Source organism: Chryseobacterium sp. 22458, assembly GCF_052044975.1.
Taxonomy (GTDB): Bacteria; Bacteroidota; Bacteroidia; order Flavobacteriales; family Weeksellaceae; genus Chryseobacterium.
Genome location: NZ_JBQEOA010000003.1, coordinates 230,686 through 461,371 on the forward strand (window position 1 = coordinate 230,686; position 230,686 = coordinate 461,371).

195 protein-coding genes and 2 pseudogenes (2 of these 197 running past the window's edge) are annotated in these 230,686 nt (G+C 37.9%); 113 read left to right on the forward strand and 84 right to left on the reverse strand.

Going from position 1 to position 230,686, the window contains the following annotated elements:
* The 5 genes from ACTJJF_RS11995 to ACTJJF_RS12015 form a co-directional block, all read left to right on the forward strand.
* Positions 1-62, forward strand: partial view of an acyltransferase gene (locus ACTJJF_RS11995; RefSeq protein ID WP_276160236.1) — the 3' portion only. Its footprint begins 508 nt before the window's first position; only the last 62 of its 570 coding nucleotides appear in the window; its start codon lies beyond the left edge, outside the window; the stop codon is at positions 60-62.
* A 41-nt stretch (positions 63-103) separates the two neighbouring features.
* Positions 104-1,252 (forward strand): glycosyltransferase, encoded by a 1,149-nt coding sequence (locus tag ACTJJF_RS12000; RefSeq protein WP_312300319.1) that lies wholly within the window; start codon positions 104-106, stop codon positions 1,250-1,252.
* 12 nt (positions 1,253-1,264) lie between these two features.
* A complete protein-coding gene (locus ACTJJF_RS12005; RefSeq protein ID WP_312300321.1) occupies positions 1,265-1,819 on the forward strand; it encodes a serine O-acetyltransferase in 555 nt (184 codons plus the stop codon).
* A 555-nt stretch (positions 1,820-2,374) separates the two neighbouring features.
* Complete coding sequence (locus tag ACTJJF_RS12010; RefSeq protein WP_440699807.1) at positions 2,375-3,865, forward strand: phosphoethanolamine transferase; 1,491 nt, start codon at positions 2,375-2,377, stop codon at positions 3,863-3,865.
* Positions 3,866-3,980: 115 nt separating this feature from the next.
* Positions 3,981-9,017, forward strand: coding sequence for a T9SS type A sorting domain-containing protein (locus ACTJJF_RS12015; protein WP_440699808.1), 5,037 nt, complete (start codon positions 3,981-3,983; stop codon positions 9,015-9,017).
* Positions 9,018-9,085: 68 nt separating this feature from the next.
* On the opposite strand, the gene ACTJJF_RS12020 is transcribed toward ACTJJF_RS12015, so the two are convergent.
* A complete protein-coding gene (locus ACTJJF_RS12020; protein WP_440699809.1) occupies positions 9,086-9,694 on the reverse strand; it encodes a DUF2306 domain-containing protein in 609 nt (202 codons plus the stop codon).
* 251 nt (positions 9,695-9,945) lie between these two features.
* On the reverse strand, positions 9,946-11,082 hold the full coding sequence (locus ACTJJF_RS12025; RefSeq protein ID WP_440699810.1) for a helix-turn-helix domain-containing protein: 1,137 nt from the start codon (positions 11,080-11,082) through the stop codon (positions 9,946-9,948).
* 387 nt (positions 11,083-11,469) lie between these two features.
* Here ACTJJF_RS12025 and ACTJJF_RS12030 point away from each other — a divergent pair, with 387 nt between their 5' ends.
* From ACTJJF_RS12030 to ACTJJF_RS12045, 4 genes are all read left to right on the forward strand, one after another.
* Entirely contained in the window at positions 11,470-12,138 is a 669-nt protein-coding gene (locus ACTJJF_RS12030) for a carbonic anhydrase (protein WP_312300331.1), read from the forward strand.
* 23 nt (positions 12,139-12,161) lie between these two features.
* The gene (locus ACTJJF_RS12035; RefSeq protein WP_312300333.1) at positions 12,162-12,461 is read left to right on the forward strand and encodes a hypothetical protein; all 300 of its coding nucleotides are present in this window, start codon (positions 12,162-12,164) and stop codon (positions 12,459-12,461) included.
* 147 nt (positions 12,462-12,608) lie between these two features.
* Positions 12,609-14,201: a SulP family inorganic anion transporter gene (locus ACTJJF_RS12040; protein WP_312300335.1), complete on the forward strand. Its 1,593-nt coding sequence runs from the start codon at positions 12,609-12,611 to the stop codon at positions 14,199-14,201.
* A gap of 54 nt (positions 14,202-14,255) precedes the next feature.
* Complete coding sequence (locus ACTJJF_RS12045) at positions 14,256-14,891, forward strand: carbonic anhydrase (protein ID WP_312300337.1); 636 nt, start codon at positions 14,256-14,258, stop codon at positions 14,889-14,891.
* Between the two features lie 212 nt (positions 14,892-15,103).
* Here ACTJJF_RS12045 and pth read toward each other — a convergent pair whose 3' ends face one another.
* The 6 genes from pth to mfd form a co-directional block, all read right to left on the reverse strand.
* Complete coding sequence (pth, locus tag ACTJJF_RS12050) at positions 15,104-15,667, reverse strand: aminoacyl-tRNA hydrolase (protein ID WP_440699811.1); 564 nt, start codon at positions 15,665-15,667, stop codon at positions 15,104-15,106.
* 85 nt (positions 15,668-15,752) lie between these two features.
* Positions 15,753-16,682 (reverse strand): hypothetical protein, encoded by a 930-nt coding sequence (locus tag ACTJJF_RS12055; protein WP_312300341.1) that lies wholly within the window; start codon positions 16,680-16,682, stop codon positions 15,753-15,755.
* 542 nt (positions 16,683-17,224) lie between these two features.
* The gene (locus ACTJJF_RS12060) at positions 17,225-17,959 is read right to left on the reverse strand and encodes a hypothetical protein (protein ID WP_440699812.1); all 735 of its coding nucleotides are present in this window, start codon (positions 17,957-17,959) and stop codon (positions 17,225-17,227) included.
* Positions 17,960-17,967: 8 nt separating this feature from the next.
* Positions 17,968-18,783 carry a hypothetical protein gene (locus ACTJJF_RS12065; protein WP_312300346.1) on the reverse strand — a complete coding sequence of 272 codons (816 nt, stop codon included), beginning with the start codon at positions 18,781-18,783 and terminating at the stop codon, positions 17,968-17,970.
* 5 nt (positions 18,784-18,788) lie between these two features.
* Entirely contained in the window at positions 18,789-19,607 is an 819-nt protein-coding gene (locus ACTJJF_RS12070) for a hypothetical protein (protein WP_312300348.1), read from the reverse strand.
* Between the two features lie 373 nt (positions 19,608-19,980).
* The gene (gene mfd, locus ACTJJF_RS12075; protein ID WP_440699813.1) at positions 19,981-23,349 is read right to left on the reverse strand and encodes a transcription-repair coupling factor; all 3,369 of its coding nucleotides are present in this window, start codon (positions 23,347-23,349) and stop codon (positions 19,981-19,983) included.
* A 288-nt stretch (positions 23,350-23,637) separates the two neighbouring features.
* On the opposite strand from mfd, the gene ACTJJF_RS12080 reads away from it, so the two are divergent.
* The 19 genes from ACTJJF_RS12080 (at position 23,638) to ACTJJF_RS12170 (ending at position 47,569) form a co-directional block, all read left to right on the forward strand.
* Positions 23,638-24,033, forward strand: a complete 396-nt coding sequence (locus ACTJJF_RS12080) for a hypothetical protein (RefSeq protein ID WP_241309829.1) — start codon at positions 23,638-23,640, stop codon at positions 24,031-24,033.
* Between the two features lie 182 nt (positions 24,034-24,215).
* Positions 24,216-24,506 carry a hypothetical protein gene (locus tag ACTJJF_RS12085; RefSeq protein ID WP_440699814.1) on the forward strand — a complete coding sequence of 97 codons (291 nt, stop codon included), beginning with the start codon at positions 24,216-24,218 and terminating at the stop codon, positions 24,504-24,506.
* Positions 24,507-24,640: 134 nt separating this feature from the next.
* Positions 24,641-26,140 carry a GH3 auxin-responsive promoter family protein gene (locus tag ACTJJF_RS12090; protein ID WP_440699815.1) on the forward strand — a complete coding sequence of 500 codons (1,500 nt, stop codon included), beginning with the start codon at positions 24,641-24,643 and terminating at the stop codon, positions 26,138-26,140.
* A 69-nt stretch (positions 26,141-26,209) separates the two neighbouring features.
* A complete protein-coding gene (locus tag ACTJJF_RS12095; RefSeq protein WP_312300362.1) occupies positions 26,210-26,572 on the forward strand; it encodes a hypothetical protein in 363 nt (120 codons plus the stop codon).
* A gap of 92 nt (positions 26,573-26,664) precedes the next feature.
* Entirely contained in the window at positions 26,665-27,900 is a 1,236-nt protein-coding gene (locus ACTJJF_RS12100; RefSeq protein WP_440699816.1) for an MFS transporter, read from the forward strand.
* A gap of 302 nt (positions 27,901-28,202) precedes the next feature.
* Positions 28,203-28,799 carry a hypothetical protein gene (locus ACTJJF_RS12105; RefSeq protein ID WP_312300366.1) on the forward strand — a complete coding sequence of 199 codons (597 nt, stop codon included), beginning with the start codon at positions 28,203-28,205 and terminating at the stop codon, positions 28,797-28,799.
* A gap of 107 nt (positions 28,800-28,906) precedes the next feature.
* Positions 28,907-30,982, forward strand: a complete 2,076-nt coding sequence (locus ACTJJF_RS12110; RefSeq protein ID WP_440699817.1) for a T9SS type B sorting domain-containing protein — start codon at positions 28,907-28,909, stop codon at positions 30,980-30,982.
* 309 nt (positions 30,983-31,291) lie between these two features.
* A complete protein-coding gene (gene dnaB / locus ACTJJF_RS12115) occupies positions 31,292-32,878 on the forward strand; it encodes a replicative DNA helicase (protein WP_212650245.1) in 1,587 nt (528 codons plus the stop codon).
* A 46-nt stretch (positions 32,879-32,924) separates the two neighbouring features.
* A complete protein-coding gene (rnhA, locus tag ACTJJF_RS12120; protein WP_312300373.1) occupies positions 32,925-33,401 on the forward strand; it encodes a ribonuclease HI in 477 nt (158 codons plus the stop codon).
* 165 nt (positions 33,402-33,566) lie between these two features.
* On the forward strand, positions 33,567-35,825 hold the full coding sequence (locus tag ACTJJF_RS12125; RefSeq protein ID WP_440699818.1) for a gliding motility-associated C-terminal domain-containing protein: 2,259 nt from the start codon (positions 33,567-33,569) through the stop codon (positions 35,823-35,825).
* 204 nt (positions 35,826-36,029) lie between these two features.
* Positions 36,030-38,288, forward strand: coding sequence for a T9SS type B sorting domain-containing protein (locus tag ACTJJF_RS12130; RefSeq protein ID WP_440699819.1), 2,259 nt, complete (start codon positions 36,030-36,032; stop codon positions 38,286-38,288).
* Positions 38,289-38,411: 123 nt separating this feature from the next.
* The gene (locus ACTJJF_RS12135) at positions 38,412-39,038 is read left to right on the forward strand and encodes an NAD(P)H-dependent oxidoreductase (protein WP_312300379.1); all 627 of its coding nucleotides are present in this window, start codon (positions 38,412-38,414) and stop codon (positions 39,036-39,038) included.
* 30 nt (positions 39,039-39,068) lie between these two features.
* Positions 39,069-40,640 (forward strand): L-aspartate oxidase, encoded by a 1,572-nt coding sequence (gene nadB, locus ACTJJF_RS12140; protein WP_312300380.1) that lies wholly within the window; start codon positions 39,069-39,071, stop codon positions 40,638-40,640.
* A gap of 22 nt (positions 40,641-40,662) precedes the next feature.
* Entirely contained in the window at positions 40,663-41,289 is a 627-nt protein-coding gene (locus ACTJJF_RS12145; protein WP_312300383.1) for a hypothetical protein, read from the forward strand.
* 10 nt (positions 41,290-41,299) lie between these two features.
* Complete coding sequence (gene nadC, locus ACTJJF_RS12150) at positions 41,300-42,160, forward strand: carboxylating nicotinate-nucleotide diphosphorylase (RefSeq protein WP_440699820.1); 861 nt, start codon at positions 41,300-41,302, stop codon at positions 42,158-42,160.
* A 208-nt stretch (positions 42,161-42,368) separates the two neighbouring features.
* Positions 42,369-44,930, forward strand: a complete 2,562-nt coding sequence (locus ACTJJF_RS12155; protein ID WP_440699821.1) for a TonB-dependent receptor — start codon at positions 42,369-42,371, stop codon at positions 44,928-44,930.
* 86 nt (positions 44,931-45,016) lie between these two features.
* Positions 45,017-45,448 carry a hypothetical protein gene (locus ACTJJF_RS12160; protein WP_241309835.1) on the forward strand — a complete coding sequence of 144 codons (432 nt, stop codon included), beginning with the start codon at positions 45,017-45,019 and terminating at the stop codon, positions 45,446-45,448.
* A gap of 72 nt (positions 45,449-45,520) precedes the next feature.
* Positions 45,521-46,513, forward strand: a complete 993-nt coding sequence (locus tag ACTJJF_RS12165; RefSeq protein ID WP_065400179.1) for an aspartate-semialdehyde dehydrogenase — start codon at positions 45,521-45,523, stop codon at positions 46,511-46,513.
* Between the two features lie 57 nt (positions 46,514-46,570).
* Positions 46,571-47,569 carry a cation diffusion facilitator family transporter gene (locus ACTJJF_RS12170; RefSeq protein ID WP_312300394.1) on the forward strand — a complete coding sequence of 333 codons (999 nt, stop codon included), beginning with the start codon at positions 46,571-46,573 and terminating at the stop codon, positions 47,567-47,569.
* 1 nt (position 47,570) lies between these two features.
* Here ACTJJF_RS12170 and ACTJJF_RS12175 read toward each other — a convergent pair whose 3' ends face one another.
* Together ACTJJF_RS12175 and xrtF are read right to left on the reverse strand one after the other, a co-directional pair.
* The gene (locus ACTJJF_RS12175; RefSeq protein WP_440699822.1) at positions 47,571-48,011 is read right to left on the reverse strand and encodes an exosortase F system-associated membrane protein; all 441 of its coding nucleotides are present in this window, start codon (positions 48,009-48,011) and stop codon (positions 47,571-47,573) included.
* A complete protein-coding gene (gene xrtF / locus ACTJJF_RS12180; RefSeq protein WP_440699823.1) occupies positions 47,998-48,528 on the reverse strand; it encodes an exosortase family protein XrtF in 531 nt (176 codons plus the stop codon). Before xrtF ends, ACTJJF_RS12175 begins: the two co-directional genes overlap by 14 nt.
* A 208-nt stretch (positions 48,529-48,736) precedes the next feature.
* On the opposite strand from xrtF, the gene ACTJJF_RS12185 reads away from it, so the two are divergent.
* From ACTJJF_RS12185 to ACTJJF_RS12205, 5 genes are all read left to right on the forward strand, one after another.
* Complete coding sequence (locus tag ACTJJF_RS12185) at positions 48,737-49,756, forward strand: aminoglycoside phosphotransferase family protein (protein WP_440699824.1); 1,020 nt, start codon at positions 48,737-48,739, stop codon at positions 49,754-49,756.
* A 93-nt stretch (positions 49,757-49,849) separates the two neighbouring features.
* Positions 49,850-50,266: a RapZ C-terminal domain-containing protein gene (locus ACTJJF_RS12190; protein ID WP_409514646.1), complete on the forward strand. Its 417-nt coding sequence runs from the start codon at positions 49,850-49,852 to the stop codon at positions 50,264-50,266.
* 61 nt (positions 50,267-50,327) lie between these two features.
* Positions 50,328-51,041, forward strand: a complete 714-nt coding sequence (locus ACTJJF_RS12195) for a nucleotidyltransferase family protein (protein WP_440699825.1) — start codon at positions 50,328-50,330, stop codon at positions 51,039-51,041.
* Positions 51,042-51,048: 7 nt separating this feature from the next.
* Entirely contained in the window at positions 51,049-51,801 is a 753-nt protein-coding gene (locus ACTJJF_RS12200; protein ID WP_312300409.1) for a TIGR00730 family Rossman fold protein, read from the forward strand.
* 58 nt (positions 51,802-51,859) lie between these two features.
* Positions 51,860-52,330 carry a DUF6702 family protein gene (locus tag ACTJJF_RS12205; protein WP_228412536.1) on the forward strand — a complete coding sequence of 157 codons (471 nt, stop codon included), beginning with the start codon at positions 51,860-51,862 and terminating at the stop codon, positions 52,328-52,330.
* 367 nt (positions 52,331-52,697) lie between these two features.
* Here ACTJJF_RS12205 and ACTJJF_RS12210 read toward each other — a convergent pair whose 3' ends face one another.
* Positions 52,698-54,110: a DUF5689 domain-containing protein gene (locus ACTJJF_RS12210; protein WP_440699826.1), complete on the reverse strand. Its 1,413-nt coding sequence runs from the start codon at positions 54,108-54,110 to the stop codon at positions 52,698-52,700.
* Positions 54,111-54,135: 25 nt separating this feature from the next.
* Positions 54,136-57,015 (reverse strand): carboxypeptidase regulatory-like domain-containing protein, encoded by a 2,880-nt coding sequence (locus ACTJJF_RS12215; RefSeq protein WP_440699827.1) that lies wholly within the window; start codon positions 57,013-57,015, stop codon positions 54,136-54,138.
* A 253-nt stretch (positions 57,016-57,268) separates the two neighbouring features.
* Between ACTJJF_RS12215 and ACTJJF_RS12220 the strand changes: the two genes are divergently transcribed.
* Entirely contained in the window at positions 57,269-58,459 is a 1,191-nt protein-coding gene (locus tag ACTJJF_RS12220) for an endonuclease/exonuclease/phosphatase family protein (RefSeq protein WP_312300421.1), read from the forward strand.
* A 51-nt stretch (positions 58,460-58,510) separates the two neighbouring features.
* A pseudogene (locus ACTJJF_RS12225) lies at positions 58,511-58,928 on the forward strand (DUF6146 family protein).
* Between the two features lie 66 nt (positions 58,929-58,994).
* On the opposite strand, the gene ACTJJF_RS12230 reads toward ACTJJF_RS12225, so the two are convergent.
* Together ACTJJF_RS12230 and rho are read right to left on the reverse strand one after the other, a co-directional pair.
* The gene (locus tag ACTJJF_RS12230) at positions 58,995-59,591 is read right to left on the reverse strand and encodes a superoxide dismutase (RefSeq protein ID WP_440699828.1); all 597 of its coding nucleotides are present in this window, start codon (positions 59,589-59,591) and stop codon (positions 58,995-58,997) included.
* 211 nt (positions 59,592-59,802) lie between these two features.
* A complete protein-coding gene (rho, locus tag ACTJJF_RS12235; protein ID WP_312300429.1) occupies positions 59,803-61,614 on the reverse strand; it encodes a transcription termination factor Rho in 1,812 nt (603 codons plus the stop codon).
* A 144-nt stretch (positions 61,615-61,758) separates the two neighbouring features.
* On the opposite strand from rho, the gene ACTJJF_RS12240 reads away from it, so the two are divergent.
* From ACTJJF_RS12240 to ACTJJF_RS12255, 4 genes are all read left to right on the forward strand, one after another.
* A complete protein-coding gene (locus ACTJJF_RS12240) occupies positions 61,759-62,148 on the forward strand; it encodes a DUF4293 domain-containing protein (protein ID WP_065400163.1) in 390 nt (129 codons plus the stop codon).
* 213 nt (positions 62,149-62,361) lie between these two features.
* Positions 62,362-63,282, forward strand: a complete 921-nt coding sequence (locus ACTJJF_RS12245) for a M28 family metallopeptidase (RefSeq protein ID WP_312300434.1) — start codon at positions 62,362-62,364, stop codon at positions 63,280-63,282.
* Positions 63,283-63,640: 358 nt separating this feature from the next.
* Positions 63,641-65,479 (forward strand): ABC transporter ATP-binding protein, encoded by a 1,839-nt coding sequence (locus ACTJJF_RS12250; protein WP_440699829.1) that lies wholly within the window; start codon positions 63,641-63,643, stop codon positions 65,477-65,479.
* 18 nt (positions 65,480-65,497) lie between these two features.
* The gene (locus ACTJJF_RS12255; protein ID WP_440699830.1) at positions 65,498-65,845 is read left to right on the forward strand and encodes a DUF1801 domain-containing protein; all 348 of its coding nucleotides are present in this window, start codon (positions 65,498-65,500) and stop codon (positions 65,843-65,845) included.
* Positions 65,846-65,893: 48 nt separating this feature from the next.
* On the opposite strand, the gene ACTJJF_RS12260 is transcribed toward ACTJJF_RS12255, so the two are convergent.
* From ACTJJF_RS12260 to rsfS, 9 genes are all read right to left on the reverse strand, one after another.
* On the reverse strand, positions 65,894-67,705 hold the full coding sequence (locus ACTJJF_RS12260) for a hypothetical protein (RefSeq protein ID WP_440699831.1): 1,812 nt from the start codon (positions 67,703-67,705) through the stop codon (positions 65,894-65,896).
* A gap of 193 nt (positions 67,706-67,898) precedes the next feature.
* Positions 67,899-68,240: a helix-turn-helix domain-containing protein gene (locus tag ACTJJF_RS12265; protein WP_440699832.1), complete on the reverse strand. Its 342-nt coding sequence runs from the start codon at positions 68,238-68,240 to the stop codon at positions 67,899-67,901.
* A complete protein-coding gene (locus tag ACTJJF_RS12270) occupies positions 68,216-68,635 on the reverse strand; it encodes a transposase (RefSeq protein WP_440699833.1) in 420 nt (139 codons plus the stop codon). Before ACTJJF_RS12270 ends, ACTJJF_RS12265 begins: the two co-directional genes overlap by 25 nt.
* A gap of 100 nt (positions 68,636-68,735) precedes the next feature.
* Positions 68,736-69,728 (reverse strand): helix-turn-helix transcriptional regulator, encoded by a 993-nt coding sequence (locus ACTJJF_RS12275; RefSeq protein WP_440699834.1) that lies wholly within the window; start codon positions 69,726-69,728, stop codon positions 68,736-68,738.
* Positions 69,729-70,159: 431 nt separating this feature from the next.
* A complete protein-coding gene (locus ACTJJF_RS12280) occupies positions 70,160-70,813 on the reverse strand; it encodes a phosphatidylserine decarboxylase family protein (RefSeq protein WP_440699835.1) in 654 nt (217 codons plus the stop codon).
* Between the two features lie 4 nt (positions 70,814-70,817).
* A complete protein-coding gene (locus tag ACTJJF_RS12285) occupies positions 70,818-71,690 on the reverse strand; it encodes a phosphatidate cytidylyltransferase (protein ID WP_440699836.1) in 873 nt (290 codons plus the stop codon).
* Positions 71,691-71,715: 25 nt separating this feature from the next.
* Positions 71,716-72,297 carry an LUD domain-containing protein gene (locus ACTJJF_RS12290; RefSeq protein WP_312297068.1) on the reverse strand — a complete coding sequence of 194 codons (582 nt, stop codon included), beginning with the start codon at positions 72,295-72,297 and terminating at the stop codon, positions 71,716-71,718.
* Between the two features lie 136 nt (positions 72,298-72,433).
* Positions 72,434-74,455, reverse strand: coding sequence for an ATP-dependent zinc metalloprotease FtsH (ftsH, locus tag ACTJJF_RS12295; RefSeq protein ID WP_440699837.1), 2,022 nt, complete (start codon positions 74,453-74,455; stop codon positions 72,434-72,436).
* A gap of 21 nt (positions 74,456-74,476) precedes the next feature.
* Positions 74,477-74,842, reverse strand: coding sequence for a ribosome silencing factor (gene rsfS, locus ACTJJF_RS12300; protein WP_065400154.1), 366 nt, complete (start codon positions 74,840-74,842; stop codon positions 74,477-74,479).
* Between the two features lie 87 nt (positions 74,843-74,929).
* Here rsfS and ACTJJF_RS12305 point away from each other — a divergent pair, with 87 nt between their 5' ends.
* Entirely contained in the window at positions 74,930-75,646 is a 717-nt protein-coding gene (locus ACTJJF_RS12305; RefSeq protein WP_312297074.1) for a biotin--[acetyl-CoA-carboxylase] ligase, read from the forward strand.
* Here ACTJJF_RS12305 and ACTJJF_RS12310 read toward each other — a convergent pair.
* The 4 genes from ACTJJF_RS12310 to ACTJJF_RS12325 all read right to left on the reverse strand — a co-directional run bounded on the left by ACTJJF_RS12310 (position 75,640) and on the right by ACTJJF_RS12325 (position 79,042).
* Positions 75,640-76,752: an LptF/LptG family permease gene (locus ACTJJF_RS12310; protein WP_312297076.1), complete on the reverse strand. Its 1,113-nt coding sequence runs from the start codon at positions 76,750-76,752 to the stop codon at positions 75,640-75,642. The two genes, ACTJJF_RS12305 and ACTJJF_RS12310, sit on opposite strands and share 7 nt — an antisense overlap.
* Positions 76,753-76,759: 7 nt before the next feature.
* The gene (tgt, locus tag ACTJJF_RS12315) at positions 76,760-77,890 is read right to left on the reverse strand and encodes a tRNA guanosine(34) transglycosylase Tgt (protein WP_065400151.1); all 1,131 of its coding nucleotides are present in this window, start codon (positions 77,888-77,890) and stop codon (positions 76,760-76,762) included.
* A 64-nt stretch (positions 77,891-77,954) separates the two neighbouring features.
* On the reverse strand, positions 77,955-78,323 hold the full coding sequence (locus ACTJJF_RS12320) for a DUF4296 domain-containing protein (protein WP_440699838.1): 369 nt from the start codon (positions 78,321-78,323) through the stop codon (positions 77,955-77,957).
* A gap of 2 nt (positions 78,324-78,325) precedes the next feature.
* Positions 78,326-79,042 carry a polyprenol monophosphomannose synthase gene (locus tag ACTJJF_RS12325; protein ID WP_430808397.1) on the reverse strand — a complete coding sequence of 239 codons (717 nt, stop codon included), beginning with the start codon at positions 79,040-79,042 and terminating at the stop codon, positions 78,326-78,328.
* A 235-nt stretch (positions 79,043-79,277) separates the two neighbouring features.
* Here ACTJJF_RS12325 and ACTJJF_RS12330 point away from each other — a divergent pair, with 235 nt between their 5' ends.
* From ACTJJF_RS12330 to ACTJJF_RS12365, 8 genes are all read left to right on the forward strand, one after another.
* Complete coding sequence (locus ACTJJF_RS12330) at positions 79,278-79,946, forward strand: DUF4271 domain-containing protein (protein WP_312297083.1); 669 nt, start codon at positions 79,278-79,280, stop codon at positions 79,944-79,946.
* A gap of 12 nt (positions 79,947-79,958) precedes the next feature.
* Positions 79,959-80,699, forward strand: a complete 741-nt coding sequence (locus ACTJJF_RS12335; RefSeq protein ID WP_312297694.1) for a uroporphyrinogen-III synthase — start codon at positions 79,959-79,961, stop codon at positions 80,697-80,699.
* Between the two features lie 166 nt (positions 80,700-80,865).
* Positions 80,866-82,803: a T9SS type A sorting domain-containing protein gene (locus tag ACTJJF_RS12340; RefSeq protein ID WP_440699839.1), complete on the forward strand. Its 1,938-nt coding sequence runs from the start codon at positions 80,866-80,868 to the stop codon at positions 82,801-82,803.
* A gap of 127 nt (positions 82,804-82,930) precedes the next feature.
* Positions 82,931-84,970 (forward strand): S9 family peptidase, encoded by a 2,040-nt coding sequence (locus ACTJJF_RS12345; protein ID WP_312297087.1) that lies wholly within the window; start codon positions 82,931-82,933, stop codon positions 84,968-84,970.
* 64 nt (positions 84,971-85,034) lie between these two features.
* Positions 85,035-85,373: a hypothetical protein gene (locus ACTJJF_RS12350; RefSeq protein ID WP_312297089.1), complete on the forward strand. Its 339-nt coding sequence runs from the start codon at positions 85,035-85,037 to the stop codon at positions 85,371-85,373.
* A 546-nt stretch (positions 85,374-85,919) separates the two neighbouring features.
* Positions 85,920-86,804, forward strand: coding sequence for a hypothetical protein (locus ACTJJF_RS12355; protein ID WP_312297091.1), 885 nt, complete (start codon positions 85,920-85,922; stop codon positions 86,802-86,804).
* A gap of 1 nt (position 86,805) precedes the next feature.
* Positions 86,806-87,645, forward strand: a complete 840-nt coding sequence (locus ACTJJF_RS12360; protein WP_312297093.1) for a hypothetical protein — start codon at positions 86,806-86,808, stop codon at positions 87,643-87,645.
* 1 nt (position 87,646) lies between these two features.
* On the forward strand, positions 87,647-88,474 hold the full coding sequence (locus tag ACTJJF_RS12365) for a hypothetical protein (RefSeq protein WP_440699840.1): 828 nt from the start codon (positions 87,647-87,649) through the stop codon (positions 88,472-88,474).
* A 78-nt stretch (positions 88,475-88,552) separates the two neighbouring features.
* Here the strand turns inward: ACTJJF_RS12365 and ACTJJF_RS12370 are convergent, their stop codons facing one another.
* The gene (locus ACTJJF_RS12370; RefSeq protein ID WP_440699841.1) at positions 88,553-89,053 is read right to left on the reverse strand and encodes an SRPBCC family protein; all 501 of its coding nucleotides are present in this window, start codon (positions 89,051-89,053) and stop codon (positions 88,553-88,555) included.
* Between the two features lie 201 nt (positions 89,054-89,254).
* Between ACTJJF_RS12370 and ACTJJF_RS12375 the strand changes: the two genes are divergently transcribed.
* The 5 genes from ACTJJF_RS12375 to ACTJJF_RS12395 all read left to right on the forward strand — a co-directional run bounded on the left by ACTJJF_RS12375 (position 89,255) and on the right by ACTJJF_RS12395 (position 95,450).
* Positions 89,255-90,799: a sensor histidine kinase gene (locus ACTJJF_RS12375; RefSeq protein ID WP_065400139.1), complete on the forward strand. Its 1,545-nt coding sequence runs from the start codon at positions 89,255-89,257 to the stop codon at positions 90,797-90,799.
* Between the two features lie 78 nt (positions 90,800-90,877).
* Entirely contained in the window at positions 90,878-91,564 is a 687-nt protein-coding gene (locus ACTJJF_RS12380; protein WP_002982671.1) for a response regulator transcription factor, read from the forward strand.
* Positions 91,565-91,642: 78 nt separating this feature from the next.
* A complete protein-coding gene (locus ACTJJF_RS12385; protein ID WP_440699842.1) occupies positions 91,643-92,293 on the forward strand; it encodes a hypothetical protein in 651 nt (216 codons plus the stop codon).
* A gap of 19 nt (positions 92,294-92,312) precedes the next feature.
* Entirely contained in the window at positions 92,313-92,675 is a 363-nt protein-coding gene (locus ACTJJF_RS12390) for a hypothetical protein (RefSeq protein WP_312297103.1), read from the forward strand.
* A 69-nt stretch (positions 92,676-92,744) separates the two neighbouring features.
* On the forward strand, positions 92,745-95,450 hold the full coding sequence (locus tag ACTJJF_RS12395) for a TonB-dependent receptor domain-containing protein (protein WP_440699843.1): 2,706 nt from the start codon (positions 92,745-92,747) through the stop codon (positions 95,448-95,450).
* Positions 95,451-95,721: 271 nt separating this feature from the next.
* On the opposite strand, the gene ACTJJF_RS12400 is transcribed toward ACTJJF_RS12395, so the two are convergent.
* The 12 genes from ACTJJF_RS12400 to ACTJJF_RS12455 all read right to left on the reverse strand — a co-directional run bounded on the left by ACTJJF_RS12400 (position 95,722) and on the right by ACTJJF_RS12455 (position 116,416).
* Positions 95,722-96,219, reverse strand: coding sequence for a phosphoheptose isomerase (locus ACTJJF_RS12400; RefSeq protein ID WP_440699844.1), 498 nt, complete (start codon positions 96,217-96,219; stop codon positions 95,722-95,724).
* A gap of 37 nt (positions 96,220-96,256) precedes the next feature.
* Complete coding sequence (locus ACTJJF_RS12405) at positions 96,257-98,527, reverse strand: GH92 family glycosyl hydrolase (RefSeq protein WP_440699845.1); 2,271 nt, start codon at positions 98,525-98,527, stop codon at positions 96,257-96,259.
* A gap of 22 nt (positions 98,528-98,549) precedes the next feature.
* Complete coding sequence (locus ACTJJF_RS12410) at positions 98,550-99,410, reverse strand: ROK family protein (protein ID WP_440699846.1); 861 nt, start codon at positions 99,408-99,410, stop codon at positions 98,550-98,552.
* Between the two features lie 129 nt (positions 99,411-99,539).
* A complete protein-coding gene (locus tag ACTJJF_RS12415) occupies positions 99,540-101,945 on the reverse strand; it encodes an endo-beta-N-acetylglucosaminidase H (protein WP_440699847.1) in 2,406 nt (801 codons plus the stop codon).
* Between the two features lie 57 nt (positions 101,946-102,002).
* Complete coding sequence (locus ACTJJF_RS12420) at positions 102,003-104,156, reverse strand: endo-beta-N-acetylglucosaminidase H (protein ID WP_440699848.1); 2,154 nt, start codon at positions 104,154-104,156, stop codon at positions 102,003-102,005.
* A gap of 109 nt (positions 104,157-104,265) precedes the next feature.
* Complete coding sequence (locus ACTJJF_RS12425) at positions 104,266-105,693, reverse strand: glycoside hydrolase family 125 protein (RefSeq protein ID WP_440699849.1); 1,428 nt, start codon at positions 105,691-105,693, stop codon at positions 104,266-104,268.
* A 31-nt stretch (positions 105,694-105,724) separates the two neighbouring features.
* Positions 105,725-107,956 (reverse strand): GH92 family glycosyl hydrolase, encoded by a 2,232-nt coding sequence (locus tag ACTJJF_RS12430; RefSeq protein ID WP_440699850.1) that lies wholly within the window; start codon positions 107,954-107,956, stop codon positions 105,725-105,727.
* 124 nt (positions 107,957-108,080) lie between these two features.
* Positions 108,081-109,052 carry a glycoside hydrolase family 130 protein gene (locus ACTJJF_RS12435; protein WP_312297115.1) on the reverse strand — a complete coding sequence of 324 codons (972 nt, stop codon included), beginning with the start codon at positions 109,050-109,052 and terminating at the stop codon, positions 108,081-108,083.
* A 72-nt stretch (positions 109,053-109,124) separates the two neighbouring features.
* Positions 109,125-110,420, reverse strand: a complete 1,296-nt coding sequence (locus ACTJJF_RS12440) for an MFS transporter (RefSeq protein ID WP_440699851.1) — start codon at positions 110,418-110,420, stop codon at positions 109,125-109,127.
* 164 nt (positions 110,421-110,584) lie between these two features.
* A complete protein-coding gene (locus tag ACTJJF_RS12445; RefSeq protein WP_312297119.1) occupies positions 110,585-112,210 on the reverse strand; it encodes a SusD/RagB family nutrient-binding outer membrane lipoprotein in 1,626 nt (541 codons plus the stop codon).
* Between the two features lie 18 nt (positions 112,211-112,228).
* Complete coding sequence (locus ACTJJF_RS12450) at positions 112,229-115,195, reverse strand: SusC/RagA family TonB-linked outer membrane protein (RefSeq protein WP_440699852.1); 2,967 nt, start codon at positions 115,193-115,195, stop codon at positions 112,229-112,231.
* A 342-nt stretch (positions 115,196-115,537) separates the two neighbouring features.
* Positions 115,538-116,416 (reverse strand): AraC family transcriptional regulator, encoded by an 879-nt coding sequence (locus tag ACTJJF_RS12455; protein WP_312297123.1) that lies wholly within the window; start codon positions 116,414-116,416, stop codon positions 115,538-115,540.
* A 180-nt stretch (positions 116,417-116,596) separates the two neighbouring features.
* Between ACTJJF_RS12455 and ACTJJF_RS12460 the strand changes: the two genes are divergently transcribed.
* From ACTJJF_RS12460 to fabF, 5 genes are all read left to right on the forward strand, one after another.
* Positions 116,597-117,463 (forward strand): helix-turn-helix domain-containing protein, encoded by an 867-nt coding sequence (locus tag ACTJJF_RS12460; RefSeq protein ID WP_440699853.1) that lies wholly within the window; start codon positions 116,597-116,599, stop codon positions 117,461-117,463.
* A gap of 87 nt (positions 117,464-117,550) precedes the next feature.
* Positions 117,551-117,970 (forward strand): OsmC family protein, encoded by a 420-nt coding sequence (locus ACTJJF_RS12465; RefSeq protein ID WP_077413428.1) that lies wholly within the window; start codon positions 117,551-117,553, stop codon positions 117,968-117,970.
* A gap of 115 nt (positions 117,971-118,085) precedes the next feature.
* Entirely contained in the window at positions 118,086-118,691 is a 606-nt protein-coding gene (locus tag ACTJJF_RS12470) for a TetR/AcrR family transcriptional regulator (protein ID WP_312297131.1), read from the forward strand.
* Between the two features lie 10 nt (positions 118,692-118,701).
* Positions 118,702-119,970, forward strand: a complete 1,269-nt coding sequence (locus ACTJJF_RS12475) for an acetyl-CoA C-acetyltransferase (protein ID WP_440699854.1) — start codon at positions 118,702-118,704, stop codon at positions 119,968-119,970.
* A 201-nt stretch (positions 119,971-120,171) separates the two neighbouring features.
* Positions 120,172-121,413: a beta-ketoacyl-ACP synthase II gene (gene fabF, locus ACTJJF_RS12480; protein ID WP_312297135.1), complete on the forward strand. Its 1,242-nt coding sequence runs from the start codon at positions 120,172-120,174 to the stop codon at positions 121,411-121,413.
* A 304-nt stretch (positions 121,414-121,717) separates the two neighbouring features.
* Here the strand turns inward: fabF and ACTJJF_RS12485 are convergent, their stop codons facing one another.
* Together ACTJJF_RS12485 and msrB are read right to left on the reverse strand one after the other, a co-directional pair.
* Positions 121,718-122,488: a murein L,D-transpeptidase catalytic domain family protein gene (locus tag ACTJJF_RS12485; protein ID WP_440699855.1), complete on the reverse strand. Its 771-nt coding sequence runs from the start codon at positions 122,486-122,488 to the stop codon at positions 121,718-121,720.
* A gap of 126 nt (positions 122,489-122,614) precedes the next feature.
* Positions 122,615-123,142 carry a peptide-methionine (R)-S-oxide reductase MsrB gene (gene msrB, locus ACTJJF_RS12490; RefSeq protein WP_440699856.1) on the reverse strand — a complete coding sequence of 176 codons (528 nt, stop codon included), beginning with the start codon at positions 123,140-123,142 and terminating at the stop codon, positions 122,615-122,617.
* Positions 123,143-123,246: 104 nt separating this feature from the next.
* Here msrB and ACTJJF_RS12495 point away from each other — a divergent pair, with 104 nt between their 5' ends.
* A complete protein-coding gene (locus tag ACTJJF_RS12495) occupies positions 123,247-124,491 on the forward strand; it encodes a DUF445 domain-containing protein (protein ID WP_440699857.1) in 1,245 nt (414 codons plus the stop codon).
* Positions 124,492-124,518: 27 nt separating this feature from the next.
* Positions 124,519-125,412: a hypothetical protein gene (locus ACTJJF_RS12500; RefSeq protein WP_440699858.1), complete on the forward strand. Its 894-nt coding sequence runs from the start codon at positions 124,519-124,521 to the stop codon at positions 125,410-125,412.
* A 32-nt stretch (positions 125,413-125,444) separates the two neighbouring features.
* Here ACTJJF_RS12500 and ACTJJF_RS12505 read toward each other — a convergent pair whose 3' ends face one another.
* A complete protein-coding gene (locus ACTJJF_RS12505; protein ID WP_312297147.1) occupies positions 125,445-126,482 on the reverse strand; it encodes a quinone-dependent dihydroorotate dehydrogenase in 1,038 nt (345 codons plus the stop codon).
* A 254-nt stretch (positions 126,483-126,736) separates the two neighbouring features.
* Positions 126,737-127,432, reverse strand: a complete 696-nt coding sequence (locus tag ACTJJF_RS12510) for a pseudouridine synthase (RefSeq protein ID WP_440699859.1) — start codon at positions 127,430-127,432, stop codon at positions 126,737-126,739.
* Between the two features lie 545 nt (positions 127,433-127,977).
* Between ACTJJF_RS12510 and ACTJJF_RS12515 the strand changes: the two genes are divergently transcribed.
* The 3 genes from ACTJJF_RS12515 to ACTJJF_RS12525 all read left to right on the forward strand — a co-directional run bounded on the left by ACTJJF_RS12515 (position 127,978) and on the right by ACTJJF_RS12525 (position 131,421).
* Positions 127,978-129,519, forward strand: coding sequence for a glycine--tRNA ligase (locus ACTJJF_RS12515; RefSeq protein WP_440699860.1), 1,542 nt, complete (start codon positions 127,978-127,980; stop codon positions 129,517-129,519).
* Between the two features lie 152 nt (positions 129,520-129,671).
* The gene (locus ACTJJF_RS12520) at positions 129,672-130,802 is read left to right on the forward strand and encodes a serine hydrolase domain-containing protein (protein WP_440699861.1); all 1,131 of its coding nucleotides are present in this window, start codon (positions 129,672-129,674) and stop codon (positions 130,800-130,802) included.
* A 7-nt stretch (positions 130,803-130,809) separates the two neighbouring features.
* Positions 130,810-131,421, forward strand: a complete 612-nt coding sequence (locus ACTJJF_RS12525; RefSeq protein WP_440699862.1) for a YdeI/OmpD-associated family protein — start codon at positions 130,810-130,812, stop codon at positions 131,419-131,421.
* A gap of 51 nt (positions 131,422-131,472) precedes the next feature.
* Here the strand turns inward: ACTJJF_RS12525 and ACTJJF_RS12530 are convergent.
* Positions 131,473-132,744 (reverse strand): annotated as a pseudogene (locus ACTJJF_RS12530) (dicarboxylate/amino acid:cation symporter).
* A gap of 404 nt (positions 132,745-133,148) precedes the next feature.
* Here ACTJJF_RS12530 and ACTJJF_RS12535 point away from each other — a divergent pair.
* Entirely contained in the window at positions 133,149-134,330 is a 1,182-nt protein-coding gene (locus ACTJJF_RS12535; RefSeq protein WP_440699863.1) for a DcaP family trimeric outer membrane transporter, read from the forward strand.
* Positions 134,331-134,365: 35 nt separating this feature from the next.
* On the opposite strand, the gene ACTJJF_RS12540 is transcribed toward ACTJJF_RS12535, so the two are convergent.
* Complete coding sequence (locus ACTJJF_RS12540) at positions 134,366-135,637, reverse strand: Y-family DNA polymerase (protein ID WP_440699864.1); 1,272 nt, start codon at positions 135,635-135,637, stop codon at positions 134,366-134,368.
* 352 nt (positions 135,638-135,989) lie between these two features.
* On the opposite strand from ACTJJF_RS12540, the gene ACTJJF_RS12545 reads away from it, so the two are divergent.
* The 9 genes from ACTJJF_RS12545 to ACTJJF_RS12585 all read left to right on the forward strand — a co-directional run bounded on the left by ACTJJF_RS12545 (position 135,990) and on the right by ACTJJF_RS12585 (position 143,348).
* Entirely contained in the window at positions 135,990-136,490 is a 501-nt protein-coding gene (locus tag ACTJJF_RS12545) for a M15 family metallopeptidase (RefSeq protein WP_440699865.1), read from the forward strand.
* A gap of 256 nt (positions 136,491-136,746) precedes the next feature.
* A complete protein-coding gene (locus ACTJJF_RS12550; protein ID WP_312297163.1) occupies positions 136,747-137,784 on the forward strand; it encodes a patatin-like phospholipase family protein in 1,038 nt (345 codons plus the stop codon).
* A 157-nt stretch (positions 137,785-137,941) separates the two neighbouring features.
* Positions 137,942-138,172, forward strand: a complete 231-nt coding sequence (locus ACTJJF_RS12555; protein ID WP_312297165.1) for a hypothetical protein — start codon at positions 137,942-137,944, stop codon at positions 138,170-138,172.
* Positions 138,173-138,425: 253 nt separating this feature from the next.
* Positions 138,426-139,784 (forward strand): leucine-rich repeat domain-containing protein, encoded by a 1,359-nt coding sequence (locus tag ACTJJF_RS12560; protein WP_440699866.1) that lies wholly within the window; start codon positions 138,426-138,428, stop codon positions 139,782-139,784.
* A gap of 120 nt (positions 139,785-139,904) precedes the next feature.
* Positions 139,905-140,540 (forward strand): hypothetical protein, encoded by a 636-nt coding sequence (locus ACTJJF_RS12565; RefSeq protein WP_440699867.1) that lies wholly within the window; start codon positions 139,905-139,907, stop codon positions 140,538-140,540.
* 13 nt (positions 140,541-140,553) lie between these two features.
* Positions 140,554-141,051, forward strand: a complete 498-nt coding sequence (locus ACTJJF_RS12570) for an SMI1/KNR4 family protein (protein WP_440699868.1) — start codon at positions 140,554-140,556, stop codon at positions 141,049-141,051.
* A gap of 234 nt (positions 141,052-141,285) precedes the next feature.
* Positions 141,286-142,206, forward strand: coding sequence for a helix-turn-helix transcriptional regulator (locus tag ACTJJF_RS12575; RefSeq protein ID WP_440699869.1), 921 nt, complete (start codon positions 141,286-141,288; stop codon positions 142,204-142,206).
* Between the two features lie 54 nt (positions 142,207-142,260).
* Positions 142,261-142,878 carry a hypothetical protein gene (locus ACTJJF_RS12580; protein ID WP_312297173.1) on the forward strand — a complete coding sequence of 206 codons (618 nt, stop codon included), beginning with the start codon at positions 142,261-142,263 and terminating at the stop codon, positions 142,876-142,878.
* Between the two features lie 38 nt (positions 142,879-142,916).
* Positions 142,917-143,348, forward strand: coding sequence for a nucleoside deaminase (locus ACTJJF_RS12585; protein ID WP_440699870.1), 432 nt, complete (start codon positions 142,917-142,919; stop codon positions 143,346-143,348).
* A 2-nt stretch (positions 143,349-143,350) separates the two neighbouring features.
* Here the strand turns inward: ACTJJF_RS12585 and ACTJJF_RS12590 are convergent, their stop codons facing one another.
* From ACTJJF_RS12590 to ACTJJF_RS12620, 7 genes are all read right to left on the reverse strand, one after another.
* Positions 143,351-144,499: a hypothetical protein gene (locus ACTJJF_RS12590; protein ID WP_440699871.1), complete on the reverse strand. Its 1,149-nt coding sequence runs from the start codon at positions 144,497-144,499 to the stop codon at positions 143,351-143,353.
* Entirely contained in the window at positions 144,489-145,064 is a 576-nt protein-coding gene (locus tag ACTJJF_RS12595; protein ID WP_440699872.1) for a hypothetical protein, read from the reverse strand. Before ACTJJF_RS12595 ends, ACTJJF_RS12590 begins: the two co-directional genes overlap by 11 nt.
* Before the next feature lie 367 nt (positions 145,065-145,431).
* Positions 145,432-145,959, reverse strand: coding sequence for a GNAT family N-acetyltransferase (locus ACTJJF_RS12600; protein WP_440699873.1), 528 nt, complete (start codon positions 145,957-145,959; stop codon positions 145,432-145,434).
* A gap of 12 nt (positions 145,960-145,971) precedes the next feature.
* The gene (locus ACTJJF_RS12605) at positions 145,972-146,730 is read right to left on the reverse strand and encodes a type III pantothenate kinase (protein WP_440699874.1); all 759 of its coding nucleotides are present in this window, start codon (positions 146,728-146,730) and stop codon (positions 145,972-145,974) included.
* Positions 146,731-147,057: 327 nt separating this feature from the next.
* The gene (locus tag ACTJJF_RS12610; RefSeq protein ID WP_440699875.1) at positions 147,058-148,896 is read right to left on the reverse strand and encodes a M1 family metallopeptidase; all 1,839 of its coding nucleotides are present in this window, start codon (positions 148,894-148,896) and stop codon (positions 147,058-147,060) included.
* A gap of 178 nt (positions 148,897-149,074) precedes the next feature.
* Positions 149,075-149,545: a DUF1572 domain-containing protein gene (locus ACTJJF_RS12615; protein ID WP_440699876.1), complete on the reverse strand. Its 471-nt coding sequence runs from the start codon at positions 149,543-149,545 to the stop codon at positions 149,075-149,077.
* A 117-nt stretch (positions 149,546-149,662) separates the two neighbouring features.
* Positions 149,663-151,354, reverse strand: a complete 1,692-nt coding sequence (locus tag ACTJJF_RS12620) for a DUF6909 family protein (protein WP_312297190.1) — start codon at positions 151,352-151,354, stop codon at positions 149,663-149,665.
* Between the two features lie 329 nt (positions 151,355-151,683).
* Between ACTJJF_RS12620 and ACTJJF_RS12625 the strand changes: the two genes are divergently transcribed.
* The 3 genes from ACTJJF_RS12625 (at position 151,684) to ACTJJF_RS12635 (ending at position 155,579) form a co-directional block, all read left to right on the forward strand.
* Positions 151,684-152,061: a hypothetical protein gene (locus ACTJJF_RS12625; protein WP_440699877.1), complete on the forward strand. Its 378-nt coding sequence runs from the start codon at positions 151,684-151,686 to the stop codon at positions 152,059-152,061.
* A gap of 138 nt (positions 152,062-152,199) precedes the next feature.
* A complete protein-coding gene (locus ACTJJF_RS12630; RefSeq protein ID WP_312297193.1) occupies positions 152,200-154,395 on the forward strand; it encodes a glutamine synthetase III family protein in 2,196 nt (731 codons plus the stop codon).
* 473 nt (positions 154,396-154,868) lie between these two features.
* Positions 154,869-155,579: a C40 family peptidase gene (locus ACTJJF_RS12635; protein ID WP_065400087.1), complete on the forward strand. Its 711-nt coding sequence runs from the start codon at positions 154,869-154,871 to the stop codon at positions 155,577-155,579.
* A gap of 210 nt (positions 155,580-155,789) precedes the next feature.
* Here the strand turns inward: ACTJJF_RS12635 and ACTJJF_RS12640 are convergent, their stop codons facing one another.
* The 8 genes from ACTJJF_RS12640 to ACTJJF_RS12675 all read right to left on the reverse strand — a co-directional run bounded on the left by ACTJJF_RS12640 (position 155,790) and on the right by ACTJJF_RS12675 (position 165,344).
* The gene (locus ACTJJF_RS12640; protein WP_440699878.1) at positions 155,790-156,371 is read right to left on the reverse strand and encodes a pentapeptide repeat-containing protein; all 582 of its coding nucleotides are present in this window, start codon (positions 156,369-156,371) and stop codon (positions 155,790-155,792) included.
* A gap of 36 nt (positions 156,372-156,407) precedes the next feature.
* Positions 156,408-158,003 (reverse strand): hypothetical protein, encoded by a 1,596-nt coding sequence (locus ACTJJF_RS12645; RefSeq protein ID WP_440699879.1) that lies wholly within the window; start codon positions 158,001-158,003, stop codon positions 156,408-156,410.
* A gap of 61 nt (positions 158,004-158,064) precedes the next feature.
* The gene (locus ACTJJF_RS12650) at positions 158,065-159,621 is read right to left on the reverse strand and encodes a hypothetical protein (protein ID WP_440699880.1); all 1,557 of its coding nucleotides are present in this window, start codon (positions 159,619-159,621) and stop codon (positions 158,065-158,067) included.
* Positions 159,622-159,671: 50 nt separating this feature from the next.
* Positions 159,672-160,901, reverse strand: a complete 1,230-nt coding sequence (gene rodA / locus ACTJJF_RS12655; protein ID WP_440699881.1) for a rod shape-determining protein RodA — start codon at positions 160,899-160,901, stop codon at positions 159,672-159,674.
* Positions 160,898-162,940: a peptidoglycan D,D-transpeptidase FtsI family protein gene (locus ACTJJF_RS12660; protein ID WP_440699882.1), complete on the reverse strand. Its 2,043-nt coding sequence runs from the start codon at positions 162,938-162,940 to the stop codon at positions 160,898-160,900. Before ACTJJF_RS12660 ends, rodA begins: the two co-directional genes overlap by 4 nt.
* The gene (locus ACTJJF_RS12665; protein ID WP_312297199.1) at positions 162,937-163,443 is read right to left on the reverse strand and encodes a rod shape-determining protein MreD; all 507 of its coding nucleotides are present in this window, start codon (positions 163,441-163,443) and stop codon (positions 162,937-162,939) included. The genes ACTJJF_RS12660 and ACTJJF_RS12665 overlap by 4 nt, the downstream gene beginning before the upstream one ends.
* A complete protein-coding gene (mreC, locus tag ACTJJF_RS12670; protein WP_312297201.1) occupies positions 163,436-164,290 on the reverse strand; it encodes a rod shape-determining protein MreC in 855 nt (284 codons plus the stop codon). The genes ACTJJF_RS12665 and mreC overlap by 8 nt, the downstream gene beginning before the upstream one ends.
* 28 nt (positions 164,291-164,318) lie before the next feature.
* Positions 164,319-165,344 carry a rod shape-determining protein gene (locus ACTJJF_RS12675; RefSeq protein ID WP_002982450.1) on the reverse strand — a complete coding sequence of 342 codons (1,026 nt, stop codon included), beginning with the start codon at positions 165,342-165,344 and terminating at the stop codon, positions 164,319-164,321.
* Positions 165,345-165,754: 410 nt separating this feature from the next.
* On the opposite strand from ACTJJF_RS12675, the gene hemA reads away from it, so the two are divergent.
* The 5 genes from hemA to ACTJJF_RS12700 all read left to right on the forward strand — a co-directional run bounded on the left by hemA (position 165,755) and on the right by ACTJJF_RS12700 (position 170,024).
* Entirely contained in the window at positions 165,755-167,029 is a 1,275-nt protein-coding gene (gene hemA, locus ACTJJF_RS12680; protein ID WP_312297203.1) for a glutamyl-tRNA reductase, read from the forward strand.
* Complete coding sequence (gene hemC / locus ACTJJF_RS12685; RefSeq protein ID WP_440699883.1) at positions 167,016-167,924, forward strand: hydroxymethylbilane synthase; 909 nt, start codon at positions 167,016-167,018, stop codon at positions 167,922-167,924. Before hemA ends, hemC begins: the two co-directional genes overlap by 14 nt.
* Before the next feature lie 66 nt (positions 167,925-167,990).
* Entirely contained in the window at positions 167,991-168,674 is a 684-nt protein-coding gene (locus ACTJJF_RS12690; RefSeq protein ID WP_440699884.1) for a uroporphyrinogen-III synthase, read from the forward strand.
* Positions 168,675-168,723: 49 nt separating this feature from the next.
* Positions 168,724-169,755 carry a uroporphyrinogen decarboxylase gene (gene hemE, locus ACTJJF_RS12695; protein WP_089692984.1) on the forward strand — a complete coding sequence of 344 codons (1,032 nt, stop codon included), beginning with the start codon at positions 168,724-168,726 and terminating at the stop codon, positions 169,753-169,755.
* A 146-nt stretch (positions 169,756-169,901) separates the two neighbouring features.
* A complete protein-coding gene (locus tag ACTJJF_RS12700) occupies positions 169,902-170,024 on the forward strand; it encodes a GNAT family acetyltransferase (protein ID WP_065400077.1) in 123 nt (40 codons plus the stop codon).
* 56 nt (positions 170,025-170,080) lie between these two features.
* On the opposite strand, the gene ACTJJF_RS12705 is transcribed toward ACTJJF_RS12700, so the two are convergent.
* The 5 genes from ACTJJF_RS12705 to ACTJJF_RS12725 form a co-directional block, all read right to left on the reverse strand.
* Entirely contained in the window at positions 170,081-171,301 is a 1,221-nt protein-coding gene (locus ACTJJF_RS12705; protein ID WP_440699885.1) for an aminotransferase class V-fold PLP-dependent enzyme, read from the reverse strand.
* A 231-nt stretch (positions 171,302-171,532) separates the two neighbouring features.
* The gene (locus ACTJJF_RS12710; protein WP_440699886.1) at positions 171,533-172,180 is read right to left on the reverse strand and encodes a 50S ribosomal protein L25/general stress protein Ctc; all 648 of its coding nucleotides are present in this window, start codon (positions 172,178-172,180) and stop codon (positions 171,533-171,535) included.
* A gap of 56 nt (positions 172,181-172,236) precedes the next feature.
* Complete coding sequence (locus tag ACTJJF_RS12715) at positions 172,237-173,175, reverse strand: ribose-phosphate pyrophosphokinase (protein ID WP_047098691.1); 939 nt, start codon at positions 173,173-173,175, stop codon at positions 172,237-172,239.
* An 85-nt stretch (positions 173,176-173,260) separates the two neighbouring features.
* A complete protein-coding gene (locus ACTJJF_RS12720) occupies positions 173,261-174,817 on the reverse strand; it encodes a G-D-S-L family lipolytic protein (protein WP_440699887.1) in 1,557 nt (518 codons plus the stop codon).
* Between the two features lie 10 nt (positions 174,818-174,827).
* Entirely contained in the window at positions 174,828-176,063 is a 1,236-nt protein-coding gene (locus tag ACTJJF_RS12725) for an OmpP1/FadL family transporter (RefSeq protein WP_312297217.1), read from the reverse strand.
* Between the two features lie 492 nt (positions 176,064-176,555).
* Between ACTJJF_RS12725 and ACTJJF_RS12730 the strand changes: the two genes are divergently transcribed.
* The 6 genes from ACTJJF_RS12730 to ACTJJF_RS12755 all read left to right on the forward strand — a co-directional run bounded on the left by ACTJJF_RS12730 (position 176,556) and on the right by ACTJJF_RS12755 (position 184,786).
* Positions 176,556-177,950 (forward strand): PSP1 domain-containing protein, encoded by a 1,395-nt coding sequence (locus tag ACTJJF_RS12730; protein WP_440699888.1) that lies wholly within the window; start codon positions 176,556-176,558, stop codon positions 177,948-177,950.
* The gene (locus ACTJJF_RS12735) at positions 177,943-178,440 is read left to right on the forward strand and encodes a gliding motility lipoprotein GldH (protein ID WP_312297219.1); all 498 of its coding nucleotides are present in this window, start codon (positions 177,943-177,945) and stop codon (positions 178,438-178,440) included. The genes ACTJJF_RS12730 and ACTJJF_RS12735 overlap by 8 nt, the downstream gene beginning before the upstream one ends.
* Positions 178,409-180,784: a transglycosylase domain-containing protein gene (locus tag ACTJJF_RS12740; protein ID WP_312297220.1), complete on the forward strand. Its 2,376-nt coding sequence runs from the start codon at positions 178,409-178,411 to the stop codon at positions 180,782-180,784. The genes ACTJJF_RS12735 and ACTJJF_RS12740 overlap by 32 nt, the downstream gene beginning before the upstream one ends.
* Positions 180,785-180,859: 75 nt before the next feature.
* Positions 180,860-182,401, forward strand: coding sequence for a protein adenylyltransferase SelO (locus ACTJJF_RS12745; RefSeq protein ID WP_440699889.1), 1,542 nt, complete (start codon positions 180,860-180,862; stop codon positions 182,399-182,401).
* 75 nt (positions 182,402-182,476) lie between these two features.
* The gene (locus ACTJJF_RS12750; RefSeq protein ID WP_312297224.1) at positions 182,477-183,433 is read left to right on the forward strand and encodes a T9SS-dependent choice-of-anchor J family protein; all 957 of its coding nucleotides are present in this window, start codon (positions 182,477-182,479) and stop codon (positions 183,431-183,433) included.
* Between the two features lie 75 nt (positions 183,434-183,508).
* Positions 183,509-184,786: a DUF6080 domain-containing protein gene (locus tag ACTJJF_RS12755; protein ID WP_440699890.1), complete on the forward strand. Its 1,278-nt coding sequence runs from the start codon at positions 183,509-183,511 to the stop codon at positions 184,784-184,786.
* Between the two features lie 53 nt (positions 184,787-184,839).
* On the opposite strand, the gene ACTJJF_RS12760 is transcribed toward ACTJJF_RS12755, so the two are convergent.
* Complete coding sequence (locus tag ACTJJF_RS12760; RefSeq protein WP_312297226.1) at positions 184,840-185,397, reverse strand: SPOR domain-containing protein; 558 nt, start codon at positions 185,395-185,397, stop codon at positions 184,840-184,842.
* A 184-nt stretch (positions 185,398-185,581) separates the two neighbouring features.
* On the opposite strand from ACTJJF_RS12760, the gene ACTJJF_RS12765 reads away from it, so the two are divergent.
* The 6 genes from ACTJJF_RS12765 to ACTJJF_RS12790 are packed head-to-tail and all read left to right on the forward strand — an operon-like array spanning position 185,582 to position 193,988.
* Positions 185,582-186,943, forward strand: coding sequence for a c-type cytochrome (locus ACTJJF_RS12765; protein ID WP_440699891.1), 1,362 nt, complete (start codon positions 185,582-185,584; stop codon positions 186,941-186,943).
* Positions 186,944-186,966: 23 nt separating this feature from the next.
* Positions 186,967-190,029, forward strand: a complete 3,063-nt coding sequence (locus ACTJJF_RS12770) for a TAT-variant-translocated molybdopterin oxidoreductase (RefSeq protein ID WP_440699892.1) — start codon at positions 186,967-186,969, stop codon at positions 190,027-190,029.
* A gap of 25 nt (positions 190,030-190,054) precedes the next feature.
* Positions 190,055-191,452 carry an NrfD/PsrC family molybdoenzyme membrane anchor subunit gene (gene nrfD / locus ACTJJF_RS12775; protein WP_050021927.1) on the forward strand — a complete coding sequence of 466 codons (1,398 nt, stop codon included), beginning with the start codon at positions 190,055-190,057 and terminating at the stop codon, positions 191,450-191,452.
* Positions 191,439-191,960, forward strand: a complete 522-nt coding sequence (locus ACTJJF_RS12780) for a DUF3341 domain-containing protein (RefSeq protein WP_034691794.1) — start codon at positions 191,439-191,441, stop codon at positions 191,958-191,960. Before nrfD ends, ACTJJF_RS12780 begins: the two co-directional genes overlap by 14 nt.
* Position 191,961: 1 nt before the next feature.
* The gene (locus tag ACTJJF_RS12785; RefSeq protein ID WP_065400065.1) at positions 191,962-192,648 is read left to right on the forward strand and encodes a c-type cytochrome; all 687 of its coding nucleotides are present in this window, start codon (positions 191,962-191,964) and stop codon (positions 192,646-192,648) included.
* Positions 192,649-192,656: 8 nt separating this feature from the next.
* Positions 192,657-193,988 carry a quinol:cytochrome C oxidoreductase gene (locus tag ACTJJF_RS12790; protein WP_065400064.1) on the forward strand — a complete coding sequence of 444 codons (1,332 nt, stop codon included), beginning with the start codon at positions 192,657-192,659 and terminating at the stop codon, positions 193,986-193,988.
* Between the two features lie 214 nt (positions 193,989-194,202).
* Here ACTJJF_RS12790 and ACTJJF_RS12795 read toward each other — a convergent pair whose 3' ends face one another.
* Positions 194,203-195,279 (reverse strand): glycosyltransferase, encoded by a 1,077-nt coding sequence (locus ACTJJF_RS12795; RefSeq protein ID WP_440699893.1) that lies wholly within the window; start codon positions 195,277-195,279, stop codon positions 194,203-194,205.
* A 51-nt stretch (positions 195,280-195,330) separates the two neighbouring features.
* Positions 195,331-196,158 (reverse strand): GT-D fold domain-containing glycosyltransferase, encoded by an 828-nt coding sequence (locus ACTJJF_RS12800; protein ID WP_440699894.1) that lies wholly within the window; start codon positions 196,156-196,158, stop codon positions 195,331-195,333.
* Between the two features lie 412 nt (positions 196,159-196,570).
* Between ACTJJF_RS12800 and ACTJJF_RS12805 the strand changes: the two genes are divergently transcribed.
* The 7 genes from ACTJJF_RS12805 (at position 196,571) to ypfJ (ending at position 203,986) form a co-directional block, all read left to right on the forward strand.
* Complete coding sequence (locus ACTJJF_RS12805; protein ID WP_440699895.1) at positions 196,571-197,587, forward strand: hypothetical protein; 1,017 nt, start codon at positions 196,571-196,573, stop codon at positions 197,585-197,587.
* A 50-nt stretch (positions 197,588-197,637) separates the two neighbouring features.
* Positions 197,638-198,843, forward strand: coding sequence for a hypothetical protein (locus ACTJJF_RS12810; RefSeq protein ID WP_440699896.1), 1,206 nt, complete (start codon positions 197,638-197,640; stop codon positions 198,841-198,843).
* Positions 198,844-199,380: an adenine phosphoribosyltransferase gene (locus tag ACTJJF_RS12815; protein ID WP_440699897.1), complete on the forward strand. Its 537-nt coding sequence runs from the start codon at positions 198,844-198,846 to the stop codon at positions 199,378-199,380.
* Between the two features lie 158 nt (positions 199,381-199,538).
* Positions 199,539-200,246: a hypothetical protein gene (locus ACTJJF_RS12820; protein ID WP_065400060.1), complete on the forward strand. Its 708-nt coding sequence runs from the start codon at positions 199,539-199,541 to the stop codon at positions 200,244-200,246.
* Positions 200,247-200,249: 3 nt separating this feature from the next.
* The gene (ribH, locus tag ACTJJF_RS12825; RefSeq protein WP_123909400.1) at positions 200,250-200,768 is read left to right on the forward strand and encodes a 6,7-dimethyl-8-ribityllumazine synthase; all 519 of its coding nucleotides are present in this window, start codon (positions 200,250-200,252) and stop codon (positions 200,766-200,768) included.
* A 210-nt stretch (positions 200,769-200,978) separates the two neighbouring features.
* Positions 200,979-203,057 carry an LTA synthase family protein gene (locus ACTJJF_RS12830; protein WP_440699898.1) on the forward strand — a complete coding sequence of 693 codons (2,079 nt, stop codon included), beginning with the start codon at positions 200,979-200,981 and terminating at the stop codon, positions 203,055-203,057.
* A gap of 65 nt (positions 203,058-203,122) precedes the next feature.
* Positions 203,123-203,986: a KPN_02809 family neutral zinc metallopeptidase gene (gene ypfJ, locus ACTJJF_RS12835; protein ID WP_312297252.1), complete on the forward strand. Its 864-nt coding sequence runs from the start codon at positions 203,123-203,125 to the stop codon at positions 203,984-203,986.
* Between the two features lie 79 nt (positions 203,987-204,065).
* Here ypfJ and ACTJJF_RS12840 read toward each other — a convergent pair whose 3' ends face one another.
* Positions 204,066-204,917 (reverse strand): GLPGLI family protein, encoded by an 852-nt coding sequence (locus ACTJJF_RS12840; RefSeq protein WP_440699899.1) that lies wholly within the window; start codon positions 204,915-204,917, stop codon positions 204,066-204,068.
* Between the two features lie 145 nt (positions 204,918-205,062).
* Between ACTJJF_RS12840 and ACTJJF_RS12845 the strand changes: the two genes are divergently transcribed.
* The 5 genes from ACTJJF_RS12845 (at position 205,063) to sufD (ending at position 209,602) form a co-directional block, all read left to right on the forward strand.
* Positions 205,063-205,392, forward strand: a complete 330-nt coding sequence (locus ACTJJF_RS12845; protein WP_047098035.1) for a HesB/IscA family protein — start codon at positions 205,063-205,065, stop codon at positions 205,390-205,392.
* 83 nt (positions 205,393-205,475) lie between these two features.
* On the forward strand, positions 205,476-206,924 hold the full coding sequence (gene sufB, locus ACTJJF_RS12850; RefSeq protein ID WP_440699900.1) for a Fe-S cluster assembly protein SufB: 1,449 nt from the start codon (positions 205,476-205,478) through the stop codon (positions 206,922-206,924).
* A 22-nt stretch (positions 206,925-206,946) separates the two neighbouring features.
* Entirely contained in the window at positions 206,947-207,357 is a 411-nt protein-coding gene (uraH, locus tag ACTJJF_RS12855; protein ID WP_440699901.1) for a hydroxyisourate hydrolase, read from the forward strand.
* A gap of 30 nt (positions 207,358-207,387) precedes the next feature.
* Complete coding sequence (gene sufC / locus ACTJJF_RS12860; RefSeq protein ID WP_065400053.1) at positions 207,388-208,131, forward strand: Fe-S cluster assembly ATPase SufC; 744 nt, start codon at positions 207,388-207,390, stop codon at positions 208,129-208,131.
* 163 nt (positions 208,132-208,294) lie between these two features.
* Complete coding sequence (gene sufD, locus ACTJJF_RS12865; protein WP_312297695.1) at positions 208,295-209,602, forward strand: Fe-S cluster assembly protein SufD; 1,308 nt, start codon at positions 208,295-208,297, stop codon at positions 209,600-209,602.
* A 70-nt stretch (positions 209,603-209,672) separates the two neighbouring features.
* Here the strand turns inward: sufD and ACTJJF_RS12870 are convergent, their stop codons facing one another.
* Together ACTJJF_RS12870 and ACTJJF_RS12875 are read right to left on the reverse strand one after the other, a co-directional pair.
* Positions 209,673-210,596 (reverse strand): DUF3078 domain-containing protein, encoded by a 924-nt coding sequence (locus ACTJJF_RS12870; RefSeq protein WP_312297259.1) that lies wholly within the window; start codon positions 210,594-210,596, stop codon positions 209,673-209,675.
* A 228-nt stretch (positions 210,597-210,824) separates the two neighbouring features.
* On the reverse strand, positions 210,825-211,751 hold the full coding sequence (locus ACTJJF_RS12875) for a DUF3078 domain-containing protein (protein WP_312297261.1): 927 nt from the start codon (positions 211,749-211,751) through the stop codon (positions 210,825-210,827).
* Between the two features lie 250 nt (positions 211,752-212,001).
* Here ACTJJF_RS12875 and ACTJJF_RS12880 point away from each other — a divergent pair, with 250 nt between their 5' ends.
* The 4 genes from ACTJJF_RS12880 to ACTJJF_RS12895 all read left to right on the forward strand — a co-directional run bounded on the left by ACTJJF_RS12880 (position 212,002) and on the right by ACTJJF_RS12895 (position 215,956).
* Positions 212,002-212,769: a rhomboid family intramembrane serine protease gene (locus tag ACTJJF_RS12880; RefSeq protein WP_440699902.1), complete on the forward strand. Its 768-nt coding sequence runs from the start codon at positions 212,002-212,004 to the stop codon at positions 212,767-212,769.
* 33 nt (positions 212,770-212,802) lie between these two features.
* Positions 212,803-213,912, forward strand: coding sequence for a DNA-processing protein DprA (dprA, locus tag ACTJJF_RS12885; RefSeq protein WP_440699903.1), 1,110 nt, complete (start codon positions 212,803-212,805; stop codon positions 213,910-213,912).
* Between the two features lie 190 nt (positions 213,913-214,102).
* Positions 214,103-215,461, forward strand: a complete 1,359-nt coding sequence (gdhA, locus tag ACTJJF_RS12890) for an NADP-specific glutamate dehydrogenase (RefSeq protein ID WP_047098042.1) — start codon at positions 214,103-214,105, stop codon at positions 215,459-215,461.
* Positions 215,462-215,593: 132 nt separating this feature from the next.
* Complete coding sequence (locus ACTJJF_RS12895) at positions 215,594-215,956, forward strand: iron chaperone (protein ID WP_440699904.1); 363 nt, start codon at positions 215,594-215,596, stop codon at positions 215,954-215,956.
* Positions 215,957-216,079: 123 nt separating this feature from the next.
* Here the strand turns inward: ACTJJF_RS12895 and ACTJJF_RS12900 are convergent, their stop codons facing one another.
* From ACTJJF_RS12900 to ACTJJF_RS12910, 3 genes are all read right to left on the reverse strand, one after another.
* A complete protein-coding gene (locus ACTJJF_RS12900) occupies positions 216,080-216,337 on the reverse strand; it encodes a hypothetical protein (protein WP_440699905.1) in 258 nt (85 codons plus the stop codon).
* Positions 216,338-216,562: 225 nt separating this feature from the next.
* Entirely contained in the window at positions 216,563-217,051 is a 489-nt protein-coding gene (locus tag ACTJJF_RS12905) for a YkgJ family cysteine cluster protein (protein WP_440699906.1), read from the reverse strand.
* On the reverse strand, positions 217,052-218,023 hold the full coding sequence (locus ACTJJF_RS12910) for an ion channel (RefSeq protein ID WP_440699907.1): 972 nt from the start codon (positions 218,021-218,023) through the stop codon (positions 217,052-217,054).
* A 155-nt stretch (positions 218,024-218,178) separates the two neighbouring features.
* On the opposite strand from ACTJJF_RS12910, the gene ACTJJF_RS12915 reads away from it, so the two are divergent.
* Positions 218,179-218,559 carry a group III truncated hemoglobin gene (locus ACTJJF_RS12915; protein WP_312297274.1) on the forward strand — a complete coding sequence of 127 codons (381 nt, stop codon included), beginning with the start codon at positions 218,179-218,181 and terminating at the stop codon, positions 218,557-218,559.
* A 30-nt stretch (positions 218,560-218,589) separates the two neighbouring features.
* On the opposite strand, the gene ACTJJF_RS12920 is transcribed toward ACTJJF_RS12915, so the two are convergent.
* From ACTJJF_RS12920 to hflX, 9 genes are all read right to left on the reverse strand, one after another.
* Positions 218,590-219,660 (reverse strand): calcium:proton antiporter, encoded by a 1,071-nt coding sequence (locus tag ACTJJF_RS12920; RefSeq protein WP_312297275.1) that lies wholly within the window; start codon positions 219,658-219,660, stop codon positions 218,590-218,592.
* 66 nt (positions 219,661-219,726) lie between these two features.
* Complete coding sequence (locus ACTJJF_RS12925; RefSeq protein WP_440699908.1) at positions 219,727-220,065, reverse strand: DUF6122 family protein; 339 nt, start codon at positions 220,063-220,065, stop codon at positions 219,727-219,729.
* A 33-nt stretch (positions 220,066-220,098) separates the two neighbouring features.
* Positions 220,099-221,337, reverse strand: coding sequence for a hypothetical protein (locus ACTJJF_RS12930; RefSeq protein ID WP_440699909.1), 1,239 nt, complete (start codon positions 221,335-221,337; stop codon positions 220,099-220,101).
* A complete protein-coding gene (locus ACTJJF_RS12935) occupies positions 221,338-223,353 on the reverse strand; it encodes a hypothetical protein (RefSeq protein ID WP_440699910.1) in 2,016 nt (671 codons plus the stop codon).
* A gap of 17 nt (positions 223,354-223,370) precedes the next feature.
* On the reverse strand, positions 223,371-224,039 hold the full coding sequence (locus ACTJJF_RS12940; RefSeq protein ID WP_440699911.1) for a hypothetical protein: 669 nt from the start codon (positions 224,037-224,039) through the stop codon (positions 223,371-223,373).
* Between the two features lie 128 nt (positions 224,040-224,167).
* Complete coding sequence (locus tag ACTJJF_RS12945) at positions 224,168-224,887, reverse strand: DNA alkylation repair protein (protein ID WP_440699912.1); 720 nt, start codon at positions 224,885-224,887, stop codon at positions 224,168-224,170.
* Positions 224,888-224,927: 40 nt separating this feature from the next.
* On the reverse strand, positions 224,928-226,214 hold the full coding sequence (locus ACTJJF_RS12950) for a cation:proton antiporter (protein WP_312297285.1): 1,287 nt from the start codon (positions 226,212-226,214) through the stop codon (positions 224,928-224,930).
* Positions 226,215-226,239: 25 nt separating this feature from the next.
* Positions 226,240-226,866, reverse strand: coding sequence for a DUF4919 domain-containing protein (locus ACTJJF_RS12955; RefSeq protein ID WP_312297287.1), 627 nt, complete (start codon positions 226,864-226,866; stop codon positions 226,240-226,242).
* Positions 226,866-228,086, reverse strand: a complete 1,221-nt coding sequence (hflX, locus tag ACTJJF_RS12960) for a GTPase HflX (protein WP_312297288.1) — start codon at positions 228,084-228,086, stop codon at positions 226,866-226,868. Before hflX ends, ACTJJF_RS12955 begins: the two co-directional genes overlap by 1 nt.
* Before the next feature lie 189 nt (positions 228,087-228,275).
* Between hflX and ACTJJF_RS12965 the strand changes: the two genes are divergently transcribed.
* From ACTJJF_RS12965 to ACTJJF_RS12975, 3 genes are all read left to right on the forward strand, one after another.
* A complete protein-coding gene (locus ACTJJF_RS12965; protein WP_440699913.1) occupies positions 228,276-228,983 on the forward strand; it encodes a LytR/AlgR family response regulator transcription factor in 708 nt (235 codons plus the stop codon).
* A 142-nt stretch (positions 228,984-229,125) separates the two neighbouring features.
* The gene (locus ACTJJF_RS12970; RefSeq protein ID WP_440699914.1) at positions 229,126-229,602 is read left to right on the forward strand and encodes a T9SS type A sorting domain-containing protein; all 477 of its coding nucleotides are present in this window, start codon (positions 229,126-229,128) and stop codon (positions 229,600-229,602) included.
* Positions 229,603-229,607: 5 nt separating this feature from the next.
* Positions 229,608-230,686 carry the beginning of a beta strand repeat-containing protein gene (locus ACTJJF_RS12975; protein ID WP_440699915.1) on the forward strand. The gene runs 1,444 nt beyond the window's last position, so the window shows 1,079 of its 2,523 coding nt (coding positions 1-1,079); its start codon is at positions 229,608-229,610; its stop codon lies beyond the right edge, outside the window.

Genomic DNA, 230,686 nt, shown 5'->3' on the forward strand with positions numbered 1-230,686 from the left:
TGGATGCCTGGATCAAAGAAAATCTTCCTCATAAGTATAAAAAAGCAAGAAAAATTAAATAAATTTAATCTTGTAAAATGATAAAAGCAAAAAAACAGACAAATTGAAAAAGAAAAAGCTCCTCATTCGTATAGGCTCATTACGTCACGGCGGCGCAGAAAAAGTACTGATCAACTTTCTGAAAAATCTTCCTCCTGATAAATATGAAGTAGACCTTCTGGTGAATCTTTATTCAGGATTATATATTAAAGAAGTTCCATCATGGGTCAATCTGCACTATCTGATTAAAGGAGAGATGATTACCACAAACAAACCGTTGGAAATCCCTGTGAAAGCATGGCGGGTTCTTTATCAGAAAATGTTTCTTTGGTTTCCTTCCCTTCTCTATAAATTTATTTTAAAGGATAAAAAATATGATGTGGAGATTGCAGCCATCCATGCCATGCATCAGGAAATCCTGTCAAGCCCTCAAAAAGATTCAAAAAAAATCATCTGGGTACAAAATGACATCTTCAATCTGAAAGAATATACTCCGGAGGTCATCAGACAGTTTTTCAAATTCGACAGAATACTGGTTATTTCGAATAAACTGCAGGAAGGGATGTACAGCCTGGCAAAAAATGAAACGGAGAAACAGTCCGTTATCAAAATTTATAACCCTATTGATAGAGAAGATACCTTAAAGAAAGCGGATATTGAGGTCAATGATTATCCTTTCAACAATGATCTTCCTACTTTTGTAACAGTGGGAACCGTATATCCGCAGAAAGGCTATGACAGACTACTGAATGTTCACAAAAAGCTGATTGATGAAGGATTGAAACACCAGCTTCTGATCATCGGAGACGGTTATGATTTTAATGTTATACAAGAGCAGCTTAATCAACTGGGGCTTCAGGCTACCGCTAAAATGCTGGGCTTCAGCAGCAATCCTTATCCGTACATGAAAAAAGCGGATTTTTATATCATGTCTTCCAGACATGAAGGATTCCCTACCATCATTGCAGAGGCACTTATTCTCAATAAACCTATTTCTGCTACAGATATTTCGGGGATCAGAGATCTTCTGCAGGATGGAAAACTGGGTAATATTACGCCCAACTCCGAGGAAGGAATCTATGAAGGCATGAAAAAATTTCTTACGGATCAAAATGTTCCTGAACAGTACAAAAAACAAATTTCAGAGACTGAGCTTCCGTTTGTCCTGGAAAAATCTGTAGAGCATCTTCAGAAAATAATTGACGAGGTATAAACAATATTGACTATGGCTGATTATTCAATTATTCAAAAAGACTTCTATCGGGAAAGCGGAAAGTGGCTTTCCACGGTTCAGATCTGGAAAAAATGTATCAACCCCAATCTTCATTTTGTCTATATCTTAAGAATGGCTCAGAAATATCAGAAAAGTCCGGTACTGAACATTTTCTGGCGAATTGTTTTAAGACATTTTCAGATCAAATACGGGTTCCAGATCTATCCAGAAACTCAGATTGGAGAAGGTTTTTACCTGGGACACTTTGGGAGCCTGGTTATAAACCCGAAAACGATCATCGGAAAAAACTGTAATATTGCCCATGGAGTTACTATTGGCCAGCAAAACCGTGGCAAAAACGAAGGCTCTCCCATCATCGGCGATGAAGTATGGATAGGGACCAATGCCGTGGTTGTAGGTTCTATTACTATCGGCAATAATGTATTGATTGTTCCCAACTCTTATGTCAACTTTGATGTACCTTCCAACTCTGTAGTCATAGGAAACCCAGCTAAAATTATTCCTACCGGCAATGCTACCAAAGATTATATCAACCGTAAAGTATAGCATATCCATTAGTTATAGTAAAAAATCTATTGCAAGTAAAGGTTATTTCGTGTACATTTGTCAAAAATAGCATTGTTTGATGACCAGCTAGTGAGACAATCATCCGGTTTTGTGAAAAATTTACTTTTTACCGATGTGGATACTGTCCAAGTCAGGATAGAGACTTTCTTACAATGCAGCTTGTTCTGAAAAAACCGCTAATTATTTAAAAACACAACCCTAAGCTAATTATTAATTAAAAATAATCTCTGATGAAAAAAATACAACTACACCTTTTCACTTTTTTACCTGTATTTACAGTTCTATAGTTTCAATTTTCATTATTATGAAAATCCAGGCGGATAAGATTTATTACCCGCAACGAAACATTTAACAATAATCTTTCAGCTATTCTTTTGAGTGGCAACGATATCTGTAGTGATAAAGAATTATTATTCTGTTTAATAATATTCTTCAGGTAATATCCCTGACTCATAGCAGATAAACCCCAAAAGATCCTGAAAAAGGTCCCATTTAAAAAAGTTTTGTCATAACAGCTTAGCCCACTATACTACCATGCTCAAAAAAATCATTCCTGTTCTTACTATTTTAATATACCTCACAGGTTTTCTGCTTTCTTTCCCTTATATCTATGATAATTTATTCAGGGCAGAAAAACTGGAAAGTATCAGAAATATTTTTGAATACGGAATCATGTTTTCTTCTTTCCTTGTTTTTAATGCATTCCTCTTTAAAAATAAATATACAACGGCTATTGCTGTTCTTTTATGTTTATTCTTAAGTCTTAACTTTCTGATATCAGTATCCTGTTATTTTATCTATCATTCCGGATTCAATGTGGGGATGGCCATCAGTATACTGGAATCAAACCCAGATGAGGCAATGAGTATGTCTTATATGTTTATTCTTCCGGGGACTTTATTTATCATCTTCATGGGAATGCTTTTATATTCAATCAATTCCCTGAAAAATGTCGTGAAATTTGACTGGAAATACGGAATTATTGCCTTACTATGGCTGATAATGCCATTCACCTTTTATCTGAAGCACAAATATATAAGCAATAAAGGCGGAGGAAAAATGATTAAAAGTGTTTACTATCATTATTCTGATTTTAATACAGCTTTGAGTATTCAGGAAGACATCAATACAATCAGAAAGAATATTCCTGTTTTCAACATAAAAAAAATACAACCGGGCATAGAGAATGTGATCCTGATCATCGGTGAATCTGAAAGAAAACAAAACATGTCATTGTATGGTTATCCTAAAAAAACAACACCTTATACAGATCAGGAAACTTCTAATATGATGATTTATGACCAGGCTGTTTCCCCGGCAGGGATTACCAATCTGAGCGTACCGCTTATTCTTTCCAGCATTCATCCGGATGAATTCCGGTACCGCTATGATAAATTATCTTACAACATCATCAATCTTGCCAATCAGAGCGGTTATAATTCTTTTTGGATCAGCACCCAGCAAAGTGCAAAGGGAATAACAGCAATAGCATCTATGTCTAAACATAAGAAATGGGTAAACGGTTTTGATGAAGTAATTATTCCGGAATTAAAAAACGTTATTCAGAAAAGAGATAATAAATTCATTGTTTTCCATATTATGGGAAGCCACCCGAACCCATGCAACAGATTACCGGAAAACTGGGATTCCGGAGACATGGACTGCTATGACAGCTCTATAAAGTATACAGATTATGTCATGAAAGACATTTTCACCACCCTTAGAAACACCAATTCTGTAGTGATCTATGCTTCTGATCATGGTCTTAAAATACAGGGAAATAAATTGCTGCATATAGACTCCAAAGAATCTACGCAGGTACCGTTCTTTATATGGTACGGTAACAAGGTTCCTCCGGCATACAGAATCACAGGTCGTGATCCGAAGCAGATTCAAACTACCTATATTTATCCGCTGATCATGAAATATATGGGGCTGGAGGCTCCTCAGCACTATAAAAGTGAAGATCATAAGTATTTAAATCTTAATATGAGAAGTATAGATTATGAAGAACTAGCTGAATAAAATTAAAACACCCGTACAGAATTTTTGTTTCCCGTTCCCTCAATCCTGGGTCATCATCATTTACTGAACTGGTGTTTACAAAAACTAATATTTGAAAACTTTTTAAACATAAAATATGAAAGGAAAATCGACGTACAAGATTTTTGCAGCAGTTCTCTGCCTTGCATCGGTTCATGCTTTCCCACGGGGGATACCTGCCCCTGGACATGGGAATACAATTATTTCGAAATCTCACCAATCTGCAGCACCCTTTGTGTATGATCTGGATCCTCTGATCGTTATGAATCAGAATGTACAGGAAAAAGGACTGGTTGTCATGAGCGGAAAGCTTATCAAGCCTGTAACCAGTGATCACGTAAAGTTATCTGTCAAGTACAAAGACACCCAGGGAAACTGGGTGACGGGATGGTGTAAAACATTATATTCTTATAACAGATATAATGAACAACTAAAAGCTGTTTTTGAGCTTCCTGCATCTGCACAAAGTTCTTATGACCTGAAAGTAGAACTCAGTTCAGACACCAATCTCATCAACTTCAGCAGCATTACCTGGGATAAAACAACAAGTCACTACAAATTTGGTGATTATAACAGCAGCAGCTGTGATCTGGATGAAAATGAATACACCATACTCCTTACCCCTAAAAAGGAAGGTACACTTATCACAGACACCAGCGGAAAAGTGACGGGTATTAAAGACAGGGTTACTTCTGCCAATGCCTGGAACAAACTTGGCAACGTGATCATGGACAATAAAAAGGATGATGTCATATTTTCGCCTAAAAATCCGGCCACATTATTCGACAATAATGGAATAAAATCGGTAAAAATGATTAACCAGGGTGCAGTAAGTGACACTTTAGGAGCTACCCCTGAGTTTATTTATCACGAAATGCCGGGCCATCCCATCCCTTACCTGTACACTTATAATGATCCTGTGTATATGTTTGCCGGAAAATTCTCCATCAGCGGTATGTTACTGAAATTCAGCCAATGGCCGGGAGAACCCAATGGGCCGGGGTATCATAATTTCAAAAATCCTAATCAGCTTCAAAGCCGGTATTTCAATTTATATAATACTATTTTTGAAAAACTCTCTGATTTTATTGCAGACCAGGAACCGGTTGTGATTGTATCCAGCTTATCTACAGGCTTCAGGGTATACAAAAGTAACGGACAGTCTATCACCATAAAAAATGCAACGGGATACAGTAATTACGGAGCATTATTTTTCGGATATGGAAATGATCAGGGAAATGCCAGAAGAGGTCCCGGTTCTGAAAATTTAATTATTTCAAATACTCCTGAAGTAACCTTATACGGTATGGGAGCCTTGAGAAACGATGCTACAGAAAGTATTCAGACTGTGAGATCAATGGCTGATATTGAATCCGAGATTGCTAAATTTATTAATTATGTAGGTATTTTTGGTGATGTCAAACTCAATGTTGAAGGATGTGCCAACTCATGCTATTCACTAAAGAGCGGTGCAGTTCCTGATAACAGCCCGACAGACTGGACCAAAGCTCCGAACAGCTATATTTTTACAGGTAAGGATAAAACCGGCGGTAATGCAGACGGTCTTTACATCCCTGTGAAAAAAGCCTATGAAATGTGGTCCAAAGGAGGTGAATTTATGATGAATGATAATGGTACATACACCAAAATTCCTGAGGGAGGAATTGCTAAGGCCGGACTTTACTGGGAAGACGAACCAGGCTTGATAAAATCAGTAAACCTTGAAGGTACAGGAGAGACAGCCAAGATCAAAGTACTTGTAGACAGGATGAAAAAAGGAAATGCAGTTGTTTCTTACAAAGTAAACGATCAGATTTATTGGACATGGCATATCTGGGCAACTGATGACCCTACCAACGGTAGTACTTATCATCAAGGATTTGAAGCCGATAAAGAGAACCAACAGATTACAGACTGGAAATGGATGGACAGAAACCTGGGGGCAACCAATGCCAGCCTAGTAGGCCATGATTTCCACAAATCTGGAGGATTACAGTACCAATGGGGAAGAAAGGATCCATTTCCATCCAATTACAAGGATCTTTCCGTATATACTATCAGAGGAGAAGTGGGAACATTAAAAGGTTCCGTTCCTTCAAAATACAGAGGAAATCTATATGCAACTTCTGACAATACCGGTTTTGATACGCCTAATGGCAACATCAGATACTCTATCAATAATCCAATCAATCTAATCATCCCACCTGTTTATGTATACAAAATTGGAGAAACTCCAGCAAGTAATGGAGAAAATTATTTAATTCAGGGGCCTGGTACAAACGACTGGGAAAGAAAAGAACAAACGACATGGTTCTCAAAAAATAAATATAAAATATTTGATAGCAGCAACCATTACGAAAATCAGACCTGGGACCTTTGGGGAGACACCCGTGGTGGAAAATGGGTAAACATGAACACTTCTAATGCAATAGTTGCCAAGGAAAGCAAGCAATACGCCATGAAATCTTCTTTTGATCCATGCCCATGCGGATGGAGGGTTCCTTCTTTCTATTCATCAGTAGATGCTGAACCTAAAACGAGCCCTTGGGGTAAAGCAGGAAGCATGAGTAATGTGGATATATCCCCTAATACGATAAGTTCGCAATATCCAGGCATAAAGGTTTATCCAGGATATGGATTTGACTTAAGTAATGTAACGGATCGAAATCTAGGAATGTTACCTATCACTGGAAATTATGAATATTATCCTCAGCCAATGACCTTAGCCAATCGTACCAGTGCACAGATTGATGGCTTAAGAGATGGCAATAAATTATATAAACAGCCATTCATAGGCTTTCAGGATCAGCATAGTGATGGAGCACTGCATGCCTCCACTTTCTTCTCGTCCATCAGTCCGGGAGAAACTCCTGTAACAGGAGCAAGAGGTCTTGTTCTCATATCTGACGCAGGAAATGTACCCAACCACTCAAGCGTAGGATGGCATAATATCGCATACAACCGTATTATTGAGGGAAACACCTATGAAACAAGGGCTGTACGTTGTATAAAAGACCCTAACAATGCTTATATGTCTACAGCATTTGAAACAGAATATGTTCCCTCATCTCCTGTACAATATTCTTTGGAAACTCTTAAGGAATGGACAAAAGATCCAAATAGCTACATTGAATATACCAACACTGCATTCAATGTACCAGCAGCTGATAAGGATATGATTATTGATATTCCTCTGAGAAAAGCATATGCAATGCACAGCCTCTATCTCTCAGAAAACAATGAAATGCCGATAGGAAATATCAAATCAACTTCTGTACAATGGACGACTGATAAAAACTTGATTTCCGACATAAAAATCATTGGTGATACTGTAGAAAATTCAAAATTAAGAGTAACTCTTAACCAAGGCCGTACAGGTAATGCCGTAGTAGCATTTCATTTAGGAAATACCGGCTGGGCAAGCAGCGGAAATCCTGACCCTGTTCTTTGGAGCTGGCATATTTGGGCCCCTAGCACTGCCATACAAGAAAGTCCTGAATTTACTACTGAATCTATAGTAAATGATGGTATAAAAACAGCTAATGAACAATTTGTAAACCCAACAAACAGCTATTATGGAGTACCATTGAAGACAATATTAATGGATAGAGACCTTGGAGCACTGATGCCATTCATTAACGAACATGTGGAAGCTTCTGCTGATACAGAAACTTCACCATTGGGATATCAAGCCTCTAATCCGTCTTCTGTGAACAGTTTACGAGTAGAACAAATCAAAAATAGTGGAGGACTACATTTCCAATGGGGAAGAAAAGATCCGATTCCTGTATTCTATAATCCCGGAGGATTCTATAATTATCCACAAGTTTGGGTATCCGGAAGATTATCCAGACCTTTTAATACCTATAATGTGTACAGGCAAAGTAATCTTGTAGGCGGAGTTATACAGTATAGCGCAACTGACATTAACAATTCCAGCTATGTAAACAATTATACAAAGCCTTACAGTACTTACTCCAACAGCTCAAACGCTAATGTATTACCTACGGATAACACTGCTTTAAAAATTAAAAAAGTGCTAAAGTACTCTGTCAATAACCCATTTGTTTTCTTATATCAGACCGACGCAACCAAGTTTGATTGGGTTTCCGATGAAAATGGACTATTTACGGAAAGATGGGGTCATGCAGGAACAAAATCACCATATGACCCATGCCCTGCAGGATGGAGAATACCTGATCTACAAGGGACAGGAGTTGATGGGGTGAACATCTTTGACGGGTACTTAAGTTATGCAAAAGGAAATTCCCCATGGTTCTATAATGCCAAGTTTAATATCCTCCAGTCGAATGGAAGCTATAAAAGCTTTTACGGAATAGACCCAACCATTTCAAATACATTATCAGGGGTACCAAGTTATACACCAAACAATAGAGTTCACTTTGAAAACTATAATATTAATAAAGGAAACTACATAGGAGGATATGCCCGATCTACCGGAGCGAAAACAAATATAAGATATGGATTTGTCTTCAATAAGCCTGGTTATAATATTGGAAACTTTGCAAACAATGGAATCAGAGGTTTTGCCGGAGGAAACAATATGGATGGTATCAATAGTGCAGACACCTCTTATGCGAACTTTTACAAATCAGGAATTTGGACTTCTTCCGCTTTAGGAAATGGATCAGGTAAAGCTGTGGGAATGTATTTTAATTCAGAAGGAGGGCAAACTACAACCACTTCTCCACTGAACGTAATCTATTATTTCACACCAACCTATGATTTTAATCCACAGGCAGGAATGTCTTGCCGTTGTTCCAAAATCCAGTATGATGGTGCAGGTAATGAGATAGGCAGATACGACCCTAACGCCATTGCTGTTCCTAAGGATGCACTAAAAAAAGCATCAGCATCTCTTGAGAGAACAAAAGTGGAAGAAATGGTTGTAAAAGACAAACTGACTGTTTATCCGAATCCGGTAAAAAATATGCTTTACATTAAACCGAATGAGCCTAAAGAATATTATTACCAAATCTACAACATGTCCGGGCAGATGATCAAATCCGGTAAATTTGAAAATGAAAAGACTGATTTATCTTCTTTAATATCGGGAGCTTATTTAGTAAGAATCAATAATTCTGAAACATTGGTGAAGATTATCAAAGAATAATAATCTGTTATCATCAGATGAATCCGGCCCCTTTCGGGGCCGGATTTTTTAATATAAAGTGAAAATTTCTAATTCACCATCCTCAGATTCCTGTTAATAATATAGGCAACCAATACATTGGGAACCCAGCACAGCCATGCTACCATTATATAAGAACCGACAGGGTCATGGGTAATATTCTTCAGCAACGGATACCATAATCTAAGCGTTACAGCAGCAAAAGTACAGGCATAACTATAAATCATGAATTGCCTATGCCTGGTCATCTCTTTTTTTTGTATAGATACAACTCCCATAAGCGTTGTGATCAGCCAGATGAAGCCAAGGCAGATAAACCCCGCCGCTGAAACCACTCCCCCATTGGCATAAAATCCCATATATATAGCAGACACAGAACTAATGAGTACCGACACCACATAAATCTTCCCAATGGATCTATGCACTTGTATATACCTATTCCTGAAGGACTCCCCAAACTGACGCCAGCCGATAAAAAGAGCCAGCCCTCCCAAAATAATATGAGCAAAAAATGCAGTTTTCCAGATAATATGATGAAGAAGCTCAGGAGATTTAGAACCCAGGAAAGTATGCTGATGATCCACGAAAGCATAGATCAAAGGATAAGCGCCGATTAATAATGCAAATACGCACATGATCACAAATAATAACTTTTTCATAAGGGCAGTTCAATTTTCTGTAAAAATGAGGATTACAAAGGTTTCAATTGTTCCAAAATGAAAGGTGGAACCTATTTATTTTGTTGTAAGAAGGACTGAAGCCGGGTTGGAAGTTATTGAAATAAAGGCATAACCAGGGTCCACTTCCATTAACTTTTCCAGAGATAAATATTCAAACTGTACACGAATGTTAAAATCAATAACTATAATAACTGCATCTAACTTTACAACCATTCAGAATTATAAGCGCCTTATTCCATATCAATACTCCGGCTTCGTAAAAACTCACGGGGAGAACAATCCATATATTTCTTAAAGTTCCGGTTAAACGAAGTTTTAGAATTGAATCCACTTTCAAAAGCCAGGGAAAGAATTGTAAATTTTTGATTTTCCGGAAGGCAGGCTATTCTTTTAAACTCTTCAATCCTCTGCCGGTTGATATAATCATAAAAGTTCTTTTCTTCCATCGTATTTATCGTCTGAGATAGGATATTGGGATGAACATCCAACAGTTGGGCAACATAATTCAGATTAAGTTCAGGATCTTTATATAGCTTTTCCTGCTCCATTCTATGTGTCAGTTTTTCATAAATCTCCTGTATTGCATCATCTCCCGGGGAAGTTTTCTGATACTTTATGATTTCAGGAAGATTATCGTTGGCCGGTTTTTCTTCAACACTCTCTGATTCAACAACCAGATTTAAAATACCAACACGGCTGATTCCGAAATAAGCAGCCACCAGAATAAACAGAACCACTATCGAAAAAATTAAAATATCATTTCTTACTATAACAGCAATCCATATCAGTGCCATTCCGACAATAAGATAATATATCCAGTTCATATTCATTTTCTCAGTATTTGAATATTGGTCGGAAAGACCTTTCTTATATGTTCTCATTGCAAAAAGGCTCAATCCTATATACAGGATTCCTGAGAAGATCATCAGATATTTGAGGACAGTACTCAATAATTTGTACCCGTCACCTCCATTCTGATAAATAATCAACCTGTCCCAGGGAGAGAGCATTAAAAGTTGAGATATGCTCAGGGCAACTATAAAAATCGGAACCGAGTGCAATAACCAGGTCTTTTTACGGATCTTGCTTCCCGTCACAGAGAGCACGTAAAAATACAACATAGGGCCATGAATGAAGGGAAGTAAAACTTCATACCCCAGAAAATAAGGGAATTTTACATAGCTGCCTGAAAAAAATAAGATAAAAAAAATAAGATGTATGCCTATTATCAGAAACCAGACTGCCAACAGGTAATCTGCCATTATTTTTTTGCGCTTTCCGGCGATCAGGAATGCAGAAAAACAGGCAATAAAAATTCCTGCCCAATAAAACAAAGGAGATAATGTCTGAAAATCAGAATCCTGCATAGACGCTATTGACTTAAAATCAAGGTTTTAATTTATTCATTTTTCCGGATACAAAACGATAGTTTTCCAACCTATTTCCGGTAAATATGATTTTATTGAAAAAATTAAGAATATTTTAATTCACAATCCTCAATTTATAATTTATACTTCGTAATTTTATCATAGTTTTTTAAACGTTTGAGTTATCAGGAAGCAGCTATCCACTGTAAAGCAAAGTATACAGGAATATTAGACATGATTTTAAGCATATTTTAATATTAAACTTTGTTAAAAGTGATTAATTCTTCTGCAAAAAGTATATTTTTGCACAATTATTGATTTAGTCTATTGATTTTAAAAATAATTTAAACGAAATAAATAATTATAAACCTTTAAAAATTTAAAATTATGTCACAATCGTACGAAGTTATTTTTGAAAACAATAGAAAATGGGTAGAATCTAAAGTTTCAGAAGATCCTAATTTCTTCCACGAGCTGGCAAAAACTCAGCATCCTGACTATCTGTATATCGGATGTTCAGACAGCAGAGCCACAGCAGAAGAATTGATGGGTGCAAAGCCGGGAGAGGTTTTCGTTCACAGAAACATTGCCAATGTGGTCAATACTTTAGACATGAGCTCCACAGCAGTGATCCAATACGCAGTAGAGCATCTGAAGGTAAAGCACATTGTGGTATGTGGACACTACAATTGCGGCGGAGTAAAAGCAGCGATGACTCCTCAGGATTTAGGATTGTTAAATCCGTGGCTGAGAAACATCCGTGATGTTTACAGATTGCACCAGACTGAGCTTGATGCTATCGAAGACGAGGATAAACGTTATGACAGGCTTGTAGAACTTAATGTTCAGGAGCAGTGTATCAACGTAATTAAAATGGCTTGTGTACAGGAAAGATATATTTTAGAAGAACAACCTATTGTACACGGCTGGGTATTTGACCTTAGAACAGGTAAGATTATTGATCTGGAAATTGATTTTGAGAAAACCTTAAAAGATATCCAGAAAATCTACAACCTTACAGGTTCTGATTGGGTAATGAGCAGAAAGACCAAATAGTCTTTCAAAAAAAGAATGTAAGAATGAAATTCTGGAGTATTATTGTATTAACGTTTTTTCTGAATTTTACGGCGCTGCCAAGCATTGCTGCGGTAGCAGGCTGGGATATTCTGAGAACGAATATAATAGTGAATGAAGAAGAACCCCATTCTCACCCATCCTCATTTATTGTATACGAAAAGACCCTTCCAAAACCTTTGGATGTTTTTGACTATCTGAAGTTTTCCGAACCTGATCTTCAGGGCATGTCTTTTGTGCTGATAGATGATTCTTTTCATCTGTCACCTTTACTCACTATATTTTCTCCGCCTCCGGAAGCTTAATTTTTAAGTATAATTAGATTATTTTTTATTGTATTCATGCCATTTCCGGCACTGAATGCTTTGCATGTACTTTTAAATTAATTTTCCAATCTTTTATAATTGATTATTTAAGAATAAATCGATCAGTTATAGCATTTTCAAGAAATCATGAAAAAAACATCATTATTAGGAGGAATCAAGGAGAATTTCCCTTCAGGGCTCGTTGTATTCTTAGTGGCACTACCGTTGTGCTTAGGAATCGCTTTAGCTTCCGGTGCCCCACCATTATCCGGGATTATTGCCGGAATTGTAGGCGGACTGGTTGTAGGTTTTATGAGTAATTCAAACATCTCTGTTTCCGGGCCTGCAGCAGGTCTTACCGCTATTGTCTTAACGGCAATTACAGATCTTGGCGCATTTGAACTTTTCCTGTGTGCAGGGATTATTGCAGGACTGATCCAGCTGATTCTGGGATTTGTAAGAGCGGGAAGTATTTCAAACTATTTCCCCAACAACGTTATTGAAGGAATGCTTGCCGCCATCGGTATCATTATTATTTTAAAACAAATTCCTCATGCGTTGGGATTTGACAAAGATTATGAAGGAAACCAGTCTCTTTTCAGTAACGGAATCAATTTGAATTATTTTACAGAACTGTTTGGTGCCATCCATATTGGAGCTATCATTGTAACATTAGTATCTGTAGGAATTCTTATTGCATGGGATAAAATTCCTGCACTGAGAAGAATGAAAATGCTTCCGGGTGCCCTGGTAGCAGTAGTAGCCGGTATTCTTCTGAATGAAGTATTCAAATTGTCCGGAAGCTCACTGGCAATCGGTAAAGAACATTTGGTACTTTTACCTGTACCCCAGACTCTGGATGATTTTAAAAATCTGATCACTATGCCTGATTTCGGAGGGTTTACCAATCCAAAAGTATGGATTGTAGGAGCAACTATTGCCATTGTAGCTTCTATAGAAACCCTGCTTTGTATTGAAGCATCAGACAGACTAGACAAACAGAGAAGAATTACGGATACCAACCTTGAACTTAAAGCCCAGGGAATAGGAAACCTGGTGAGCTCATTCATTGGTGGACTTCCAATGACCTCAGTAGTGGTAAGAAGTTCTGCAAATGCCAACGCAGGAGCAACTTCTAAACTTTCTGCCATGATTCATGGTGTATTGCTTTTAGTGTGCGTGCTTTCCATTCCTTTTATTCTTAACCTGATCCCGCTGGCAACTCTTGCTGCCGTATTGATCCTGGTAGGATATAAACTGGCTAAGCCTGCTACATTCAAGCATTTCTGGCATCTTGGAAAATTCCAGTTTGTACCATTCGTGGCAACAGTTATTGCTGTGGTGGCCACCGACTTATTAAAAGGGGTAGGAATTGGGCTTGCCATCTCTATTTTCTATATTCTTCAGGGAAATATGAAAAGAGCTTATTATCTGAGCAGAGAAAAACTGGATGATGCAGACGGGATTAAAATTAAACTCGCTGAAGAAGTTTCATTCTTAAATAAAGCAGCCATTAAAAAGACACTTAAAAATATCAAACCGAACTCTACCGTGATTATTGACGCCAGAGAAACTTCATACATTGCTACAGATGTACTGGAAATGATTCAGGATTTTGCCAATATCCGGGCGAAGGAGGAAGACATCAACGTGGAACTCTTAGGCTTTAAAACTTCGTACAGAGATTATGAAAGAAGCCAGGATTCTCACATTCTGATCACCCACAAAAGAGCAATGTAAGCTCATTGATCATCAATTATTTTTTAACTTTAAAATCAAAACAATACAATTCATATGAAAGCACATACATACGAAACTCAATCGACTATTACTCCTGAAAAAGCATTAGAATTTTTAAAAGAAGGAAACCAAAGGTTCGTTAATAACCTGAAGGCTAACAGAGACCTTCTTGAGCAGGTAAATGCTACCCGTGAAGGACAGTGGCCTTTTGCTGTGGTTCTAAGCTGTATAGACAGCCGTACTTCTGCAGAACTGATCTTTGACCAGGGATTGGGAGATGTTTTCAGTATCAGAATTGCCGGTAACTTTGTCAATCAGGATATTCTGGGTTCAATGGAATTCGGATGTAATGTAGCCGGTTCAAAGCTTATCGTAGTTTTAGGACATACTAAATGCGGAGCTTTAAAAGGAGGACTTGATGCTGCACAGATTGAAGGATTGGGAATGGATAACCTGAACCACCTGATCAATCATTTTACCCCTATCATCAATGAAGTGATTGAGGAAAATGAAGAGCGTTCATCTAAAAACAGCTCTCTTCTGGAAAGGCTTAATCACCAGAACGTAAAAAATGCGATTGAAGAAATCCGTAAGCAAAGCTCAACGCTTAGAACCCTTGAACAGGAGGGGAAAATCAAAATCGTTGGAGCCAATTACGATGTTGAAACAGGTGCTGTAAGCTGGTTGTAAAACTATTCTTCCGGTTTCAGCCACCGCAAAAACTATACAATATAATCTAACTCAGATAAACTGATTGGAAATTAATTATAAAAGTGCATCAAAGGCCATCGGAGATCCGATGGCCTTTATTTATATTCAAAATGACGGTAAAAATCCTGTCATTCTATAAAAACTGTTAACAAAAAGACAGACAGCAACTAACCTGCTGCCTAACACCTAAACTACTTCCCATTAAAGGCAGACATCGTATTGCTGATTCCTGCAAAAACAAAAGAAAGGCTGGCTTTGGAAAAGGTCTCAATTCGTTCAGAAAGTTTTGCACTTTCCTCTTCATTCCAGGTTCCGAGTACATAATCTACCTGGCGACCGGCTGCAAAATCTGCAGAGATTCCAAAACGTAGTCTGGCATAATTTTGAGTCTGCAACACTTCGTTAATATTTTTCAGACCATTATGTCCCGCATCAGAACCTTTCCCTTTCATTCTTAAAGTCCCGAAAGGAAGCGCAAGATCATCCGTTACGATCAATACATTTTCCAGAGGAATATTTTCTTTCTGCATCCAGTATTTTACCGCATTCCCGGAAAGGTTCATATAAGTGTCCGGCTTCAGGACAAAAACTTTTCTGCCTTTGTATTTTCCTTCTGCCATCCATCCAAAGTTTGAACTGTTAAAAGGGGCTTCAAGTATCTCAGCAATTTTCTCTGCTACTTTAAAACCTATATTATGTCGTGTATTTTCATATTCTGCGCCCTTATTACCAAGGCCAACGATTAAATATTTCATCAGAAATTTTTTACAAAATTAAGGGATAAAAAATAAAAAACTCAACCTTATACAGATTGAGTTTAAATATTGTTGAAAAATGATTCTATTGCGGTTTGTAAATATAGTTTACGCCATATCCTTTGGTCATATAAGTCTGCGGATCATATACGTAATTGGTACTTTTTACAATGGCTGTAGGAATAGGAGGAGTAAGATCTGTGAATGACCATCTCTTAGGGTTATTAGGAGATAAAATAAGGCTTTCCTTATCATTGATCACGGTAGATAATAATCTTGAGATCTTGTACACCTGTGGCAGCAAAGTGAAAGGGCTTACCTGATCATCATAAGCGTAATAATCATAGCTGTATTTGTTGGTAACTGCTCCGAATCCGCCTCCTGACATTGTTCCGTAATGTCTTGTTACATTGGATACATTGTCACCTATATATTTATAAGCTGTTTTGGAATAATCAGTAAAAGGAGAAGAAGTTCCCGGCACATCCGGACCATTCTTCATAATGATGGAATCCAGTTTCCCTGTAGCTTTACTGAATACAATTTTATAAAGAGACTGTTCTTTTTTCAGTAATGTCTGCGGACCAGGAGTTGTTGCAGGCGGAACCGGTGGAGGTCTTCTGAAAATAGCACGGTTTTCAGAAATTGTCTGCAGTGTATTGTTGGCATACGTGAATAGCTGAGTATAAGATACACTGTCTTTATCCAGCTTTCCGTTTCCGTCAAGATCTAAAAAGCCGTTAAAATTGATCTGGCTTATTTTGTCACCACTGTACATAATATCTGTAATAGAAGCGCTGTCTGTGATCACCTTTGTCACAAGAAGTCCGCTGTAGTGATATTCTGCAAGGGTATCTTTATCTGTAACTTCTCTGTATAGCGCTCTCGGACCGCTTAAACCTTCCGTATTATTCAGATCCAATAAAGGATTCCCATCCTCATCAAGTAGATTTTTGCAGGAGTGTATTGAGGAAAAACCTGCGATTAGTAAAATAAAGTAGAAAATTTGTTTCATTTCCCGGTAATTAATTATTTTTTTGACAAATATAATTTTTTTTTCGCTTAAAAATTATATTATTATTCATATTCTGGTAAGATTAACAATTATAATCATCCTATAATTCCTTATAGGTCAAGGTCAAATTCTGATTTCTTTTCCCGCTTCCGGTTTCCGATTGTCATACAAATACCTTTAAGTGTATTCATATAAGAAGAAAGCTGCAGAGGCAATCAGGTACTTCATGATGGCTATTCTTTTCAGGAGACAAAATATCCCTGAATTTTGCAGGAATAATTTTCTTTCATCATGATACGGTGGATTTTGAAGAATCCGGTTTTGTAGTTGGTGATACCGTCGGTTTTGTAAAAAATACCGGCAGGCATTTAAAAAAATAGTTTTCCAGGCATAGGCAGTTTATTTAATTTGCCCAAATATAATTTAATTTTCAACAACATCCGTTAATTTATTCCAACAAATTCACAAAGAATAGACTTATAAACAAAGAAATCTAAAAACATAACGTTTTCAGATTTCCAATTATTGTATGATGGTAAAAATTAATAAGGTTGCAATACAGATGTTGTAAGAACTGACTGCGACATATCAGCGTTCAGAAAATCTGTGTGTACAGCTCTTCCTATCCCAAGTGTTCCTCCGTTCAGGTTTCTTTTGATACAGGCTACTTTTACAGTATAGTTGTTTTTTTGTTGAAGATCAGTCAATGTTGCGTTCAGGTTGAAAATCTTATAAGCTCCGGTTTCTCCCAATATCACGTCTGTTCTTACTGCTCTGAGTGCGTCATCTACAAATACACCGCAAGCGTATCCTGTAGAGCCTGTTCCCAGCTTCTGAACTGTGGTCTGAAATGAAAAAGTCACTTTATTCGTAGCGTTTGTTACTGAAAATTTGTCTACCGCTGTCGAAATAACTGTCCAGCCATTGGCCAAAGGAGCCCCGTCACTATAAGGAGAAGTAGAGCCATCTCCCGTGAAGCTTAATCCCGTCTTATCTTCTACTGTATTCATTGAAAACACAGACATACTTCCCTGCCCGTCTGCGATTTTAATACTCTTCCAGTCATTGGCGGCTAATGTTGCATTATTGTGCAGAATATCACCGGCTGTTCCCGCAAATCCTTTAAGGACGTCTGTACCGCCTGTTCTCAGTTCTTTTCTGATAGTCAGGTCTCCGTTTACATCCAACGTATTGGTTGGATTAGGAGTATTGATACCCACCTGAGCATTTCCAAAAAAAGCCAGGAGAAAAGATGTTATAAATAATATTTTCTTCATAATCCGTTTTAGTTAATAATTGGCTTAAATACCTCCGGAACTTCAAACACATCTGCTTTAAGCGATGACTGTGTAATAAAATCATTGAGGTTACTATATGCATTGGTACCAATGGTCAGTTTCCTGTTTGCTTCACCATAAGAGGCCAATCTTGTGCAGGCCACACTTACAGTATGCTTTCCTTTGGAAAGGTTTTCCACAATACCGATCTGGGTATGGGTAAAGAAAGTATAGGCAGCACTACTTGCTTTTATATTTCTCTGTCTGAGATTGATCAGCTTATCATCTACAAAAATACCACAGGCATAATCTATGGATGTATCTGTAGAGCCGTTTTTAGAAAAGTCAGTATGCACAACAGTTTCAAACTGAAAGTAAGCTTTACTTTGGGTACTGAATACTTCAATTTCCTGTGTAAGATTCGTTATTTTTTTGAAATTCGGCAGGCTGCTGAAGCTTTTTCCTTTGGTAAAAGTGGCACCTCTGGAGGTCTGCCCTACCGAAGACTCGTCAGCAGTAGTAAAGATAAGACCTTCATTATCTGAAATGGAATTGTTATAAATCAGGTAAAATTTATTGGCCTCATATTCCGGAATACGAAGTGATTTCCAGACAGGTGGATATCCAGGTCCCTGAGAAACAAGCAGCTGATCATGATTCCCTTGGGAAACATTATTATTGGCATCAAAAACCGCAATTTTATTTCTGAAATTAACATCTCCGTTCACATCAAGCATTGCCTTCGGAGTGTTGGTATTTATTCCTACCTGAGCCGACAGTAACAGCCCTGTTGTGAGAAATAGCGTTGATATAATTTTTTTCATCATCATTAGTTTTTATAGGTCACATATTCTATTACATCTATTTTCATCGTAGATTCCAGAGTAAATGCATTGGAAGCACCGTTGGATGATTGTACATCCCGTCCTATTGTGAATTGTGCATTAAGGTTTGAAGTATCGATCTTTCGGCATGCAATTTCAATTTTATGAGATCCTACAGGAACGTTCTGCTCAGTATAATTAAGGGTGAAAATATAATCCTGAAGCCCTGCCTTCCCACTGTTGTTATTGGAAGCAATCCTGTCCGGGCGCACCGCAACCAGTAAATCATTTCTGAAAACGCCACATGCAAACCTTACAGTTTGTGAAGTGGTAGCTACCGGCGCTTTTATCTCAACTCCTGTCTGGAACTGGTAAGTCAGCCTGTTTTTCCCATTTTTGATACTGAAATTAGTGGTAAGACCGTCAATTTTCTTCCATTTTCCTTTGGTAGCATCCGTCATTTTATCACCAACGCTGTTTTTATTGACACCATCACCATCAACCGTATCGGAAAGTTCACTGATACCTGTTTGATCTGAAGACAAATATGAATTGATCAATTTATATTGTCCCTCTTCCATAAAAGGAATAGATAATGATTTCCAAACAGGAGGTAAACCTTCACCCTGGGAAATCAAAACCTGGCCATTCAACCCTGCATCACCCGGCTGGGTTAAAGTTCCGCCTACTCTAAGCTCTTTTCTTAAGGTGGTTTTACCATTCACATCAAGAGCTGCTTTAGGCTTTGTTGTGCCGATTCCCACCTGTGCGCTTGCGTAGAAAGATAAAAATCCAGCCACGCAAGAATATATAGTTTTTTTCATAATAAGGACGACAAAGGTACAAATTGAAGCCTTAAAAATTCCAGTTATATATCGTTAAACCTATAGAAATAAACACATTACACCATAGAATTAATCACACAAAAAAGTAGAATTATTTCTACATAACTCTAATTTTACGAATCGAAAAAAGGCATTCATAAGCTTAAAGCCTTACTGCATCGTGCATCACAAAATATTTTTACTCATTAAAAAGTGACTTTAGTGCTGTAAAACAGGGGTTAATTCTCTTCAACAGGAATATTAACAAAAGAAAAACCTGATAACAATCACAAAAAAAGCATACAAAAATTTATTTTTTTGTATGCTTTTTATAAAATTTATAGAAAAATCTACGGCTTTAGAGAATAATATTTTAATTATGTTCAATAATAGCTTTCAGCAGCATATTGACCTCATCTACATTTTTCACCCTCTCTTTTCTCATCATAAGCTGGTTACCTTCCTTACCTGATTTCTCTTTAAGCTGAGCTTCTGCAGGATTTCCGGTTAAATAATTGATAATGTGCCTGAACCGGTCGGTCTGGTAAAATTTATCCTGAGGATTACTTGGAAAATACCCTAAAAATACTCCGTTTTTCATGACAATCTTTTCAAAGCCGATATCTGCAGCAAGCCATTTTAAAGCAACACTTTTTAACAGGTTTATAGCCTCTTTCGGCAAAGCACCAAAACGGTCGATCAGTTCAAGTTCAAACTGATGCAGCTCAGCCTCATTACCGATCTCAGCAATTTTTTGATACAACAGTAACCTTTCCTCTGTATTGGAAATATAAAAATCAGGCAGCATCAATTCAAGGTCTGTATCAATATTGACGTCTTTTACTGATTTGAAAAGCTTTTGTCTGTCTTCCTCATTTTCAAATAAATTCTCAAAATCAGCGTCATCTTTCAACTCCTCGAGAGCTTCCTGCATCAGCTTCTGATAGGTTTCAAATCCCATTTCATTGATAAACCCGCTCTGCTCGGCACCCAACAAATCTCCTGCTCCACGGATTTCCAAGTCCTTCATCGCAATCTGGAACCCGCTTCCAAGATCAGAGAACTGCTCAATCGCTTCAAGACGTTTTCTGGCATCGGAAGTCATCATATCATAAGGCGGTGTGATCAGATAGCAGAATGCTTTTCTGTTGCTTCGGCCTACCCTTCCTCTCATCTGGTGAAGATCAGCCATTCCGAATCGTTGTGCATCATTAATGAAAATGGTATTTGCATTCGGAACATCCACTCCACTTTCCACGATCGTAGTAGACACCAGAACATCGTATTTTCCTTCCATAAAATCCAGCACATTCTTTTCCAGCTGTTTGCCTTCCATCTGGCCGTGTCCGGTAATTACCCTTGCATCAGGTACCAGCCGCTGGATAAGCCCGGCAATATCTTTAAGGTTTTCAATCCTGTTGTTAATGAAATAAACCTGACCATCCCGCTGAAGCTCATAGGAAACCGCATCACGCAATGTCTCTTCATTGAAACCGATCAGCTGTGTATCTACCGGCTGCCTGTTGGGCGGTGGTGTTTTGATTACAGATAAATCTCTTGCCGCCATTAATGAAAACTGTAATGTCCTTGGAATTGGAGTAGCAGTCAGTGTAAGAGTATCCACATTATTTTTAAGGGTCTTCAGCTTATCCTTCACCGAAACACCGAATTTATGTTCTTCGTCAATAATCAGCAATCCCAGATCTTTAAATTTCACGGAGCTGCTCACCAGCTGATGGGTTCCGATAATGATATCTACTTTTCCGTTCTTCAGGGCTTCCAGGGTTTCCGACTTCTGTTTTGCTGTTCTGAAACGGTTCACATAAGCTACGTTTACCGGAAAATCTTTAAGCCTTTCTTTAAAACTTCTGTAATGCTGGAAGGCCAGAATGGTGGTCGGAACCAATACTGCAACCTGCTTTCCGTCTGTTGCTGCTTTAAATGCTGCACGAATGGCAACTTCCGTCTTACCGAATCCAACATCCCCGCAAACCAGTCTGTCCATTACCGTATCGGCTTCCATATCCTTCTTTACATCAAACGTGGCTTTTTCCTGATCCGGAGTATCCTCATAAATAAAGCTTGCCTCCAGCTCATTCTGTAAATAAGAATCCGGTGTATACGCAAACCCTTTTGCTGTTTTTCTCTGGGCATATAGTTTGATAAGATCAAAGGCAATCTGCTTCACCTTCGCTTTTGTCTTCTGCTTCAATGATTTCCAGGTCGGAGATCCCAGCTTGCTCAGAACGATTTCCCTTCCATCCGGGCCATTATATTTTGAAATTTTATGAAGAGAATGAATGCTGACATATAATAAGTCTCCGTTTTTATAGGTCAGTTTAAAGCATTCCTGGATCTTACCGTCATTATTCACTTTTACCAATCCCATAAACTTTCCGATCCCATGATCAATATGGGCAATATAATCCCCTATTTTCAGGGACATCAGATCTTTCAGGGTAAGCTGTTCAGATTTGGCAAATGTATTTTTCGCCTTATATCTCTGATAACGGTCAAAAATCTGGTGATCCGTATAGACCAGGAGTTTATGGCTGTTATCTACAAATCCTTCATGAAGTTCAGATTTAAAACTTTTAAACGGAAGCTCATGCTCAAGTTCTTCAAAGATAGATTCCAGTCTTTCTTTCTGCTTCTCTGTTGAAAAAGAAATCCAGGTATCATATCCTTCTTTCTGTTTCTCCTCAATATCTTCAATCAGCAGTTCAAAATTTTTATGGAATGAAGGTTGGGGAAGCTGTTCCAATTTTATCTCTGTGATCTCTTTTAAACCTTCAATCACCACTCCTCCGAAATCTACTGTTTTGAACTTCTTATAATCAAACAAAAATTCCTGATCTGAGATAAAAAGCTCCTGTGGAGTCCTGTTAGCAATATCTTTACTTAAAGTGTCATACTTCTCCAGAGATTTTTCATAGAAGGTCCTTATCTTCTGCATTCCCACCATCCCGTTTCTGGAAATCACATAACTCTCCTTAGGCAATAGCTGTAACAGAGAAACCCTGCTTCCCGTCACTGAAAAATTCATATTGGATACCAGCTGAAACTCTTTTACCTTATCTACCGAAAGCTGTGTTTCTATATCAAAGGTCTTGATGCTTTCCACTTCATTACCGAAGAAAGTAATCCTGTAAGGTTTTTCATAGGAATAGGAAAATACATCCACAATTCCCCCTCTCACAGAAAATTCACCAGGTTCCGAAACAAAATCGACCTGCTGGAAATGGTAATGGTTGAGCAACTCATCCACAAAATCAAAATCCAGCTGATCCCCCACTTTTATATGATGGGAAATTGCTTTAAAATCTTCCTTCTTTAATACTTTTTCCGATAAAGCTCCGGCATAGGCTACGATAACCTTCGGAGATTTTCCGGAATTGATTTTATTCAGAACTTCGGTCCTTAAAACCAGGTTGGCGTTCTGTGTTTTTTCTACCTGATACGGCTCAAGATGCGTTGCAGGAAAATACAGCAACTTATCTTTTCCCAACAGGTCTTCCATTTCTGTATTGGCATACAAAGCGTCTTCCTTATCATCTACCAGATAAAGAATATTTTTCTTCTGAACCAAAAAAAGCTCAGCTACAAAAACGGATACCGAGGATCCGGCACTTCCTTTCACAGCAATATGCTGACTGTCTTCTAACCGGGTGAAAATCTCTTTTCCGAATTCTTTTTGCATGAGATCCGGAAGAAACTTTTCGCTGATGGATTTTAACTGCATAAATAGTATGGTATAAACGACAAAAGCGATTTCGGGAGTTTTCCGAAACCGTTTTTATGCTGTACAAAGGTACGGATATTTTTTTCTTCAGATGAGAACCCAAACAGCTGATGAATTAAAATGAATAACTCAGCTGAATTTTAAGACAACAATCCTATTCTCCATCTTTATGGTAGAAAATCTTAATTTTTTACAAATTTGTTTAAGAACTCGTTAAAAAAAAACTATTATTTTCTCATGGCATAGTGTTTGGGTTGTCAGTTTTACCAAACATTTAAGAATCGTATTATGAAAAAAGCAATTAAAATTTTAGGAGTTCTGATGCTGTTGGTTTTTACAGCATTATCTTTTTCGTCGTGCAGCAGAGATGATGATCCTGTCAACAATGACTTCTTTGCAGGAACTTATAAGGGAAGTATTTCTTATAACGACGGCGGATCTACCAACATCAGTACTGATAACGGAAGTGTATTTGTAACGAAAATTGCCAGTGGTACCAAGTACAATTTCAGTTTTTCAAACGGAATCCCGGATCTTAACGGAATTGAGTTTGAGCAGAAAGGAGACCATACCCTTGTAATGATCGGATCCAGTGCTACCTCGTATATCAGAATTGATAATAACGAACTGAAAATCCTGTTCATACGAGACGGTAAAACATGGACCGCCAACTGTACCCGTTAAAATATTCTAATTCATATAATAAGCAGCCTGTTTTTATTTTCTGAAAACAGGCTTTTTTATGTCTATTCAATGTCTTTAATTTTTTTTTAAGCTGTAATAAACTTTCGTTAAGTTTAAAAACATCAGTTTTCTAGCCTGCTTTTTGTATATCTTTATTCAACAAAAAACAAACAGTAATCCTTATGAAAAAATTATTATCCGCAATGTCATTAGTCTTAGGATTAGGACTTGCCACTGCTCAGCAGACTGCTCCCGCTAAAAGTGACCCTGCACATCCACCTGTAAAAGCTACTACAGCAAAAGCTGCTACACCTGCAGAGGTAAAAGCTGCAAAACCAATGGATACCAAAGCGAAGCCTGCACAGCCGGCTGCCAAAATGAAAAAAGACGGTACTCCGGACAAAAGATACAAGGAAAACAAGCATCTGAAAAAGGACGGTACTCCGGATAAAAGGTACAAAGCCAACAAATAAGCATAACATCAACATATAGTTGTTATTTTCATAATCAAATTTCGAAAAGCCGGTGAAACTCGTTTCATCGGTTTTTTTATGCCTGACTCTGTAAAAATGGTTTCAGATTCTCTACTTATTTATAAATTTGGACCATGTTAAACTTCTTCAAGAAAAATGCAGCGCTGATCTGGGCTAAAAAACATGTCCGGAAGGCAGAGGAATTCAAAAAAAATGCAGAAAAAAACCAGGAGGAACTTTTACTTTCTCTTGTCAGCACAGCTCAAAAAACTCTTTTCGGGAGGGAGCATGGTTTTGAGAACATACGGTCTGTAAAAGAATTTCAGGAAAATGTTCCTGTAGCAGATTATGAAGACCTGAAGCCTTATATCGAAAGAGTAAAAAAAGGGCAGGCCAATATTCTCTGGACAGAAACTCCTGAATATTTCGCCAAAACTTCAGGAACGACCTCCGGCTCCAAGTATATTCCTATCTCTAAGGAAGGAATGCCTTTTCAGATTGCCGGAGCGCAAAGTGCACTGTTTCATTATATCAGTAAAAAAAACAATGCGGATTTCGTCAACGGAAAAATGATTTTTCTGCAGGGAAGTCCTGAACTGGAAGAGGTTTTCGGGATAAAAACAGGAAGATTATCAGGAATTGTTGCCCATCATATTCCTAATTACCTTCAAAAAAATCGTCTGCCAAGCTGGGAAACCAATATTATGGAAGACTGGGAAGCAAAAGTAGACAAAATCATTGAAGAAACTGAAAATGAGAATATGACCCTGATTTCGGGAATTCCGCCATGGCTGATCATGTATTTTGAGAAGTTAACAGAAAAACATGGTAAAAAGATCAAACAGCTTTTCCCCAACCTGCAGCTTATCGTTACCGGAGGTGTCAATTATGAACCCTACCGTGATAAAATGGAGGATCTTCTGGGAGGGAAAGTAGATATTATCCAGACATTTCCTGCTTCCGAAGGCTTTTTCGCTTTTCAGGATAATTATACCCAGGAAGGCCTTTTGCTGCTGACCAACCATGGAATTTTTTATGAATTCATTCCTTTGGAGGAGTTTGGCAAGCCTGGAGCAAGAAGGCTAACGTTAAAGGAGATTGAACTTCATAAGGATTATGCTCTTGTTCTTACTACTAATTCCGGATTATGGGCTTATTCCATCGGGGATGTTGTCAGATTCATCAGTAAAGATCCGTACAGAATTCTGGTAAGTGGCAGAACCAAGCATTTCACATCGGCATTTGGAGAACATGTTATTGCTTTTGAAGTGGAAGAAGCTATGAAAGCCACACTTGAAAAATATCCTGCACAGATTACAGAATTCCACCTGGCTCCACAGGTAAATCCTTCAGAAGGACTTCCCTACCACGAGTGGCTGATAGAATTTGAAAAAGAGCCGGAAAATTTTGAACTATTCCGAGATGAACTTGATCTGCAGCTCAGAGCAAGAAATACGTATTATGACGATCTGATCTCCGGAAATATTTTGCAGAAGCTGAAAATCACAAGACTTTCCAGAAATGCATTTCATGAATATGCCAAATCTCAGGGAAAATTAGGGGGCCAGAATAAGACCCCAAGATTAGCCAATGACAGAAATGTGGCAGATCTATTAGAAATTTACAAACTTTAAACACATTTTTTCAATTCCAAAAACGTATATTCGAAAAAAATTATAAATTTGAAAAACTAAACGAAAATAATGAAAGCATCTGTACTGTTGAAATCATCTTTATTAACGTCTTTATTTGTCATTACATCTTGTGCTACTACAAAATACAGCGAGGATATTTCAAAAAACAACTATTCTAATCTGGAAGCCGGAAAAGTCTATAAGGTTACAATGAGAGACGGATCTCCGAAGCAGAAAATATTATTCAGAAACATTGTTGGAGATAATCTTGTAGGTACGGCAGGTAAAAAAGACAGTACGGAAGTCATTATCCCTAAATCAAATGTAGCCGCAGTAAAGGACAGCAGAAAGGCAAGAATTGCTACGGGTGCCACCATCATTGGAGCTGCAGGTGTTGCTGCATTGGTGATCAGTTCTTCAAGAGCTGACTAAAATAGATTTTATCTTTTAGGATATATTTACTATATCTTTCAAAAATCCACATATGAATAGCCTTAAATTAATTTTTAGGGCTATTTTTGTTCATGATTTCCTTTACCCCGTTACAAACATTACAAAATGTTGAGTTCAGAAATCTTCTTACCGGGAGATTTTTTATTGTTTTAGCTTTCAGAATGCTGGCCACTTTATTAGGATGGTGGGTGTATCAGCTGACAAAAGATCCTTTTTCAATAGGCCTTATCGGTCTTTCAGAAGTAATTCCTGCTGTGAGCTGTGCCTTGTATGCCGGCCATGTGATTGACATGAACGAAAAAAAGAGATTGCTGCTCATCTGCAATTATGCTTATATTTTTCTTATCGGTCTTCTTCTGATTCCTGCATTTCTTAATGTAAGGATGCACTTTACAGGCCATCAGATCACCTATTATATTTATGGTGTTATATTTTTTACAGGAATTGCGAGAGCCTTCATTGGCCCTATCGTTCCTTCCATGATCCCAAAAATTGTAAAGAAAGAAAACCTTCCGAATGCCGTTACGCTCAACCAGGCTACTTTTTTAATCTCTTCGGTATGCGGCCATGCCATAGGTGGTATTCTTATAGGATACGTTGGCGTAAAATGGACACTGGTTGTGATCTTATCCTTAATATTCCTTGCCTCGTTATTTTTCTGGCAGCTGAACAGGCAGCACTCGGAATATAAAAAAGAAAATGTAGATGTGATGGAGAGCATGCGTGAAGGAATTTCTTATATTTTTAAAACCAAAGAAATCCTGGGGGCATTGTGCCTTGATATGTTTGCTGTACTTTTCGGAGGGGCCGTTGCCATGATCCCGGTATTTGCTACTGATATCTTAAATTCCGGGGCTGAAGGATTCGGTCTGCTGAATGCTGCATCAGACATAGGATCAATGTGCATTATTACTATTCTTTCAATTGTTCCGCTTCGTAAAAACCAGGGTAAAATACTTCTTGTTGTTGTCACCGGGTTTGGTTTGTGCATCATCGGATTCGGGTTATCCAAACTGTATTGGCTGTCGTTTATGTTCCTTGTGATGAGCGGAATGCTGGATGGAATTTCAGTGGTAATCAGGGGTACAATTGTACAGCTGAAAACACCTGATCATATCAGGGGACGGGTGCTGAGCGTCAACTCAATTTTCATCATGTCCAGTAATGAAATGGGACAGTTTGAAAGTGGACTTATGGCAAAGGCTCTTGGAGTAGTACGCTCCGTAGTTTTTGGCGGATGTATGACCGTTCTGGTTGCTTTAACAGTAGGAGCTACCAATCCTAAGCTGAGAAAAATGCAATATTAACACACTGTTAATCAATCACCTTTAAATCCAAATCAGAATTAAAGGCAATTCAAAATAATCAAAATCCGGACAGATCGTTTTCTATCCGGATTTTTCTTTTATATCTATTTTTTCAAAAAATATTTCACTAATTCCATTTCAAATATTCACCTAATAAGCCAAATACTTATATTATCACACAATTCCGGTTAAATAAAAAAAATACCATATCAAAAATCAAGCTGCCGTTTTGATTAAATATATCTCAAAATCTTTAATTTAACGTTAATAATTTCATATATTTGCTACAAAATATCCCCTTTATGAATAAACTTTTATTTGTTTTAGGCTTCTTCATGACCGGTTTTTGGGCAAGTGCCCAGACTTTTTCAGATCAAGCTTTACAGCAGTCTGTTCAGCAAATCAATGATGCCAAAACAGACGGTGATTATGATACTCTTTTCAATATATTTTCCGCAGCCAAAGCTTCAGAAAAATGGAAAGCAGATTATTATGCTGCAGTAGCCATGTATCTCAAGGCTCACCATTTATTAAAATATAACCCTGAAAAGTCTGCCGGCGAATCGAATGAGATCGCAAGAAAGTTTGCTACTCAGGCTCTCGCTTCAGAAAAAAACAATGGAGAAATCAATACTCTTTTGGGTCTTATTTATGCGCAGAAAATCAGAACAGCAACTTCTGCAAACTATCAGAAGGACCTGAAAACAGCGACTGACTATATGACAAAAGCAAGCGCCCAGCTAAAGAACAACCCAAGACTTACCTGTCTGAAGTATGAAGTGGCTCAGCTTTCTAATAATAAAAATGAAGCCCTGGAATTGTATTCCAAAGCAGTAAATGAATTTAATACAACTTCATCTACTTCTCCAAATTGGGGCAAGCAGTTAATTAACCCATAAAATTAAAAGAACTGAAAGAACTTTATCAGAAAAAAGGGTGAATCCCGTTCTCAATAAAGTAATCTTTTAATTGCTACAGTTTAAACATTTTTTTCAAATCTTCTCTTATGAAAAAAACATTACTCCTTTTTCTAATTATATTTTCGCATATTTTCTATGCCCAATCAGACTGCTCATCAGCTATGGCAGTTTGTGGTAACACAGATATTTCATATACTCCGGACGGCCATGGTGACACCCTGGAAACCATAGGCGGATGTCTTACAAACGAAAGATATTCAGTATGGTACACCTTTACTATTGCTACAGCCGGTACACTTACCTTTGAAATTATCCCTAATGCCATCACCGAAGACGATTATGACTTTGCCGTTTTCGGCCCTAATAAAACCTGTGCCAACAGAGGTACCCCCCTTCGTGGTTCTTATGCTTCAGCAAGAGGGATCACAGGACTTAATATGACGGCTACAGACCTATGTGACCCTGTAGGAGGTGACAGATGGGCAAAATACATGGATGTGCTGCCAGGTGAAACCTATTATCTGATAGTTAATAACCACAGTTTATCCGCAAATGGATTTAAAATGCAATGGGGTGGAACAGCTACTTTATCTTCTCCTTTCACTGATCCTGCCGTACAGCCATATCCGTTTAACCCACCGGGGCAACCGGCAGCCAACCCTGCAGATCCAAGAGAGGTAACCATCTGTACCAATCCGGCTACTTTTGATTTCTCATCTTTATCAACAGGAATTCTTAACGGTAACCCTAATTTTGCTGTTACCTATCATACCAGTCAAAATGATGCTTTAACTGCCAGCAACCCTATTACGGTTCCTCAGACTGTAACTACAACAGGTGTCTATTTTTACAGCATAAGCTACACAGACCCTACCAATCCTAACAACCCTATCAATAAGTGTAGACAGACCGGTAAATTTAAATTTAAAGACGGAAAGATCAAGGCGAACAATGCAACACTGACAATGTGTAATAACAACAATGCCGGAACAGCAACTTTTGACCTTACGACAGCAAATGTTTTTGACGACCCGACTGCAACTAAGAAATACTACAACACACTATACGACCTGAACAACGGGATCAATGAGATCACTAATATTTATCAGTTTGTTTCTGCAGAAGGAAAAATCTATGTGAAAGTAACTTCTCAGTTCGGATGTACTGACATTGCAGAGATTACTCTGAAGTTTTATCCGCAGGTAATTGCAAAAGATGCTGATATCAGAGCTTGTTTTATAGAATCAAATCCATCTACAGGTTTATTCAATCTTGACAATGCTTCCGTTACAACGCCTACAGCAACAACCACCAAGAGGTACTTCCCTTCATTAACAGATGCTGTAGATGCAACGAATGAAATTTTAAATCCTAAAACCTATATTGCTCCAAATGGTGTAGTATACGTAAGAGTAAGCGACAACAGAGGATGTTATGTTATTGTAAAAATAAATCTAACAGTCATTCCTCCCGTAACGTCAAGTGTTCTGGTTGACAAAATTATTTGTATAGAAGACACCACTACTCTGGATGCAGGACCAGGATTCAAGAGCTACGAATGGAGCACTGGCGCTACAACACAATCAATCAGCAATGTTGGAGTAGGCACGTATTGGGTAAAACTAAAAACAGGAGAATGTGTTGCCACTCAGACTGTAAAAGTATATCCTTCTGAACAGCCGGTCGTAACAAGCATCGACATCTCCAACACTACAGTAACCGTAAATGTTATAGGAGGAACGCCGGACTACCAGTATTCTATGGATAAGATCCAATGGCAAACTTCTAATGTATTCAACAATATTGCAAGAGGAAGCTACAAGGTATATGTAAAAGACGCTTACGACTGTGAGCCTATCGAAATAAACGTACTTGTTCCTAACCTTATCAACATTATTACTCCAAACGGGGATGGTGTAAACGATACGGTAGATTATTCAGCGATTGCAGATAAACAAAATCTTGTATTGACTATTTTTGACCGATACGGAACAAAAATCCACCAGGGTGATAAAACGAACGGTTATAAATGGGACGGTAAATTATCAGGCAAAAATATACCAACAGGTACATACTGGTATACCGTAACATGGAACGAGAACAACGCAAAGAACACACCATTCAAATTCTCAGGATGGATTGTTGTAAAAAATAGAGAATAATTTTCTTTTATCATAATTAAAAAAGCCGCATTCAGCGGCTTTTTTACTTTTCAGCCACTAATAAACATCATAATAATGTAAAGTATTTACAGCATATCCTACTCTGAAATGATAATTTATATAAATCCTGCAGTAAGAGTAAAAAATAAAGATTAACTTTCATTGTATTCTGTTAAAAATCACCCTGTTCGGAAGTGATTTTTTTTATCAACATCACGAATCTCCTGTTAACAGCATTTTCCGAAAGACTGCGAATAATTTGTTGAATACTATTTTTTAAATATTTTTTAAATAAACTATCTTTGCAACATGGCGCAGAAAGAAACATTATCATCCCTGACACACGGAAACTTTGCAAAAGAACTGTCTATTGCGGATGGAAAAATGCCTCCCAATGCAGTGGATTTCGAAAGGCTTGTAATCGGAACTTTTTTGATTGACAAAAAAGGACTTGACCATTCTATTGACCTTCTTACCTCTGAAGTATTTTACGATCCCAGACATCAGATCATCTTTTCCACCATCTTAAAACTCTACGAAGGGAACCATCCTGTAGACCTGATGACCATTATTCAGGAACTGAAAAAGGAAGATAAACTCAGCCAGGCCGGTGGTGATCATTACATCATTGACCTGACCATGGGAGTAAGCTCATCTGCCCATATTGAATATCATGTACGTGTTATTCTCGAAAAATATATTTTAAGAAGTCTTATCAATGTTTCCGCCAATGTCATTGACTCTTCCTATAAAGAATCTACAGATGTTTTTGAGCTGTTGGATAAAGCAGAACAGTCATTCTTCGAAATCACCAACGGAACGATTAAGAAGGGATTCGACACTGCCAATTCATTGGTAAAACAGGCTATTGATACAATTAAGTCTTTAAAAGATAAACAGGGACTTTCCGGAGTACCTTCAGGATTCAGGGATGTGGATAAAGAAACAGGGGGCTGGCAGAATTCCGACCTCATCATTATTGCAGCCCGTCCGGCGATGGGAAAAACGGCATTCCTTCTTTCCATGGCAAGGAATATTGCAGTAGGACACAAAATCCCTATGGCTCTTTTCTCTCTCGAGATGGCCTCTGTACAGCTTATTACCAGAATGATTGCTTCCGAAACCAGAATTTCATCTGAAAAACTCAGAAAAGGAACTCTGGATGATGAAGAATGGCAGAGACTTTTCTCCAACGTATCCGAACTGGAAAACGCTCCTTTATATATTGACGAAACCCCTTCCCTTTCGATATTTGATTTCCGTGCAAAATGCAGGAGACTGGTAATGCAGCATGGGGTAAGGCTGATCATGGTAGACTACCTTCAGCTAATGACAGCAGGTGGAGGCGGAAAAGGTGTTGGAAACCGTGAACAGGAGATTTCCATGATTTCACGTTCATTAAAAGCTATTGCCAAAGAACTGAATGTACCGGTGATTGCTCTTTCCCAGCTTTCAAGAAGTGTGGAAACCCGCCCCGGAAAAAGACCTCAGCTTTCAGACCTTAGGGAATCCGGAGCGATTGAGCAGGATGCCGATATTGTATCTTTCATCTTCAGACCTGAGTATTATAAAATTACCGTGTGGGATAATGATGAGGAAGGACAGGAAACCTCTACAGAAAATCAGGCTGAATTGATTATTGCCAAGCACAGGAATGGTGCCACAGCAGACGTCAGACTATCTTTCTTAAAACATTTTGCAAAATTCGGAGACATTGAAGCAGCTTTAGATGGTGGCGCAGGCGGAGGATATCCTTCTAATTTCGGAGAACCAAGCGGTTTTGACAAGATCAAAACAACCATTCAGCCCGGAGCAGCATTTGATCTTCCGGACAGTTCAAAACTTTCAGGCTCATCAATGAATGATTTCGATGATGATGATGATTTTCCATTTTAAGTTTTAATAGATTAAACTTAAATAATTCAATTTTTACGAAACAGTTTTGAGGATCAATATTTACACAGACGGAGCTTGCAGCGGAAATCCCGGAAAAGGAGGATACGGAATCCTTATGCGTGTTCCGGAAAAAAACTATCAGAAAACTTTTTCCAAAGGTTTCCGGAAAACGACCAACAACAGAATGGAACTTCTGGCTGTAATCACTGCACTTGAAAAGCTGAAGTCTTCAGAAAACGAGATTCACGTATATACAGACAGCAAATATGTTTCTGACGCAATCAACCAGAACTGGATCTCCGGATGGATCAAGAGGGGATGGAAAAATGTAAAAAACCCTGATCTCTGGAAAAAATTTGTTGAATTGTACAATAAGCATACTCCTGAAATGCATTGGATAAAAGGACATGCAGGGCATTTTGAAAATGAGCTTTGCGACAAGCTGGCTGTAGCTGCGGCAGCTTCTCAGGATCTTGAGATCGATACTTATTTTGAGGAGATTGACAGCAACTCGCTCTTCTGAATCAATTTAACACAAACATAGAATTTAACGTATAACATTCATAATTTTATCATAAGAAATATTATTTTTTGAAAAATAATTGAAACTTTTAACAAAATTAACATTAAATACACATTTATTGATTGGGATTTAATATCTTTACCTATTAATCTAAGTCCCAATTAAATGAATAAAAATCTATTATTTTGCTTATCGATTTTCTTTCTCTGCATATCGGGAAAATCTTTTTCCCAGACGTATCAGCTTACCGGAAACCCAGTGACTACTACTGGATGGACGATGGTTTCGCCTACTCAGGTAAACACAGATTTTATTCAGCTCACCCCGGATACCAATAATCAATCCGGCTCTATCAGGCTGAATGATCCTATTAATTTAAAATATTGTGACAAATGGAGAGTAGAATTTGATTTCAGAATGGATTCCAACCAAACCTCCAACGGAGATGGAATCGCCTTCTGGTATCTTGCTAATCCGCCTGTCGCCAGTGTATTGGGATCCGGACTGGGAGTATCCCAAAACGCCGTTGGACTTATCGTAGGACTGGATACTTACAACAATACAACCACAGCAACGATGAGCAAGGTTCATGTTGCTTACGGGCAGGTTGAAAATACAACTGATAATAATAACGTTGAATTTTTCAATGTTGCGGGAAGCTCCTTTCACTCACCGGATCTGAACACCACACAACCCTTTCAAGGCACCACCTTTAAACATGTTGAGGTAACTGCACAGGTAGATCCTGCTGCTCCTACAAACTGGATCTTAAAAATAACAATAGACGGTAATATAATTTGTAATCAGTCTTTTGCTCCTTCCGGAACAGCTGCTGCAATGACTGTAGGATATTTTGGGTTTTCAGCTTCCACAGGAGGGGCAAGATCAAGGCATTCTATTAAAAATGTAAAAATCTATACTGATAAAGTTCCTATTTTACAAAACTCAGCAACTCAGTCTTTCTGCCCTAATCCTACTACCGGATACGGATCTGTAAATCTGACATCTTTCAACTCGCAATTTGTCAGCAATCCTTCAAATTATACATTTACTTATTATCCATTGGGAAGTTCTACTCCGATTGCTAATCCTGCCAACTATCAATTCAATGCAAATACAACAGTTACTGTAGTTATTAAAGATAATGCAGGGCTGCTTTGTGACAACCCAGATGGTAAAATATTACTGGTTCTTGCACCTTTCAAGGCTGAAGACAAGACGATTACAATGTGTAATAACAACAAAGCAGGAACAGCCATCTTTAATCTTAACTCAGCTAATGTAACCAATGTTCCGGGAGTTACTAAAAAATACTACAAAACACTGAGTGATCTGAATGCAGGCACCAATGAGATCATGACCCCGGATAATTATCTGTCAGCACCAGGTGTAGTCTATGTAAAAGTCACGACTCCTCAGGGATGTACAGGTACAGCAAAGATTACCTTAGCTTTTTACCCTGACACTCCTGTAAAAGAAGCTACACTCAAGTCATGCTTCATTGAGAATAATGTTTCAAGCGCCATCTTTAACCTGACAACCGCAGATGTAACTTCTTTAACGAGTGGTGTCACCAAAAAGTACTACACTACAGTTGCCAATGCATTGAACGGAACCAATGAGATCATCAATTTCCTTCAGTATACCTCTACAAGCACAGCCGTATATGCAAAAGTAACAGATGCCAACGGATGTTTTAACATTGCTAAAATTAATCTGGCAGTACTCCCTCCCGTTCCGTCTGCAATTTTGAAAGACAAGACAATTTGCATCGGGGATAAAACAGATCTGGATGCAGGTACCGGTTTCGATGGTTATGAATGGAGTACCGGCGAGACAACATCATCTATAAAAGATGTCGGAGTAGGTCTTTACTGGGTGAAACTTAAAACAGGAAACTGTATTACAACCCAAATGGTAAAGGTAAATCCGTCTCCTAATCCGGTCATATCAAGCATTGATATTGATAACAATACGATTACTGTAAATGTTTCAGGAGGAACATCTCCTTATCAGTATTCTTTAGATGGAATAAAATGGCAGACTTCCAATATATTTACAGGTCTGGCCAGAGGTGAGATAAGGGTTTTCGTAAAAGATTTCTACAACTGCCCTCCGGTTGAAGTTCAGATTACAGTTCCTAATCTGATCAATGCCATTACCCCTAACGGAGATAACATCAATGATTTTATTGATTATTCTGCACTGGCTTATAAGAAAAATCTCATATTCACAGTATATGACAGATATGGCAATAAGCTTTATGAAGCGAATAAAATGAGAAATTTCACCTGGGACGGAACAGCATCAGGTAAAAAAGTACTGACAGGCACATACTGGTACACCATCTCATGGAATGAAAACAATAAGAACAACACTGAAACCAAATACTCTGGTTGGGTATTGGTAAAAAACAGAGAATAAACACGTTACATCAAAACTACCTCTTCAGTCGGGGTAGTTTTGATGTTAAAATATGAACTCATTGAGCTGAATAAACTTTTGATTTTGCTTCAGCTGCATTCAACCATATCTTCATATCAAAAAATAGATCCATAATAATCAAATAGTTACATGAAAATAAATTGAATATCAAGTAAAAATAAATTAATACCACAATCAACCATTATGAAAAAAGATATACTCATTTTTTTACTGGCTGTTTTACTCTGCCTTCCGGGAAAATTCCTTTCCCAAACCTACCAACTTACCGGAAATCCGGTTAATACTACAGGATGGGACCTGGTTTCCGATGCTGTAGTAAGTACAGACTTTATCAGACTGACTACCGATCAGACAAGTAAATACGGGGCAATAAAACTGGCCACCCCTATCACCCTAAGCTATTGTGACAAATGGAAAGTGGAATTCGATTTCAGAATTGACGGAAACGGAACCACACAATTCGGAAGAGGTGACGGCTTCACATTCTGGTACCTGGCCAATCCACCTACAGGATTTGTATCAGGAGGAGGGCTAGGAATCCCCGCCAATGCATCAGGGCTGATGGTAGGCTTTGATATTTTCAACAACACTACTGAAGGCCAGATGAGCAAGGTGCACATACTGTATGGAACCAATAATACCGCCGGCAACAATATTGAATTCAACAACACACCTGGAAGCACCTTTCATTCTCCAGACCTGAATCCTACCAAACCATTTGTATCAGATATCTACCGACATGTAGAAGTAAACGGGGAAACAGATCTTACCAATCCATCCAACTGGATCATTAAGGTAAGAATAGACGGTATACTTGTTGTTGACCAGTCTTTTGCTCCTTCAGGCGGCGCAGTAGGAATGTCCCAGGGATATTTTGGTTTTTCTGCAGCTACAGGAGGTGCAAGTGCGAGACATTCTATAAAAAATGCCAAAGTATTTGTAGATAAGGTTCCGATTTTAAATGCGACAGTCACTCCGTTTGTATGTACAAATCCGGCTACAGGAAACGGTGTAGTGGATCTTACTGCTTTCAATGCTCAATTTGTCAATAACCCGGCAAATTATACTTTCACCTATTATGTATTGGGAAGCTCTACTCCTATTGCGAATCCGGCAAGTTTTCAATATTCAGGAAATACAACCATCAAAGTAGTCATTAAAGATCCTACGTCAACTCTTTGTGATAATGGCGACGGAATCATTCAGCTCAACCCGACTCCGTTTGCAGCTACCAATGCTACACTCACAGGCTGTAATAATAACAATGCAGGTACAGCAACATTTGATCTCAACTCCGCCGCTGTTACTACACTTACAGGAGTAACGAAAGAATTCTATCCTACTCTTTACGACCTGAATAACGGAACCAATCAGATCACCAATCCTTATGCTTATGCATCTGCAGCAGCCACCATTTACGTAAAGGTCACTACTGCCCAAGGGTGTGTAAGCACTGCAAAAATAACGCTGAACATTCATCCTACGGTTGCGGTAAATAATACAGAAATAAAATCCTGCTTCATTGAAACCAATCCGTCTACAGCCTCTTTTAATCTTACAGGTGCTGTAGTTTCGCAAAACGGAATGACTAAAGAATACTACCCTTCTTTAACCGATGCAATTAATGGAACCAATAAAATTGCAAATCCCGCAGCTTATATCGCACCTAATGGAGTAGCTTATGTAAAAGTCTTTAATACGAACGGATGTTATTCGATTGCAAAAGTGACTTTAACGGTAATTGCCCCGGTACTGTCCAGAATACTAATCGACAAAACTATCTGTATGGAAAGCAAAACAACCCTTGATGCCGGGGCTGGTTTCAAAAGCTACGAATGGAGCACGGGAGCCACTACTCAAAGTATCAAAGATGTGGGAGTAGGTACTTATTGGGTAAAACTCAAAACCGGAGAGTGTATTGCCCTGCAGACCGTAACGGTGTATGCTTCTGAAAATCCGGTAATCAGCAATATTGATATATCAGGAAGCACTGTAACGGTGTATGTAAACGGCGGAACTCCTCCTTACCAATATTCACTGGACAATATCAACTGGCAGGAATCCAATGTATTCACCCATGTAGCAAGAGGGGAAGCTAAAGTATTCGTAAAAGACAGCTATAACTGTACTCCTATTCAGGTTGACATCACTGTACCTAATCTGATCAACGTAATCACTCCGAACGATGACGGAATCAATGATTTTGTTGATTATTCAGCCCTTTCAGGCAAGCAAAACCTGGAAATAGGAATCTTTGACAGATATGGTTACAAGATATTCCAGGCAGATAAAAGCAATGGCTACAAATGGAACGGAACCACCAATACCAGCAAAAAAGTTCCTACAGGTAACTACTGGTATTCTATTTCATGGAAAGAAAACAATAAAAACAGCACTCCGATAACATTCTCAGGCTGGATTGTTGTAAAAAACAGAGATTAATTACACATTCCATCCTCATCAAAAGAATCACCCTGCCAGCCGGGGTGATTTTTTTATATTCAGCCCGGGGAGATATTTCATTTTAAAGAGTCTTTATTCATATTCAATTCTTAAATTTGTGCTATGAATTATTTGGAAGCTTTAAGCAGAAGATATTCTGTGAAAAAATTTAATAATCAAATCATTCCTCAGGAAACCCTTCACAATATTCTTGAGTCAGGAAAACTGTCTGCCAGTTCTCTGGGACTTCAGCCCTACAAAATCATCGTTGTAGAGAGTGAGGAAATGAAACAGAAACTGATTCCGGCTTTTTATAATCCCTCCCAGATATCTACATGCTCCCATCTTATTGTTATCATTTCAAAAAAAAGTATTGAGGACAACTATATCCGTGGGTATTTTAATCATATTTCTGAAGTAAGGGAAACTCCTATTGAAAAGCTTGACCCTTTCAGAAACAGCATCAATCAGCACATTCATCAGAAAACACAGGATGAAATTTTCAACTGGGCAGAAAAACAGTCTTATATCGTATTAGCCAATCTTATGTATGCTGCTGCGATCGAAAATATAGACTCATGCCCTATGGAAGGCTTCCGGCAGGATGTTATAGAAGAAATTCTGAGCGTCAACCCCGAAACAGAAAAAGTAACCGTCACCCTCGCTTTAGGCTACCGATCTGAGGAAGATCCTTTCCAACACCTGAAAAAAGTAAGAAAACCAAACGAAAAATTGTTTAAATTTATTTAATATTTAAACGATTGTACCTAAAGTAAGCATATGATAAAAGCGGATGTATTAGTAATCGGTTCCGGCATTTCCGGACTTTCCTACGCCATTAAAGTGTCTGAACAGCTCCCTGATGCCAAAATCATCATCGTTACAAAATCTGATGAAGACGAAAGCAATACCAAATATGCGCAGGGCGGGCTCGCTGTAGTCACCGACTTCCAGAATGACAATTTCGAAAAACACATTGAAGACACGATGCGTGCCGGAGACGGTGAAAACAAACGTGATGTGGTGGAGATGGTAGTGAGAGAAGCACCTGCCAGATTTAACGAAATTGTAGAATGGGGTGCACAGTTCGATATGAAAAACGGTAAATTCGCTTTGGGAAGAGAAGGAGGCCATACAGAGAACAGAATCGTTCATCATAAAGATATCACTGGGTTTGAAATTGAAAGAGCCTTACTCGAAACTGCCAACAACAGCCCGAATATTGAAATCCTTGACCATCATTATGTAATTGATATCATTACCCAACACCATGTTCCGGGTAAAGAACTCAACGAAGGTGACATCCACTGCTACGGAGCCTATATTCTGGATGAAAAATCCAGAACCATCAAAAAAATTACGTCTAAGATAACATTGGTTGCCACAGGCGGTGCCGGACATGTTTATAAAAATACAACCAATCCTACCATTGCTACAGGGGACGGAATTGCTTTCGTAGCCCGTGCCAAAGGAAAGGTGTCCAATATGCAGTATTATCAGTTCCATCCTACAGTTTTATACAATAAGATTGACGGAATGCTCTTCCTTATTTCTGAAGCAGTACGTGGAGATGGAGCCAAACTGAGAACCAAAAGAGGTGAAAAATTCATGCAGAAATATGATGAGCGTGAAGAATTGGCCTCAAGAGATATTGTTGCCAGAGCGATTGACAATGAAATGAAGATCACAGGAGATGAATATGTAGGCCTGGACTGCCGTGACATGAATCAGGAAAAGTTTCTGGAACACTTCCCGAATATTTATAAAAAATGCAGAGACGAAGGAATTGATCCTTTTACTCAATTAATTCCGGTGGTACCGGCTTGTCATTATCTGATGGGTGGTATTGAAGTAGACAGAGACGGACAGTCTTCGATCAAAAATCTTTTTGCAGTAGGAGAATGTACAAATTCCGGACTGCACGGTGCCAACAGACTGGCTTCAAATTCATTGCTTGAAGGCTTAGTTTTCGGTCATAATGCAGCCATGAAAACAGTGGAACTCCTGAATGAAAACAGCTTCAACTTTGATGATCTGAAAGCCGTTCCCGAATGGAATGAAGAAGGTATGAAAATCATGGACGAAATGGTGATCATCAGCTACCTCAGAAAACAGCTTCAGGAGATGATGAGTGACCTTGTAGGAATCGTAAGAAGCAACAGACGTCTGAATATGGCATTGCAGAAACATCAGGAAATTGCAGCTGCAGTAGATGAGATCTACCACTACTCGATTCTTTCTCCACAGCTGTCAGAATTAAGAAACCTTACAACCGTTGCCCACCTCATCATTACCCAGTCTATGGAAATGACGGAAAACAAAGGGGCATTTTATAATAAAGATTTAGCTTAAAAGAAATTCAAAGCAGAAAGCAATGGAAATATTCGGTTTGAGAATTCTGACAATTGTTACGCTTATTCAATGGTTACGGGTATCGATGTTTTTGCTTTCGGGAGGCGTTTTTCTTTTTTCAATGTTCTCTCTTAAAGATCATTTCATCTTTTCCATAGTAGGAATGTTTTTCTTATTGATGTCAAAAGAGATCTATGATTATTTAAAGAAAACAATTATTTCGAGAGCCAAACATCCGCTGCCACTCAATTTATTGTGCAATTTAATTGAACTGGGAAAACCTTTTTATTTCGGAAAAGATAAATTTGATCTGGATGAAATTATTAATGACAACCAACTTCCTTTAACACTTAATTATATTCACAATTCACAGCACCCTGTATTACAGTTTGATAAAGACAAGCTCCTGTTTCATAACCGGGAATACCATTGGAAAGATCTCAGCTGGAAATATTTTATTGACGGGGTACCCCGATATGGAAGTAATCCCGGAAAATACATCATAGAATTTGAAGGTACCGATCCGGATCATCGCCGGATAAAAAATAAAATAGAATTTGAAAAAATAAAAGCTCAGGAAAATGAAGTAATTTTGTTATTCATCATTCATGATTTATTATTCGGAAAAAGATCATCGTACTATTATTAAAATTAAAAATATGAAAAGACCGGCTTACGTTACAGATAAAGTTCTAAAACAGTTCATCAAAAATGCTTTGGAAGAAGACATTCAGGATGGTGATCACTCTACCCTTTCTACAATTCCTGCAGACTTACAGCAAAGCGCTAAGCTTTTAGTGAAACAGGACTGTATTCTGGCAGGTGTTGAGCTGGCTGAAATTATTTTCAAAACTTTTGACAAAGATCTTAAGGTTGAAATTTTCATCAAAGACGGAACCCCGTGCAAGGTGGGAGATATTGCCCTTGTTGTAACCGGAAGCGCCAGATCTATCCTTTCTACAGAAAGATTTGTTCTCAACTGTATGCAGAGAATGAGTGGGATTGCAACTCTTACCCACGACTGGGACTCAAGATTAGTAGGAACAAAAACCAAGCTTCTGGATACAAGAAAAACCACACCGAATTTCAGGGTTTGTGAAAAATGGGCAGTTGCCATAGGCGGCGGAACCAATCACCGATATGGTCTTTACGATATGATCATGTTGAAAGATAACCATATTGATTATAACGGAAGCATTACCAATGCTGTAAAAATGGCAAAGGACTATGTTAAAAAGACCAAGAAAAAGTTAAAAATAGAAGTTGAGACAAGAAATCTTGAGGAAGTTCAGGAAGCCATCAACGCCAAAGTAGACAGAATCATGCTGGATAATATGGATGTAAATATGATGAAGCAGGCTGTAGAGATGATCAACGGCTCATGTGAGTCTGAAGCTTCAGGAGGAATTACCCGTGATATGCTGAAAGAAATCGCTTCCACAGGCGTTACCTTTATCTCTGTAGGAGCCCTTACGCATTCAGCTGAGAATATTGATTTGAGTCTCAAAGCAGTGAAATAGCGTTATATTTTTAATAAAAACACCCCCACTTTGTTAAAAATTCAATAACATGACTTTTTTCATATAAAAATTCAATTTACACCCATTCTACTGACAATCAAAAGATTATCATTATTAAGACTGATTAAAAATTAACATTGAGTTAATAATAGTTAAAATATATTTTGCGAATTTTGCAGAAAATTAAATCTAATTATTACTAACGATTATGAAATTAATCAACAAAACGATGCTAACTGCAGTAATTACTTTATCTACAGCTAGTATCTATTATGCTCAACAAACTCAGGATACGGTTAAAACCAAGTCTAAAGACATTGAAGAGGTAATCCTAAGAGGTGTAACCGATATCGCTAAAGATAGAAAGACACCTGTAGCAGTCTCTACAATCAAAGCAGCTCAAATTCTTGAAAGACAAGGAAACCAGGAGCTTGTTGAACTATTGAACACAACTCCTTCTGTTTATGCAACAAAAGGTGGTGGTGGTTTTGGAGACTCCCAGCTTACCATGCGTGGTTTCGAATCCAGAAACATTGCAGTAATGGTAAACGGTATGCCTGTGAATGACATGGAAGGAGGTACTGTATACATGTCTAACTGGACAGGTTTATCAGATGTAACAAGTACTATGCAGGTACAAAGAGGACTTGGTTCTTCCAAATTAGCCATTGCTTCCGTAGGAGGTACAATGAACTTCCTTACAAGAGCTGCTGATATGAAGCAAGGTGGGGCTGTGAGATTAGGTATCGGTAATAACGATTTCTTAAAAACATCTTTTGCTTACAATACCGGGAGATCAGACAACGGTTGGGCTGCATCATTCTTGATGGCTAGACAGGCAGGAGCTACTTATGTACAAAATACAGACTACGAATCATATACTTATTTCTTTGCATTAGGATATCAGCCAAGCAAGAAGCATAACTTACAGTTTATGATGACTTCTTCTCCACAATGGCATGATCAGAGATCTTATGCTCCAACAATCGGTAACTATATCAAATACAATCCGGATCACGATGGTTCTCCATACAGACCATACAATAGTGATTTTGGATACTATACTTCGGCAGATGGAAGAAGAACCAACATAGCTAATGCTATGAACTACTATTCCAAGCCTGTAATGATGTTGAACTGGGATTGGACAATCAGCGACAAATCTACTTTAAGTACAGTTGCTTATATGTCTAACGGACGTGGTGGTGGAGCCAGAAACCTTGGTAAACTAGGAACTAAAGGAATGGCTGACTTCTATGATGCAGAAGGACATTACGATTATAATGCAATTTTTGCAGCAAATGGTGCTGTAACTCCTACAGTAGGTATTGCAGGAAATACATTAGTACGTACTTCAAGTGTGAACTCACACAACTGGTACGGAATCTTAATGAACTTCCAGCACAAAATCAATGACAACTGGAATTTCTCCGTAGGTACTGATGACAGATACTACTATGGATACCACTATCAAGTACTTTCAAATTTATATGGAGCTTCAGGTTACACAGATGGTTCCAATAAAAACCTTCCAACAAATAATATTGTTCGTAACACTTATGATTATCAAAAGCTGAACTGGAATCCTTTCGGTGGTTCAAATGCACCAATGGAAGACAGAGTTTCATTCAGTAATGATGGTGAAGTACTTTGGTACAGTGGTTTCGGACAGGTGGAATATTCTACTGAGAAATTAACTGCATATGTACAGGGATCTGTATCCAACCAGGCATATCAGAGAATTGATGACTTTGTAAAGCCAGGATCAACTCAACAAGGTCAAACTGTTGAAAGAAAAACAGGATTTAAAAACCTATTTGGATTTAATATTAAAGGGGGTGCAAACTATAACATCAACAATAACCACAACGTATTTGCTAATGTTGGATACTATAGCAAGCAGCCTTTGATGAACTCCGTATATCCAAGTAACCAGCAGGTTGTAAACCCTAACTTAACCAATGAGAAAATCTTCTCTGTAGAATTAGGGTATGGATTCAAAACATCTAACTTCAACGCAAAAGTTAACTTATACAGAACTGAGTGGAAAGACAGATGGTACAGAAGAGGAAGTGTAATTTTCGATAACAACGTCAGAGGTTACTCAGAAATCAGTGGAATTACCCAACTTCACCAGGGAGTGGAAGCTGAAGCAACATACAGATTAAACAAATTCTTAGAATTACAAGGGATGTTCTCTTGGGGTGATTACCAATATAAAGGAAATGCATCAGGGTCTAACTTCCAAGATGACAACACTCCAATTGCAACGAACGGATCTAATACATCAACACTTTATTTAGATAAAGTAAAAGTAGGAGGTACCAACAACAGTATTCCACAGATGACATCATCATTAGGATTTACAGTAACTCCTGTTACAGATTTAAGAGTGTATGGTAACTGGCAATATGTTGGAAAAATCTATTCTGCAATGAATATGACTGACTTCATGACACCAGGTAATGAGGCTTTAAAATTACCAGACTTCAACCTATTCAACATTGGTGCATCTTATAAAATTAAGCTTAAAAACCCAAATCAGTATTTCACACTTGGAGTTAACGTAAACAACCTGTTTGATACTACTTACATCCAGGATGGTGTAACGAACATCAAAGCAACCGATAAAATTAAAGACACTAAAGATCCGGATAACGGTAAAACTTACCTGGAAGCAGGAAGAACTTACAAAGGTATCGCTGACGGAAACAGAGTATTCTTCGGATTCGGAAGAACTTGGTCTACAACCTTATCATTCAACTTCTAATAATATAATAATATTAGATTTTCTCAATATCAATCCCGGCTTTGAGCCGGGATTTTTGTTATCTTTGTGTACAAAAAAAATAGATTATGGATTTTTACAAGATTTTGCTTAATGCCCACAAAGGATTCGGGTATCTTGAACTTCTTTTGGTAGCGTTATTTATCATTGCACTTTTAGCTACCATGTTCGGTTTCAGTGGAAAAGTGAACAAGTTTTTAAAGAAGACAACATTATTCACAATGATCTTCTTTCACGTTCAGTTTTTATTAGGAATCATCATGTTGATCACTAATTTTACCAAAGGTCTAAATATGGGAGAAGTAATGAAAAATGCGGCATTGAGATTCCAATATGTTGAACATCCATTCTCTATGCTTATTGCAGCAGTATTGATGACCATCGTCAATAAAAAAGTAAAATCCAATGATACGATCTCTTTAGGAGTAGTGATCATGGGACTTATCGCAGTAGGTTTATTTGCATTTGCATTCCCTTGGACAAGAGTCTTCGGGGCATAAAACAGAAAAAGAAATTATACATTATGCGTTATAATTTATAAATAGTTTAATCTTAAAATTTTAATTTAATCAATGAAAGTAGCTGTAGTAGGTTCAACAGGAATGGTTGGACAAGTTATGCTTAAAGTTTTGGAGGAGAGAAACTTCCCTGTAACAGAATTAATTCCGGTAGCATCCGAAAAATCTGTAGGTAAGAAGGTGAAGTATAAACAGAAGGAATTTACGATTGTAAGCATGAAGGACGCTATAGCTGCCAAACCGGATATTGCAATCTTCTCTGCAGGAGGTTCTACTTCTCTTGAATTTGCTCCTCTGTTTGCAGAAGCTGGAGTAACAGTGATCGACAATTCTTCTGCATGGAGAATGGATCCTGATAAAAAATTAGTAGTTCCTGAGATCAATGCTGATGTGCTGACAAAAGAAGACAAGATCATCGCAAATCCGAACTGTTCTACCATTCAGTTGGTAATGGTTCTTGGACCTTTGAACAAAAAATATGATTTAAAAAGAGTTATTGTTTCTACATACCAGTCTGTAACAGGAACAGGTAAAGCTGCTGTAGATCAGTTAAATTCTGAGATCAGCGGAGATGATTCTACTGCAAAGGTTTACCCTTACCAGATCTTCAAAAATGCATTGCCACACTGCGATGTATTTGCTGATGATGATTACACAAAAGAAGAGATCAAACTGATGAAAGAACCTAAGAAAATTTTAGGGGATGATACCTTCAACCTGACGGCAACCGCTGTAAGAGTTCCGGTACAGGGAGGTCACTCTGAAAGTGTAAACATCGAGTTTGAAAACGAATTTGAACTGGATGAAGTAAGAAAGATCTTATCTGAAACTCCTGGCGTAATCGTAATGGATGATGTGAAAAACAACCACTACCCTATGCCTCTGTATTCCGAAGGAAAAGATGAAGTATTTGTAGGAAGAATCAGACGAGACCTGTCACAGCCGAAAACGCTCAACCTCTGGATCGTAGCAGACAACCTGAGGAAAGGAGCCGCAACCAACGCTGTACAAATCGCAGAATACCTTGTAGCAAACAACTTAGTATAAACTAACAAAATAAAAAGAGTCTCAAAATTGAGATTCTTTTTTTTATCAAACTAAAATATGAACACCCGGAAAAATACCCATAAAGATAAAATAGGATTTCAAAAGATCATTGCCGCCTTTGGAGTCATTCTATTCATCGGGAAGATTATTGCCTGGAGACTCACCAATTCCGATGCTGTATTTTCTGATGCTATGGAAAGTATTGTGAATGTCATCAGTGCATTCATGGGCCTTTATTCCCTTCATCTGGCAGCAAAACCTAAAGATGAAGACCATCCTTACGGCCATGGAAAAGTAGAATTTGTTACTTCGGGAATTGAAGGCGCTCTTATCGCTATTGCCGGAATTATGATCATCTACGAAGGTATTCACAGCCTTATCGTAGGAAAAACCTTAAGCAAAATAGACCTGGGGATATGGATCATTACGGCCACAGCAATCATCAACTATTTATTGGGTTATATTTCCATCAGGAAAGGAGAAAAAGAAAATTCTCTGGTGCTTATTTCATCAGGAAAACACCTTCAGTCTGACACCATCACTACCCTTGGAGTTGTGGCTAGTTTAGTGATCGTTTATTTTACTAAAATCTACTGGTTGGATTCTGTAGTTGCACTGGTTTTCGGGCTTTATATCATCTTTGTAGGGTATAAGATCGTCCGTAAATCATTAAGCGGCATAATGGATGAGCAGGACCCGGAAATACTCAATCAGGTTATCAGAATCCTTGAAGAAAACAGACATACGGAATGGATTGATGTGCATAATATGAAAATCCAGCAGTTCGGAGCCAACCTTCATATCGACGCCCATATTACCCTTCCCTGGTATTATGATCTTCGGGATGCCCATGGTGAAATGGAAAAAGTAATCCTTCTTCTCGCCAAAAACATTAAAAGAAATATTGAATTCAATTTCCATATGGATGACTGTAAACCTATCTCCTGTCCGGTGTGCCAGATCAAAGACTGTCCGGTCCGGGAAAAGGATTTTGTTAAACGTGTAGAATGGACACCGGAAAATGTAACGAGTGTGGATAAACACACTATAAGCTAATCTATAAACTCTTCTTACCCATCATCTGCCTTCTGTAATAAAACATCGGAACAATCAGCAGGATAATCAGGGGCTGAATTACAAATCTCCGCATATAAAAAGAAAAAAGATATCCTATCCCGAAATTATCATTTATACAGTAAAGATAGATCGGGAAAGCAATGGCAAAGACAATGGTCATCATGACCGCTCCCTGAATCGTCCACTCCTTACTTTTAAACAGCCCATATATAATCATACAGGAAAAAAGGAGGTTTAAGGCAAATCTGAACAGGTGCCCTCCAATCAGTTGCCCCCACTCAAACGCAGGAATATCAATCTTCTGATTCGCTTCATGAAAGTAATTAAGAAAAGGATCATAAAAAAGTGTGTCTTCAAAGATCCTGACACTTACCAGACCACAGAGTCCTGTGATCACCAGAAGGATATTAAGAATTTTCATGTTTTAAAGCAAAGAATTTAATCCAGATCATCCAAAGCAGCACAACACTTCCATAGATCACGGCAGGAAAAATATAATCATGGAAAGATTTACCATACTCTTTATAATCCGCCATGACAATATTGAGTCCTGCAATCCTCAGAAGATTCATAATATACAGTAAAACCAGTCCGGCCAGGATGAAAAGAAACGTTTTGGTTCCCTTATAGAAAGCAAAGACAAATGACACAAACAGGATCATCACAGAAACAGCATTACATCCTTCCACCATTCTCGTTACATACTGTTTTTTCACATAGAACCATACCTGCCCGTTCTCAGCATCATTATACAATTGTGTAGGGTAGCCGATAAAATTTTGCAGATAGCTTACCTGATTGGCGATCAGTCCGGAAAAAGGATCCAGCCCGGAATCTTTACCACTATTCAGGTAAAACTGGTACCCAAAAAGTAACACCAGGTAAATGATGACAAAGCGAAGCAAAATTCCTAAAACCGGCTTAAAATCCTTAAACATATTACAAATATAAAAATTAGCCCGCAAACTCAATTGATTTTGAGTAACGAAAGCTTATCTTTAAATCACAAAAAAGAGAAAGTATTTGTTCCTGATTCATAAAACAACCTATTTAATCTTTATAAAAATTCTTGCTTTCGCATATTTTTAAACTGTAAATACGTCCTGTTTCCAACTCATGTGAAATTAGTATATTTGTTTCCATATTATGACTTCTGAAAACGCAAAACGATTTTTCGAAAACCATCTTGGGAAAGAATCGACCGAATTCATCACACTAGCTCAAAGCGGCTCAGCAAGAGTCAATTTTCTGGTCTCTGCCGGTTCTGAGAAATACATCATCACTTACAATGAAAACATTCCGGAGAACGAGAGTTTTCTATATTATTCTGGGGTATTTTCTGACCTTAGTCTTAACACGCCCCGTATACTTGCTGTTTCTGACGACAGGAAGATGTATGTACAGGAATTTCTTGGGGAAGCTACCCTTTCCGAAGTGATCACCAGAGAAAACAGGTCAGATCTGGTACAGTCTCTGGTACAGCAGACATTGGAAAAGCTTTTCAGGCTGCAGATGAAAACACAGGGGAAAATAGATTTTTCTAAGACATTTGAATATGAAGCTTATGATGAACTTCCTGTTATTCACGATCTTTATTATTTTAAAAACTTCGTTGCAGATGTTCTGGAGCTTGAATATAATAAATCTGCTCTTCTGAAAGAATTCAAACAGATTGCCTCCCTGATTGAAAGGCTGGAACCTAAAGGAATTATGATCCGTGATTTTCAGGCCAGAAACATTATGGTCAACGAAAAAAATGAAGTCTCGTTTATCGATTATCAGTCTGCAATGGAAGGACCTTTGATGTATGATGTGATTTCATTCCTTTTCCAGGCCAAAGCCAATTTCCCTGAGGATTTCAAGAATAGAATGGTTGACTTTTACATTCAATTATTTGAAAATCAGGAAACAAAAACTAAACTAAAAGAATCGGTTAAGCCAATTCAGATGATGAGATTTCTTCAGGTCTTAGGTGCCTATGGCTTCAGAGGACTGATTCAGAGAAAGCAGCACTTTATGGCAAGTCTTGAAAAAGGAATTCAGAATATCACAGGCTTCGCAGCTTCATGGGAGGGCATGAAAAATTATCCCGAACTGACTAAAGTAATCGGTCAACTGATTTCAGAAAAGACAACGTTGAAAATTGAGGAAATATTAAATAATTAGTCTTAGACTTTGCTCAGCAAATAATGATAAAAATCTTAACTTACCTTAAAAAACTTAAAATACCTTAATGGTTAAAAAATAAAAAAAGAAGAAATGCTACACATCGACATACACAGTTTTTCATACAAAAAAGGAGGAATACCAAAAGATCACTCAGGAAACGGAGGCGGATTCGCTTTTGACTGCAGGGGAATTTTAAATCCGGGAAGAATTGAGGAATATAAAAGCCAGACCGGAAATGATATCGGCGTACAGGAATATCTGGAAACCAAAACTGAAATGCCTAAATTCCTGGAACTGATAAAATCTCTTGTATCCATCAATATTGATGATTATTTAGCCAGAGGATTTGAGCATTTGCAGATTAATTTCGGATGTACAGGCGGTCAGCACAGATCTGTATATTCTGCAATAAAAATTGCTGAATTCATCAAAGAAAAATATCCCGAAGGAACGGAAGTTAGTATACATCACGACGAACAACCCCAACTGAACATCAGTAATCAGTAATATTTTCATTACTCATACTCTATTTTATATTACTCATTACTTATCACTTATTACCCATACTATGAAGGCTCTCATTTTCGCTGCCGGAAAAGGCACCAGGCTTAAACCCTTTACAGACCATCATCCGAAAGCACTGGCAAAGGTAAATGATGTTCCACTTCTTGAAAGGAATATTCATTATCTGAAAAACTTCGGAATCAAAGATTTTGTGATCAATATTCATCATTTTGGCAGTCAGATTGTTGATTTTCTAAATAAAAATGATAATTTCGGATGCAGGATTGAAATCTCCGATGAAACTGAAGAGCTACTGGAAACCGGAGGAGGCTTGATTTTTGCTAGAAGGTTCCTTGATCACGGTGAAGATTTTCTGATCATGAACGCTGATATTTTAACCAATATAAATATCAATGCATTAGTAGAATATCATAAAAAGATAAAAGATTTTGCTACTTTAGCAGTTTCAGACAGAGAAAGTTCAAGAAAACTCCTTTTCAATGATGATATGGTTTTGAGGGGCTGGCTGAATGTACAAACGGGAGAACAGCGGCTGGCTGAGTTCAACAAAGGGTTTAAAGCTCTTGCATTCAGTGGTGTTCATTGTATCAATCCTGTGATCTTCGAAAAAATAAAACGGACAGGCAAATTTTCTATTATGGAAGAATATCTTGACCTGATGCAGACCGAACATATCCACGGTTTTGTACATCAGGATATTCTTATAGATGTCGGGAGACCGGAATCCGTGATAGAAGCCGAAAAATATTTTAAATAATTTTGCAATGGAAATTGAGGGAACCAGGGATGAAAGTTTAGTAAATCCGGAATTTGACATTAACGAAACAAAACTGCACAACAGTTTCAGACAAAAAACCTGGGACGAGACTATCACCAAAGACAGCTGGATGGTCTTCAAGGTCATGGCTGAATTTGTGGATGGCTATGAAAAACTGGCTAAAATAGGACCTTGTGTTTCTATATTTGGATCAGCCCGCCTGAAACCGGAAAACAAATATTATGAAATGGCGGTAGAGATTGCTGAGAAGATTACGAAATTAGGCTTCGGAATCATTACGGGAGGCGGTCCTGGTATTATGGAAGCCGGAAACAAAGGGGCTTTCAATGCAAAAGGAAAATCTATTGGCCTTAATATTGACCTTCCTTTTGAGCAGCATTTCAATCCTTACATCAATAAATCCTATTCCATGAATTTTGATTACTTTTTCGTAAGGAAAGTAATGTTTGTAAAATATTCTCAGGGATTCGTAGTAATGCCCGGAGGTTTTGGAACGCTGGATGAGCTTACTGAAGCGATGACCCTTATTCAGACCAACAAAATCGGTAAGTTTCCGATTGTACTGGTAGGAAGTGAATTCTGGAGCGGTTTACTGGAATGGTTCAAAGCAACCCTGCTGAAAGAAGGCATGATTGCTGAAGATGATCTTGATCTTTATCGTGTGGTAGATACTGCTGATGAGGCAGTAGCACATATTAAAGCGTTTTATGATAAGTATTCTGTGAATGTTAATTTTTAATTGGCATATTATTTGTGACTTATAACTAGCAAGTATGATTGTAAATCTATTAATTAAGATGAAAAAACTTTTATATATATCAGGAATTTTAACATTTTTTGTGTTAATGAGTTTTATGTATGTAGACTTTTTCTCTTCAATGACCAAAGTTGACTATATTGATGGAAGCAAGACATTGAAGTTTACCACAAAAATGAATACAAGCCATATCTCTGATGCAATCAAAATCAATCCGAACACAGCCGGATTTGAAGCAGAAGTGAAAAAATATGTGAACAATAATTTTGATGTATTTGTCAATGGTGCTCCCAAAACAATTACCTTTACGGGAAGTCAGGTCAGCGGAGAAACTGTATGGGTATATTTCGAGACCGGAGGAGTTTCGGATATCAATACCTTAAAGATTAAAAATACGATCCTTTTAAGCGCTTTTCCGAAGCAGATCAATCTGGTGAGCGTTGCTTACAAAGGCAGCCAGAAAATGATGAACTTCCAGAGAGGAAAAGAAGTGAACGAAGTATCTTTTTAAAAGAAACAATTGAAAATAATAAAACCACTGCTGATGCGGTGGTTTTTATTTTTTAAACACTTTCAAAACCGGAGTTCAAAACATTCCGGACAAGCTCTGAAACCGAAAAAAAATCAGCCTTGGTTTTTAATTCTTCAGATTAAGACTATTGACAATCCCAGAAATTTAGTATCTGTATGGGATTCATCTGTATAAGTATGATGTAAGGCATAAATAAAATATTCCATCTTAAAAATTCTCAGTTTAAAATTCACCGTTGTTCTGAAATTAATAAACGGTTATCAAAATAAAATCAGGCAGCTTTTACAAGCTGCCTGATTTATATAAAGTATATTAGAAATGCTATTTTATCTCAATTAGATAAGGATTACTCAATTTTGATGTTATCAATCTGAACATCGTAATTTCCTCCCGTACCTGTTTTGATGGCAAACATATCTTTACCAGCTGTTACGTTAACATCTGTAAGACCTGTAAGTGTAAGCTCAACCAGTCTCCACTGTCCGCTTGTATTGATAGATCCGGTATATGAATTAGCACTTTCTACTCCTAAAGTAGCACCAGTACTGAATGTCCCCAAGTTGAATACATAGAAACCTCCACCTGCTTTATAGACGTTGAAAGAAAGAGATTTCCCTGTTGCAGTACCTTTGATACGCATTGTGATTCTCTTCGGTGTAGCAGGAATTCCAGCAGCAGCAAGCGATGTAAATACATAATCATTAGCAGTAGGGATTCCTTTAATCTGAAGGGAATTTGAGTTGTTATATCCTAAACCAACCCCTTGAGTTGCATAAGGCTTAAGTCCAAAATTGTTTACACTTGATAAGAAAGCTGTCCAATCTTCAAAATCAGATCCTGCAAAAAGATTTACAGCGTTCGCAGCCGGAGCTTCCGGCTCACCCGGGTTAAATCTTGGATTAGGGAAGTTCATATCATAAAGGTCTCTGATATAAGCCTGCTCTGTGAACGTTGGAGCTGTTGGGTTACTTGGGCTCGTATAACGGCTTAAAAGAAGAACAATATCACCACTGTTGGCATACTTAGGAGAAATAGGAGATTTCGCAAAAGTGGCAAAGTTACTGAAACGAAGGTCTAATCTTGCTGCTTTTTTATCTACGATATAACGGTCTCCTGTACCTGAATCATCAGCAAAATTTTTCGTTAGCTCAGGATCTTCAAACTGAACGTTTTTAATTTTTACAAGCTGGTTGATGTGAGCTCCGTTTTTAAGAGCGTCAGCAATAGAGTTAAATTCAAGTGGTTTGATGGTAGCTACCACAGGTTTCTGCCCATCACAAACTCTTGCAATATAATTTGAAACTTTATTTGGGTTGATTCTTCCTACAGAATAGTTCGGATCATAAGATCCCACTTTGATATTTCCGTTAGAAGCCTGAACGATAAGTCCTTTCAGGTTAATTCTCACTAAAGATCCTGTTGGGAAATCAAGATACTGGTTACCTCCGTCAATATCAATTTCAATACCCTGTGTAGGATTTTCAGGCTTATCCTGAAGGAACATCATTTTGTAAATGTTTCCAGATTCATCACTTGAAGTAACATAAGCATCTACGATGAAATCTTCTTTAATGATATCAGCTTCAACCGGCTTAGGTTTAGCAATTGTTGCCAATTCGGAAAGCTGGTGATTAGCAGCTGCAAACTTGTTGGTACATTTGATCTCCGGAACGTCGTAATCATCGGTCTTTACACAAGACGAGAACGTCAGCATTGAAAGGGCACTGAATATAGCCGCTTTAAAATATATATTTTTCATTGTTGTCAATTTTTAAAATTATTTTTTAGAATCTGAATTGAAGGTTAACAAAATAAGATCTCCCCTGATTATACCAGTATTTAGGAGCAAATACCATATTTCCGCTATCATAATCATTAGCATAGTCGGTATAGTTAACGTTTCTTGTCTGCTCGAATCCTCCTGTGATATAATTTCTGTTGTTCAGGATATTATTCACAGATGCAGATATCAATACATAATACTTACCGATCATCCATGATTTCCCGGCATTCACGTTAAAGAAGAACGCAGACGGTAATTTTGTAGGAGTAAGAACTCTTGCCAATTCTTCCTCTGTTACATTATCATAAGGAACCCCCGGTGTATTTGGATTTGTGTAAAATCTTGCTGTTCTGGTTACCGGAGACGGATCCAGGAATGAGTGCCCGAAATAGTTCCATGTTGCACCTAACCACCAGTATTTAGGGCTGCTGTAACGAAGACCTAAAGTATATGCCTCCTGCGGAGTCCCACCCTGTCTGTAGTTTTTAAGAGTAGCCTCACCCATGTTGGTATAAGATCTTGATACAATATTTCCGTTACCGTCAAGCTCTCTGAATGTTCCAACAGCATCTGAAGCAAAATAAACCGTAGGGTTATTTGTATATGTATACTGACCTACGCTTAATAATCCGCTGGCCGTTAATGTAGGAGTAATTTTCACCTGAGCACCAAGTTCAACCCCCATGTTTCTCTTGTTGGCACCTGCCAATACCTGAGTAATGAAAGCACCATCCTGAACAGGAGCCTGATCACCATTCTCGTTCAGAGTAGATAGTTTAACGCCCTGTGCAAAATATCTTTGTACGCTTGTTTCGTTTTGAGTATTGACAAGGTATCCTGTCAATCTAACTTTCACGACCGGAGTAGAAATTACATAGCTTAAATCATTAGCGTCAATCACTACATTTTTGATTCCCGGAGTGGTTACCCCACTTACTCTTGTGTTAAAATAAATATCATTCAGGAAAGGAGACTGTGAGAAATAAGCCCCGTTATAAACAAGGAAGTTTCTACCGTTGATCTTATAAGTAACCTGTCCTTTAATCCCTGCATTCCAGAAGTTTTTGTCTTCTCCTTTTCCGTAAGAAGAAGGGTACAGATAATGCTGGAATTTACCTTCTCTGCTGTTGTTTGTATATCCGAAGAATCCGGAAACAAAAACATCAAATTTACCGGTAGCAAATTTAAATGCCGGGTTTACTTTCACTTCCTGTCTTCTGAAAATATAGTTGTACCCGATTCTGTCACCTTCTCTTTTAGCAACATCAGCTTTACTTTCCTGAGTGTTGAACTGTCCCCAAACGCTATCACCGGTTAAATTACTTGCAAACGGGTCCATATTCAGTGCAAAATCAGCACCCAAAAGATCGTTTACTTCCCTGTATTGTTCAGATCTGTAATTTTGGTAAGATAAGTTTAAGATAAAGCGTGAAGTGTCACTAAAGTTATAAGTATAATGCGTTGAAGCGTTCCATACTTTGTCATCTTTTACATCATCTACAAGATAGTAAGCAGCTCTTCTTCCACCGAATTCCGGTCTGTAAAGATTATCACTTCTGTTGGCTCTGTAAAGATTGTCCCAGTTGATCTGTGTATAGTTTTCGTCATTATTGGTCCATTTGTCTCTCCAGAAACCAATATTTTCTGCCTGTGACGGAGCGGGATTATCAAAATTCAGCCAATAGCTTGGTAAATTACGATAGTAGGTAGGCGATGGGTTGTTCGCTCTGTACCAATCAAGTCTTGAGCTGTATTCTTTACCGAACTGGTAAGAAACAGTAGTCCACAATTGAGAGTTTTTGTTGATTTTCCAGAAATCCTGTAGCTGAATCATAGGCTGGAATCCTCTTTTCACCCTTTCATTTCTTTTTTCTCCGTTCTGCCATCCCCAATAAGAGTTATAATGAACTCCTCTGAAATCGTATACTTCCTGAGTATTCGGGCTGGAAGAACTTCTTGCATATTTAGAACCTATCGCATTCAAAGTCATCGTATGGCTGTCGCTGAATTTCTTCTCAATACCAAGATACCCGCTGTATGCATCATATGCAGTACCGTCCTGTATCCCTTCCTGAGCCCATCTTCTTGCGATCATCCCTGTAAATGCCCATCCGTTTTTATTCATTCCGGATGAGAATCTGTAAGATAGTCTGTTATTATAGTTTCTGTTTGTCAGTGAGTAAGTCAGCTGACTTCCTTTTCTATATTCGCTGGCTTTTGTATTTTTATAAAACACTCCTGTAGCTCCCCCGAAGGCATATTCGGAAGGGGCATGATTAGCGGCAATTTCCGGATAACGGGTAATTTCATTCAAACCTCCCCATGTGCTGAAATCTACATCACCATTATCTGCGCCGGCCATAGAAACCCCATTGATCATATTCTCACCGGTTCTGCTGTCAATTCCTCTCGGACGGAACCAGTATGGTCCCAGGTCAAAACTGGCAATTCTGTTGAAAACATCCTGTGAAGACTGAAGCAATCCTACTGTAGCGGTCTGCTGTGCTCCTCCCCCATCGTTTTCCCCGGAATCTTCAATGATTGCTAAACCCTGATCTGCACCGTTCAATGCAGAATAAAGAGTAATTACTCCAAGATCTTTCTTTTTCTCATTATTTGTTACATCAAATTCTAAAATCTTAGTTTCAAAGTTTGATTTTGTAACCATAATCTGATAATGTCCCGGCATCAAATCAGCAAACTGGAAGTACCCGATTTTGTCCGCCTTTACATCATTTCCTGCTCCTTTTAAATCCACATTGGCCTGTTCTACAGGTTTTCCGTCCGCATCCTTAAGATACGCAAACACTGTAGTCTGCGCAAAATAATAGGACGCAGGCAGCAAAGTGAATAAAGAGATTAATGATAGTTTTTTAATCATGAGTATATTATATTTTTTTAAATACTTTTCTTCTTAATTCTCAACAGTTTAAAAGTTGGGGGCACAAATTTAGTCAAATTTTGCAATTCACAACTTTTTTAACATTATTTTTTCTTAACATTGCAAACTTTTAAGAATCATTATATAAAAGATGGTCAGATTACTGCATATAAATTTACAAATATTTAAAATGCAGTGAATTAAAATAAAAGTAAATTTGCAGATTAATAATATTAATAATAACTCTAAGAGGATGAAGAGATTTTCGAGTCTGTTTGCCATCATTATTTCGATCATGGCATTCTCACAACAACAAGGAAAACTGAGAAAAGTTGCCACCGTAGGTTTTTTGAATGTAGAAAACCTTTGGGACACCATTCGCTCGGCAGATTATATCGATGGAACTAAAGATATCAGAAATCCTGCTTTCCACAGAAGTATTCCGTTTGATTCTATCAAGTTTCTGGATGCTGAAAAGTATGACGGGCCATGGAGTGACGGTGCTTTAATCGGTAAAAAAGTAGTAAGAGAACAAAGCGGTTCTGAAGAATTTACCCCGAAAAGTGCAAAAAACTACGGATCCAAGATCTACAGGGCTAAACTTGCCAACGAAGCAAAAGTAATTTCTGAACTTGGTGCCCAGTATACCAAAACAGCTCCGGCTGTGGTAGGATTAATTGAGGTTGAGAACAGACAGGTTATTCAGGATCTTATCAATGAGCCTGCATTAAAAAAATATGATTACGGAATCATTCATTATAACTCTTATGACTACAGAGGAATTGATGTAGCACTGATCTATCAGAAAAGAAGATTCACTCCTACCAATTCATTAAAAAAAGAACTGAAAATCTACGGTGATAACGGAAGAAGAGAATATACGAGAGATATCCTTGTGGTAACAGGATTTTTAGATAATGAGAAAGTAGCATTTTTCATGAATCACTGGCCTTCAAGAAGAGGTGGTGAAGCAATTTCTTTACCAAAAAGAAATGCTGCTGCTGCATTATTAAAACAGCAAATGGACAGTATAAGAGCTGCAGATCCTTCAACAAAGCTTTTTGCTATGGGTGACTTTAATGACGACCCTATCAGCCCAAGTTTGAAAAATCATCTGAAGGCTCAGGCCAGCCCTAAAGATTTAAGTGAAGAAACGCCTTATCTTAACCTGATGTATCCTTTATACAAAAAAGGAGTAGCATCATTGGCTTATCAGGATGCCCCGAACTTATTTGACCAGATCATTGTTTCTAAAAATTTAGTTTCTGATCAGGTTAGCAAAGAATATTCTATTTACAAAACAGAAATTTATGCTCCGGCTTATCTGGTAAATAAAGAAGGTAATTACAAAGGATATCCTTTCAGATCCTGGAACGGAGATCAGTTTACAGGCGGTTACAGCGATCACTTCCCCGCATTTGTAGTTCTTCAGAAAGAACCCTAAACAATTCAGGCACTCATTTTGAGTGCTTTTTTTATATCAATACCTGAAATCATGAAAAATATTGTTTTAGTACTATTGCTGGCATGTATCCCCTTCAGCTGCTTTTCTCAGGATACAGCAAGGAAAGACAAAGAGCAGCAGGAAATGAAGCCTTCCAAAAATGAGAACGGAGAATGGGAACTTACTGTAATTGACACTCAATTTGATTACTTTCTGAATGCTGTTGCCAGACCTATCAGTCAGTATACAGAATCTTATCTGAAGACAAAATACATTTTTAGTGAACGAGTGGAACAGTTATTATAATTCCGGCAGATACAGAAATATCATAGAATCCGGAATAGATTATGATCCTAAGGAAAATTATGGGATCAAGTTTGAATATAAATTGTACCAGGTTTTTGCTTATGTAAACTGGAAGTATAAATTAAGAATGGCCGGGTTATCCGGAAGTGATGCTTTACGGTAAATAATATCATAAAAAATAGACTGCCCTTTTGAGACAGTCTATTTTCATTTTTATAATAGCTGAAAATTATTTGTTGAATAATTCCTCTACTTTATCCCAGTTTACTACATCAAAGAATGCAGAAACATAGTCAGGTCTTCTGTTTTGGTAGTTTAAGTAATATGCGTGCTCCCAAACGTCTAATCCTAAAACCGGCGTTCCTTTAACGTCTGCTACAGGCATTAATGGGTTATCCTGGTTTGGAGTAGAAGAAACAGAAACAGAACCGTCAGCATTTTTTACCAACCAAGCCCATCCTGAACCGAATCTTGTTTTAGCAGCCTCAGAAAAATCAGTTTTGAATTTCTCGAGACCTCCGTAATTTTCGATAGCAGCTTTTACATTTCCTACAGGCTCTTTGCTTCCTCCGGGAGTTAAAATTTCCCAGAATAAAGAGTGGTTGAAGTGCCCTCCTCCGTTATTTCTTACCGCTGGCTTATCAGTCCCTGTCTGGCAGATTTCTTCGATAGTTTTTCCTGCCAGTTCAGTTCCTTCAATAGCTTTATTTAAATTGTCAATGTATGCCTGGTGGTGCTTTGTATAATGGATTTCCATAGTTCTTGCATCGATAGTAGGCTCTAATGCATCGTATGCATATCCTAATTTTGGTAATTCAAATGACATAATCTTTATTTTTAATGTTATACTTCAAAATTAGCCAATATTTAAGGTATTATCAAAGATTGGGGATTACTTTAATAAATCTTTAACATTGACATATTGATTTAGAATGAATTAAATTTTTAAAATATTTATTTATTCTTCAATTAGGTCTTTAAAATAAAAAGCACGAATCATATTACGATACGTGCTTTCTATTTAACAATAATTAAATTTATTTATTCATAGACATCAGGAATTCTTCATTGTTAAGAGTTCCTTTGATGTTTTTGTCTACAAACTCCATCGCTTCTACAGGATTCATTTCAGAAAGGTATTTTCTGAGGATCCACATTCTCTGTGAAGTTACTTCGTCAAGGAGAAGATCATCTCTACGGGTACTTGATGATACAAGATCAATAGCAGGATAGATTCTTCTGTTGGCAATTTTTCTGTCCAGCTGAAGCTCCATATTACCTGTCCCTTTGAATTCTTCAAAGATCACTTCATCCATCTTGGAACCTGTATCAATAAGGGCTGTTGCAATGATGGTAAGAGACCCTCCTCCTTCAATTTTTCTTGCTGCCCCAAAGAATCTTTTCGGTTTGTGAAGTGCATTGGCATCTACCCCACCGGAAAGTACTTTACCGGATGCAGGTGTTACAGTATTGTATGCTCTTGCCAGTCTTGTAATAGAATCCAGTAAGATGACAACATCATGTCCGCATTCAACCATTCTCTGTGCTTTTGCAAGAACAAGATTAGCTACTTTCACGTGTTTTTCAGCAGCTTCGTCAAATGTAGAGGCAATTACTTCTGCATTTACGCTTCTTTCCATATCGGTAACTTCTTCCGGACGTTCATCGATCAGAAGAACCATCATATATACCTCAGGGTGATTGGATGCGATAGAGTTCGCAATATCCTTAAGCAACATTGTTTTACCAGTTTTAGGCTGTGCAACAATCATCGCTCTCTGTCCTTTACCAATTGGTGCAAAAAGATCTACAATTCTTGTGGAAACTGTAGAACCACTTCCTGCAAGATTGAATTTTTCCTGGGGGAAAAGCGGTGTAAGGTACTCAAATGCAACACGGTCTTTAATAAACGCTAAGTCACGTCCGTTAACTTCCGTAGGTTTTAATAATGAGAAATATTTTTCGCCTTCTTTCGGTAATCTTACAATTCCTTTAACGGTATCTCCTGTTTTCAATCCGAAATTTCTGATCTGTGCTGTAGAAACATACACATCATCAGGAGATGAGATATAGCTGAAATCTGAGGAACGAAGGAATCCGTAATTATCCGGTAAGATTTCCAGAACGCCTTCAATACTTACCAATCCATCGAAATTGAATTCTTTTTTATGGTCGTTCTGCTCCTCTGCCTTTTCAGAATGTCTGTTCTGATTTTGGTTTTGGTGCTGATGTTGGTTCTGGTTTTTATGTTGGTTTCCACTGTTCTGTGGGTGGTTGTGTCCTTTTTGAGGTCTGTTAGCCTGTTGTTGAGGAGGGGTGTTAGGCTTTTCTTCTGCCTGTGCAGGCTCTTGGGATTCTGTGTTTTTTGGAGTTTCTGTTTTTTCTGTAGATACTTCTGCATTTCCTGCATTGGTAGAAACTCTTTTTCTTTTCTTTTTAGCCTGAGCTGTCTGAGCTTCTTCTGCCGGTGCAGTTGTTTCAGCTTTGGGTTCTTCAGGTTTTATTTCTTCAGAAACCGGTGTCTTGTCTTCTACTTTTTCCTCTACTTTCGGTTCTGCTGCTGTTTTAGCAGTTGTTTTTGGCTTGGCTGCCGGTGTTTTTTTCGGGGCAGCTTTTTTTGCCGGGGCTTTAGCAGGTTTTTCTGCTGGAGCCTCTTCAGTATTTACACTGGTGGTTTCTGTGGCGTTGAAATAATCTTTTGCAACTTTAGGGTTAGAAGCCTGAAAGTCAAGAATAGCAAAGATCTTGTCATTTTCATTGCTATTTCTTGCAACTTTAACGCCTAAATCCTTTAAGATTTTAGTCAGTTCCGTTACGGATTTTGACCTTAACGTTTCTATGTTAAACATATTTAATGTAAAAATGTAATTAATTGTGAGTAAGAAAAGTAAGTCCGGTGACTTTTGTTTTCAAGTACATTGTATAATGCAAATCTACACTTATTTTTGAATTGTGCAAAATTTATATTATTTTTGCCAAGAATTTAATATTCAATGCTACAGAGAATACAAACTATATGGACTTTATTGGCAGTTCTGGCTGCTGTTTTCCTATTTATAACAGGACAGGATGTTGTTATTTCAGACAGTATTCCTGTATTGAATATCGGCTGCATAGTGCTTGTCATCATAGGAGCATTAAGTATATTCAGTTTTAAAAACAGAAAAAGACAAATTTTGCTGAATACCATCAGCATCATTATAAACGCTTTGTTGATTGGTGTATTGGCGTACTGGTTACTAAACTTATCCGGAGGAATTCAGTTTCCTGAGAAGGGTATTGAGCCGGTCTTCCCATTGATTGCGGTGATCTGTCTGCTTATAGCAAACGTTTACATCCGTAAAGATGAGAGGCTCGTAAAATCTGTAGACAGACTTCGATAGCCTTACAACGATTTTTTGAGTGAGAACAGCTTCTTTACAGGAGCTGTTTTTTTATTGTATTTATTCTTTCTGCTACATAAAGCCGGTAAGGTCATAATACCGATCCTCTTTTCTAAGATACTTTGGCACAGAACAATTAAAATTAATTTATGTAACTTCCTGCAACTTTTCACTGAAAGTAACGACAGATTCTATAACTTTTAATAAAAGACAATGAAAAAGCTAACTTATCTTACTTTATCCCTTTTCTCAATAGGTATCTTTGCACAGGAAGTTTCAAAAGAAAGAATAAAAACAGTCATTTCCACACTGGCTTCTGATGAAATGAAAGGACGTGAAATCTGGACTCCCGAAAATGAAAATGCAGCTAATTATATTGCCACCCTTTTCAAAGAAAACAAGCTTGAATACTGTACCGGAAATTCTTATCTGATCCCTTTTGAATATAAAGGCCAAAAGGCTTATAACGTATGTGGTGTAAAAAAGGGAAAAACGGATCAATATCTTGGATTTTCCGGCCATTTCGACCACATTGGGACCAGTGATAAAACCGGTGACAATATTTATAACGGGGCTGATGATGATGCCAGCGGAATTACAACGCTTGTAGGAATTGCCGATTATTTCAAAAACAAAAAACCGGAATTTTCAATGGTTTTCATGGCCTTCAACGGAGAAGAAAAAGGAATGCTGGGATCAAGAGCCATATCAGAAGATAAAAATCTGGATAAGATCTACAACAATATGACGGCTCTTTTCAATTTTGAAATGGTAGCAACAGAATCCCAATGGGGCAAAAATGCATTATATATGACCGGAGACGGTTTTTCTGATCTGGATGAGCTTTTTAATCAGTATGCCGTCAACGGATTAAAAATAAATCAGGATCCTTACGCAGAACAGCAGCTCTTCTACCGTTCAGATAATGTAAGTTTTGTGAAAAAGAAAATCATTGCCCATTCATTTTCAACGGTTGATATGACAAAAGCCACCCATTACCATCATGAAAATGACGATATCAATGTGGTTGACTTTGACAATATGACCCGGATCATCAATAATTTCGGGAAAACGCTGGAAAAACTGAATCCTAAGAATTTTGCTCCGAAATATAATGATCAGGTGAAATTCTAAATTCTATAGACAAAAGCCAATACCAACTGAGCTATTTTAATTGCCATGAATTCAGGAATTATTGTTATTTGTGAATTCATGGCAAAAAAAGCTGTAACATCGTATGAAAAGGGCAGTTTACTGTATTTTCATTTTTATTATCCATCCTTTTTCTGATTCTTTTTTCACAATACTATTCTTTGGATTACCCTGTGCAATTTTCAATCATAAGGCCTTTTGTTCTTTACAATATCAATTTAAAAGTCAGGCATTTGTAACAAATACCGATATTTTGAAACATATCCATTAAAGTAAAAGAGGATTAAGAACGTCTTATCTTTTAATTTTACGTAATTTTGCTATCCAATTTTTTCATTGAATGAACGAATACAAAAAAATCTTAAAGTTTGCGAGGCCGCATCAAAAATATATCTACGGAAGTTTATTTTTCAACATCCTGTATTCTGTATTTCAGATTGCTTCTTTAGGAACTATTCTACCCGTTTTGGGAATGCTTTTTGGCACTATAAAATCAGAAAAACATACTGCTGCACCAGTTTATTCAGGTGATATCATAGACTTTTTTTCTTATGTGAAAGAATATTCCAATTACTATATACAGTCTTTGGTCAGCGAGTACGGTTCTCTCAAGGTGCTTGCCTGGTTGTGTATTATTACAGCCTTTATGTTCCTTTTAAGGAATGTTTTCAGATATTTAGGAGCATTACTTTTGATCAATTACCGTGTAGGAGTTACTAAAGATCTGCGTGGTGCAATGTACAGAAAAATATTATCGTTACCCGTTTCATTTTTTACCGAAAGCCGAAAGGGAGATATGATGTCCCGTATGTCTAATGATGTGGGGGAAGTTGAAGGAAATATCCTGGGAAGTTTGGTTGAATTAATCAACGCTCCTTTTATGCTGATCAGTACTCTGATCTCTTTATTTATTGTAAGCCCGGAAATGACCCTTTTCTCTTTACTGGTACTCCCGGTAATGGGAACGATGATTGCATTGATTGGAAAAAGTCTTAAGAAAGACTCTCATGAAGCACAACATGAACTGGGAACCATCTTCTCTATCGTAGATGAAACGCTGAAATCTTCAAAGGTTATTAAGATATTTAATGCTGAAAAGATTATGGATAGCCGCTTTATGCAATCTATGAACAGATGGATCTCAAGCTCGATGAGTTTGGGAAGAAAGAAAGAACTAGCATCGCCAATGAGTGAATTTCTAGGTTCTATTACCTTTTTGATCATTGCATGGTATGGTGGAAAACAGATTATTGTAGACCAGAGTTTATCGCCTGCAGGTTTCTTGGTATTTTTAGGAATGTTCTTCCAAATCTTACCTCCGGCAAAAACTTTATCTTCATCTATCTCTAACGTACAGAAAGGAGAAGCTTCTCTTAAAAGAGTATTGGAGATCCTTGATGCAGACGTTAAAATCGAAGAAATTGCAGAACCTGTTTCTATTTCTACCCTTCAGAATACTATTGAATTCAGGAATATTGGATTTTATTATGATAAAGCCAATCTTATCCTTAAAAACTTCAATCTTACGATTCCAAAAGGGAAAACCGTTGCATTGGTAGGGCAAAGCGGAAGTGGTAAAACAACGATTGCCAATCTTTTAGCAAGATTTTATGATGTTTCCGAAGGAGATATCCTGATTGACGGGACTGATATCAAACATTTAAAGCTACAGGAATACCGCCAGCTCCTCGGAATGGTAACTCAGGAATCCGTACTGTTCAATGATTCTGTTTATAACAACATTCTGATGGGTAAACCTGATGCAACCAGAGAAGAAGTTATTGAAGCCGCTAAAATTGCCAATGCCGACAGTTTCATCACCGGTCTTTCCGAAGGCTATGACACCAATATCGGAGATGACGGAAATAAACTTTCCGGAGGTCAGAAGCAAAGAGTTTCCATTGCAAGAGCTGTATTGAAAAATCCACCGATCATGATCCTTGATGAAGCGACTTCAGCATTGGACACAGAATCTGAAAGATTCGTTCAGGATGCCCTGGAAAAGATGATGGAAAACAGGACTTCCCTGGTTATTGCCCACAGGCTTTCAACCATCCAAAAGGCAGACTGGATTGTAGTAATGGAAAAAGGAACCATTGTAGAACAGGGAACCCACCATGATCTTATTGCCAGAAAAGGGATGTACAACAAGCTTGTTGAATTGCAAAACTTTGACTAATTTTTAAGTTAATAAAAAATGAACCCTATACAAGAGTATTTCTACAGAATCGAAGAGCCTGAAAGAAGTACTCTTCTTTTTTTGCGGGAAAAAATCCTTGCTTCCGATACGCAAAACATTACGGAAACATTGAGTTTCGGACTTCCTTTTTTTAAGTATAAAAAGAAAATGCTGTGTTATTTCTATTACAGCAAAAAGTATAAAAAGCATTACCTGAGCTTCTATCATGGTGACAAACTCGATTATCCGGAACTTATCCAGGACGGCAGAAAGAAGTTTAAAATTCTTTTAATTGACGCTGATGAGGATTTGCCTTTAGAATTTATTTTAAGCCTTTTAGAGGAAATTAAAAGATATATAAAATAAAAACTCCGGTACGGATAACCGTACCGGAGCCCTTCTTTAAAAACTATATTATTTTGTGTTTATTCCCTTGAACTCAGCTTGTTTAATAGCCCATGCAAAAGCATTTGCATAAAATATTGAGTTATATACGTTCATTTCATAAGCAGCTGCTCCATTGCCATAATTCGGTTTAGGAATCGGCTTATAGTTTGTATCTGCATAAAACGGGCAGATGGTATCTGATGTATTTGGAGAAGTAACCGTTCCACATTGAGAGTTGAACCCACCGTCTCCTACCCAGATGAAATTTAAAGTATTGTGTTTGAATGCAGTTACACGGCCTACAGTTCCTGAGGGTGAAGCTGTGGAGATATTGGTATCTCCTGAATATACTGTAATTTCACTGGAAGGCAGACCCGTTGCGTAGGTTGTAGAAGAGGCATCTTCTCCCCACTGTAATCCTCTTATATCTCCAAAAGGTCCATTCAGTATTTCATCATTTGTAAGTGGCAATTTGTAGATAGCTCCTGCACTGTTTACACCTCCGGTGTTCACCGATCCGTCAAACACATTTCTGAAAAGATTCTGTACTCCACTGTTGCTTTCGGAATAAGCAATGATTACTCCTCCTTTTGCCAGGTAGTTTTTCAGTATCTGTGCTTCGGCCGCATTCATCCCCCATGCATACCCAATAACGATGATATCTACGGGATTTGCCCCGGTTGTCCAAGTGGTTAACTGAGTAGCACTTGGACTATCGGTACCATCAATAATCTGATCCCATCCTTCATATTTTACAATACTGTTGGCCAGGGTTCCAAAATTAGCAGCTGTTTTAATAACCATTCCTGACGGGGAAGTTCCTGAAACATTATATCCGCAGCCATTTGGACCAGCTCCTATAGCTAAAAGCTTTTTCTTGGGAACCACTACAATTACATTTACAGTACATGTTGTGGAAACCCCTCCTTTACTATCTGAAGTAATAGTCATTGTTTTTACTGCAGTAGAAGAAGGTGTTCCTGTACCCTGCAATGTTACATTCTGATTTCCTGTAGCGGTAAATGTACCTGAAGCACTGAACGAAATTCCGTCTACAGTGTTGGTATTAATTGTATAACTTCCCAAAGCCGTAACATTTACAGGAAGAGTAATTGTATTAGAGGCAGTCAAGGCTGTACCCACTTTGTACACCCCGTTTGCAGTCGCACTTCCACAGCTCATCGTATAAGTTCCTGCAGGGCTCAGTACATCAACAGAGATTGCAGGGGTACATGTAACTTCTGCTCCATTAGCCTCAAGTGTAATATTATCTGTCTGAATATTCTGAGGAATTCCCTGTCCCGGAACCTGTATAGTTTGTATTCCTGTATTGAGAAATACTCCAGTTCCATAAAAATTATATCCGTTTGAAGTTGTTCCGGAAATAATATAATTTCCTACTTTCGTTACGTTAACTTTCACACTCAGGTAATTAGAACTGGTAAGCTCTTTACCTTTTACATAACTCCCCATGGCCTGCGTTGCAGAACAATCTATGGTAAAAAGTCCTTTCCCCAGCTGACCGCATACACTTTTCCATTCATCATCTGCAAAGCTCCAGTAATTGAAGCAGTCTTCTGTGGTATTGTAAATCGTTAAACCATCATCTTTGGGTTTATTGATCACAATTGCATTCCTTTGTGATTCGGTAAGTCGGGGAATAAGTATTCCCTTGTTGTTATTTCCTGAAACAACATCAAGAACAGAATTCAAATTGGGTGAAGAAGTATTAATTCCTACAGCTCCATTATTGGTTTGCGAATAAAATTTTCCAAAGGTAAAAAGCAAGATAAGAAGCAAGGTCTTCACCAAAGGCATTTTCAATTTTGTGTCCATCATTTATTAAGTTATAATTGTTTTAATGATTCAATTTTCTCAGTCATTTAACCAACACAAAATTATCATCCCTGCTTTATCAGAAACCATTTTGTCCTACGCAATACTACTCATGCGTAGTAAAACTCATTATATCAAACATAAAGTACCTTACACTCTTCAATGAGACCGGCTCATAAGCAATGAAACATTCGTTTTATATTTTAAAAATGGATTTCCATTTTGTGATTGTATTTCTGCTTATCTTAAAATCTTTGCTTATCTGAAGATTGCTAAGCTCGTTTTTTTTCTGATGTTTCAGTATTTTTAAAATAGATTCCTCATCATAGGAACGAAGTCTTTGGCTACTGAATTCCATTGTGTACTCCGGTTCTCCGAAAACAAGTTTGTTAAATTTCAGAACGTCAAGAGCAGAATTCAGTGTATCAAGTTGATTCCTTATGGTAATATCAGCCCATTTTTCAGGAAATTTTTCATGAAGTATATCCAGATAGATCTGTTTGTAATCCGGAGTCATATTATATCTTTTTTCAGCCATTTATACAGTGTTGTTTTGGGAATCTTATATCTGGTAATAACTTCATTGGAAGACATGGCCCCGGTTTTTATTTTGTCTAGGATAAAATTCTTTACTTCCTGAGTATAAATATTTTTTCTAAAAACCATGGTACCTTTTTTCTGTTTTAGTGTATTATCTACTATGGAATTGGGAGCATAAAGGATCAGATGGCCGGTATAAAATCTAAAGAAATCGAATTTTAAAAGCTTACACCATTTCAACAGAATGTCTGTATCAATACTTTTCTTCTGAAACATAATTTCAGCTTCCCATTCTGCCTTATCTAAAAATTTTGCAATTCTTTCCATCGGCATCTGCTGTTCTTCCACCTTAGATTGTATCAGGCTTCCAATATGGATGTTTTTAATATTCATTGTGTCATTTTGAAGTAAAAATATTGACAGTCTGCAAAACAAACGGCATTATTGCCCACTCAAAACTACGCATGAGTATTAAAACTTAAAATCATCATGTTTAAATCTTAATAAGAAAGCTATTGATATTTATTTCAGAAGAAATATTTAGTTTCTTGCGAATCCTATATTTCTTACTTTCTACAGCACGTATACTGTTGTTGGTACATTGCGCTATTTTTTTGGTATCAAAATCAAGCTTCATCAAGGCACAGAAGAATAGCTCTGAATGAATAAGATTAGGGTTTATTTTTAAGATTTCCGGAATGAAGTGTGGAAAAAAAAGTTGAAATTTTTCAAAAAAAACAGGAGAATTATTTTCTGCCAGATTCAAAATCTCTTCAATATTCTCTTCAGAAAGGTTATTGATAAGCATTTGGTGTTTCATTAATTCCGCATTGGTCTTTATTAAGTCCTTGATTGTGGAATCTTTTATTTCCTTTTCATGAATCAATCCATGAATCAGCTTATCTTTTTGAGCAACAAAGATAATGTCCATCAGAAAAGAAGCGATAGAGAATAAAATATTCAGCACTCGTATGACTTTAAAATCGTCTTTCTGTAAAAACGGGCTCTTTGGTAAAAGATCTAAGTTAAAGTACTGGCAGGCAATAAAATTAATGCTGATAATAAAAACAATAAAGAGTATTGAAAAGAAGTCGTTCTTATAATTCAGGAAGAATGGTACGGCAAACAAAAGACAGAAATAAAAATATTCTACTCCTGCATTTTGATACGTATAGATATTAAAAAAACTCACGATAAAGGTAAGCAGAACAAATATCGAAATAATCGTTGGTTTGAGAATTTCTCTGAATCGTTTTGTTTTGCCTTTTATGGACATTAAAAATAACCAGAAGAAAGTAATCACTATAAGAAATACTGAAGACAGCATATCTCCAAAGAAAATAATAATAAAAATGGAATAAAACAGGAATATAATCAATAATAAAAGTAAATACCTGTTGATGAGGTCCTGATAGCTACGGTCATAATCATCATCTACTATCTCTTCCTCATTATTGACGAGTTTATAGAAAAATTTATAAATCATTTTGTTGTTTTTTTATGTGTTTTTATACAAAAAACCCAAGTTGGGATTCGTACACTGAATATATAAATTTTTCAATATTAACAGCTTTTCATCAGGATAAAAACCCACAAGAAAAGATATCTGTATGCCATTTTATGCGTTAAAAATTATGATTTGTGTTTTGCCGTTACAATACTACCCTTAACATCAGATCATTAATCAAAATGATTAGTGATAAAAATCAACATAAAAACCTACAATACTTTCATGAAATCATCATAGGCTTATTGTTTCTTCAGGCTGCAAATTTATCGATCCAGACAAAACAAACTTAATCTGAAACTACTCAATATTACGCATGCGTAATTAAACTCAGAGAATTTATTACTCATTGTTTAATAAAAAAGAGAGCCCTCTGACTCTCTTTTTATTTTATCATTAAAATTTTAATTTTAATCCTTCAATTTAGCGATAACATCTAAACCTCCTTTAGTAATATCTCCGATCTTACAGACAATTTCAGTATCCAACGGCAGAAACACATCCATTCTCGATCCGAATTTGATAAATCCGAACTCATGTCCGGCTTTTGCCTGATCTCCTTCATTACAGTAGAATACGATTCTTCTTGCCACATATCCTGCAATCTGTCTGAAAACAACTTTATGATTGGTGAAAGTTTCCACCACTACCGTTGTTCTTTCATTTTCTGTAGAGGACTTTTCATGCCACGCTACAAGATATTTACCTGGGTGGTATTTTTTATAGATCACTTTTCCTGAAACCGGATATCTGCAGATATGCACATTCAGCGGAGACATGAAGATAGAAACCTGGATCGCCTTTCCTTTCAGGAACTCTCCTTCTTCCACTTCTTTGATCATTACCACCTTTCCGTCAACCGGAGCGATCACATTTTCTTTGTGATCAAGAATAGTACGGTCCGGAACTCTGAAAAACCAGAATATAAGACAATAAACAACCAATAAAGGCATAATGATCATTAAGGACCATATTTTAAGGAAATAGATCGCTAACGCACCCAATATGATAAAAAGAATGGTTGCTACGGTAATTGTTCCTTTTGATTCTCTATGTAATTTCATGAGACTAAATAAATTTTTCTAAAATAAAGTACAAATATACGACAGGAACACAGATAATAAAACTATCCAGCCTATCTAAAACTCCTCCGTGTCCCGGAATGATGTTTCCACTGTCTTTCACACCGAAATTTCTTTTCAGCTGACTCTCTACAAGATCTCCCAGCGGAGCAAAAGCCGCAACAAGGAATCCTACAAACATCCAGTTCCCTCTCAACTCGGGCTGATAATGCTCTATAAAGTAAGATAAAACCAACGTAAGAACAACTCCTCCTATATATCCTTCCCAGGTTTTTTTAGGGGAAATTTTAGGAGCCATCTTATGCTTCCCAAAGAATTTACCTACCAGATAGGCAAAAGTATCACTACTCCATATCAGGATAAACAGGAAAAGAACTTCCAGAGAAAAGGTATCGTTATAGCTTGAAAATTTAGGCAGACCTAAAGCAAAGCTGAATGGTAATGCTACATAAATAACCGTAAAGATCAGTTTTCCGCTGTCAAAATACAGTTCATTCGGGTATTTGAATAAAGTAACCACGGCAATACCGATAAGGGCTAAAGCAAGAATCTCACTCAGCCTTAAATCAAAAAAGAAATCATGATTAAAATACCTTTTGGAAAAAATATAAAATATAAAAATGACAAGTGGATAGACTACCCATTTCTCATATCCTTTTCCGAACTTCATAATTTTTACGCACTCCCAGGTTCCTACTACCAGTAGCAGACTCATTAATGCATGGTAAAGATACTGCTGTTTGATAAGGCCCGGTGCAATGCTGTTGATCAGTTGTGCGCCCAACGGCGTTGAACAAAGAATGATGATAGCTACATAGACTATCCCTGAAATGGTTCTTTGAATGAGGTTTTTGTCCAAAATTTAAAATTTAGAAGTGGGTGCTTTAATCTTCAAGCAGCAATAAAAACAGTTTTGTATTGGCGTTGGAAGAACTGTCCATTTTAGACTGGCTTCCACTGATAGAAGTAAGGTTCTTTATATTTCCGTTTCTTTTTATTTTCCCCATGGCATCATTCAGATTGTTTACAATCTGAGAAACATTGGCAATGATGATAATTCTATCCGGTAGCCTTGAAGAATGATAATGGAGAATATTGTTGTGTGAAAGCATGATCCTGCCATCATAGGCAATCAGATATTCACAGGTGATAAATGCTGCATCATTAGACGGCTGTAATTCTGAGGTATAAGGGCTCTTCACAACATTTAAAAAGTTCTGAAGTTCTTTATCCCAGCAGAAAAGATTGCCGATCCCTTCTATTTTGATAATTTGATTTAAAGTTTGTAGAGCTTCCGCTTCATCTGCACAATAATTAAAAAATCCTCCTGAATGCGTAAATAATTGCGCAAACTTATAGTCAAGATCCGCATTTTTCAGCGAATCCCCAAGCTTCTCCAGGCTCTGTTTTTCCTCTTCCTCAGGCTGGTTGGTAAGTTTGCTTACAATCCTCTTGAATAAATTCAACTTAATCTATTTTTAGTCAACTTTATACAAAAATAGAAAATAAATTACAATCGTGTCTAAAATATCTCCTTAAATATGAAAAAACCTGACAGTTTTGAAACTGTCAGGCTGTATTTATTCTCTTTTTTGAAGAATTTTAAAGCTGTGTAGGGCTTTCAGGCGCCTGTATTTCGCTATCTTCTTCTTTATCTCTGATCTGAGGAGTTTCCAATACTTCCGGCTGATCTTTTTCAGGAATTGTATTGGTAACCGGCTTTTCTGTCAATTCAGGATCCCAGGCTCTCTTTCCGAAAATGTCTTCTAAGTCTTCACGGAAGATCACTTCTTTTTCTAGAAGCTTATTCGCCAGAGCATCCAGTTTATCTTTGTTTTCTGCAAGAATTCTTAGTGCTCTTTCATACTGATTTTCGATGATCGATTTGATCTCTGCATCAATTTTCGTGGCAGTTTCTTCAGAATAAGGTTTTCCGAAAGAATATTCAGACTGGCCTGAGCTGTCATAGTAAGAAATATTACCAATATTCGGACTCAATCCGTAGATGGTCACCATTGCCTGCGCTCTCTTCGTTACCGTTTCCAGGTCAGAAAGTGCTCCTGTGGAAATATTGTTGAAGATCACCTGCTCAGCAGCTCTACCTCCCAATGTTGCACACATTTCATCCAGCATCTGCTCAGTAGTCGTAAGCTGTCTTTCTTCAGGAAGATACCACGCTGCGCCAAGTGAACGTCCTCTTGGAACGATTGTTACCTTTAAAAGCGGAGATGCATGCTCTACCAGCCATGAAATTGTTGCGTGACCAGCTTCGTGATATGCTACTCTTCTTTTTTCAGAAGGTTTGATTGCTTTATTTTTCTTCTCAAGACCTCCGATGATTCTGTCTACCGCATCAAGGAAATCCTGTTTGGTTACTGAAGTATGGTTATTTCTTGCTGCGATAAGTGCTGCCTCGTTACACACGTTGGCAATATCAGCTCCACTGAAACCAGGGGTTTGCTTAGCAAGGAATTCTCTGTCTACATTATCATCAAGCTTGATTTTCTTCAAATGAACATCAAAGATCTGTCTTCTTTCGTGAAGTTCCGGAAGGTCTACATAAATAGAACGGTCAAAACGTCCTGCTCTCATCAAAGCTTTATCAAGAATATCTGCTCTGTTGGTTGCAGCCATTACAATTACATTCGTATCTGTACCGAAACCATCCATCTCTGTAAGAAGCTGGTTCAATGTATTTTCTCTTTCGTCGTTTCCTCCAGAGAAATTATTCTTCCCTCTGGCACGTCCGATGGCATCAATCTCATCAATAAAGATGATCGCAGGAGATTTTGCTTTTGCCTGGGCAAAAAGGTCTCTTACTCTTGAAGCTCCTACTCCAACGAACATTTCTACGAAATCAGAACCTGAAAGTGAGAAGAAAGGAACTTTAGCTTCTCCTGCAACCGCTTTTGCCAATAAGGTTTTACCGGTTCCCGGAGGCCCTACCAATAGTACTCCCTTAGGAATCTTACCTCCCAGTTTCGTATATTTTTCAGAGTTTTTCAAGAAATCAACAACTTCCTGAACCTCCTCTTTGGCACCTTCCAATCCTGCAACATCTTTGAATGTTACCTGAATTCTTTCTTTTTCATCAAAAAGTTTGGCCTTGGATTTTCCGATAGAGAAGATTTGTCCGCCGGGACCTCCGCCACCACCCATCTTTCTGAAAAGAAGGAAGTAGAATAATCCTAAAATAGCGATCCAGATCAACGCAGATATCAGAATATCAGTGAAAGGGCTTTTACCTGTTCCGTAATCTTTAGCAGTTTTAATCGCCGGATTGGTAGCTTTTACCTGGTCAAATTTCTGAAGGAAAAGCTGAAGATCTCCGTATTTCACAGTAAAGTCTGCTTTAGGAGCCATATCCAGGGCTGAAAGAGGGTTATTATCTTTTGCGGTTTTGCTTACCATTGCTGCTTTTGCTTCTTTGGTAAGAAAAACATCCGCTTTCTCTATGTCTTTGTATATAATTATATTCTGGACTTTCCCCGCCTGCATTTCTCTAAAGAAACCATCTTCATCAATAGATTTTGCAGTATCTCCTCCTAAAAAATTGGAGCCAAAAAATAGCAAAAGAGCTATGATTACAATAGGAAAGAACCAGTTGAATCCTTTATTATTCATTTATACTTTTTAAAATTTTTATTATTCATTTTCAATTCTGGTAATGACTGCGTCACCCCAAAGTTCTTCTATATCGTAATACTCACGTACATCTTTCTGAAATATATGAACTACTACTGAAACATAGTCTACCAATACCCACATTGCATTTTCTGTTCCTTCAACGTGCCAAGGTCTGTCTTTCAGGTCATTTCTTACTTTCTTCTCTACACTTCCTGCCAATGCAGCCACCTGTGTATTTGAGTTTCCGCTACATATTACGAACGTTTCCGCTACTGAGTTTTCAATGTTTGAAAGATCGAAGATCATAATGTCTTCTCCTTTTACATCCTGAAGTGCTTCAACGATTTTATCTATTAATGCTTGTTTTTCTGCTGTTTTATTCATTAAAAAAATACTATAATCTGCAAATTTATTGTTTTTTCTTTACTTTAACCTTACTTTTACCCCCTTAATGTCTTAAAGTTTTCTTAAATGAGCCAACTCTTCTATCTAAAAGAATGTTCTTCTACTAATGACGAAATATCCAAGTTTTTACTTTACGAAAATTCAGATTTTATAGGATTGCATACTTTTAATCAAACTAAGGGCCGCGGTCAGTATGGAAATGTATGGACTCAGACTGCCGGAAAAAACCTGGCTTACACGCTGGCAGTGAATACCCAAAACATCCTGTGCTCCGACTTTATATTCAATTATTATACCGCAATTCTTGTCAGGGATTTCCTTGCCAATTTGGCTGATTCAGAGGTAAAGATCAAATGGCCGAATGATATTATTCTTAAAGGTAAAAAAATCGTCGGAATTTTAATAGAAAAGAAAAAAATTAATCAAAATAATTATTTTATCATCGGAACAGGAATCAATATCCTTCAGGAAAAATTTGATGCAATAACGAATGCAGGCTCGCTTTTAACGCAGACCGGAAAGCAGTTTGATATTGAAGATCTTAGTCTGGCATTCCATGATTTTTTATCAGAACAACTTAAAAATATTCCTTCTGACCAGGAAATCCTGGACAGATTCAATGAACATCTTTTCAGAAAAGATCAGATCTCAGTTTTTGAAATTGAGAAAGAGCGACAAAATGGCATCATTAGACATGCAGACCCGGCAGGTGAACTCTGGATAGAACTGGAAAAAGACGGGATGCGTAATTTTTATCACAAAGAAGTAAAACTGCTTTACTGATTGGCTCTTTTGATATAAAGATAAAGGGTCAACGGCAGGAATACCAGGTTAGGCAGCCACATTGCCAGCGCCGGAGACAGACTTTTATTCTCTGAAACCACTTTTAAAGCCTCAAATGAAAAGACGAAAATAAAGGCCATTGAAATCCCTATCGCCAGGTTGATTCCCAATCCTCCCCTTTTCTTCTGGGAAGACAGAGAAAGTGCCAGGAAAGTAAGAATGATAATGGAAACAGGCATTGAAGTTCTCTGATGAAGTTCATTCAGGTAAGAATTCAGGTTACTGTTCCCTCTTTCTTTTTCTCTTTCTATGAATTTTAAGAGTTCCGGTGTTGTTTTATTCTGTCCTAAAAGCTCGTTAGGGAAAAGTTCTTCCGGCGAATGGCCATAGTTTTTCCTTAGCTCGATTCCGTTATTAAGTTTTTCAGAATTGTCTTTATTGATCGTTTTTTCGAAATAATTATTTAAAACAAACTGTTTTTTTTCTTTATCCCAATATACGTCACTCGCTTTCAGCTCATAAACCATCTTATGCTCTTTATCAAACTTCTGATACACAAAGCTGGAGCCTCTTTTTTCTCTTTTATTCCAGGAGTCTACGAAGATGTATTCCGTTTTGCTCAGCTGTGAAGATGCCGGGGCAGTTCCCAGGATCTTTTCTTTATTGGCAGCATTGTAGGTATAAGCTTCGAGTTCATTTTTCTTGATATTGGCCCATGGAAGCACCATATGATACACCATAAGGGAGATCAGGGCGATCAGGATCGAGGTATACAGATAAGGTTTGGAAAACCTGTGAAAGCTTGCTCCACTACTGATAATGGCTACGATTTCGGTATTGTTTGCCATACGTGATGTAAAGTAGATCACCGAAATAAACACGAGTATGGAAAGGAACGTCACCACAAGATTAATGATCCAGAAAGGATAAAAATGAATCAGGAAGTACACCAGATCCAGTTTAGGATCAATTGCCTTCGCATTTTCTATCCTTGGTATCTTTTGCTGAACATCAATAACAAGCACCACTATAGACAAGAGTACCAGCATGAAACTGAAAGTTCCAAGGTACTTTTTAATGATATATCTGTCTACAATTTTAAGCATAATTCTTTTACAGCCTTTGTCTTAGAACCGGTACTACAGAATTTTTCCATTCATAGAAATCCCCTGCAAGGATGTGTTCTCTGGCCACTTTTACCAGATCAAGGTAGAATGCCAGGTTATGAATTGAAGCAATCTGCTTTGCCAGATATTCTTTTGATACGAACAGGTGACGAAGATACGCTTTTGAATATTCACGGTCTACAAAACTGGTTCCGAATTCATCCAAAGGCGAGAAGTCACGCTTCCATTTTTCATTTTTAAGGTTCATTACCCCCTGCCATGTGAAAAGCATAGCGTTTCTGGCATTTCTTGTTGGCATTACACAATCCATCATATCAATTCCCAATCCGATAGATTCAAGAATATTCCATGGAGTACCTACTCCCATCAGGTATCTTGGTTTTTCTTTCGGAAGGATATCAGTCACTTCGTCAGTGATTCTGTACATTTCTTCTTCAGGTTCTCCAACGGAAAGTCCTCCGATGGCATTTCCCTCAGCGCCTGCTTCAGAAATAACTTCAGCAGAGATTTTTCTTAAATCTGAATAGGTAGATCCCTGAACGATCGGGAAAAGTCTTTGCTTGTGACCGTATAATTCAGGATTATCATTCGTCCAGTCAATACATCTTTTCAGCCAGCGGTGGGTAAGCTCCATAGATGATTTTGCCTGGTTGTAGTCACATGGATAAGGAGTACATTCATCAAAAGCCATAAAAATGTCTGCTCCGATCTGTCTCTGGATCTCCATTGATCTTTCCGGAGAAAACATATGATAGCTTCCGTCAATATGAGATTTGAATCTGGCTCCTTCTTCAGTCATTTTTCTGTTGCTTGCCAGAGAAAACACCTGAAAACCTCCTGAATCGGTAAGAATAGGAAGATCCCAGTTCATGAATTTGTGTAGTCCGCCTGCGTCCTGCATGGTTTCCATACCGGGACGAAGGTAAAGGTGATAGGTATTTCCCAGAATAATCTGGGCTTTAATGTCTTCTTTTAATTCTCTCTGATGCACTGTTTTCACACTTGCAACAGTTCCCACAGGCATAAAAATGGGAGTCTGAATTTTCCCGTGGTCTGTGGTAATTTCCCCTGCTCTTGCTTTTCCTTCAGAGGTTTTTTCTATATTAAAAAATTTCATCTGTATACTTTATTTATTCACTGTATCACCAGTGATCTTTTCCGGAACGGAATTTAGCTTATGTCTATCTCACCATAGTTGGTGAAGCTCCGTTCTGCTTGATTTTATCTTTTACGTACTTATCTGCTTTGGGATCTTTTTTCAGCAATATTTCCTGTGCATCATTGGCAATCCCATCCATTTCCTCTTTTATCACATAATATTTGAAGCTTTCGGTAAAGTCTTCAGGTTTTACATTGTGAGATTTGAGAACAAATCTTGTGCCCGCCTCCAGATTTTTATCCTGATACATAAAAACAGCCTGGTCATTGATCGCAAGATCGGCAATAATCTCAGCCATCGTATCTTTTGCAACAAGGTTTTTAGGCTTATCAATATAATCGCTGCACGAAAACAGTCCCAGTAAAACGAAAATGAAGATCAGTTTTTTCATAATCATAATCTGTTGATGATGGATTTCCATTTTAAATTTAAAACACCAAACACTGCTTCATGAATAATCCCTCCATTCATTTTGCTTTCCCCTAATATTCTGTTGGTAAATATAATAGGTACTTCTACCACTCTGAAGCCTTTTTTATAGGCCCTGAATTTCATTTCTATCTGGAATCCGTAGCCTTTCAGTTTTACATTATCCAAACCGATCTCTTCCAGTACTTTTCTTGAAAAGCAGACAAATCCTGCGGTAGTATCGTGAATAGGAAGTCCCAAAACGAATCTTACGTATTTGGAAGCAAAATAAGACAGCAATACTCTACCCATTGGCCAGTTGACCACATTTACTCCTTTTGAATATCTTGAACCGATTGCCATATCAGCATTCAGGCAGGCTTCAAAAAGTTTGGGTAAATCATTCGGGTTATGGGAAAAATCGGCATCCATTTCAAAAATGTAATCGTATTTATTTTCGATCGCCCATTTGAATCCATGAATATAGGCTTTTCCTAAACCATCTTTGGTATGTCTTACTGACAGATGCAGATAATGCGGATATTTCTTCTGCAACTCCTTTACGAGCCCTGCGGTACCATCCGGAGAAGAATCATCCACTACCAGGATGTGAAAGTCATCTTCCAATGCAAAAACCGCGGAAATAATATTTTCAATATTTTCCTTTTCGTTATAGGTCGGGATGATGACGAGTTTTTTCATTTCAGTTTGCAAAGATAGTTTATTTAACCTTTTTATTTTATACAAAATAATCTATAATTTTGCAAAAATATTTTTCAGGGATTAAGTGAATGATGCAGAAACTTTTATCAAAGAAGCAGGATCATTTGCAAAATCACTGAAAAAGTATATTAAAGTATAATTTTCACGGATCAGCCCATAAAAACTAGGCCGGTTTGTGGTTTTTGAAGCTGAATAAGAAATAAAAAATAAAATTTTGCCGTCATTACCAAACTACATCAATCATGTAAGAATACCTGAGAACAATGACTGGGTAATCTTTATACTCGTAGGCTGTATATTTTTATATGTTTTTATGATGAACATTATAGAAAGGGATGCCAGTCTGAAAGATTTTCTGCTTCAGAAATATTTTGATGCGAGCAACAACCTTCCAAGCTGGATCATCACCTCCTGTGTGACAACACTTACTTTATCTGTCCTGATCTCACAATACATTCCTGTGGTCCCTAAATATATTGCAGATCTGCAGCTTTTCGGGTATCAGCTGAATAAATTCGGGTATACTTTGCTGGCGGTGCTGTTTTTTTATTTAACAAGATCTACATTAGGATTTTTATTTTATCAAAGTATAGGGGATGGAAAAAAATGGTCTATTTTTTATTTCACCTCCACCAAATTTTATTTTATCCTGTCTTTTTTACTGATAATTTTGTGTGTAACCCATTATTACTTCCCTATAGACAGAAATAAAATGTTTTTGTATTACTTCTGCTTCTTTGCTTTTGTGTTCATTTTCAAAGTATTTTTCTATTTATTTCACAAGAACAAGATTCTTCCGGAGAAATGGTATTATAAATTTTTGTATATTTGCACCCTCCAAATCGCACCATTATTATTGCTTTGGAAGCTGTTATTTTTTTAATAAATGTCAATGATGAGAATAAAGTCTATATTGGTTTCTCAACCAGCGCCTAGTGAGTCTTCTCCATATCTGGATATAGCGAAGAAGGAAAAAATAAAGATTGATTTCCGTCCATTTATCCACGTCGAAGGGGTTGACAATAAAGAGCTCAGAACGCAGAAGATAGATCTGACGCAGTATACCGGTATTATTTTTACCAGTAAGAATGCGATTGACCATTACTTCAGACTTGCAGAGGAACTGCGTTTTTCAGTTCCGGATACAATGAGATACATCTGCCAGTCGGAAGCAATTGCCAACTATCTTCAAAAGCATATTGTTTACAGAAAAAGAAAAATCAGCTTTGGGGAGAAAAACTTCTCAGACCTGCTTCCTCTTTTCAAAAAATTCCCAGCTGAAAAATATCTGCTGCCATCATCAGATGTTTTAAGTCCGGATATTGTAAAAACTTTAGATGCGGCGAATGTAGAATGGACAAGAGCAATCATGTACCGTACGGTATGCAGTGATCTTACTGATATCAATATTAAAGATTATGATATGCTGATTTTCTTCAGCCCGCAAGGAATCAAATCCCTGCAGCAGAACTTCCCGGATTTCAAGCAGGACGAAACAAAGATCGGCGTTTTCGGAAACACCACTCTGGCAGCTGCCGAAGAAGCAGGATTAAAAGTAGATTTAATGGCCCCTACGAAGGAAACCCCTTCTATGACAATGGCTCTTGAAAAATATATTAAGGCTCTTCATAAATAGTCTTTAATTTCAATATTAAAATTCAACCATCTTTTCAATTGAAAAGGTGGTTTTTTTATATCAGAATGGTTTAAATAATCTTTTAAAAACTAAAAATCAAACAGTTGTAAATTACAATTTTATCCCGCAGAAGAGATTTTTTATTATATTTAGAAAATTTTTAACCATGAAAAAACTACTATCCTGTTTATTTTTTTTAACAGTGGCATTGATCAATGCACAAAACGATGACTGTACAGGAGCAACCTCCCTGTCTGTAGGAACAGATTTTGCATCGGGAGTCATCACCGCAACCAATGTAGGTGCAACTACCGGAGGTTCTACCCCTTCCTGTGACCAGAATGCCACAGACAATGTATGGTTTACAGCTGTAGTGCCACAAAGCGGGAATCTTACAATCAAACTGAAAGAGATTACCGGATCAGCATTTGATGATCCTATCATTACCGTATACAGCGGAACCTGTGCTTCTTTAAATGAAATCAAATGTAATGATTATGGTTTTACACCCACAGTCTTGACCGGACTGACTCCGGGTGAAACTCTTTACCTAAGTGTATGGAAATATGATTCATTAACAGGTTCGGGAGAGTTTCAGATTTCAGCTTATGACCCCATCCCACCCGCCAATGATGAGTGCTCAGGGGCAATTTCTTTAACGGTAGGAACGGATTTTAATTCAGGAGCTATTACCACTAATAATGACAGTGCTACAACGGGCAGCTCTACTCCTTCCTGCGATCCTGAAGCCATAGATAATGTATGGTTCAAAGCCGTGATTCCACAAAGCGGAAACTTAACCATTAAACTGAAAGAAATTTCCGGATCTGCATTTTACAGTCCTGTGGTAAGTGTGTATAGTGGAACCTGTACTTCTTTAAATGAAATCACCTGCAATGATTACGGTTTTTCACCAACAGTCCTTACCGGACAGACTCCGGGTGAAACCGTTTACATCAGTGTATGGAAATATGATTCGTATTCCGATAGCGGAGAATTCCAGATTGCTGCTTATGATCCTATCCCGCCGGCCCATGATGAATGTTCAGGAGCAATTGCCTTAACCGTAGGAACGGATTTTAATTCTGGTGCCATTACAACCAGTAATGATGAAGCTACCAGCGATAATTCTACCCCTTCGTGCGATCCTGAGGCCATAGATAATGTATGGTTCAAAGCAGTGGTTCCACAAAGCGGAAATTTAACTATTAAACTGAAAGAAGTTTTCGGATCCTCATTTTACGATGCCGCAGTTGCCGTTTACAGCGGTACCTGCAATTCTTTAACTGAAGTTACCTGCAATGATTACGGTTTTTCATCAACAGCATTAACCGGACTGACTCCGGGTGAAACTCTTTACATCAGTGTATGGAAATATGATTCATATGCCAGTTCAGGAGAATTCCAGATTTCAGCTTATGATCCTATCCCACCGGTAAATAATGAGTGCTCAGGAGCTACTCCTTTAACGGTTGGAGGAGATTTCAATTCCGGAGCTATTACATCCGGTAATGACGAAGCTACTACTGACAGTTCTGCACCTTCATGTAATTCAACTGCAATCAACAATGTATGGTTTACTGTAACTGTACCACCAAGCGGAAATCTTAAAATTGAAACCAAAAATGTTTCCGGATCAGAATTTAATGACAGTGTAATTACTGCATACAGCGGAACATGTGGTTCATTAGCTGAGCTTGCCTGTGACGAAGACAGCGGCCAGGGGTATTTCTCATTACTGTCTTTAACAGGGCAAACTCCAGGTGAAACTCTGTATGTAAGTGTATGGAAGTACAGTAGCTTTACAGACAGCGGTACATTCCGTATTTCTGCATATGATGAAAATTTACTTTCCACTCATGAAGTCACTGACAGCAAAAAGAAGATCATGGTATCTCCTAATCCTTTCAGCGAGCTACTTACAATCTCCGATATTTCTGACGTAAAAACTGTTTCTGTTACAGATACGACCGGAAGAATGATCAAAACGATTGAAAAACCTTCTTCTTCAATTGATCTGAGAGATTTAAAAGAAGGACTTTATTTTGTTACTTTAAAAATGAAAGACGGAAGTACAAAAACAATTAAAACCATAAAAAAATAACCCGTCATCCAATATTAGTAAAAAGGCTATCAAAAGTTTGATAGCCTTTCTTTATATTTGAACAAGAATTAACATTGAATGCAACGTCTCTGCAAAAAGCACATAAGACGTCAAAAATTAAATAGAGATGAAAGCTCCACAGGCAAAAAAAATAGAAAAAATATTAGAAACTCACGGCGACAGAAGAATTGACAATTACTTCTGGCTCAATGAAAGAGAAAATCCCGAAGTCGTCCAATATCTTGAGGAAGAAAATGCTTACGAAGAATTCATCATGAAAGATACAGAAGCTCTCCAGGAAGAACTTTTTGAAGAAATGAAGGCCCGTTATAAAAAAGATGACGAATCTCTGCCTTATATTTTTAATGACTACTGGTACATCGTAAGATATGAAGAGGGAAAAGAATATCCAATCTTCTGCAGAAAACATAAAAGTCTTGATAACCCGGAAGAGATCATTCTTGATGTGAATATTTTAGCTGAAGGTGAAAGCTTCTTTGAAGTAGGAAGTGTTGCGGTAAGCCCAAACAATGAACTCACCTCTTTTTCTTCTGATAATGTAGGACGGAGAATTTATACTTTAAATTTTAAAAATCTAAAGACCGGAGAAATATTGCCGGACACCATTCCGAATACTACAGGAAAAGCTGTGTGGGCCAATGATAACCAGCATATTTTCTACATCAGAAAAGATAAAAGCCTTCGTGCGTTCCAGGTATACAGACACCAATTAGGTACTGATTCTTCGGAAGATGTCCTGATCTTCCATGAAGAGGATGAAACATTTGATGTCAATGTTTTTAAAACAAAATCCTTAGAATACATTTTTATTGCCAGTTCAAGCACGATTTCCGATGAGCACCGTTTTATTCCTTCTGACAATGTTTTTGCAGACTGGACAGTAATACAGCCAAGAATAGATGATCTTGAATACTCCGTAGAACATTATGAAGATGAGTTTTACATCATTACCAATGCTGATGATGCTATCAATTTTAAGATTGTAAAAACAAAGATTGACAACTGCGGTATGGAAAACTGGGTGGATGTCATCCCTCACCGTACAGAAGTTCTACTGGAAGGTTTTGAGATTTTCAAAGACTATCTGGTCCTTGAAGAAAGAGAAAGAGGTTTACTTCAGATCAAAATTATTGATGAGAAAACCCAGGAATCCCACTACCTTCCTTTTTCTGATCCTACCTATACAGCTTATATAGGAATCAACCTTGAATTTGACACTGAAGTTTTGCGCTACGGCTATACTTCGCTTACACAGCCAAGTTCCACATACGAATACAATATGAAGGAAAAAACAACAATCCTTCTGAAGCAACAGGAAGTTTTAGGCGGAAAGTTCTTCCCTGAAAATTATATTTCCGAAAGAGTATGGGCCGATTCCAGAGATGGGGAAACAAAAATCCCGATTTCACTGGTCTATCATAAAGACACCAAAAAATCTGCTGATACACCGCTTCTTCTCTATGGATATGGAAGCTACGGCCATACGGTAGATGCCAGTTTTTCAAATGTAAGATTATCTATTCTTGACCGGGGGTTCATCTATGCCATTGCCCACATCCGGGGGGGAGAATATCTGGGAAGAGAATGGTATGAAGACGGAAAAATGCTGTTTAAGAAAAATACGTTCTTTGATTTTATCGATGCCGGAAAATATTTAATACAGGAAAATTATACTTCATCCCAACATATGTATGCTATGGGTGGAAGCGCAGGCGGCCTTCTTGTAGGCGCTGTTGTGAATTATGAGCCACAACTTTTCCACGGAATTGTAGCCCAGGTTCCATTTGTAGATGTAGTTACTACCATGCTGGATGACACCATTCCTTTAACGACCGGGGAATATGACGAATGGGGAAATCCAAATGATGAAGAATATTATCATTACATGAAAGAGTATTCTCCATATGATAATGTAGAAGCCAAAGACTACCCCCACATGCTAATCACTACAGGATTCCACGATTCTCAGGTACAGTACTGGGAGCCGGCCAAATGGACTGCAAAACTAAGGGAACTGAAAACAGATGACAATATTTTAGTTTTTAAAACAGATATGAGCTCCGGACACGGAGGGGCCAGCGGAAGATTTGAATCTCTGAAAGAAGATGCGCTGGAATATGCGTTTCTTTTAAAGATAAATGAATAAAGAAAAACGAAGTGACGAATTCAAACGTTCACAAAATCAATTATAAATATCACTTATCAATCATATGAACGAGTCCGAATATTGGAAAAAAATAGAACAGTTCTTTGAAGACAACTTCCAGACTGAAAAGAACCCTCCTATTGAAACGCTTTTATTTTTAATAGGATTACAGGAACTGGGAAGCGGCCAGCAGAAATATACGAAAGACGATAAAGTAAACCTGATTCATATTGCAGTTTGCAGACTGCTGGAGCCTTTTGGATATTACAAGTTTACCCATTATGAAGACGGATGGCCACAGTTTGAAAAATTGGAGGAACTTCCGGAATTAAGGCCTAATGAGCAGTCTTTGCTGATGAAAAAGGCAATTATTCAGTATTTTCAGGAGGAAGAACTGATTTAATTTTTAAATATCCCTGTTTGAAAATTTGACAATGAAATACTTGAAAAATTATCAAAAACCAAAATAAAAAAGAACATTTCTTTGATACAATAGAGATAAGCTCGGGTTTATCTCTATTTTTTTAAACACAAACTAATTGTTAATTAAAATTTTAATTAAAAAATCAAACTATGATTAAAATTTTAAATCAATTCATTCCCAAAGCATTATCAATTTATTCAATACAATACATACAATATTTTTCATTTTGATTGGCACATACCACATTAGATTTGTATTTTAGTCACACACAGACCACATTCTTTTGACCTGCTGCCAGAGTCAATTTCCCTCAGAATATTTTGGTCATTTTCTTACGGTTTATCGGATAGCGATAGACCCCGGACAAAACGACACAACAAATGATAAACCCGTTCATCTTACGAACCGGGAAGGATAAGAATTTGCATAAAACAGAACACAAAAACCAAAGCAGAAAAAACTATGTATTTCGAAAAAGAATATTCTTCTGGATAAACAGATTAAAATTTAAATAGAAATCAGACCATGAAAAAAATCAACACTTCATTGATGTTGCTCATTGTTAATTTGGCTTTTTCACAAGTAGGTATTTCGAAAAATCAGACCGTCGGAATCCACAGCAAAGCCGTTTTACAGATTGATGGAAAACACGAAGGAAAAAGTTACGGAATGATGCTTCCTGAAGTATCCTCACCGGAACATCTTCCATTGTACAATTCATCCGCAGACCCTGGAATGGCGGGATTGATAATGTATGAAAAGACACACGCCACCTTCTACTCCTACGACGGGTCACAATGGAATAATGCGCCTACAGCTGTCGATTTTAAGATGAAGCAGAGCAGGTTTTTGTCTAATGCAGGTGAGGAATCAAGCGTAACCTGCGTTCTTCTTGGATGCGGGAGGCATACAGGAATTGGCTTCAGTGCACCTGTAGATGGTTCACAATCTTACAATAATCTTAATATCTCAAGAGAAACAGCTGTAATCCCGGGAGGCGGACTTTACGGAGATCAAAATTATGATAATGCCAGGTTCGTAATCAATGAGCCGGGCGTTTATGATATCTACATGAATATTCCTTCAAAAACCGGCGGAGCCGTCTCATTGACCAGCGGACCACAGTATCAGCTAAGAGCCTATCTGAAACAGGCCAACGGAAGCTATAGTGAAGTAAAGCTTACCACGTTCTTCCCTGATTATTACGGCATCCTGGGAATTGGAGGGGATACCAATACTGCAGCATTTACGAGCACAAGGATTCGTCTGAACCCGGGAGATTATATTGTTCCAAGAATACACTCTCCTATTGCAACCGTATCCGTAGTTGTTGCTTTAACGGCTGCTTCTGATGCCAATATTGCCAAATACTATCCACGAGAAATAATGTTTACCAAAGTAAGTGATTAAGATGATAAAAAAAACAATCCTGCTCAGCCTTTTCATTTCAACAACAGCCGGAAGTCTGGGATATGCTCAAGTAAAAATCGGTAACAATCCTGAAACAGTGCATCCAAGAGCTGTTTTGCAGGTAGAACACAATACGAAGGGAATCATGCTTCCTGTAGTAGAAGATCATACAGAGCTTCCCAATTACAATGCTGCTCATCCGGATCTTTATGAGAACAAGCCGGAAGACAACGGGCTTATCTTTTACAGCAAAGAATTAAAGGATGTTGTGAAATATGATGGTTACCGATGGATTTCTGCTACAGAAAAAAGTATTAAGAATTATAAGAACCTGAGTATTCTGGGATCCAGTACGGCAGATCAGTCTGTAGCCAATGTATTGGGAATTACAGGACGCCCAACCCTTTTATTTAATGTTTTAAATGATATAGACCGAAATAATGTAAATAATTTAGGCGTCACAGTAAATGCTAATGGAGAGATTACCATTCCGGCAGACGGATTCTACAGAATCAATCCTTCTGTAAAAACAAGCAGCGCAGGAGGTCTTTCTGTAGGAAATGCCGCCACTATTATTTCACTACAGGCTCTTTACGCCAATGCCGCAGGAGACGGATGGCAAAAAATCCATGAAAATAGTTTCCTGTTATCCGGATTGCTTGTAACAGCCGGAAGTGCCAACTCTGTGAACAGTTTTTCCACAACCAAATATCTTCACGCTGGAGATCAGATCCGTTTACGGGGAGGAATTCAGGCCGATACCGGATTAAATGTCGGAACCGGAGTCAATTTTAAAATGAACGATAAGGATACCTTTTTATATATAGAAAAACTGAACTGACATGAGAAAAAAAATATACATTGCAACACTTTTGCTTACGGCCACAACGGCATTTTCGCAGGTCATTGTAGGAAGCAGCGTCAATCCCAGCCCCAACTCTATGCTCAGCGTTGTCAACAAAGAAGACAATGCTGCCGGGTCTAAGGGGATGATGATCCCAACGGTAAACAATGAAACTGAACTACCTCTATACGATGCGTCCCAACCCGACCATTTTCAAAATGATTCAAGTATGCAGGGAATGATTTTATATAGAAAAGATATCAAAAGAGTAGTCGTTTATGATGGTGAAAAATGGAAACCAACTTTCTATGAAAGCGGAGGAAGAACTACCCGTGTCAGCATGAATCCTTTAACTCCCGAATCGGAATTTCCAAGTGTAACCTGCGTATTGATCGGCTGTGGAGAAAAAGATGTCCCTTTCGGAACCTATGACAGTTTACAGGATGGAGACCAACTTGGCATTCTTGATCCGCAGGGAACCGTGAATACCAATTTTAATAATTTCACTTTTAAAGAATCAGGGTTTTACAAAGTACTGATCAGCTTGAAAGTGAAAACTTCAGGAATACACGTAAGCCCACCTACAATTTCTTTCCGGGCATTAAAAAATGGTAATGTTCTTGCAAGAAATGACGTTCCTTTAAATGAAGCGATCTTAATTACAGCCGGTGCCAACAGAGTCGGAACCATGGAATTCCTTTCTATGTTTGACAAAGGAGATCAGCTAAAGGTTCAGATTTCGGGAGGAGTTTCTATCCTGACCGTGGCTGATGCTTATAAAATTGTTCCTACAGACGGAACTTTTATCAGCATAGAAAAGCTATAAGCAACTGAAACCCGGATCTTCTGCAAAAGATCCGGGTTTATTTATGCATTTCATACATCATCACTTTCACTTAAACTTTTACCCTTTCAGGCCGGCAAGAATCTCCTCAAGCTGATTCAACCCCATAGAAAAGCCTCCTTCAAATCCCATATCCATCATTTTTTTCATAATTTCCTGGGACGGATAATGAATATTAACGGTTACTTTTGTTCCCTCTTCCACTCCGGTAAAACCGAACAGCCAATTAGACTGCGGTGCCCCTTCGTCCACATGTCCATTTTCATCACAGAAAGCACTCATCCAGTCGAAACTTCTGTGTTCAAGAATCTCACCATATCTGGAGCGGGAGTAACCTGCCTTTTCCCCATTAGGCCCTATCATCGTATACAGCCACATTCCGCCTTCGCTGAAATCGTGTTTCAGGGTTTCACACCTCCAGGGTTTAGGCCCCCACCACTGGTCCAGTAATTCAGACTGGGAAAAATACTTCCATACTGTTGAAACATCAGCATCATAAATTTTCATGACGTATACGCTGTTCGAGTCAAAATCTTTGTTGAAAATGATATTAGATTCCATAAAAAATTATTTTTAATAAAGTTAAGTGTTTATTTTATTCACAGGACTTTTCATATGACAAGTAAATGATAATTCATAAATAATTGTTAAAAAACACTCTTTTAAGAAAAAAAAAACAATTTTTTGGCTCGTTTTTTGTTTAGGTAGTCTTAAAACAATTAATTTTAACATTCATTTTTCCAAAACATATATAATTAGATAATGAATAACAAATTCATCCCAATAATTTCAGTGTTTATGACAATCTCACTGATTGTCTTTGTGACGCTCCAATTTTATTGGTTGAAAGGCTATTACGGGGTACTTGAACAGGATTTTTCGAATAAAGTTTATGCGGTTTTGGAAAGTACTTCAAAAAGTATTGAAGAAATTGAAGCTGATAAATACCTCAATCAGGATTACAAAGATTTCAGAAAAAATATTCTCGCCAACAACAAACAACCTTCTCTGACCACCATTCAGCAGGTAGAAGACTCAGGAACCCAGAGACAGATTATTTATTCTAAAAATATTATTGAAAAAACCCAGCTCCCGATTTCAAAAAAAGGAGATTCTATAAAGCTTACCACGCTATATACCGATGAAGCAGCCTACAAGGTAAAAAGAGATACCACCAACCGTGAACTTCTTACCTCGGATATCAATCAGGATATCGAAACAGGTGATTACTCGATGAAAGAGTTTGTGAAAGTATATGGAAACAATCTTCCTATCACCAAAAGGGTAGATCCCAAAACACTTGACTCCGTCATTGCAAAAGAACTGAAAATAAGAGGGATCACTGCAAAATTCGGATACGGAGTTATTGATAAAAACAGCAAGCTTACCAGCATCGCCAATAAAGCCTACAAAGAAAAAAAAGACAGCAATACCTACAGCTATCCTCTTTTTACCGATAAAAAAAATACATTGTACAGCCTTGCCCTGGTTTTCCCTAAAAAGGAATATTCTCTGGCAATGAACAACTGGCCGATGCTATTAGGTACATTCCTTTCCCTTTTGACCATTCTGGGGATTTATATCATTTCCATCAATTATATGATGCGGCAGAAGAAGCTGGCAGAAGTGAAGACGGATTTCATCAACAATATGTCTCATGAATTCAAAACACCTCTGGCAACCATTTCAGTGGCAACGGATTCTTTAGCAAATGATAAAATTGCCACCAATCCGGATAAGGTAAAGTATTATTCTGAGCTGATCAAACAGGAAAACCTAAGAATGAAAAAACAGGTGGAAAACGTTCTTAATATGTCTAAACTTGAAAGGAATGAAGTGGAACTGTTCTTAAAAGAAACCAATGTAAGGGAGCTGATCAAAAAAACTACAGAGTCATTCAACCTGATTGTAGGACAGCGAAACGGAACGCTTACACAGAAATTTAATGCCACTCATTATAATTTTAAAATAGACGAATTCCATATCTCGAATATGCTGGTCAATTTACTGGACAATGCCAACAAGTATTCTCCTGAAGCTCCGGAAATTCACGTGGAAACAAGAAATGAAGGCCACTGGTATGTGATTGAGATTTCTGATAAAGGAATGGGAATGGAAACCCAGAATAAGACCAAAATTTTCGAGAAATTCTTCAGAGAAGAAACCGGAAATATTCATAACGTAAAAGGACAGGGATTGGGTCTCTCTTACGTAAAAAAGATTGTAGAACTGCACAAAGGACAGATCATTGTAGACTCTCATAAAGGAAAAGGAAGCACGTTTACAATCAAGCTGCCGATGAGCTAAAAAAAGAAACCAAATAACAAATATAGAAGATAGAGTGAAGGAGTTCATTCTTAATGTTAATTATTAATTAGAAAAGTTATGAGCAACAGAATATTATTAGTAGAGGACGATCAGAGTTTCGGGGCGGTGCTTAAAGATTATTTGACGATCAATAATTTTGAAGTAACCCTTGCCACTGACGGGGAGCAGGGATTGAAAGAATTTACAGAAAATGAATTCGATATCTGCATATTTGACGTAATGATGCCTAAAAAAGACGGATTTTCATTAGCCGAAGACGTAAAGAAAATTGATAAAAATACACCTATCATTTTCCTTACTGCAAGAAACATGAGAGAAGATATTCTGAAAGGATATCAGCTGGGTGCTGATGATTATATCACGAAACCTTTTGATACCGAGCTTCTTTTATATAAAATCAAAGCGATTCTTCAGAGAAGTTCTACCCTGGAAAACGAGGAACAGGAACAGTTCAAGATCAGCAATATCTTCTTTGATTCTATGCTGAGACAGCTGAAAGTAGGTGACAAAGAATACAAACTTTCTCCTAAGGAAAATGAATTATTGAAGCTTCTTTGCATCCACAGAAATGATTTCATGCCGAGAGATCTTGCTTTGAGAAAGATCTGGAAAAAAGAAAATTACTTTACGGCAAGAAGTATGGACGTTTATATTGCAAAACTTCGTAAATTACTTAAAGATGACGAAGGATTGGAAATTATCAACGTTCACGGAGAAGGATTCAGACTTTTGGTAAAAAATTAATCCGAAAATCGAATTATAAATACAAAATTAGCAAAACAATTAAAAATGTTTTGCTAATTTTGTTTTATACCCATGAAAATGAAGAACACATTTATAGGTTTAATCACCATATCCATTTTAACTGTATCCTGCAAGAAGGATGAAAAAGCCACTTATCTGAAAGAAGAAGCGGGAGCTGCACAACCCAATGTAGCTTTAACCAGTGCAACTTCCAAAACTTCGCTGATGGACCAGGCAGGCATTCAGTCTACTCCCAATCCGGCACCTATAGCCATAGCTGCAGGCATGAATCCTGCTCACGGACAACCTGGCCACCGTTGTGATATTCCGGTAGGACAGCCTTTAAACAGTCAGCCGGCTGCAGCTACTCCTGCAACGCAAACCATAAATACAGGTACCAACAATACGATTCAAATCGATCCGAACTCCGTATCTCCGGGAAAAATAGCCATTGACAATAGCGGAAAACAAGTTAAAACAGCTCCCGGAATGAACCCTCCGCACGGGCAACCGGGACACCGTTGTGATATTCCGGTAGGACAGCCTTTAAGCAGCAAACCTGCCCCGGCACCGCAACCTGTCCAGAATACTGTACAGGCAACTCCTGCTCCTGCGACACCTGCCCCGGCAACACAAAACTTGGCTATGGGTGAAAAGCCTAAATTAAACCCGGCACACGGAGAGCCTTGGCACAGTTGTTCACTAAAAGTTGGTGATCCTTTGCCATAAATTTCTTATTTTTGCAGATATGAAGCTGTTTCATCTACTTGCCATAGTATTCTGTCTGGGAGTTTTTCTGATTCCCAAGGATAATTTCTATGCGCAGGGAATGCAGGAAACATGCTGTAATAAAGCAGAATCAGAGAAAAGTGACTGCTGCAAAAATCATTCTTCAAAAAAAGACGGCAAAGATGAATCAAAATCATCCTGCAATGATGACTGCTGTTCATCATGTATTGCCTGCTACACTTTTATTGAAACTCCTTTCTCAAAGAACCTTCGTCTGGAACTTTCTTATTACAAAGCGAATAAGAATCCTCAGTTTCAGTATTCAGACCCTTATCTTTCCGATCGTTTAAAAGAGATCTGGCAACCGCCTAAAATAGGTTAATTAAAACACTATGAGTTTATTACAGTATGTAATGAACCCTTTTTTATTTAATCTAAACATTTAAACGAAATGAAATTATATATTTCCAGGTTGATACTTGGTGCATTATTCTTATTTACACAATTTACACCGGCTCAAAATCTTACAAAAAACCAGTTCAAAGTAAAAGGGAACTGCGAAATGTGCAAAACCAGAATTGAAAGTGCTGCTAAAAAAGCAGGAGCTAAAACGGCTGTATATTCTGTTGATTTACAAACATTAACTATAGAAACCGACAAAGCTTCTTCAGATGATATTCTGAAAAAAATAGCGGAAGCAGGTCATGATAATGAGAAATTCAAAGCTTCTGACACTACCTATGAAGGACTTCCGGGATGTTGTCATTACGACAGAGACCTACAGCCTTCACAGGCAGAAACTCATCATGAGCATCATATGGATGCTAAAGTTTCCAATAAAAAAGACAACGAATTCTACGTAAGAGGAAACTGTGCCTCCTGTAAGGCCAGAATTGAAAAAGCAGCAAAAGGTGCCGGAGCTGATATTGCAGAATGGAATGCAGAAAAACAGACGGTTACTTTAAATTTTGATGCTTCAAAAACTTCGTCTGATCAGATTTTAAAGGCTATTGCTGATGCAGGACATGATAACGAAAAATACAAAGCTGCAGACACAGTTTACAACGGTCTTCCGGGATGTTGTTTGTACGACAGGGATTTTACTTTCGGGGAACCTAATCCAAAGGTGCATTATGAAGAAGAAACAAAGCATGATGATCATAAGGAAGATCAGGCACCCACTTCTGATAAAGTCCACAGCAAGCACGAAAAAAACATTGAAGGCGTAGTAGTGACAGGTTCTAAGGCTTCAACAGCTTTAAGTAAAAAAGAAGCCGGGCTTGTCTTTAATATTGATAAAAAGGAGCTACTGAAAGCTGCATGTTGTAACCTCTCAGAAAGCTTTGAAACCAATGCAACGGTTGACGTTTCCTTCAGCAATGCTGTAACAGGAACTAAGCAACTGAAAATGCTTGGTCTTGATCAGAAATATACAAGTTTAACGAAAGAACAGCTTCCTGAAATCAGAGGGCTGGCTTCCGCATACGGATTGAATTTCATTCCCGGAAGATGGATTGAAAGTATCCAGCTGACAAAAGGAGGAAGTACAGTAACGAACGGTTATGAAAGCATTACCGGACAGATCAATACGGAACTTCTGAAAAACGCAAAGACTCCTGAAACTTCACTGAACCTTTTCTCGGATTTCAATGGAAGGGCAGAAATCAATATTACGAATGTTTCTCCTATCAACGACAAATGGACACAGACTTTCCTTCTACACGGGAACGGAACTTTCGGAAATACGGATATGAATCACGATACCTTTCTGGACAGGCCGAAAGGAACCCAGATCAATGCTGCCTATCTCCTTAACTATAATGATCTGGAAAAGTCAGGCTTCGGATCTCACTTCGGGATTAACTTTATCAGGGATGAAAGAACAGCAGGACAGGTTGGTTTTGATAAAAAACTGGCTCAGGATGAACAGTATGATTATGGGGTAGGAATTGATATTTCAAGATTCCAGGTATGGAACAAGACCGGATATGTTTTTAAAGGAAAGCCTTATCAGAGCATTGGCTGGATGAACCAGTATGTATATCACCAGCAGGACAGTTTTTTTGGGTTGAGAAATTATGCAGGACAGCAGCATACCTATTATTCCAATTTAATTTTTGAAAGCATCATCGGGAATACCAACCATAAATATAAAGCAGGAGCAAGCTTTTTATACGACGGTTACAAAGAAACGTATTTGACGAATGATTTCAGAAGAAATGAAATTGTTCCCGGAATTTTTGCCGAATATACTTTAACGGGCTTAAAATATACGCTGGTAGCAGGTACAAGAGTGGATTTTCACAATCTGGCCGGAACTCAGTTTACCCCAAGGGTTAATTTTAAATATGATTTCACACCGCAGACGATTTTAAGACTTTCTGCCGGAAGAGGTTTCAGAACAGCGAATGTATTTGCTGAAAGCCAGCAGTATTTTGCATCGAACAGAGCAATTAATATCCTTCCCAATAACGGAAATATTTATGGATTAAAGCCGGAAATCGCATGGAACTACGGGGCCAGTTTACAGCAGGAATTTAAATTATTCGGTAGAAAATCAAGCATTGTTGCCGACTTCTTCAGAACGGATTTCCAGGATCAGGTTTTGGTAGATTTAGACCGTTCTCCTCAACAGCTGACGTTCTATAACCTTGATGGAAAATCATTTGCCAACTCTTTCCAGACGCAGTGGGACTTTATGCCGTTCAAAAACTTTGAAGTAAGAATGGCTTATAAATATTACGATGTACAGGCTGATTACATCGGTGGAAGAAGAGAGGTTCCTTTTATGGCTAAACACAGAGGTTTTGTAAATCTGGCCTATTCTACCAATAAAAACAATAATGGTGGATTCTGGAGCTTTGATACGACTTTAAACTGGGTTGGAAAGCAGAGACTTCCTGATACTTCAGGCAATCCTGCAGAATTTCAGTTACCGGCGTACTCCAATTCATATGCTGTATTGAATGCACAGGTTTCAAGAAACTTCAATAAAAAGATCAGAGCTTATGTAGGAGGAGAAAACCTTACTTCCTATTATCAGAAAAATGCTATCGTTGATTTCAGAAATCCTTTTGGAAATTATTTTGATGGCGGAATGGTGTATGCTCCGATTATGAAGGCTAACTTCTATGTGGGACTGGATGTGACGTTTTAAAGGCTGCAAGCTGAAGAATGAAGCTGGAAGTACTATTAGTCGGTAGGGTTTTTATTTAGTATAAATTATTGTTTGTACTTCTGAATAAACAAAACCTTATAGGTCTCTGAGACCTATAAGGTTTATTTTTTTTGCCGTCAGCTAAGAAATTCAGCATTGATAACGAAGCACAATAAAAAAATTTGAAAACCAGTAGTAACTCCCCTCTTCCAGCCTCAGGCTTCCTGACCGAATAAAAAAATCGGCTTCAATATTGAAGCCGATTTTTTATTTATCTTCCAAAGTCATCCTGTACTCTTACGATATCGTCTTCGTCTGAAGGATTGGATGCATCCGTGTGCTGCCAGATTTCAGCAACAATACCCCAGCCTGCCAGACCGATCAATCTGTGTCTTTCACCCTGCTGAAGTTTTACCTGATCTTTCGGATTGTATTCTGCCAATTCTCCTTCTTCATCGGTATTGCTTCTTTTGATTCCTACCGTTCCTTCCACTACCTGCCAGATTTCTGCCCTTCTGTGGTGATACTGCCAGCTTAGTCTTGCCTCGGGAGCAACAATAAGAATCTTCGGGCTCAGCTTCCCTCCTATTCTCAGGTTTTCCACATCAATTCCGTCAAAATACTGGTTGGCAAAATCCTGTGCCTGGGTTTCGTCAATCACAAAAAAACCTCCCCAAGGCCTTGTTTCATCCTTTGCTGCGATGGTGAACCCCTGGGTCTGCAGCATCTTCTCTACTCTATCGAATATTTCTTTTTTTTCTGTACTCATTACAGTTTCTATTTCTGAATTAAAATTTATTATCTGATTATTCTTTTGACATTGAATACGGGAAATCTTTTTCCTGTGAACCTCTTTCCTTATTCGGTTTGCTGTCCATTTTAAAATCTAAAACTGCTCCTCTCATAAGCTCCTGATGGCTCAGCCAGTTTTTGGAGTAGGGCTGTCTGTTTACGTTTAATGATTTTACATATACGTTGTCAGCACTGTTTTCCGGTGCTTTTATTTCAATTTTCTTACCGTTTTCAAGATGGATGGTTGCTTCTTTAAATAAGGGAGCTCCCAAAACATACTGATCGGTTGCAGGCGTTACCGGGTAAAACCCTAAAGCCGAGAAAATATACCAGGCGGAAGTCTGCCCGTTATCTTCATCACCACAATAGCCGTCAGGAGTTGCATGATATAATTTATCCATGACCTGTCTTGCCCAATACTGCGTTTTATAGGGAGCTCCGGCATAGTTATACAGGTATATCATATGCTGGATCGGCTGATTTCCGTGAGCATACTGCCCCATATTCATGATCTGCATTTCTCTGATCTCATGGATCACGCCACCGTAATAACTGTCATCAAAAACCGGCGGAAGAGAAAATACCTCATCCAGTTTTGCTTCAAATTTCTTCTTTCCTCCCATCAGTTCTGCAAGACCGTTTATATCCTGGAAAACCGACCATGTATAATGCCAGCTGTTTCCTTCGGTAAAAGCATCTCCCCATTTGAAAGGATTGAAAGGTTTCTGGAAATTCCCGTCTTTATTTTTACCACGCATCAGACCTGTTTCTTTATCAAACAGATTTTTGTAATTATACGCTCTTTTTTTGTAAATATCAATTTCTGAAGCAGGTTTTCCCAAGGCTTTCCCCAGCTGATAAATGGAGAAGTCATCATAAGCATATTCTAATGTTCTTGCCGCATTTTCATTGATTTTCACATCGTAAGGGACGTAACCTAACTTGTTGTAATATTCTACTCCTGCACGGCCTACCGCTTCAATAGGGCCTTCATTATTGGCTCCGTGTTTTACGGCCTGCCAAAGGGTTTCCACATCATACCCCCTAAGTCCTTTGATGTAAGCGTCTGCCACTACAGAGGCAGAGTTGTTTCCGATCATAATATCAGAATAGCCGGGGCTGCTCCATTCCGGTAAGAAACCTCCTTCTTTGTAAGCATTGACCAGCCCTTCCTGCATTTCAATATTAATCGATGGATAGACCAGGTTCAGGAACGGGTACAATGCACGGAAAGTATCCCAGAAACCTGTCCCGGCAAACATTCTTCCGTCTGCAATTTTACCATTGTAAGGGCTCCAGTGTTTTATTTTGTTCTGGGCATCGATTTCGTATAATTTCTGCGGGAAAAATAAAGTTCTGTACAAAGAGGAATAAAAAGTCCGCATCTGCTGGTCTGTTCCTCCTTTTACTTCCAGTTTTCCTAATGTTTTGTTCCAGATATTTTTAGCATCTGTTTTTACCTGTTCAAAATTTCTGTTTCCTATTTCTCTTTTAAGGTTGAGTTCTGCCTGTTCAAAGCTGATGAATGAAGAAGCTACTTTTGCATAAACGGTTTCTTTATTTTTAAGCTTAAAACCAACTACTGCTCCGGCATGATCACTGGTGATTTCCAACTGGTCATTCACCAGTTTATCATCCTTCCAGGTTTTTGTCAGTTCAAAATCTTTGTCAAACTGAATAACAAAATAGTTTTTGAAGTTTTCATATTTCCCGGTAGAATATCTGGTAGTGTATCCGAGGATTTTTCTTTCTTTAGGAAGAATTTTAACGTAAGAACCTTTGTTCAGGGCATCAATCACTACATAAGCGCTATCGGTCTTCGGAAAATCGAATTTAAAGAAGGACGCTCTATCCGTAGGGGTGAATTCTGTGGTTACATTAATGTCTGCCAGGTAAACGCTATAGAAATATGGGGTAGAAACCTCAGCTTTGTGGCTGAACCAGCTTGCCCTGTCTTCTTCCTTAAATTTTACTTTCCCTACTCCCGGCATAATGGCAAATGCGCCGTAATCATTCATCCATGGGGAAGGCTGGTGCGTTTGTTTGAATCCTTTTATCTTGTCTGCATCATAGGTATATGCCCATCCGTCACCCATTTTTCCCGTCTGCGGGGTCCAGATATTCATTCCCCATGGAAGCCCGACTGCCGGATAGGTATTCCCGTTTGATAAGGAAGGTTTGGACTGGGTTCCCATTAAAGGATTCACATAATCTACCGGTGACAAGCTCTGACTGAACGCCCAGGCCTGTACTACAAGAAAAAAAGTAGAAAATAGAGACTTCATTGTATCGTTTCGTTTATTAATTTTATATAAGCTTTTTTAATGCATAGCTGGCGGCTCCCAAAATGGCGGCATCTTCAAAGATGGCAGAGATTTTAACCGGCAAGTTAATATTATTCTTTGTTAAGTTCTGAATAAATCTTGCTTCAAAATGAGGATAGGCTTTCGCAATATTCCCGCCTATAACTAAAACTTCCGGTTTATAATGATCCACATATTTCACAATAAATTCAGCAAATGAATTGGCATATTCATCAAATATCTGAGCCTGTATTTCAGAAGGTTTGTCTAAGAGATCTTTAGTTCCGGAAATCTGCTCACCCGTCAACTCCTGATAGCGATTCACAAACCAGCGTGTTGCCAGATAATCTTCACAGATTGAATCTTTAAAAGGGGAATCCCACAGATCCTCATCGGTTGCCAGCTCACCATTATAAAAAGTAGTTCCTAATCCTGTACCCAGCGTCACTCCGAAAATCTTATTAAAACCCTGAACACAGCCCCCGAATACTTCTCCTTCCATAAAGGCTGCAGCATCGTTTACAAAATGAATCTGCTCCGTAGAAACCGATAATCTTTTCGCCAGTTCTTCTTTGATATTTACATTATAGATATCATAAAATTTTCCCTGGAGCATCAGAGATATTCCGTTTTCGTAATCGAAAGGACCGGGCATTGCAATTCCTATCAGAAGGTCTTCCTGAGCCAGATCATGAGCTGCTTTATTGATTGCTGAAATCCACGCCGAGAAAATCGTTTCCTTATCATCAAATGAATTGACATGTTCCCGTACATAGGTTGAAGAAATGATTTCCCGTTTTTCAGGATCTACCTGAGCCATTGTAATATGCGAACCTCCAATATCTATTCCTACTATATTTTGCATAAGTTTTTTCACTTAAATTAATTTCAAACCGTTTTATGACCGGAAAAACAGACAAACCAATGAATCATTCGTCTGCCTGTTTTCAGTCTGAGATTTTATCTTTTCAGATCAAATCTTGATGTTATAGATTTATTTCACAATAATTTTTCCGGATGATATGATCTTATTACCTTCTGCTGTAATTTTGTAAAGATAAGTACCACTGGTTAAATCCTGTGTATTCACTACGTTATTATTTTTATTAATATTCTGTTTTTTGGATAACTTCCCTGATGCATCGTACAATGAAATTTCATTTGCTGAGCGATCATCAATTCTGAAATAAATGTCATTCCCTCTCTTAACCGGGTTAGGGTAAACATGGTTCTCTCTTACAAGTTCTGTATCTTTTACCGATAGAGAAGCAGGGCAAGGCACTTCTGTCTTCCAGTTGGTATCCGTCATATTGACCAGTGTTGCAGCATGGGTGTTAGGGGTAGCATCCAGGGCTCCGATACCGCTTCCTTCATCCATTTTCCAGTTGGCTTCAAGGTTAGCAGCATTGGGTGTTACATTACATTTATTATCCAGGATTTCCTGTGCAGTCAATGCTCTTTTCCATACTCTGAACTCATCCAGAGAGCCATTAAGGGTACGGGAATTATCATAGTTTCTTGCCAGATAAAGTATACCATTTGCCGTAAAGTCTCCGGTAGCCGGAATACTGGCATCAAGGCTTCCGTTCACATACAGCTTCATTGCAGCTCCGTCGTAAGTTGCCGCCACATGATACCAGGTATTCGGGTTGAATGCCGTATTGGTGTTAAGCTTCACCTGAGAAGATCCGAAGCTCAGCGTAAACTGTAGTTTATTGTTTGCCAGGTTCCCATCTCCGAATCTGAGAATCGCAGAATTATTATCTCCCACTTCAATACCGATAACCGATGAAATATAAGGAAATCCTGATTTGAATGCATTCACTTTCACCCATCCTTCAAATGTAAGAGCATTTCCAGTGAGGTTAAACTGCCCTGCATTCAGGTATTGCGTACTTCCGTTGAAAGACAAAGACCTTGGGCCAGGACTGGTAACAGGTGCAAAACCGCTGTTAAATGCTCCTTCTCCCGAATAGGTGCTTGTGGTTCCTCCTGTACATGCCGCCTGTATTTTCCATACATAATTGGTATTGGGGGTCAGGTTCTGAAGCGAATAGGTATTGGTTGTAATATTCTGTATTTCATTCCAGGTAGTGGCAGCTGTTGTTTTGTACTGCAGTGTATAAGAAGTTGCTGTTCCTGCATCCCATGATAGCTGTGCGGAATTTCCAAGGTAGCTTCCTGAGATAAGTCCTGAAGGGGTTGAACATCCGTTTCCTGAATTAAATCTCGGTGCAAATAAGTAGGTGCTTGTCAGTGTAGGGGAACAGTTGGACTGTATTCTCCAGTCATAATCTGTATTCATGGTAAGATTATTTACCACAATATTACTTCCGGAATAGTTACTTGCTACGTTCGTCCATGTCGTTGCACTGGCAGGTTTGTAATCGATATTGTAGGTCTGGGATGCGTTGGAAGCCCAGTTCAGCTTAGCAGAAGTTCCTGTTACATTAGAAACTTCAAGGCCAAGCGGCGGATCACAGGTCTGCCCTTGAGACCATGAATATAATTGCCCGCTTAGGAGTGTATTTTCATTATAAAGAATATTCGATCCTGTACTAAGGTAGCTCGCTACGTCTGTTCCGCCAAGATCATACCACATGAATACGCCATATCCGTCATTTTTGGTACTTGTAGCCAGGCTGGACAGTGTAGAGGCGGAAGTTGACCCTGAATTACTGTTCTGTATCCAGGTTGCCGCAGCAGAAAGTTTTGTTTTGGTAAGTGGCGGAACACTTGGAGCATTGTATGTTCCGTACATCGCATTCCAGCTGTAGTCAATATAATTTCCGGCCTGATCTCCATTATAGCTCTGTCTTGTTGTTGCCGGACCATAATAATAGAAGGTAATCAGTTTATCAGGCATTGCAGCTTTAAGCTCCTGCAGAAGCATAACAAAAGAACTGTTGTTCGGCTGCCCCGTTCCGTTATTTCCGTATCCTGCGTATTCATCATCAAGGTCCACTCCATCCAGTCCGTAGGTGTAAACAGTGTGAGCCACCTGCAAGGCGAAATCTTTAGCCGCTTCACGATTAGGGAAATTGGAAATCCCGGCTCCCTGATGATTTCCCAGAATGTCTAGCAATACTTTGATTCCTTTCTGCTGTAAAGGCTTTACATAGGTATTGACATCATTGAGAACCTTGGTAACGTTATTATTGCTTGAAATATAAGCTCTGCTTTTGGAAACATCATAATTGATATTGGCGGCAAAGATGATCGCAACGTCAAAAAGCTGCCTGTTGGTATTTTGCAGAGTATAAGACCCTGCATTCAGCATATTATTGTTATTTACTTCCACATAGCAGACCCCTAAAGGGTTAAGCTGTTGGGCTTTGAACAACGGGGTTCCCTGAAGCATCAGAGCGATGAAGGGAATAAAAAAGGATTTTTTTTTCATATATATTTATTTTTATCAATGGAAAAACCACCGGGCCGAAACCCGGTGATGAATGGATTATTTTACAATTAATTTCTCTGTGTGTTTCAGACTTCCGTCCTGAGATTCAAACTGAACGATATAGCTTCCGGATGAAAGTGCAGATACGTTATACTGATAATTTCCGGCTTTCATGATCTGGCTGTCTACCATTCTTCCGTTAAAATCATAAACCGTTAATTTTCCTCTGCTGTATCCTTCCGGAACAGAAACCGTCAGTGATGAAGACTTACTGGCAGGATTCGGATACATTTTTATCTGATTCTTACCATTGACTTCCGCTGAACTGATAGCCTTCTGAGCCGTACTGCTTCCTGATAGTCTGGAAGCACCTGTGGTACATGGCACATCTGTTCCCCAATTGGAAGCTTCAACTCCGGTTAAAGTCAAAGTCACTCCGTTTCCTGAAGTATCCTGAACAGATGAACCGCTTCCTTCATTAAATTTCCAGTAAGCAGCCAGTGAAGTTGCCGGAACTGATACATTACACATATTCTGGCTGATCTCCGTCTGGCTTAAAGCTCGTTTCCAGACTCTTACCTCATCTACTTTACCATTGAAATTTCTGGATGTATTATATAAATATCCTATGTTGAATGCACCTGTTGAATTCACACTTCCGGTTTGTGTTTTGGTTGCATCCAGAACTCCATTGATGTAAATTTTCATATTGGATCCATCATAAGTAGCTGCTACATGATACCAGGTATTGGCATTCAAAGCAGTTGCAGAAGCCAGTTTTTGCTGAACGTTATTAATACTTACCACAAACTGAAGTTTATTATTCGCAAGACCAGCATCTCCCAATCTTAAGAATGCAGAATTGCTGTCACTTACCTCCGTTCCCATGATAGAAGAAATATATGGAGACGCCGATTTAAATGACGAAGGTTTGATCCATCCTTCAAAAGACAAAGCAGAACCGCTTAAATTCATACTTCCGGCTGCTCCTGATTCTGTGCTTCCATCCAGAGACAAAGCATAAGAACCTGTAGGCGTTGTTCCTGAAGTGCTTGTAAATCTTGGGGCAAACATATAGGCGCTTTTCACACTGCAATTGGTTCTTATTCTCCAATCATATTCGGTGTTGGCTGTTAATCCGGAGATGGTTACAGAAGTAGAACTTGTTGCAGACACCGCATTCGTCCAGGTTGTTGAAGAGGCTGGTTTATAATCAATATCATAAGTGTTTGTACCTACGGCTGACCAGTTCAGTTTTGCACTTGTTCCTGTAAGGTTGCTTGTGTACAATCCGATAGGAGCATCACAGTTGGTTCCTTGTGTCCATGATTGTAAAGTACCGCTTAAAACAGTTGGCTCTCCGTATAATGTCTGAGTTCCTGCTGAAAGTTGTGCTGTCTCATTAGTTCCATGCAGATCATACCACATGAAGACTCCATATCCTCCGTTTTTAGTTTGAGTGGCTAAACTTGTTGTGGTAGAATTGGAAGTATTTCCCATCCATACGGCTGCGGGAGAGATTTGTGCTTTGGTAAGAGGAGGTACATTCGGTGCAGAGAATGTTCCGTACATGGCGTTCCAGCTGTAGTTGACATAATCTCCAACTCTGGATCCGTTCCAGGAAAGCCTTGAAGCTGCCGGGCCATAATAGTAGAATGATATGATCTTATCCGGTAACAATGCCTTCAGTTCCTGCACAAGCATGACAAAAGAGCTGTCATTTGGCTGCCCGGTACCATTCTTTCCGTATTCTGAGTATTCATCATCAAAATCAATTCCATCCAGACCGTAGGTATTCACTGTATTGGCAAGCTGTTGTGCAAAATCTCTTGCCGCTTCACGGGTAGGAAAATTACAGATTCCCGCTCCCTGGTGGTTTCCCAGAATAGTCAGCACTACTTTCATACCTTTTTGCTGAAGAGGTTTTATATAAGTATCTGCATTGGTAAGAACCTTGGTCACGTTGTTATTGGAATACAGATACGCTCTTCCACGGCTGGTATCATAATTAATATTGGCAGCAAAAATATTCACCACATTAAACAGGTAACTGTTCGATGTCTGCAGTTTGTACGCTCCTGCATTCAGGAGGTTGTTGTTATTCACTTCCACATAGCAAATTCCTGTAGGATTAAGCTGCTGTGCGTTAATCAGAGAACCAGACTGAAGCATCATGGCAATCAGTGCGGTAAAGATGGATTTTTTTTTCATTGTATAATTTTTTTAAGGTGTTTTTGGTGTTTCAATTTTATATAGCAATCCCTGATACCTTCTTTTTTGGGAAGGAATTTCAGATGAATAAGCGATATAAAAGGGAGGGCTATGTCAGTAGCTCAGGATTTTCGTTAAAGGTTTTCCATAACAATTCACCGAATAACGTATTCGCCCATGCAAACCATTCTCTGGTGAACTTTTTGTCGTTGTCTTTATGGAAGGACTCATGCATAAAGCCTGTCCCGCCGTGCGTTTTCTGTAAGGTATCTATACACCATCTGATCTCACTTTTGTCTTTGGTAGTGAGTGCCTTCATTATGATACTCATTGGCCAGATCATATCAAGTCCGATATGCGGACCTCCTATTCCTTCTGCCAGCTTACCTTTGAAGAAGAACGGATTGTTTTCTGACCACACGAATTTTCTTGTATTCAAATACACAGGGTCATCAGCTTTCACCGCATCCAGATAAGGCAATCCTAGCAAACTTGGACAGTTCGCATCATCCATCAGGTTGTAGCTTCCGAAACCATTCACTTCAAAAGCATATATTTTTCCAAATTCAGGATGATTGTAAATTCCGTATTTTTTGATGGCTGCATCTACCTCATCTGCAAGGCTGTTCAGTTGCTGAGCCAACGTTTTTTCATTTTTAATTTGTGAAACCATTTCCGCAGCCTGACGTAAGCTTATCACAGCAAATAAGTTAGATGGAATCAGGAATCCATAGATAGTAGCATCATCACTCGGACGGAACATAGAGCTGATAAGGCCTACAGGTTTCGTTGGATAACCGTATCCTCCCATAGGAACACCGTCTGTAGCCCAAGCCGTTGTACGCTCAAATTTATAAGGCCCCAGATCATGTTTTCTCTGCTGTTCTGTAAAGGTCTGCAGGGTAAGTTTAATTCCTTTCAGCCAGTTGGCATCAAAAGGTTTGGTATCTCCGGTTGTTTTCCAGAAATGATATGCAAGACGAATTGGGTAACAAAGCGAATCAATTTCCCACTTTCTTTCATGGGTTCCCGGTTTCATATCGGTATGGTCATATTCTTTCCATTTACTGATCTTCTGATCGTCGTTATAGAAAGCATTGGCGTAAGGATCTTTCAGGATGAAAGTAGTCTGTTTATGGATTACTCCTGAGATCAGCTTATGCAGTTTTTCATCTTTTTTAGAGAACTGCAGATAAGGGAAAACCTGTGCGGAACTGTCACGAAGCCACATGGCATCAATATCCCCAGTGATTACATAGGTATCCGGTGTTCCGCCGGTTTCCGTATAGTAAACAGTAGTATCCAATGTATTCGGGAAGCAGTTTTCAAAGAGCCAGGACAGTTCTTTATTATTTACTTTCTTCTTAAAAGCTGCTATGGCACCTTCCACGGATTCGCTGGTAAAATGTCTTTTATCTTTAGGAACACGGACAATAGGAAAATCGTCCAGCACTAAATTTTTAGCAAAAACATTCTGAGTAAACAGCAATCCGGCTCCTGCCAGTGCACTTGTTTTAATAAAATTTCTCCTTTCCATTGATACTTTGTTTCGTTTATTTTTATTAGTCTTATTTTATTGGTTTGCTTCCCATTACGAATCTCAATTCACCACCGTTCATGATATCGCTGTGGTTCAGCTCCCAGCTTTTATATTCTTTTCCGTTCAGGAACATTTTCTGTACGTAGATATTCTTGTCAGAAATTTTGTCTGCAATCACCGTAAATGTTTTTCCGTTCTCAAGTTTTAAAGAAGCTTTCGGGAATTGTGGTGCTCCGATGGCATAAACAGGTTTCCCCGGTGTCACAGGATAGAATCCTAATGATGAGAAAATATACCATGCCGACATTTGACCGCAGTCTTCGTTATTCACGATTCCATCAGGCTTTGCAGCATACATGTTGTCTCTGATATATTTTACCATTTTCTGAGTCTTGTAAGGACTTCCTGCATAATTGTACAGGTACGGAACATGATGTCCCGGTTCATCTCCGAATCCTAAAGATCCGATGAATCCTGAGATATCTACATGCTGCTCTCCTTCCATATGAAGCGCTTCTGTAAAGGTTTTATCCAGTTTTTCTTCAAATCCTTTTTTCCCTCCGTACAGATTCATCATTTCATCAATCTGATGCGGAACAAAGAAATCATAGGCCCAGATATTTCCGGAAACCCAGTGTGGCTGTAGCTTTTTCCAGTCATTAAGAGGGAAATCTGCTAAGAATTTTCCGTCTTTCTGTCTTGGCCAGAAGTGATTGTTTTCTTTGTTGAAAGTATTCAGGAAGCTCATGGAACGTTTTTTATATACTTCTGCTTCTTCTTTCTTTCCTAATTTCTCGGCAAGCTGCTGGATACACCAGTCATCATATGAATATTCTAATGTAGCAGAAACAGAAGCTCCGTTTTCTGATGGAGTATAGCCTAATTTAATATAATCATTAAGACCTCCGCCACCATCACTGCTGCTCATTTTATCTGTTAAAGAAGCATCTTTCATGGCAGCAAATGCTTTTTCAGCATCAATACCCGGAACTCCCTTGGAAATGGCATCCCAGATTACTGAAGCACTGTGATAGCCCAGCATACAAAAATTATCATATCCGCAAAGCTCCCAGATCGGCATATGATCTTTACGATCTGTATATCTGCTGATCAGAGAGTTAGCGAATTCCTTCGTATGCTTCTGATCCATAATCGTCAATAGCGGGTGCGTTGCCCTGAAACCATCCCAATACGAATAGGTACTGTAGTTGGTAAACCATTTGGTATTCATATTTTCCTGAGCCGCTACATAATCACCGTTCACATCCATATAAAGATTAGGGGCGATGAAGGTATGGTATACTCCTGTATAGAAAATCTTTCTCTGGTTATCCGTACCTCCCGTTACCTGAAATCTTCCGATAAGGTCTCTCCATGTTTTTTGTGCAGCTTCCCTTGCTTTGGCAAATTCTACATTTTTAGCTTCTGTATCGAAGTTTTCCTGTGCATTTTCTGTGCTTACCGGAGATAAAGACACTTTTACCTCAACACTTTCATTGGCTTCCGTTGCAAATCTCACAAAGGCTTTTGCGTCTTTGGCCAACGCAATTTTTTCGTTGTTTTTGATTTTTCCTTCGGCATAAACCCCATAGGATTTAAATGGCTTGGAAAACTCCATGACGAAATAGGCAAAGCGTTTTCCGCCCCAGCCGTTGCTATAGCAATAGCCCTTTATCTTATTGTTTCCTTCTATGCTTACCAGAGTGTGATAAATATTTCCGAAGATCTTATTCGTAGGATCAATAATGATATTGGCTTCGTCAGTTTTCGGGAACGTATATTTATGGAATCCTACTCTCGGGGAGGCAGTAAGCTCCGCCTTAACTCCATAGCTGTCAAGCATTACCGAATAATATCCCGGCGATGCTGTTTCCTTATCATGACTGAATGTTGAACGATACCCTGTTTCCGGCTTATCTTCCTGCCCAGGAACCATTTTTACCTGGCCTACCGTTGGCATTACCAGAATATCTCCAAGATCTGCCCAACCTGTTCCGCTAAGGTGATTGTGACTGAAACCCATGATCGTTTTGCTGCTGTAATGGTAACCGGAGCACCAGTCCCAGTCACCGCTTTTCGTATTCTGATCCGGGCTTAGCTGAATCATTCCAAACGGCGTAGTGGCACCCGGAAATGTATGCCCGTGTCCTCCTGTGCCTATGAAAGGGTCTACCCAGGATAAAACATCGTTTTTATTTTGCTGGGCACTGGCTACAGACATCAGGGTGGTAAAAAAGCAGATTAACAGTTCTTTTTTCATGATAAGAGGTATCAGGATTTTTTTAATTTAAAAGTTGGTTTAAAAATAGGAAAACCATTACAAAGATCCCAATAATAAAGGGAATTAAGCTGATGATCATATTTTCAAAAGACTTTATCATTATTTAGATTGAATTTTTTTTCATAAAATCAATAATTTCTGAGATATACCCGAAGGCAATCGCCACTACAGTATCGGCAGCTCCGTAATATACCGTTACTTTATCTCCTTCCGTAAGTGCTGCACACGGGAAAACCACATTCGGAACATCACCTGTAAGCTCATACAACTCAGCCGGGGCCAGCAGATAAGGTTTCGTTCTGTACAATACTTTTGTAGGATCTTCAAGGTCCAGCAAAGCAGCTCCCATAGAATACCTGAATCCTCTGCAGGTATTGATTACTCCATGATAGAAAAGCAGCCATCCTTCTTCCGTTTTAATGGGAACGGGACCGCCTCCGATCTTGGTACACTGCCATGCACTGTCTTCAAAAGGGGTTACTTTCATTACACAACGGTGCTCACCCCAATACTTCATATCAGGGCTGTAGCTGATATAAATATCACCGAAAGGCGTATGTCCGTTGTCACTCGGACGGCTCAACATGGCATATTTACCATTGATTTTTTCAGGGAAAAGGACTCCGTTTCTGTTAAATGGAAGAAATGCATTTTCGCACTGGAAAAATTCTTTAAAGTCAAAAGTATATCCAATTCCGATGGTAGGTCCGTTGTAACCGTTGCACCATGTAATCCAGTAGCGGTCTTCTATAAAGGTAACACGTGGGTCGTATTTATAATCAGATTCGATCATATCGGTATTTCCTGCCTTCATTTCAATAGGATCATGATTGATATCCCAATTGATTCCGTCTTTACTGAAACCGGCAAAAATATTCATCTGCACGGCTTTATTATCACAACGGAATACTCCTGCGAAGCCATCTTCAAAGGGGATCACCGCACTGTTGAATATACTGTTGGATGTAGGTATCGCATATCTGTTAATGATCGGGTTTTCCGAAAACCTCCACATAATATCATTGCAACCTTCCGGGCGATCCTGCCAAGGGATCATTACTGATTGAGCTGTCATAAAGTAGTTTTTACTTTTTATTTTTATTTAGTTGTTTTATTAAGATTTAAACCTGATAGGTTTAGAGTCTGTTTAATTATATTCTTCTTTATTTTCTGAATAAGGGAAAGGAACGAATAAGGTCACGAGAAATGCTGGAATTGTAGCAATCAGTACCCAGACAAAGAATATTTTATATCCTACCCAGTCACTGATCATTCCGCTGAACATTCCGGGAATCATCACTCCCAGGTTCATAATTCCTGTCGCAAATGCATAATGGGCTGTTTTGTGTTTTCCGGGAGCAATTTGCTGCATCATGTACAGCATCAGGCCTACAAAACCAAATCCATATCCAAAATACTCTACCACTACAGCAATTCCTACAGGTAAAAGATCAACCGGCTGATAATTGGCCAGTAATGCATAGACCACAAACGGGATATTGAAGGCACAACACAACCATATCAGTGATTTTTTTAACCCTCTGGCTGAGATAAAATATCCTGCCAGCACAGATCCCAGAATAAATGCTGCTGATCCGTAGGTTCCATAGATAAGCCCGATATCGGATGTTGATAGACCTAACCCTCCCGAAGTTCTTGGTGCTTTAAAAAATAATGGTGCTATTTTTATAGCGAAGCCTTCTGCAAAACGGTATAATATAATAAACAGGACTGACCAGAGAATGCTTTTTTTCGTAAAGAAAGAAGTGATAACCTCCAACAGTTCTTTACGGACGTTTCCAGCTGTTTTTTCCTGTTTCGGGACCTCATCTATCTCTTCTTTCGGAAGGATGAGATAATGATAAACTGCCAAAGCAAAAAACAATAAAGCATAGATCACCATAATGATCATCCAGGCATGGGTAACTCCTTTTGTTTTTTCTAAAACTCCTGCAAAATAAACGAGTGCACCGCTGCTTATGATCTTCGCCAGATTGTAAAAAGCTCCCTGCCAGCCGATATATCTCGCCTGTTCTTTATTGGAAAGAAGCCCAATATACGTTCCGTCTGCCACCACATCATGGGTGGCTCCGCAAAATGCCACTACGGCAAAAAGTGCAATACTGTATTTGAAAAAGTCGTGCAAAGGCAGACTTAATGCAATTAAAGCAAACAGAATTCCTATGGCAAACTGGGTAAAAACAACAAAGAACTTTTTCGTTTTATAGATCTCCAGGAAAGGGCTCCAAAGAGGTTTTAAAGTCCAGGAGAACATAATAAAGGCCGTCCAGAAGGTAATCTGCGAATCCGAAACACCCATATCTTTATACATGATTCCGGAAACTGCATTAATGGTTACAAAGGGAACTCCCATTGCAAAATATAATGTAGATATCCAAAGAATTGGCTGAATCCGACGTACTCCGGAGTTGTTGTTTCCCATATTTAAAAATAAGATTCTAAAGAAAAAGAGAACATCTCAAAATTTCATTCCGGCTAAAACGAAACTATAAATTTATCAGAGAGCCTACGTTACCCTCCTGCCTGAATGAATCAGATACAATCTGACTTTTTGAGATGCCCCTGTATTGTTAAATGATCTGACTGTTATTTTTTATCCCACCATAATCTGGTTCCTCCGGTGTCAGGACCGTTAAGCGTCTGTACTGCCTGTTGGTAATTGTACAAAGAAGTTTTGGTATCAATAGTAAATGGAATTCTTCTGATCATTGCTTCTGTACTGATGGCACCACCACTGTCATTCTTTCTTATTTTGAATAGAACAGGATAACCGGTTCTTCTCTGTTCGGCCCAGGCTTCCGGCCCATTCGGATAAAGAGAAAGCCATTTCTGAGTAATGATTCTTTCTAATTTTCTCTCATTGGTATCGCTGTTGTTCCATGCAATGGTGATGGTACTTAGCTGAGGGTCTCCAACAGGTATGTTATTCGCTGCATTTTTAGGATCAACATAAGGTGCTTCTGTAGAAGTGGTATCAGCCAGATAAGCACCAACATTAGCACTTTTTCCCCATTCGCCGAAAGACTGCTGAACTCCCGTTGTGTAGTTGGTTTGAATATCACCTGCTCCGGTATATCCTCTTAAGGCAGCCTCTGCTTTCAGGAACCAGGTTTCTGCAGCAGTGAAAAGTTTCATTTTACCATCAGTTCCGGAGAAGTAATCACCGGTTGCTGACTTTGCCTGCGGTTGTGAAAAAGCTCCATAGGTTGATTTACCATTTAACAGATCAATCCCCTGACGTACTCCAATATATTTTCCCTGTACGTCAGCATCATTGGCAGGAATGGCATAAGCGGGAAGTCTTGGATCATTATATCCGTTCATATAAGCCATCAATGGAGCTCCAATTAAACAGTCTCCCCATGAGTAAATGATAAAGCTCAATTCAGACTGCCCTACACTGAGCAAAGCATTGTCTGCATTATCGGTAATCAATCCTGCGGATGATGCTAATGCTTCTTCTGCGTATTGTTTTGATTTTGCAGGATCAGCATAGCTCATTCTCATAGCTAGTCTCAACTTCAGAGAATTGGCCAGCTTTGCCCATTGAGCCATATTTCCCCCATATACTAAATCTGCTTTTTTCAAAGCTGTTTTGTCTTCTACGCTCTGTGTTGCAGAAGTGGCAATCACTTTCTGTAAATCAGCAATAGCTGAGCTGAGATCGGTGATAAAATAATTATAAGCATCCTGTTGAGAGTCAAAATCAGTAGTCCCGTTAGGATTCGGCTTTTCATATTTGCTGTAGACTACAGGCCCGTGACTGTCTGAAACTCTTGCTGCCGTAATGACTTTCAGGACCTTTTTAACAGCCAGTGTTCCTGTAAAATCTACTCCTTTATAGATATTTGTAGCGGCATTGTCAATGATAATGGAATAATTGAAAATATCCTGCTGTCTGGCAATGATTCTGTTATTCCATCCGTCCATCATAGAATACGTAAGGTTATTTACCCCTCCATTGAATGGTGTCGCTGTACTAAACATACCGCTATACATATCGGCGCTAAGGTTAGGATATAGCTGATAATCTGACTGCAACCCTCTTTGAATGGATTTCATAGGGTCAACAACGGCAATAAAATCTGCATAAAAATTTTCAGGCCCCCCTGCTTTTTGCTGATTGTATTCTTCGAAGTCATCGGTACATCCTGAGGCAGAAAACAGTACTGCAACACTGAACACAAATGTTTTAATATGATTGATTTTCATTTTTAGTAATTGTAAAAGTTAGAAGTTCGCTTTTAATGATAATCCGATGGATCGGGTAACCGGAAGTCCAAATGAATCTACTCCTACCCCTCCAGGTGTATTTCCTGATACCTGTTCCGGATCAAACGGTGCTTTTTTGTAGAAGAAGAATAAATTGGTTCCCACTAAACTTACCGTTGCATTTCTCATATATTTTGAATTGATATCAAAGGTATATGAAATGGAGGCCTGGCGTAAACGTACTGTTGTAGCACTATACAGATATGCTTCATCAATTCCTTTTCCATATCCTTCTGTAGTTCCTACGGTTTTATAATAATCTTTTGCATTCGTCAGACCGGTATAAGCCTGTCCGGCATTTGGAGTTCCCGGTGCATATACCGCATTGGGAACAGATACTCCTCCGGCATCTCTGGCATCGGCAGTAGCCTGGCTTACCCCATACAAATCATTGGCTTTTTCTGTAAGAGAAAGAACTTTCCCTCCAAATTTTCCATCAATAAGGAAAGAAATTCCCAGCTTACCAATATTAAAGGAGTTATTGAATCCCAGGATAAATTTAGGGTTCGGGTTACCCAGATAAGTAGGGATGCTTTCTGCCAATGGGACTCCTTTATCATTTACCAGAATGCGTCCCTGGTCATCTCTCTTAAATTTAATTCCATAAAGATCTCCGAAAGAGCCTCCCAGCTTCAGCTTGGTGTACTCTCCCCCTCCGGCCAGTGAGAAAAATGTTTCTTCCGGAATAGGCAGACTTGAAGGAAATAATTCAACAATTTTATTCTTATTGGCCGATGCATTCACTGTAGTGGTCCAGCCGAATTTTTCTGAATTGAAAACTTTATAAGATAGTGAAGATTCAAAACCTGTATTACGGATTTTTCCTGCATTGATGTAGTACCATCCCGGCTTTAATCCTCCAAAATAGGAATCTATCTTTGTCTCCAACAGTTGATTACTTGTATTGGAATTGTAGTAAGTAATATCAAAACTTAATCTATTATCCAACATCCTCAGCTCAGTACCCGCCTCAAACGTTTTGTTAAATTCAGGTTTTGGAAATAAATCTTTCTGCGTAGGATCTGTAATAAAAGAGCTTCTTGGAAATACAAGTGTTCCTGCATCTACTCCATAGGTATATCCTTTATTGTATTCAATCATTGCATTGGAGATATTGGTGGGCAACCCCAATCCGACCGTTGCATAAGATCCCCTTACTTTCCAGAAATTAATGACTTCCGGAAGTTTGAAAACAGAAGACAATATAGCATTAGCCCCTACAGATTCGTAATCAAATCCTGTTCTCCCTGTTAAAGCTAAACTGGAATCCCAGTCGTTTCTGAAGGTCATATCTACATAAAACATATTTTTGTAGCCTATGGAAGCACTCGCAAAAACAGACTGTACCTGTTTTTTCATGTTGGTATAGATATTATGATATCCGTCTCCTGGAGCCCTTTTTAACCCCCATGTAAGGTTGTTTAAGGTGAAAAGGTTAGGGATTACCAAATAAGCATTATCTATCTGTGTTATTTTGTTTCTTGTCGTGTTGGTACTTGCTCCCACTGTAAAATCTAAGGAGATGGACTCATTTATTTTAGGACTACCAATAAGCAACACATCACCATAGGTAGAAGAGTTCTCATAGGTGTTTTTTAGAATCCGTCCGTTAATCCCCTCATTCACAGCCAATAAACTAGGCGCTGAAAAAGCAGCAATATCACGCTGGCTATCTGAAATATTCCAGCTATAATTCCCTCTTACTCTTGCAGATAACCACGGATTGATCTGATAGGAAAGCGCAACGGCTCCATATGCATTTTTATTGGCTACTGTAACAGGGTTTCTGTTGAGAATCCAGTAAGGGTTCTGGGTTACCGGGTTTCCTTTGAAACTTCCATCCGGGTTAACTTCCCACCAGTTTTGTGCAGGTAAAAATCTTTCTTTATTTAAATAAGAATAATTATTTGGTCCATATTGATCAAAATCAACCCCTCTAGGCAGCCAGTACAAACTTGTTAAAGGAGAAAAAGAAGCTCCCGGTGTCTGTCTGTTCTTGCTTTCCTGTAATGAACCGATAAAATTGGCATCCAACGTCAGTTTATCATCCAGAAACTTACTTGAATTTCTGAAAGATATATTATACTGATCAAAATAGCTTATAGGAACAACTCCTTTATTGGTTGTATTTCCAATAGAAAAATAATTGGTTGATCTTTCGTTTCCAGACTGGAATGAAAGACTGTTGACCCACGTTGTTCCTGTCTGCAGAAAATCTTTAAGGTAATCCTTAGATTCTCCTTTTGCACCCCAGCTTTCTGTTGACTGTCCCGGCTGCTGACCAGCAACAGCTGGATCATAGGACAAATAACTGTGCTGAAGCTTTGGAAGACTATAAGCTCTTTCCACTGTAAGACTGCTACTATAAGTGATCATACTCTTTCCTGCACGTCCTTTTCTGGTAGTAATCAAAATAGCTCCGTTCCCTCCGGCAGAACCATATAATGCTGACGCAGAGGCTCCTTTCAGAAAATTGATGCTTTCAATATCATCAGGATTGATGGAACTCAGTACGTCTCCGGGATCCGGCATATTGGAATACTGTCCGATATCTGCTGACTTTCCGGTTCCATTGATAATAGGAATTCCATCAATTACATATAGTGGTTGTGTAGTGTTTACAGATTTATCTCCTCTCATTATCACCCTTACGGAACTCCCTACACCATTGGTTCTGTTAACCTGTACATTGGAAACTTTTCCATTGATTGAATTTAAAAGATTGGGAGTTTTCACTTCTGTAAGCTCATCGCCGCCAATCTGCTGACTGGAATACGTAAGGGAGCGTGCCTGCCTTTTGATCCCCAAAGAGGTGACTACGACCTCCTGAATGTTGGTTGTCTTCGTAGTGTCAGCCGATTTTTGTTCCTGTGCGGTAGCAGAAAGTGAAAAAACGAACAGAACGGGTATAACTGCTTTTCTCATAAGGTTTAGATTCGTTAGATTTAATTGAGAATCAATGACATTACTTCATATTTTCAATACACAGAGATTATTGTTTTTTCAGCAAAATTTTGCTGTTTATGTATTAAATTATTTAAAGTTTTGTTAAGATTTAATTCACATTGACAAATCTAAATTTTGTAACCAGTCTGATATAATACTATTTTATCATAAAACGATATTATTTTTTCAGCGATCAAAAACAAAAGTAAATAACACACTATTTATCAATAAAATACGCTCCCTATCCAATAATTAAAAAAAGTGGATTTATTTTAAAATAAGATCAATAAAATATTTAAAAAAATGAATTTCCGGTCACTATTATTCAATCTTTTTCACACCTTTAAACTGTTCTCTGAATTCAGTTGGCGTTGTTTTTTTGATTGATTTAAAGACCTTATTAAAATTCGCAATATTGTTGAAACCTGCTTCAAAGGCAATTTCAAAAACGGTAAGATTTTTTTCCATCAGCCAACGGGCTGCATAGCTGATCCTGATCTCATTCAAATAATTGATAAATGTTTTCCCTGTTCTTTTTTTAATAAACCGATTAAAGGTCACATTGCTCATATTGACCAGTGAAGCCACTTTATCCAGGGTGATCTTGTTTTCAAAATTCTTATGCACAAAATCATGGATGCGTTTCATTTTATCGTTATCAGCAAAGGTTTCAAGCTCTATGCTGTAGGATGACAGAAGAGTTTTATCCTCTGCAGTGGCCAGCTCATTCAAAATCTTCATAATTTCTATGAAAGACTCAAAACTGTTCATTTTAGATAAATTCAGAAACGAATCTTTCAGTTTTTCAGCAGTTTCTGCAGAGAAAAGAATTCCCCGGATAGAATCTTTCATCAGATTATTGATGGGTTTCAGGATATTTTTCTCCATTAAAGACTGGTTAAAGAAATCCTGATTAAACTGAACCGTAATCTCGTGGGTCTTCCTGTTTTTGCATCTGTAATTGGCCCAGCAATGAGGCAGGTTCGGCCCTACCAGCACCAGTTCTATATTCCCTATTTCACCGGTATGGTCCCCAATCATTCTCCGGTACCCTTTGCCTTTGTAGATAAAATTTATTTCAATTTCAGGATGATAGTGGTAAGGAAAATCAAATGAGGCTTTGATTCTGTCAAATACCAGAAAACTGTCTTCAGGAGATAGTGGAGTTATTTCTCTGAGAATATTTTCTAATTCGCTCATGCAGGCAGTTTTGGAAAAAGGGTTAATAATAGAGTTAGCAGTACAAATATTTGTAAAATTGATAAAATAATATCAATGTAAAAACATATTTTATGTTTTTTTATTCTGAATTTTATATGCAAATCAGAACAAAAGTAGATTCCTGAAGTGTTTTTTGTATCTTTAAACTAAAGTTAAAATATGCCGCAATCCCTTATTTTTGAAGATCAGTATAAAAGACTTGGGCTGAAATTCTTTTCAGAAGAAAACCTGGAACATTTCAACAGCAATCAGTTTAAAACGGATATTAAAGTATTTTTTATTCCTTCAGGGTATGAGCTTATGGTAGATTTTAATCATTATCAGGTCAAAAAACCTTCCCTGCTTTTCCTTACCGGCCAGCATCTGCAGATAAAAAATGGAAAAGACGAGTCTATATTTCTTCATTATAACCGTTATTTTTACTGCATCCAGATCCATGATAAAGAGGTAGCCTGTGACGGACTTCTCTTTCATAATGTATTTGAAATTCCTTTTGTAGAACTTGATGATTCCGAAGTATTACTGATGAAGAATCTCTTTCAGAACATTCAGGATGAACTTGAGTGGAATGATTCTTCTGCAGAAGAAATGATAAGAACGTATGTAAAACAGATCATCATCCGGGCAACCAGAAAATGGAAAAAAGAAAATCTGGATAATGATGTAATAAAAATTCCCGGCAGTGAGCTAGATATATTCAGAGATTTCAGCCGCCATCTGGAAATTCATTTCAGAGAAAAACACAATGTGGCAGATTATGCAGCCCTGCTTCATCTGGCTCCGAAGACATTAACCCACAAGTTTAAAAATCTGAATCTTGATTCTCCGAACCAATTTATCATCAACAGAATTTTACTGGAAGCCAAAAGGCTGCTATTTTATACCGATAAACCTGTAAAGGAAATTGCCTATGACCTCGGTTATGAAGATCCGGCTTATTTCAACCGGCTTTTCACAGGAAAAACCGGAAGCACTCCTGCAAATTTTAAGAAAAATTACTCGTCGGGAAAAAAGTACAATATTTAAGTCTTTTTATCTATTGAATCTGCTTCTTAACTGATCTATCTTTGTAACATCAAAATCAAGCAATATTAAAAATAAAAAACAAACATTATGAGACGTAACGCAACAGCCGTTTGGAACGGTACCATTAAAGAAGGTAAGGGACATTTAACTACTCAGAGTACAACTTTAAACCAGACTCAATATTCTTTCAACAGCCGTTTTGCGGATGGTGTGGGAACCAACCCTGAAGAGCTGCTGGCAGCTGCACACGCTGGATGTTTCACCATGAAACTGGATGCAGAACTTTCACAGGCAGGCTACAATCCGGAAGAGCTGAAAACAACTTCTGTTATCACTCTTGATCCCAACATTGGAAAAATCACAAAGTCTGAGCTGACCTTAACCGCAAAAGTTCCGGGGATTTCAGAAGAAGAATTCCAGAAATTTGCAAAAATAGCTGAAGAAGGATGCCCTGTAAGTGCTGCCTTCAATTTTGAAATCACTTTAAATGCTACTTTAGAGCAGTAAAATAAAGGTAAAAGATCATTAAATCTGAGTGTAAAATTCTACTCAGATTTAATTTTAAAACAAAATATACCAATTGGTATGTTTTTGTATATTTGCATCATTATAAACAACTTCAATGTCAAAAGCAGAAAAAACAAAACAGCATATCATTGAGAAAACAGCGACTCTTTTTAATACAAAGGGTTATATTTCCACATCGCTTTCAGACATCACACAAGCAACCGGGCTTACGAAGGGCAGCATTTACGGAAACTTTGAAAACAAAGATGAAGTCGCCATAGAAGTTTATAAATATAATGCAGGATTACTGAGCAGAACCCTCAGCCGATCTTTCGGAGATGAATTTTCTACTTCTCTGGATAAACTTCACGCTTTTGTTGATTTTTACAGAAAAAACTGGCCGGCTGTTTTTTCAAACGGAGGCTGCCCTCTCATGAACGCAGCAACAGAAGCGGATGATTCTTTTCCTGCCCTGAAAAAACAGGTTAAAAATTCTTTTGAGCTATGGATGGACAAAGTTTCATCAGTTATCCGTCAGGGACAAAAGAATAAAGAGATCAGTGAAAAAATTAATGCCGGGCAATATGCCTCAACGTTTATTATGCTGATTGAAGGCGGAATACTGCTTTCAAAAACCATGGGTGATCAAAGTTTTCTGAACCATGCTTTAGACAGGATCACATATATGATTGATCATGAACTAAACATCCTTCCATCATAAATTATACAATATGGAAATAAAAAGAGTGGCCATTGTAGGATATAACAGAATCCCCTTTGCCAGAATGAATACCGCTTACACGGACCAGGGAAACCAGGAGCTTTTGCTATCTGCACTCAACGGGCTTATTGACCGTTACCATATGAAAGGAAAACGGCTTGGGGAAGTTGCCGGAGGTGCAGTCATCAAACATATTTCCGAAAGCAACCTCATCAGAGAAACTGTAATAAATACCTCCCTCCACCCGGCAACTCCTGCATGTGATCTTCAGCAGGCATGTGATACAGGTATTGAAGCAGCCATTTATATCGGAAATAAAATTGCGCTGGGACAGATAGAAAGCGGTATCGCCTGCGGTGTTGAAGCCATGAGCAATATTCCTTTTGAATCTTCTCCAAGATTAAGAAAAGCCTTGTTAAAAGCCAATAAAGAAAAATCTACTTTTGGAAAACTGAAGCAATTATTAAGTCCGAAATTAAAAGACTGGATGCCGATCCCTTACAAAGGACAGGAACCGAAAACAGGATTGGTAATGGGTGAGCATACTGAAATCACTGCCAAATATTACAATATCCCAAGAGAAGAACAGGATGAACTGGCATTCAGAAGCCATCAGAACATGGCCAAAGCTTATGATGAAGGCTTTTTTGATGATATGATCACTCCTGCTTTTGGTATTGACAAAGATAATAACCTGCGAAGAGATACCAGCTTAGAAAAATTATCACAGTTAAAACCTGCCTTTGATAAGCAAAACGGGACTTTAACGGCAGGAAACTCCACTCCTTTTACTGATGGAGCTTCAGCAGTTCTGCTGGCCAGTGAAGAATGGGCAAAAGCCAATGACCTTCCTGTACTGGCTTATATCACGTTTTCAGAACTGGCAGGGATAGAATATGTTGAAAACCGACAAAACTTACTTCTCGCCCCGGTTTTTGCAGCAGAAAGAATGCTGAAGAAAGCAGGGATGAATCTGGAAGATTTTGATTATTATGAAATTCATGAAGCTTTTGCAGCACAGGTCCTGGCTACCCTTAAAATCTGGGAAAATGATGATCTTGCAAAAAAATTCGGACTGGAGAAAGCATTAGGACGCATTGACAGGAGCAAGCTGAATGTAAAAGGTGGAAGTCTGGCTGCAGCTCATCCATTTGCGGCCACCGGTGGAAGGATTATTGCTACTTTGGCGAAACTCCTCCATGAAAAAGGCAGCGGAAAAGGCTTTATATCCATTTGTGCAGCCCGTGGACAAGGTATAACCATGATTTTAGAGAAGTAATATTTACCCTAAAAATTATTTCAAAAGCTAAAATCTTTTTATTATGCATTAAATAATATGCTTTAATATTCGTCTGCAGCGAAAGAAAATTGATAATATTGCAGACGAAAATTAGATGCTTAAGAAAGAAGCAAAATGAAGCATGGGTAAACCGGGTTTATCTCATGAAAGTCTAATCGATTTAAAATTAGTAACTACAATATGAAAAGAGTTGTCATTACAGGATTAGGTGCTGTGACACCTTTGGGAAATAATGTTGAAGATTTTTGGCAAAACAGCATTAAAGGCACAAGTGGTGCAGGATTAATCACCCATTTCGACACAGAAAAATTTAAGGTACACTTCGCTTGTGAGGTCAAAAATTTTGATCCAAAAGTATATCTGAATCATAATGAGATTAAAAGAAGTGACCTGTTTACACAATATGCCATGTACGCATCCGCAGAAGCAATTCAGGATTCCGGACTGGAACTGGAGAGTATGGATCCGTTTGATACCGGAGTGATCTGGGGAACAGGACAAGGCGGGATGTGGACTTTTGAAAAGGAAGTAATGGATTTCGCCCAGGGTGATGGCACCCCACGTTTTAATCCTTTCTTTGTTCCCAAATTCATTGCCAATATGGCTTCAGGAATGATTTCTATGAAATATGGACTTCAGGGAATCAACTATACTACTGTTTCAGCCTGTGCAACCGGAAATACAGCATTGATGGATGCCTTCAACTATATTCGTCTCGGAAAAGCGAAAGTAATCATCAGTGGTGGCTCTGAAGCTGCTATTACTCCGGCTTCTATAGGTGGTTTCTCTATTATGAAGGCCATGTCTACCAGAAATGATGACTTTGTCACCGCCAGTCGTCCTTACGATGCCGAGAGAGACGGTTTTGTAATGGGTGAAGGGGCTGGAGCTTTGGTCCTTGAAGAATATGAACATGCTGTGGCAAGAGGAGCAAAAATCTATGCTGAATTGGCAGGTGCCGCCATGACTGCAGATGCTTATCACATGACTGCCCCTCATCCTGAAGGTGCAGGAGCCATCAAAGCAATGCAGCTGGCAGTGAAGGAAGCGGGAGCCAATATGGAAGATATCGATTATATTAACCCACATGCTACCTCTACTCCTCTGGGAGATTTGATAGAGCTGAAAGCCATCAATAATGCATTTAAAGGAAGTAAAAACCTTGACATCAGTGCCACAAAATCTATGACAGGGCATTTATTGGGTGCAGCGGGAGCCGTTGAAGCGATCCTTTCTATTAAGGCCATTCAAAACAGCATTATTCCTCCTACGATCAACCTTCATAGTATAGATGAAAGTATTCCTAAGGATATCAATATTGTTTTCGGGGAAGCAAAAGAGAAAGAGATCAATTTTGCATTGAGTAATGCCTTTGGATTCGGAGGTCATAATGCGACTTTGGTTTTCAAAAAATTCAGATAATTTTCAGATTAAAATAATTGTAAATCCCTGTATGATCATTATACAGGGATTTTTATTTTCATTAAGAATAAAAACATGTGCTTTACAAGTAATTATTTTCTGATTAAAAAATCTTTAAAAATTAATTATAATACGACTTCTTTTGTCGTTACCCGTTAATACTTTTGTTCCAGTAAAATTTCTTGCAAGAATTTACAAAGTAATTATTTAAACAGAAAAAAATGATTTATAATTTAAACTTAAAAACCAAGATTGTCAAATTTAGCTATACATAAAAAAAGCAGCCAAAACTGACTGCTTGATGTTATACTTGCGCTTTCAACCATTCCGAAGAGGAAAGGTAATTCTGATCAGGATAGTAAATGAACAGCAGATTTCTTCCCTTTATGGTATTGATGATCGGCTGTGTCAGCTCTCTCGGTACTGCGGGACATCCCCAGCTTCTTCCAATTCTTTTGTGCATAGCAGCAAATTCATCGCTTACATAATTGGCTCCGTGCATTACAATCGCTCTTCTGTAGGCTGCATCATTAAATCCTTTGTCCATGCCCAACAGTTTTAAAGAATATCCGTTGTCCCCCTGATACGTTGCATCTGTGATATAAAATCCTAAGCTGCTCTGTAACGAACTTTCCCTGTTAGAAAAATTCGTCGCAAATTCTTCGCCGGTATTTTTACCATGGGCAACCAATGAGTTGAACAGAACTTTTTTGTCTTCAAGATCAATGACCCAAAGTCTTTTGGTATTGGAAGACATAGAAAAATCGCAGATAGTCAATAAATGCGAATCCTGGGTAAGCAATCCTGCTTTCTTTAAGTTTTCGTAACCTGTCAATGCTTTTGAGAATACTTCATAGTTCAGTTCATGTTCCGGGTCAAATGCAATTGATTGGTATAATGCTTCTGATGAAGAAACAGCAATTGTATTCTTCTCAGATTTCGTGTCGTCAGCTACAGTTACTTTTTCAGTCTTTGCTGTCTTGAAATTTTCATTCTTTACCGCCCCTCTTGGAGAAATGTAGAATGAGGTCGTAACCATGTAAACAAGGCCTATTACGCTATAAAATCCTTTCATTCAATAATATATAATTCCAAATTAGTGGGGCAAAATTATAAAAACATCATTACGCATCGGGTAAAAACGAAAGAAGTTTAACGCTATTTAAGAAACTTTAACGTCCTGATTCTGTGAATTAAAAACTTATTTCTGAGTATCCGCAACAAATTCCAGACTGATAGAATTCATACAATACCTCAGCCCTGTAGGCTTCGGACCATCATCAAAGACATGACCTAAATGAGAATCACATCTTTTGCAAAGAACTTCAACCCTTTCCATTCCATAAGTGGTATCTCTTTTATAATAAACACCTTCCTTATCAGCCTCAAAGAAACTCGGCCAGCCACAGCTGCTTGCAAATTTTGAAGTAGAACGGAACAGATGATTTCCGCAAACAGCACAATAATAATCCCCCACCTCATCAAATTCATTGTATTTTCCGGTAAAAGCTCTTTCTGTAGCTGCTTCCCTGGATATTGAATAAAGATCCGGAGCAAGGATTTTTTTCCATTCCTCATTAGAAATGTTCAGCTTTGTTGTATCGGTTCTGGAATAGTATGGATTGTTTTTTGCTTCTGTATTTTCCATAGAAGAGGTTTTAATAGGTTGATATTTCTGCGTGCATGATTGCAGAACGGTTAATATAATGAGTGAAACTAAAAATTTCATTGTAAATTTTAATTTTAGAATGTCATAAACTTTCTATAATACCTTACGAAAAAGCTTTATTAACATTAAACGGTTTCATAACCAAATTTAGTAAATTTGAGAATATGAATGACGAAGCAAAAAGAAAACAACTCAGAAAATATAAAGCGTTTGCAACAGGATTATTTGTCCTGATGGCCATTATTTTCATCATTACGACTATTTTACAGAAATCGAACAGTTCACACTGGATCGGCTATGTACGAGCCTTTTCTGAAGCTGCGATGGTAGGTGCTTTGGCCGACTGGTTTGCCGTAACAGCACTCTTCCGCCACCCTCTCGGGCTTCCGATTCCCCATACCAATCTGATTGAAAACAGCAAACAGAGACTGGGAAATAATCTGGGGAGCTTTGTGGTCAGCAATTTTCTTTCGCCTCAGAATATACGTCCTTATATTCAAAAGCTGAAGATTTCCAATTTCGTTGGCGAATGGCTGGGAAAAGAGAAAAGTCAGGATATTCTCATCAGAAACTTATCCGAGATTGTTATGGACATTCTCAACAAGCTTGATGATTCTACCGTGAGCCATTTTATAAGCAAAAAGGTCTCTGAAATGACAGGTGATATCAAACTTAATAAAGTAGTAGGAAACGGAATCGGATATATTCTGGAAAAGAATGACCATCAAAGGATCATTACCAACCTTTCTAAGCAGATCAAAGAATATATTATTGAAAATGATGAAATGATCCAGGAGCGGGTAAAGAAAGGAAGCTATTCTTTTATTCCGTCATTTGTAGATAATAAAATTGCAGATAAAATTGCAGCCGGACTCTCTGAATTCTTTAAAGAAATAGAGGAAGATCCGCAGCATGAAGTCAGAACGTTGATCACTCAGAAAATTCATGAATTCTCGGTTGATCTGAAAGAAGATCCGAAATGGGACGAAGAATTTAAAACCATTAAAAACGGACTTCTGAAAAATGAAAAACTGGATGAATATTCCAATGACATCTGGGTTTCTATCAAAAAGACCCTGATAAAAGAACTCCAGGAAGATCATTCTGCACTGAAAAACTACCTTTCTAAAAACCTGAATGAATTTGCACAGAACTTAAAGACAGACGAAAATCTTCAGAATAAAATTGATCATTGGGTACGTGTCACCGCTTATAAATACATTCTTAAAAATACCCATCAGTTTGGAAACCTCATCAGTACTACTGTCGGGAACTGGCAGGGCAAAGAACTGAGCGAAAAACTGGAGCTGGAAGTAGGAAAAGACCTTCAGTTTATCCGGGTCAACGGGACTCTTGTGGGAGGACTCGTAGGGCTGATCATCTATACAATTGCCCACTTTTTCATCTAAAAAACTAAAAACCACGATAACCCAGCCATGAAAAAAATTTTTGCTATATTCTTCTTCTTTTCCCTCACATTTGCCCTCTGCCAGAAAGTTGAATTAAAAACTGTAACAGATTCTTCACAAACTTTCAAAGGAGAAATTGCAGGAGTTCCTGTTACCCTGCAGCTTCACTATGATGGCATCCCGGATTGCAACTTATACCAGCATTTTGTCAGCGGTTGGTATTATTACGATAAGTATCAGAAGAAAATACCCCTTACCGGGCTTTATGATTACGGGAAACTTTCGTTGTATCATTTCGGTTCTAAACACCAACAGATTTCCAAACAGTTTAAAGAAAAGATCAATTCACCAAAGGATGTTGAAAAAGTAGCTGAAATTGTCAAAAACTTTACTCCGAAGGAAACCATTTTATTCGGACACGATCAGGCTAAAGAAAATCCGGTTACAGGAACTTTTTATCTTGGAAATAAAGACAAAGCCCAACCTGCCCAACTATTTACAGGTAATAATATGATCTACCGTTACAATAATTATCTGGTTTTACCCAATAACAAAAGGATCAACACCTTTGACGTTATTAATGTGTATGGTGGGAATGAACTGGTCTCATACGTTTCCGGAGAAAAAGGAAACCATGTTTTATTATATTTTAACCATTCTTCCAACCTTAATGCATGTGGCAGATGCGGAGCAAGTGAAGGAGAAAAAGGATACCGTATTCTTTATTTTACCAGGGACTGGAATTATAAACGTTACGAGGAATTCCTTACCGAAAGCTGTCTGGAAGGAATATTTGAAACTCAAAAGATAAAGACTAAAGATCCGGGCATCCTTCAGTTTAAAGTTCCCAAATCCTATTCTTCACCTGCTTACACTTTGACTGTAGACACAAAAAAATCTTCTGTAGTAAAATCAAAATAAAAGAGAGCCAGTTACTGAACTCTCTTTTTGTTTTATCTTGGTAATCTGCCTGCTCTTTTCAAGATTTCTTTATTGATATCGTTGATCAGCTCCGGGCCTTCATAAATAAATCCTGTGTACAGCTGAATCAGGCTCGCTCCGGCATCCAGCTTTTCCATGGCATCCTTTGCCGAGTGAATTCCTCCTACACCGATGATCGGGAAAGCCCTGTTGCTTTTATCAGAAAGATATTTAATCATTTTTGTACTTCTCTCACGGATAGGCTTTCCGCTTAAACCTCCGTTGCCTATCTGTTCAAGAACTTCTGGCGAGGTTTTCAGCCCTTCTCTGTTTACTGATGTATTGGAAACTACAATACCATCAATCTTTGTTTCGGCAATCAGCTCAATGATTTCATCTAATTGATTATTATTAAGATCCGGTGCAATTTTTAGGAGTATCGGTTTCTGTACAGCTTTTGACTGGTTTATTTTTTTTACTTCTGTAATCAGCTCTCTCAGATATTCCACATCTTCCAGTTTGGCATGGCTTCCTACATTCGGGCAGCTTACATTCAGTACAAAATAGTCGACATGAGGATGAAGCCCTTCAAAACAATCCAGATAATCCTGGGTATAGTTTTCAGGTTTTGTATCTGTATTTTTTCCGATGTTTCCACCGATGATGATTTTTCCTTTATTCGATTTTAATTTTTCAATTGCCGCTTCAAGACCTTCATTATTGAATCCCATCCTGTTGATGATTCCGCCATCTTCAATCAGACGGAACAGTCTTTTCTTAGGATTTCCAGCCTGGGCTCTTGGGGTTACTGTTCCAATCTCTACAAATCCGAAACCTAAGTCTCCCAATTCGTTGAACAGAACGGCATTTTTATCAAAACCGGCAGCCAGTCCTACAGGATTTTTAAATTTCAATCCGAAAACTTCTCTTTCCAGACGTTTGTCTTCAATAGGTTTTGGTAAAAACAGTTTAGTAAGAAATCCAAAATTTTTAAGCATTGAAAAAGTAAAGTGGTGTACTTCTTCAGGATCGAATTTAAAAAGAATCGGACGAATGAGCGATTTGTACATTGAAAAAAAGTTTTACAAAATTACTCATTTTAAAATTAATGTTCGATTGATGTATGATATTTTATCAAAATGCCTGATATATAGCATCTATAAAACATAAAACCTTTTATAATTTTTGACATAAATTTAAAACGCTATGATCGCAAAGCTTTTGATCGTTCTAAAACATTTTTGTTCGCAAGGGCGTTTCACTAAGCAAAGAGTTGGGATCAACCTTTGCTGAGCGAAGCAACTTTATGAACGAAAAGACTTATTTAAGTGTATGAGCTCAGATCAAAATTCAGAATATCTCCTATTCTTTTGAACTCTTCATCTACAGTGGCATTTAACGTAATTCTTTCGTTAGAAACAGGATGATTAAAAATCAACTGATGGGCATGAAGCGTCATTTTGTTGATGTCAAATGTTTGAAGCCACAACTTATTCTGTTTATTACAACCGTGCTTACGACAGCCTAAGATTGGGTGTAGAATATGTTTAAAATGTTTTCTCAACTGATGAAATCTTCCCGTTTCAGGAATAGCTTCTACCAAAGAATATCTGGAAGTCTGATGTTTTAAAAAAGGTAAATCTATTTCCGAAGTCTGCAAACGACGATAGTATGTAACTGCATTTTGTGTGACTTCATTTTCATTAACTAAGTCGTAATCAATTGTTTCTTCCTCTTTTGTCCAGCCACGAAGAATTGCAAGATATTTCTTCTCTACTTCACGTGATGCAAACTGTTCACTCATGATTCTAAGGGTATCTTTATCTAAAGTAAACAGCAGAACCCCCGAAGTTTTCCGGTCTAAGCGATGTACAGGATACACTTTTTGGCCAATCTGTTTCTTCAGCTCCTGAATAGCATAAGTATCGGCTTCTCCGGCATAGAAAGATTTATGAACCAGAAGTCCGCTGGGTTTGTTGATCGCAATAATATGCTCGTCACGATAAAGAATTTCTAACATGGTGCAAAAGTAGAGATTTTCTGCTGATTCTTATTTTGAATAGGAAACCTTCAAAGTGAAGGGTGATATTCTAAACCTAACAGGTTTTTGAAACCTGTTAGGTTTGCCAAAATATAAAAGTCAATAGCCCTGATTGAGCGGCATGTTTGAGCTTTTTCTGGTTTTGGGCGGTGGCTTTGCCACCGCCCAAAACCAGAAAAAGCGAGTAGCGAAAGCAGGTTCCCGGCTCCTTATAACTACACATTAAATAAATTGTTTAAATTAGTAAAAGAGTTTTACCATAATTTAAAAAAAATGACAGACTATTTTGGTTTTTTTGTAAAATTGATCGTGATCTCTGTTGTTATAACAGTAGCCAGTATTGTCTTGATACGATCAAAACAATACAAAATAATCAAAATATTACTGTTTATTATTGCAGGTATTTTATTTATCATTGGTGCGGGTGGATGTATCTTAATGACAATCTCAAATGTAGGATCTTACAGGTATTAATATTTTCCCAATAAAAAACATTATTTTTGCACATCAGACGTAAAAAAATTATGGCAAAGCAAGAAGATGTTTTCAAGAAAGTAATTTCTCACGCTAAAGAGTATGGGTTTATTTTCCCTTCCAGTGAGATCTATGATGGTTTATCCGCTGTTTATGATTATGGACAGAATGGGGCCGAACTCAAAAATAATATCAAACAATACTGGTGGAAAGCGATGGTACAGCTTAACGAGAATATTGTAGGTATTGATTCGGCAATCCTTATGCATCCTACAACATGGAAGGCATCAGGCCACGTAGACGCTTTCAACGATCCATTGATTGACAATAAAGATTCCAAAAAACGTTTCAGAGCAGATGTTCTGGTGGAAGACTATTGTGCTAAAATTGAAGATAAGGAGAATAAAGAAATTGAAAAGGCTGCGAAGAGATTCGGGGAGGCTTTTGATAAAGATCAGTTTGTTGCGACGAATCCAAAAGTTCTGGAATACAGAGCAAAAAGAGAAGCGATCCTTTCAAGGCTGGCAAAATCTTTAGAAAATGAGGATCTTGCTGATGTTAAGGCTTTGATTGAAGAGCTTGAAATTGCTGATCCTGATACAGGTTCTAAAAACTGGACGGAAGTAAGACAGTTCAACCTGATGTTCGGAACCAAACTGGGAGCTTCTGCTGACAGCGCCATGGACCTTTACCTTAGACCGGAAACGGCTCAGGGAATCTTTGTCAACTACCTGAATGTACAGAAAACTTCACGTCACAGGCTTCCTTTCGGGATCGCACAGATCGGAAAGGCCTTCAGAAATGAAATTGTTGCAAGACAGTTTATCTTCAGAATGCGTGAATTCGAACAGATGGAAATGCAATTCTTTGTAGCACCGGGAACGGAGCTTGAGTTCTACGAACAATGGAAGCAAAAGCGTCTGAACTGGCACTTAGCTCTGGGATTAGGTAATGAAAACTATAAATTCCATGATCACGAAAAACTTGCCCACTATGCGAATGCTGCCGCTGATATAGAGTTTAATTTCCCATTCGGATTTAAAGAACTTGAAGGTATTCACTCAAGAACGGACTTCGATCTTAAAGCTCACGAAAAGTTCTCCGGAAGAAAACTGCAGTTCTTCGATCCTGAAAGAAATGAAAACTATGTTCCTTATGTAGTGGAAACTTCTGTAGGACTTGACAGGTTATTCCTTTCTATTTTCTCACACTGCCTGAGAGATGAAGTATTGGAAGACGGTTCAGAAAGAACAGTTTTATCTTTACCTCCGGCATTGGCACCAATTAAAGCAGCTATTCTTCCACTGATGAAGAAGGATGGCCTGGCAGAATATGCAGAAACAATCTTCAACGATCTGAAATATGATTTCAATTTATTCTACGAAGAAAAAGATGCGATCGGAAAACGTTACAGAAGGCAGGATGCGATCGGTACTCCATATTGTATTACAGTAGATCACGATTCATTGACGGATCATACGGTAACCATCAGAGACCGAGACACAATGCAGCAGGAAAGAGTTCCTGTTTCAGAACTGAGAAGAATCATCGATGAGAAGACCAACTTCAGAAATCTACTTTCTAAAATATAATGTAAAAGCCCTGAAAATTCAGGGCTTTTTTATTTTCACAATACCGCTGGTTATAATTTTTGTCAATAAAAGCAAAAACAACTTATTTAAGCATCATTTTAATTTTTATAACCAAATTATTCTAAATTTGTCAGATACCGATTCATAAAACAATGAGAATATTAAAGTATATGATAGGCGGAGCTGTAGCTGGTGCAGCAGCAGCTTATTTTCTGGGATATGATTATTTATTTAGCGGAATCTCCAAAACTTACCTTAAAGGAAAGTCGAGTGCTTATATAGATGACGGATATCTTTTCCCCAGTAACCCTATAGCTACCGAAGCTCCCAAATTGTGGGAAGAAGATCCTGATTACAACAAGAAAGAATTACCGAAACATTTAGTTGATGATTTAAAACATTCCCGTACTGCCGCTTTGGTAGTGATCAGAAATGGAAAGATCCTTCATGAGCAGTATTGGAATGGTTATAATCAGCTTTCTCAGACCAATTCTTTTTCCATGGCAAAGGCTGTAACCGTAATGCTGTTAGGAAAAGCTTTGGAAGAAGGAGTTATCTCTTCAATAGATGAAAAGCTTTCAGGTTTTTATGCTGAATTTAAAGAAAAGATTTTTGGGGATCATGTTACGCTTAAAAATCTGGCACAAATGGAATCCGGACTGGATTGGGATGAAAATTATAACAATCCGTTTCTGCCCAATGCGAAAGCTTATTATGGAAAAAGTCTTGTAAAGGCTGTGTTCTCAAGGAAATTTAAAGAAGAGCCAGGGACAAAATTTGAGTACCAAAGCGGTGCCACTCAACTTCTTGGTTTTGCCATAAGAAAGGCTTTGAATCAACCTCTGGCAAGCTATTTATCAGAAAAATTCTGGGTTCCGCTGGGAATGGAACAGAATGCAAAATGGAGCACGGATGATCATGGAATGGAAAAAACCTACTGTTGTATTCACTCCAATGCCCGGGATTTTGCCAAGCTGGGGCAACTGTTTCTGGATAACGGAAAAGCTGGAGATCAGCAAATTTTAAATTCTGATTTTATTGAACAGATGAGAACTCCCACCGAAAAATCTGAGAATATTTACGGAATGGGTCTTTGGATCAACAATGATAACCCTGTAAAACATTACTATTTCTTAGGGCTGCAGGGGCAATATATCATCATGGTTCCTGAATTCAATATGGTCATTGTAAAGACCGGCAGTTATTCCAATAATCCTAAAAATGACAGGGGAAGACCGGATCAGGTCAAATTCCTGGTCAATGAAATCACCCAATTATTTTAATAGAACTATGGAAAAATATGATATAAAGGTTGATGAATACATCGAGAAGTCTCCGGATTTTGCAAAACCGATCCTTGATTATCTCCGGGAAACGATCCATGAGGTCTGTCCTGATGCGGAAGAAGCTATCAAATGGAAGTTTCCTACATTCATGTACAAAGGAAAAATACTCTGCTCAATAACCTCTTTCAAGCACTATTGCAGTCTTGGGTTCTGGCTGCATCAGGAAATGAAAACTTTAAAAGAGATCGAAATTAAAGCTGAAAAAAGTTCAATGTTCAGCCTGGGAAAAATCACTAAAATGGAAGATCTTCCTTCAAAACCTCAGCTTAAAAAAGCAATCAAAGAAGCAATGAGCCTTACGGATATGGGGGTTACGATGAAGAAAGCTCCCCCAACCAAAACAGAGACCGAGATTCCTGGATACTTTCAAACTGCTTTACAGGCGCATCCTAAAGCACTTGTGTTCTTTGAAAAAGCTTCCCCCTCATTCAGAAAGGAGTACATCACATGGATTACAGATGCTAAAACAGAAGCAACAAGAAACAGAAGAATAGAACAGTCTCTGGAATGGATTGAGGAAGGTAAGGGCCGAAACTGGAAATATGAAAAAAAATAAGATTCTACACAAAAAAATAAATCCGGCACAGCATCTTACCAAAGTCTGTTTTTATTTCGCATCATAAGTACGTACCACTCCGTCCTGTATATTTTCAAGCTGCCCTTCCCATTTGGAGACCGCTGAAGTTGCCAATGCATTCCCCAATACATTGGTCATACTTCTTCCCATATCACAAAAATGATCGATAGGAAGAATCAGGGCGATTCCTTCAGGTGGAATGCCAAACATGGAACAGGTTGCAACAATAATAACCAAAGAGGCCCTCGGAACTCCGGCAATTCCTTTTGAGGTAAGCATCAGAACCAAAAGCATGGTGATCTGCTGCCCGACGGTCATTTCGATTCCTTAGATCTGGGCAATAAAGATTGAAGCAAAGGTCATATACATCATACTTCCATCCAGATTGAATGAATATCCCAAAGGCAAAATAAAAGAAACCACTCTGCTGTTACATCCGAATTTTTCCAGCTCTTCTACCAGTTTTGGAAATACCGCTTCTGAACTGGTTGTGGAAAAAGCAATCAGTAATGGTTCTTTAATTCTTTTTAACAGCTCGAAAAGGCGGTTCCCCAGAATAAAATATCCCACTAACAGAAGAATCAGCCAAAGAACAGCTATAGCAAAGAAAAAGTCTCTTAAATAAACGGCATATACCTTGAAGATCTCAAATCCGTTTGTAGCTACCACTGCTGCAATTGCACCCAGCACTCCCAGTGGGGCAAACCACATGATATACGCAACCATTTTAAGGATTCCATGAGCAATGATATCAAAAAGCTTGACCACCGGCTTTGAATATTCTTCACCTAAATTAGCCAGTGCTACTCCAAACATAATGGAAAAAACAACGATCTGAAGCACTTCATTGGTAACAAATGCTTCAAACAGGCTTTTGGGAATTATATGTTTTACAAAGTCTTCCATAGAAAAACTTTTACTGCTTTTCAGAAGATCATCTGCTGTTGTAACTTCCTGAATAGGTAATTTGGTCACATATCCCGGTTCAAGCCAGTTAACAAGTATCAATCCAATAAAAAGAGAAATCAGAGAGGCAGTAATAAACCAAAGCATTGCTTTTGTTCCTACCCTTCCTATCATTTTGATATCACTTATTTTCGCAATTCCTACTACAAGAGTGGTAAATACCAATGGCGCAATAATCATCTGTACCAATCTGATAAAAACGGTCCCGAGTAATTTTATGTTTTTAGAAAATGGTTCTATACTTTCGGGATACTTCAAATGAATCAGTCCTCCCATGAACACTCCCAGAATAAGTGCAATAATAATAGCAATAAAAAGTTTATTTTGTCCTTTCATACATATAGTTTAATTTTTAAATATATGAAGCGCCACCTATTCCAACTTCACTGATCATGCGTATTGCAAGATATCGACAAGAATTGACATGTATCAACAGTTTTCGACAGAAAACCAGACTCTCAATTCTACCCACACATACTCTTTTAAATCAATTATGACACTTTTTGATACTTTCCGACATCTTCCAATATCATTTTTTATTAAAACTATACAATAACTTCGCAGGAATTTTTAACCCAATCATTTACGCTGTCATTCATCAACATCCCGGACACAAGTTCTTCACCATCATTTAGATCAATTAATGCATATCTGCTAAATGAAAACGGAAGATTTCAATATAAAAACACAAAACATATGGTTCAGAATATAGCTGGCTATCAATTCTAAAAATACATTACATGATGAAAAAAATATTTATAAAGATCATAAGTTCCACGATCTTTATCTTAACCTCTATTGACGTTTCAGGACAACTCTCTCTTCTGACTCTCAAGCCTGAAGACCAAATTGAACGGGAGGTTTATATAAAAGGATTTATTCAGGCTGATTTCATGACAAACTTCCAGAATATGAGATCAAAAGATGGCTTTTCTGCCTATTCAATAGAAATCCCGCAGACAAATGCTATAAGCAGTAACTTTAGTGTAAGACAAACCACATTCGGAATTGGATTTAAACAGAAAAATTCTCAAAATGACCAAACCCTTTCTGTTTATACTGAAATAGATTTTGCCGGGCCCAACAATACAACAGCCCCAAGATTCAGGCATGGATATATACAATGGAAAAGATGGCTTGCAGGACAGTCATGGAGCAACTTTTCCGATATTGAGATGCTTCCTATGATCTTTGATTTTATGCCTCCTGACGGATTATTACTTACCAGAAGACTGCAACTGCGTTATACAGTCCCGGTTTCAAAAAAAGGGAACCTGTCTTTCTCATTAGAAGACCCCAAAACCCCAAGTATCAGACTTCCTTCCGATTCATTAGGCTGGCATAAACAATCTGTTATACCTACTTTTTCAGTTCTCTACCGATATGGAAATGAAAAAAGCTACATAAAAGCCGGAGCTGTTATTTCGCCCATTAGCTATAATATGAAACATACACTTCAGGAGGAATATAAAACGAAAACTACTGCAGGCTGGGGAGCAATGATCTCCGGAAAAATACGCACTGATACAAAAAATGCCTTCAGCCTTCAAACGTCTTTTGGAAAAGGTTACTCAACCTATAATACGAATTTAAGGGAAGAAGGCTATGATGCAATTCCTACTGTTTACAACAAAAATATATTGGAAACATTAAACCTTTTCAATATAGTTGGAGTCTATGAGCATTGGTGGGCATCCCGGTGGAGTTCTATACTTTTTTTCAGCTACTCGAATATCGGTTATCAGGACTTCATTCCGAAGGATATGACTAAAAGCTTCCATAATATTTCAGGCAATATTATTTTCCATCCTTATAAAAAAGTAAGGCTGGGAATAGAGGGTAATTATGGGCGAAGGCAAAACTTTAGAAGTGAAAAGGCTGAGGGGTGGAGAGTTCAGGCTTCTACCAAGGTATACTTTTAAAGTTTGGAGCTGGTATTGTTTAAGGATGTTCCTATTTAATGGAATCTGAAATTAGCTTCCGGCAAGGTATTATTTTTCAGGAAAGCCTCATACTCAGGAGATAACCGGGCCCGGCCAAAGGTGTTTTCGCCGCTCATACTTCCAAGGCGGACTTTATCTTTACCATATTTCCGGTTCATCGCATCCATTGCTTTCATCACAGGGAGGTGCTGGTTTTGTATGTCTTCTTCGAAAAGACTGATCTGTCTCTGATCTTCCGGAACAAAGTCATTGACCATCACTCCTGCCCTTTTATAATGAAATCCTTCCTTATAAACAGCTTCAAAAAGCTCATTCACCACTCTTCCTATTAATATGGATGAATTGGTAGGATTAGGCAGGATCTGCGTTACGGCGTTTCTATATTCAGGAAGATCTTTTCTGAAGCGGTTGGTCTGTACAAAAACGGTGATCATTTTACAGCAGGTATTTTGTTTTCGCAGCCTTTCCGAACAATACATTCCGAAGGTTTCCACCCGCTCCCGGACTTCCTCTTTTTTAGTCAGCATCTGCATAAAGCTTCTGGTCACGGCAATAGATTTTTTGGGAGAGGGAGTATCCAGTTCAAGCTGGCGGATTCCTTTAAGCTCATTGATCATTCTTACCCCGTGAATTCCCATGATTTTCCGTACCCACATTTCAGGCTTCTGAAGGAGATCCCAGGCTTTGTACACTCCACTGTCATGCATTTTCGCAGCCAGTCTTCTTCCGATTCCCCATATATCGCCTATAGGGAGCCATTTCAATGCCTTCTCAATTTTTTCAGGAGTATCCAGAATATACACCCCATTGAACTTCTCCGGAAATTCTTTTACAATTCTATTGGCTACTTTACATAAGGTCTTGGTGGGGGCTATTCCTATACTTACAGGAATATTTTCTTTCTCCCTGATCTCTTCTTTGATCCTGACGCAATATTCATTAATATCAATATACTTAAAGCCCGTCAGATCCAGAAAAAGCTCATCAATACTGTATACCTCATGATCAAGAACGTAGGATCTTGCAATATTGATAACCTGCTGGCTTTTATAATTATAGAGCTCAAATTTGGCAGAAAAGCTTTTTACATCATGCTTTTGAAAGAGCTCCTTATATTTAAAAGCAGGGGCAGCCATAGGAATTCCCAGATCTTTTGCTTCTTTGCTCCGGGATACAACACATCCATCGTTGTTGGAGAGCACCACAACGGGTTTACCTTCAAGGGAAGAATCTAAAGTTCTTTCGCAGGAAACAAAAAAATTATTGCAATCTACCAGCGCATACATAGCAATTGTACAATGAATATTTCTACAAAATTATTGTTTTTGAAGAATAAAATAATGTTTTTGAAAAGAATTAACATTACAATTAACACATTGAAAAACAAATAACTATTTTTTTAAAACACGACACGTTTTGTCGCATTAAGGTTATAATTTGCCCTGAAAAAAATTGATTTCTCAAATCGTCCTTAAACGTTATTTTCCCAGATATTTATAACTTTTTTTTAAATTAAGAATTCAATTTTCCGATATTTTTTTGGATCAAATCTTTTATAATAGGTTTTATAATTTCACTTAAAATACGTCAAGTTTCGTCGCTTTCCCATCATACTTTTGTTTTATAACAGTTAAAATTATGGATAAAGTAACATCAGAACGAATTCAGAATCTTCACCCGCTGGTAAGGGATGAAGTGAAGCAGATTATTAAGGAATGTGACAGGGCACTTACAGGAAAAGCAAAGGTAAGAATCACTCAGGGGCTCAGATCTTTTGAGGAGCAGGAAAAACTCTATGCTATCGGAAGGCTGACCGACGGTAAAAAAGTGACTAATGCCAAGGCAGGGCAAAGTATTCACAACTACGGTCTTGCTGTAGATATCTGCCTGATGATTGACGGAAAAACAGCAAGCTGGAACACGGCAAAAGATTGGGACAATGACCAGGTTGCCGACTGGTACGAATGTGTAAAAATCTTCGCAAAGCATGGCTGGGACTGGGGCGGAAACTGGAAAACATTCAAGGACCTTCCTCATTTTGAAAAGAAAAGTATTCCATCCCAAAAAAGGATTATAAAAACCAGATGGAGAACACTTATAAAAATGCCGAGAGACAAGGAAGGATATGTTATATTATAGCGTTCATATTTTACTCTTAAACAAATCATTAGACACACATTAAGGGTCTCATTTTCTTTCCTATTTTTTTAATTTTTTCATGAAAATTTAAATAATGCGTCAAGTTCTGTCGCTTCTGCGGCCTACCTTTGGTTTATAAGAAAAGCACCAAAACAACTATAAAAATAAGCTGAAACCAATAGCCATTTCCCGGAAATCTATTGGTTTTACTTATCTAAAGTTGCCAGGTATTCTTAAAAAAAAGTAAAAATATCACATGAAAAAAACAACCATTCTTTCTTTGGACGGGGGTGGAATAAGAGGGATTATTACCTGCATTATTCTACGCTACATAGAAGAACAGCTTCAGTATTATGACAAGCAGACTGCCAAACTCGGAGATTATTTTGATCTGGTAGCAGGCAGCAGCACAGGAGGTCTGATTGCGTCTATTATTCTATGCCCTGATGAAGCCCGAAAAGCAAAGTATTCTATCCAGAAAGGACTAGAACTCTATGCTGAAAAGGGCGGCGATATTTTCCAGGTTTCCTTTTGGGAAAAACTGGTGAATCCGTTTGGATTATTGAATGAAAGAATTTCCCAGGAGGCTCTTCAAAAAAACTTAAATGACTTTTTTGGGAATTTAGAACTAAAAGAACTGATAAAACCCTGTTTAATAACCAGCTATGATATTGAAAACCGGAGAGCAAAACTTTTCAATTCATGGGAAGCCAACCTCAGCACTGATAATTTTTATGTAAAGGATGTCTGCAGGGCAACCTCAGCAGCGCCTACCTATTTCAGCCCGGTACAGATCAAATCGATGTACGGACAGATCTTCAGCCTGATTGACGGTGGAATGTTTGCCAATAACCCAGCACTTTGTGCTTATGCAGAAGCCCGGAAGATACCCTTTGCAGAGGTTCTGAAAAATCATCAGAAAGCCAACCATCCCGGAGTAAATGATATGATTATTGTTTCTATAGGAACAGGCGTTGAAGCCAGACCTTACGCTTTCAGAAAACTGGAAAAAGCAGGAAAAATAGGCTGGGTAAATCCTATTATTGATATCCTGATGTCTGCCAATGCCGAAACTGTAGATTATCAGCTTTGCCAGATGTTTCAGACACTGGGGACAAGAAATCAGAAAAACTATTACCGCCTGAACCCATCATTGAAAAATGCATCCCCTGCAATGGATAACGTAAAACGCTCCAATATTGAAAACCTGATCCAGGCCGGGCTGAGCTATATTGATGATAACAGAGAAACACTGAATCAGATTGTTCAGAAACTCATCAAAAATAAGATATAAGCTTTTTACCTTATAAAGGCCTTACATAAGCTTAAAAGCTTATATTGAAAAAAAATAAAAATATTTTTTTAACACGTCAAGTTCTGTCGTTTCACACTCCTACTTTTGGAATATCAAAAAGACACAGAATAATAATCAATAAAAACTTTTAAACCTATTGAATTCAACATTCTCCTGTGCTGAACAGCCTGAAATATGTTCAAAACAGAATCAACAAAGCAGAGAAATATCTGATCACAACACAGACAGTATCTCTGGTGAAGAACTCTATACTATAGAATGGAGCGACATTGAAAATGCTGAGATGGACTATGAAAACTATCTCAATGACATTGAAAACTTCTTCAGAGAAGATTTTGAGGATGACATTCTTGAAAAAGATGCATAATAACATAAAACTGTAAACACAAAAAGTTCTGATGCTGTCCAATATTACTTTTGCAACCAAATTATAATATACATACAGTAATCTCATTTAAACATTTGTCAATTCCTTTGAATCACCATTCACAAAATGTTGGACAGCCGGAACTGTGTTTAAAAAAACAAACGGGAATCACTAAAAACTAATAACCATTTTAAACCAAGGCTGAAGAAGCTGCCTTATAAAAGCTTTATGTATTAATCAAATTACACTTTTTATGAAAACAAAAGAAGAACTAAAACTCCTTTTCGAAAGGGGAGACAAACCAAAACAGGAAGACTTCTGGGAATGGCAGGATTCATACTGGCATAAAAATGAAAAAATAGAAATGGCTAAAATTGCCGGTTTAGAAAATGGCTTACCCAACCCCAATCATATTTATACGGAAACAGATGAGGAAGGTTCAGCATCCTTACAATCTTATTTAAATAAAAAAATGTTTGTAAAACCGGGTACTGTAACTATTCCGGATACCTTTGCTTATAATATGTCTATATCAGAATTATCGATTCCCAATAGTGTAACAAGCATCGGAATAGGAGCTTTCCAAGGTAATTTACTGGAGTTTGTAGTGCTCCCAAACAGCATCACTAATATTGGAGAAAATGCTTTTCTATACAATAGATTAAGATCAGTAAATATCCCTGAAAATATGACTGAGATTAAGTCATCTACTTTCCAGGCCAATCAACTAGCTTCAATAGAAATTCCTCATAATATTAACCGCATTGAAACCGCTGCTTTTGCATACAATCAGCTGACTTCAGTAAAGCTCCCGGAGCAGATTACAGTGATTGAAAAAAGCACTTTTCAAGGTAACCTGTTAACATCCATAGATATCCCTGCCAATGTGACCGGTATTGGAGAATATGCGTTTCAAAACAATCAATTACGATCTATACATATTCCCGATAATGTAAAAGCTATCGGAATAGGTGCATTCCAGAATAATCAGCTGGAATCTGTGAGCATTCCGGATAATGTTTCGGCTATTGAAGCCAATGTTTTTGAAAGTAATCTTCTGCCTTCCGTAAATATTCCTGAAAAAGTAACGAGAATCGGAGATAGTGCATTCCGGAATAATAAATTAATATCTGTAAATATCCCATATAGTATTACCAATATTGAGCGTCTTGTTTTTGCAGACAATCAGCTGGAGTCTGTAAGCATTCCTGAAAAGGTAACCAATATTGATTATGCCTCTTTTCAGAATAACAGATTAGCATCGGTAGAAATTCCTAAGGATCTGGTCAGCATTCAAGCTTATGCATTTCAAAACAACAGATTAACATCGGTAAACATCCCGGATCATATTACCATCATTAATGACTCCGTTTTTGCAGATAATCTCCTGACTTCTGTAGAAATTCCCGGAAAAGTAACCGCCATTAGTGATAATGCTTTCAGAAACAACCAGCTGACATCAGTAAGCATTCCGGAGAGTGTTAATTTCATTAATCAATATGCCTTTACTAATAATAAACTGTCTACCGTCACTTTAAGTGATGCAACGGGATATATGAGTTCTTCTTTCGACCCCAATGTAGAGGTCATCGGAGGATATCTGTTAGGCTAAATAAAAACAACTTCTGACAGCAAAAAGACAGGGTGTATAGAAAAGAATATTTTGATTAATCATGATAAGCCACAGAAATTCTATGGCTTATATTTATATTTGCTTTATACAAACGTAACCATGAAAAAGGATTTTCTAAACTCACCGAAGATATTGATATTAAAAAGATATCCTCTTCTGAAATTGAATCATTCCGTTTCGTTTATTATTCTTTTTTTCACCCTTTATTCGTGTCAGAAAGAGAAAGTCACAGAAGCTCCTAAACCGTTGACAATTAACAGGATTTTTTCAGAAGACACTCATGGTGATAATACAAAAGTATACACCAATGACAGCTTATTCTGTCTTTACCTTGACGACCATAATTTTAAAGTCTGGAAAAACGGTATTCTCCTGAAAGATCATGAAGCCATTCTTCCTTTAATTATGAAAAATGATTCAACAAAACAGTTCAGGACCTATAGATTTCAATCGGAATTGATGAAATTAGATTTTAATAATTATTCCAGTAAAACGCTTAACCGGGATACCAAAGATTATCCGATCAGAAAAAAGGGAGAAGATTATTTTTTGTACAAAAAAGGATATCGTGAGCTCAGATTGCCTGTTCATCATTTTGAATCTATGGACTGGATTACCTTCAATAGTATGGATATTAACAATGATCAGATTCCTGAACTCTTTATATTCAACGAAGCATATAATGACCGGGAAGATCAGGAGTATGGAAAAATGACCGTGTACGAAATAAAATAAACAATCTGGCTTTATGAACCTTATGGATATTGTATACTTAAAAACATATGAACGCTATAAAAAAGAAGGCAAAGGAAAAAGAAGATCTGCCTTTGGCCCTCCTGTCGGTCTAAGTGAAGCAGAGATCATACCGCTGGAACAGACTATGAATAATGGCATTCCATTTCCTAAGGTTTACAGAGAGTTTCTCAGTATTGGCGGGGCATTCAGCAGTATTTCACTCATTGATTCAGGAAACAATGGAGGAAAACTTGTTGCAAAATACAAACAGGCATTACAGAGGAGAAATGTGGATATTAGCAGACCAATAGCCATCATGGATACTTTTGAAGGTCAGTGCGGAACTTTCATTTATCTTGACAACGGAGACAATCCCCAGCCCTGGCTTTTTTCTATTCATGAAGATTATGACAGTGATGAAGGGGATTTGATATGGGCTTCACCTTTTAAAACATTACAGGATATGATTGAGCAACTTGTTTATCTCTCTGAAAACAATCTTAGCATTTAAGTATCGCTCTGTAATAAAAAATTATTTATTTGAACAAATGGGATAAAAACGACCGTCCTGTGCCATCCTTTTAATTTAATGTCTTCACCGAAACGTTTTATTTATGATCACAAAAAATATAATACGACACGTTTTGTCGCATTAAGGGCATATATTTGTGTTACAAAACTTTACTGTGAAAAGCAGGGACTCAGACTATTGAGCACCGCAAATTAATAACATAAATATATTGAAATGAAGAAAGATTTTTATCTTACCCGGTATGCCTTAATCATCAAAAGATTGGAAAGTTCTCCCGCTACCTATTCCCAGCTGGAGCACTATCTTCTGAATTCTTTTGAATTTCAGGATGCGGAGATCAAAAGCTACTCTATCCGTACCCTGCAGAGGGACATCCGTGAGATTTCAGATCTTTTCAACCTTTCTATTCACAATAAGAAAAAAGGAGACAACAGGTATTATATAGACAGCCGCCCGATCATGGAAGTGGATGAATATAACCAGAAATTACTGGAATCTTTCCAGGTAAGCAATGCCCTGAATCTTCATCCTGATTTCTCAGACTTTATTTTTTTTGAAAGCAGAAAGCCAACCGGAGTGGAACATTTTTATGATCTTTTCTTCGCCATCCGTAACAAAAGAGTGGTGACTTTTGAGCATTACAATTACAAAAATAAGCTGATGACCTCCAGAAAGGTACATCCTTTGGCATTGAAAGAATCTAAAGACCGTTGGTACCTCATCGCCATAGATACCAAAGACAAAATTTTAAAATCATTTGGTCTTGACAGGATCAATTATCTGGATGTAGCGAAGAATCAGTTCAGAGAAAAATATAAATACAACTTCAGGGAACATTTTAAAAATGCATTCGGAGTGATGAACCTGACTGAGCAAAAACCTGAAAAAATCATCCTGAAATGCAGCCGTCATCAGGGAGAATATATCAGAAGTTTCCCGCTGCATCAGTCACAGAAAGAGACCAAGGAAACTCCTGAAGAAATCTATTTTGAGTTCTTCCTTCATCCTACCTACGACTTTATGCAGGAAATTCTATCGTATGGAAAGGAAGTCACCGTTATTGAACCGAAATGCTTAGTTGATGACATCAGAAACCATCTTCAGGAATCTCTGAACCGTTATCTCGAGAGCTAGGCAATAAAAACTTAATCTCATATTTTTTGGTTATATTTACATAAATATACCCTATTGAGAACTTTATTTATTTGTCTCAGCTGTTTTATTTCATCCTTTTTTCTGTCACAGCAGAAAGAAGAGTTCAGACTTGTGAAAAACTATTATAATCAGCACAGAAGCATGCTGAACAAAGAGTTTAAGAAAAAGTTTGACGCAGAATCCAATACCTTTAAAAAAGCGGCCATAAAAGGGGATTTCCTTTTTTTCATGAAAAAGATGGACAGCATTGAAAACACGGCACTTATTGGTGCCTTGCTGAGGGTAAGGAACATTGAAGACCTTCAGAAAATCAAACTTGCCCAAGAACCTTTTGGTGAAAAATCTTTCCAGGTAGAGACGGTTGCGGATTACCCCGGCGGACTTAATTCTTTAAGACAGGAAGTGGCTGATCTTTTATACGTAGACGGAGTGTATTCTGAAGAAAAAACAGTAAAGACAGATGTAGCCTTCATTGTAGAAAGAGACGGAAGCATCAGCAACGTTCATGCTCAGGGAGACAATTTCACCTTCAACAGACAGGCTGAAATTGCCCTCTATTCTCTTGCTGAAAAATTTTCTCCGGCAACCTTCAAAGGGGATCCCACCATATACCGGTTCAGACTTCCTTTAACGTTAACAATGACAGAATAAAAGTTCTATTTTTTCTTCTTTTTATTAATTTTCAACTCATGTTTACTGACGAATATTATATGAAAATGGCCCTGCAGGAAGCAGAAGCCGCCCTGGAAAGAGATGAGGTTCCCATCGGATGTATTGTGGTTTCCAACAATCGTATTATTGCAAGAGCGCATAACCTTACCGAAACATTAAATGATGTGACCGCCCATGCAGAAATGCAGGCTATCACTTCTGCGGCGAACTTCCTTGGAGGTAAATACCTGAGAGACTGTACCCTGTACGTTACAATGGAACCCTGCGTCATGTGTTCCGGAGCATTGTCTTGGGCCCAGATTTCAAAGGTAGTCATTGGAGCAAGAGATGAACAGAGAGGATTCATCAACAAACATCTTTCCCTACATCCGAAAACAGAAATTGTAACCGGAATTATGGAAAATGAGTGTTCCTCTATCGTCAGGGATTTCTTTAAAAGTAAAAGATAAATTTAGTCGGCACTTTCTATAGTAGTGTGAAAAAGCGGCCTCAGAGCATTCATTTTTTTCCAGTTTAATTCCCGGGCACGTATTTTATTTTCCCTAATATTAAGCATCAGCAGGCTGTCTTTTTTAGAATAGATCACTTCAGCATTGATTTTTTCTCCATTATAATCTTCCAGCAATAAATGACCAGGAGAAACAGCTGTATAATGGTAATCCCGCATATTTTCATTCCGATCCATAAAGATAACATAGCGATGTCTGTGAAAAAAGATATACCGGATCTCTGAATTTTCATTTTCATTTCTGAAAGCTCCATGAAGGAAAGGTCTCTTTGCAATATCATCATTATAATTCCCTGAACTCATATACGGAAAGATAATAATAACCAGTGAAAGCCCTAGAAAAGCAGTTTTGAACCAAGCCATAAACGGTTTATTCAGATTATCTTTCATTATTCCTTTTCTTGGCATGTCTTTTTTCAAAATGAAAAATTCGTACAAAGTTTTCCAGTCATCTTTTAATGCAAAAACAGTCATGGAAAGCAACATGAGTGAAAATAGCTTTACTGAAATATCAAAGCCGAGATTAATTCCCAGAATATTAAGAAAAATTCCCAGAGAAAACAAAAGTCCCAACGTTCGGGTTCCGTTGAAAAAGATCAATACAGCAGCACAAAGTTCCAGTATTCCGGTAAAGACCGAATAAAAATGTGAGGTTCCCATCGTGCTCCAAAACAGGATATCCTTATCCAGATTTCCAAAACGGGAATAAAGAATATTGGGTTCGGGCAGGTAAAACTGGGCTTTGAATATTTTATCCAGACCATATTTTACCAATACAATAATAAGATATAGAGAAACAGCTTCTTTTGAAAAAGCGAGAATAACCGGATGATGTTTTTTCCTGATCAGAAAAGAAAGAATAAGTGAAGTGATAGCCAGCAACCCGGTAAAGATAAACATAGAAATACTGTCTGAGGAAAGGTCAATTCTTATTTTATCAGTTGTTAATACAGAATCTGTAAATATCCGTATAAAATCTTCAAACAAAAATAAGGATATATTTTTCTGAAAATCCCCCAGAAAGTCAAGAGGAAAGAACAGAATAAAAAGCAGGAAAAATATGGCAGTGCAGCAAAGAATCCTATTGCCCATGATCTTTTTTATTCTTTTTCCATGTGTAAAAACCCGAGACTCCTGAAATCAGCAAAATTCCCAATAATAATCCTCCAGGTGTTTTTCCTTTTTTCTCCTTCTCATTTTTTTCTTTTACCGGTTTGATCTGTTTGTAGGTCTTACTTTGTTTATCATACTCAATAAACACCACACTGTCCATATCATTCACAAAATGATACTGTTTTTTCAGAACCTGCTTTACACTATCAATATTCTTTTTAGAAAAAAGGGAATTATTTCTTACGGTTTCTCTTCCGGGAACCCACTCTCTTGTGGCATTTTTAAGAATTATTTTATCCGCAGCACTCGTTACCAGAATACTTTCTTCATCATTCAGAATGATGACAGAATCCAGTTTGGCATCTTTTACAAACTTTTGAGGAATCGCTCCAAGATTCGAAAGATTTGTTGTAAAGAGATCTTCGGAAACCGCATTTGCAAAATGGGAAGAAGCACCACTATGACTTTTAAAAGCTATTAATTTGGTCTGGGAATGAAAAGATAAACTTAAGGCCAAAGCAAAAAAAGAACAGATTTCTTTCATGGTATATTTTAGATCTTTGATTGATTATTTTATTAAAAGTTAAAAAAGCATTCTCATATCATACAACAGATCAAATATTTAACTATATTTGATCATAACCAAATTGAAAACGACATGAAAAAACTATCAAGAAAAGAAACAGCAAAAAATTAACGGAGGAATCCTTCCTCATCAATGTTTTTACACAGACAGCAATGGAGTCCGAAAGATCGGATGCAGACTGTATCCTTTTCAGGATGGCAACGGAGAATGGATTTATCCTTTATTAGAATGTGATTCATGTACAGGAGATGTTCTTTAAGAAATAAAAAAGCCGGGAATAATTTTAAATATTCCCAGCTTTTATTCTATTGCTTTAAAATGAATCTCAATCCTTAAAAATAGAATACATCACCAGATCAAAATATTCTCCATCCTTTTTCACTTCCTCCTTCAGAACAGCTTCCTGCTTCATCCCGATTTTCTCCATGATCCTTCCGGAAGCAGGATTGTGAAGCAAGTGGGTGGCAAAAATTTTATTAAATCCCAGTTCATTAAATCCAAAATCTATAATTGCTTTCGCTGCTTCGGTAACAAAGCCCTTGTTCCAATATGACATACCGATCCAATACCCCAGCTCTGCTTTGTCATCATCTCTGTCATGAAGCCCGATAGCTCCTATGATCCTGCCTTCCTTATTGCGGATACCAAAAGTATATCCGGTATTGTTTTCAAAAGCTTCCTTAGAAATTTTCAGCCAGAATATGGCGTCGTTTTCGGTGTAAGGATAAGGAATATTAGAGGTGAGATCAGAGTAAATTCTATGTTGGAGATATTCAGTAATGAAAGGAATATCCTTCTCTTCCAGTTGGGAAAGGATCAGTCTTTCGGTTTCTAACATCGGGAATTTTTCCATTGTCATGAATATTTACAGGTCTTTTCCTAGAAAATAAAGTCCTTTCAGCGTATGAAGCCTGTCCATCACATGAATTTTATCTGTCAGAGGTTTGTATACATGGGAGACACCACCGGTAGCCACTACGAAGCAATCATCATTCACCTCATCATTGATGCGATTGATAAAGCCTTCTACCATTCCTAAAAAGCCGTATACCATACCACTCTGCATACAGGTTACGGTATCAAGTCCCAAAACGGATTTTGGTCTTTTCAGTTCGATATCGGGAAGCTGGGCGGTCTGGCTGATGAGAGAATTTAAAGAGGTAACAATCCCCGGAGCAATGACCACTCCTAATGTTTCCCCTGTTTCTGCTACACAGCTGGCTGTAAGAGCTGTTCCGAAATCAATGACAATTTTCTTTCTGTTCGGGTATAAATTATGGGCAGCAACAAGATTGGCATAGATATCCGTTCCCATCTGTTTAGATTTTGCCTGAACTCCGGACGGAGTAGTACGATCAACAATCACAGGAGTGATTCCATGAATTTTTTTGATTCCGGAGCTCATTACTTTGGTAAGCTGAGGTACTACAGATCCTATAATTACTTTATCGATTTCTTTAGGCTCTATCTTATAAGTCTGGTAAAGCATCAGCATCTGAACATACAGTTCATCAGCAGTTCTGTAAGGTTTTGTATTGATTACCCATGAAATATCACAGTTATCCCCATTAAAAAGACCAAATCTGATATTGCTGTTCCCTACGTTGATTACAATTGAATTCATTGACATATTTTTCAAAAGATATTCCTTATCATTCTACACTAGAAAGAAAAGAAACTCTATGTTAATTTTTCAGCCCTAAAATTAATCATTTTGGGAAAAACAATCCTTCATTATGCACTAAAATACGTTGTCCGGTTATTTTCTTTTTTCTTTCCGGAACAACTGAGTTTATTTAGAGCCAACTTTTGAACTTTTTATAAGAAAAAATAATTCCTGCTATATTTTTATACAAAACCATATCAACATTGGATGTTTCAGCAGTTTGAGATAAAAATAATCCCACAGACTCATCTGTGGGATTATTTTTTATAATTATGGTATTAATAATTACTTTACCTCTACAAAATTATCCTCCATATTCACATCAGCAATTCTCTGGCTGAAGTCAATACCTAGTACGGACAATTGAGATTTGGTATAAGGAACCGTAATGGTGTATTCTTTCTGAGTCCATGGCCAGTAAGGCATTGTTTTAAACTCACCATAAGCATCTTTTTCTTTCCAGTGGTGGGTCATATTCAATGGAATCTGATAGGTTACGATTTTTTTATCTGTGGTCATCACACTGAAGTCTATAGGCATCGGAACCTGTCCTTTATTGATCAGGGTAATAGTGGTAGATTTTGCGTCGTATTTTACATCCTTCATCCCGTAGTCGATTGTTTTCGTAGTGTTGATCCAATAATGATGGAACCACTTCAGATCCATACCGGAAACTTTCTGTGCAATATGAAGGAAATCCCTGTCTGAAGGGTGTTTCATACTCCACTGATCATAATACTGTTTCAGGGTTTCTGCAAGGTTTTGCTCTCCCATGATGTACCCCAGCTGTACAAGGTACAATTCACCTTTCACATAGGTAGAATAAGTATAAGAGGTTCCGTTATCATGATGATCTCCCAGCCATACTGCAGGTTCTTCAATTCCTTTTTTAATAAAATTTCTGTAAGCGTCCAGTCTTTCAACAAAAGGATTAGGCAGCTGCTCCGGGAACAACTGATACATCGTATAACCTTCTGCATAGCTTGTAAAACCTTCATCCATCCATGGTCGTACAGATTCATTGGTTGCCAGCATCTGCTGATACCATGAGTGAGATCCTTCGTGAGCCATTAAACCCATTAGGTCTTTGATATTTTTAGCTTCTCCTAAAATCATAGTACACATACCGTACTCCATTCCGCCGTCGCCTCCCTGAATGAAAGCGTAGGTTGGATATACATATTTCCCGAAATGAGCATTCATAATCTGGAAATACTTGGTAATATAAGGCTGAGCTTCTCCCCATACCTTAGTTTTATCGTTTTTCTGATAAACCAGATATACTTTCGGACCTTCCGGAACATTGAAGCTTTCTACAGAGTAATCCCTGTCTGCGCTCCATGCAAAATCCAGAATATTTTTAGCCGTCCATTTCCAGGTTGCTTTTTTATCTTTTTCTGTTTTGATCTTGGCCGCAGCATCATATCCTTTTACTTCTGTTGGATTTTCAAGAATACCACCTGCTCCTACAACATAATCTTTATTGATCTTAATGGTTACATCAAAATCAGAAAACGGTGCATGGAATTCTCTGCCCATATAATCAAAGGTTGCCCAGCCGTCATAGTCATATTCTGCGATTTTCGGATACCATTGGGTCATAGTCATATCCACCCCTTCCCTGTTGTTTCTTCCGCTTCTTCTGATCTGCTGAGGAATCACAGCATCCCAATCCATTGTAAAAGTTGTAGTAGAATTCGGCTTTATAGGTTCTGCCAGATATACTTTCATAATGGTTTCCTGAACCTCAAATTTCAGATCCTTACCATTCTGTTTGATCCAGTGAATATTCTGTGCTCCTTCCTGATCTTTAGGAATGGAACCCAATCTTGAGATGCCGTCTTTCTGCAACCTTGAGTCTCCGTTTTTTCCCTGGGAAGCAACCCTCTGATCCATCATCGAATTTGGTTTGAAAGCATTCCAGTACAGGTGGAAATACACCACATTCAGCTCATCCGGTGAGTTATTGGTGTACTCTAAAGTCTGTTTTCCCTGGTAAGTAAATTTTTCAGCATTGACATCAATATCCATCTTGTACTTCGCAGCCTGCTGATAATAAGCTCCTTGCTGAGCCTGAAATTGTGAAATGATAAACGCAAAAATGATTGCAGCCGATTTTCTCATTTAAAATTTTATTTTTTCTAAAGGTAGGTAATTTAAATAACAACCTCAAATAGGAGTTATTTTGAGATTTTATTTCTATTTGTCTTAGTTTTAGATGAATTTTAATCCGGATTGTTAAAATGTAATTTTCTTGATTTCAGATTAAGCAAATTTTCACAAATAATAATGGATATACTTTTTATCTGCTTTTTAAAAGCTTTTTGATTAAAGTAATCTGTCCCAGATGATAATAACTATGTTCGATCATTCCGTCAATATTTCTTCGGTAGGTTCCGTATTTTTCATCAACAAAAACCTCATCCAGTTTAGAATCGGGCATCTGTTCCAGTAATGCAGCAAACTTTTCAGAATCTTTCCAGAGTTTATTCAACAGCTCTTCCCATTGTTGTTGAGACTCTATGGGCGGAAGATCAAAACTGAATTTATCTTTTATTTCAAGATCTCCTCCTTCAAAGACATTTACAATCCCTGCAATATAATAATCAATGTGAAAAGTAAGCATTGCAATCGTGTTTAAAGAATCTATCTTTATCACAGCCTGTTCCCAGCTTAGATCTGAAAGCTGGTTTTTAAAATTCGTATTGGCGATCCAGAGGCCATCCAGCAAAACTTCTCTGAATCTTTTTGATAATTGTGATACTGTGCTCATGGGTTAATATTTTTGATTTCTAAGATACACAATAATAAACCGTTTTAATTTCTCAAACACAAAAAAAGCCTCAGGCACAAAATGTACCTGAGGCTGATATTATGCTATAAATTACAATTATTTTTTGGCAGAAGCTTCTTTCCTGCTACTTCTTAAAATCTTTTCAAGGATTCTTAACGTGATCAGATAAGTTGGTTTTACTCCTGTAAGACCTAATCCTCCTGAAGATAATGTACTTCCCGTTTCCAAAGGATTATCCGAAGCATAGTACGCATAACATACAAACAGGTCCGGTGAAATGTGATGTCTGATCTTCGAAGCCACCTGAATAGCTTTCTGATAGTGTGCTCCTTCCATTTCAAGACCGATGGCCTTCCATGAGGTATTCATGAAATAAGAAAGAATATCTTTGTTCTGAAGTGATGTTCCTAAGACGGTGATCATTGGCCCTTCAAAGGCTTTCAGTTCATCATCTTTGAAATCATCAAGCTTTAATGCATTTTCAAAAGGATAGTTATCTGCAGTTCCTTCAAAAATATGAGAAGTAGGAATCATGATATCTCCTTTCTCTCCGGTAAGGATCCCGGCTTTCCCCATGATGGAAACAGATTTTACATGCATCATATATACCTCTCCTTTATGTTCAAAAGGTTTCAGCAATTCATCCATTACCTCAAAAGCCTGCTCTCCGAAAGCATAATCAAATACCATAACCACATCGTCTCCGGAAAACTTAGCATCTGCAAACGGTGTGTTCTTCAGATCCGTTTTGCTGAGGTCGATAATCTGAACATCAATATTACTTCCGCTTTTATCAGCGATATGAATCATCCCTTCATCCAAAGCATATTTTAAAACCTTATCACGAAGTTCTTTTTTATTTGAAATCTCTTCGTAAAGTTTGTAATCCACCTCGTGATGCTGCTTCTTTTTAAGTGCATTATTAGCATACAGCATGTTTTTCACCGAATGCATATTGGCAGAAATGATATGCAGCGGACGCATGTGAAGATTGTTTTCAAATAAAACCTCTTTCACTTTGTTGGCCCATTTTTCTCCAAAATAGTGATGCCCTACTCTTTCCTTTAATATGGAACTGAAATAAATTTCTCTTTCTCTTGACCCTTTGGCATCTTCAAGACTTACCTTTCCTAAGTTATAGATAATTTTGAATAAACGATCCGGATTGTTATCATCCCCAAAAGTATTATAAGCTCTCAATGTCTCATCAAAAGACCTTCCTATCAGGGAAGAAAGATGAATCAATGCTACTTCTTTTTCTTTTCTGCTGAATTTCTTTTCTCCTTTCACCACCTCTTCAATAATTTTGAAAGCACGTGTAGGCTTCCAGTTTTCGTCCTGGATGAATGCCAGGTTACGGATTTTATCAGCTTCTATAAACAGGAAGGTAAGGTGGGTAAGAATGTCATAAATTTCGGAACGGCCCAAAAGAACCTCAATATTCATCTGGTGTTCGTCTATTCTATAACAGTTTCTTCTTCTTTTCTTGGGAACAATAGGTTCGAAACTTCCTTTATCAAACCCTTCATCAGATGTAAGATGAATAAAAGCACATTCTTCAATTCCTTCCGGAAGCCTGTCTAAAACATACATCAAACCGTCCAATTCCAATTTGCTCGGAATATTCATAGTTCCGTAAATTTCCGGATTGATGGTTTTCAACAAACTTCTGATACTTTCTCCTGAAACTCCGCCCGGCTTGAAAAATCCTCTATAAAATAAGTGTCTCATAGAGATGTATAATCTTTCAATAGCCTCTGTTGTTTCTCTTGCTCTAGAATTTGTCATAAAATAAATTTCACACAAATATACAAAATCTCCGTTCAACTTATTTTAACTATCTTTTAATAAGTTGTTTAAAAGCCATGTATAAAGCAGGCTGAACAATAAGACAGCACACTCGTTTTCTCCTGTTTTGAATAATAATTATTTCTTTTTTTAATCTTATATTTATACAACCTTAGCTGTAGGATTTGAGATAAAAAGGAAGTTCAATCCAAAGAGCCACAGTCATGATATTATTAAGAATATTGAACCAGATAAAAAATAGAGTAAATCAAATTTCTCTTTTTTGGAAGGTATGGATTTGTCATATTCTCCTTTATTTCTTCGTGCTTATGCTTTTTTTAATTATAAAGGAAGGAAATCCGGACGATAATATTCTTCGTGACAATATCTTTTTGCTGCTTCTAAAAAGTGCTATAATAGGATTGTTTGGTTTTTTGGATGGGATAGGTCCTTTTGTCTTCATTTCTGTTGCAGTGATGTATCTGATCAATTTATATTTCCGAAAGCTATATATAAGTTATATATTATCATTAGCTTTAACGTATCCTGTTTTCATGCAGTTTTGTAATGAAGGATACGGCTCCAATACATTTACGGTGATGAGTTTAGCCATTACAGTGATCATTAATATGATTATTTTTAGAAAAAGCATACATACAAACCCGGTTCAGGAAGATGAGGAAACCATAAATTCTGATTCAGTATAAATAAGGAACTCCCCCTCTTAAAAATAAAACTATTGTTTAAATTTTAGTTAAAATTCACAATACCCCTAAAAAAATAAGGGGTAAAATATTTTCAATTCATTTTTTTTGTAAATTTGCCCTGTAAAAAATCACCCAAATATGTCAACCTTAAGATTCAAAGCATTAGAAACCCTACCATTTAAGGATTTCAGAAAAGACAACTCTGTTGAGATCCCTGCAAAATTATCTGAACTGTTCTGCAAAAATGTTTTCTCAGAAGAAACAATGAGAGAATATTTAACGAAGGAAGCATTCAGCTCCATTATGGATGCTATTAAAAAAGGAACAAAAATCCAGAGACACATCGCAGACCAGGTAGCGGTAGCAATGAAGGACTGGGCAATGAGCAAGGGAGTAACTCACTATACTCACTGGTTTCAGCCTTTGACAGGTACTACTGCTGAAAAGCACGATTCATTCTTTACTCCTATTGAAGGAGGCAGAGCGATCGAAAGATTCAGTGGAAACATGTTGATTCAACAGGAACCGGATGCGTCTTCTTTCCCGAACGGAGGTATCAGAAACACTTTTGAAGCCAGAGGATATACTGCATGGGATCCTACATCTCCGGCATTTATCATGGGAACTACACTATGTATTCCATCCATCTTCATTTCTTATACAGGAGAAACATTAGATTATAAGGCTCCTCTATTAAGAGCTTTGAATGCTGTGGATGAAGCTGCAACCAATGTAATGCAGTATTTTGATAAAAATGTAACTAAGGTAACGCCTACATTAGGCTGGGAGCAGGAATATTTCCTTGTTGATTCAGCGTTATATCAATCACGTCCGGATCTTGTATTAACAGGAAAAACATTATTGGGACACTCTCCTGCAAAAGGACAGCAGCTTGATGACCACTATTTCGGTTCTATCCCAACAAGGGTAATGAATTTCATGAAAGAGCTGGAAATCGAATGTATGAAACTGGGAATCCCTGCAACGACAAGACACAACGAGGTTGCGCCAAACCAATTCGAGCTTGCTCCGATGTTTGAAGAAGTAAACGTTGCTGTAGACCACAACTCTTTGTTGATGGACATCATGGCTAGAGTTGCTCACAAGCACCATTTCCATATCTTATTCCACGAAAAACCATTCGCAGGAGTAAACGGAAGCGGAAAACATAACAACTGGTCTTTAGCAACAGATACTGGTGAAAACCTTTTAAGCCCGGGAAAAAACCCTAAGAAAAACTTACAGTTCTTAACATTCTTCGTGAATACTATTAAGGCTGTACATGAATATGCTGACCTTTTAAGAGCAAGCATCGCATCTGCAAGTAATGACCACAGACTTGGTGCCAATGAAGCTCCTCCTGCAATCATCTCCGTATTTATCGGAAGCCAGCTGTTCAGCGTACTGGAAGAGCTTGAAAAGGTAACCAACGGAAAACTATCTCCGGAAGAAAAAACAGAATTAAAATTAAATGTAGTTGGAAAAATCCCTGAAATTCTATTAGATAACACAGATAGAAACAGAACCTCTCCTTTTGCATTTACAGGAAATAAATTTGAGATCAGAGCTGTAGGTTCATCTGCAAACTGTGCAGAATCTATGACCGTAATGAACACTATTGCAGCTAAACAGCTTAATGACTTCAAAAAAGAAGTTGATGCTTTAATTGAAACAGGTCTTAAGAAAGATGAAGCGATCTTCAATGTATTGAGAGAGTACATCAAGCAGTGTAAAAACATTATGTTTGAAGGTGACGGATATTCTGATGACTGGGCTAAAGAAGCTAAGAAAAGAGGATTGAACAACCTTAAAACCACTCCGGAAGCACTTAAGCAGGAAATGGACAAAAAATTCCTTGATCTTTATGAAGAAATGGGAATCTTTAACCACAGAGAGGTTGAAGCCAGAAACGAAATTAAATTAGAAAAATATTCTACAGTTATTGATATTGAAGCAAGAGTATTAAGTGATATTGCAAGAAACCACATCATACCTTCCGCTTTAAATTATCAGAACAGATTAATTGAAAACGTAAAAGGTCTTAAAGAAATATTCGGAGATAAAGAATTCAAATCTTTAGCAAAAGAGCAGATGAGCTTAATCACGAGCATTTCAGAAAATGTTTCTAAAATCAAGCTTGGCGTTGAAGATCTTATCAAAGCCAGAGAAGCGGCAAAAAGCATAACAGACAGCCAAAAGCAGGCGGAAGCATACTGCAACAAAGTAAAACCTTTATTTGATCCTATCAGAGATGCTTCTGATGATCTTGAAATGATGGTAGACGATGAGCTTTGGCCAATGACAAAATACAGAGAAATGTTGTTCACAAAATAACATCTGTAAAGTTCCATATTAGTTAAATTCCTCAGTTTTTCTGAGGAATTTTTTTACACTCTATTCTAATAAATTCTATTTTCTAATAAGACGTTTTCTTATTGTATAGGGAAGTAACTATCATTTAAAACAATTAGCATAACACTCCTTAAAAGCCTATCAATTCAAGCTTTCAGTAAAATTTATTTTGTTTTTTTAACACCTCTGAAAATTAGAGTTTTAAATTCCCAAACCTTATCTGTAGAAGAATATCGATCGTGTTTGTTAAAGAATCTTAATAAAAAAAACCGCACACTCACCAAAAATAGGGGGTTGCGGTTTATTTTTCTTTAACATATGTAAATAATATGTTAAATAGTGTTAAAATAAGATCCTGATAATTATCATAACAGGGGTCTTTTGCTCGGAATCTCTACTTTTGTAATGCTTTTGAAAATAAATATTCCATTTTTAACACGGTTAATCAAATATATATGAAGAAAAGAGTTTTGTTTTATTTAGTTGCTTTAGTCTCTACAGTTTCATTGCAATCGTGTGCTACTAATTATGTAGTTTCAAAACCAGCAACTTACACTAAAGAATACAAAACGGATGCCAAACTAGCTTCTATAGACAGCAAAAAAATGGAGCAGGATAAGCAGAAATTAATCGACTCTTTCCTTGCTGAAAAGGCGGCATCTATCGCAAATGCTAAAAAAGCAATTAAGAATTCTGAGATTGCCAAGGCAGTCAAATACAATAAAACCATTGACGGTATCCTTACTGAAGCTGAAACATACCTTGGAACTCCTTACAGATACGGAGGAACAACAAGAAGAGGTATTGATTGTTCAGCTTTTGTTCTTTCTGTATTCGGAGCAGCAGCAGGCCTTAGCTTACCAAGAGTAGCGGCTTCACAGGCTCAGGAAGGTGAAAGAGTGGAAAAAGGAGACTTACAGAAAGGAGACTTAATCTTCTTTTCTCATGGAAGAAGAATTTCTCACGTAGGTATTGTAGAAAGTGTTACTGAAGAGGGAGAGATTAAATTTATCCACGCAGCAACATCAAAAGGAGTAATGATCTCTTCGCTGAACGACTCTTATTGGGGACCTAAGTTCAGATTTGCCAAAAGAGTGATCAACGAAGAAGGAGAAGCTTACAATAACTTAGCCGCTGTTACTCCAGCTACACCCGCAAATTTTTAATTTTATAAATAATTGATTTAAATAATGAAGCCATCAGAATTCTGATGGCTTTTTTATATCCCTTATTTCCTGTTAAGTTTTGGCTAAAACAATGATGTATTTTTCATATAAAAAGCGGGCTAAAGCCCGCTTCTATTGAATTTTGTTAACAATCTCTATAATTCTATTTCTCCGATAAAAATGACGGCATTTTAATACCGCCTCCAAAACCTAGCTATTCCTATCGATTTCAATATCCAGCTTATATAATAGCCCATATACTTCTGAAAGCGAAAATTTAGCCTTTTTAAGCCTATTTAAAGAAGGATCTATCGAGTAATTAACGGAAGTCCTTAAATCTGCCTTTTCAAGATTTGTATTATCGAAAGTGGCTCCGGAAAGATCACAGTTACTAATCACTGCATTAGACAGGTCACATTCTGTAAAATCCACTTCAATCAGTTTTGAATTTCTGAACACAGTTCTCTTTATTGAAGTTTGATAGAAAACAGAATTATGAAGAGAGCATTCATCAAATTTAAAGGACAAACCAAAAGCATTACAATCATTAAACTGCAGGCCAAGCATTTTACATTCTTTGAAAAAAGCATTTCGGAATGCCGTTGAGGTAAGTTTCGCCATACTGAGGTTACATCCAATAAAATCACAGTCTGAAAAACTGATCCCTGACAGGTCTGAGTATTCAAAATTACAGTTTCTGAATGTGCAGTTTTCGTATTCTCCTTTTTCTAAAAATTGTTGTGAAAAGTCTGTGTTTTCAAAATTTTCGTCTAGAATATAAGCTTCTTTCATAATGATAAGGTCACCCAAAACGGTGGCCTGTGTATTTTAATTTCTAATTTTTTGTGTGAAAACCTCACCGTCCTTTAAAGTAACTTTAATGATAAAAATACCGGTAGTGTTCAGTTCAAAAGAATACTTCAGATTATTCACCTTTTCATGGGAGATCATTTTCCCCGAAACATCCATTATTTCAACTTTAGCGATCTCTTTTATTTTTGAGACTACAGAAAAACCTTTGCCATCCTTATATACAGAAATGTTGGTATTCTTATTCTTAACTTCTTCTTTTGTATTCAGAACTGTATTACCATATTTGGCCAACACAACAGTTCCTGCTGCATTTTTATATGGGAAATAAAGATCATCTCCATAAATTACAAATTTTTTATCAATTACTCCTTCTCCATTATCAGGATTAGGGAAGACAGTAATGGCATTACCATCATATTTTGCAAGATAAGAAGGAGCTGTATTAGGAGAAACGGCAGAAATTGTATAAGTAAAATAAAGATCACCGTTAAACTCTACGAGATTTTTCCCTATACCTTTATCAGTTGTCGAAAGATTAGGTGTTAAAGAAATACCTGATCCTGAGTATTTACCCAAAAGGGTATTAGAATTACTATTCTCATACGGAAAGTAAACATTATTCCCATATAGAACACGCCTCCCAACCACACCTTTATCATTTACTCCAACCTTCGCAATCTGGTTAACTGTCACACCATCAAATACAGAAAGTATAATATTTCCTACTGTTATAAAAGCCTGAGAATTAAAAATCAAAGGCTTTTCAGGTCCACTGTATGCCAAACTGGGAGTAGGGGTTTTGGACAAAGTATTAGTCAAAGGATCATAAGTTCCAATCCCATATCCACCGCTAACATCTATAAAATTAATTTTAAAGTACAACTTGTTATTAAGATTAAAAATACTTCCCCAATATTCTTTATAATTATCACTATTGATCCTAACGATATTAGTTCCATTAAATTTTGCAATACCCGGCCATGTCATATTATAGTCCTGATAACCAAAGTAAAGTTCATTATTATAGTCTAAAGCCCAATTTCCTAGTTTTACCTCCCCAGTAGCCTGATCAGTTTGATTATCTACATTATTTATTTTTAAAATGTTCTGTCCATCAAAAGAGTATAAATTAGACCTTGATCCTGTATAATAAGCACCCTTCAAAAATAATTTCCCATTACTTACTATAGGTTCATATTCATTCCCATTATCTCCAATATAAATTCCTCTCGAAGAATAAACTACTTCTGGATTTAAAAAAGCATTTTGAGTCACTCCATCATACGTAACCAAAAACTCTTTATTTTGCCATTCATTAACAGGACTGCCTCCTACAGTATAATCATAATTATAGCACAGTTTATTATTATAGATAACCATACTTCCAGATAAGATTCCATTTATTGGCTGGTTATTATACAGAGGTTCAGGAATCGTAACTACCGTCCCTCCATCAAATTTTACGAGTTTACTATTCTTAGAGAAAAACATAGAATTATTGTAAACAATACCATTTTGACCGTAATTTTCAGTATTGGGTACTACTACTACTGATTGCCCAAATAGGCCTAAAGGCAAGATCAAGCCAAGGAATAAGCGTGATTTTTTCATGGTGTAATAATTTATTTAATATTTTAGTAAAATGTATTTTATAAGTATAAACTGATACATTTTAACTTCTAATCTTTTGTGTGAAAACCTCACCGTCCTTTAAAGTAACTTTAATGATAAAAATCCCGGTAGTGTTCAGTTCAAAAGAATACTTCAGATTATTCACCTTTTCATGGGAGATCATTTTCCCCGAAGCATCCATTATTTCAACGTTAGCGATCTCTTTTATTTTTGAGACTACAGAAAACCCTTTATTGTCTTTATATACAATAATATTATTATTGTTCTTAACTTCTTCTTTTGTATTCAGTACTGTAGTACCATATTTGGCCAGCACAATGGTTCCTGCTGCATTTTTATATGGAAAATAAAGATCATTCCCATAAACTACAAATTTAGAGTCCTGAACACCTGCTCCATTATCAGGATTTGGCATTACGGTAATAGTCTGGCCATCGGATTTTGCCAAATAGGAGATTGATGCAGTAGTATAAGTAAAATACAACTCGCCATTGAACGTAGTAAGAGATTTTCCAATTCCCTTATCAGACGTGGAGATATTAGGTATTAAAGAAATATTTGTTCCCGAAAATTTTCCAAGAAAGTAATTCAAATTACTATCCTGGTAGGGAAAATAAATAGTATTTCCAAATAATATACGTTTACCAGCAACACCTTTATCATTTATATTCAAGTTGGGGATCTCGGTAGTAGTAACTCCATCAAAAATTGCGAACTTGAAACCCTGACTCGTTATATAAGCCTTAGAATTATAAATTAAAGGGACGTCTTCATCACTCTGGAACATATTAGGCCCTGGAACCTTTGACAGAACATTTGTAAGTGGATTATAGGTCCCAATACTATAGCTTCCCGGAACGCTCATAAAGTACATTTTAAAATATAATATGTTATTAAGAGTAAAAATACTTTTATGATATTCATAATCATTATTTGTAAGCTTAGTTACATTGGTACCATCAAACTTCCCGAGACCCCAAAAGCTTCCATCATGATGATAACCAAAATACAGAACATTATCATGTACATGGGCCCAATTTCCAAGATTTAAGTCATTATGCGTAGAATTAATATTATTGTGGTTATTAATTTTAACGATTGTTTGTCCATCAAATGTAAATAAGTGCAAGATACCGGAACTACTTCCTCTGAAAACCATTTTACCATTATATAAAACAGGCTCATTTCCATTTCCATTATCATCTATAAATATTCCTCTTGTATTGCCAGCAGCCGTATTCAAAATAACATTTTCTACAGTTCCATCATAAGTAATAAGATAATCTTTATATAAGATATCAGGAGGAAAAGTAGTTTCATACTTATAATCGTAATTATAACAAAGTTTATTATTATAGATAATCATAGTTCCTGCCAGTTCTCCATCAATAGCATTACCATTATAAATAGGGTTAGGAAGACTTACAACTGAAGTACCATCAAATCGAGCTAATTTTTTGTTTTTAGAAAAGAATAAAGTATTATTATACACAATACCGTTTTGACCGTAATTTTCAGTATTGGGTACTACTACTACTGATTGCCCAAATAGACCTAAAGGCAAGATCAAGCCAAGGAATAAGCGTGTTTTTTTCATGGTGTAATAATTTTACACCAAAAATACATATTATCAAGTAGATATAAAAGTTATACCAAACTATTCTTATCCGAATAATTAAGTTTAAAGAAAATAAAGGTCATCATAGAGAAAGCTAATAAGGAACTACCTCCGTAGCTAAAATACGGCAAAGGAATCCCTACCGTCGGGAAAAGCCCCATAACCATCCCTAAATTGATTGAAAAGTGCATCAGCAGAATTGATGCAAAACAATATCCGAATACACGGTTAAAAGTAGATTTCTGTCTCTCCGCCAGATAGTAGATCCTTCCTATATAGATCATATAACAGAGAATAAGTGCTGCACTGCCTGCAAACCCCCATTCTTCTCCTACCGTACAGAAAATATAATCGGTTTCCTGTTCAGGAACGAATTTACCCTGGGTTACCGATCCTTCACGATATCCTTTACCTGTAAGACCTCCGGAACCAATTGCTGTTTTCGAATACAATAAGTTATAACCCGATGTATCTCTGAATGCTTTCTCTCCTTTGTAAAGAACCTCAATTCTTTCTCTCTGGTGCTTCGGAAGCTTCTCCAGAATATAAGGTGAGCCAAATGCCAGCCCACACAACAAGAGAACTGATCCGGCAATTCCGGAAATGGTAATAATATCCCAGGACATTCTATGATAGTTCATAGCGATCAAAACACCTGCGATCAACAAAACGCTCACCGCAACATATACAGGTGGTATCGCCAATGCAATAAGAAAAACAGCTGCAAAAATAAACCCTATCCCAAATAAAAGGCCGCTTAAACCTTCTCTGTAAAGGGCAATAAAAAATGCAATAAATACCAGCATAGATCCCACATCCGGAATCATAAGAACCACTGCAGCAGGGATTCCGATAATAGCTAATGCTGTCAGCAGGGATTTTCTGTTTTTAAGGTTAAAATCCGGGCTTGATACATAATTCGCAAGCATCAATGCGGTACCGATCTTTGCAAATTCAACGGGCTGCATGGTGAAGCTTCCGAACTTATACCAGTTCTTCTGCCCCAGAATCTCTTTACCAAACGGGAATAATCCTATCAGTAAAAGAACTCCGCCTATATAAATGATGCCGGCCATATTCTCGAAGAATTTACTTCTTCCTACAAATATGATCAGCCCTACAAATAATGAAATACAAAAGAAAATCAATTGCTTTTCTCCTAATTTCTGGTCAACACTGTAAATATTTGCAATGGCAAAAATGCAAAGCAGGAAATACAGCCCAAGGCCCAACTTATCTATTCCTTCAGTCCATTTCATTGTTTTGCCGGTTTTTTAGCAGTGTTATTATTTTTTGTTTCTTCTTCTATTCTTTTCTTCAGCTTGGCCTTCTGTTGTTTTACAAAGTCAAGGCTGTCCTGCATTCTTTTACGTTTGACCGAATCCATTTTAGGATCAACATAAAGACCTTTACGTTTCAGATCCACTACCCATTGCCTTTTATATTCAGGCATAAAGCTCGCTGTGGTCATTTTTTTGTAAAGATTTTCTCTTTTCAGATCTCCTGTGATATATTTTTCAGCGATCACTGTACAAGCTGGTCCTGCCCAAGTTGCACCAAACCCGGCATGTTCCATTACCGCAGCAACAACAATTTTAGGTTTGTCTGCAGGAGCAATCAGTACAAAAATCGAGTTATCCTTTCCTTGTGGAACCTGTGCTGTACCTGTCTTTGCCAACTGAGTAAAGTCATTGGATTTCAGACTTCTCGCCGTTCCTCTTAGAACCACCGCTTCCATTCCTTTCAATACCGGCTCGAAATGCTTGGCATCTACCAGGGTTTTATGTTTTACCTTAAACCTTGGGTCCGGATTGGCTTTTCCATCAATCGCTTTAACGATGTGAGGCGTATAATACCAGCCCTTATTAGCAATGGCCGCTACGAAATTGGCCATCTGTAAAGGAGTAAGCATGACATCTCCCTGCCCCATTCCGTTAAAGACAGCTCCTGTAGCTAAAGGATCCCAGTTTTTATAATCTTTTGTTGAACCGCTTGCCTTAAGAATAGATTTCATTCTTTTCTCATAAAACTCTCCGCTCGGAATTCTTCCTTTTGCTCCCGAAGCCAGGTCGTTATTTAAGAATTCCCCAACCCCGAAACTGTTCATGATCTTTTTCCATTCGTCAACTCCTTTTGAAGGATTTCCAGGATATTTATTCATGATCGCCAGGTAAGCATGCGAGAAATAACAGTTACTGGAAACCTGAATTGAAGGAATCAGAGGATCAGCTCCACCGTGTCCTTTAATTCTTAATCCTTTATAATAGAATCCGCCTCCACACGGGAAAATTGTTTTTTCATCCATTACCCCCATCTGCATTCCTGCAAGTGCCGTCAGCAATTTAAATGTAGATCCGGGAGGATATGCTGCCTGAACAGATCTGTCAAACATAGGTTTGTTCTCATACAGCGTATCTTTATTCAGGGTATAAATATTCTTGGATTTATAAGGTCCTGTAAATAAATTAGGGTCAACATCAGGGCCAGTAGCCAACGTTAAAATCTCACCGTTATTCGGGTCAATGGCAACAATCGCACCATGCTTATTGACCAGCATTTCTTCAGCCATTCTCTGAAGATCGTAATCAATGGTAAGGGTAACATCTTTCCCTGTAATAACATCTTTGTCAAGGGTACCGTTTTTATAGGAACCAATATTACGGAGTCTGATATCTTTTTGGATATATTTCACTCCTTTTACCCCACGAAGCTCTTTTTCATAAGATTTTTCCACACCTTTTTTTCCGATAAAATCACCAGGCAGGTAATAAGTAGAATCTTTTTTAATCTCCGGGTCATTTACCTCACTGGTATATCCTAAAAGGTTACCGGAAGTGGAAACTTCGTACTGGCGCTGTGGACGCTGTACAATATTAAAAGCAGGATATTTGAAGATGATTTCCTGGACTCTTGCAATATCTTCCCTGCTGAGGTCTTTCAGGAAAGTCATAGGGGTCAGCTTGGAATAATATTTTTCTTTTTTGATAAAATTGATCCTGTTGATGAAATCATTTTTAGAAATCTTCATCAGGCTGCAGAACCCAAGGGTATCAAAATCCGGCTTCATCAAAGCCTGTGTAAACGAAACTTCGTAGGCCGGCTGATTTCCCACCATGATTTTTCCATTCCTGTCAAAAATTACCCCACGCTGCGGGATGATATATTCAGTTTTAATGGAAGTATTGGCTGCATTTAATGCATAACGGTCTGTAAACAACTGCAAATACGCAAGCCTCGCCACAAAAATAAGGGCGATAGCAACGAGAATGGAAAAAATTTTAAAATAACGTGTGTTCAAACTTTTTGTTTGATTTTAAATATTAATGCGTAAATAACTATAAAGATAAATGAAATTACACTGGTCACCAACACATTAAATAATATTTCAAAAAATCTGCTGAACTTAAAGAACTCAATATACTGTACTAAAAGCTGATGCAGAAAAATACTTGAAAATAAAAACAGCAAAAACTGCGCCCATTGAAGGGACTGAAAAGAAAAAAAGTCTGTAGAGGTATCTGTAGAGGTCCTGAAAATCAATGTCCTGAAATAAGCAATCAAGGTTGTTGCAAATGCATTGATCCCCCATGAATAATGAAACCCGTCAATAGTAAGACCTATTAAAAAACTTAGGGCCAGGAATTGAAATTTATTTCTGAAAAAGGGATAGAACATGACAAATACAGGATATAATACCGGTGTATATTTCCCGAAAACGGTAATCCTGTCCAATACAACAATTTGTAATGCGACAAGGAAGATCATAATCAATATGTCGGTAAATAAAGTCCTGCTAATCATTTTCTTTTTTTATTACAGCCTGCATAGTATCCTGAATCTTCTGCACTTCTGCCTTTTTAAGATTCTTTACTACGTATACTTTATTCAACGATCCCATTTTTTCGCTCAGCTCAACTGAGATGTCCCAGAATCCGGTTTTATTGTCTACAGAATATCCTGCAATAGTACCGATTGTAACCCCTTTCGGGAAAATAGCTGATTTTCCGTCTGTTACTACGGTATCTCCGATCTTTAAGGCTACATATTTCGGGATATCCGCAAGGTGCATCACCCTGGAGTTATCTCCGTTCCATGTTAAAGTTCCAAAATATCCTGAATTTTTCAGTGCGGCATTAATTCTGATCTTGCTTACACTCAGCACAGACTGAACCAATGCATAGCTATCTGTAGAATTGATTACGATTCCTGCGATTCCTTTAGGAGCCATTACCCCCATTTGAGGGAACACTCCGTCTCTGCGGCCACGGTTGATCGTAAAATAATTGTTCCTTCTGTTGATACTGTTAAAAACAATTTCTCCATCTACAAAAGTATAGATCTGACCGCCCCCAATAGTATCATGAACTCTTTTGAAGACCGGAACTTTTGTCCCGTCTTTTCCATAAAGCTCGGCCATAAGGGCTTTATTCTGCACTACAAGATCTTCATTGATCTGCTTAAGTTTCAGATAGGAAACCCCCTCATCAATATATCCGGAAACCCAGGAATTTACGGCAGCTGTCTGGCCCGCTATCCAGGATCTCTGCATGGCATTTCTGGAGAATATGAGAACCAGAGCAATAATTTGCAGGAATATAAAGAAGACGAAAAGAGTATTCTTCGAAAATAATCTCAGCAAAAATCCCATTCAGATATATCGTCGTAAAAGGTTAAAATTATTTAATTAAGAAATTGAATTTATCCATATTCTTAAGTGCAATCCCTGTTCCGCGAACAACAGCTCTCAACGGATCTTCCGCTACAAATACAGGAAGACCTGTTTTTTTGTGGATTCTGTCTGCAAGACCTCTTAATAATGCACCACCTCCGGCAAGATAAATACCTGTTTTGTAAATATCAGCAGCAAGTTCCGGCGGAGTAAGTGAAAGAGTTTCCATTACGGCATCTTCAATTCTGATGATTGATTTGTCTAATGCACGGGCAATCTCTTTATATCCCACCATAATTTCTTTAGGCTTCCCAGTGATCAGGTCTCTACCTTGTACCGGGATATCTTCGATGTCTACATCAAGATCTTCAACTGCAGAACCTACTTCAATTTTGATTCTTTCAGCAGTTCTTTCTCCGATATAAAGGTTATGGTGTGTTCGTAAGTAATAAGCAATATCATTGGTAAATACGTCGCCTGCAATCTTTACGGATTTGTCGCAAACGATACCTCCTAAGGCTACTACAGCAATTTCCGTAGTACCACCACCTATATCAATGATCATATTCCCTTCAGGCTTTTGTACGTCGATCCCCACCCCTATGGCAGCAGCCATTGGTTCGTAGATCAATCTTACTTCTTTTGCGTTTACTTTCTGAGCAGAGTCTCTTACCGCTCTTTTTTCAACTTCAGTAATACCAGAAGGAATACAGATTACGATTCGTAATGCAGGTTGTATGAATTTACCTTTAATACCAGGAATTTTTTTGATAAACTCCTTGATCATATGTTCAGAAGCATGGAAATCAGCGATAACACCGTCTTTCAAAGGGCGGATCGTTTTGATATCCTCGTGAGTTTTACCTTGCATATGCTTAGCCTGCTCACCGACAGCAATCGGTTTACCCGATGAACGTTCAATTGCAACAATTGACGGTTGATCTATAACAATTTTATTATTATGGATAATTAGGGTATTAGCAGTTCCAAGGTCTATCGCAATTTCTTGCGTAAACATATCAAATAAACTCATATTTTTCTTCTGATTTTAAGTTTACAAAGATATAAATTTAACACTACTAAAGAAATTTCCCACCAACATTATTTGGTTAAAATTTTATTAAAATTTATAATTCTTTATTAACTTTCTGTTTAGACATTTACAGAGTTTGATTTCAACTAAAATTCATGGGGTGTTAAAATGGCGAATAAGGCCTTCAGAGAGGGCTCCAATAAAACAAAAGAAAATACAGTTGCAGCCAATATCATCAATCATTTTAACTTCTGTTTTGAAAATTAAAAAAAGAAAAACACCTGAGGCCCGAAATCCACAGGACAAGTCGCCCTTATATTTCCTCTATTGGCTTATAGTTTTTTACGATAATTATCATATACACTATCAGAGGGTACTTAATTAAAAAAAGCGTAAATTTGCGACTGCTTATGTTACAGTATTCCAACATCCATCAAACCTCCAATTTTGCCGTGCTTTCCATAAGCTACGAGAAGGCTGATGTAGAAACGAGAGGAAAATTTGCATTCTTTGATGAAAACATCAAAAACTTTGTTTCCCGGGTCCATCAGGAAGATCTTGGAGATGCATTTGTAGTCTCCACATGTAACAGGACGGAGATCTACACTACTTCATCCAATTATCTTCTAGTAGCGGAAGAATACTGCAAAACCATCGGAGTCAATATTACAGATTTTCTGCAGTTTGCCAATATTCTTACCAAAGAAGAGGCTTTGATCCATCTTTTCAGAGTGGCTGCCGGACTTGAAAGTCAGATTATCGGAGATTTTGAAATCATCGGGCAGATCAAAAAAGCATATAGCCGTTTTAAAAAAGAACGACAAAATTCAAATCCATATCTGGAAAGGGCCATCAATGCAGCGATCCAGATTTCGAAACGGATAAAAAATGAAACGGGAATCTCCAATGGAGCCGCTTCCGTATCTTACGCTGCCGTTCATTACATCTTAAACAGCCAGAAGAGAATTACTGAAAAGAACATTCTTCTTTTAGGGGTGGGTGAAATCGGGCAGAATACGGTTGATAACCTTGTAAAACATGTTTATCAGCCTAAAATAAAGATTGCCAACAGAACCCAGGAGAAAGCTGAAAAAATTTCTCAGAAATACAATATTCCTCACGTTGATTATTCTGATTTTGACCAGGAATTAAAAAATACAGATATTCTCATTGTAGCAACAGGAGCCAAACATCCTATCATCAACCGATCTCATTTCCCGAACGGGAAAGAAACACTGGTGATCGATCTTTCTATTCCGCACAACGTTGAAAAGAACGTTACAGAAAACGAAAACGTAACACTGATTGATGTTGACGAGCTTTCAAAACAGATCCAGGAAACCATCCAGCAGCGGGAAAAAGAAATCCCAAAAGCTGAAAAGATCATCAAAGAACTGATGAAAGACTTCATTGAGTGGGAAAAAAAGAGAAAACTGGCACCTAATATTCATCATTTCAAAGCGGTTTTAAAGAATATGGAGCGCAACGAAATGCACAATTTTTATAAAAAGAATAAATACATAAACATCACGGATATGGAACTTTCTGATAAAATGATCCAGAAAATCACCAACCGTTTTGCAAAATATATCATCGATAATCCTTTAAAAGCCGAAGAAATTAGTAAATTAATGCACGAAATATTAGTTGAACAACCAAACAACGAATTCAATGAAAAGCATTAGAATCGGAACAAGAAATTCCGCACTTGCACTTTGGCAGGCTAGAGAGGTTGCGAGGCACCTTCAGAACAATAATTATTTAACGGAAATTGTTCCTATCGTTTCTTCAGGCGATAAGAACCTTAATCAGCCCTTATATTCTCTGGGAATCACAGGAGTCTTTACGAGAGACCTTGATATTGCCCTGCTGAATGATGAGATTGACATTGCCGTACATTCTTTGAAAGATGTTCCTACGCAATTACCTCAGAACATTGAGATGATTGCTTATCTTGAAAGAGATTATCCACAGGACATCCTGATCAGAAAAGAATCTGCAAGAAATAAAGAGTTCCATGAGCTTAAACTTGCTACCAGCAGTTTGAGAAGAAGAGCTTTCTGGCTGAGAAATTATCCAACAACTGATTTTTCGGATATCCGTGGAAATATCCAAACCAGACTTCAAAAACTGGAAGACGGAGATTTTGATGCTACTATTCTATCTTTGGCGGGCATCAAAAGAATGAAGATGGAAATTGATTACGAAATGCTTCCATTAATGATTTCGGCACCATCCCAAGGTGTTATTTCTGTGGCCGGTCATACTGACAAGCCTGAGATCAATGAAATTGTAAGCAAGATCAATCATCAACCTACCCAGATCTGCGTAGAAATCGAAAGAAACTTCTTAAGCACTTTAGAAGGAGGCTGTACTGCACCTATTGGAGCTTTTGCAGAAATTATCGGTGATCAGATCCGCTTCAAAGCAGCCCTTTGCTCTTTGGATGGCAAAAACTGCATTGCTGTTGATGAAAACTTCGTGTATAATTCAACAGAAAACTTTGGAGAGAGGTTTGCTAAAGTTGTTCTTGAAAACGGTGGAAAAGAATTGATGGCAGAAATCAAAAGCCAGATCTAAGAGATTAAACAATTAATTCCGGATCAGATTCTTTTAACTTTCTTTTTCATTTACTAATCTACAGACATGAAAATCTTATTTACCAAAAATATAGACCACAATATAATATCCAAAGAATTAGGAGAGGATATTGGGGTTGATTGCATTGAGGTAATTAAGACACAACCGATTATGATCAGTCCGTTTGAGCTGAAAAATTATTCTTTGATTTTCACCAGTGTCAATGGGGTGAACGCATTTTTCAAGAATCGGTTTAAGCCTAATGAAGATTTTACGGCGAAGAATTACAATAAAATTTACTGTGTAGGTGAGAAGACCAAAAGAGCACTGAGAAAACATGGTTTTGGAACTTTTAAGGTTCTGAAAAACGCTGAAACCCTTTCAAGGTTTATTATCGGGAACTGCCAGCACGAACAGTTTCTTCACTTTTGCGGAAATCTTGCGATCAATGTTCTGGATAAAGATCTCCCTCTGCAAAACATCAGCTATAAAAAAATCACTATATATAATACCGAGGAAATCAATCCTTTAATACCTGAAAAATATCATGCTGCAGTATTTTTTAGTCCGAGCGGAGTTCGTAGTTTTGCAAGGCGAAATTCCCTGGAAGGCATGAAGCTTTTTTCAATCGGGGAAACGACTTCGGGTGAGCTGAGAAATTATACTCAGAAAGCAATTTTCACTTCTGAAGAAAATACGCTGACCTCCATCTTTGAGCTGATCAGAAAGGAGTTCGGAAATAGAATTTAGAATATCTTTTGCCGTATCTGAACGGTATTATATGAGTTTACAATAGATTATGATTAAAAACGACCTATATTTAAAAGCACTTCGCGGAGAAACCGTTGAAAGACCTCCTGTCTGGATGATGAGGCAGGCTGGAAGATATCTGCCGGAATTCATTGCCCTGAGAGACCAATATGACTTCTTTACAAGATGTCAGACTCCTGAACTGGCTGCTGAAATTACATTACAGCCTATCCGCAGATTTCCGTTGGATGCAGCGATTCTTTTTTCGGATATCCTGGTAGTTCCTCAGGCTATGGGAATTGATTTCAAAATGAAAGAATCTGTTGGCCCGTGGTTGGATACCCCGATCAGAACAATGGAACAGGTTCAGAATATTGAAACTCCGGATGTGAATGATACTTTAGGTTATGTTTTTGATGCTATTGAGCTGACTCTTCAGAAACTTGACAATGAAATTCCATTGATCGGTTTTGCTGGTTCTCCGTGGACTATCCTTTGTTATTGCGTGGAAGGAAAAGGAAGTAAAGCATTTGATATTGCCAAATCTTTCTGTTTTCAGCAGCCTGAAGCCGCTCATTTGTTACTTCAGAAGATTACAGATACTACTATTGCCTATTTAAAGAGAAAGGTTGAGAAAGGAGTTTCTGCAGTACAGGTCTTTGATTCATGGGGAGGAATGCTTTCTCCTACGGATTACCAGGAGTTCTCATGGCAGTACATCAACCAGATCGTTGAAGCATTGAGTCCGCTTACCCATGTCGTGGTATTTGGAAAAGGATGCTGGTTTGCATTGGAAGATATGACGATGTCTAAAGCATCTGCTCTTGGTGTTGACTGGACGATCAAGCCAGAATTTGCAAGAACGCTTACCAATCACACCATGACCCTGCAAGGAAACTTTGATCCTGCAAGGCTTCATTCTACACCGGAGACAATTAAGAAGATGGTGAATGAAATGATCAACCGTTTCGGAAAAGACAGATATATTGCCAACCTTGGACACGGAATTCTTCCTAACGTTCCTGTAGAGAATGCAGAAGCATTCATCAGAGCAGTCGTTGACTGGAAACCGAATCTTTAAGATCTCCAATTAAGGTTTTACAACATACAAAGTCCTGTCATTGATTGACAGGACTTCTTTTTTTCATATCTACCTGAAAATAAGTTGTATTTTCAATATTATTGTATATTTATATCTGATTACAAATACTTTAAAACTATTTTAATATGAAAAAGATGACCAAAGACAAAATGAAAAAAATTATGGCAGGAGGAGAAATCTGCCTTGCATGTGCTGACGGATATCATCAGGTGATCAGGAACGGACGTTGCACCTGTGAACCGGATTAATAAAAAAAGCAGCTTTGTAGCTGCTTTAATTTATATTTTAAAAGAATAATTATTGATTAGCTCAACATTCTCTGTGCCTTTTTCACTCCTTCTACCAAACGATCAATCTCTTCAAAAGTATTATAAACGGCAAAACTTGCTCTTACCGTTCCTGCAATATTAAAGAAATTCATAATCGGCTGCGTACAGTGATGCCCTGTTCTTACAGCAATTCCCATTTTATCAAGGATCATTCCCACGTCTGAAGCAATTCCTACTCCTTCCAGATTAAATGAAACAACTCCTGTTCTCTTTGCTTTTTCACCGTATACTTTCAAACCTTCAATTTCTAAAAGCTGTCTTTGGGCATATTCCAATAAAGCATTTTCATGATTCTGAATATTTTCATGTCCTACTCTGTTCATAAAATCAACAGCTGCTCCCAAGGCAATATTTCCACCTACATTAGGAGTTCCTGCCTCATATTTAAATGGAAGCCCTGCATAAGTAGTCCCCTCAAAAGAACATGTAGCAATCATCTCTCCTCCTCCGTGAAACGGCGGCAAAACTTCCAATATTTCACGTTTTCCGTACAAGATTCCCGTTCCCATCGGAGCATACATTTTATGGCCCGAGAATACAAAGAAATCACAATCCATTTTCTGAACATCAATATCGAAATGTGGAGCAGACTGAGCTCCATCTATTACAACATAAGCATCTGTATTCTTTCTTGTTTTAGCAATAATTTCTTCAATGGGATTCACAATTCCCAGTGCATTGGAAACCTGGTTTACAGAAACAACCTTCGTTTTTTCGCTCAAAAACTGATCAAAATGATCCATCTGAAGAATACCGTTTTCATCAATAGGGATCACACGAAGTTTGGCTCCGGTTCTTTCACACAGCATCTGCCATGGGACAATATTGGAATGATGCTCAAGATATGAAATGATAATCTCATCATCTTTTTGCAGCTTTTGTGTTAAAATATAAGCAATAAGGTTTAAACCTTCTGTAGTTCCCTTTGTAAAAATAACTTCAAAATCATGTTCTGCATTGATGAATTTCTGGATTTTTCTTCTCGAAAGTTCCATCTCTTCAGTTGCCAGCTGGCTTAAGGTATGAATTCCTCTGTGAACATTGGCGTTAAGTTCTGTATAATATGCGTGACAGACTTCCAAAACCGAATTTGGCTTTTGCGATGTGGCGGCATTGTCCAGATAAACCAAGGGTTTACCATTCACTTCTCTGTCCAATATAGAAAACTGGCTTCTTATTTCCTGAATGTCAAACATTTATTTATTTTTTAAATTAAGACGTTCTTATTTAGAACTCTTCAAATTTACGGCTTTTTTTTCGAAAGGAAGCATGAGGTTGGGAACTGATACTTGTCAGTTGATAGAAATATTCAATAGCGGGTAGTGGAGAAAATGCATGATAGGAAGAGGAAGAGAAATAATTACATAGGTATAATAAAAAACCCATCAAAAAATGATGGGTTTCTATATTGTTTAAATAAGCGATTCTTATTCTGCTGCAGTTTCAGCTGCTGCTTCAGGAGCCGCACCTTCTTCAGTTGCAACTTCTTCTTCATCCTCATCATCCATTGCCGCAGCACCACCTTTCATTGCATTTCTAGACATCTTAACAGCAGCTACTACTGCGTTGTCCGGGTGCATGAAAGAATATCCTTCTGTCTTGATTCCTCCTACATAAAGTTTGTTACCGATTCTTAATGGAGTAACATCAACAACGATCTCATCTGGTAAGTTAGCAGGAATAGCTTTTACTTTCAATTTTCTGAAAGACTGACGTAAAACACCACCAGCTACAACACCTTTTGCACGTCCTGTAATTCTTACCGGAACTTCCATGATCACTGGCTTATCGTCAGATAACTGATAGAAGTCGATGTGAAGAATTTTGTCTGTAATTGGGTGGAACTGAATATCCTGAAGAACAGCTGGGATTGTTTTTCCGTCAACTTCAATAGATACCGTGTGTGCTTCAGGAGTGTAAACTAATCCTTTGAAAGCTCTCTCTTCAGCAGAGAAGTTTAAAGGTGCATCACCTCCATAAACAACACAAGGAACTAATTCAGCATCACGTAAAGCTTTTGTAGACTTTTTGCCCACGCTTTCTCTTTTTGTACCTTGAATTGTAATAGATTTCATTTTATAAAAATTTAAAAAATTGTTCTTAATTTAATTTGCAAATCATTTAAAATCAATTAAATAACAAACTTGCTACTGATTGATTTGTGCTCATGAACCATGGTCATAACGTCTGCAAATAACGGGGCGCAAGATAGCACTTTTATTTTAGATGACAAATTATTTTTAACAGGAATTGAGTCAGTTACAATAACTTCCAGAATTTTTGAATTCTCAATATTCTCGTAAGCCTTTCCTGAAAGCACTCCGTGAGTTGCCATTGCTCTTACTGTTTTTGCACCTTTTTCAATAAGGATATCTGCAGCTTTACAAAGCGTTCCTGCAGTATCGATCATATCATCAATAAGAATTACATTCTTACCTGTAACATCCCCGATAAGGAACATTTCTTCTACAACATTTGCTTTTTTTCTTTCCTTATAGGCAATTACTACTTCTGCACCAAGGTGACCTGCATAGTTTTTCGCTCTTTTTGCACCTCCCATATCCGGAGAAGCAATTGTAAGGTTGTCAAGATTTAAAGATTTGATATAATCAACGAAGATCGTAGAAGCATATAAATGATCAACCGGAATTTCGAAGAATCCCTGAATCTGATCTGCGTGAAGATCCATTGTCATCACTCTTGTTGCACCTGCTGCTGTAAGAAGGTTGGCAACTAACTTAGCACCGATCGGCGCTCTTGGTTTGTCTTTTCTGTCCTGTCTGGCAAGTCCGAAGTAAGGGATTACAACGGTAATGCTCTTTGCAGAAGCTCTTTTCGCTGCATCAATCATTAGAAGAAGTTCCAATAGATTGTCTGCAGGAGGGAACGTAGATCCAATCAGGAAAACTCTTCCTCCTCTCACAGATTCGTCCAAAACAGGCTCAAATTCTCCATCGCTGAACTCCTGAAAGTTGATTTTTCCTAATTCTTTCCCATAACTCTGGGCAATTTTCTCTGCCAAGTCCCTGCTGGTTCTTGTACAAAATAGATAACTTAACTGATCGGCCATTTTTACTTTTTAAAAGATTTTGCAAATTTAAAAAAAAACCACAAGATTTACTCCTGTGGCTTCTAAGTTTTTATTTTATCAATTATTATGGAAGTTTAACTCCTGAATATTTATTCGGGTCTACCTGTGGTAAAGAGGAATTATACCCGGCATTGATCGCCTTAATAAATTCATTGGCAATAACACCATATCCTCTACCTGTTAAGTGAACACCATCTAAAGAGAATGCCCCTCCTGATACAAATTTAGCGGTATATTTTACTCCATCCCAAACGATTCCTGAATTGCTGGAAAGTTCTTTTAATTTAGCATTTGCATCTACAAAAGCATATCCTTTTGCAGTAGCCGCAGCTTTAATTGTAACATTATAAGCATCAATTGCACTGTTGATCTCTGTAATTTCAGACGGAACCAAAACATATTTATCTGCAAACGGATAAGCTACTCCTCTAGCTCCAAGAGATGCCGGAATTCCCGGAGGAAGTGTTTCAAGTGTACCAATAGCAGCTTTTGTTGTCAAAGGAATAAGATCTCCTGCTTTTGCCTGTCTTGCCTGTCCGTAAGTAGCACCAAGGTAAACAGAAAGAGCCACTAAAGTCGGATTTCCGGAACCTGCCGCTGCCGCTGTGATTTGTGCTCCTAAATTGGTAATACTTTCATCTTTAATCAGCAATGGGTTGGCTGCAGTTTTAGAAAGCGGTTTAATTCTGTCACCAGCACCAAGAGCCGTTAAGATCTGGCTTAAAGGTCCATATACGTTCTTATTCAGATCATCAATTGTAGCTTCACCTACAGCAACATTTCCTTTTCCTAAAACAGCTGCTGTCAAAGGATTTGTAGGAATCGTAGTTAAAGCAGGAACAGAAGTTACACTTGGAATATTGGCAATTACTCCTTTAGCATTAGTACTTGCAATCTGATCAATCAGCATATTATAATATTGGGCAAACTGTGCCGGAGGTGTCAATGTTTCTACTGAACTGTCTGCACCAGCCAAAGCATATAATAAAGCATCATTATTCCCAATCCATAATGAGAAGAACGTAGGGTTCTGTTTTTTAAAGTCTGCAATTACAGAAGTATTGGGCTCAGATGCAAATCTTACAAAATAAGGATTCGCTGTTTTCGGACCAACTCCCTGAACATTTCCATAACCAGGGGCCAATAAATGAGCCACTTTAGCTCCCGGAACACCAAGGTTATTAAAAGGACCGGAAAGCACTGTGTTTACAACTGTTGTTGCTACGTTACCATTGGCATTATCCAGCTCAGGACTTCCATCAACAAAGCCTTTAATATAAAGTTTTGTATTGGCAATCTGTAAAGTAGATGTTGGCGAAGTTGCCAGAATAAGGCCTCCGTTATTATCCGCCATTAAAGGCTGTTTGAATTCTCCTCCACCCACTAATTTCATCTGCTGGGCGATCATTGACGGATAAGATTCATTCTGTCCGTCAATATAAAGAGCTCCGTCTCTATATCCGGAAGTAAGGGAATTTCCCAGGGCAACATATCTTGTAAAATCGGCGCTTCCTTTTGATACCTGAATGTCTTTCACATCAGTATCAAAATCGGTTTTACAGCTGGTTACTGTAAAAAGAAGTGCAGAAACTGCAATAGTCGATATTATAATTTTTTTCATAGTCTTTCAATTAAAAAGGGTTATAAGATAAACCTAGACCAAAGTAGAATGCAGTAGCTTTCGACTGTCCGTAAAGTCCGATATTGGCATTATTTACATCTCTGGCTTTAGGCATTGCATATCCTCCTGCCAAATCAACTCCGAACTGTTTTAGCTTGAACCCAAGTCCACCGGTAACTACAAATGTGTCATATGATGGTGTTTCAGGAATAAAGTGATCGTCAGAATAAGGAGATTCATCATAATACGCTCCCAAACGTCCATAGATTATATTAGAGAATGCATATTGGGTTCCCAATCTGAATGTTTTGGTATTTCTGAAGTTTTTAGGATTCACGAGTATTGTCGGATCTGTCTGGTTTCCAATAGGAGCATTATCAAAGTCTAATGTAAGTTTGCTGTATCGCTCCCATCCATGGTAGTTGAAGTCAGCTGAGACCAACCATTTCGGAGTTATTTTATACGTTAAACCGATAGTATATTCTTCTACCAATGGCAATGTTGCAGAGAATCCGTCCTGTCCCGCAGCATTCAGTTTCAGCAGAGAGTAAGGAGTCTGTGTAGGAAATTTGAAGGTAGCTGTTCCGTTTTTAGCTTTCATATCGATTGCTGAACGGTAGGCAATACTTACATCCAGTTTAGGATCAGGTCTGAAATAGAAACCGAATCCATACCCATGTCCGCTTGCTTTCTCATCATTGATATTCACTTGTCCGTTGAACTGTGTTACAGCCTTATCCCAGTCTACTTTTCCTTTTGCGTAGATATAGCTCGCACCGAAAGACACCCAATCTGCCAGTTTCACAGAAACCATCGGCTGGAAGTAGAAACTTTTCAGCTCCATCTTCTGTACCAGCTCTTTGCCTTCCCAATTTTCTGGCCATTTGATTGTACTTCCGAATGGTGTAGAGAAACTGAAACCTACCGAAAGTTTTTCTATTGGTTTATAAGTAATCGCTGCATAGATCGGTGTCCCTATAGGATTATCTGTTTCCGTACTTTGTAAAGTATTCAAATTTTGAAAAGTAACTTTATTACTTGCACCAAATCCTCCTGCCACTACACTCAGTTTAGAGGGGATAAATGACATACCCGCCGGGTTGAAGAATGTCACACTCGCATCTTCGGCATGGGCACTCGTATGTGCCATCGCCAACTGTTTTACCCCTTGCAGAGAAACTCTGAAGCCTCCTGCGTAAGATAGAACGCCCGCCAATAAAGCAGTTGATACCAATATTTTTTTCATAGACTATTATTATATAATCCAAATATAAAATTATTTTGAATACGTCTGTTAATATTTCCCAATATTTTAAACAATATACCAAAAGAAAACTATGTTTAAAATAGTATTTTAAACACAACAAAGGATAAATCATTCATTTTTACATCATTAAAACCCATACAAAATAATAAAGCTTAAACTGTTTAATTTTAAACAATCGTTTAACATTTATAGAAATAAGACCTGAAAAGGAAAAAAATAATAAGAAACAGCTTAAATCCGTCAAAGTGTTAAAATACAGTAAATAATTTCATAAAAAAATAAAAATCTGGCACCCTATAAAAAAGAATTGATCTTCAAAAAACAGGAATGAACCTACTGCATTGAGCCGTTAATCATCCTTCTGTATTAAAATATGGAAATGTTTTACTACGAATTCAGGTTATTTAAGTATTTTAGAATTGCATAAAGATAAAAATACATAAATTTGCAAGATTATAAATAATAGAAAATATGAGTTGTGGATGTAAAACATCCGGCGATTCTGCACATTCTTGTGGTCCTAAAAAAACCGCAAATGGCTGTGAAAATGTAAATACCTGCGGGAATAGTTATAAATTAAGTGTTTTTGACTGGCTTTCTAACATCAACAATCCGGCACCAAACAGGTGTGATTTTGTAGAAGTTAGATTTAAAAATGACAGAAAATCGTTTTATAAGAATGTAAATAATATTCCTTTACATATAGGCAGTGTAGTTACAGTAGAATCTAGTCCGGGACACGATGTAGGCGTCGTAAGCCTTACAGGAGAATTAGTGAAGATTCAGATGAAAAAGAAAAAGTTTTCTGAAGAATCGGCCCTCAAAATATACAGGCAGGCCAACCAAAAAGACCTTGAGGTATGGCAGGAAGTAAGAAAAAAAGAAGACGGTGTAAAGCTTGAAGCGAGAAAAATCGCCGGAAGATTAGGTCTTGAGATGAAAGTCACTGATGTAGAATATCAGGGTGATTCTTCGAAGATCACATTTTATTATACTGCTGATACCCGGGTGGATTTCAGACAGTTGATCAAAGATTACGCCGGAGCTTTCCGTACCAAAATCGATATGAAACAGATCGGTTTCAGACAGGAAGCGGCCAAAGTAGGTGGAATCGGATCTTGCGGACGTGAACTTTGCTGTTCCACATGGCTTACAGACTTCAGATCCGTCAATACCAACGTAGCAAGATACCAGCAACTGAGTATCAACCCTCAAAAGCTGGCAGGACAGTGTGGTAAACTTAAATGCTGCCTTAACTATGAGCTAGACAGCTATTTGGATGCATTAAGCAATTTCCCCTCTTCTTCAACCACTCTGGAAACAGAAAAAGGGAAAGCATTCTGTATCAAAATTGATGTTTTCAAAAAGAAAATGTGGTTTGCCTACGTGGAAAATTCCATTGCATGGTATGATTTCGATATTGATCTTGTTAAAAAACTGATTTCAAAAAACAAAAGAGGCGAAAAAACACTTCCTTTAGAGGATCTGAAACAGCCGGACGCTCCTCTTCAGAGCATTGATCTGATCCAGGAAAATAATGTGGACCGTTTCGAAAAGAAAAACAGAAACAACAGAAACAGAAACAACAATCAGAATAAAGGCAACAATAATCAGCAGGGACAAGGGCAGAAAAGAAACAGACCCGAAAGACAGGAAAGACCTGAACGATCTGAAAAACCGGAAAACCAGAGCACCAATCCGCATTCCGGAAATCAGCCCAGACAACAGAAGCCACAGCAGCAAAAGCCTCCGGTGGAAAAAGTAAAAGCTGAAACCAGTTCTGATACAGAACAAAAACCACAAAATAACCCAAACAAGAAGAAGTTTAAAAAGAAATTTCCTCCCAAAAAAGATAAAAATGCGTAAAATTTTAGGATTATTTTCCCTTATCCTTTTCTTTAGCTGTAACTCTTCCTCAAACGAAGAGATCATCATGAATTCCGTTGATAACAAATGGAATAAGAAAAGTGAACAAAAATTTAATCTTGAGATTTCAGATCCGCAGAATCCTAAAAATATTATATTTGTCGTAAGAAACAACAACAATTATCCTTATAGCAATATAAGGTTTATTGTCAATTTCACCAATCTTCAGAACAAGAAAAAAGAGACTGACACGCTCAATTATGTATTGGCAAAACCAAATGGAGAATGGCTTGGTACAGGTTTTGGTGACACGAAAGAAACATTGTTTCAGTATAAATTAAATTACACATTCCCGGCAAAAGGAAAATATGAAATCGGGCTGATACAGGCCATGAGAAATGATGATCTTCCGGGAATTGAGGATGTTGGAGTAAAAATAGAAAGCGTAACCATAAATAATGGAAGAGAACAAGAAAAACACGGGAAATAAGGGAAAAACATTTCCACTGCCTCCCAAAAAGAAAAACACCTCCTGGAAAAAATGGGTTTCATTTATTTGGATTGGACTCATTGCGGTAGTTCTGGGAATTTCAGGACTTTTCTTTTCGGTTTCTCAAGGGTTCCTTGGGGAAATGCCGGATGTAAAAGAACTTGAAAACCCGAATATCTTCGTTGCTTCTGAGATCATTTCATCAGATGGAGTTGTTTTAGGTAAGTTTGAGAAAGAAAAAACACAGCCTATTGTTTATAAGGACCTTCCTCCTTATCTCATCTACGCCCTTCAGGCTAAAGAAGATGAACGTTTTAAAGAACATTCAGGAATTGACCTGTACTCTATCGCCAGAGCTGTAGCTTATGGTGGTGGCCGTGGTGGTGGTTCTACCATTACCCAGCAGCTGGCAAAGCTTCTTTTTACAGGAACAGCTTCTCAGAATAAAATTGAAAGAGCCTTCCAGAAACTAAAAGAATGGGTAGTGGCGGTAAGTCTTGAAAAAAGATATACCAAAGAAGAAATCATCACTCTTTATTTCAATAAATTCGATTTCCTTTTCAATGCCAATGGCGTGGAAATGGCTTCCAGGGTTTATTTTAACAAAAAAACTTCAGAGTTGACACTTCCTGAAGCAGCTACATTTGTAGCCATGCTTGAGAATCCGAGAAAAAATAACCCATACAGATATCCTGAGAAAGCAAAGGAAAGAAGAAATGTGGTACTGGATCAGATGCAGAAAACAGGATACATCAATGAGGAAACCTATCAAAAAGCGATCAATACTCCTATTGAAGTAGATTTCCATCCTATCAAAAGCATTACTGACGGATACTCTGCTTATTATAAATTCTATCTGAGAAAAGAGATCGATAAGTATCTTGAAGCTAACGAAAAAGAAACCGGTAAAAAACTGAATCTTTATAAGGACGGTTTAAAAATATATGTGACCCTTGATTCTAAAATGCAGAAGTATGCCGAAGAGTCAATCAAGGAACATTTAACGGATCTTCAGAAAAGATTTGATGCAGAACAGAGAGGAAGAAAAAACAGACCTTTCTACTATTTGAACGATAAGCAGATCAAGGATGTGATGGTTCAGGCCATGAAAAGAACCGGCCGCTATAAGCTGTTGAAAGCAGATGGAATGCCTGAAGATTCTATCATGATGGAATTCAAAAAGCCTATCAAAACTTCAAGATTTACATGGAGTGGTGAAGAAGAGGTTGAAATGTCTCCGTGGGATTCAATCAGATATCACAAACAAATTGCACAGGCAGGGCTTATGTCTATGGTTCCGGGAACCGGGGAAATTAAAGCCTGGGTAGGTGGTATTGACTGGCAGCACTTCCAGTATGACCACATCAAACAGGGTAAGAGACAGGTAGGATCTACCTTCAAACCGTTTGTATATGCAACTGCAATTATGAAGCTGGGGATGACGCCTTGTTCAACAGTTTCCAACGGAACTTACGATCACAAAGGATGGCATGTCCCTGGTAGAGGCGGAATGCTTACATTGAAAGACGCATTGGCACACTCTCAGAACCCGGTTGCTGCAAGACTTATTGAAATGACCGGAGTAGATGCGGTAATTCAGACAGCAAGAGATCTGGGTGTAACGGAAGATATTCCAAGAAACAATACCATAGCACTAGGTTCATCAGATATTACAATTTATGAAATGCTAGGTGCCTACAGTACTTTTGCCAACTACGGAAATCACAACAAACCGGAAATGATCTGGAGAATTGAAGATGCCAACGGTAGAGTAATCAAGGAAATCAACGTAGAGCCTAAAGAAGTAATGAATCCTATGTATGCCTACACCATGATAGAGCTTATGAAAGGTGTTGCGCAGTATGGTACGGCTTCAGGAGAATTAGGAAGAAGAGGAATATCAAAAGCCGTAGAAATTGCAGCCAAAACAGGTACTACTCAGAATAACTCTGACGGTTGGTTTATGGGAATTACTCCAAAACTGGCTACCGGAGCATGGGTTGGATGGGAAGACAGAGCTACCCACTTCTTTGGAACCGGGGAAGGTCAGGGAGCTAAAATGGCATTACCAATCTGGGCCATCTTCATGAAGAAAGTCTGGGCAGACAAAAGTTTAGGCATTACACCTGATGACAAATTTGTTAAACCTTCGGACTGGAAAGACGGATGTTCAAACCTTAAAGGCCTTGGCGGAGGATACGGAGATGACGGAAGCCTTCAGACCATTGACGAGATCAAAAATCCAAGACCTGTAGATCCAACTCCTAAAAAACCTACAGAAAAGAAAGAGGACAATATCAATGAAAACCTTCATTCTAATGATGAGGTAGATTTTAATAAATAAATTCTCTTTTAGAAATACACAAGACCTTTCAATAATTTGGAAGGTCTTTTCTTTTTTAATTAATACCTTTGAGGTATGAATATCGAACGAATCAGACAGCCTTTTCTAAAGAAATTTCCGGGTGACTTTTCTAATAATCCCATGCAGAGAAACACTCCGAAAGTTTTATTCTCCACCATTAAGCCTGCAGGTTTCGACAAACCTGAACTCATTGCTTTCAATGCAGAACTTTCAGAAGAAATAGGTCTTGGAGCATTTGAAGATAAAGATCTGGATTTTCTGGTTGGAAACAATCTTCCTGAAAATGTTCAGACCTACGCAACAGCCTATGCAGGGCATCAGTTTGGGAATTGGGCAGGCCAGCTGGGAGACGGAAGAGCGATCCTTGCAGGAGAGATTGTGAATGAAAATGGAAAAAAGACAGAGATCCAATGGAAAGGCTCCGGCGCTACTCCATATTCCAGGCATGCTGATGGAAGAGCCGTATTAAGGTCATCCGTCCGTGAGTATCTGATGAGTGAAGCGATGTTCCATCTCGGAGTTCCTACAACAAGGGCCCTGAGTTTAGCATTTACAGGAGAAGATGTAGTGCGTGATATCATGTACAACGGAAATCCTGAGCTTGAGAAAGGCGCAGTGATCATAAGAACAGCAGCCAGCTTTATTCGATTTGGGCATTTTGAACTGATGTCTGCACAACAGGAATATAAAACCCTGCAGGATCTTACAGATTTTACCATAGACCATTATTTCCCTGAAATCACATCTTCAGGGCAACAGAAATACAAAGATTTCTTTGAAAACATATGCACCCGGACTGCAGACCTTATGGTTGAATGGTTCAGAGTCGGATTTGTACATGGGGTTATGAATACGGATAATATGTCTATCCTGGGGCTTACCATTGATTACGGCCCTTATTCTATGATGGATGAATACGATTTGAATTTCACCCCGAATACTACCGATCTTCCCGGAAGAAGATATGCTTTTGGAAAACAGGGGCAAATCTCCCAATGGAATCTGTGGCAGCTTGCCAATGCACTTCATCCGATCATTAAAGATGAAAAGTTTCTGGAAGATACATTGAACCGCTATGGCACCTATTTCTGGGAAGCTCATGATGCCATGCTGTGCAGGAAATTCGGGTTTGACGAACTTCGAAAAGATGATGAGGATTTTTTTACTAACTGGCAGGGACTGATGCAGGAACTACAGCTTGACCACACCCTGTTTTTCAATCAGTTGGAAAAATTAAGCCCCAATACGGATCTTAAAGAATTATTCGGTGTCACGTCCTATACTTTGTTGAATGAAGAAAAACTGAACAAGCTGAAAAACTTTGTCGGAACTTATGAATCCCGGATCAATTCAAATACCATTTCAAAAGAAGAGTCTGTAGCGATGATGAAAAAGGCCAATCCAAAATTCATTCTCAGAAATTATTTGCTTTATGAATGTATTGAGGAAATCGGAAACGGAAAAACAGAAATGCTGGATAAATTAACAATTGCTTTGAAAAATCCTTACGAAGAACTCTTTCCTGAGTTTTCCGGCAAAAGACCTTCCGGTTACGATGATACTGCCGGATGTTCTACGTTATCCTGCAGCTCGTAAAAAACAATTCACAGATTTTACTGATTCATTATCAACGTATTAAAAATTTTCACTATATTTAGAAAAATCTTTAATATGAAAAAAATTATACTTTCCGTAAGTTTACTAATGGGAATGGCAGCGCATTCTCAAACAGTTTTGCTCGATGAGGGCTTTGAATCGTACACCAATTTTGCCATTAATAATATTGGCAGCTGGTCTACATTAGACCTGGACGGTCTGAGAACTTATACAGGAGGAGGCCCTGTAGTAGGCGGTACAACCTCTGCAGGCTGGACAGCAAACTGGGCAAATGCCGGACAGCCAATGGCCTTTCAGATTTTCAATCTTTCCGCAAGTAATGCAACCAACAATGCAGCACCTATTGCCACAGATGAAGAAGTCAGAAATTTTACCCCACACGGAGGACAAAAATGTGCAGTTTCATGGGCCGGAGTTCCTGCTAACGGAGTAACTGCCAATAATGACTGGCTAATAACCCCTTCATTAACTTTAGGAGCCAGCTCAAACACATTAACTTTTTGGGTAAAAGCATTGTCTCCTGATTTTGCAGAGAGCTATAAAGTAGGAATTTATACAGGAACCGGAAACCCTACCACAGCCGCCAGTTTTACCATTATTTCTTCCCCTGCCACATCTACTGCTCCCTTCGCAGCATGGCAAGAGGTCACCATTAACCTGGATGCCTACGCCGGACAAACTGTAAAAATAGGATTCCAATATATGTCTGCAGATAAATATATGTTTATGCTGGATGATGTAAAGGTGACTACATCAGGAAGCCTTGCAACCCATGAAGTTTCAAAAACGAAATCCGGTATATCTGTTTATCCTAATCCTACAAAAGGAGAAATCAATATCAAAACAGATAAAAAAATAAAAGCAACGTCTATTATTGATATGTCAGGAAAAACACTCAACACGGCAGATTCCGGAAAAGCAGATGTTTCATCTCTTCCGAAAGGAACTTATCTGATGAAGGTAGAATTTACTGACGGAACTTCTACGACTGAAAAAATAATCAAACAATAACACCGTTGATAGAATCTTCTCAAAAACCACCTGCTTTGGTGGTTTTTTGTTTTACTTTTGCAAAAAATATGACCCGTGTCTTTTATCAAAACAAAACTCATTAATTTTTTTAAATTAGTTTTTCCTTCATCCTATACCGAGCTGGCAGTTTTTCTTTTTTTCATTACCGGCTACGGAATCCTGGGGTCTTATATCGCCTGCCATTACAGAATTATCTTCGACAGCAGAATCCCATGGGATGCTTATTTCAGTTTTGACAATAAGTCTATCATCATGAGTGGCGGCAGCTTTGAAAGACATCCGCTATCCTATTATTTTTTTAACGGAATCAGGGAATTGGCGTTATTGATTTCAGGGGGGAAAATGGATATGACATTCAGACTTACATTAGCCTGGATGAGCAACATTGTCATCAGTCTGAATATTCTTCAGATCTTCAAATATTTAAAAAATATCATCAGGCTTCCGGTTGAATTCAGCTTTTTCATTGTATTGTTTTTCGCTTTGTTTTCAACCAATATCATTCTGTCATTTACTCCCGAAAACTTCACCTACACTTTATTTTTTCTCAGCCTGTATAATTATTATGCAGCCATCAAACTTAAGAAAGACGAGAAAATTCCCGCATCAGCATTAACGTTGGCAGGCATTACTATAGGCGGGCTTACGATAACCAATTTTGTAAAAGTTTTTATCCCCGTTCTTTTTGAAAAAAATCTCTTTAAAAACTGGAAAAAATTTGGAAATGCAGCCTTGAGGGTCATAATAGCCGTTATTTGCTATATACTTCTTTACCTGAACAGGATTGATTTTAAATACCAGGCGATTTTCTCCAAAACGAATCAGCAATATGAAAAATTCTCCAACGTAGAAACTATGCCTACATGGGATATGATCATGTCTTTCTTTTTCGGAGGCAGTATCCTTTTTCCAAGTTTTACCATTTCGGATAAGCATAACATGAAAGGTTTTCACTTTAAAGCCATTTATATGGAACTGTATTCTTCTACGTTTTCTTATATTTTTGTGGCAGTATTATTGCTTCTGGCAGGTTGGAGTTATTGTAAAAATTTCAGGAACAAATGGGTGCAGGTTATTATGATTTCATTTTTCATTGATATCATCATTCATTGCCTTATGAGATTCGGGCTTCATACTTCCTATATTTATGGCGGACACTTTGTTTTTGTGTATCCTCTGTTGATCGGATGGCTGTTTTACGCTTACAGATCATCCCCCAAAATATTATTTTTCTTAATGTTTACCGTGGGGGTATTATTCTTCTATCTTTTGTGTAATAACTTACTCAGAATGTCAGAATTCCTCTGGTTTACAGATAGGTATTATCAATAAAAAAAGCTGAGCAGTGCTCAACTTTTTTGTTTTTTATTTTAAGAAAATCAGTATTACTTGGCTTCTGCACAGAAAATTCTGTACTGTACGGCCACTGCAGATTTAAAGTATTCTCTGATTCTTGAAAGATCTGCCGCTGCACTCTGTTTTGTGAAATAACTTCCGGCAAGAATTTTATAATTCGGTCTTAAAGAAGCGTCTGTCTCTACTTTCAGATTAGGAAATCTTTTTCTGAAATAAGACTTTACTTCATTGGCCTCCTCATTACTTTTCACAGTTGTAATCTGGATTTTATATCCTAAAATTCTTGGATTTTTCTTACAAATTTCAGCATTGGTAAGTTCTCTGTTCGGAACATAGATTTTAGGAGGTTTCGTAGATATTCCTGTAGAAATACCACTATCGTTATTACCGGAATCTCTGGTAGAATTATTTGTGGCAACTTTAGAACATTTGCCTTCAATTCCTTCCAAAGCAGCATTAATTTTGGAATCCATCGTGATGACAAGCTCCGTTCCCGAAAGGGTATCTTTTCTAACAACCTGCTGTGCTTCAATACTATAAAAACCAAATAATGATAATATCGAAAATATTTTAATCAAATTTCTCATTTAAACTTGTTTCCGCAAATTTATACAAATTAAAAAACTATACCAAACAGGTTATTTAGAATCAATACAAATTAAACGTAAATGATATTTTCCCTTTTCGATATACCGTTAAATTCCTGTTAAAAATATTATTTTTGCGGAATTGATTGAATGTTCAATAATTTACTAACATAAGATAATTTAAATGATTAGTTGGAGAAAGCATTATAAAAAAACGTTGATCGCAATAGGCTTATTGCTATCAACCAGTGCTTCATTTTACGGGCAAGACGGCGATCCTAAAAACGGAGAGAAACTTTTCAAAGCGAATTGTACTGCATGTCACGCGCTGGACAAACAAGTTGTTGGGCCACCATTAAAGGGGGTTGTAGAACGAGTAAAGACAGAAGGTGGTGTAGACAGAGATTGGCTTCACAAGTGGATCAAAGACAACAAAGCTCTGAGAGCTTCGGGGGATAAATACGCCAATGAGATTTTTGAAAAGTACAACAAGACTGAAATGCAGGTCTTTCCTAATCTTACTGAGAAGGATATTGATGACATTTTAGCTTTTACAACTAATCCGCCAGAGCCGGAACCAAAAAAAGATGAAGCGAAAGCTACAGCAGGTGAAGGTACTTCTGCAGCTCCTGCAGACAAAACTACTACAAACATTGTCATCATTTCCCTTTTAGCAATCGCAGGTCTATTGGTTTGGATCCTTGTGAAACTAAGACAATTAGTTACGCTTGGCCAATCTGAAGAACTGGCAGGTCTTAACGAAACGAGAGTTCGTTCGTTCAAGGAAATGTATGAGAAGTTCCATTATGTAGGTAAAGCTTTATTGGCAATTCTTGCTATTTTAGCGGCTTACGGAGTATGGAACTGGTTAATGTGGATCGGGGTTTACAAAGGTTATAAGCCTGAGCAGCCTATCTACTTCTCTCACAAAATCCACGCCGGAGAACAAAAAATTGACTGTCAGTTATGTCACTCCAGTGCTAAATACGGAAAGGTATCTGAAATTCCTTCTATGAACGTTTGTATGAACTGTCACAGAACAATTTCTGAATACAACGCAGATCACTACATGGAACCAGGAAAAGATAAGGCATTCTATGACGGAGAAATCCAGAAGATCTACGCTGCAACAGGTTGGGATCCTGCAAAACAACAGTATACAGGAAAAACACAGCCGGTTGAATGGACAAGAATCCACAACATGCCAGACTTCGTTTACTTCAACCACTCTCAGCACGTAATTGCTGGTGAACAAGCGATCATCAATTCTTTCAACAAAAAGAATCCTAACAACAAAATTGATGTTGTATGTAAAGCTTGTCACGGTAAAATTGATACAATGAATGTTGTTCAGATGGCTAACGACTTTACTATGGGATGGTGTATCGAGTGCCACAGAACGACTGAGGTTGATATGAACAACGGTTATAATAAAGAGTACTTCAAGAATCTACATGACAAGTTGAAAAAACAATATCCACAAGATGGAGGTAAAATCACTGTAGATGCAATTGGAGGTCTTGAGTGTGGTAAATGTCATTATTAATAACTAAAAAATTAGAAGTATAAATGGCTTCAAACAAAATACAATTCAGAAGTATTCATGAACTTAAAGATCCGGCTTTGAATAATAAGCTGGCTCAGAAAGAGTTTCAGGAAGAAATTCCGGTAGAAGATTTCCTTGGAGATGCTGAGAAAAACGGATCTAGTACTTCAAGAAGAGATTTCCTTAAATTACTAGGGTTCTCTACAGCAGCAGTTACATTAGCTGCCTGCGAAGCTCCGGTAATCAAAACGATTCCTTATGTGGTAAAGCCGCATGATATTATTCCGGGAATCCCTAATTATTACGCTTCAACTTATTTTGACGGTTTCGACTTTGCTAGTGTTTTAGTAAAAACTAGAGAAGGTAGACCCATCAAGATTGAACCAAACCCGGCTGGTGGTGATTTAGGTAAAACTAACGCAAGAGCTCAGGCAAGTGTACTTTCTCTTTATGATAACGATAAAGTAAAACAGCCTAAACTGGACGGTAAAGATGAAACTTTCGATAAAGTAGACAGTTTCGTGATCAAAGGTTTGGAAGAAGCTAAAGCATCAGGCAAAAAGATTGTGGTTTTATCACACTCTTTTGCTTCACCAACTTTCAAAAAGTTATTCGCTGAATTCAAAGCTAAATATCCTACAGCTGAACTGGTAACTTTCGATGCATATCCGTATGCTGCAGGACTAGATGCTGCACAGGAAGTTTTCGGACAAAGAGCATTACCTGTTTACGACCTTAACGGTTCTGAACTGGTTGTTTCTTTCCAGGCTGATTTCTTAGGAGATTATAACGCTTCAAGCTTAGAGACTTCTTATGCTACGGCTAGAAAACCAGGTCCAAACATGTTGAGACACATTCAGGTGGAATCTAACATGTCTTTAACCGGTGCTAACGCAGACTCAAGATACAGATTAAAACCAAGTGCAGTAAACAAAACGTTAGTTGAAGTTTACAATGCAATCGTAGGTGGCGGTACTACTGATAAGACTGCAACTGAAATTGCTAACGAACTGAAAGCAAAAGGAAGCAAAGCTGTTGTTTTCGCTGACGGTTCTAAAGGAGCACAGGTTTTAGCACACTTAATCAACCAGAAATTAGGTTCGGTTGCTTTCACAGGTAAAGCTAACTTCCTTAAAGAATTCAACGGTGCAAGATATCAGGAATTCCTAGGATGGGTAAACGGTGGACAAGTTGGAGTATTAGTTACAAACAACGTAGATCCTATCTATGCTCATCCAAAAGGAGAAGACTTCAAAAAGTCTTTATCTAAAGTTCCTTATGTAATTGCTGTTGCTGATAAGAAAAATGAAATGTACAAAGCAGCTAAGGCTGTTATTCCAGTAGCAAACTGGCTAGAGTCTTGGGGAGATATCGAACCACAGACCGGAGTATATTCATTAATGCAGCCTACTATCCAGAAGATCTACAAATCAAGACAGATTGAAGAATCTCTATTGGTTTGGAAAAACGGTAAGAACAATGCTGCCAACAACTACTACGATTATTTAAAGGCAAGCTCTGCTTCTCTTTTAGGTGGTACTTCTTTCAACAAAGCATTATATAACGGTATCAATGCTTCCACTAACTCAACAACATTATCTTATGCAGGTGGAAACGCTGCTCAGGCTGTTGCTGAATTAGGAAACTTTAAAGCTTCAGAATTAGAATTAGTATTATACACTAAGACTTCAATGGGAGACGGTACTCAGGCAAACAACCCTTGGTTACAAGAGTTACCTGATCCTATCACAAGAATGTCTTGGGATAACTACCTGACAATTTCTCCAAAAGATGCAGAAAAATTCGGTATCGATAACGATCTTAACGCAAGAATGCAGCTGGATGGTTCTATCGTAAACCTTACTGTAAACGGAGTTACAATAAAAGATGTGCCTGTATTCGTACAGCCAGGACAAGCAGAAGGGTCAGTAGGTCTTGCGCTTGGTTATGGTAAGAAGAACTCAGGAGCAACTGCTGATACAGGGGTAAATGCTTATCCTTTATTCGATGGTTCTAACCTTGTTCTTTCCGGTGCTAAAATCGAGAAAACAGGAGAAGATCACGAATTCGCAGGGATCCAGCTTCAGAATACATTAATGGGTCGTTACGAAATCGCTAAGGAAGTTCCTTTAGCTGAATTCATCAACGTGCCATTCGATGATGAGCACAAAGGATGGAACAAACCTTTGGAATACCACACCATCAGTGGAGCTCTTCCAGCAAGAAAAATTGACCTTTGGGATGCATTTGATGATACTGACGGTCCTCACTTCAACTTATCTATTGACCTGAACTCTTGTACAGGATGTGGAGCATGTATTATTGCTTGTCAAGCTGAAAACAACGTTCCTGTAGTAGGTAAAGAAGAAGTAAGAATGTCCAGAGATATGTATTGGTTAAGAATTGACCGTTACTATTCTTCAAGACAAACTGTAGAAGTATATGAAGGATTAAAAGATGGATTGGCTGTACCAGAATTATACGGTACTGCATTCAACAAAGAGGGAGGTGCATTGAACCACCCTGCTGATAATCCGGATGTAATCTTCCAGCCAGTAATGTGTCAGCACTGTAACCACGCTCCATGTGAAACTGTATGTCCGGTAGCGGCTACTTCACACGGTAAGCAAGGTCAAAACCATATGGCTTACAACAGATGTATCGGTACCAGATATTGTGCAAACAACTGTCCGTACAAAGTAAGACGTTTCAACTGGTTTACTTATAACCTAAACGACAAGTTCGACTTCAACATGAACAACGATTTAGGAAGAATGGTACTTAACCCAGACGTAGTTGTAAGAACTAGAGGGGTAATGGAGAAATGTTCAATGTGTATCCAAATGACTCAGAATACTATTCTTGAGGCTAAGAAAGAAGGAAGAAGAGTGAAGGATGGAGAATTCCAGACTGCTTGTTCTAAAGCTTGTTCTACTGGTGCAATGACATTTGGAGACATGAATGATAAAGATTCTTCAATTAGAAAGGTATACGCCTCTAACAGAAGATATTATTTACTAGAGGAGATCGGAACAAAACCAAACGTGTTCTATCACACTAAAGTAAGAAACAGAGTAGAAAAATAAAGTTTAAATAATAAATAGGTAAAAAATGTCAGGACATTACGAAGCTCCGATAAGGGAACCTCTAATTATTGGTCACAAAACTTATCACGATATCACAGAAGATATTGCACGACCTATCGAAGAAAGAGCAGGTAAATTATGGTGGATCTCATTATATGCTGCCTTAGTTCTATTCATCTATGGATTCGGATGTATCGCTTATACTATCGGAACAGGTATTGGAGCATGGGGGCTTAACAGAACTATTAACTGGGGTTGGGATATTACCAACTTCGTATGGTGGGTAGGTATCGGTCACGCCGGAACCCTAATCTCAGCGGTATTATTATTATTTAGACAGAGATGGAGAATGTCTGTAAACAGATCTGCAGAGGCGATGACGATCTTTGCGGTTGTACAGGCGGCAATCTTCCCTGTAATTCACATGGGTAGAGTTTGGGTTGGATACTGGGTATTCCCTTTACCAAACCAATTCGGTTCTCTTTGGGGGAACTTCAACTCTCCTCTACTTTGGGACGTATTCGCAATCTCTACGTATTTCTCAGTATCAACTGTATTCTGGTTCATGGGACTAATCCCTGACTTTGCAATGATCAGAGATAGAGCTAAGACTCCTTGGACTAAGAAGATTTATACTTTCCTTGCATTCGGTTGGGGTGGTAAAGCAAAACACTGGCAAAGATTCGAAGAACTTTCTTTGGTTCTTGCAGGTTTGGCAACTCCACTTGTATTCTCAGTACACACTACCGTATCATTTGACTTCGCAACTTCAGTAATTAAAGGATGGCACTCAACAATCTATCCTCCTTACTTCGTTGCCGGTGCGATCTTCTCTGGATTTGCAATGGTACAGACCCTATTGTTGGTAGCTAGAAAAGTATGTCACTTAGAAGAATATATTACAATGTATCATATCGAAATTATGAACATCGTAATTATCCTTACCGGTGGTATGGTAACTGTAGCTTATGCTACTGAGTATTTCATCGGATGGTATTCAGGTTCAAGATTTGAAGACTTTACATACCTTTCTCCAGGTGCGGCTGTAGGTCCTTACTGGTGGGCATTCTGGTCATTGATCATCTGTAACCTTGTGGTTCCTGCTTCTTTCTGGTTCAAGAGACTAAGAACGAATATTATCTGGACATTCATTGTTGCATTGATCATCAACATCGGTATGTGGTTTGAGCGTTTTGATATCATCGTTATCAACCTTTCAAGAGACTACTTACCAGGATCATGGACAATGTTTAAGCCAACGATCATTGATGTGGGTGTATACTTAGGAACAATCGGATTCTTCTCTGTATTATTCTTATTATATGCAAGAACATTCCCTGTAATTGCACAGGCTGAATTAAAATCGATTTTGAAAATCTCAGGTGAAACTTATAAAGCAAAAGAAGGAGATGAGCACCACTAAAATTGTATACGGACTTTATGCTGACGACGACGATTTGATGAACGGCGTTAAGGCATTCAACGATAAAGGAATCGCAATCAACGAAGTTTATACTCCGTTTCCGGTTCACGGGCTAGACAAAGCTTTAGGGTTAAAGAAAACCAGAATTTCTGATGCTGCATTCTTATATGCTCTTTATGGAGTTACTATCGGTGCTACTTTAACCTGGTATGTAATGAACCATGACTGGCCTCAGAATATCGGTGGTAAACCAGCTTTTGACTGGGGACACAACATGCCGGCATTCGTAGTTCCAATGTTTGAATTAATGGTATTCTGTGCAGCTCACATGATGTCTTTAACGTTCTTAGTTAGAAACAAAATGTATCCGGGAGCTCCTGCTCAGAATCCTGATCCGAGAACTACTGATGACAAATTCATGATGGAATTCGTAACTGAAGATGTAGAATCTGTAAAACAGTTGCTTATTGAAACTGGAGTTGAAGAAATAACTGTTAAAGACGCTTAAAATGAAAAAGAATGTATTAAAAATTACAGCAGTTTTAGGTTTAACAACAGTTTTACTTAACTCTTGCGGACCAAAGGAGAACACTCCGTTGGTATATTTCCCGGATATGTATTTTCCGGTAGCTTACGATCCATTGATGAAAGCTCAGGACGCTTATTCAGATCATGAAAATGAAATCCCTGCTTTTGTTAAAAATAATGGTGCAACAGGTCTTTCTCCAGTAGAAGGATCAGTAGCTCAGAATAAAGATGGAGTTTTTGAAGAAGGCTTACTTCCTAAGAATGTTGACGAGTACAACGCTGGGTATGAAGCATCTAAAAAACTGACAGCTTCTCCTTTGAATCCAGCTAATGCAGCTAAGGATCTTGAAAGAGGAAAAGTATTGTTTGATCACACTTGTGCTGCATGTCACGGAACAGGAGGTGATGGACAAGGACCTATTGTACAAAGTGGAGCATTCTCTGGTGTACCTAACTATGCAGATAGAGAGCTTACTGTAGGATCTGTTCATTATGTATTAACTAACGGTAGAAATGCGATGGGGTCTTATGCGGGACAATTGAACGCAGGAGACAGATGGAGAGTGGCTATGTATGTGATGAGTGCTTTCAAAAAAGGAGCAGCAGCACCGGCAGCAGCTACAGCGGCGGCACCAGCAACTGAAACGACTACCGAAACTAAAAAATAAGAAAAGAAATGTATAGTTTTTCACCAAAATTAAAATCAACTTCTATAATACTTCTTGTTGTAGGTTTAGTTCTTTTCGGTATTGGTTTCTTTATGAACAAAGGAATTTCTACTGAGCAAATAGAACACATGATGGAAGCTGTTCATGCTTCTGGTCATACTGCTCCTACACACTCAAGTGAAATGGTTGGACCTCAGGATCACGCAGCTCACCTTGAGCATGCTACATTGCAGGTACACAACCAGCCTTTAGCAGCAATACATTTTGTAGCTGTATTTTTCTTTGGAGTAAGCTGCTGCGTATTATTCTTCTATTCTATTCAGCACGCTGCACATGCAGGATGGCCAATCATCATTACAAGAGTAATGGAAGCTATTGCTTCTTACATTCCTTACGGTGGGGCAATTCTTGTAATCCTTATGATCTTAAACATCACTCATAATGGTCATTTATTCCACTGGATGGACCCTGAATTGACAAACCCGGATTCTCCGCATTTTGATGTGATCTTATTCGAAAAGAAGAAATTCTTAAATATTCCTTTCTATGCCGTAAGAACTTTGATCTATGTGATCGGTGCTTCTTTCTTCGCCTGGAAATTAAAAGCTCAGTCTAAAAAAGTAGATGAAACCAAATCTAAAGTTGAGTATCAGATGCTTTACAGATGGTCTGTAGGATATATTGCATTCTTCGGATTTGCTTCTGCAGCATGGGCTTGGGACTGGTTGATGTCTATTGACCCTCACTGGTATTCTACAATGTATATCTGGTATTCAATGGTTAGCTGCCTTTCAAGTGGTATTGCTGTAATCATCCTATTAAGTGTTTATCTTAAGAAAAATGGTTTCTTACCACAGTTCAATGACAACCACTTACACGATTTAGGAGTATTCCTTTTCGCTACAAGTATGCTTTGGACGTATACATGGTTCGCTCAGTTCATGCTTTACTGGTATGCAAACGTTCCGGAAGAGGTTAACTACTTCTTCGGAAGATTCCAGCACTACTCTCCTACTTTCTTACCGATGCTGATCATCAACTTCTTATTACCACTATTGGTATTAGTAAGCAGCAGCATCAAGAGAAACTACAAAGTAGTAACTACAATGGCTGTAGTAGTGATCTTAGGACACATCCTAGACTACTTCAACATGGTAATGCCGGGAACGGTAGGACCATACTGGAACACTCCTGAAGTATTCTTATTAATCCTTGGAGCGATCCTATTCGTAGCTGGATTATTTATGTTTACTGTACTTTCAGCTCTATCTAAACTGAAGCTGATTCCTACAGGAAACCCATTCTTACACGAATCTGAAATTTATGAGTATCCTTTCTAAGGACTTATAACAGAAATACACAAAAAGACCGGTCATTATGATTGGTCTTTTTTTTATCTATTTTAAAAGATTAGATCTGGAAGTTACTATAGTTATCATTTCAGACCCTAAACTTCAAACCGCCATCCACCAGAAATCGGATCCTATTTGGGCATAAAAAACCGGAGAAAGTCAACTTTTCCCCGGATATTCTTATCACTGAACTAAACGTGTACTAGCGAACAAATTTTACACTACGATGCTCAGCCTGTAAATATACCAGTTCTTGATTCCTGATACTTTCATTTAAATGTTTAATCATACTTTCCGGAGTAAGATAATCCTGGAAGTATTTTAACACATTTTCCCGCATGCGGCTGATTTCAGATTCGGGGGTTTCAAAAATGTTTTCTAAAATAGAATCCAGATGTTCAAGATCATTAAAAATAATGGCATTCACTTGGTCTGTAAGGTTAGGGTACATCACTTCGGCATATTCCTTTTGAATGACAGGAATAGTTCCCACAGACATGGCTTCAATTACATTATGACATAAAGGCATTACCACTCCGGGGCAGCAAAAATAAAAGTTGAAATGAGATAAGGTTTCCCTCACTTCCTTCATGGGAAGTTCAAAATGTTCTTTAATGGCAAATGCATATTTTCGGGTAAGGCTTCTATCTCCTATTCTCTCCAACATTTCAGACATACCGGAAAATGCCAGGAAGCCGGATTTTTCTTTAAAGTAGCTGAGTAATTCTGTCCTTGGTACAACAGAAAATTCCGTTCTTTTGATCTCAAGATAAGCCTGGGAGTCAAAATTACCGTAACAGAAGATCGCATTGATGCGTTCTTTTCTAATATCTACTTTTTGGTTCCACAAACCGTAATGATACATTAAAGGATGAAAGCTCATCGGAACATGAAAAGAACCGCCAGTATTATTTTCCTTTTCAAAATAGGCGGAAAAATAATCCGGGCTGAACATCTCATCCTTTATTTCAATATAATTTTCAGGCTTATATTTTTTGTTAACGATAAGGAAATTGTCTTCCCTTACAATCATGCTGAGATACTTTTCTTTATTACGGATATTTCTGAACGTAGCAAAATCCATCTGGTAATAAACATTGTATCCTGAAAGTTTGTAAAATTTAAGAAGCAGATAAAAAAAACGATGGTAAATAGTATGGTGTTTTATACTTACCAGTACTGCTTTTGAGGTATCTTCAGGTTTATTTTGTTTAATTTTCTCAAAAGCGAGGGCATCTTTAATGAGACGATTTACCTGATCAAATCTTTTCTTAATCATAGTGTCTGTTTGAAACAAAAATAATATTTTAGAATTGAATGAAGCCTACCATCACATTTTTTTAATAATGGATGTTTCATATTTCACCTTCTCGTTTTCAGGGATGTCCACGTTTTGCTCTTTCGTCGCTTCGTTAACCAATCTTCCTGCAACAGGTATTTTTTCCTGGGCGTTTTGCAAATACCACATATATTCCAGGTCAATATGTCCTATATCCAGGGTCCATATATTTTCTTTAGCAAGATCAAATGCCATAACCGTAGCTGTAGGACCTAACGCAAGAAGTACAAGTTTGTTTCTTCCATGAGCTCTGACTTCGGAAATAATTTCATGATACATAGAAAAAGCATCTTTCGCCGGACATAGTATTCTCTGCAAAGATTTCACGTTATTAAAAAGGTCATTTCCAACCCCCAGACGTGAATATTCTCCTTCTACAATCAAAACATCCTGATTTTCCCAAACTTTTTTTATTTTCTCCAGTACATTGGGAATATGATTTTTCGTCTCATAATCCAGATAAAAACGGGTGATAAAGGCGTTAGAATATTTTTTCCCGGGATTTAAATAATGCGAGATCTGAACACCGATTGTATTGATGAAATTCAGCCACCAAAACTTCACCCTCCAGTTCAGATTATTTCTAAAGGAAAACGTTTCCGGAATAGCAACAAGGTGGTTAGCTAAATTGGAAGTCAAAACTTCCCGGAGTCTTTCCGTCATCTCAGTACTGCCATTCTGAAAACCAATACCTGAAGCATCCAACACCAAACGGAATTCACCATCTCCGAATCTGCTGATATTTTTTTTATGAATTCTGATTTCATCTATCGTTTCTTCCAATGTGGCTACTTTATAGAAAGGAAAATTCTTCCTCAATTTTCTTGTATTGAAAAAAAAACGGTAGTAATGGTATCTCTTCTTTAAACTATTCATGAGAATCTAAAAAATTAAGAAAAACAAGGCTTATATACCTTCTGTAAATACTATAAACAGATAAAAATACAATATTTTTCCGAGCCAATGATAAAAAGGTAAAACACTTACAGTGATTGATGTCCATTGCTGCTTGCCATGGGGAAAGATGCGCCCTTTATCTATTAGGGTAAGAGTAAGGGATCCGGAATTTTATCAGTAGCTGTAACAAAATAAAATGATAAAAGACTGATTGTTAAAGAATCAGCCTTTTGTACAATGACAGCATCCTCTTGTTCAGGCAACTATTTTCAGCTTTTCCCGTCTTTACAATAAAGTCTGATTTTAATATTAACCCAAAAAACAAAATACTGCTATGAAAAGAATTTATCTGCTGTATATCATTTTCAGTCTGATGTCCGTTTTCACAAATGCCCAAACCATAACTTTTGTTTCCGAGACAACCAGCAAACCACTTCCCAAAGTATCAGTATTTGGCAAAGACGGAAGTATACTTGCTTTTTCTGATATTGATGGAAAAATAGACAAACAGTTATTGCCTCAATCACAGGAAAGATTTCAGATCGTTTATAATAATTTTCCGGTAGCCAACCTTTCTTATGCAGATCTGGATAAGGACATCATCAGGATCAATGACAAATACAAAGAAATAGAAACCGTTGTCATCAAAAACACCAAACCTGCCAAATATATTATTCTAAAGGGAAATTTTAATGCCTATGTAACGATGAACAACAGGCTGAACAGCTATACGGACGGGATCATCACCTATGTTTTTGATAATAAAACCAAAAAATTGAAAAGTACCAATATCCAGCAATATAGAATTTTCTATCTGGCAGATGCCGGAAATCAAAAAAAGAAAGTATCCTCATGGGATACCAGCAGCTCATTGCACCTTCCCAGTCTTAAATATGTAGGCAACCCTGAAGAATATAAAACGAAAAGAAATGTCATCAGAGAATTAAAAGGAGATCAGAAAGACCAGATTGAAGTAACAGATGCTGTTCTCCAGCAAAAGGAACTGGCATTGTTTGGCTTCAGGCTTTTCGATCTTAAATCTGTTCTCAATATGTCGTTCGAAAAAAATTCGGATAAAAGCTTAAAAAACTTTCTAGAATTCAACGAGGTGATGTTTGTCAAGCTTAAGCATAAAAGCGAGCCTGACTACAACCAGATCATTTCATATAATAATTTTTATCCTTCAGAACTAAGCTTCAGTGATGAAAAAGAGATTGAAAAAGTAAAATTCGACAGGGAATACAGCAACTACCAGACCCAGTTCTGGAAAGATCCTTCGTTTCCGAATATGCAGACCATTTTCAGCAGCTTTTTCAAGGATGATCTGAAGGAAAAACAAATCAAAAAATAAAATCCACTATTAATAAAGGTTTTATTAAATTTGCAACAAACCAAATAAAAATGAAAAAGTTTTCTTTTCTACTTGTTTTCAGTTTGTTGCTTTTTACAGCATGCAAGAAAGATCATGTAGATGCTACGAATACTAAAACGCTGCAGTCAAGTATCAATGATATGACCTCCAGCTTACCTACCATTAAGCAGATTAAGTTTAATGAGGCTCTTTATATCCTTAAAACATTTGGTGTGGAGGCCGATGGCGACGTGAATGAGCTAAAAGCTTTAGGACAACTGATCAACGGAAAAAAAGTTCCTGAGATCATGACCCTTGCTGACCAGGTTGCCCAAAAAAACGGAATAGAATGGGCAAGTACCGATCCCCCATCATTGGGAGAAATGAATATTTTCGGGGATGATAAAGCCAAGGAAAGCGATCCAAATGATGTAAAAGCAGGATCACTAACTATTGTAACAACACCAACAGGTGATGACGGTACGGGAGCGCCTACCGCCATTCAGATTGTTCCAAGACTTGTAGATGCAGCAGGAAAACCGGTATCTTTTACAGGAGCTGGTCTGGAAGCTACATTAGAAGTTTTCAGTAATGGAGTAAGACTTTCTACGGCCAAAAACCTGATGCAGGATAACAACTTTAAAGGGTTTAATTTAAAATTCTCATCAATTCCGGCGGCAAAAGTAGTGGATAATAAGATCGATATTACAGTTTCTGTAAAAACGACTGCCAAAACATTCAAAATGTCTAAAGTGGGGCTTGATGTCAATGCTTCAGCACTGAAAGTTCCTGTAGTACCTAAAACAGATACAACAGCAGTACCGGAACAGCCAAGTGCAGTGATAGATCCGAACAATCCGGCGGCTACAACTCCTTCCACCGCTACTGATCCGGCAACAGCTACACCTGCAGCTCCTGCAGCTCCAAAACAACCGACAGCAGATCCTAAGAATACAGTAAGTAAGTTTTTAAACAGCGTAAGCTCCCAGAATTTAAAAGCAGCCTACGAAACATCCAACAACCCAAGCTGGGGAAGCTACGAGTCTTTCTCTAATCCCAACTCAGGTTTTGGAGCAATTAAAAATGTAAGTGTGAAAAACATCAGTACCAGCGCAGCTAATGCCAATGGTGCAAGTGTAAACGCTACATACGATGTGACTGATAAGAGCGGTAAAACAACTTCTCTGAAAGTAACATTCGGACTTAAAAATGTAAACGGAGACTGGAAAATTTCCAGCTATAAAATCAACCCATAAATGGCTTCAGCAGAACTGATCAAAAAACTAGAAGATACAATTGAGAATATCCCTGATTTTCCGATTCCGGGAATACAGTTCAAGGATATTTCACCCATTTTTTTAGACCCGAAGCTTTACGAAGAAGTCATTGCAGATCTTGCGGCCTTCAGTAAAGGAAAAGTAGATGCAGTCTGCGGAATAGAAAGCCGTGGCTATCTGTTCGGAATTGCGATTGCCGTTGCTTTGGAAGTTCCTTTCATTCTGATCAGAAAAGCAGGAAAACTCCCTCCACCTATCATTTCGGAAAGCTATGATCTGGAATACGGAAGCGCCATTATCGAAACCCGTGAAGGGCAAATAAAGACCGGGCAAAGAATTCTGATCCACGATGATCTTTTAGCTACCGGCGGAACAACAGAAGCAGCTGCCAAACTGGTAGAAAAACAGGGAGCAACCGTTTCCCAGTTCAGTTTCCTGATTGGTTTAAAAGGGTTGAATGGTGACGAAAAACTTAAAAAGTTCGGTGCAGAGGTCTACCACATTTTAGAATATTAATCTCAGCAAATAAAAAATTAATGCTTCGTAAACTATGTTTTCGAGGCATTTTTCTTATTAACAGTTGATAATTGATAACATTTACAGAATAATGCTTTAAAAGTATTTTGTAAATCTCTCAGAAACAATTAAATTTGCAATTCAATTTTTAAAAACTTATGGCAAAATTGGGAAAGAGTGCTCAGAATGAGCAAGAAGGTAAAGAAACGGTTGAGTTCTTTAAAGACCTTGACAGAGAAGCTTTAAACACTGAAAGATTTGTTGAAAAATATTCAAAACCATTAGGAATTGTATTTGGAGCTTTAATTTTAGGAGTTTTAGGATTCTTTGCTTACAAGCAATTTGTAGTGGCTCCTAAGAACACTGAAGCTGTGAAAAGTTTCCTTGCTGCTCAAAAAAACCTTACAGAAGGTAAAGATAAAGATGCTTTAGGTGGGAAATCTGCAGCTAACCCTGGTTTCCTGGGAACAGCTAATGAATATTCTTCTACTGAAATCGGTAAGCTTTCTTCTTACAATGCCGGTTTATTGAAATTCAAAGAAGGAAAGTTTCAGGAAGCTTATGATTTATTGGATAAATTCTCTTCCAAGAACAAAACCTTAATGGCAATGAAATTCGGAGCTATGGCAGATGCCAAATCAGGTCTTAACAAGAATGATGAAGCTTTATCTTTGCTTGACCAGGCTGCATCAGCTTCAGACGATCCTTATACAACCTACTATTTCACAAGAAAAGCAGGAATTGTAGCATTAGGGTTGAAGAAAAATGCAGAGGCTAAAAAATATTTCTCTGCAATTGACGAGAAATATCAGGACTACGACAACGGAATGTCTGATTCTTATATTGAAATGACTAAATATTACTAAAAAATGGCAACAGTTAATCTTTCCGATTACAAGCCACTTCATATAACCAATGCCGAAGATTTTTCTATCGGCATTGTTTTTTCTGAGTGGAATGATTTTGTAACGTACAATCTTCGTGATGCAGCTTTGGAAATTCTTGAAAAAGAAGGGGTAAAAGCTGAAAACATCAAACTTTTCCCTGTTCCCGGAGCTTTTGAATTAAGCTATGCAAGCATGCAGCTTTGCAAAGAGAGAAAATATGATGCTGTCATCTCTATCGGATGTGTCATCCGTGGTGAAACTCCCCATTTTGATTACGTATGCTCAGCCGTAGCACAGGGAATCAAAGACTGCAACATCATGACAGATACGCCTACCATCTTCTGTGTATTGACAGATGATACCAAAGAGCAATCTATCGCAAGAAGCGGTGGAGATCTGGGAAATAAAGGGGTAGAAGCAGCCGTTACCGCTTTAAGGATGATTGATTTCAAAAAGAAATTATCTGATAAAAAAGGAAATATCGGTTTTGGTCATTCTTAATTTTGATCAACTTTAACATTATACAGGACTATTTTTTAATAGTCCTTTTTTATTGGATGACCGATTCAGCAAGACAATCACTACTTACTCTTCAGATTTATTTTCAAAAAACTCATAAAATCTTATTAATAAACGGTATGTTTTGCTTTTTTTCTGTTAAATTTTATTCACAAAAGCTATCTTTGCGAAAACTCACATAGACAGACATACATGTTTTTAAAAAAAATAAAACCATTCCTATATTTAGGAATTTTCTATCTTATTATTTCGTTGATAATAAGGACAATTTTCTTTTTCCATCCTATCACCACAGCTAGCTTTAGCTTTTTTGAAATAATAAAAGTACTGTTTGTAGGTCTTGTGAATGATATTTTTGTATTCATACTGGCCAGTACCATTCTAGTCCTCTACTTTCTGTTCCTTTCAGATTCAAAGTACAGGAAACCTTACGGTTATATCATTTTTGGAGCATTGCTGCTATTCTTCCTGTATATATGGCTTATACCCAATAATATTTTCAAACAATACGGAGGATCTGTCACCGAAGTTGCCCTTGCTTTTGTAGGGATTAAAACTTTTTTCTTCGGATTGATGCTTTTCCTTCCTTCCCAGAGAATCAAAATCCGTAATACTTTATATTTTATTACTTTACTGATCCATGTACTTGTCATTATTTTCAATGGAGTAAGTGAATACTTCTTTTACAATGAATTTGGGGTACGATATAATTTTATTGCTGTAGATTACCTGATCTATACGAACGAGGTTATTGGGAATATCATGGAAAGCTACCCCGTTGTCCCTTTATTTTCAGCGATCATGATCGTCACTCTTGCCATTACATGGTTCATTTATAAGAAGACTAAAGATGAACTGCTTGAACTGCCTGATTTCAAGCAGAAAATGATTCTCCTGGGTTCATTTGCAATTCTTTGTACAGTTAGTTTATTAGCTTTACCATCATTAATGCAGATCAAATCAGATAATGTGTTTGCTGATGAAATTGAAGCTAACGGAATTCCTAAATTCTACTGGGCTTTTACCCACAATGAGCTGGATTATTTTCAATTCTATTCACAACTTAACCAGCAGCAGGCTGAAAAGAAGTTCTTAAGCCAGTTCCCACAGCATACATTATCGAGAAACATTGTTGCTGAACAACCTGAAACAAAGAAAAACGTTGTCCTGATCTCTATTGAAAGCCTTTCTGCCGACTTCATGGAACATTATGGTAATACCCAGAAGATCACACCGTTTCTGGACAGTTTGGCAGAAAAATCACTGATGTTCACCAATCTTTATGCAACAGGTAACAGAACAGTACGGGGACTTGAAGCACTAACGCTTTGCATCCCTCCTACTGCCGGTGAAAGTATCATCAAAAGAGATGACAACAAAAATAAATTCACAACAGGAAATGTTTTCAAATCCAAAGGCTATGATGTAAAATTCCTGTACGGAGGATACAGCTATTTTGATAATATGCAGGACTTCTTTGGCGGAAACGGCTATGGTATTGTAGACCGAAATAACTTTAAACCGGAAGAAATCACCTTTGCCAACGTTTGGGGCGTAGCTGACGAAGATATGGCTAAAAAGGCAATTCAGGTAATGAATGCTGAAGCAAAATCAGGAAAACCTTTCTTTAATCACTGGATGACGGTCTCCAATCACAGACCTTTCACTTATCCTGATGGAAGAATTGATATCCCGGGAACAGCAAAATCCCGTGAAGGCGGTGTAAAATATACGGACTACTCACTTAAACTGTTTTTTGAAATGGCTAAAAAACAGGATTGGTATAAAAATACAGTCTTTGTTATCATTGCAGACCACTGTGCATCAAGTGCCGGAAAAACAGAGCTTCCAATGGATAAATACAGAATTCCCGCCATGGTATTCTCAGAAGGATTTATCCAGCCTCAGAAGTTTGACTCCCTGATGTCTCAGATCGATGTAATGCCTACGGTTTTCGGATTACTGAACTTCAGCTATCAGTCTAAATTCTTAGGCCAGGATGTCTTTAAAAAAGAATTCCAGCCTAAAGCTTATATTGCCACTTATCAGGATCTCGGCTTTGTAAAAGATAATCGACTGACTATTATTTCGCCGGTGAAAAAAGTAAAACAGTATTCTTTAGAACTGGAAAAAAGTGACTTAAAACCGGAATTTAAACTGTATTATAACGAAAATTTATTAAAAAATCCAGATCAGAAACTGGTAGATGATGCTGTTTCGGCCTACCAGTCGACATCATATTGGCTAAAGACGAAACAACTCAACAGATAAATATCTAAATATTTTCGCTTATAATCTGGCGTAAAATATTTAAATTAACCCATAAATTTATTAGTATGAAATGGACAGACGACAGAGGCGGTAACGTTGATGACCGCCGTGGTTCAGGAGGCGGAAGTGGAGGTATGATTGTAGGAGGCGGCCTCGGAACTTTAATTATAGCAGCCATCGTATTCTTTTTGGGAGGTGATCCTTCCGGTATTTTAAATTCAGGCAGTATTCAGTCTTCAGGAAATTCCGGAGAGCAAAGAGAACTTACAGCCAGTGAAAAACAGGTCGGAGAAATGGTCGACATGATGGCCAAATGGAATATTCTTACCTGGGATCAGATTTTTAAGGAAAATGGAATGACTTACAGTGCTCCTCAGGTGGTTCTTTTTGAAAATACAACTTCCTCAGCATGTGGTACAGCGCAATCTGCTATGGGACCATTCTATTGTCCGGCTGATCAGAAAGTTTATATGGACATGAGCTTTTTTGGTGAGCTTCAGCAAAAATTCGGAGCTAAGGTAACTGAGTTTACAGTAGCTTACGTTCTTGCCCACGAAGTAGGACATCATGTACAAACTCTTTTGGGAACTACTCAGAAAGTGGATGCCTTAAGAAGAAGCGGAAGATATTCTGAAGCCGAAATGAATAAAGTCTCTGTAGCTACAGAATTACAGGCAGATTTTTATGCCGGAGTATGGGCAAAAAGAACCAACGACAGCAAACATATTCTTGAACCCGGGGATATTGAGTCTGCCATAGATGCTGCAGAAGCGGTTGGCGATGATAATATTCAGAGAAGAGGTCAGGGGTATGTCAATCAGGAAAGCTTTACCCACGGATCATCTGCGCAACGTAAAGAATGGTTTATGAAAGGCTATAACACCGGAGATATCAGACAAGGTGACACCTTTAATCAGCTTTTAAGATAGTATCTAAAGTTTAAACCTGGCAGGGTTTAAATCTTCAAATAAAAACAGCGACCTCATTCTGAGGCCGCTGTTTTTATATTTATTGCAATTCAATCGGATTAGAATTTTTCTTAGCTTCTTCTTTTACCCTCTCTTCTACCCTTTTTCTCATATCATTAGGATTTTGGTTCCCGCCACCGCCAGGACCTCTTCCTTCTCCCATTCTGGTTACGGAAAACCCTCCCGAGCCTCCCTGAGTCATAAATGACATCGGATCGGTCTGGTATTTCTTTTGCTGCTTCACAAAATCTGCTCTTTTTACCTTTAATGTATTTCCAAACTGATTTGAGACTGAAGATTCAACCACCTTGTAGTTTTTCATCAGATCAAAAGAATAATCACCTTTATCATCCTCAACTTTTACAATCAATCCGGGAAGTCCTCCGAATTTATATGGTCCATCCTGATAAGGCAGATCTGTAGTAAACCATGCCATCCATTTTCTGCCGGCAAAATCCGTTTCTGCCTTTTGAACTTTATATTCTCCTATTTTTTGTGTTTCAGAAGATATTTTCCATGTGATTGGTCTGTCTTCTTCGTAAGAATACATATCTCTGCCTATTCTTTCTTTAAAAAAAGTTTTCTGATTGGTTTTATCCTTTTCCACAGAATAATTGATATTGGTTCTCAGACCTTCCATCACATCCCTGCTGATACTCACTCTTCCGCCACCGCCCTGAAAGGCTTTCTGCATGACGGAATCCCTTTTCATTTTATTTTCAGAATAAAATACCGACTTCTCCGGAGAAATATCCAGATAGGCATTTTCGGTTTTAATTGTGGATTTATTTTCTGCATCAGGTTTCATCGTAACCTGATATACAAACCTGTTGGTTTGGCCGGAAACGTGCTGTATAAAGAGAGCCAGAGCAATAATACCTATTTTTTTCATTGTGAGTCAATTTATGTTTTGGATTTCAAAAGATTACCAAGGTTAAACTCATCAATGATAAAAATCGATAAAATAAAAATGCTGATTTTTATATCCTGATTTTTGTTCGTATTTTTGCATCATTAAATCATTCTAAATAAATACAATGATAAAAGTATCAGACTATGCAAAGGAGAAAGCCATTCAGTTGATGACTGAAGATGGTTTTAACCCTGCTGAAGATTATATAAGAGTGGGAGTGAAAAGTGGTGGATGCTCTGGTTTAGAGTATGTTCTGAAGTTTGACAACCAAAAAACAGACACAGATCAGATTTTTGAAGATAATGATATCAAAATTATCATCGATAAAAAATCCATTCTTTATTTAGCAGGAACTACTCTTGAATATTCAGGAGGATTGAACGGAAAAGGGTTTGTTTTCAACAACCCGAACGCATCCAGAACATGTGGATGTGGAGAATCATTTAGTCTTTAGAAAAAAGACATAAGATACTAGATATCAGCGATCAGAAAGCATCTGAAACCTGAGGTCTAAAATCTGAAATCTAAAAAATAATAATGAGTAAATACACTGAAGACGATTTAAGAGTCGATCTAGAAAATAAAAAATATGAATTCGGTTGGGAAACTAAGATTGATTACGAAGATTTCCCGATTGGTTTGAATGAGGACATCATCCGTGCGATCTCTGCTAAAAAAGAAGAGCCGGAATGGATGACTGAATGGCGTCTGGAATCTTTTAAAATCTGGTTGAAGATGATAGAGCCTGAATGGGCGAACATCAAATATGAAAAGCCGGATTTTCAAGCAATCCGTTACTACGCTGCTCCAAAGGCAAAGCCGGAATTGGAAAGCCTTGATCAGGTTGACCCTGAATTATTGAAAACCTTCGAAAAGCTGGGGATCAATATTGAGGAACAAAAAAGACTATCAGGAGTAGCAGTAGATATTGTAATAGACTCAGTTTCTGTGAAAACTACTTTCCAGGATACATTAGCAGAAAAAGGAATTATTTTCTGTTCCATTTCTGAAGCTATTAAGAACCATCCTGATTTAGTAAGAAAATACCTTGGAAAAGTAGTTCCGAGAGGTGATAATTTCTATGCAGCACTGAATTCCGCAGTATTCTCTGACGGAAGTTTCTGCTATATTCCTAAAGGTGTAAAATGCCCAATGGAGCTTTCCACTTACTTCCGTATCAACCAGGCAGGTACAGGACAGTTTGAAAGAACGCTTGTGATTGCAGATGAAGGAAGTTATGTTTCTTACCTTGAAGGATGTACAGCACCGTCAAGAGACGAAAACCAGCTTCATGCTGCGGTAGTGGAACTGATTGCGATGGATGATGCAGAAATTAAATATTCTACAGTACAGAACTGGTATCCTGGTAATGAAGAAGGAAAAGGAGGGGTATTCAACTTCGTAACGAAAAGAGGACTTTGCGAAAGAAATGCAAAAATCTCATGGACACAGGTAGAAACAGGTTCTGCAGTAACATGGAAATATCCGTCTTGTATCCTTAAAGGAGACAATTCTATTGGAGAATTCTACTCTATTGCGGTTACCAACAACCACCAGTATGCAGATACAGGAACAAAAATGATCCACATCGGAAAGAATACCAAATCAACGATTATTTCTAAAGGTATTTCCGCCGGAAAATCTCAAAACTCATACCGAGGTCAGGTGAAAGTAATGCCTTCTGCAAAAGGGGCAAGAAACTTCTCACAATGTGACTCTTTATTGATGGGTAATGAATGTGGAGCTCATACTTTCCCATATATTGAAATCAAAGATCCTACGGCGCAGTTAGAGCACGAGGCAACGACTTCAAAAATCGGGGAGGATCAGATTTTTTACTGTAACCAAAGAGGAATTGATACAGAAAGAGCAATTGCTCTGATCGTAAACGGATTCAGTAAAGAGGTTTTAAATAAGCTTCCGATGGAATTTGCAATTGAAGCACAAAAGCTGCTTGAAATTTCATTAGAAGGATCAGTAGGATAACTCACTGAAGATGATAAGCTCTATGAAGAAATTGTTACTGGCATTTTTTGGATTGATTTTCTTCAGTCTTTCTGCTCAGGAAAAAACAGGATTTCAGCTTTCAAGCCATATCCTGGATATTTCGGAAGGGAAACCGGCCGGAAAGGTAGAAATTGCACTGGAAAAATTTAATGAAACCACTCAACAATGGGTTTCTGTAGGTAAAAAGCAAACTGATAATAATGGCAGGGTTTCAGATTTTTTACCATATCAAAAAACCGGTAATAATGGAAAATACAAACTTGTATTCTTTGTAGAAGATTATTACAAACATAAAAATATAGAAAGCTTCTATCCGTCAATTGAGGTCATATTCCAGATAAAAGACAGTGAGCATTATCATGTTCCGATCACGTTATCACCATTTGGATACTCCACATACAGAGGAAGTTAATACAATTATAAAAAGAAAAAGTTAGCAAGAATGTTACAAATTAAAGACCTTCACGCCAAAATTGAAGATGGCGCAGAAATATTAAAAGGGATTAATCTTGAAATAAAGCCGGGTGAAGTTCACGCTATCATGGGGCCAAACGGAGCCGGTAAATCTACCCTTTCTTCTGTAATCGCCGGAAAAGAAGATTACGAAGTAACCGGTGGAGAGATTCTTTTCGAAGGAGAAGATATCGTTGAAGATGCTCCGGAAGACAGAGCACACAAAGGGATTTTCCTTTCGTTCCAGTATCCTGTGGAAATTCCGGGAGTTTCTGTAACGAACTTTATCAAAGCTGCTTTAAACGAAACAAGAAAAGCAAACGGATTGGGAGAAATGCCGGCAAAAGAAATGCTTGCATTGATCCGTGAAAAATCTGAAAAACTGGGAATCAAAAAAGATTTCCTTTCCAGATCACTAAACGAGGGATTCTCAGGAGGTGAAAAGAAAAGAAACGAAATCTTCCAGATGATGATGCTTAATCCTAAACTGGCTATTCTTGATGAAACCGATTCAGGATTGGATATCGATGCCTTAAGAATTGTTGCAGATGGTGTAAACCACTTTAAAAATGAAGGAAACGCAGTTCTTTTGATTACCCACTATCAAAGATTGCTTAACTATATTCAACCGGACTTCGTTCACGTTCTTGCGAATGGAAAAATCATCAAAACAGGTGATAAATCTTTAGCATTGGAATTGGAAGAGAAAGGGTACGATTGGCTTCTTAATTAAGAAGAAAATCAATTATTTCAGGGATTAAAAATTGTTCACTGTCATTCTGAATGAAGCATAGCAAAATAAAGAATCTTTAAAATGAGATTCTCTGTTCCCGGGAATGACAATGTTTTAGTTCAAATAAAAAGAAAAAATGGTGCAGACCACAGATATACCAGTAATGGCATTAAAAGAACAAATTATAGAGAACCATAATGAATTTTTGGAGAGTCTTCGTCACAGATTTCTGGATGAGGATAGAAAAGCAGCTCTTCAAAGATTTGCAAACATTGGTTTTCCAACAAAAAAAGACGAAGAATATAAATATACCAATCTGAAGGAGATCACGGAAAAGAGCTACAACTTTTTCCCGAAAGAGAATCACAATATCACGAAGGAACAGTTTGATGAACTGCATCTTGGAGAGGAAAACTTTGATTGGATCGTTTTTGTAAACGGTAAGCTTCACAAAGAGCTTTCGAAGGTTTCTATTGAAAATGTAGAATTCCTTTCATTCAACTACGCATTGAATGATGAAAAGCACAAAGAGGTTTTTGAAAAATATTTCAACAGCATTGCTTCTAAGGAGCAGGCTTTTACAAACCTGAATCTTGCTTACTGCAAATACGGCTTCTTCCTGAAAGTTCCTAAAAACGTTGTGATTGAAAAACCGATCCACGTTTTCTATATCTCTCAAAATCAAGAAGAAAACACATTCTACAATACAAGAAATCTATTGATTGTGGAAGAAGGTGCAAAAGTAGAGGTCATTGAAAGCCACCACAATTTTGACAGCACATATGTACTGACGAATTCTGTGACGGAGATCTTTACTTATCCTAATGCAAAAGCAGACTGGCACAAACTTCAGAATGACAACAACACATCATACCTTGTTGACAATACTTTCGCAAAACAGGAGAAAGACAGCTTAACCACTGTAAATACCTTCTCTTTCGGAGGGAAACTGGTAAGAAACAACCTTGACTTCATTCATAACGGATCGAATATCAATTCTTTCATGAACGGAATCACCATCATCGGAAAAGATCAGTTGGTAGACCACCACACAGCGGTACACCACAATTTCCCGAACTGTGAGAGTTATCAGAACTACAAAGGGATCTTCGACGGTAATGCCCACGGAGTATTCAACGGAAAAGTTTTTGTTGACAAGATTGCTCAGAAAACCAACGCTTACCAGCAGAACAATAACGTTTTGCTAAGTGAAGGAGCAAGCATCGATACCAAGCCTCAGCTGGAAATTTTTGCAGATGATGTAAAATGTTCTCACGGATGTACAGTAGGTCAGCTGAATGAAGATGCCCTGTTCTACCTGAGAGCAAGAGGAATCTCTAAAAAAGAAGCTCAGGCATTGCTTTTATATGCTTTTGCCAACGATGCCATGCAGAATATTGACATTGAGCCTCTAAAAGAGAAAATTTCAAAGCTATTGGCCGAGAAATTAGAAGTAGATATAGAATTCTAATACTTATATATTTGATAATAAGAAAGCACTTCCATTTGAGAAGTGCTTTTTATTATGTTTTCAGCCGGGATTATTTTTTTAACCAGCTTTGGTTATCCTTATTATCCGAACGTTTCTTTCCATTGTCTATATTATAGGCAAAACCTACACCCAATGTCTGTTTCAGCTGTGTTTTCCAGATTTGGTTATGGTCATACAGCAGATCCAGGGTAATATTGGATGAAATATACTTATTGATCTTCATATTTAAAATCGCTCCATACGCAAGAACCAATCTCTCCGGATGATCCAGATAATTTGAGAATACGGAAGCTGTATTGGTCAGATTAATATTCTCCATGATCTTGATTTTATACATCGCTGTTCCCAGAAAACCGAACTGGAACAAAGAGGAATCTCCATCGTTCTTAAGCCCATATGTTCCGGCCTTCTGAAGATCTTTATCCAATACGAAAGTCCATCTGGCGTTAGCAGGACGTAAAGTTACAGTCAAATTATCACTTGGCCTGTAAGTAACCCCGGCACCAAGATTTAAGTATCCTGGAGCAAAAAAGTTGGAAATTTTCTTCGCCTCAGGATTATTCCCGTCTTCATAACCCGGTGCAAACTGTGTCTGAAGGCTGGCTCCTGTTGAAAAATACCAGTTTTTGGCAAATTCTCTACCATAGTTTGTAGAAAGATTGATGACATCCTGAGTTTTTCTTACTCCTGTCCCCTGGGTATTATTTTGGCCATATCCAAGAATAATAATATTCTCCCAAAGGTCCTTGCCTTTTTCATAAGTAAGGTTGTAATTGACACCGGCAAGCCATCCTACGTTGTTGGCTCCACCTCCTACCCAGTTTGAAAAGGCTGCCTGATTAAGCATTAATGTATTCTGTCCCTGAATAGACCAGGCTTTAACGGTATCAGCTGCAGGCGCATCAGTTTTTGTATCCTGAGCTGTTGCTAAAGTTCCGAAGGAAACGGAAGCGATCAATAAAACTTTTTTCATAATTAACGATTTGTACAAATGTATAAATAATAATTTATGATCGTCTAAAATTCACTTTAAAATGAATTTAACATATTCAAAAAACCACCTGTAACAAACTGAAAACAAACACTTAAAATATCCCCATCTCCTATAACAAACTTAAAGCTACTTAAAACCACGGTCCTTTTTAAAACAAAAAAAGCACCTCAATTCTGAAGTGCTGTTATTTTTAAATAGGTATCTGATTTATTTTTTAATCCACCATTGGCTGTCCTTACGTTCTGATCGTTTTACACCATTATCAAGCGTGTAGGCGAAACCAATCCCAAGAGTCTGCTTTAGCTGTGTTTTCTCAATCTGGTTATGATCATACAGCAAATCTAAAGTGATGTTGGATGAGATGTATTTGTTTACCTTCAGATTCAGAATAGCTCCATAAGCAAGAACCAGCCTGTCCGGGCGATCAAGATAATTGGAGAAGACCGAAGCGGTATTTGTAAGGTGAATATCTTCCATGATTTTAAGCTTATACATTGCAGTTCCCAGAAAACCGAATTGTAACAGGGAAGAATCTCCATCACTTTTTAAACCATAGTTTCCTGCAAGCTGAAGCCCTTTATCCAGAACAAAGGTCCATCTGGCGTTGGTAGGACGTAAAGTTACCGTAAGATCATCATTCGGTCTGTAGGTGATACCCATACCGACGTTTAGGTAACCGGGAGCCATGAAATTGGAGATTTTTTTGGCTTCCGGATTATTCCCGTCTTCATACCCGGGGGCGAACTGTGATTGTAAACCTGCTCCTAAAGAGAAATACCAGCTTTTCGAAAATTTCCGCCCGTAGTTGGTTGAAACATTGATCACATCCTGGGTTTTTCTGATTCCCAATCCTTTGGTGTCATTCTGACCATAGCCGAGAAGGATGATATTCTCCCACAGATCTTTGTCTTTTTCATAGGTAATATTATAGTTCACTCCGGCAAGCCAGCCTACATTGTTGGCTCCACCTCCTACCCAGTTTGAAAAGGCAGCCTGATTGATCATTAAAGTATTTTTCCCAAGTACTGACCAGTATTTCACCGTGTCTACCACTACTGAATCTTTTTTTAATTCTTCTTGTGCACTTGCATAAATCCCTACAAAAAAGGAAAGAATCAACAAAAACTTCTTCATTTCTCTAAATAATTTTCATTGCAAAAATATTAAATATAATTTTTTTAAAGGGGCATTTTACCTTTAAAGAATACATTTTCATGGCTTTTAAGTCCTCATGCCCGGAATATTTTCAGTAAAATCAATGCCAAAATAAGAGGTTAAAAAGTTAAAATCAATACCTTTTGTCTTAAAATCAGAACAGTAGGAAAAATTCTTCGACAAATTTTCCGAAATTAATCATTGGCTTTTGTTTTGACATAAAATCTTCATGTTTAAAAATGTAATTTCCAAAAGAGCGATTATATACCCTTTGCTGATGCTTTCTGCAATGTGGTTCGGGTATTTCTTACAGATGCAGGGCTTTTTTGGCAGTTGCTTCGGAGCTATTATCCCTCTTTTGCCTGAAGGTCTGCTTGGGGTGATCACTTCTCCTCTTTTGCATGGAAACATAGATCATATCATAGGCAATTCTATTCCTATTGCTGCCCTTATGTTTCTGCTTTATCAATTTTATCCACTGGTCGCCAATAAGGTTTTTGTTATCGGATGGCTTGCTACAGGACTTTTGGTTTGGCTTCTTCCTCCTATTGATATTTTTACCGGTGATTATATGTACACCTGTACCATCGGAGCCAGTGGCGTTGTATATGTTCTTGCTTTTTTTCTTTTCTTCAGTGGGGTATTCAAATGGAATACAAAACTTCTTACCATTTCCATGCTTGTAGTATTGTATTACGGAAGTTTAGTCTGGGGAATGCTGCCGGAAGAACTTTTTTATAATATGTCTGAGCCCAGCAAGATTTCATGGCAGGCTCATTTATCCGGAGCTGTAGTGGGAAGTATTATTGCATTTGCCTTTAAAAACGTAGGAGAAAAAAAGAAAAAATTCATCTGGGAATTTCCTAATTATTACAGTGAAAAAGATGATAAACTCTGGCAGGAATACAAAGAAAATCATCCGGAAGACTTTATGGAACTTCCTTATAAAAAAAGAGATGATATCTGGGATCATTTGGATGAATTAAGGAAGAGATAAAACTTATTTCACTACATTTGATAAAAAACACACATGATCTCCGAAGAATATCTTTATGCAATCGCCCTTCGTGAATGTAACCAGATTGGTGATATCAATTTTCATAAACTTGTCCGGACCTTTGGAAGTGCTCAGGAAGCCTGGAAAAAAGCCCAAAAAGAATATAAAGGCCTGGAAGGAATGGGTCAGAAAACCGTTGCTGACATCGGCAGACAGGAACATTTGAAATTCGCAGAAGAAGAATTGAAATTTTGCGAAAAGAATAATATCCGGATCCTGTTGAGGTACCTCAATGAAACGCCTTCTCTGCTTAATGAATGTACTGATGCTCCAGCTGTACTTTATCAAAAAGGAAATGTTGACAATTCATTGCAGAAAATAAGTATTGTGGGAACCCGGAATATGACATCTTATGGCCGTCAATTCATTGAAAATTTCTTTGAAACCACACAATCCTACCCTTATGCATCAGTAAGCGGACTGGCATTGGGAGCAGACAAAGAGGTTCATGAGCAGTCAATTCGTTACCGGAAGCCTACAATAGCAGTTCTTGCCCATGGCTTCCAGTTTTTGTACCCTTCAAAAAACAGAAAGCTTTCTGAGAAAATCCTTCAGGAAGGTGGTGCACTGCTCACAGAATTTAGTTCTTCGAGAAAACCCGACCGGGAAAATTTTATTCAGAGGAACCGGATTGTAGCGGGAATTTCTCCTTCTACCATAGTAGTGGAAACCGGATTTGGAGGCGGTTCTGTAAGTACAGCCGCTTTCGCCAATGATTATAACCGGGATGTATTTGCTCTTCCTGGAAAAATTACGGATAACTATAGCCAGGGCTGTAATCAGTTGATTTTCCATAATAAAGCAACAGCCATTTCAACGATCAAAGATCTGGTCGGAATGCTTGGGTTTAACAATCCGAAAGAAAAAATAGAAGAGCTGTTCCCTTACAGCGAAACAACAATACAACTCACTGAAAATCAAAATACAACATATCAGTCTATAAAAGAAAACCCACAGATTTCTTTGGATGATCTCGCTCAGGTTCTTTCAATTTCATCGCATAAAATTTTACCGATAATTCTGGAATTGGAACTTTTAGGGAAAGTAAAATCGTTTTCCGGGAGGCAATTTATCGCAATTTAAGAATTAACGATTTCTTAATATTGCATTATTTCATACATAACATTTCATTTTTAATAAAATTTGATCATAAATTATTAATTTAATAATATTCCCAAACATTATTATTTAATTTTTAACAATGTTAAAATAGAGTGTTGTGAATCTTGAAAAAAAAATTAAATTTGTTGACAATAATATTCAACCTTAATATATGGAACAATATAATATTGACCAGAAAATCCAAGAGTTTATTGCAAAAATTGAAGCAAAAAATCCTAACGAACCGGAATTCTTACAGGCTGTAAAAGAAGTTGCCGTAACAGTAATTCCATTCATTGCTACGAAAAAAGAATATAACGGAATGAAGCTGCTTGAAAGAATGGCTGAAGCTGAAAGAATCATTATTTTCAGAGTTCCATGGGTTGATGATAAAGGAGAAATTCAGGTTAACAGAGGTTTCAGAATTCAGATGAACTCTGCTATTGGTCCATACAAAGGAGGAATCCGTTTCCATCCTACAGTGAATTTATCAGTTCTTAAGTTCTTAGCTTTCGAACAGGTATTCAAAAACTCTCTGACTACTCTTCCAATGGGTGGTGGTAAAGGAGGTTCAGATTTTGATCCGCAAGGTAAATCTGATATGGAAGTAATGCGTTTCTGCCAGGCTTTCATGACTGAATTATGTAAGCACATTGGTCCTGAAACAGATGTACCTGCAGGAGATATCGGTGTAGGAGCAAGAGAGATCGGTTACCTATTCGGACAATACAAGAAAATCAGAAACGAATTTACCGGAGTTCTTACAGGAAAAGGTCTTGCCTACGGAGGTTCATTAATCCGTCCTGAAGCTACAGGATACGGAGTAGTATACTTTGCTGAGCAGATGCTTAAGACAATCGGACAGGATTTCCAGGGGAAAACAGTAACGGTATCAGGTTTCGGAAACGTAGCCTGGGGAGTTATCAAAAAAGCAACTGAGCTTGGAGCTAAAGTTGTAACTATCTCTGGTCCTGACGGATACATATATGATAAAGACGGTATCAGCGGAGAAAAGATTGATTATTTATTAGAGCTTAGATCTTCTGGAAACAACAGAGCTGAAGACTATGCTAAAAAATATCCATCTGCTGAATTCCATGCAGGAAAACGTCCTTGGGATGTGAAGTGTGATGTTGCTTTCCCTTCTGCAACTCAGAACGAATTAGATTTGGATGATGCAAGAAAGCTTGTTGAAAACGGATGTCTTTGTGTAACTGAAGCTGCTAATATGCCTTCTACACTAGATGCAATCAACTATTTCTTAGACAATAAAGTATTATTCTCTCCTGGTAAAGCTTCCAATGCCGGAGGTGTTGCCACTTCAGGATTAGAAATGACACAGAACTCTATCCGTCTTAACTGGACTTCCGAAGAGGTTGACGCAAGATTAAAGGAAATCATGATCGGTATCCACAAAGCTTGTAGAGACTACGGAAAAGACGAAGACGGTTATGTAAACTACGTAAAAGGTGCAAATATTGCCGGCTTCGTAAAAGTAGCAGAAGCAATGTTGGCTCAGGGAGTTGTGTAAACATAAAAAGACAAGGTTGGGAAAAACTCCCGACCTTTTTTAATATAGCCTGTTCCCGGGGAAATGGGAAAAAAGTAAAAAGTGAAAGGAGAAAGTGCTGCTATATGCAGCACTTTTTTTATTTTTATCACTATGGAAAATACCTTTAAAAATATTGATGAGTATATTCTTATATTTCCAATAGAAACTCAGGAAAAGCTGTTTGAACTGAGGCAATGTATTCATATTGTGACTTCAGGCATTGAAGAATACATCGGATATCAGATGCCGGCCTTCAGGTATAAAGGCAGGCCATTGGTTTATTTTGCAGGGTATAAAAAGCACATCGGCCTTTATCCCGGAGCTGAAGGTATCAGTCATTTTGAGAAAGATTTTAAGGAAAGAAATTACAAGTTTTCAAAAGGAGCAGTTCAGTTTCCTATGAATACATCTCTTCCATTGGAGCTGGTACGAAAGATTGTAAAGTTCCGTGTAGAAGAAATTGATAGTAAGTAAATTAGATATAGTTTTCATATCCTTTAAACCATCAAATAAAGTTAGTTTTTCGCAAAAACAGCAAAAAATCCTGAAATACAAGATTTCAGGATTCCGACTAGTGTTTGCTAAAATGAATTTGTACTACTTTTTCTTCTTCTTATCTTTTTTTTCTTCTTTCGTTGCATCTGTAGGTTTAGTAGACTCCATGGTTGTTACTTTACTTGTCTCAGTAGCAGGAGTTGTTTCTACAGTAGTTGTGGTGTTCTGTTGTGTGGTACCGGTATCTGGTGCAGTGGTGTTAGTCTTTGAATCCGGTTGCTGTGTTTGGGTAGTCGATGGGTTTTTGGCAGGGGTTTCAGCAGGCTTATTTTGCTCTGTTTGGGCCGACACTGCGATCATACCGGCCAAGGTGAATGCGGCCGTTAAAAATAACTTTTTCATAATGTAATATTTTAAATGATTGTTTAACTTAAACGAGACATCATTTATAAAATTATGCGTAACTCATTTATTTAACGTACTTTATAATTATTTAAGAAGAATTTGCAAAAAAAATAATCCGACTGAATTGGGCCGGAAGATTGATTTTTTTAATCGCTGTCAGGTTTAAAGCCTTGACAATAATTACTTCGATATATTCTTCATCATCTTTTCTACGAACTCAAAAGCTGCCGGGCAGATGACTGTATTTTTAAGCATCAGGTGATTGATCTGGTAGATCTTTTTACGGTCGGTATGAGGGTATTCACGACACGCCTTCGGTCTTACTTCATAGATGGAGCAGGTATTATCCCCGTTCAGGAAAAAGCAGGGCAGATTCTGTAATACTTTGTCATTATCCTCGTCTACTCTTAAGAATTTGGCTTCAAAATCAGCCTGCTTCATACGCAGATGTTTTGAAATACGTTCAATATCTTTTTCTGTATAGAGAGGACCTGTAGTTTTACAGCAATTGGCACATTGCAGGCAGTCTATTTCTTCAAAGACTTCATCATGGGTTTCCTGAACGATATAATCAAGGTTTTTGGGCGGTTTCTTTTTCAGCCCGTCCAGGAATTTTTTATGTTCTTTCTGCTTTTGTAAAGCCTGTTTTTTATAAAAATCTAAATTCATTTATTCTTTATTTCTCAGCAATGCCGGAAGTTCTTCTTTTTTATATTCATTGATCTTGTCCAGATCCAGCACCGTGCTCAGATTTTCTTTACCCGGATAGTACATAGGAACGAATTTCGCTCCGTAAATAATTTCACCCGTTGTATAAGAAGACCTCTGAACTACTGTATTGGAAAAGACTTCATCAAAAGCCCGAACCTGAACGATAATCTCAATATCCGTATTTTTAAAATCATCCTCAGAGAATCCGAAAAAAGGAGAATTTTCATTAATCGGATGAACAACAGTCCAGTTCAGGGCCAGGGTATTGATCTTATTCAATTGAGTATCTAACCTGTAAAAATTGCTTTTGGCAGTTCCGTTTTCCATGACTTCAATAGCTGCAGAAACAATAACATCAGCATCAGTCAGGGCATTATTTTTATAAGGTGCCAGCCTGAACATTAATGCAGAGGATTCCTGGAAAGGTGCGATAACTGCTATATCAGAAAATCTCAGGTAAGCCCTTGGTCTTGAAAACCGTCCATAAAAAAGACCGGTTGCGATGGCAAAGGTAAGCAATCCCAGAAAAGCTTCAAAGGTAGCCACAAGACTTGCCATAAAGCCCACAGGGGCAATCCTTCCGTAACCTACAGTAGTAAAGGTCTGCGAGCTGAAGAAAAAGACATCAATAAACTCGTTGAGCGGGTCACTTTTGTCAATCCCGGTCAGATGCTCTACTCCAATCAGGTAATAGATCAACGCAAAAAGAAGGTTGATGAGCACATAAGCAATCACCAGATAAGCTATAAACCGGAAAGAAGAAAGGTTCAGCATGGTATGATACCAGCTCAGCCTGTTGAAGACATTTACCCCTCTTCTCTGTACATTCGGGAGGCCGTCTTTATTGATAAATCTTCCGGATGCATTGTTTCCGAATCCGCTGTTTTCAGCATTCTTCTGCCGGATCTTTTTTCTGAATCCTCCTGTCATTTGTAGATCATTTATTTTTACGGTTGAAGCAAATCTCCCCGTTCATTTATTTGCTTGTTTGCCATTTTCATTAGGCAAAGATAAAATATTGTTTTCATGAATTTTATCAATTGAATCATTTGATTTCTCATACGATTTTGCAGTACATTTGAAGTATGAAAAAACTGGAGTCAAGAGAAGACATTGAGCATCTTGTCAATTCATTTTATGCCAAGGTGGTAAAGGATGAGACCATTGGGTTCTTCTTTAATGATATTGCGAAAGTAGACTGGGATAAACACCTTCCAAAAATGTATTCGTTCTGGGAGTCTATTCTCTTTGGGCAAATGACCTATAAAGGAAATCCTATGGGTGTACATTTTCCGATCAATGAAATACAGGCTATGGAACAGAAACATTTCGACAGGTGGCTTGAGCTATGGCGTATGACGATTGAAGAGAATTTCGTAGGAGAAAATGCCGATATGGCTATCTATAAGTCTGAAAATATTGCCAAACTGATGGCTTTCAAGATGGAACTGGCCAGAAGGCTTTAGCAGGGTTCGGGATTACGTTTTAGTATCTGTTTAAGGAACAATTACCGTAAAGATATAAGCTGCCAGATTCACCAGAAGAACAGTCCCGTACAGGATATTTGTTTTTCCACGGCTCAATGAAAGCATTACAATAAATACGGATAAAGAAAGCAGAATAATATCTTTTTTGTCTAATCCCAGCACCAGCGGAATATCATACAAAATACACACCGTAGATACGGCAGGAATCGTAAGACCAATACTGGCAAGGGCAGAGCCTAAGGCAAGGTTTAAGCTGGACTGGATCTGATTGGATCTTGCCGCCCGTATTGCAGCAACTCCTTCAGGAAGAAGAACCACCGCTGCAATGATCACCCCAACCAAAGATTTGGGCGCTCCTACACTCTGTACCATTCCCTCAATAGTATCGGAAAGACCTTTTGCCATTAAAACAACAATCACAAGACAAACTACCAGAAATGCAAAGCTTACCATTGTTTTCGTTAACGAAGGAATATAATGTTCTTCAGGATGCTCATCAGGGACAATAAAATAACTTCTGTGACGTACAGTCTGCACCATCAGGAATACCCCATAGATCACAAGGCAGGCAATAGATACAAAAACTAGCTGTGCTTCGTTGTAAAAAGGTCCGTTAACACTTGAAGTAAAATTAGGAAGTACAAGGGTAAGAATAAGAATAGAAACAATACTTACGAGATAAGTAGTAGCAGATGTTCTTGCGAAAAACTGCTCATGATATTTAACGCCGCCTACCAAAATACAGATTCCTAGAATTCCATTGAGGATCAGCATCACGGCAGCAAAAACGGTATCTCTGGCCAGTGTGATCGCCTGATCGCCACCGGCCACCATCAGTGAGATGATCAGCGCCACTTCAATAATGGTGATACAAAGAGCCAGGATAATGGTTCCGAAAGGCTCCCCTACTTTATGAGCTACCATTTCGGCATGATGCACTGCAGATAAAACGCTCCCGATAAGCAGCACACCTGCAATAATATCATAAATAACACCTGTTCCCATCAATCCGGAAAAGTAGTACCCTACCGTAAGGAGAGGAAGAATGTAAGTATAATGTAAAAATTCTTTAAGCTTCATAAAGTGACTACAAAGTACAAAAAAACTATAGAATTTGAAATATTAATGGAAAATATTAATGATATTTTAATGACTCCATAAGGTAAAGTCCTGAAAATCTGTAAGCATATGAAACAGCAACCCAATGGCTATAATCCTGATATTTCCTTTGAAGAACAACATCAGAATATAGACTGCAATGGCATAATAAGAATGGAGGAAATGAAATCCTATACTGTTTCTTGAAGGATCAAAAATGGGATTGGCAAAAAGATGATCCAGATCTACGAGCATTGTTGCCAGTAAGATAAGATATACCTTCTTCCAGTTTTTACGATAAAAGATCAATGCGATAAACACCGGAAAAATCAGATGTAAAAAATAATGCGTAAACGTTTTGAGCAACATAACTTCTGACTGGGCCATTACTACTTATTCATTTTAGGAGTTGCTGATGCTTTACCATCTTAAAATTAAAGGCAGTTCACCTTTCTTTGCTTTCACTGTGATCCGGTAATCCTGAGCTTTATTCACATACAGGATATGATCAATACCGGAAATGATCTTTTTTTCTGTTTCACTTAAAGTTTTCAGGGAAGAAAATAACAGGGGACTGTTCCGGATCAGCATATAGTTTTCTTTTATGCCCGGGGAAAGCGAAACAGGTTTCCGGGTAGATTGTATGATTATCCTACTGTTGGTTTTACTGATCGTATTGGGCTGAAAAGGAATTGCTGTGAATTGATTCTGGGTGTTGATCCATTTTTTAGCATGAAAATACTCCCACGTCTTTCCGGGTATCCGGCTTTGAAATTCTACAATATAATCAGGCTGGGTAATTTTCTGAATTGTCTTTTTTTCAGTTTCATTAAAATCATCATCGTACTCATAGCTGATGATGGTATCATTTACCTGCACTAGATCAGCAGAGGCTCTGAGATAACTGATATCTGATGAATCAACAAAGCTTTTATTGAAAAAGCGGGCATAATTTTTTACATTCTCTGCATCCAGTTCCATTTCCAGAAAGTGGTTTTTCTTCTGTAATCTGGAAGCAATGGAATTGAATATCTCCGTTTCCGTATTGTTTCTGATCTCAACTTCATCATCTTTCACTTCAATGGAGAAATTCCGGATCTTTTGTCCTGAAATGAAGGAAATACTTGCTGCCGTATTGTAAATCAACTGATCAGCGTTCCATTTACTTTTTTGCGGCGTGTGGAGAAGCTGTTTTTTTATCGATTCAAAAGCCTGGTCAGAAGTTCCTGCAATACAATATTCTTTTTCGATTACAATAAAAATCTGATCCTTTTGAAAGTTTCCGTTTCCTTTATCAGTAAATTGACGTGATTTCAGGAATTTTATGAATTTTTGAGGGTCTTTAAGTTCCAGAATACTATACCATTCGGAAAATTTCGAATCTCTGACATGAAAGATCTGGAAGAAATCCGGAACTCTGATTCCTGAATTTTTAAATGAAACCGAACTTTTATCTTTTGTTGGGCTTCCAGACCATTCTGAAGGATGCGTGATTAAACTGAAGAGGTATTGACCCGTTAATTTTTTAACATCGATTATAACTACTGCATCTGCATTTTCAGGAATAAACTTCAGGGTTTTATCCTTGTGGAAAAATACCCAATATACTGCTGCAGCAAGGATGAGAATTAACGGGACAATAATCTTCTTTTTGTTCATTTATAGTATCTGCGATTTTTTTTCTTCCTTGGTTTTAAAAATCTGGTCAAACAAATCAAAGAAATACATCAGGCTGTTTTCTGATGAATCTTTGATGATATAATTCATTTCAGTCTGGATACTTTCTCCTTTTGCCTCTGTTTTATAATAAAGTTCGCCTACATTTTTTCTGATTGCATCCAGCGTTCTTCTTTCTTTAGGGCTTTTGAATTCTTTATCCAGACCTGTCAAAAGCTTCTGGATATCCAATCTTCCGGATAACGGATATTTAGCAGAGTCTTTTGCCCATTTTCTGGAAACGTCAGTCTGGCTGGTAGGAAGAATATTTTCTGTAGAACTCATCAGATAAACAACTCCGTTTTTTACAGTAAAGAACAGCTGATCGACATATCCTCCGTTTTTCTCATCTTTAAACGTGTAGAAATCACCTTTTTTAGAGAATCTTTTAGACAGTTTTTTATTAGTAGCCAACAGATTAAAGATACGGTTCCAGTACCCTTCATTCTCTGTTGCAAAGGCGAAAGTGAAGTTTGGCACTGCTATTTCTTTGGTTTTCTTTACTTCTTTTTCATTGAAATCTGCATCGTATTCATAGTCGGTGTATTCTACTTTTTTCGTTTTCAGTTCATTGAGAACAAAAATCCCGTTTCCTGGTGCTATTTTGGCAATGGCTTCTTCATCCAGAATAATTTTCATGGTTTCCATCACCAGCTCCATTTCTTTCTTATATTCACCTACTCCCGAGTTCTGAAGAAGGCTGTACATCACATCAAAACATTTGGCGCCGTTTACGTTCATTGCATAGTAACCAACGCTTTTTTCACTGATCAGTTCCAGCAGTTTTTTATTTTTCTTCCCTTTATAAACAGATGAAATATTCTTCTGGATCTCAGTGTCTTTGTGCTGATAATTATTCACCAATCTTACTTTATCTTTATCAAAATACAGATTGTAAGAGTAATTGGAATTGTACATATTTTTGAACATCTGTCCGTAAGTATAGTACTTGGTCATTTTACCATAGATCCCTTCATTAACGATTCTTCCGTAGTCTGTATACACAAAAACATCAGAATTAGCATCTCTGAAAGTCAGCATTTCTTTAGGAGCTTCTATTTCAAGGTTGGAACTGAAATACCTGTCAAAATGATCCTCAGCATGCTTTTTAACGATTTTGAAATTTTCTTTGCGGATAGAATCCTGTTCTTTCTGATAAGCCTTATCCGCTTCTGAATCTTCATATTCTGTAGCCTCTCCCGGATAATCTTCCTGTTCCGGAGTTTGGTTATTTTCTTTTTCCTTCGGATACTTATGATGTTTCTGAAGATATTTGATATCCTTTTGAATTCTTGCTATTTCAAGATTATTTTCCTTAATATTTTCTTTCAGGTATTTAATATCATCCTTCAGATTTTTGATTTCTTCTTTATAATCAAATGGTTTTACTTCCTCTTCAATATAGGCACTGTCTGCTGCAACCGCTACAGCACTGTCAGTAACAGCTTCAATACTCTCTTCAGCCTCTGTTTTCCATAAATCTTTATAAGGTTTTGTATAGCTTACCATGCTTAGAACTGCACGGGTTCCGTTCCAGGCCACAAAAATATCATCATCCATATCAACATATGAATAATTGTTTTTCCTGGATACCTCCAGTCCTTTTTTCTTTACAGAATTTACGAATTCCTGGAACTTTTCCTTATTATCGATAATAAAATGCGTGTTGTATGTTTTGATGGAATCATTAAAGCTTGCATAATGATACTGCACGGCATCATATTTAATTCCTGTTTTGGAATAATCTGTCCATGAAGGTTTTTCCTTACTTTTCTTGCTTAATTCGTGCAGTAAGGGGTTAAGTTTATTCCAGTTGATTTTATTATTAAGCTGCTTTCCGTTGACTTCCATATAAAATACGGCATCATTCGGAACCTTCATGCTATTTTGGGCAAAGGCAATGGTAAAACCAAAGACTAAGAAAATAATTTTATGTGTTTTTAATAAGATAGATTTCATGACTATAGTTTAGAAATTTATTGAAAAAGGATGGTGTTTTGTATTTGTTTTTTCTGCAGGATGAGATCCAGAACATCAGCCTCAAGCTTAAGCGCCTTTTTATTCGGGGAAAGCAGGTAGATATTATTCGTCTGTGATTTTACCGCATTTTCAAACTGCATGATTGAAGTATATTTAGCATCGTTAAAGACTTCTTTATCTGCCTTACTCATTTTATCATAATTCGTTTTGAATGTGTTGACTTTATTTCTCGTCAAAGTCTTTTTTTCAATACTTTGGCTATAGATTTGGGTCGGAACCATTTTTCCCAGGATATTCTGGGATTTGAGCTTTTCCAGTCCGGCATTAATGTTTTCAATTTTTTTGAAATTACAGCTCAGTCTGACAATGTAGTTGTCAAAATCCATGGATGTTTTCACGTTGCTGATCCCCGGAGTTCCTTTGAAGATCCTGGCAGCTTCATTGATTTTATTTTCAATTTCAGACTTTTTGGGAACTTTTTTTCCGTTAATGGTTTCCATTTTAGAAATTGAAGCCAGCCTTGTTTTGCTTTTACTGGCATTGAGAATAATCGTGTATTCCCCTGTTCCGTCCGCTTTCAGGTTAACCTTGTCCAGAATATCAAAGCAACTTGTAAGGATGGATAAAGGAAGAAAAAGAATAAATAATCTCAGAATTTTTTTCATGATTGGGCTTAAAACCACAAAATTACTCAATTCCGGCCTTATATTCTTACAATCTTTGATTTTTTAAGTATAAATAGCTGTTTTCCGGTACTTTTTCAAGACAGAGAACTTGTGTTTTTAATTCTTTTTTAAACCCTTCCTTTCAGATAATCCTGACGGAGATCCTCATCCAGTTTTTCGATGGAATACCGTAAGCAGGTTCTTGGCATTTCTTTGTAATACTGTTTCAGATAGCTGATCAGCTCGGCTTCATTTTTCTGTCCCATTTCCCTCAACAGCCATCCGTTTGCTTTATGCATCAGATCATGTGGGTGCTTCAGATTTCTGGTTACAAATTCTTTGGTAAGGTCAAACGAACCTTTTTTCACATAATGCATTGTTCCCACCACAGCAATTCTCTTATGCCACATTTCTTCAGATTCCGAAAGCTTTCTCAGAAGGTTTTCTTTCTGGTTTTCAAATGCATATCTGCCCAGAATTTTATAGCAGCTTGAGTCTACAATATCCCAATTGTTGACATACGGAAGATGCTCAAGATAAAACTTCACGGCTTCATCTTTTACAGCTTTGTCTTTCGTTTTTTCAAATTTTAAGACCAGCATAAAGATCGCTGTCAGCCTGTATTCATGATATTGGGAAGAGAGCAGTATACTTAATTCCTCCCAGCTTATTTTCGGATAATATTCTTTGGCAACAGATCTCTGATCCGGAACTTTTACCCCCAGAAACAAGTCTCCTTCCCCATATTCACCTTTTCCCGTTTTAAAAAATCTGGGGAAAAATTCTGCTTTTTCGGGGATGGATAAAACTGCTAGTGCCTCCTGTATTTCTTTGATAAGACTAGTCATGTTATTGGCTGTCGGCTGTATTTATATTTTTAGACAATCATTAAGACTTTTCCTCCATTGCAATACTCTCCTGCTCTTTCTCTTCTCTGGCAATCTGCTTCGGGTTGGCCACTTTGGCAATCGTAAGCCCCTGAACAATAATGGAGAATACCACCACACAGTAGGTGATACTTAAGATAATTTCACTGTATTCACTTTTAGGAATAGACATCGCCAAAGCAATGGAAACTCCACCCCGGATTCCTCCCCAAACCAGTACTTTTACCGTCTGCGGACTAAATCTTGTTCTGAGTGAGGTGAATTTCGTAGGACCCCAGATGGAAATAAATCTTGCCAGTAAAACCACAATGATCGCCAGCAGACCAGGAATCATAAAATGCTTAAGGTCTTTGATCATCAGTAGCTCAAATCCTATGAACAGGAACAATACGGCGTTCAGGATCTCGTCAATCAGCTCCCAGAACTTGATCAGATAATCCTGGGTAACAGACTTCATCTTGAAATTTCTGTTAAAATTCCCCATGAATAAACCTGCCGCTACCATCGTCAATGGTCCTGAAATATGCATTTGTCTTGCAATAAGATATCCTCCCATTACTACAGAAAGCGTTACCAGTACGGAAATAATATAATCATCCACCTCACGCATCAGCCTGGAAGTTACCCAACCGAGTAAAACACCTAATAAAAGGCCACCACCAGCTTCATGAAGTAAAAGTAACCCGATGCTTTCAACCCCAAGATCCACTTCTTTTCCAACGGCAAGCTGTAGCACTACTGTAAAAACAACAACCGCCATACCATCGTTGAAAAGAGATTCTCCGGCTACTTTTGTCTCCAATGATTTGGAAACATTCGCCTGTTTCAGAACACTCAGAACCGCAACCGGGTCAGTAGGTGAAATTAATGCTCCAAAAACAAGACAGTAGATAAAAGGAAGATTAATGCCCACATAAGGAAGCAAATAGAACATTCCGAAACCTACTACAAAAGTGGAAATGACGACACCCACCGTAGAAAATATCACTACAGGCCTGAACTGTTCTTTCAGATCGTTGATGTTAATATGAATTCCTCCCGCAAAAAGAAGAAAATTAAGCATAGCTCCCATCAGTACTTCTGTAAAATCGATGCTGCTCATCAGGTTATGGAGATGTCCGAAGGTTCTCGGAAGCACTGTTTCACCAAACATGACAAGGAAAATGGAAACCACAATGGCAATGACCATGATCCCGATGGTACTTGGAAGTTTTAAGAATCTGTAGTTAAGATAGGCAAATATTGATGCTAATACGATTAATGCTGAAAACGAATAATATAACTCCACTAAGTGTTTTTTTAAGATGAATTGGTTAGTCTAAATAAAGTATTTTGATATAAATCCTTCGGCTGTCTTTCTCCCATATATCTATCATGCCGTCTTTTACAGCTTTTGCATTTCTTGTATAATCCTGTCCTATATTCAGAATATTCAGCAGAATATATTCGTCGCCCACAGAATTGACGAGATAAGCTGTTTTTTCAGACATCCCGTCTCCCGAGCTCTTGATTCCGTCTGTAAGTGAGCGGAACTGATTGAGATGATGCATAAAATTGCTGCCGTCTTTCAAAGAGTCATAAGCTCTCAGAAGAATCAGCAGGATATCCAGATTGGTGGGATCTTTATCATACAACGCTTTTCCCTGTTTGACACAGTCTGAGAAATTTCCCTGTTTGAAAGCCTCTGCCAGATTTTTGAAACCTTCGTCTGAGGTCTGCACCTTATCATTTCTGAAATTTCTTCCGTAGTACAGGTATTGTGATTCTATACTGTCTAAAGACTTCGGGTATCCCTTATATTTAAAAATGAGTTTATCATAATTGTAAGGTGAATCAGGATTTTTCAGACTTTTCTCAATAGCTTTTAAGTCCACTTTTGATTTCTGGCTGAACCCAAAAACCGAAAGCATCATGAATAAGAGAAAAAAGGGATATTTCATTAATTGTTATCTTCTTCTTCGTTATCAAAATATTCGAAAAGGAAATCATTGTAAGGAAATCTTGAAATATGGATCTTCATCACTTCGTCATAAATCATTTTCTTCATTTCCGGGAAGTTTTCCTTCGTCAGAGCAGAAATGAAAACCGTTGGGTATTTGGATTTTGCCATCCAGGTTTTTTTCCATTCTTCCAGAGAAATGTTTTTACGGGTAGAAGGGGTAAGGTCATCTTCGTCCTTTTTCACATAGCTGAAATCATCGATTTTATTAAAAACCATGATCATCGGCTTCTGATGGGCGTCAATTTCCATCAGGATATGATTTACAGATTCAATGTGGTCTTCAAAACTTTCGTGAGAAATATCTACTACATGAATCAGCAGGTCTGCTTCACGCACCTCATCCAGCGTTGATTTAAAAGATTCTACCAGCTGTGTAGGTAACTTTCTGATAAATCCTACCGTGTCGGTAAGCAGGAAAGGCAGATTTCCGATCACCACTTTTCTTACGGTGGTATCAAGGGTGGCAAACAGTTTATTTTCTGCAAAAACCTCAGATTTCGAAAGCGAATTCATCAGGGTAGATTTTCCTACGTTGGTATATCCTACCAAAGCGGCACGTACTACTTTCCCACGGTTGTTACGCTGAGTGGCCATCTGTTTGTCGATTGTCTTCAGTTTATCCTTCAGTAAAGTAATCCTGTCACGGATGATACGACGGTCGGTTTCAATTTCCGTTTCCCCGGGACCTCTCATCCCGATTCCCCCTTTTTGACGCTCAAGGTGGGTCCACATCCTTGTCAGTCTAGGTAAAAGATACTGGTATTGCGCCAGTTCTACCTGAGTTCTCGCATAAGAAGTCTGCGCTCTCTGGGCAAAAATATCAAGAATAAGGTTGGTACGGTCCAGGATTTTAACTTCCATTTCTCTTTCCAGGTTTTTAAGCTGCGAAGGAGAAAGCTCGTCATCAAAAATTACGGTTCCTATCTCATTTTCTTTTACATATTCTTTTATCTCAAGGGCTTTTCCGCTACCGATAAAGGTTTTGGAATCAGGCTGGGTCAGTTTTTGAGTGAAGCGTTTTTGTACTGTTGCTCCTGCTGTGAAAGCTAAAAACTCAAGTTCATCCAAATACTCCGTTAGTTTTTCTTCATCCTGATGCTGTGTGACAATACCTACCAGGACTGCTTTCTCATAATTATGTTCTTTCTTTTCTAACATTAAGTTCTATCTAAGTTTATGATTTTTACAAGATAATATTTTTCAGAAAAAAAACAAAATCAAATTTTATTTAATAACACATTTTAATATAAATCTAAATGTAGCCTTGTTATGTTTTATAAAAAATCAATAACTTTATGTAATAATTTTCTGTTTTTTAAGTATTTAAAAAAATAACTCCAGAAGATCATGATTTCACATATTAGATGTATGATTATTGATGATGATGAACTGGACAGGCTGGTTCTTCAGCATTATATAAAACAATATGAAAACATAGAGCTTGCAGGATCTTTCGATTCGGCAGAAAAAGCAGTTCCTTACCTTGATCTTCCTGTAGATTTTCTCATCACCGAAACCAATTTAAAAGGGATGAGCGGACTTGAATTCCGAAAACTTGCCCACAAGATTCCTGCCTGTATTTTTGTCAGTTCACATCCGGAATTAGCTGCCGGAGTTTTTGAAGTCAACGCCTTAGACTTTATCACCAAGCCATTGACCTCGGAACGTTTTCATTTTTCTATGCAAAAGCTTTTCAATTTTTTTGAAGTAAAAGAAAAATGTGAATGCTACGATACCCTGATAGGAGACCACTGCATTACGATAAAAGAGGGTGGCCATATTTCCCAGATCAAAATGAAAGACATCCTGTATCTGGAAGCTTTAAAGGACTATACCCGGATCATCACCCTTGAAAAAAACCACTGCATTCTCAATTCACTGGGTAATCTTCTGCAAAAGAAATTTTTTGACTCTTTTATCAGAATACACCGGAGCTATGCTGTTCCCCGCCACCTCATCCGGGGTAAAAACTGCCATGAAATAGAACTGACCCATCAGATCAAACTTCCTATTGGCCGAACGTACAAGAATAATCTGTCATTCTTCGAGCCTTAAAAAAACAGCCCGCAATAATCCATAAAATGCCATTGGTCGATTATTTCTGCCGTTGGTCTATTTTCATATTATCTGATCCGGATAGATGGTAATTTAGTACTCCCAAATTTCCCCTTATTTATTAACCACAAAACTGTTATTCATGAAAAAAAAATTTATTTACTGTCTTCCCTTGTTCCTATTTCCGATCGTCATCTTTCACGCCCAATCTGCTATTCTGGCAAGCGGCATGGATGCATCGGCGGGCAATGGTTCGGTCTCTTACAGCATAGGTCAGACCGCTTACCTTAACAAAGGTACCCCCGTTCAGGTTATGGAAGGGGTGCAACAAGGCTATGAAATTACTACACTTGCAACCCAGGAAGTTTTATCCGAACAAAAGGATATCCTGCTTTATCCCAATCCTTTCAAAGATTTTCTGTATATCGATTTTACTACCCATGATTACAAGGGTTCAGAATACCAGCTTTTCGATGCCCAGGGTAAACTGATCAGAAAAGATATTATCCGGGAATCAAAATCCGAGCTTAATTTTTCTGCTCTGCCTTCTACGATGTACATCATCAGAATTAATCAGAAAGGTGAAAACATCAAAACTTTCAAAATCATAAAAAAATAACTGCCATGAAAAAAATATTATTTTTGTTCGGGGTACTGTCCGGTCTCTTTATGGGATTCTCACAGGCACCTGAAAAAATGAGCTATCAGGCCGTCATCAGAAACGGTTCGGGACAATTATTAGGCAATCAGAGTATTGCGGTACGAGTGAGCGTCCTGCAGGGGTCTCCCGCCGGTGCAGAAATTTATGCCGAAAGACTTACAGGCAATACCAATGCAAACGGGCTTATCAGCCTGGAAATAGGAACAGGAACCGTTCTTACCGGAACATTTGCTTCTATCAACTGGCCTGTAGGAAGCTATTATTTAAAAACAGAAACAGACCCGGCAGGGGGCACAAACTATACAATCACAGGAACCAGCCAGCTGCTGAGTGTTCCTTATGCCATGTATGCTAAATCTGCCGGAAACAGTGGCGGTACATTCAATATTCCCTATATCAACACGGTAAATAATGCTTCCACTTTATTTTCATTAACCAATGATGGCGACGGAACTTCTTTAGAAGGAAACAATAACACAACCACATCCAATATTGCTGCGGTAAGAGGTATTGTAACCAGTGCTTCTCCCGGAGGTTTCTCTTCAGCAGTCCGGGGGATCAACAATGGAACCGGAGGTCTTGGTGTAGGAATATATGGAAGCCAGGCAGGAAGCGGCTGGGGGGTATATGGTACTACTCCTAATGGTCTTGGGGTATACGGAAATGCCACAGCTAACGGAATAGGAGTTTATGCCAATAGCAACACCGGAACCGGTCTCACAGCGACCAGCAATAACGGAATTCCTGCAAGTATTTCTATTTTCAACAATGCGAACAACAATACAGCTCTTAGTGCTTCCAGCGTAGGAAACGGTACCGTTGTAAACGTTACCACTTCAGGGAATGGAGCCGGGGTGAGAAGTTCTACAGGAAGTGGATTTGGAGTTCACGGGATTACCACTGCCCAGACTTCCGCAGGAGTTGTAGGTGATAACAATGGCGGAGGTGAAGCGATAGTAGGGAGAACTACCAGTGATATTGCCGGAGCGGTTGTAGGACGTAATGATGGGGGCGGATATGGCGTAAGAGGTTTTGTAGCAAC

Excerpts from the sequence above, each read along its gene's own strand:
- ACTJJF_RS12005 (WP_312300321.1), top strand. The coding sequence starts at position 1,265 with ATGGCTGATTATTCAATTATTCAAAAAGACTTCTATCGGGAAAGCGGA.
- ACTJJF_RS12010 (WP_440699807.1), top strand. The coding sequence starts at position 2,375 with ATGCTCAAAAAAATCATTCCTGTTCTTACTATTTTAATATACCTCACA.
- ACTJJF_RS12015 (WP_440699808.1), top strand. The coding sequence starts at position 3,981 with ATGAAAGGAAAATCGACGTACAAGATTTTTGCAGCAGTTCTCTGCCTT.
- ACTJJF_RS12020 (WP_440699809.1), bottom strand. The coding sequence starts at position 9,694 with ATGAAAAAGTTATTATTTGTGATCATGTGCGTATTTGCATTATTAATC.
- ACTJJF_RS12025 (WP_440699810.1), bottom strand. The coding sequence starts at position 11,082 with ATGCAGGATTCTGATTTTCAGACATTATCTCCTTTGTTTTATTGGGCA.
- ACTJJF_RS12030 (WP_312300331.1), top strand. The coding sequence starts at position 11,470 with ATGTCACAATCGTACGAAGTTATTTTTGAAAACAATAGAAAATGGGTA.
- ACTJJF_RS12035 (WP_312300333.1), top strand. The coding sequence starts at position 12,162 with ATGAAATTCTGGAGTATTATTGTATTAACGTTTTTTCTGAATTTTACG.
- ACTJJF_RS12040 (WP_312300335.1), top strand. The coding sequence starts at position 12,609 with ATGAAAAAAACATCATTATTAGGAGGAATCAAGGAGAATTTCCCTTCA.
- ACTJJF_RS12045 (WP_312300337.1), top strand. The coding sequence starts at position 14,256 with ATGAAAGCACATACATACGAAACTCAATCGACTATTACTCCTGAAAAA.
- pth (WP_440699811.1), bottom strand. The coding sequence starts at position 15,667 with ATGAAATATTTAATCGTTGGCCTTGGTAATAAGGGCGCAGAATATGAA.
- ACTJJF_RS12055 (WP_312300341.1), bottom strand. The coding sequence starts at position 16,682 with ATGAAACAAATTTTCTACTTTATTTTACTAATCGCAGGTTTTTCCTCA.
- ACTJJF_RS12060 (WP_440699812.1), bottom strand. The coding sequence starts at position 17,959 with ATGAAGAAAATATTATTTATAACATCTTTTCTCCTGGCTTTTTTTGGA.
- ACTJJF_RS12065 (WP_312300346.1), bottom strand. The coding sequence starts at position 18,783 with ATGAAAAAAATTATATCAACGCTATTTCTCACAACAGGGCTGTTACTG.
- ACTJJF_RS12070 (WP_312300348.1), bottom strand. The coding sequence starts at position 19,607 with ATGAAAAAAACTATATATTCTTGCGTGGCTGGATTTTTATCTTTCTAC.
- mfd (WP_440699813.1), bottom strand. The coding sequence starts at position 23,349 with ATGCAGTTAAAATCCATCAGCGAAAAGTTTCTTCCGGATCTCATGCAA.
- ACTJJF_RS12080 (WP_241309829.1), top strand. The coding sequence starts at position 23,638 with ATGAAAAAAGCAATTAAAATTTTAGGAGTTCTGATGCTGTTGGTTTTT.
- ACTJJF_RS12085 (WP_440699814.1), top strand. The coding sequence starts at position 24,216 with ATGAAAAAATTATTATCCGCAATGTCATTAGTCTTAGGATTAGGACTT.
- ACTJJF_RS12090 (WP_440699815.1), top strand. The coding sequence starts at position 24,641 with ATGTTAAACTTCTTCAAGAAAAATGCAGCGCTGATCTGGGCTAAAAAA.
- ACTJJF_RS12095 (WP_312300362.1), top strand. The coding sequence starts at position 26,210 with ATGAAAGCATCTGTACTGTTGAAATCATCTTTATTAACGTCTTTATTT.
- ACTJJF_RS12100 (WP_440699816.1), top strand. The coding sequence starts at position 26,665 with ATGATTTCCTTTACCCCGTTACAAACATTACAAAATGTTGAGTTCAGA.
- ACTJJF_RS12105 (WP_312300366.1), top strand. The coding sequence starts at position 28,203 with ATGAATAAACTTTTATTTGTTTTAGGCTTCTTCATGACCGGTTTTTGG.
- ACTJJF_RS12110 (WP_440699817.1), top strand. The coding sequence starts at position 28,907 with ATGAAAAAAACATTACTCCTTTTTCTAATTATATTTTCGCATATTTTC.
- dnaB (WP_212650245.1), top strand. The coding sequence starts at position 31,292 with ATGGCGCAGAAAGAAACATTATCATCCCTGACACACGGAAACTTTGCA.
- ACTJJF_RS12125 (WP_440699818.1), top strand. The coding sequence starts at position 33,567 with ATGAATAAAAATCTATTATTTTGCTTATCGATTTTCTTTCTCTGCATA.
- ACTJJF_RS12130 (WP_440699819.1), top strand. The coding sequence starts at position 36,030 with ATGAAAAAAGATATACTCATTTTTTTACTGGCTGTTTTACTCTGCCTT.
- ACTJJF_RS12135 (WP_312300379.1), top strand. The coding sequence starts at position 38,412 with ATGAATTATTTGGAAGCTTTAAGCAGAAGATATTCTGTGAAAAAATTT.
- nadB (WP_312300380.1), top strand. The coding sequence starts at position 39,069 with ATGATAAAAGCGGATGTATTAGTAATCGGTTCCGGCATTTCCGGACTT.
- ACTJJF_RS12145 (WP_312300383.1), top strand. The coding sequence starts at position 40,663 with ATGGAAATATTCGGTTTGAGAATTCTGACAATTGTTACGCTTATTCAA.
- nadC (WP_440699820.1), top strand. The coding sequence starts at position 41,300 with ATGAAAAGACCGGCTTACGTTACAGATAAAGTTCTAAAACAGTTCATC.
- ACTJJF_RS12155 (WP_440699821.1), top strand. The coding sequence starts at position 42,369 with ATGAAATTAATCAACAAAACGATGCTAACTGCAGTAATTACTTTATCT.
- ACTJJF_RS12160 (WP_241309835.1), top strand. The coding sequence starts at position 45,017 with ATGGATTTTTACAAGATTTTGCTTAATGCCCACAAAGGATTCGGGTAT.
- ACTJJF_RS12165 (WP_065400179.1), top strand. The coding sequence starts at position 45,521 with ATGAAAGTAGCTGTAGTAGGTTCAACAGGAATGGTTGGACAAGTTATG.
- ACTJJF_RS12170 (WP_312300394.1), top strand. The coding sequence starts at position 46,571 with ATGAACACCCGGAAAAATACCCATAAAGATAAAATAGGATTTCAAAAG.
- ACTJJF_RS12175 (WP_440699822.1), bottom strand. The coding sequence starts at position 48,011 with ATGAAAATTCTTAATATCCTTCTGGTGATCACAGGACTCTGTGGTCTG.
- xrtF (WP_440699823.1), bottom strand. The coding sequence starts at position 48,528 with ATGTTTAAGGATTTTAAGCCGGTTTTAGGAATTTTGCTTCGCTTTGTC.
- ACTJJF_RS12185 (WP_440699824.1), top strand. The coding sequence starts at position 48,737 with ATGACTTCTGAAAACGCAAAACGATTTTTCGAAAACCATCTTGGGAAA.
- ACTJJF_RS12190 (WP_409514646.1), top strand. The coding sequence starts at position 49,850 with ATGCTACACATCGACATACACAGTTTTTCATACAAAAAAGGAGGAATA.
- ACTJJF_RS12195 (WP_440699825.1), top strand. The coding sequence starts at position 50,328 with ATGAAGGCTCTCATTTTCGCTGCCGGAAAAGGCACCAGGCTTAAACCC.
- ACTJJF_RS12200 (WP_312300409.1), top strand. The coding sequence starts at position 51,049 with ATGGAAATTGAGGGAACCAGGGATGAAAGTTTAGTAAATCCGGAATTT.
- ACTJJF_RS12205 (WP_228412536.1), top strand. The coding sequence starts at position 51,860 with ATGAAAAAACTTTTATATATATCAGGAATTTTAACATTTTTTGTGTTA.
- ACTJJF_RS12210 (WP_440699826.1), bottom strand. The coding sequence starts at position 54,110 with ATGAAAAATATATATTTTAAAGCGGCTATATTCAGTGCCCTTTCAATG.
- ACTJJF_RS12215 (WP_440699827.1), bottom strand. The coding sequence starts at position 57,015 with ATGATTAAAAAACTATCATTAATCTCTTTATTCACTTTGCTGCCTGCG.
- ACTJJF_RS12220 (WP_312300421.1), top strand. The coding sequence starts at position 57,269 with ATGAAGAGATTTTCGAGTCTGTTTGCCATCATTATTTCGATCATGGCA.
- ACTJJF_RS12230 (WP_440699828.1), bottom strand. The coding sequence starts at position 59,591 with ATGTCATTTGAATTACCAAAATTAGGATATGCATACGATGCATTAGAG.
- rho (WP_312300429.1), bottom strand. The coding sequence starts at position 61,614 with ATGTTTAACATAGAAACGTTAAGGTCAAAATCCGTAACGGAACTGACT.
- ACTJJF_RS12240 (WP_065400163.1), top strand. The coding sequence starts at position 61,759 with ATGCTACAGAGAATACAAACTATATGGACTTTATTGGCAGTTCTGGCT.
- ACTJJF_RS12245 (WP_312300434.1), top strand. The coding sequence starts at position 62,362 with ATGAAAAAGCTAACTTATCTTACTTTATCCCTTTTCTCAATAGGTATC.
- ACTJJF_RS12250 (WP_440699829.1), top strand. The coding sequence starts at position 63,641 with ATGAACGAATACAAAAAAATCTTAAAGTTTGCGAGGCCGCATCAAAAA.
- ACTJJF_RS12255 (WP_440699830.1), top strand. The coding sequence starts at position 65,498 with ATGAACCCTATACAAGAGTATTTCTACAGAATCGAAGAGCCTGAAAGA.
- ACTJJF_RS12260 (WP_440699831.1), bottom strand. The coding sequence starts at position 67,705 with ATGATGGACACAAAATTGAAAATGCCTTTGGTGAAGACCTTGCTTCTT.
- ACTJJF_RS12265 (WP_440699832.1), bottom strand. The coding sequence starts at position 68,240 with ATGGCTGAAAAAAGATATAATATGACTCCGGATTACAAACAGATCTAT.
- ACTJJF_RS12270 (WP_440699833.1), bottom strand. The coding sequence starts at position 68,635 with ATGAATATTAAAAACATCCATATTGGAAGCCTGATACAATCTAAGGTG.
- ACTJJF_RS12275 (WP_440699834.1), bottom strand. The coding sequence starts at position 69,728 with ATGATTTATAAATTTTTCTATAAACTCGTCAATAATGAGGAAGAGATA.
- ACTJJF_RS12280 (WP_440699835.1), bottom strand. The coding sequence starts at position 70,813 with ATGAAATTACATAGAGAATCAAAAGGAACAATTACCGTAGCAACCATT.
- ftsH (WP_440699837.1), bottom strand. The coding sequence starts at position 74,455 with ATGAATAATAAAGGATTCAACTGGTTCTTTCCTATTGTAATCATAGCT.
- rsfS (WP_065400154.1), bottom strand. The coding sequence starts at position 74,842 with ATGAATAAAACAGCAGAAAAACAAGCATTAATAGATAAAATCGTTGAA.
- ACTJJF_RS12305 (WP_312297074.1), top strand. The coding sequence starts at position 74,930 with ATGAGCCAACTCTTCTATCTAAAAGAATGTTCTTCTACTAATGACGAA.
- ACTJJF_RS12310 (WP_312297076.1), bottom strand. The coding sequence starts at position 76,752 with ATGCTTAAAATTGTAGACAGATATATCATTAAAAAGTACCTTGGAACT.
- tgt (WP_065400151.1), bottom strand. The coding sequence starts at position 77,890 with ATGAAATTTTTTAATATAGAAAAAACCTCTGAAGGAAAAGCAAGAGCA.
- ACTJJF_RS12320 (WP_440699838.1), bottom strand. The coding sequence starts at position 78,323 with ATGAAAAAACTGATCTTCATTTTCGTTTTACTGGGACTGTTTTCGTGC.
- ACTJJF_RS12325 (WP_430808397.1), bottom strand. The coding sequence starts at position 79,042 with ATGAAAAAACTCGTCATCATCCCGACCTATAACGAAAAGGAAAATATT.
- ACTJJF_RS12335 (WP_312297694.1), top strand. The coding sequence starts at position 79,959 with ATGAGAATAAAGTCTATATTGGTTTCTCAACCAGCGCCTAGTGAGTCT.
- ACTJJF_RS12340 (WP_440699839.1), top strand. The coding sequence starts at position 80,866 with ATGAAAAAACTACTATCCTGTTTATTTTTTTTAACAGTGGCATTGATC.
- ACTJJF_RS12345 (WP_312297087.1), top strand. The coding sequence starts at position 82,931 with ATGAAAGCTCCACAGGCAAAAAAAATAGAAAAAATATTAGAAACTCAC.
- ACTJJF_RS12350 (WP_312297089.1), top strand. The coding sequence starts at position 85,035 with ATGAACGAGTCCGAATATTGGAAAAAAATAGAACAGTTCTTTGAAGAC.
- ACTJJF_RS12355 (WP_312297091.1), top strand. The coding sequence starts at position 85,920 with ATGAAAAAAATCAACACTTCATTGATGTTGCTCATTGTTAATTTGGCT.
- ACTJJF_RS12360 (WP_312297093.1), top strand. The coding sequence starts at position 86,806 with ATGATAAAAAAAACAATCCTGCTCAGCCTTTTCATTTCAACAACAGCC.
- ACTJJF_RS12365 (WP_440699840.1), top strand. The coding sequence starts at position 87,647 with ATGAGAAAAAAAATATACATTGCAACACTTTTGCTTACGGCCACAACG.
- ACTJJF_RS12370 (WP_440699841.1), bottom strand. The coding sequence starts at position 89,053 with ATGGAATCTAATATCATTTTCAACAAAGATTTTGACTCGAACAGCGTA.
- ACTJJF_RS12375 (WP_065400139.1), top strand. The coding sequence starts at position 89,255 with ATGAATAACAAATTCATCCCAATAATTTCAGTGTTTATGACAATCTCA.
- ACTJJF_RS12380 (WP_002982671.1), top strand. The coding sequence starts at position 90,878 with ATGAGCAACAGAATATTATTAGTAGAGGACGATCAGAGTTTCGGGGCG.
- ACTJJF_RS12385 (WP_440699842.1), top strand. The coding sequence starts at position 91,643 with ATGAAGAACACATTTATAGGTTTAATCACCATATCCATTTTAACTGTA.
- ACTJJF_RS12390 (WP_312297103.1), top strand. The coding sequence starts at position 92,313 with ATGAAGCTGTTTCATCTACTTGCCATAGTATTCTGTCTGGGAGTTTTT.
- ACTJJF_RS12395 (WP_440699843.1), top strand. The coding sequence starts at position 92,745 with ATGAAATTATATATTTCCAGGTTGATACTTGGTGCATTATTCTTATTT.
- ACTJJF_RS12400 (WP_440699844.1), bottom strand. The coding sequence starts at position 96,219 with ATGAGTACAGAAAAAAAAGAAATATTCGATAGAGTAGAGAAGATGCTG.
- ACTJJF_RS12405 (WP_440699845.1), bottom strand. The coding sequence starts at position 98,527 with ATGAAGTCTCTATTTTCTACTTTTTTTCTTGTAGTACAGGCCTGGGCG.
- ACTJJF_RS12410 (WP_440699846.1), bottom strand. The coding sequence starts at position 99,410 with ATGCAAAATATAGTAGGAATAGATATTGGAGGTTCGCATATTACAATG.
- ACTJJF_RS12415 (WP_440699847.1), bottom strand. The coding sequence starts at position 101,945 with ATGAAAAAAAAATCCTTTTTTATTCCCTTCATCGCTCTGATGCTTCAG.
- ACTJJF_RS12420 (WP_440699848.1), bottom strand. The coding sequence starts at position 104,156 with ATGAAAAAAAAATCCATCTTTACCGCACTGATTGCCATGATGCTTCAG.
- ACTJJF_RS12425 (WP_440699849.1), bottom strand. The coding sequence starts at position 105,693 with ATGGAAAGGAGAAATTTTATTAAAACAAGTGCACTGGCAGGAGCCGGA.
- ACTJJF_RS12430 (WP_440699850.1), bottom strand. The coding sequence starts at position 107,956 with ATGAAAAAAGAACTGTTAATCTGCTTTTTTACCACCCTGATGTCTGTA.
- ACTJJF_RS12435 (WP_312297115.1), bottom strand. The coding sequence starts at position 109,052 with ATGACAGCTCAATCAGTAATGATCCCTTGGCAGGATCGCCCGGAAGGT.
- ACTJJF_RS12440 (WP_440699851.1), bottom strand. The coding sequence starts at position 110,420 with ATGGGAAACAACAACTCCGGAGTACGTCGGATTCAGCCAATTCTTTGG.
- ACTJJF_RS12445 (WP_312297119.1), bottom strand. The coding sequence starts at position 112,210 with ATGAAAATCAATCATATTAAAACATTTGTGTTCAGTGTTGCAGTACTG.
- ACTJJF_RS12450 (WP_440699852.1), bottom strand. The coding sequence starts at position 115,195 with ATGAGAAAAGCAGTTATACCCGTTCTGTTCGTTTTTTCACTTTCTGCT.
- ACTJJF_RS12455 (WP_312297123.1), bottom strand. The coding sequence starts at position 116,416 with ATGAGCGAATTAGAAAATATTCTCAGAGAAATAACTCCACTATCTCCT.
- ACTJJF_RS12460 (WP_440699853.1), top strand. The coding sequence starts at position 116,597 with ATGCCGCAATCCCTTATTTTTGAAGATCAGTATAAAAGACTTGGGCTG.
- ACTJJF_RS12465 (WP_077413428.1), top strand. The coding sequence starts at position 117,551 with ATGAGACGTAACGCAACAGCCGTTTGGAACGGTACCATTAAAGAAGGT.
- ACTJJF_RS12470 (WP_312297131.1), top strand. The coding sequence starts at position 118,086 with ATGTCAAAAGCAGAAAAAACAAAACAGCATATCATTGAGAAAACAGCG.
- ACTJJF_RS12475 (WP_440699854.1), top strand. The coding sequence starts at position 118,702 with ATGGAAATAAAAAGAGTGGCCATTGTAGGATATAACAGAATCCCCTTT.
- fabF (WP_312297135.1), top strand. The coding sequence starts at position 120,172 with ATGAAAAGAGTTGTCATTACAGGATTAGGTGCTGTGACACCTTTGGGA.
- ACTJJF_RS12485 (WP_440699855.1), bottom strand. The coding sequence starts at position 122,488 with ATGAAAGGATTTTATAGCGTAATAGGCCTTGTTTACATGGTTACGACC.
- msrB (WP_440699856.1), bottom strand. The coding sequence starts at position 123,142 with ATGAAATTTTTAGTTTCACTCATTATATTAACCGTTCTGCAATCATGC.
- ACTJJF_RS12495 (WP_440699857.1), top strand. The coding sequence starts at position 123,247 with ATGAATGACGAAGCAAAAAGAAAACAACTCAGAAAATATAAAGCGTTT.
- ACTJJF_RS12500 (WP_440699858.1), top strand. The coding sequence starts at position 124,519 with ATGAAAAAAATTTTTGCTATATTCTTCTTCTTTTCCCTCACATTTGCC.
- ACTJJF_RS12505 (WP_312297147.1), bottom strand. The coding sequence starts at position 126,482 with ATGTACAAATCGCTCATTCGTCCGATTCTTTTTAAATTCGATCCTGAA.
- ACTJJF_RS12510 (WP_440699859.1), bottom strand. The coding sequence starts at position 127,432 with ATGTTAGAAATTCTTTATCGTGACGAGCATATTATTGCGATCAACAAA.
- ACTJJF_RS12515 (WP_440699860.1), top strand. The coding sequence starts at position 127,978 with ATGGCAAAGCAAGAAGATGTTTTCAAGAAAGTAATTTCTCACGCTAAA.
- ACTJJF_RS12520 (WP_440699861.1), top strand. The coding sequence starts at position 129,672 with ATGAGAATATTAAAGTATATGATAGGCGGAGCTGTAGCTGGTGCAGCA.
- ACTJJF_RS12525 (WP_440699862.1), top strand. The coding sequence starts at position 130,810 with ATGGAAAAATATGATATAAAGGTTGATGAATACATCGAGAAGTCTCCG.
- ACTJJF_RS12535 (WP_440699863.1), top strand. The coding sequence starts at position 133,149 with ATGATGAAAAAAATATTTATAAAGATCATAAGTTCCACGATCTTTATC.
- ACTJJF_RS12540 (WP_440699864.1), bottom strand. The coding sequence starts at position 135,637 with ATGTATGCGCTGGTAGATTGCAATAATTTTTTTGTTTCCTGCGAAAGA.
- ACTJJF_RS12545 (WP_440699865.1), top strand. The coding sequence starts at position 135,990 with ATGGATAAAGTAACATCAGAACGAATTCAGAATCTTCACCCGCTGGTA.
- ACTJJF_RS12550 (WP_312297163.1), top strand. The coding sequence starts at position 136,747 with ATGAAAAAAACAACCATTCTTTCTTTGGACGGGGGTGGAATAAGAGGG.
- ACTJJF_RS12560 (WP_440699866.1), top strand. The coding sequence starts at position 138,426 with ATGAAAACAAAAGAAGAACTAAAACTCCTTTTCGAAAGGGGAGACAAA.
- ACTJJF_RS12565 (WP_440699867.1), top strand. The coding sequence starts at position 139,905 with ATGAAAAAGGATTTTCTAAACTCACCGAAGATATTGATATTAAAAAGA.
- ACTJJF_RS12570 (WP_440699868.1), top strand. The coding sequence starts at position 140,554 with ATGAACCTTATGGATATTGTATACTTAAAAACATATGAACGCTATAAA.
- ACTJJF_RS12575 (WP_440699869.1), top strand. The coding sequence starts at position 141,286 with ATGAAGAAAGATTTTTATCTTACCCGGTATGCCTTAATCATCAAAAGA.
- ACTJJF_RS12585 (WP_440699870.1), top strand. The coding sequence starts at position 142,917 with ATGTTTACTGACGAATATTATATGAAAATGGCCCTGCAGGAAGCAGAA.
- ACTJJF_RS12590 (WP_440699871.1), bottom strand. The coding sequence starts at position 144,499 with ATGGGCAATAGGATTCTTTGCTGCACTGCCATATTTTTCCTGCTTTTT.
- ACTJJF_RS12595 (WP_440699872.1), bottom strand. The coding sequence starts at position 145,064 with ATGAAAGAAATCTGTTCTTTTTTTGCTTTGGCCTTAAGTTTATCTTTT.
- ACTJJF_RS12600 (WP_440699873.1), bottom strand. The coding sequence starts at position 145,959 with ATGGAAAAATTCCCGATGTTAGAAACCGAAAGACTGATCCTTTCCCAA.
- ACTJJF_RS12605 (WP_440699874.1), bottom strand. The coding sequence starts at position 146,730 with ATGAATTCAATTGTAATCAACGTAGGGAACAGCAATATCAGATTTGGT.
- ACTJJF_RS12610 (WP_440699875.1), bottom strand. The coding sequence starts at position 148,896 with ATGAGAAAATCGGCTGCAATCATTTTTGCGTTTATCATTTCACAATTT.
- ACTJJF_RS12615 (WP_440699876.1), bottom strand. The coding sequence starts at position 149,545 with ATGAGCACAGTATCACAATTATCAAAAAGATTCAGAGAAGTTTTGCTG.
- ACTJJF_RS12620 (WP_312297190.1), bottom strand. The coding sequence starts at position 151,354 with ATGACAAATTCTAGAGCAAGAGAAACAACAGAGGCTATTGAAAGATTA.
- ACTJJF_RS12625 (WP_440699877.1), top strand. The coding sequence starts at position 151,684 with ATGCTTTTTTTAATTATAAAGGAAGGAAATCCGGACGATAATATTCTT.
- ACTJJF_RS12630 (WP_312297193.1), top strand. The coding sequence starts at position 152,200 with ATGTCAACCTTAAGATTCAAAGCATTAGAAACCCTACCATTTAAGGAT.
- ACTJJF_RS12635 (WP_065400087.1), top strand. The coding sequence starts at position 154,869 with ATGAAGAAAAGAGTTTTGTTTTATTTAGTTGCTTTAGTCTCTACAGTT.
- ACTJJF_RS12640 (WP_440699878.1), bottom strand. The coding sequence starts at position 156,371 with ATGAAAGAAGCTTATATTCTAGACGAAAATTTTGAAAACACAGACTTT.
- ACTJJF_RS12645 (WP_440699879.1), bottom strand. The coding sequence starts at position 158,003 with ATGAAAAAATCACGCTTATTCCTTGGCTTGATCTTGCCTTTAGGCCTA.
- ACTJJF_RS12650 (WP_440699880.1), bottom strand. The coding sequence starts at position 159,621 with ATGAAAAAAACACGCTTATTCCTTGGCTTGATCTTGCCTTTAGGTCTA.
- rodA (WP_440699881.1), bottom strand. The coding sequence starts at position 160,901 with ATGAAATGGACTGAAGGAATAGATAAGTTGGGCCTTGGGCTGTATTTC.
- ACTJJF_RS12665 (WP_312297199.1), bottom strand. The coding sequence starts at position 163,443 with ATGATTAGCAGGACTTTATTTACCGACATATTGATTATGATCTTCCTT.
- mreC (WP_312297201.1), bottom strand. The coding sequence starts at position 164,290 with ATGGGATTTTTGCTGAGATTATTTTCGAAGAATACTCTTTTCGTCTTC.
- ACTJJF_RS12675 (WP_002982450.1), bottom strand. The coding sequence starts at position 165,344 with ATGAGTTTATTTGATATGTTTACGCAAGAAATTGCGATAGACCTTGGA.
- hemA (WP_312297203.1), top strand. The coding sequence starts at position 165,755 with ATGTTACAGTATTCCAACATCCATCAAACCTCCAATTTTGCCGTGCTT.
- hemC (WP_440699883.1), top strand. The coding sequence starts at position 167,016 with ATGAAAAGCATTAGAATCGGAACAAGAAATTCCGCACTTGCACTTTGG.
- ACTJJF_RS12690 (WP_440699884.1), top strand. The coding sequence starts at position 167,991 with ATGAAAATCTTATTTACCAAAAATATAGACCACAATATAATATCCAAA.
- hemE (WP_089692984.1), top strand. The coding sequence starts at position 168,724 with ATGATTAAAAACGACCTATATTTAAAAGCACTTCGCGGAGAAACCGTT.
- ACTJJF_RS12700 (WP_065400077.1), top strand. The coding sequence starts at position 169,902 with ATGAAAAAGATGACCAAAGACAAAATGAAAAAAATTATGGCAGGAGGA.
- ACTJJF_RS12705 (WP_440699885.1), bottom strand. The coding sequence starts at position 171,301 with ATGTTTGACATTCAGGAAATAAGAAGCCAGTTTTCTATATTGGACAGA.
- ACTJJF_RS12710 (WP_440699886.1), bottom strand. The coding sequence starts at position 172,180 with ATGAAATCTATTACAATTCAAGGTACAAAAAGAGAAAGCGTGGGCAAA.
- ACTJJF_RS12715 (WP_047098691.1), bottom strand. The coding sequence starts at position 173,175 with ATGGCCGATCAGTTAAGTTATCTATTTTGTACAAGAACCAGCAGGGAC.
- ACTJJF_RS12720 (WP_440699887.1), bottom strand. The coding sequence starts at position 174,817 with ATGAAAAAAATTATAATATCGACTATTGCAGTTTCTGCACTTCTTTTT.
- ACTJJF_RS12725 (WP_312297217.1), bottom strand. The coding sequence starts at position 176,063 with ATGAAAAAAATATTGGTATCAACTGCTTTATTGGCGGGCGTTCTATCT.
- ACTJJF_RS12730 (WP_440699888.1), top strand. The coding sequence starts at position 176,556 with ATGAGTTGTGGATGTAAAACATCCGGCGATTCTGCACATTCTTGTGGT.
- ACTJJF_RS12735 (WP_312297219.1), top strand. The coding sequence starts at position 177,943 with ATGCGTAAAATTTTAGGATTATTTTCCCTTATCCTTTTCTTTAGCTGT.
- ACTJJF_RS12740 (WP_312297220.1), top strand. The coding sequence starts at position 178,409 with ATGGAAGAGAACAAGAAAAACACGGGAAATAAGGGAAAAACATTTCCA.
- ACTJJF_RS12745 (WP_440699889.1), top strand. The coding sequence starts at position 180,860 with ATGAATATCGAACGAATCAGACAGCCTTTTCTAAAGAAATTTCCGGGT.
- ACTJJF_RS12750 (WP_312297224.1), top strand. The coding sequence starts at position 182,477 with ATGAAAAAAATTATACTTTCCGTAAGTTTACTAATGGGAATGGCAGCG.
- ACTJJF_RS12760 (WP_312297226.1), bottom strand. The coding sequence starts at position 185,397 with ATGAGAAATTTGATTAAAATATTTTCGATATTATCATTATTTGGTTTT.
- ACTJJF_RS12765 (WP_440699891.1), top strand. The coding sequence starts at position 185,582 with ATGATTAGTTGGAGAAAGCATTATAAAAAAACGTTGATCGCAATAGGC.
- ACTJJF_RS12770 (WP_440699892.1), top strand. The coding sequence starts at position 186,967 with ATGGCTTCAAACAAAATACAATTCAGAAGTATTCATGAACTTAAAGAT.
- nrfD (WP_050021927.1), top strand. The coding sequence starts at position 190,055 with ATGTCAGGACATTACGAAGCTCCGATAAGGGAACCTCTAATTATTGGT.
- ACTJJF_RS12780 (WP_034691794.1), top strand. The coding sequence starts at position 191,439 with ATGAGCACCACTAAAATTGTATACGGACTTTATGCTGACGACGACGAT.
- ACTJJF_RS12785 (WP_065400065.1), top strand. The coding sequence starts at position 191,962 with ATGAAAAAGAATGTATTAAAAATTACAGCAGTTTTAGGTTTAACAACA.
- ACTJJF_RS12790 (WP_065400064.1), top strand. The coding sequence starts at position 192,657 with ATGTATAGTTTTTCACCAAAATTAAAATCAACTTCTATAATACTTCTT.
- ACTJJF_RS12795 (WP_440699893.1), bottom strand. The coding sequence starts at position 195,279 with ATGATTAAGAAAAGATTTGATCAGGTAAATCGTCTCATTAAAGATGCC.
- ACTJJF_RS12805 (WP_440699895.1), top strand. The coding sequence starts at position 196,571 with ATGAAAAGAATTTATCTGCTGTATATCATTTTCAGTCTGATGTCCGTT.
- ACTJJF_RS12810 (WP_440699896.1), top strand. The coding sequence starts at position 197,638 with ATGAAAAAGTTTTCTTTTCTACTTGTTTTCAGTTTGTTGCTTTTTACA.
- ACTJJF_RS12815 (WP_440699897.1), top strand. The coding sequence starts at position 198,844 with ATGGCTTCAGCAGAACTGATCAAAAAACTAGAAGATACAATTGAGAAT.
- ACTJJF_RS12820 (WP_065400060.1), top strand. The coding sequence starts at position 199,539 with ATGGCAAAATTGGGAAAGAGTGCTCAGAATGAGCAAGAAGGTAAAGAA.
- ribH (WP_123909400.1), top strand. The coding sequence starts at position 200,250 with ATGGCAACAGTTAATCTTTCCGATTACAAGCCACTTCATATAACCAAT.
- ACTJJF_RS12830 (WP_440699898.1), top strand. The coding sequence starts at position 200,979 with ATGTTTTTAAAAAAAATAAAACCATTCCTATATTTAGGAATTTTCTAT.
- ypfJ (WP_312297252.1), top strand. The coding sequence starts at position 203,123 with ATGAAATGGACAGACGACAGAGGCGGTAACGTTGATGACCGCCGTGGT.
- ACTJJF_RS12840 (WP_440699899.1), bottom strand. The coding sequence starts at position 204,917 with ATGAAAAAAATAGGTATTATTGCTCTGGCTCTCTTTATACAGCACGTT.
- ACTJJF_RS12845 (WP_047098035.1), top strand. The coding sequence starts at position 205,063 with ATGATAAAAGTATCAGACTATGCAAAGGAGAAAGCCATTCAGTTGATG.
- sufB (WP_440699900.1), top strand. The coding sequence starts at position 205,476 with ATGAGTAAATACACTGAAGACGATTTAAGAGTCGATCTAGAAAATAAA.
- uraH (WP_440699901.1), top strand. The coding sequence starts at position 206,947 with ATGAAGAAATTGTTACTGGCATTTTTTGGATTGATTTTCTTCAGTCTT.
- sufC (WP_065400053.1), top strand. The coding sequence starts at position 207,388 with ATGTTACAAATTAAAGACCTTCACGCCAAAATTGAAGATGGCGCAGAA.
- sufD (WP_312297695.1), top strand. The coding sequence starts at position 208,295 with ATGGCATTAAAAGAACAAATTATAGAGAACCATAATGAATTTTTGGAG.
- ACTJJF_RS12870 (WP_312297259.1), bottom strand. The coding sequence starts at position 210,596 with ATGAAAAAAGTTTTATTGATCGCTTCCGTTTCCTTCGGAACTTTAGCA.
- ACTJJF_RS12875 (WP_312297261.1), bottom strand. The coding sequence starts at position 211,751 with ATGAAGAAGTTTTTGTTGATTCTTTCCTTTTTTGTAGGGATTTATGCA.
- ACTJJF_RS12880 (WP_440699902.1), top strand. The coding sequence starts at position 212,002 with ATGTTTAAAAATGTAATTTCCAAAAGAGCGATTATATACCCTTTGCTG.
- dprA (WP_440699903.1), top strand. The coding sequence starts at position 212,803 with ATGATCTCCGAAGAATATCTTTATGCAATCGCCCTTCGTGAATGTAAC.
- gdhA (WP_047098042.1), top strand. The coding sequence starts at position 214,103 with ATGGAACAATATAATATTGACCAGAAAATCCAAGAGTTTATTGCAAAA.
- ACTJJF_RS12895 (WP_440699904.1), top strand. The coding sequence starts at position 215,594 with ATGGAAAATACCTTTAAAAATATTGATGAGTATATTCTTATATTTCCA.
- ACTJJF_RS12900 (WP_440699905.1), bottom strand. The coding sequence starts at position 216,337 with ATGATCGCAGTGTCGGCCCAAACAGAGCAAAATAAGCCTGCTGAAACC.
- ACTJJF_RS12905 (WP_440699906.1), bottom strand. The coding sequence starts at position 217,051 with ATGAATTTAGATTTTTATAAAAAACAGGCTTTACAAAAGCAGAAAGAA.
- ACTJJF_RS12910 (WP_440699907.1), bottom strand. The coding sequence starts at position 218,023 with ATGACAGGAGGATTCAGAAAAAAGATCCGGCAGAAGAATGCTGAAAAC.
- ACTJJF_RS12915 (WP_312297274.1), top strand. The coding sequence starts at position 218,179 with ATGAAAAAACTGGAGTCAAGAGAAGACATTGAGCATCTTGTCAATTCA.
- ACTJJF_RS12920 (WP_312297275.1), bottom strand. The coding sequence starts at position 219,660 with ATGAAGCTTAAAGAATTTTTACATTATACTTACATTCTTCCTCTCCTT.
- ACTJJF_RS12925 (WP_440699908.1), bottom strand. The coding sequence starts at position 220,065 with ATGGCCCAGTCAGAAGTTATGTTGCTCAAAACGTTTACGCATTATTTT.
- ACTJJF_RS12930 (WP_440699909.1), bottom strand. The coding sequence starts at position 221,337 with ATGAACAAAAAGAAGATTATTGTCCCGTTAATTCTCATCCTTGCTGCA.
- ACTJJF_RS12935 (WP_440699910.1), bottom strand. The coding sequence starts at position 223,353 with ATGAAATCTATCTTATTAAAAACACATAAAATTATTTTCTTAGTCTTT.
- ACTJJF_RS12940 (WP_440699911.1), bottom strand. The coding sequence starts at position 224,039 with ATGAAAAAAATTCTGAGATTATTTATTCTTTTTCTTCCTTTATCCATC.
- ACTJJF_RS12945 (WP_440699912.1), bottom strand. The coding sequence starts at position 224,887 with ATGACTAGTCTTATCAAAGAAATACAGGAGGCACTAGCAGTTTTATCC.
- ACTJJF_RS12955 (WP_312297287.1), bottom strand. The coding sequence starts at position 226,866 with ATGAAATATCCCTTTTTTCTCTTATTCATGATGCTTTCGGTTTTTGGG.
- hflX (WP_312297288.1), bottom strand. The coding sequence starts at position 228,086 with ATGTTAGAAAAGAAAGAACATAATTATGAGAAAGCAGTCCTGGTAGGT.
- ACTJJF_RS12965 (WP_440699913.1), top strand. The coding sequence starts at position 228,276 with ATGATTTCACATATTAGATGTATGATTATTGATGATGATGAACTGGAC.
- ACTJJF_RS12970 (WP_440699914.1), top strand. The coding sequence starts at position 229,126 with ATGAAAAAAAAATTTATTTACTGTCTTCCCTTGTTCCTATTTCCGATC.